203 protein-coding genes, 8 tRNA genes, 3 rRNA genes, 1 other RNA gene, 4 pseudogenes and 1 riboswitch are annotated in these 227,197 nt (G+C 59.9%); of the genes and pseudogenes, 94 read left to right on the top strand and 125 right to left on the bottom strand.

Going from position 1 to position 227,197, the window contains the following annotated elements; all coding sequences use genetic code 11:
- Window positions 1-51: 51 nt before the first annotated feature.
- Window positions 52-1,554, top strand: coding sequence for a sensor domain-containing diguanylate cyclase (locus AB7M25_RS05620; protein WP_429385128.1), 1,503 nt, complete (start codon window positions 52-54; stop codon window positions 1,552-1,554).
- Window positions 1,555-1,727: 173 nt separating this feature from the next.
- Here the strand turns inward: AB7M25_RS05620 and lpxC are convergent, their stop codons facing one another.
- The 18 genes from lpxC to rsmI all read right to left on the bottom strand — a co-directional run bounded on the left by lpxC (window position 1,728) and on the right by rsmI (window position 21,341).
- Window positions 1,728-2,639: a UDP-3-O-acyl-N-acetylglucosamine deacetylase gene (gene lpxC, locus AB7M25_RS05615; RefSeq protein WP_007939852.1), complete on the bottom strand. Its 912-nt coding sequence runs from the start codon at window positions 2,637-2,639 to the stop codon at window positions 1,728-1,730.
- 112 nt (window positions 2,640-2,751) lie between these two features.
- The gene (gene ftsZ / locus AB7M25_RS05610) at window positions 2,752-3,945 is read right to left on the bottom strand and encodes a cell division protein FtsZ (protein ID WP_007972612.1); all 1,194 of its coding nucleotides are present in this window, start codon (window positions 3,943-3,945) and stop codon (window positions 2,752-2,754) included.
- A 73-nt stretch (window positions 3,946-4,018) separates the two neighbouring features.
- On the bottom strand, window positions 4,019-5,278 hold the full coding sequence (ftsA, locus tag AB7M25_RS05605; protein WP_007972611.1) for a cell division protein FtsA: 1,260 nt from the start codon (window positions 5,276-5,278) through the stop codon (window positions 4,019-4,021).
- A 15-nt stretch (window positions 5,279-5,293) separates the two neighbouring features.
- A complete protein-coding gene (locus tag AB7M25_RS05600) occupies window positions 5,294-6,160 on the bottom strand; it encodes a cell division protein FtsQ/DivIB (RefSeq protein WP_429385130.1) in 867 nt (288 codons plus the stop codon).
- A 4-nt stretch (window positions 6,161-6,164) separates the two neighbouring features.
- Entirely contained in the window at window positions 6,165-7,148 is a 984-nt protein-coding gene (locus AB7M25_RS05595; RefSeq protein WP_454237048.1) for a D-alanine--D-alanine ligase, read from the bottom strand.
- Entirely contained in the window at window positions 7,145-8,605 is a 1,461-nt protein-coding gene (gene murC / locus AB7M25_RS05590; RefSeq protein ID WP_057713364.1) for a UDP-N-acetylmuramate--L-alanine ligase, read from the bottom strand. The genes AB7M25_RS05595 and murC overlap by 4 nt, the downstream gene beginning before the upstream one ends.
- Window positions 8,598-9,668 carry an undecaprenyldiphospho-muramoylpentapeptide beta-N-acetylglucosaminyltransferase gene (murG, locus tag AB7M25_RS05585; protein WP_046041926.1) on the bottom strand — a complete coding sequence of 357 codons (1,071 nt, stop codon included), beginning with the start codon at window positions 9,666-9,668 and terminating at the stop codon, window positions 8,598-8,600. Before murG ends, murC begins: the two co-directional genes overlap by 8 nt.
- The gene (ftsW, locus tag AB7M25_RS05580) at window positions 9,658-10,875 is read right to left on the bottom strand and encodes a putative lipid II flippase FtsW (RefSeq protein ID WP_429518540.1); all 1,218 of its coding nucleotides are present in this window, start codon (window positions 10,873-10,875) and stop codon (window positions 9,658-9,660) included. Before ftsW ends, murG begins: the two co-directional genes overlap by 11 nt.
- The gene (gene murD, locus AB7M25_RS05575) at window positions 10,872-12,218 is read right to left on the bottom strand and encodes a UDP-N-acetylmuramoyl-L-alanine--D-glutamate ligase (protein WP_454237047.1); all 1,347 of its coding nucleotides are present in this window, start codon (window positions 12,216-12,218) and stop codon (window positions 10,872-10,874) included. Before murD ends, ftsW begins: the two co-directional genes overlap by 4 nt.
- A 6-nt stretch (window positions 12,219-12,224) precedes the next feature.
- A complete protein-coding gene (mraY, locus tag AB7M25_RS05570; protein WP_008016698.1) occupies window positions 12,225-13,307 on the bottom strand; it encodes a phospho-N-acetylmuramoyl-pentapeptide-transferase in 1,083 nt (360 codons plus the stop codon).
- Window positions 13,307-14,674 (bottom strand): UDP-N-acetylmuramoyl-tripeptide--D-alanyl-D-alanine ligase, encoded by a 1,368-nt coding sequence (locus tag AB7M25_RS05565; protein ID WP_454237046.1) that lies wholly within the window; start codon window positions 14,672-14,674, stop codon window positions 13,307-13,309. Before AB7M25_RS05565 ends, mraY begins: the two co-directional genes overlap by 1 nt.
- Window positions 14,667-16,130 carry a UDP-N-acetylmuramoyl-L-alanyl-D-glutamate--2,6-diaminopimelate ligase gene (locus AB7M25_RS05560; protein ID WP_429518534.1) on the bottom strand — a complete coding sequence of 488 codons (1,464 nt, stop codon included), beginning with the start codon at window positions 16,128-16,130 and terminating at the stop codon, window positions 14,667-14,669. Before AB7M25_RS05560 ends, AB7M25_RS05565 begins: the two co-directional genes overlap by 8 nt.
- Window positions 16,130-17,869, bottom strand: coding sequence for a peptidoglycan D,D-transpeptidase FtsI family protein (locus tag AB7M25_RS05555; protein WP_177323526.1), 1,740 nt, complete (start codon window positions 17,867-17,869; stop codon window positions 16,130-16,132). The genes AB7M25_RS05560 and AB7M25_RS05555 overlap by 1 nt, the downstream gene beginning before the upstream one ends.
- Window positions 17,869-18,162 carry a cell division protein FtsL gene (gene ftsL, locus AB7M25_RS05550; RefSeq protein ID WP_007998257.1) on the bottom strand — a complete coding sequence of 98 codons (294 nt, stop codon included), beginning with the start codon at window positions 18,160-18,162 and terminating at the stop codon, window positions 17,869-17,871. Before ftsL ends, AB7M25_RS05555 begins: the two co-directional genes overlap by 1 nt.
- A complete protein-coding gene (gene rsmH, locus AB7M25_RS05545) occupies window positions 18,159-19,106 on the bottom strand; it encodes a 16S rRNA (cytosine(1402)-N(4))-methyltransferase RsmH (RefSeq protein ID WP_371321734.1) in 948 nt (315 codons plus the stop codon). The genes ftsL and rsmH overlap by 4 nt, the downstream gene beginning before the upstream one ends.
- Window positions 19,103-19,558, bottom strand: a complete 456-nt coding sequence (gene mraZ, locus AB7M25_RS05540) for a division/cell wall cluster transcriptional repressor MraZ (RefSeq protein WP_007917012.1) — start codon at window positions 19,556-19,558, stop codon at window positions 19,103-19,105. Before mraZ ends, rsmH begins: the two co-directional genes overlap by 4 nt.
- 448 nt (window positions 19,559-20,006) lie before the next feature.
- Window positions 20,007-20,360: RNase P RNA component class A (gene rnpB, locus AB7M25_RS05535), an RNA gene on the bottom strand.
- A 75-nt stretch (window positions 20,361-20,435) separates the two neighbouring features.
- A complete protein-coding gene (gene rsmI / locus AB7M25_RS05530; protein WP_162130270.1) occupies window positions 20,436-21,341 on the bottom strand; it encodes a 16S rRNA (cytidine(1402)-2'-O)-methyltransferase in 906 nt (301 codons plus the stop codon).
- A 177-nt stretch (window positions 21,342-21,518) separates the two neighbouring features.
- Here rsmI and AB7M25_RS05525 point away from each other — a divergent pair, with 177 nt between their 5' ends.
- The 4 genes from AB7M25_RS05525 to AB7M25_RS05510 all read left to right on the top strand — a co-directional run bounded on the left by AB7M25_RS05525 (window position 21,519) and on the right by AB7M25_RS05510 (window position 24,965).
- Window positions 21,519-23,330, top strand: coding sequence for a penicillin-binding protein activator (locus AB7M25_RS05525; protein ID WP_429385140.1), 1,812 nt, complete (start codon window positions 21,519-21,521; stop codon window positions 23,328-23,330).
- Window positions 23,330-23,692, top strand: coding sequence for a YraN family protein (locus AB7M25_RS05520; protein ID WP_095965538.1), 363 nt, complete (start codon window positions 23,330-23,332; stop codon window positions 23,690-23,692). The genes AB7M25_RS05525 and AB7M25_RS05520 overlap by 1 nt, the downstream gene beginning before the upstream one ends.
- Before the next feature lie 104 nt (window positions 23,693-23,796).
- The gene (locus tag AB7M25_RS05515) at window positions 23,797-24,390 is read left to right on the top strand and encodes a phosphoheptose isomerase (protein WP_007972584.1); all 594 of its coding nucleotides are present in this window, start codon (window positions 23,797-23,799) and stop codon (window positions 24,388-24,390) included.
- Entirely contained in the window at window positions 24,387-24,965 is a 579-nt protein-coding gene (locus AB7M25_RS05510) for a BON domain-containing protein (RefSeq protein ID WP_102698528.1), read from the top strand. The genes AB7M25_RS05515 and AB7M25_RS05510 overlap by 4 nt, the downstream gene beginning before the upstream one ends.
- Window positions 24,966-25,101: 136 nt before the next feature.
- Here the strand turns inward: AB7M25_RS05510 and AB7M25_RS05505 are convergent, their stop codons facing one another.
- The 7 genes from AB7M25_RS05505 to rplM all read right to left on the bottom strand — a co-directional run bounded on the left by AB7M25_RS05505 (window position 25,102) and on the right by rplM (window position 29,989).
- Window positions 25,102-25,515, bottom strand: coding sequence for a ClpXP protease specificity-enhancing factor (locus AB7M25_RS05505; RefSeq protein ID WP_007972582.1), 414 nt, complete (start codon window positions 25,513-25,515; stop codon window positions 25,102-25,104).
- A gap of 16 nt (window positions 25,516-25,531) precedes the next feature.
- Entirely contained in the window at window positions 25,532-26,149 is a 618-nt protein-coding gene (locus AB7M25_RS05500) for a glutathione S-transferase N-terminal domain-containing protein (RefSeq protein ID WP_007972581.1), read from the bottom strand.
- A 149-nt stretch (window positions 26,150-26,298) separates the two neighbouring features.
- Complete coding sequence (locus AB7M25_RS05495; RefSeq protein ID WP_428605017.1) at window positions 26,299-27,081, bottom strand: cytochrome c1; 783 nt, start codon at window positions 27,079-27,081, stop codon at window positions 26,299-26,301.
- Window positions 27,081-28,292: a cytochrome b gene (locus AB7M25_RS05490; RefSeq protein WP_085715925.1), complete on the bottom strand. Its 1,212-nt coding sequence runs from the start codon at window positions 28,290-28,292 to the stop codon at window positions 27,081-27,083. The genes AB7M25_RS05495 and AB7M25_RS05490 overlap by 1 nt, the downstream gene beginning before the upstream one ends.
- The gene (petA, locus tag AB7M25_RS05485) at window positions 28,292-28,885 is read right to left on the bottom strand and encodes a ubiquinol-cytochrome c reductase iron-sulfur subunit (RefSeq protein WP_095965542.1); all 594 of its coding nucleotides are present in this window, start codon (window positions 28,883-28,885) and stop codon (window positions 28,292-28,294) included. The genes AB7M25_RS05490 and petA overlap by 1 nt, the downstream gene beginning before the upstream one ends.
- A 268-nt stretch (window positions 28,886-29,153) precedes the next feature.
- Window positions 29,154-29,546 (bottom strand): 30S ribosomal protein S9, encoded by a 393-nt coding sequence (gene rpsI, locus AB7M25_RS05480; protein ID WP_003228056.1) that lies wholly within the window; start codon window positions 29,544-29,546, stop codon window positions 29,154-29,156.
- Window positions 29,547-29,560: 14 nt separating this feature from the next.
- Window positions 29,561-29,989 (bottom strand): 50S ribosomal protein L13, encoded by a 429-nt coding sequence (gene rplM / locus AB7M25_RS05475; protein ID WP_003228062.1) that lies wholly within the window; start codon window positions 29,987-29,989, stop codon window positions 29,561-29,563.
- Window positions 29,990-30,235: 246 nt separating this feature from the next.
- On the opposite strand from rplM, the gene AB7M25_RS05470 reads away from it, so the two are divergent.
- Window positions 30,236-31,276, top strand: coding sequence for an NADP(H)-dependent aldo-keto reductase (locus AB7M25_RS05470; protein ID WP_429519166.1), 1,041 nt, complete (start codon window positions 30,236-30,238; stop codon window positions 31,274-31,276).
- A gap of 103 nt (window positions 31,277-31,379) precedes the next feature.
- Here AB7M25_RS05470 and AB7M25_RS05465 read toward each other — a convergent pair whose 3' ends face one another.
- Window positions 31,380-32,516 (bottom strand): acyl-CoA dehydrogenase family protein, encoded by a 1,137-nt coding sequence (locus tag AB7M25_RS05465; protein ID WP_095965544.1) that lies wholly within the window; start codon window positions 32,514-32,516, stop codon window positions 31,380-31,382.
- 221 nt (window positions 32,517-32,737) lie between these two features.
- On the opposite strand from AB7M25_RS05465, the gene AB7M25_RS05460 reads away from it, so the two are divergent.
- Window positions 32,738-33,658 (top strand): GlxA family transcriptional regulator, encoded by a 921-nt coding sequence (locus AB7M25_RS05460; RefSeq protein ID WP_178082425.1) that lies wholly within the window; start codon window positions 32,738-32,740, stop codon window positions 33,656-33,658.
- 197 nt (window positions 33,659-33,855) lie between these two features.
- Here AB7M25_RS05460 and zapE read toward each other — a convergent pair whose 3' ends face one another.
- From zapE to AB7M25_RS05445, 3 genes are all read right to left on the bottom strand, one after another.
- Window positions 33,856-34,950 (bottom strand): cell division protein ZapE, encoded by a 1,095-nt coding sequence (zapE, locus tag AB7M25_RS05455; RefSeq protein WP_007998226.1) that lies wholly within the window; start codon window positions 34,948-34,950, stop codon window positions 33,856-33,858.
- A 90-nt stretch (window positions 34,951-35,040) separates the two neighbouring features.
- The gene (locus AB7M25_RS05450) at window positions 35,041-36,396 is read right to left on the bottom strand and encodes a tryptophan--tRNA ligase (RefSeq protein ID WP_429561394.1); all 1,356 of its coding nucleotides are present in this window, start codon (window positions 36,394-36,396) and stop codon (window positions 35,041-35,043) included.
- Between the two features lie 24 nt (window positions 36,397-36,420).
- A complete protein-coding gene (locus AB7M25_RS05445) occupies window positions 36,421-37,050 on the bottom strand; it encodes an alpha/beta hydrolase (protein WP_429561395.1) in 630 nt (209 codons plus the stop codon).
- Between the two features lie 144 nt (window positions 37,051-37,194).
- Between AB7M25_RS05445 and AB7M25_RS05440 the strand changes: the two genes are divergently transcribed.
- Complete coding sequence (locus AB7M25_RS05440) at window positions 37,195-37,629, top strand: YhcB family protein (protein ID WP_102701919.1); 435 nt, start codon at window positions 37,195-37,197, stop codon at window positions 37,627-37,629.
- Between the two features lie 271 nt (window positions 37,630-37,900).
- Here AB7M25_RS05440 and AB7M25_RS05435 read toward each other — a convergent pair whose 3' ends face one another.
- On the bottom strand, window positions 37,901-38,641 hold the full coding sequence (locus AB7M25_RS05435; RefSeq protein ID WP_007972558.1) for an OmpA family lipoprotein: 741 nt from the start codon (window positions 38,639-38,641) through the stop codon (window positions 37,901-37,903).
- Window positions 38,642-38,743: 102 nt separating this feature from the next.
- On the bottom strand, window positions 38,744-39,388 hold the full coding sequence (locus AB7M25_RS05430; RefSeq protein ID WP_429385148.1) for an MBL fold metallo-hydrolase: 645 nt from the start codon (window positions 39,386-39,388) through the stop codon (window positions 38,744-38,746).
- A gap of 614 nt (window positions 39,389-40,002) precedes the next feature.
- On the opposite strand from AB7M25_RS05430, the gene AB7M25_RS05425 reads away from it, so the two are divergent.
- Window positions 40,003-40,647, top strand: a complete 645-nt coding sequence (locus AB7M25_RS05425; protein WP_429385149.1) for a polymorphic toxin type 44 domain-containing protein — start codon at window positions 40,003-40,005, stop codon at window positions 40,645-40,647.
- 253 nt (window positions 40,648-40,900) lie between these two features.
- Here the strand turns inward: AB7M25_RS05425 and AB7M25_RS05420 are convergent, their stop codons facing one another.
- The 6 genes from AB7M25_RS05420 to AB7M25_RS05395 form a co-directional block, all read right to left on the bottom strand.
- A complete protein-coding gene (locus AB7M25_RS05420; RefSeq protein WP_429561396.1) occupies window positions 40,901-41,065 on the bottom strand; it encodes a hypothetical protein in 165 nt (54 codons plus the stop codon).
- A gap of 64 nt (window positions 41,066-41,129) precedes the next feature.
- Window positions 41,130-43,868, bottom strand: a complete 2,739-nt coding sequence (locus AB7M25_RS05415; RefSeq protein ID WP_454237045.1) for a LuxR C-terminal-related transcriptional regulator — start codon at window positions 43,866-43,868, stop codon at window positions 41,130-41,132.
- A gap of 175 nt (window positions 43,869-44,043) precedes the next feature.
- Entirely contained in the window at window positions 44,044-45,408 is a 1,365-nt protein-coding gene (locus AB7M25_RS05410; protein ID WP_116581196.1) for a DUF1329 domain-containing protein, read from the bottom strand.
- A 28-nt stretch (window positions 45,409-45,436) separates the two neighbouring features.
- Window positions 45,437-47,338 carry a DUF1302 domain-containing protein gene (locus tag AB7M25_RS05405; protein ID WP_429385155.1) on the bottom strand — a complete coding sequence of 634 codons (1,902 nt, stop codon included), beginning with the start codon at window positions 47,336-47,338 and terminating at the stop codon, window positions 45,437-45,439.
- 339 nt (window positions 47,339-47,677) lie between these two features.
- Window positions 47,678-49,360: a fatty acid--CoA ligase gene (locus AB7M25_RS05400; RefSeq protein WP_454237044.1), complete on the bottom strand. Its 1,683-nt coding sequence runs from the start codon at window positions 49,358-49,360 to the stop codon at window positions 47,678-47,680.
- 188 nt (window positions 49,361-49,548) lie between these two features.
- Window positions 49,549-50,178 carry a LysE family translocator gene (locus AB7M25_RS05395; RefSeq protein ID WP_429519158.1) on the bottom strand — a complete coding sequence of 210 codons (630 nt, stop codon included), beginning with the start codon at window positions 50,176-50,178 and terminating at the stop codon, window positions 49,549-49,551.
- A 92-nt stretch (window positions 50,179-50,270) separates the two neighbouring features.
- Between AB7M25_RS05395 and AB7M25_RS05390 the strand changes: the two genes are divergently transcribed.
- From AB7M25_RS05390 to AB7M25_RS05380, 3 genes are all read left to right on the top strand, one after another.
- Entirely contained in the window at window positions 50,271-51,236 is a 966-nt protein-coding gene (locus tag AB7M25_RS05390; RefSeq protein ID WP_454237043.1) for a 2-hydroxyacid dehydrogenase, read from the top strand.
- A 33-nt stretch (window positions 51,237-51,269) separates the two neighbouring features.
- Window positions 51,270-52,268 (top strand): methyltransferase, encoded by a 999-nt coding sequence (locus AB7M25_RS05385; RefSeq protein WP_429385162.1) that lies wholly within the window; start codon window positions 51,270-51,272, stop codon window positions 52,266-52,268.
- A 50-nt stretch (window positions 52,269-52,318) separates the two neighbouring features.
- A riboswitch (yybP-ykoY riboswitch) is annotated at window positions 52,319-52,443 on the top strand.
- Window positions 52,444-52,533: 90 nt separating this feature from the next.
- Window positions 52,534-53,118, top strand: a complete 585-nt coding sequence (locus AB7M25_RS05380; protein ID WP_007972537.1) for a TMEM165/GDT1 family protein — start codon at window positions 52,534-52,536, stop codon at window positions 53,116-53,118.
- Between the two features lie 158 nt (window positions 53,119-53,276).
- Here AB7M25_RS05380 and AB7M25_RS05375 read toward each other — a convergent pair whose 3' ends face one another.
- Entirely contained in the window at window positions 53,277-54,095 is an 819-nt protein-coding gene (locus AB7M25_RS05375; protein ID WP_429519154.1) for a M48 family metallopeptidase, read from the bottom strand.
- A 272-nt stretch (window positions 54,096-54,367) separates the two neighbouring features.
- Between AB7M25_RS05375 and AB7M25_RS05370 the strand changes: the two are divergent.
- Window positions 54,368-55,654: pseudogene (locus AB7M25_RS05370) on the top strand (HAMP domain-containing protein); the annotation flags it as partial.
- Between the two features lie 12 nt (window positions 55,655-55,666).
- Window positions 55,667-56,509: a methyl-accepting chemotaxis protein gene (locus AB7M25_RS05365; RefSeq protein ID WP_371321737.1), complete on the top strand. Its 843-nt coding sequence runs from the start codon at window positions 55,667-55,669 to the stop codon at window positions 56,507-56,509.
- 105 nt (window positions 56,510-56,614) lie between these two features.
- On the opposite strand, the gene AB7M25_RS05360 is transcribed toward AB7M25_RS05365, so the two are convergent.
- From AB7M25_RS05360 to AB7M25_RS05350, 3 genes are read right to left on the bottom strand one after another with little or no spacing between them, the layout of a single operon-like run.
- Window positions 56,615-57,238, bottom strand: a complete 624-nt coding sequence (locus tag AB7M25_RS05360; RefSeq protein WP_429561398.1) for an SOS response-associated peptidase — start codon at window positions 57,236-57,238, stop codon at window positions 56,615-56,617.
- Between the two features lie 35 nt (window positions 57,239-57,273).
- Window positions 57,274-57,534 (bottom strand): putative signal transducing protein, encoded by a 261-nt coding sequence (locus AB7M25_RS05355; protein WP_007979315.1) that lies wholly within the window; start codon window positions 57,532-57,534, stop codon window positions 57,274-57,276.
- A gap of 9 nt (window positions 57,535-57,543) precedes the next feature.
- Window positions 57,544-57,726, bottom strand: a complete 183-nt coding sequence (locus AB7M25_RS05350; RefSeq protein WP_085715945.1) for a CPXCG motif-containing cysteine-rich protein — start codon at window positions 57,724-57,726, stop codon at window positions 57,544-57,546.
- 142 nt (window positions 57,727-57,868) lie between these two features.
- Between AB7M25_RS05350 and AB7M25_RS05345 the strand changes: the two genes are divergently transcribed.
- Complete coding sequence (locus AB7M25_RS05345; RefSeq protein WP_429561399.1) at window positions 57,869-59,032, top strand: 1-acyl-sn-glycerol-3-phosphate acyltransferase; 1,164 nt, start codon at window positions 57,869-57,871, stop codon at window positions 59,030-59,032.
- 68 nt (window positions 59,033-59,100) lie between these two features.
- Here the strand turns inward: AB7M25_RS05345 and AB7M25_RS05340 are convergent, their stop codons facing one another.
- The gene (locus tag AB7M25_RS05340; protein WP_429561400.1) at window positions 59,101-59,379 is read right to left on the bottom strand and encodes a hypothetical protein; all 279 of its coding nucleotides are present in this window, start codon (window positions 59,377-59,379) and stop codon (window positions 59,101-59,103) included.
- Between the two features lie 190 nt (window positions 59,380-59,569).
- On the opposite strand from AB7M25_RS05340, the gene AB7M25_RS05335 reads away from it, so the two are divergent.
- Window positions 59,570-59,776, top strand: coding sequence for a hypothetical protein (locus tag AB7M25_RS05335; protein ID WP_033048315.1), 207 nt, complete (start codon window positions 59,570-59,572; stop codon window positions 59,774-59,776).
- 123 nt (window positions 59,777-59,899) lie between these two features.
- Here the strand turns inward: AB7M25_RS05335 and AB7M25_RS05330 are convergent, their stop codons facing one another.
- Window positions 59,900-60,484, bottom strand: coding sequence for a YajG family lipoprotein (locus AB7M25_RS05330; RefSeq protein WP_102701910.1), 585 nt, complete (start codon window positions 60,482-60,484; stop codon window positions 59,900-59,902).
- Window positions 60,485-60,686: 202 nt separating this feature from the next.
- On the opposite strand from AB7M25_RS05330, the gene AB7M25_RS05325 reads away from it, so the two are divergent.
- Together AB7M25_RS05325 and mqo are read left to right on the top strand one after the other, a co-directional pair.
- Window positions 60,687-60,926, top strand: coding sequence for a hypothetical protein (locus tag AB7M25_RS05325; protein WP_429385170.1), 240 nt, complete (start codon window positions 60,687-60,689; stop codon window positions 60,924-60,926).
- A gap of 741 nt (window positions 60,927-61,667) precedes the next feature.
- Window positions 61,668-63,176 (top strand): malate dehydrogenase (quinone), encoded by a 1,509-nt coding sequence (gene mqo, locus AB7M25_RS05320; RefSeq protein ID WP_429385172.1) that lies wholly within the window; start codon window positions 61,668-61,670, stop codon window positions 63,174-63,176.
- A 134-nt stretch (window positions 63,177-63,310) separates the two neighbouring features.
- Here the strand turns inward: mqo and AB7M25_RS05315 are convergent, their stop codons facing one another.
- The 4 genes from AB7M25_RS05315 to AB7M25_RS05300 form a co-directional block, all read right to left on the bottom strand.
- Window positions 63,311-63,598, bottom strand: a complete 288-nt coding sequence (locus tag AB7M25_RS05315) for a PA4642 family protein (protein WP_007973850.1) — start codon at window positions 63,596-63,598, stop codon at window positions 63,311-63,313.
- Window positions 63,599-63,661: 63 nt separating this feature from the next.
- The gene (locus tag AB7M25_RS05310; protein ID WP_429389558.1) at window positions 63,662-64,147 is read right to left on the bottom strand and encodes a hypothetical protein; all 486 of its coding nucleotides are present in this window, start codon (window positions 64,145-64,147) and stop codon (window positions 63,662-63,664) included.
- Between the two features lie 183 nt (window positions 64,148-64,330).
- Window positions 64,331-64,804, bottom strand: a complete 474-nt coding sequence (locus AB7M25_RS05305) for a WbuC family cupin fold metalloprotein (protein WP_429389559.1) — start codon at window positions 64,802-64,804, stop codon at window positions 64,331-64,333.
- 3 nt (window positions 64,805-64,807) lie between these two features.
- Window positions 64,808-65,365 (bottom strand): hypoxanthine-guanine phosphoribosyltransferase, encoded by a 558-nt coding sequence (locus tag AB7M25_RS05300; RefSeq protein ID WP_007973854.1) that lies wholly within the window; start codon window positions 65,363-65,365, stop codon window positions 64,808-64,810.
- Between the two features lie 165 nt (window positions 65,366-65,530).
- On the opposite strand from AB7M25_RS05300, the gene upp reads away from it, so the two are divergent.
- Both upp and AB7M25_RS05290 read left to right on the top strand, forming a co-directional pair.
- Window positions 65,531-66,169 carry a uracil phosphoribosyltransferase gene (gene upp, locus AB7M25_RS05295; RefSeq protein WP_007973856.1) on the top strand — a complete coding sequence of 213 codons (639 nt, stop codon included), beginning with the start codon at window positions 65,531-65,533 and terminating at the stop codon, window positions 66,167-66,169.
- Window positions 66,170-66,171: 2 nt separating this feature from the next.
- The gene (locus AB7M25_RS05290) at window positions 66,172-67,446 is read left to right on the top strand and encodes a uracil-xanthine permease family protein (protein ID WP_095965568.1); all 1,275 of its coding nucleotides are present in this window, start codon (window positions 66,172-66,174) and stop codon (window positions 67,444-67,446) included.
- A 98-nt stretch (window positions 67,447-67,544) separates the two neighbouring features.
- On the opposite strand, the gene hemH is transcribed toward AB7M25_RS05290, so the two are convergent.
- The gene (gene hemH, locus AB7M25_RS05285; protein ID WP_429389562.1) at window positions 67,545-68,570 is read right to left on the bottom strand and encodes a ferrochelatase; all 1,026 of its coding nucleotides are present in this window, start codon (window positions 68,568-68,570) and stop codon (window positions 67,545-67,547) included.
- A 13-nt stretch (window positions 68,571-68,583) separates the two neighbouring features.
- Entirely contained in the window at window positions 68,584-69,486 is a 903-nt protein-coding gene (locus AB7M25_RS05280) for a TIGR01777 family oxidoreductase (protein WP_429519151.1), read from the bottom strand.
- A 196-nt stretch (window positions 69,487-69,682) separates the two neighbouring features.
- Here AB7M25_RS05280 and AB7M25_RS05275 point away from each other — a divergent pair, with 196 nt between their 5' ends.
- The 7 genes and pseudogenes from AB7M25_RS05275 to AB7M25_RS05245 all read left to right on the top strand — a co-directional run bounded on the left by AB7M25_RS05275 (window position 69,683) and on the right by AB7M25_RS05245 (window position 75,505).
- Complete coding sequence (locus AB7M25_RS05275; protein WP_429396944.1) at window positions 69,683-70,669, top strand: NAD(P)/FAD-dependent oxidoreductase; 987 nt, start codon at window positions 69,683-69,685, stop codon at window positions 70,667-70,669.
- Window positions 70,670-70,857: 188 nt separating this feature from the next.
- The gene (locus tag AB7M25_RS05270) at window positions 70,858-71,817 is read left to right on the top strand and encodes a YbgA family protein (protein ID WP_429389566.1); all 960 of its coding nucleotides are present in this window, start codon (window positions 70,858-70,860) and stop codon (window positions 71,815-71,817) included.
- Complete coding sequence (locus AB7M25_RS05265) at window positions 71,817-72,758, top strand: MerR family transcriptional regulator (RefSeq protein WP_429389568.1); 942 nt, start codon at window positions 71,817-71,819, stop codon at window positions 72,756-72,758. Before AB7M25_RS05270 ends, AB7M25_RS05265 begins: the two co-directional genes overlap by 1 nt.
- Window positions 72,759-72,779: 21 nt before the next feature.
- Window positions 72,780-74,222 carry a deoxyribodipyrimidine photo-lyase gene (gene phrB, locus AB7M25_RS05260; protein ID WP_429519147.1) on the top strand — a complete coding sequence of 481 codons (1,443 nt, stop codon included), beginning with the start codon at window positions 72,780-72,782 and terminating at the stop codon, window positions 74,220-74,222.
- 5 nt (window positions 74,223-74,227) lie between these two features.
- Window positions 74,228-74,321 (top strand): annotated as a pseudogene (locus AB7M25_RS05255) (transcriptional regulator); the annotation flags it as partial.
- A complete protein-coding gene (locus AB7M25_RS05250) occupies window positions 74,318-75,100 on the top strand; it encodes an SDR family NAD(P)-dependent oxidoreductase (RefSeq protein ID WP_429519145.1) in 783 nt (260 codons plus the stop codon). The pseudogene AB7M25_RS05255 and the gene AB7M25_RS05250, both read left to right, overlap by 4 nt.
- 99 nt (window positions 75,101-75,199) lie before the next feature.
- Window positions 75,200-75,505, top strand: coding sequence for a YkgJ family cysteine cluster protein (locus AB7M25_RS05245; protein WP_015096814.1), 306 nt, complete (start codon window positions 75,200-75,202; stop codon window positions 75,503-75,505).
- A 130-nt stretch (window positions 75,506-75,635) separates the two neighbouring features.
- On the opposite strand, the gene AB7M25_RS05240 is transcribed toward AB7M25_RS05245, so the two are convergent.
- From AB7M25_RS05240 to hemA, 6 genes are all read right to left on the bottom strand, one after another.
- Complete coding sequence (locus AB7M25_RS05240) at window positions 75,636-76,154, bottom strand: acyloxyacyl hydrolase (protein ID WP_429389573.1); 519 nt, start codon at window positions 76,152-76,154, stop codon at window positions 75,636-75,638.
- 124 nt (window positions 76,155-76,278) lie between these two features.
- Entirely contained in the window at window positions 76,279-77,070 is a 792-nt protein-coding gene (gene murI, locus AB7M25_RS05235) for a glutamate racemase (RefSeq protein ID WP_429389574.1), read from the bottom strand.
- Window positions 77,063-77,818 (bottom strand): molybdopterin-synthase adenylyltransferase MoeB, encoded by a 756-nt coding sequence (locus AB7M25_RS05230; RefSeq protein ID WP_429389576.1) that lies wholly within the window; start codon window positions 77,816-77,818, stop codon window positions 77,063-77,065. The genes murI and AB7M25_RS05230 overlap by 8 nt, the downstream gene beginning before the upstream one ends.
- Window positions 77,812-78,642 (bottom strand): peptide chain release factor N(5)-glutamine methyltransferase, encoded by an 831-nt coding sequence (gene prmC, locus AB7M25_RS05225; RefSeq protein WP_429519143.1) that lies wholly within the window; start codon window positions 78,640-78,642, stop codon window positions 77,812-77,814. The genes AB7M25_RS05230 and prmC overlap by 7 nt, the downstream gene beginning before the upstream one ends.
- A complete protein-coding gene (gene prfA / locus AB7M25_RS05220; RefSeq protein WP_007981853.1) occupies window positions 78,643-79,725 on the bottom strand; it encodes a peptide chain release factor 1 in 1,083 nt (360 codons plus the stop codon).
- Complete coding sequence (gene hemA / locus AB7M25_RS05215) at window positions 79,722-81,011, bottom strand: glutamyl-tRNA reductase (protein ID WP_429389579.1); 1,290 nt, start codon at window positions 81,009-81,011, stop codon at window positions 79,722-79,724. Before hemA ends, prfA begins: the two co-directional genes overlap by 4 nt.
- A gap of 348 nt (window positions 81,012-81,359) precedes the next feature.
- Between hemA and AB7M25_RS05210 the strand changes: the two genes are divergently transcribed.
- From AB7M25_RS05210 to ychF, 8 genes are all read left to right on the top strand, one after another.
- Window positions 81,360-83,084 carry a tetratricopeptide repeat protein gene (locus AB7M25_RS05210; RefSeq protein WP_429389580.1) on the top strand — a complete coding sequence of 575 codons (1,725 nt, stop codon included), beginning with the start codon at window positions 81,360-81,362 and terminating at the stop codon, window positions 83,082-83,084.
- A 4-nt stretch (window positions 83,085-83,088) separates the two neighbouring features.
- Window positions 83,089-83,706, top strand: coding sequence for a lipoprotein insertase outer membrane protein LolB (gene lolB, locus AB7M25_RS05205; protein ID WP_429389582.1), 618 nt, complete (start codon window positions 83,089-83,091; stop codon window positions 83,704-83,706).
- A 1-nt stretch (window position 83,707) separates the two neighbouring features.
- Window positions 83,708-84,559 carry a 4-(cytidine 5'-diphospho)-2-C-methyl-D-erythritol kinase gene (gene ispE / locus AB7M25_RS05200; protein ID WP_429389584.1) on the top strand — a complete coding sequence of 284 codons (852 nt, stop codon included), beginning with the start codon at window positions 83,708-83,710 and terminating at the stop codon, window positions 84,557-84,559.
- A 36-nt stretch (window positions 84,560-84,595) separates the two neighbouring features.
- Window positions 84,596-84,670 (top strand) — tRNA-Gln (locus AB7M25_RS05195).
- Between the two features lie 46 nt (window positions 84,671-84,716).
- Window positions 84,717-85,658, top strand: coding sequence for a ribose-phosphate pyrophosphokinase (locus tag AB7M25_RS05190; RefSeq protein ID WP_003171603.1), 942 nt, complete (start codon window positions 84,717-84,719; stop codon window positions 85,656-85,658).
- A gap of 142 nt (window positions 85,659-85,800) precedes the next feature.
- Entirely contained in the window at window positions 85,801-86,400 is a 600-nt protein-coding gene (locus AB7M25_RS05185; protein ID WP_007973891.1) for a 50S ribosomal protein L25/general stress protein Ctc, read from the top strand.
- Window positions 86,401-86,569: 169 nt separating this feature from the next.
- A complete protein-coding gene (gene pth, locus AB7M25_RS05180; RefSeq protein WP_454237042.1) occupies window positions 86,570-87,154 on the top strand; it encodes an aminoacyl-tRNA hydrolase in 585 nt (194 codons plus the stop codon).
- 22 nt (window positions 87,155-87,176) lie between these two features.
- The gene (ychF, locus tag AB7M25_RS05175) at window positions 87,177-88,277 is read left to right on the top strand and encodes a redox-regulated ATPase YchF (RefSeq protein ID WP_015096822.1); all 1,101 of its coding nucleotides are present in this window, start codon (window positions 87,177-87,179) and stop codon (window positions 88,275-88,277) included.
- Between the two features lie 186 nt (window positions 88,278-88,463).
- Here ychF and AB7M25_RS05170 read toward each other — a convergent pair whose 3' ends face one another.
- Window positions 88,464-89,681, bottom strand: a complete 1,218-nt coding sequence (locus AB7M25_RS05170; RefSeq protein WP_095965584.1) for an MFS transporter — start codon at window positions 89,679-89,681, stop codon at window positions 88,464-88,466.
- 333 nt (window positions 89,682-90,014) lie between these two features.
- Between AB7M25_RS05170 and AB7M25_RS05165 the strand changes: the two genes are divergently transcribed.
- Window positions 90,015-92,072, top strand: coding sequence for a methyl-accepting chemotaxis protein (locus tag AB7M25_RS05165; RefSeq protein ID WP_429389589.1), 2,058 nt, complete (start codon window positions 90,015-90,017; stop codon window positions 92,070-92,072).
- Between the two features lie 15 nt (window positions 92,073-92,087).
- Here AB7M25_RS05165 and AB7M25_RS05160 read toward each other — a convergent pair whose 3' ends face one another.
- The gene (locus AB7M25_RS05160; RefSeq protein ID WP_429389591.1) at window positions 92,088-92,993 is read right to left on the bottom strand and encodes a LysR substrate-binding domain-containing protein; all 906 of its coding nucleotides are present in this window, start codon (window positions 92,991-92,993) and stop codon (window positions 92,088-92,090) included.
- A 225-nt stretch (window positions 92,994-93,218) separates the two neighbouring features.
- Between AB7M25_RS05160 and AB7M25_RS05155 the strand changes: the two genes are divergently transcribed.
- From AB7M25_RS05155 to AB7M25_RS05130, 6 genes are all read left to right on the top strand, one after another.
- Window positions 93,219-94,337: an ABC transporter ATP-binding protein gene (locus tag AB7M25_RS05155; RefSeq protein ID WP_007973902.1), complete on the top strand. Its 1,119-nt coding sequence runs from the start codon at window positions 93,219-93,221 to the stop codon at window positions 94,335-94,337.
- Window positions 94,338-94,352: 15 nt separating this feature from the next.
- Entirely contained in the window at window positions 94,353-95,273 is a 921-nt protein-coding gene (locus AB7M25_RS05150) for an ABC transporter permease (protein ID WP_102701515.1), read from the top strand.
- The gene (locus tag AB7M25_RS05145; protein ID WP_007981818.1) at window positions 95,273-96,079 is read left to right on the top strand and encodes an ABC transporter permease; all 807 of its coding nucleotides are present in this window, start codon (window positions 95,273-95,275) and stop codon (window positions 96,077-96,079) included. Before AB7M25_RS05150 ends, AB7M25_RS05145 begins: the two co-directional genes overlap by 1 nt.
- A 27-nt stretch (window positions 96,080-96,106) precedes the next feature.
- Window positions 96,107-97,153 (top strand): ABC transporter substrate-binding protein, encoded by a 1,047-nt coding sequence (locus AB7M25_RS05140; RefSeq protein ID WP_429389594.1) that lies wholly within the window; start codon window positions 96,107-96,109, stop codon window positions 97,151-97,153.
- A 60-nt stretch (window positions 97,154-97,213) separates the two neighbouring features.
- Window positions 97,214-98,665, top strand: coding sequence for an amidase (locus tag AB7M25_RS05135; protein WP_454237041.1), 1,452 nt, complete (start codon window positions 97,214-97,216; stop codon window positions 98,663-98,665).
- Between the two features lie 90 nt (window positions 98,666-98,755).
- Window positions 98,756-98,832, top strand: a tRNA-Met gene (locus AB7M25_RS05130).
- A gap of 155 nt (window positions 98,833-98,987) precedes the next feature.
- Here AB7M25_RS05130 and AB7M25_RS05125 read toward each other — a convergent pair.
- Window positions 98,988-100,091 (bottom strand): DUF2817 domain-containing protein, encoded by a 1,104-nt coding sequence (locus AB7M25_RS05125; RefSeq protein ID WP_429389598.1) that lies wholly within the window; start codon window positions 100,089-100,091, stop codon window positions 98,988-98,990.
- A gap of 166 nt (window positions 100,092-100,257) precedes the next feature.
- Between AB7M25_RS05125 and ggt the strand changes: the two genes are divergently transcribed.
- On the top strand, window positions 100,258-102,090 hold the full coding sequence (ggt, locus tag AB7M25_RS05120) for a gamma-glutamyltransferase (protein ID WP_454237040.1): 1,833 nt from the start codon (window positions 100,258-100,260) through the stop codon (window positions 102,088-102,090).
- 124 nt (window positions 102,091-102,214) lie between these two features.
- Window positions 102,215-102,505: a hypothetical protein gene (locus AB7M25_RS05115; protein ID WP_454237039.1), complete on the top strand. Its 291-nt coding sequence runs from the start codon at window positions 102,215-102,217 to the stop codon at window positions 102,503-102,505.
- Here AB7M25_RS05115 and ddlA read toward each other — a convergent pair.
- The 6 genes from ddlA to AB7M25_RS05085 all read right to left on the bottom strand — a co-directional run bounded on the left by ddlA (window position 102,495) and on the right by AB7M25_RS05085 (window position 111,688).
- Complete coding sequence (gene ddlA, locus AB7M25_RS05110; protein WP_454237038.1) at window positions 102,495-103,589, bottom strand: D-alanine--D-alanine ligase; 1,095 nt, start codon at window positions 103,587-103,589, stop codon at window positions 102,495-102,497. The two genes, AB7M25_RS05115 and ddlA, sit on opposite strands and share 11 nt — an antisense overlap.
- A gap of 47 nt (window positions 103,590-103,636) precedes the next feature.
- Window positions 103,637-104,236: a flavin reductase family protein gene (locus tag AB7M25_RS05105; RefSeq protein ID WP_428607946.1), complete on the bottom strand. Its 600-nt coding sequence runs from the start codon at window positions 104,234-104,236 to the stop codon at window positions 103,637-103,639.
- Between the two features lie 235 nt (window positions 104,237-104,471).
- On the bottom strand, window positions 104,472-105,725 hold the full coding sequence (locus AB7M25_RS05100) for an SEL1-like repeat protein (protein ID WP_429519133.1): 1,254 nt from the start codon (window positions 105,723-105,725) through the stop codon (window positions 104,472-104,474).
- Between the two features lie 19 nt (window positions 105,726-105,744).
- On the bottom strand, window positions 105,745-106,950 hold the full coding sequence (locus tag AB7M25_RS05095) for an SEL1-like repeat protein (protein ID WP_429519132.1): 1,206 nt from the start codon (window positions 106,948-106,950) through the stop codon (window positions 105,745-105,747).
- A gap of 83 nt (window positions 106,951-107,033) precedes the next feature.
- Window positions 107,034-108,938, bottom strand: coding sequence for a phospholipase D-like domain-containing protein (locus AB7M25_RS05090; RefSeq protein ID WP_429519130.1), 1,905 nt, complete (start codon window positions 108,936-108,938; stop codon window positions 107,034-107,036).
- Window positions 108,935-111,688 carry a type VI secretion system Vgr family protein gene (locus tag AB7M25_RS05085; RefSeq protein WP_454237037.1) on the bottom strand — a complete coding sequence of 918 codons (2,754 nt, stop codon included), beginning with the start codon at window positions 111,686-111,688 and terminating at the stop codon, window positions 108,935-108,937. The genes AB7M25_RS05090 and AB7M25_RS05085 overlap by 4 nt, the downstream gene beginning before the upstream one ends.
- A gap of 602 nt (window positions 111,689-112,290) precedes the next feature.
- On the opposite strand from AB7M25_RS05085, the gene AB7M25_RS05080 reads away from it, so the two are divergent.
- Window positions 112,291-112,638: a DUF6124 family protein gene (locus AB7M25_RS05080; protein WP_429519658.1), complete on the top strand. Its 348-nt coding sequence runs from the start codon at window positions 112,291-112,293 to the stop codon at window positions 112,636-112,638.
- 84 nt (window positions 112,639-112,722) lie between these two features.
- Here AB7M25_RS05080 and AB7M25_RS05075 read toward each other — a convergent pair.
- The 3 genes and pseudogenes from AB7M25_RS05075 to AB7M25_RS05065 form a co-directional block, all read right to left on the bottom strand.
- A pseudogene (locus AB7M25_RS05075) lies at window positions 112,723-113,160 on the bottom strand (methyl-accepting chemotaxis protein); the annotation flags it as partial.
- Window positions 113,161-113,310: 150 nt separating this feature from the next.
- A pseudogene (locus AB7M25_RS05070) lies at window positions 113,311-113,949 on the bottom strand (PAS domain-containing protein); the annotation flags it as partial.
- Between the two features lie 207 nt (window positions 113,950-114,156).
- A complete protein-coding gene (locus AB7M25_RS05065; RefSeq protein WP_429389606.1) occupies window positions 114,157-115,470 on the bottom strand; it encodes an MFS transporter in 1,314 nt (437 codons plus the stop codon).
- Window positions 115,471-115,670: 200 nt separating this feature from the next.
- Between AB7M25_RS05065 and AB7M25_RS05060 the strand changes: the two genes are divergently transcribed.
- The 3 genes from AB7M25_RS05060 to AB7M25_RS05050 all read left to right on the top strand — a co-directional run bounded on the left by AB7M25_RS05060 (window position 115,671) and on the right by AB7M25_RS05050 (window position 119,025).
- A complete protein-coding gene (locus AB7M25_RS05060; RefSeq protein ID WP_007978051.1) occupies window positions 115,671-117,089 on the top strand; it encodes a short-chain fatty acid transporter in 1,419 nt (472 codons plus the stop codon).
- Between the two features lie 94 nt (window positions 117,090-117,183).
- A complete protein-coding gene (locus AB7M25_RS05055) occupies window positions 117,184-118,356 on the top strand; it encodes a hypothetical protein (protein WP_454237036.1) in 1,173 nt (390 codons plus the stop codon).
- A gap of 144 nt (window positions 118,357-118,500) precedes the next feature.
- Window positions 118,501-119,025, top strand: a complete 525-nt coding sequence (locus tag AB7M25_RS05050) for an SET domain-containing protein-lysine N-methyltransferase (RefSeq protein WP_454237035.1) — start codon at window positions 118,501-118,503, stop codon at window positions 119,023-119,025.
- A 6-nt stretch (window positions 119,026-119,031) separates the two neighbouring features.
- Here AB7M25_RS05050 and can read toward each other — a convergent pair whose 3' ends face one another.
- Window positions 119,032-119,676: a carbonate dehydratase gene (gene can, locus AB7M25_RS05045; protein ID WP_007978048.1), complete on the bottom strand. Its 645-nt coding sequence runs from the start codon at window positions 119,674-119,676 to the stop codon at window positions 119,032-119,034.
- 168 nt (window positions 119,677-119,844) lie between these two features.
- On the opposite strand from can, the gene AB7M25_RS05040 reads away from it, so the two are divergent.
- Complete coding sequence (locus AB7M25_RS05040; protein ID WP_429389613.1) at window positions 119,845-120,246, top strand: serine kinase/phosphatase; 402 nt, start codon at window positions 119,845-119,847, stop codon at window positions 120,244-120,246.
- Between the two features lie 113 nt (window positions 120,247-120,359).
- On the opposite strand, the gene rimI is transcribed toward AB7M25_RS05040, so the two are convergent.
- Both rimI and AB7M25_RS05030 read right to left on the bottom strand, forming a co-directional pair.
- Window positions 120,360-120,812: a ribosomal protein S18-alanine N-acetyltransferase gene (rimI, locus tag AB7M25_RS05035; protein WP_150772090.1), complete on the bottom strand. Its 453-nt coding sequence runs from the start codon at window positions 120,810-120,812 to the stop codon at window positions 120,360-120,362.
- Window positions 120,805-121,551: an energy transducer TonB gene (locus AB7M25_RS05030; RefSeq protein WP_429561720.1), complete on the bottom strand. Its 747-nt coding sequence runs from the start codon at window positions 121,549-121,551 to the stop codon at window positions 120,805-120,807. The genes rimI and AB7M25_RS05030 overlap by 8 nt, the downstream gene beginning before the upstream one ends.
- 220 nt (window positions 121,552-121,771) lie before the next feature.
- Between AB7M25_RS05030 and mksB the strand changes: the two genes are divergently transcribed.
- The 3 genes from mksB to mksF are packed head-to-tail and all read left to right on the top strand — an operon-like array spanning window position 121,772 to window position 126,580.
- Window positions 121,772-123,052, top strand: coding sequence for an Mks condensin complex protein MksB (gene mksB / locus AB7M25_RS05025; RefSeq protein ID WP_165824779.1), 1,281 nt, complete (start codon window positions 121,772-121,774; stop codon window positions 123,050-123,052).
- The gene (mksE, locus tag AB7M25_RS05020) at window positions 123,042-123,743 is read left to right on the top strand and encodes an Mks condensin complex protein MksE (protein ID WP_429389616.1); all 702 of its coding nucleotides are present in this window, start codon (window positions 123,042-123,044) and stop codon (window positions 123,741-123,743) included. Before mksB ends, mksE begins: the two co-directional genes overlap by 11 nt.
- The gene (gene mksF, locus AB7M25_RS05015; protein ID WP_102701500.1) at window positions 123,740-126,580 is read left to right on the top strand and encodes an Mks condensin complex protein MksF; all 2,841 of its coding nucleotides are present in this window, start codon (window positions 123,740-123,742) and stop codon (window positions 126,578-126,580) included. The genes mksE and mksF overlap by 4 nt, the downstream gene beginning before the upstream one ends.
- Before the next feature lie 192 nt (window positions 126,581-126,772).
- Here the strand turns inward: mksF and AB7M25_RS05010 are convergent, their stop codons facing one another.
- The 17 genes from AB7M25_RS05010 to mrcB form a co-directional block, all read right to left on the bottom strand.
- Window positions 126,773-129,076, bottom strand: a complete 2,304-nt coding sequence (locus AB7M25_RS05010; protein ID WP_429389618.1) for a PqiB family protein — start codon at window positions 129,074-129,076, stop codon at window positions 126,773-126,775.
- Window positions 129,069-129,692, bottom strand: coding sequence for a paraquat-inducible protein A (locus AB7M25_RS05005; protein WP_102701498.1), 624 nt, complete (start codon window positions 129,690-129,692; stop codon window positions 129,069-129,071). Before AB7M25_RS05005 ends, AB7M25_RS05010 begins: the two co-directional genes overlap by 8 nt.
- Window positions 129,679-130,338 (bottom strand): paraquat-inducible protein A, encoded by a 660-nt coding sequence (locus AB7M25_RS05000; RefSeq protein ID WP_104449425.1) that lies wholly within the window; start codon window positions 130,336-130,338, stop codon window positions 129,679-129,681. Before AB7M25_RS05000 ends, AB7M25_RS05005 begins: the two co-directional genes overlap by 14 nt.
- Window positions 130,339-130,485: 147 nt before the next feature.
- Window positions 130,486-130,601 (bottom strand): 5S ribosomal RNA (gene rrf, locus AB7M25_RS04995).
- 156 nt (window positions 130,602-130,757) lie between these two features.
- Window positions 130,758-133,651, bottom strand: a 23S ribosomal RNA gene (locus AB7M25_RS04990).
- 247 nt (window positions 133,652-133,898) lie between these two features.
- Window positions 133,899-133,974: transfer RNA gene (locus AB7M25_RS04985), tRNA-Ala, on the bottom strand.
- 30 nt (window positions 133,975-134,004) lie between these two features.
- Window positions 134,005-134,081 (bottom strand) — tRNA-Ile (locus AB7M25_RS04980).
- An 81-nt stretch (window positions 134,082-134,162) separates the two neighbouring features.
- Window positions 134,163-135,699 (bottom strand): 16S ribosomal RNA (locus AB7M25_RS04975).
- Together the 16S, 23S and 5S rRNA genes with 2 tRNA genes alongside form the textbook arrangement of a ribosomal RNA operon.
- Window positions 135,700-136,191: 492 nt before the next feature.
- Window positions 136,192-136,806: a protein-methionine-sulfoxide reductase heme-binding subunit MsrQ gene (gene msrQ / locus AB7M25_RS04970; protein WP_454237034.1), complete on the bottom strand. Its 615-nt coding sequence runs from the start codon at window positions 136,804-136,806 to the stop codon at window positions 136,192-136,194.
- On the bottom strand, window positions 136,806-137,819 hold the full coding sequence (gene msrP / locus AB7M25_RS04965; RefSeq protein ID WP_429389978.1) for a protein-methionine-sulfoxide reductase catalytic subunit MsrP: 1,014 nt from the start codon (window positions 137,817-137,819) through the stop codon (window positions 136,806-136,808). Before msrP ends, msrQ begins: the two co-directional genes overlap by 1 nt.
- Before the next feature lie 58 nt (window positions 137,820-137,877).
- The gene (gene pssA, locus AB7M25_RS04960) at window positions 137,878-138,732 is read right to left on the bottom strand and encodes a CDP-diacylglycerol--serine O-phosphatidyltransferase (RefSeq protein ID WP_007971084.1); all 855 of its coding nucleotides are present in this window, start codon (window positions 138,730-138,732) and stop codon (window positions 137,878-137,880) included.
- Between the two features lie 144 nt (window positions 138,733-138,876).
- Window positions 138,877-139,893: a ketol-acid reductoisomerase gene (gene ilvC, locus AB7M25_RS04955; protein WP_003228216.1), complete on the bottom strand. Its 1,017-nt coding sequence runs from the start codon at window positions 139,891-139,893 to the stop codon at window positions 138,877-138,879.
- A 45-nt stretch (window positions 139,894-139,938) separates the two neighbouring features.
- Complete coding sequence (gene ilvN, locus AB7M25_RS04950; protein WP_003176102.1) at window positions 139,939-140,430, bottom strand: acetolactate synthase small subunit; 492 nt, start codon at window positions 140,428-140,430, stop codon at window positions 139,939-139,941.
- 2 nt (window positions 140,431-140,432) lie between these two features.
- Window positions 140,433-142,157, bottom strand: a complete 1,725-nt coding sequence (locus tag AB7M25_RS04945) for an acetolactate synthase 3 large subunit (protein ID WP_015096847.1) — start codon at window positions 142,155-142,157, stop codon at window positions 140,433-140,435.
- 483 nt (window positions 142,158-142,640) lie between these two features.
- On the bottom strand, window positions 142,641-142,976 hold the full coding sequence (locus AB7M25_RS04940; protein ID WP_104451440.1) for a YqcC family protein: 336 nt from the start codon (window positions 142,974-142,976) through the stop codon (window positions 142,641-142,643).
- Window positions 142,976-143,713: a tetratricopeptide repeat protein gene (locus AB7M25_RS04935; RefSeq protein ID WP_104451439.1), complete on the bottom strand. Its 738-nt coding sequence runs from the start codon at window positions 143,711-143,713 to the stop codon at window positions 142,976-142,978. The genes AB7M25_RS04940 and AB7M25_RS04935 overlap by 1 nt, the downstream gene beginning before the upstream one ends.
- 16 nt (window positions 143,714-143,729) lie before the next feature.
- Complete coding sequence (gene mrcB, locus AB7M25_RS04930) at window positions 143,730-146,048, bottom strand: penicillin-binding protein 1B (RefSeq protein ID WP_116581779.1); 2,319 nt, start codon at window positions 146,046-146,048, stop codon at window positions 143,730-143,732.
- Window positions 146,049-146,163: 115 nt separating this feature from the next.
- On the opposite strand from mrcB, the gene AB7M25_RS04925 reads away from it, so the two are divergent.
- From AB7M25_RS04925 to AB7M25_RS04910, 4 genes are all read left to right on the top strand, one after another.
- Complete coding sequence (locus AB7M25_RS04925) at window positions 146,164-147,720, top strand: bifunctional aminoglycoside phosphotransferase/ATP-binding protein (RefSeq protein WP_454237033.1); 1,557 nt, start codon at window positions 146,164-146,166, stop codon at window positions 147,718-147,720.
- 90 nt (window positions 147,721-147,810) lie between these two features.
- Window positions 147,811-148,155 (top strand): pentapeptide repeat-containing protein, encoded by a 345-nt coding sequence (locus AB7M25_RS04920; protein WP_454237032.1) that lies wholly within the window; start codon window positions 147,811-147,813, stop codon window positions 148,153-148,155.
- Window positions 148,156-148,396: 241 nt separating this feature from the next.
- Window positions 148,397-148,669: a TfoX/Sxy family protein gene (locus tag AB7M25_RS04915; protein ID WP_007971093.1), complete on the top strand. Its 273-nt coding sequence runs from the start codon at window positions 148,397-148,399 to the stop codon at window positions 148,667-148,669.
- Window positions 148,670-149,132: 463 nt separating this feature from the next.
- On the top strand, window positions 149,133-149,450 hold the full coding sequence (locus tag AB7M25_RS04910) for a Rieske (2Fe-2S) protein (protein ID WP_429561314.1): 318 nt from the start codon (window positions 149,133-149,135) through the stop codon (window positions 149,448-149,450).
- Here the strand turns inward: AB7M25_RS04910 and sfsA are convergent.
- Window positions 149,447-150,160 carry a DNA/RNA nuclease SfsA gene (gene sfsA, locus AB7M25_RS04905; protein ID WP_429561313.1) on the bottom strand — a complete coding sequence of 238 codons (714 nt, stop codon included), beginning with the start codon at window positions 150,158-150,160 and terminating at the stop codon, window positions 149,447-149,449. The two genes, AB7M25_RS04910 and sfsA, sit on opposite strands and share 4 nt — an antisense overlap.
- Window positions 150,160-151,332, bottom strand: a complete 1,173-nt coding sequence (locus tag AB7M25_RS04900) for a pyridoxal phosphate-dependent aminotransferase (protein ID WP_429392121.1) — start codon at window positions 151,330-151,332, stop codon at window positions 150,160-150,162. The genes sfsA and AB7M25_RS04900 overlap by 1 nt, the downstream gene beginning before the upstream one ends.
- A gap of 334 nt (window positions 151,333-151,666) precedes the next feature.
- On the opposite strand from AB7M25_RS04900, the gene dksA reads away from it, so the two are divergent.
- From dksA to AB7M25_RS04820, 16 genes are all read left to right on the top strand, one after another.
- Entirely contained in the window at window positions 151,667-152,107 is a 441-nt protein-coding gene (gene dksA / locus AB7M25_RS04895) for an RNA polymerase-binding protein DksA (RefSeq protein ID WP_007971100.1), read from the top strand.
- A gap of 158 nt (window positions 152,108-152,265) precedes the next feature.
- Window positions 152,266-153,156: a tRNA glutamyl-Q(34) synthetase GluQRS gene (gene gluQRS / locus AB7M25_RS04890; protein WP_429383718.1), complete on the top strand. Its 891-nt coding sequence runs from the start codon at window positions 152,266-152,268 to the stop codon at window positions 153,154-153,156.
- Window positions 153,157-153,233: 77 nt separating this feature from the next.
- A complete protein-coding gene (locus tag AB7M25_RS04885) occupies window positions 153,234-153,410 on the top strand; it encodes a hypothetical protein (protein ID WP_003176118.1) in 177 nt (58 codons plus the stop codon).
- A complete protein-coding gene (locus tag AB7M25_RS04880) occupies window positions 153,394-156,348 on the top strand; it encodes a sensor histidine kinase (protein ID WP_429383720.1) in 2,955 nt (984 codons plus the stop codon). Before AB7M25_RS04885 ends, AB7M25_RS04880 begins: the two co-directional genes overlap by 17 nt.
- Before the next feature lie 22 nt (window positions 156,349-156,370).
- The gene (locus AB7M25_RS04875) at window positions 156,371-157,813 is read left to right on the top strand and encodes a sigma-54-dependent transcriptional regulator (RefSeq protein ID WP_429383722.1); all 1,443 of its coding nucleotides are present in this window, start codon (window positions 156,371-156,373) and stop codon (window positions 157,811-157,813) included.
- 825 nt (window positions 157,814-158,638) lie between these two features.
- Window positions 158,639-160,039, top strand: a complete 1,401-nt coding sequence (locus tag AB7M25_RS04870) for a polynucleotide adenylyltransferase PcnB (RefSeq protein ID WP_007971107.1) — start codon at window positions 158,639-158,641, stop codon at window positions 160,037-160,039.
- A gap of 3 nt (window positions 160,040-160,042) precedes the next feature.
- On the top strand, window positions 160,043-160,528 hold the full coding sequence (gene folK / locus AB7M25_RS04865) for a 2-amino-4-hydroxy-6-hydroxymethyldihydropteridine diphosphokinase (RefSeq protein WP_454237031.1): 486 nt from the start codon (window positions 160,043-160,045) through the stop codon (window positions 160,526-160,528).
- Between the two features lie 364 nt (window positions 160,529-160,892).
- Window positions 160,893-161,693 carry a 3-methyl-2-oxobutanoate hydroxymethyltransferase gene (gene panB, locus AB7M25_RS04860; RefSeq protein WP_095965623.1) on the top strand — a complete coding sequence of 267 codons (801 nt, stop codon included), beginning with the start codon at window positions 160,893-160,895 and terminating at the stop codon, window positions 161,691-161,693.
- Window positions 161,690-162,550, top strand: a complete 861-nt coding sequence (panC, locus tag AB7M25_RS04855) for a pantoate--beta-alanine ligase (RefSeq protein WP_429383727.1) — start codon at window positions 161,690-161,692, stop codon at window positions 162,548-162,550. Before panB ends, panC begins: the two co-directional genes overlap by 4 nt.
- A 196-nt stretch (window positions 162,551-162,746) precedes the next feature.
- A complete protein-coding gene (gene panD / locus AB7M25_RS04850) occupies window positions 162,747-163,127 on the top strand; it encodes an aspartate 1-decarboxylase (RefSeq protein WP_003228271.1) in 381 nt (126 codons plus the stop codon).
- Window positions 163,128-163,350: 223 nt separating this feature from the next.
- Window positions 163,351-165,015 (top strand): glucose-6-phosphate isomerase, encoded by a 1,665-nt coding sequence (gene pgi, locus AB7M25_RS04845; RefSeq protein WP_429383729.1) that lies wholly within the window; start codon window positions 163,351-163,353, stop codon window positions 165,013-165,015.
- 169 nt (window positions 165,016-165,184) lie between these two features.
- Window positions 165,185-167,122: an acetate--CoA ligase gene (gene acs / locus AB7M25_RS04840; RefSeq protein ID WP_454237030.1), complete on the top strand. Its 1,938-nt coding sequence runs from the start codon at window positions 165,185-165,187 to the stop codon at window positions 167,120-167,122.
- Between the two features lie 126 nt (window positions 167,123-167,248).
- Window positions 167,249-168,121 carry an oxygenase MpaB family protein gene (locus AB7M25_RS04835; RefSeq protein WP_429383733.1) on the top strand — a complete coding sequence of 291 codons (873 nt, stop codon included), beginning with the start codon at window positions 167,249-167,251 and terminating at the stop codon, window positions 168,119-168,121.
- Window positions 168,122-168,299: 178 nt separating this feature from the next.
- On the top strand, window positions 168,300-169,316 hold the full coding sequence (locus AB7M25_RS04830; RefSeq protein ID WP_102701622.1) for a class I SAM-dependent rRNA methyltransferase: 1,017 nt from the start codon (window positions 168,300-168,302) through the stop codon (window positions 169,314-169,316).
- Between the two features lie 93 nt (window positions 169,317-169,409).
- Window positions 169,410-172,367, top strand: coding sequence for a DUF748 domain-containing protein (locus AB7M25_RS04825; protein ID WP_454237029.1), 2,958 nt, complete (start codon window positions 169,410-169,412; stop codon window positions 172,365-172,367).
- A complete protein-coding gene (locus AB7M25_RS04820; RefSeq protein ID WP_104451422.1) occupies window positions 172,367-172,660 on the top strand; it encodes a DUF2845 domain-containing protein in 294 nt (97 codons plus the stop codon). Before AB7M25_RS04825 ends, AB7M25_RS04820 begins: the two co-directional genes overlap by 1 nt.
- A gap of 266 nt (window positions 172,661-172,926) precedes the next feature.
- On the opposite strand, the gene AB7M25_RS04815 is transcribed toward AB7M25_RS04820, so the two are convergent.
- Window positions 172,927-173,283 carry a BON domain-containing protein gene (locus AB7M25_RS04815; protein ID WP_056728649.1) on the bottom strand — a complete coding sequence of 119 codons (357 nt, stop codon included), beginning with the start codon at window positions 173,281-173,283 and terminating at the stop codon, window positions 172,927-172,929.
- A gap of 299 nt (window positions 173,284-173,582) precedes the next feature.
- On the bottom strand, window positions 173,583-174,005 hold the full coding sequence (locus AB7M25_RS04810; protein WP_429383738.1) for a pilin: 423 nt from the start codon (window positions 174,003-174,005) through the stop codon (window positions 173,583-173,585).
- Between the two features lie 227 nt (window positions 174,006-174,232).
- On the opposite strand from AB7M25_RS04810, the gene AB7M25_RS04805 reads away from it, so the two are divergent.
- From AB7M25_RS04805 to yacG, 4 genes are read left to right on the top strand one after another with little or no spacing between them, the layout of a single operon-like run.
- Window positions 174,233-175,450 carry a type II secretion system F family protein gene (locus AB7M25_RS04805; RefSeq protein ID WP_429383740.1) on the top strand — a complete coding sequence of 406 codons (1,218 nt, stop codon included), beginning with the start codon at window positions 174,233-174,235 and terminating at the stop codon, window positions 175,448-175,450.
- Between the two features lies 1 nt (window position 175,451).
- The gene (locus AB7M25_RS04800; protein ID WP_429519025.1) at window positions 175,452-176,324 is read left to right on the top strand and encodes a prepilin peptidase; all 873 of its coding nucleotides are present in this window, start codon (window positions 175,452-175,454) and stop codon (window positions 176,322-176,324) included.
- Complete coding sequence (gene coaE / locus AB7M25_RS04795; protein WP_429383744.1) at window positions 176,321-176,944, top strand: dephospho-CoA kinase; 624 nt, start codon at window positions 176,321-176,323, stop codon at window positions 176,942-176,944. Before AB7M25_RS04800 ends, coaE begins: the two co-directional genes overlap by 4 nt.
- Window positions 176,941-177,141, top strand: a complete 201-nt coding sequence (gene yacG, locus AB7M25_RS04790) for a DNA gyrase inhibitor YacG (protein WP_007970539.1) — start codon at window positions 176,941-176,943, stop codon at window positions 177,139-177,141. Before coaE ends, yacG begins: the two co-directional genes overlap by 4 nt.
- Window positions 177,142-177,159: 18 nt before the next feature.
- On the opposite strand, the gene AB7M25_RS04785 is transcribed toward yacG, so the two are convergent.
- The gene (locus AB7M25_RS04785; RefSeq protein ID WP_429383747.1) at window positions 177,160-177,849 is read right to left on the bottom strand and encodes an energy-coupling factor ABC transporter permease; all 690 of its coding nucleotides are present in this window, start codon (window positions 177,847-177,849) and stop codon (window positions 177,160-177,162) included.
- Complete coding sequence (locus AB7M25_RS04780) at window positions 177,846-178,313, bottom strand: FAD/FMN-containing dehydrogenase (RefSeq protein WP_429392084.1); 468 nt, start codon at window positions 178,311-178,313, stop codon at window positions 177,846-177,848. Before AB7M25_RS04780 ends, AB7M25_RS04785 begins: the two co-directional genes overlap by 4 nt.
- A gap of 129 nt (window positions 178,314-178,442) precedes the next feature.
- On the opposite strand from AB7M25_RS04780, the gene AB7M25_RS04775 reads away from it, so the two are divergent.
- From AB7M25_RS04775 to AB7M25_RS04760, 4 genes are read left to right on the top strand one after another with little or no spacing between them, the layout of a single operon-like run.
- Window positions 178,443-179,069: a DUF1780 domain-containing protein gene (locus tag AB7M25_RS04775; protein WP_007970534.1), complete on the top strand. Its 627-nt coding sequence runs from the start codon at window positions 178,443-178,445 to the stop codon at window positions 179,067-179,069.
- Window positions 179,066-179,593, top strand: a complete 528-nt coding sequence (locus tag AB7M25_RS04770) for an MOSC domain-containing protein (RefSeq protein ID WP_429383751.1) — start codon at window positions 179,066-179,068, stop codon at window positions 179,591-179,593. The genes AB7M25_RS04775 and AB7M25_RS04770 overlap by 4 nt, the downstream gene beginning before the upstream one ends.
- Before the next feature lie 53 nt (window positions 179,594-179,646).
- Window positions 179,647-179,820 carry a DUF3094 domain-containing protein gene (locus tag AB7M25_RS04765; protein WP_007970531.1) on the top strand — a complete coding sequence of 58 codons (174 nt, stop codon included), beginning with the start codon at window positions 179,647-179,649 and terminating at the stop codon, window positions 179,818-179,820.
- Window positions 179,821-179,880: 60 nt separating this feature from the next.
- A complete protein-coding gene (locus tag AB7M25_RS04760; RefSeq protein ID WP_007970529.1) occupies window positions 179,881-181,179 on the top strand; it encodes an NAD(P)/FAD-dependent oxidoreductase in 1,299 nt (432 codons plus the stop codon).
- A gap of 184 nt (window positions 181,180-181,363) precedes the next feature.
- Here the strand turns inward: AB7M25_RS04760 and AB7M25_RS04755 are convergent.
- The 7 genes from AB7M25_RS04755 to rluD all read right to left on the bottom strand — a co-directional run bounded on the left by AB7M25_RS04755 (window position 181,364) and on the right by rluD (window position 186,458).
- Window positions 181,364-181,440 (bottom strand) — tRNA-Pro (locus AB7M25_RS04755).
- A 95-nt stretch (window positions 181,441-181,535) separates the two neighbouring features.
- Window positions 181,536-181,611, bottom strand: a tRNA-Lys gene (locus tag AB7M25_RS04750).
- A gap of 5 nt (window positions 181,612-181,616) precedes the next feature.
- Window positions 181,617-181,693: transfer RNA gene (locus AB7M25_RS04745), tRNA-Pro, on the bottom strand.
- Window positions 181,694-181,702: 9 nt separating this feature from the next.
- Window positions 181,703-181,778: transfer RNA gene (locus AB7M25_RS04740), tRNA-Asn, on the bottom strand.
- A 300-nt stretch (window positions 181,779-182,078) separates the two neighbouring features.
- Complete coding sequence (gene clpB, locus AB7M25_RS04735) at window positions 182,079-184,643, bottom strand: ATP-dependent chaperone ClpB (protein ID WP_104451414.1); 2,565 nt, start codon at window positions 184,641-184,643, stop codon at window positions 182,079-182,081.
- A 130-nt stretch (window positions 184,644-184,773) separates the two neighbouring features.
- On the bottom strand, window positions 184,774-185,499 hold the full coding sequence (gene pgeF, locus AB7M25_RS04730; protein ID WP_454237028.1) for a peptidoglycan editing factor PgeF: 726 nt from the start codon (window positions 185,497-185,499) through the stop codon (window positions 184,774-184,776).
- Window positions 185,496-186,458, bottom strand: a complete 963-nt coding sequence (rluD, locus tag AB7M25_RS04725; protein ID WP_007990414.1) for a 23S rRNA pseudouridine(1911/1915/1917) synthase RluD — start codon at window positions 186,456-186,458, stop codon at window positions 185,496-185,498. The genes pgeF and rluD overlap by 4 nt, the downstream gene beginning before the upstream one ends.
- A 151-nt stretch (window positions 186,459-186,609) precedes the next feature.
- Here rluD and AB7M25_RS04720 point away from each other — a divergent pair, with 151 nt between their 5' ends.
- The 3 genes from AB7M25_RS04720 to AB7M25_RS04710 all read left to right on the top strand — a co-directional run bounded on the left by AB7M25_RS04720 (window position 186,610) and on the right by AB7M25_RS04710 (window position 189,734).
- A complete protein-coding gene (locus tag AB7M25_RS04720) occupies window positions 186,610-187,632 on the top strand; it encodes an outer membrane protein assembly factor BamD (RefSeq protein ID WP_104451412.1) in 1,023 nt (340 codons plus the stop codon).
- Window positions 187,633-187,818: 186 nt separating this feature from the next.
- Complete coding sequence (locus AB7M25_RS04715; protein WP_429372515.1) at window positions 187,819-188,052, top strand: PP0621 family protein; 234 nt, start codon at window positions 187,819-187,821, stop codon at window positions 188,050-188,052.
- A gap of 344 nt (window positions 188,053-188,396) precedes the next feature.
- On the top strand, window positions 188,397-189,734 hold the full coding sequence (locus tag AB7M25_RS04710; RefSeq protein ID WP_429561305.1) for a sigma-54-dependent transcriptional regulator: 1,338 nt from the start codon (window positions 188,397-188,399) through the stop codon (window positions 189,732-189,734).
- 23 nt (window positions 189,735-189,757) lie between these two features.
- Here the strand turns inward: AB7M25_RS04710 and thiO are convergent, their stop codons facing one another.
- From thiO to AB7M25_RS04675, 7 genes are read right to left on the bottom strand one after another with little or no spacing between them, the layout of a single operon-like run.
- Window positions 189,758-190,858 (bottom strand): glycine oxidase ThiO, encoded by a 1,101-nt coding sequence (thiO, locus tag AB7M25_RS04705; protein ID WP_454237027.1) that lies wholly within the window; start codon window positions 190,856-190,858, stop codon window positions 189,758-189,760.
- Window positions 190,859-190,914: 56 nt separating this feature from the next.
- Window positions 190,915-191,316: a type IV pilin protein gene (locus AB7M25_RS04700; protein ID WP_429519018.1), complete on the bottom strand. Its 402-nt coding sequence runs from the start codon at window positions 191,314-191,316 to the stop codon at window positions 190,915-190,917.
- 14 nt (window positions 191,317-191,330) lie between these two features.
- Window positions 191,331-191,672, bottom strand: a complete 342-nt coding sequence (locus AB7M25_RS04695) for a hypothetical protein (protein WP_454237026.1) — start codon at window positions 191,670-191,672, stop codon at window positions 191,331-191,333.
- Window positions 191,673-191,730: 58 nt separating this feature from the next.
- Window positions 191,731-192,216 (bottom strand): pilus assembly PilX family protein, encoded by a 486-nt coding sequence (locus AB7M25_RS04690; RefSeq protein ID WP_454237025.1) that lies wholly within the window; start codon window positions 192,214-192,216, stop codon window positions 191,731-191,733.
- A gap of 4 nt (window positions 192,217-192,220) precedes the next feature.
- Window positions 192,221-192,928 (bottom strand): PilW family protein, encoded by a 708-nt coding sequence (locus AB7M25_RS04685; RefSeq protein WP_429383763.1) that lies wholly within the window; start codon window positions 192,926-192,928, stop codon window positions 192,221-192,223.
- On the bottom strand, window positions 192,925-193,374 hold the full coding sequence (pilV, locus tag AB7M25_RS04680; RefSeq protein WP_429383765.1) for a type IV pilus modification protein PilV: 450 nt from the start codon (window positions 193,372-193,374) through the stop codon (window positions 192,925-192,927). Before pilV ends, AB7M25_RS04685 begins: the two co-directional genes overlap by 4 nt.
- A complete protein-coding gene (locus AB7M25_RS04675; RefSeq protein WP_429383767.1) occupies window positions 193,371-193,844 on the bottom strand; it encodes a GspH/FimT family pseudopilin in 474 nt (157 codons plus the stop codon). Before AB7M25_RS04675 ends, pilV begins: the two co-directional genes overlap by 4 nt.
- A gap of 124 nt (window positions 193,845-193,968) precedes the next feature.
- Between AB7M25_RS04675 and AB7M25_RS04670 the strand changes: the two genes are divergently transcribed.
- Complete coding sequence (locus AB7M25_RS04670; RefSeq protein WP_454237024.1) at window positions 193,969-194,508, top strand: GspH/FimT family pseudopilin; 540 nt, start codon at window positions 193,969-193,971, stop codon at window positions 194,506-194,508.
- Here the strand turns inward: AB7M25_RS04670 and ispH are convergent.
- The 6 genes from ispH to murJ all read right to left on the bottom strand — a co-directional run bounded on the left by ispH (window position 194,477) and on the right by murJ (window position 201,967).
- On the bottom strand, window positions 194,477-195,424 hold the full coding sequence (gene ispH, locus AB7M25_RS04665; RefSeq protein WP_015096888.1) for a 4-hydroxy-3-methylbut-2-enyl diphosphate reductase: 948 nt from the start codon (window positions 195,422-195,424) through the stop codon (window positions 194,477-194,479). The genes AB7M25_RS04670 and ispH overlap by 32 nt on opposite strands.
- Before the next feature lie 141 nt (window positions 195,425-195,565).
- Window positions 195,566-196,003, bottom strand: coding sequence for an FKBP-type peptidyl-prolyl cis-trans isomerase (gene fkpB / locus AB7M25_RS04660; RefSeq protein ID WP_172435717.1), 438 nt, complete (start codon window positions 196,001-196,003; stop codon window positions 195,566-195,568).
- A gap of 7 nt (window positions 196,004-196,010) precedes the next feature.
- Window positions 196,011-196,523 (bottom strand): signal peptidase II, encoded by a 513-nt coding sequence (gene lspA / locus AB7M25_RS04655; RefSeq protein ID WP_007970932.1) that lies wholly within the window; start codon window positions 196,521-196,523, stop codon window positions 196,011-196,013.
- Window positions 196,516-199,347, bottom strand: coding sequence for an isoleucine--tRNA ligase (gene ileS, locus AB7M25_RS04650; protein ID WP_429383772.1), 2,832 nt, complete (start codon window positions 199,345-199,347; stop codon window positions 196,516-196,518). Before ileS ends, lspA begins: the two co-directional genes overlap by 8 nt.
- Before the next feature lie 13 nt (window positions 199,348-199,360).
- Window positions 199,361-200,299, bottom strand: coding sequence for a bifunctional riboflavin kinase/FAD synthetase (ribF, locus tag AB7M25_RS04645; RefSeq protein WP_104451400.1), 939 nt, complete (start codon window positions 200,297-200,299; stop codon window positions 199,361-199,363).
- A gap of 129 nt (window positions 200,300-200,428) precedes the next feature.
- Complete coding sequence (murJ, locus tag AB7M25_RS04640; RefSeq protein WP_454237023.1) at window positions 200,429-201,967, bottom strand: murein biosynthesis integral membrane protein MurJ; 1,539 nt, start codon at window positions 201,965-201,967, stop codon at window positions 200,429-200,431.
- 252 nt (window positions 201,968-202,219) lie between these two features.
- Here murJ and rpsT point away from each other — a divergent pair, with 252 nt between their 5' ends.
- Window positions 202,220-202,498 carry a 30S ribosomal protein S20 gene (gene rpsT / locus AB7M25_RS04635; protein WP_007970922.1) on the top strand — a complete coding sequence of 93 codons (279 nt, stop codon included), beginning with the start codon at window positions 202,220-202,222 and terminating at the stop codon, window positions 202,496-202,498.
- A 179-nt stretch (window positions 202,499-202,677) separates the two neighbouring features.
- On the opposite strand, the gene AB7M25_RS04630 is transcribed toward rpsT, so the two are convergent.
- From AB7M25_RS04630 to rplU, 5 genes are all read right to left on the bottom strand, one after another.
- The gene (locus AB7M25_RS04630; protein ID WP_150701499.1) at window positions 202,678-203,142 is read right to left on the bottom strand and encodes a CreA family protein; all 465 of its coding nucleotides are present in this window, start codon (window positions 203,140-203,142) and stop codon (window positions 202,678-202,680) included.
- A 12-nt stretch (window positions 203,143-203,154) separates the two neighbouring features.
- A complete protein-coding gene (gene proB / locus AB7M25_RS04625) occupies window positions 203,155-204,273 on the bottom strand; it encodes a glutamate 5-kinase (protein WP_223463612.1) in 1,119 nt (372 codons plus the stop codon).
- A 133-nt stretch (window positions 204,274-204,406) separates the two neighbouring features.
- Entirely contained in the window at window positions 204,407-205,630 is a 1,224-nt protein-coding gene (gene cgtA, locus AB7M25_RS04620; RefSeq protein WP_007970919.1) for an Obg family GTPase CgtA, read from the bottom strand.
- Between the two features lie 197 nt (window positions 205,631-205,827).
- Window positions 205,828-206,085: a 50S ribosomal protein L27 gene (rpmA, locus tag AB7M25_RS04615; RefSeq protein WP_003281574.1), complete on the bottom strand. Its 258-nt coding sequence runs from the start codon at window positions 206,083-206,085 to the stop codon at window positions 205,828-205,830.
- A 35-nt stretch (window positions 206,086-206,120) separates the two neighbouring features.
- Window positions 206,121-206,435, bottom strand: a complete 315-nt coding sequence (gene rplU / locus AB7M25_RS04610) for a 50S ribosomal protein L21 (RefSeq protein WP_003176051.1) — start codon at window positions 206,433-206,435, stop codon at window positions 206,121-206,123.
- A 239-nt stretch (window positions 206,436-206,674) separates the two neighbouring features.
- On the opposite strand from rplU, the gene AB7M25_RS04605 reads away from it, so the two are divergent.
- From AB7M25_RS04605 to AB7M25_RS04595, 3 genes are all read left to right on the top strand, one after another.
- Window positions 206,675-207,643: a polyprenyl synthetase family protein gene (locus AB7M25_RS04605; RefSeq protein WP_007970914.1), complete on the top strand. Its 969-nt coding sequence runs from the start codon at window positions 206,675-206,677 to the stop codon at window positions 207,641-207,643.
- Between the two features lie 161 nt (window positions 207,644-207,804).
- Complete coding sequence (locus AB7M25_RS04600) at window positions 207,805-208,146, top strand: zinc ribbon domain-containing protein YjdM (RefSeq protein ID WP_007970912.1); 342 nt, start codon at window positions 207,805-207,807, stop codon at window positions 208,144-208,146.
- A 199-nt stretch (window positions 208,147-208,345) separates the two neighbouring features.
- A complete protein-coding gene (locus AB7M25_RS04595; RefSeq protein ID WP_429383778.1) occupies window positions 208,346-208,603 on the top strand; it encodes a PA4570 family protein in 258 nt (85 codons plus the stop codon).
- 131 nt (window positions 208,604-208,734) lie between these two features.
- Here AB7M25_RS04595 and AB7M25_RS04590 read toward each other — a convergent pair whose 3' ends face one another.
- The 3 genes from AB7M25_RS04590 to AB7M25_RS04580 form a co-directional block, all read right to left on the bottom strand.
- Window positions 208,735-209,352, bottom strand: a complete 618-nt coding sequence (locus tag AB7M25_RS04590; RefSeq protein WP_007970907.1) for an FKBP-type peptidyl-prolyl cis-trans isomerase — start codon at window positions 209,350-209,352, stop codon at window positions 208,735-208,737.
- A gap of 120 nt (window positions 209,353-209,472) precedes the next feature.
- Window positions 209,473-209,763 carry a DUF6482 family protein gene (locus AB7M25_RS04585; protein WP_429383780.1) on the bottom strand — a complete coding sequence of 97 codons (291 nt, stop codon included), beginning with the start codon at window positions 209,761-209,763 and terminating at the stop codon, window positions 209,473-209,475.
- A 215-nt stretch (window positions 209,764-209,978) separates the two neighbouring features.
- Entirely contained in the window at window positions 209,979-210,467 is a 489-nt protein-coding gene (locus AB7M25_RS04580) for a TIGR00645 family protein (RefSeq protein WP_007970904.1), read from the bottom strand.
- A 170-nt stretch (window positions 210,468-210,637) separates the two neighbouring features.
- On the opposite strand from AB7M25_RS04580, the gene AB7M25_RS04575 reads away from it, so the two are divergent.
- Window positions 210,638-212,467, top strand: coding sequence for a hypothetical protein (locus tag AB7M25_RS04575; protein ID WP_429383782.1), 1,830 nt, complete (start codon window positions 210,638-210,640; stop codon window positions 212,465-212,467).
- Window positions 212,468-212,473: 6 nt separating this feature from the next.
- Here the strand turns inward: AB7M25_RS04575 and AB7M25_RS04570 are convergent, their stop codons facing one another.
- Both AB7M25_RS04570 and AB7M25_RS04565 read right to left on the bottom strand, forming a co-directional pair.
- Window positions 212,474-212,815 carry a PA4575 family protein gene (locus AB7M25_RS04570; RefSeq protein WP_104451393.1) on the bottom strand — a complete coding sequence of 114 codons (342 nt, stop codon included), beginning with the start codon at window positions 212,813-212,815 and terminating at the stop codon, window positions 212,474-212,476.
- Window positions 212,816-213,117: 302 nt separating this feature from the next.
- Window positions 213,118-215,556: a Lon protease family protein gene (locus AB7M25_RS04565; protein WP_007970901.1), complete on the bottom strand. Its 2,439-nt coding sequence runs from the start codon at window positions 215,554-215,556 to the stop codon at window positions 213,118-213,120.
- 280 nt (window positions 215,557-215,836) lie between these two features.
- Between AB7M25_RS04565 and AB7M25_RS04560 the strand changes: the two genes are divergently transcribed.
- The 4 genes from AB7M25_RS04560 (at window position 215,837) to AB7M25_RS04545 (ending at window position 219,519) form a co-directional block, all read left to right on the top strand.
- Window positions 215,837-216,325, top strand: coding sequence for a DUF3015 domain-containing protein (locus tag AB7M25_RS04560; protein WP_007970900.1), 489 nt, complete (start codon window positions 215,837-215,839; stop codon window positions 216,323-216,325).
- A 232-nt stretch (window positions 216,326-216,557) separates the two neighbouring features.
- Window positions 216,558-218,411 (top strand): Lnb N-terminal periplasmic domain-containing protein, encoded by a 1,854-nt coding sequence (locus AB7M25_RS04555; RefSeq protein ID WP_429383785.1) that lies wholly within the window; start codon window positions 216,558-216,560, stop codon window positions 218,409-218,411.
- A gap of 186 nt (window positions 218,412-218,597) precedes the next feature.
- Window positions 218,598-218,954 carry a hypothetical protein gene (locus AB7M25_RS04550; RefSeq protein ID WP_429383787.1) on the top strand — a complete coding sequence of 119 codons (357 nt, stop codon included), beginning with the start codon at window positions 218,598-218,600 and terminating at the stop codon, window positions 218,952-218,954.
- Window positions 218,955-219,024: 70 nt separating this feature from the next.
- Window positions 219,025-219,519 (top strand): GreA/GreB family elongation factor, encoded by a 495-nt coding sequence (locus tag AB7M25_RS04545; RefSeq protein WP_429383789.1) that lies wholly within the window; start codon window positions 219,025-219,027, stop codon window positions 219,517-219,519.
- On the opposite strand, the gene gdhA is transcribed toward AB7M25_RS04545, so the two are convergent.
- The gene (gene gdhA / locus AB7M25_RS04540; RefSeq protein WP_454237022.1) at window positions 219,516-220,853 is read right to left on the bottom strand and encodes an NADP-specific glutamate dehydrogenase; all 1,338 of its coding nucleotides are present in this window, start codon (window positions 220,851-220,853) and stop codon (window positions 219,516-219,518) included. The two genes, AB7M25_RS04545 and gdhA, sit on opposite strands and share 4 nt — an antisense overlap.
- Window positions 220,854-221,226: 373 nt before the next feature.
- Window positions 221,227-222,891 carry an energy-dependent translational throttle protein EttA gene (ettA, locus tag AB7M25_RS04535; protein WP_007970893.1) on the bottom strand — a complete coding sequence of 555 codons (1,665 nt, stop codon included), beginning with the start codon at window positions 222,889-222,891 and terminating at the stop codon, window positions 221,227-221,229.
- Between the two features lie 288 nt (window positions 222,892-223,179).
- Between ettA and AB7M25_RS04530 the strand changes: the two genes are divergently transcribed.
- A complete protein-coding gene (locus AB7M25_RS04530) occupies window positions 223,180-227,028 on the top strand; it encodes a bifunctional diguanylate cyclase/phosphodiesterase (protein WP_429383793.1) in 3,849 nt (1,282 codons plus the stop codon).
- Window positions 227,029-227,197 lie beyond the last annotated feature (169 nt).

Raw genomic sequence — 227,197 nt, 5'->3', positions numbered from 1 at the left:
CTACGTTAATGCAACTACGCTTACAGCGTCCCTTTAGCAGACGTCAGCCCTATGACCGCAAGCCGCCTCCCACATTTTCAAGGCCCGTCCGGGCGACCCGAGATCATGGTGATCTTCGGCAGCACCCTGACGGTCATCTCGATCCTGTGCATCGTCACTTTTCTGCTGATCCGTGAACACGCCTACGCCCAGCAGACCGCCACACGCAGCGCGACCACCATTGCGCAACTGATCGATGCCGATGTCCTGCGTACGGTCGAGCTCTATGACCTGACCTTGCAGGGCCTGATCGCCGCCGCCCAACGGGACGACCTGAAACAGGTTTCTCCGCAGATTCGTCATCTGGCGCTGTTCGACCGCTCCACCACCGCACGCTACAAGGGCGACATCCTGCTGCTGGACAAGCACGGCGACGTGCTGGCCGACTCATCGTTGATCGAACCGAAACCGGGTAACTTCGCTGACCGCGATTATTTCCTGGCCCATGTCTTCAATCGTGACACCGGCATGTTTATCAGCCGACCGTTCAAGCCGCGCTGTGACTGCGATGACAGCGACGAATGGCGCATCAGTTTCAGCCGGCGCATTTCCTCGCCCACAGGGGAGTTTCTGGGGGTCGCGGTCGCCTCGATGCGCATGAGCTACTTCGATCAGTTGTTCAACAGCCTCGACATCGGCACCGGCAGCACCCTGGGCATCATCGACAATGACGGAATCCTCCTGGCGCAGAAACCGTACCGGGAACCGAACTCCATCGGCAAAAGCTTCTCCAGCCGCCCCAACGTCGTACGCATGCTGCAGGAGCGCAATGGCACCTTCGAAAGCGTGTCGAGCGTCGACCATCAACGGCGCTTGTACACCTTTACCCGGGTCGGCAACCTGCCGCTGACGGTCATCGTGGCCCTTTCTCTGGATGAGGTGTTCGCCACCTGGAACCGTACGGCCTATGTGATCAGCGGTGCTACCGGGGTTTTGTGCATCGGTTTGCTGTGGTTGACCTGGCTGCTCTGCCGCGAGTTGCGCCTGCGCCAGAATGCCGAGCAGGAATTGTCGCAACTGGCGGCCACCGATGCCTTGACCGGCGTGGCCAACCGTCGATCCCTTGATCAGACCCTGCGCCATGAATGGTTTCGCGCGCAGCGCAGTGGCAAGCCGTTGTCGTTGCTGATGATCGATGCCGATCACTTCAAGGCCTTCAATGACCGGCACGGGCATCAGGCCGGCGACGAAGCGTTACGGGCATTGGCCGAGGTCATCAGTGCCAATGTCCACCGCCCCACAGACCTGGTGGCGCGCTACGGGGGCGAAGAGTTTTCGGTGGTCCTGGCCGAAACAGGCAGTGACGGTGCACGGCAGATTGCCGAGCATATTCGTGAGGCGGTGCAAAAACTGCCACTGGTCGACGCCGGTGAGCAACCGATGAGCGTGAGTATCGGTATTGCCACCTGGACGGCGGCCAGCGAAATCACCCTCGAACAGTTGCTGTTCAGCGCGGATAAGGCGCTGTATCAGGCCAAGGAGAGGGGGCGGAACCGGGTCGTTTGTGCCAAATAGGATTTTCATTGGATGGGAGGACGCCATCGCGAGCAAGCTCGCTCCCACAGGGGAATGCAATCATCTGTGGGAGCGAGCTTGCTCGCGATGAGGCCAGCCCAGGCACTACGAACTTCGGGCATAAAAAAAGGCCACCCGAAGGTAGCCTTTAAAAAACTAGAGAGGTTTTTTGCTTACACGGCCGCAACCGGGCGCATGTAAGAGATCGGTGCAGTGCTGGCGTCTTCGAACGTCACGACTTCCCAGGCATCTGTCTGCTCAATCAACTTGCGCAGCAGCTGGTTGTTCAGTGCGTGGCCGGACTTGAAGCCCTTGAACTCACCAATCAGGCTATTGCCCAGCAGGTAGAGGTCACCAATTGCATCGAGAATCTTGTGCTTCACGAATTCGTCTTCATAACGAAGGCCGTCTTCGTTCAGTACGCCATCGGCGTCGACCACAATAGCGTTTTCAACACTGCCGCCGAGTGCGAGGTTGTGCTTGCGCAGGTACTCGATATCACTCATGAAACCAAAGGTACGGGCGCGGCTGACTTCTTTTACGAACGAAGTGCTGGAAAAATCCACGCTTGCACTTTGGGTGCGGTCACGGAAAACCGGGTGATCGAAATCGATCTCGAAGCTCACTTTGAACCCTTCGAAAGGGACGAAAGTAGCGCGCTTGTCGCCATCTTCCACTGTCACTTCACGCAGGATGCGGATGAACTTCTTGGCGGCGTCCTGTTCTTCCAGGCCAGCCGATTGAATCAGGAATACGAAAGGTCCGGCGCTACCATCCATGATCGGGACTTCGGACGCGGAGAGCTCGACGTAGGCGTTATCGATGCCCAGGCCTGCCATGGCCGAGAGCAAGTGCTCTACCGTGTCCACTTTGACGTCACCGTTAACGAGCGTGGTCGACATAGTGGTTTCACCGACGTTTTCCGCGCGGGCAGGAATCTGCACCACGGGATCGAGGTCGGCGCGACAAAACACAATGCCGGTGTCGACAGGCGCTGGCTTGAGGGTCAGATAGACCTTCTCCCCGGAGTGCAGGCCGACACCTGTGGCACGGATAATATTCTTCAGGGTGCGTTGTTTAATCATGGCATGGGCCGCTTCAGCGCAAATTGCGAACTGGTATCAACAAAGGCTGGCGATGATAGCAGACCACGCCTTTGCTGAACACCAATCACCTTCATAGCCCTGATACATTTCATCAATCGGCCTGACGACGCAGGAAAGCCGGGATGTCCAGGTAGTCCAGGTCATCTTGCGGATTCATCTTCGCGGCAGTCGCAGCACCGGCCTGGGCCTGGTTGCGCATGACGGTCGGACGGTCCAGGTCACGGTAGTTCACCGCTGGAGCTTCCTGACGAACAGGGGCCTGTTGTTGTGGCTGTGCAGCCATCGAAGTGTGAACGGTATTGTCGATGACCTTCACAGGCTTCTCGATTTTAGCGCCCAGACCGGTTGCAACGACAGTCACGTGCAGCTCGTCGCGCATGTCCGGATCGATAACGGTACCGACCTTGACCATCGCGTGTTCCGAAGCGAATGCCTCGATGATGCTACCCACGTCGGAGTACTCACCCAGAGACAGATCCGGACCGGCGGTAATGTTTACCAGGATGCCGCGAGCGCCTTGCAGGTTCACGTCTTCCAGCAGCGGGTTGCGAATGGCCGCTTCGGTGGCCTCGCGTGCGCGGTTCGGACCGCTGGCGCAGCCAGTGCCCATCATCGCCATGCCCATTTCGCTCATCACGGTACGCACGTCGGCGAAGTCGACGTTGATCATGCCCGGACGCTTGATGATGTCGGAGATACCGCGAACGGCACCGGCCAGTACATCGTCAGCCTTGGCGAAAGCCGACAGCAGGCTGGCGTCTTTACCGAGGATGGTCAGCAGCTTCTCGTTGGGAATGGTGATCAACGAGTCGACGCTTTCGGAGAGCATGCGGATGCCTTCGTCGGCGATCTGCATACGCTTGCGGCCTTCGAACGGGAACGGACGGGTCACCACCGCAACGGTGAGAATGCCCATTTCCTTGGCCACTTCGGCGATGATCGGCGCAGCACCGGTACCGGTACCACCGCCCATGCCAGTGGTGATGAACACCATGTTGGTGCCCTGCAGGACTTCGGCAATGCGCTCACGGTCTTCCAGAGCGGCTTGACGGCCGACTTCAGGGTTGGCGCCAGCGCCCAGGCCCTTGGTCACGCCGGTACCCAGTTGCAGGATGGTACGCGCGCCGATGTTTTTCAGCGCTTGAGCATCGGTGTTGGCGCAGATGAACTCGACGCCTTCGATGTTGCTCTTGACCATGTGGTTGACAGCGTTGCCGCCGCCACCGCCGACACCGATAACTTTGATTACCGGGCTTGCGGGGATGTTGTCTACGAGTTCGAACATTTTCCCTCTCCTTTACATTCTCTAGTTTTTTCGCCTACTGCGTGCTTCGGTGTAACGGTGTTGCGGTAAATCGTCAGAAATTGCCCTGGACCCACTTCTTCAGGCGGTCCAGCAGCGGAGCCTGCGGCTCTTCGTTGCTGTAGCTGTCGCGGCTGCCGATGCCCGAGAACGAGATGCCGTCGGACTGCTTCTGCAGGCCGTACATCAACAGGCCGACGCCGGTGGAATAGATCGGGTTGCGTACCACGTCATCCAGACCTTTCACGCCATGCGGCACGCCCAGGCGCACCGGCATGTGGAAGATTTCCTCGGCCAGTTCAGTGGCACCTTCCATCTTCGCGGTACCGCCGGTCAGCACGATGCCGGCCGGAATCAGGTCTTCGTAGCCGCTGCGGCGCAGTTCGGCCTGGATCAGCGTGAACAGTTCGTCGTAGCGCGGCTCGACCACTTCGGCCAGGGCCTGGCGGGACAGTTCGCGTGGCGGACGGTCGCCAACGCTTGGCACCTTGATGGTTTCACCGGCACCGGCCAGTTTGGCCAGGGCGCAGGCATAGCGAATCTTGATTTCTTCGGCGTACTGGGTCGGAGTGCGCAACGCCATGGCGATGTCGTTGGTCACCTGGTCGCCGGCAATCGGGATGACGGCGGTGTGACGGATCGCACCCTCGGTGAAGATCGCGATGTCGGTGGTGCCGCCACCGATGTCCACCAGGCACACGCCCAGCTCTTTCTCGTCATCGGTCAGTACCGAATACGCGGAAGCCAGTTGCTCGAGAATGATGTCGTCGATTTCCAGGCCGCAGCGACGCACGCATTTTTCAATGTTCTGCGCGGCATTGACGGCGCAGGTGACCACGTGGACCTTGGCTTCCAGACGCACGCCGGACATGCCCAGCGGCTCACGGACGCCTTCCTGGTTATCGATCACGTAGTCTTGCGGCAAGGTGTGCAACACGCGCTGGTCAGCCGGGATCGCCACGGCCTGGGCAGCGTCGAGCACGCGCTCGAGGTCGGCCGAGCTGACTTCGCGATCACGGATCGCCACGATGCCGTGGGAGTTCAGGCTGCGGATGTGATTGCCGGCCACGCCGACGAACGCCGAGTGAATGCGGCAACCGGCCATCAACTGCGCTTCTTCGATGGCGCGCTGGATCGATTGCACGGTGGATTCGATATTCACCACCACGCCTTTTTTCAGGCCACGGGACGGATGGGTACCGATCCCGACGATTTCCAGCGTGCCGTCGTCCGCGACCTCGCCTACCAGCGCCACCACCTTGGAGGTGCCGATATCGAGACCGACGATCATTTTGCCGCTTTGCACGTTTGCCATGGGTCCTGCCTCTTCTTAATTCTTCGCGACAGCGGGTTGGGCTGCCGTGGGCGCTACAGGTTCCCGCCAGCCAACAGCGAGGCCGTTGGCGTAGCGCAGATCGATGCGCGCAATGTTCGTAATCTGTTCTTTGAGCGTCTTGTCATAGATGGCGATGAAGCGGCGCATCTTTTCCACCAGGTTGCCGCGTCCGAGCAGCAGTTCGATCCCCGGGCCGGCACTGCCGGGTCCGGTGGTCAGGAACCAGCTGCCGCGTTCACGCAACTCCAGGCGCGCAATCGAGAAGCCCAGAGGCCGGAGCATCTGACTCAACACCTGGTACTGCTGCATCACCTGCTGCTGGGCCCGCTGCGGGCCGAACAGTTGAGGCAAGTGTTCGTAGTTCGCCAGCTCGCGCGGGGTGAAGGCCTGGCCCTGGTTGTTCAACAGCGACTCGTCGCCCCAACGGGCCACCGGCAGTTGTTCTTCCAGGCGGATCACCACTTGATCCGGCCACACCCGACGCACTTCGGCGTGGGCAATCCATGGCATCGTTTCAAGCTCGGTACGCATGCTCTCCAGGTCGATGGTGAAGAAGCTCGACGCCACGTACGGGGCGATCCGCTGCTGCACCGCTTGCTGGCTGATGTAACTCAGGTCGCCCTGCACATTGATCCTGGTGATCGGCCGGTCGGCATACGGCAACAAGCGTGTCGCGCCTTCATAAGTACCGAACCCCAGGGCCACCAGCAGCACCGGCCAGAACAACGCTTTGAGAAAACCGAAGTTGGCTTTCGGCAGGCGCGCGGACATCGGCTCTTTGGCCACCATTCGGCTGGCACCCCGTGGCACCGGCTTGCGGCCGGGTGCGGGAGGCTGATGTCTGAGCTGAGCGCCTTGCATGGCCTTAACCTCTCGTCGACTCTTGGTGACCGGCAGCATTGCCGGCAACGCTCTCGGCCAGAATGGCCAGGACCAGTTGCTGGAAATCCAGACCGGCGGCACGGGCCGCCATCGGCACCAGGCTGTGATCGGTCATGCCCGGTGCGGTGTTGACTTCCAGGAACCAGAACTGCCCTTCGGCGTCCTGCATCACGTCTGCCCTGCCCCAACCGGCGATACCCAGCGCTTCACAGGCTTTCGCCGTGAGGTCCATGAGTTCCTGTTCCTTGGCGCTCTCCAGACCGCAAGGAATGCGGTACTGGGTATCGTTGGCGATGTACTTGGCGTCGTAGTCGTAGAAGCTGTGCGTCGTGCCCAGGGCAATCGGAGGCAACACCTGGTCACGCAGGGTGGCGATGGTGAACTCCGGACCGTGAATCCATTGCTCGACCAACACTTGCGAATCGTAGGTACTGGCCGCTTTCCATGCGTCGATCAATTCGGACGCGGAACTCACTTTGGCCATACCGATACTTGAACCTTCATGGGCCGGTTTGACGATCAAAGGGAAGCCCAGTTCCGTCGCTGCCGAAATACAATCGGCCTCGCTGCAAAGGACTGCGTGACGTGGCGTCGGAATGCCCAGGCTGTGCCAGACCTGCTTGGTGCGCAGTTTGTCCATGGCCAGGGCCGACGCCAGGATGCCGCTGCCGGTGTACGGAATGCCCAGGCATTCGAGCAGACCCTGCATGCTGCCGTCTTCACCGCCACGACCGTGGAGGATGATGAAGGCGCGGTCGATTTTTTCATTGAGCAGACGCTGCAGCAGGTCATCGCCCACGTCGAGGCCGAACGCGTCGACACCGGCGCTTAGCAGCGCGTCAAGAACCGCATTGCCCGATTTCAGGGACACTTCGCGCTCGGCACTCTTGCCGCCGAACAGCACGGCGACGCGGCCGAAGTCTTTCGGCGCGATCGTGGAGAACAGGTTGGCGTAGGTAGCAGTCATTTCAACTTCCCCTTCTCCGGTGCGGCAACGGCACCGGCGAACAACTCGCTTTTCAACAGTTTCGGTGCGAGACCGCCGATATCACCGGCGCCCTGGCACAGCAGGATGTCGCCGGCACGCAGCAGCGGCTTGACCACTGGCGCGAGGTCGACACCACGCTCGATGTAGATCGGGTCGAGCTGGCCACGCTGACGGATGCTGTTGCACAGTTTGCGGCTGTCGGCTCCCGGAATCGGCTCTTCGCCGGCCGGATAGACTTCCATCAGCAGCAGCACGTTGGCGTCGGCCAGCACATTGACGAAATCGTCGTACAGGTCACGGGTGCGGCTGTAACGGTGCGGCTGGTAGACCATCACCAGGCGGCGCTCCGGCCAGCCACCGCGTACGGCCTTGATCACGGCCGCGACTTCGGTCGGGTGGTGACCGTAGTCGTCGACCAGCATCACGTTGCCGCCGTCCACCGGCAGTTCGCCGTAGACCTGGAAGCGTCGGCCAACACCCTGGAAGCCGGACAGGCCCTGGACGATGGCTTCATCGCTGACGCCTTCGTCGGTGGCGATGCAGATGGTTGCCAGCGAGTTCAATACGTTGTGGTTGCCCGGCATGTTCACCGACACATCCAGTGGTTCGCGGTCAGGGCGCAGCACGGTGAAGAAGGTCTGCATGCCTTGCTGGCGCACGTTGATGGCGCGCACGTCGCAGTCTTCGCCGAAGCCGTAGGTCACGGTCGGACGCTTGACCTGCGGGAGGATTTCACGCACCACCGGATCGTCCAGGCACACCACCGCCAGACCGTAGAACGGCAGGTTGTGCAGGAACTCGACGAAGGTTTTCTTCAGCTTGTTGAAGTCGCCGTCGTAGGTCGCCATGTGATCGGCATCGATGTTGGTGACCACGGCCACCAGCGGCTGCAAGTGCAGGAAGCTGGCGTCGCTTTCGTCGGCCTCGGCGATCAGGTAGCGGCTGGTGCCGAGCTGGGCATTGGTGCCCGCGGCATTCAGCCGGCCACCGATCACGAACGTCGGGTCCAGGCCACCGGCCGCGAACACCGAAGCGATCAGGCTGGTGGTGGTGGTTTTGCCGTGGGTACCGGCAACGGCGATGCCGTGGCGATAACGCATCAGCTCAGCCAGCATTTCGGCACGCGGCACCACCGGAATACGGCGTTCCAGTGCGGTTGCGACTTCCGGGTTGGAGGTGTTCACGGCACTCGACACCACCAGCACGTCGGCGGCAGCGGCGTTCTCGGCGCGATGGCCGATGAAGATCTGCGCGCCGAAGGACTCCAGGCGTTCGGTCACCGGCGAAGCCTTCAGGTCGGAACCGGATACGGCGTATCCCAGGTTCAGCAACACTTCGGCGATCCCGCACATGCCCACACCGCCGATACCGACGAAGTGGATGCGACGGATGCGGCGCATTTCCGGTTGCGGCATGGCTTTCTGACTCTCAACCATGGGCCACCTCCAGGCAGCTATCGACGACGTTACGGGTGGCATCGGGTTTGGCGAGGCGGCGTGCCGCGGTAGCCATTTCGTTGAGTCGTTGTGGTTGCATCAGGACCTCTGTCAGACGAGCGGCAAGATCCGCTGCGCCAGTCGTTCTTTGTGGCATCAGGAAGGCTGCGCCTTCACGGGCCAAATATTCGGCGTTGCGGGTCTGGTGATCGTCGATGGCATGGGGCAAAGGCACCAGCATCGAGGGCAGACCGGCGGCGGCCAGTTCACTGATGGTCAGCGCGCCTGCGCGACAAACCACCAGGTCGGCCCAGCTGTAGGCTTGGGCCATGTCTTTGATGAAGGGCTGCACCTGCGCCTCGACGCCAGCCGCGCGATAGCGCTCTGCAGTCACTTCATCGTGGTTTTTGCCGGCCTGATGGAACACTTCCGGACGCAAGTCGGCAGCGACTTGCGACAGGGCTTCAGGCAGCAACTTGTTCAACGGTTCTGCGCCCAGGCTTCCGCCCAGGATCAGCAATCGCGCCTTGCGACCGGCCAGGGCTGGTCGCGATGTCTCGAGGAACAGCTCGGTGCGCACCGGGTTACCGGTGGTCCGGCGGCTGTCCGACAGGGTAAAGGTGTCGGGGAACGCTTCACAGACTCGGGCGGCCAACGGCACCAGCAACCGATTGGCGGTACCGGCCACGGCGTTCTGCTCATGAACGATCACCGGCACGCCGGCCAGTTTGGCTGCGACACCGCCAGGGCCGGTCACAAAGCCACCAAAGCCCACGACACAGACCGGTTGCAGACGACGAATGATCGCCCGTGCCTGCCAGACCGACTTGAACAACATGAACGGTGCCTTGAGCAGCGACAGCTTGCCCTTGCCCCGCAGACCGCTGGCGTTGATCCGGTGCAGTTCGATGCCGGCTGCCGGCACCAGATCGTTCTCGATGCCACGCGGGGTACCGAGCCAGTGCACGGTATAGCCGCGCGCCTGGAATTCGCGGGCACAGGCCAGCGCCGGGAACACGTGGCCACCGGTACCGCCGGCCATGATCATCACGTTAGCGCCCATGGTGCGGCTCCTCGGCGAAGTCGCTCTCATGGAACTCCATCTCCTCGCTGCCCAGGTGGGTTCGACTTTCCCACTCGATGCGCAGCAACAAGCCGAGACAGGCACAGCAGATCACCAGCGAACTGCCGCCGTAACTGAGGAACGGCAGGGTCAGGCCCTTGGTCGGCAGCAGGCCGACGTTCACGCCGATGTTGATCAGGAACTGGCCGATCCACAGGAACGACAGACCGTAGGCAACATAGGCAGCGAAGAACTGCTTGGCCTTCTCGGCCCACAATCCGATGTACATGCCACGAATACACACGAAGACGAACAGTGCCACGGTGCACAGCGAACCCACCGCCCCCAGCTCTTCGGCCAGGACCGAGAACACGAAGTCAGTGTGGGCTTCCGGCAGGTAGAACTGTTTCTGCACGCTGTTGCCCAGGCCAACGCCCAGCCATTCGCCGCGACCGAAAGCGATCAATGCCTGGGACAACTGATAACCGGCACCGAACTGGTCGGCCCACGGATCCGCGAAGTTGGTCAGACGCGCCATTCGATATGGCTGCATTTGAATCAACAGCACCACCGCGCCGACGGCCAGGACCACCATCAGGGAAAAACGGAACAGCCCCACGCCGCCAAGGAACAGCATTGCCGCCGCGGCCCCCATCATCACGACGGTGGCACCGAAGTCCGGCTCCATCAGCAGCAGGCCCGCCATCGGCAGCAGTACGATGAACGGTTTGAAGAAGCCCATCCAGCTTTCACGCACTTCCTTCTGGCGACGCACCAGATAACCGGCGAGGTAGATCACCACGAACACCTTGGCGATCTCGGAAGGCTGGACGTTGAAGAAACTGAAGCCGATCCAGCGCATCGAGCCGTTAACCTCACGGCCAATCCCCGGAATGATCACCATCACCAGCAAGCCGAACGCCCCCAGCAGCATCAGCCACCCCAGACGTTGCCAGGTCGCAATCGGGATCATCATGGTAACGATGCAGGCACCCAGGCCCAGCACCACGTAAATAAGGTGGCGGATCATGTAATACAGCGCGCTGCCAGACTGCACGGCCGCCACTTCGGTCGATGCCGAGGCAATCATGATCAGCCCCAGGCCGAGCAGCGCCAGGCAACCGGCGAGCATCGGGAAGTCGAGGTCGATACCGCGCCCGGTGATGAGCGGCGATGGATACGGCTTGATGATGCCTTTCAGGCTCATGCCAGATCCTCCACGGCGTGGACGAACTGGTGACCACGGTCTTCGTAGTTCTTGAACATGTCGAAGCTGGCGCAGGCAGGCGACAGCAGTACCACGTCGCCCGGCTGGGCGGCGGCGCGGCATTGTTCGACGGCTTCGACCAGGGAAGAGACGCGGATCAGCGGAACGGCGTCGCCAATGGCCTCGCCGATCTTGTCCGAGTCGCGGCCCATCAACACCACGGCGCGGCAGTTGGCCGCCACCGGATCGCGCAGGTCCTTGAACTCGGCACCCTTGCCGTCACCGCCGGCGATCAGCACGACCTTGCCGTCGATATCCGCGCCCAGGCCTTCGATGGCGGCCAGCGCGGCACCGACGTTGGTGGCCTTGGAATCGTTGTAGTAGCCCACGCCGTCGAGGTCGCGGACCCATTGGCAGCGATGCTCGAGACCGGCGAAGGTGCGCAGGCTCGACAGCATGGCATCGAACGGCAAGCCGACCGCATGGCCCAGGGCCAGGGCTGCCAGGGCGTTGGACTGGTTGTGGGCACCACGAATCTTCAATTCACGCACCGGCATCAGGTTCTGGAATTCGAAGGCCAGGTATTTCTCGCCGTCTTCTTCACGGATGCCGAAGGCTTTGAAATCGGGTTTGCTCAGGCCGAAGGTCCAGCACGGCTGGCCCTCGCCGATCAACGGACGGCTCAGGGCATCCTGGCGATTGACCACGAACTGCCGGGCACCCCGGAAGATCCGGTGCTTGGCCAGGTGATAGGCCGGCAGACCGCTGTAACGGTCCATGTGGTCTTCGCTGACGTTGAGCACGGTCGCCACTTCGGCGTTGAGTTGATCGGTGGTTTCCAGCTGGAAACTCGACAACTCCATCACGTACAGCTCGACGTCGTCGCGCAGCAGATCCAGCGCCGGGGTACCGAGGTTGCCGCCGACGGCCACACGCTTGCCCGCCGCCGTCGCCATTTCGCCGACCAGGGTGGTGACGGTGCTTTTCGCGTTGGAACCGCTGATGGCCACGATCGGCGCCTTCGCGTTACGCGCGAACAGTTCGATGTCACCGGACAATTTCACGCCACGTGCGGCGGCGGCCTGCAGGGCCGGGGTCGCCAGCGCCAGGCCGGGGCTCACGTAGAGCTCGTCGGCGCGGCACAGGAATTCGACGTCCAGCTCGCCACAACGCACTTCCACGTGCGGATAGTCACGCTTGAGCGTGGCCAGTTCCGGTGGATTTTCCCGCGTATCGGCCACGGCAAACGCCACGCCCCGGTTCGCCAGGAAGCGAACCAGGGACATGCCGCTCTTGCCGAGGCCGACAACGATGCGGAAGTGGTCAGAAGCGATCAGAGACACGAGTTTCTACCTCAGCTTCAGGGTGGCAAGGCCGATCAGCACGAGAATCACGGTGATGATCCAGAAACGGACGATCACACGTGGCTCGGGCCAACCCTTGAGTTCAAAGTGGTGGTGAATCGGCGCCATGCGGAATACGCGGCGACCGGTCAGCTTAAAGGAGGCAACCTGAATGACCACTGACAGGGTTTCCATCACGAACACGCCGCCCATGATGAACAGGACGATTTCCTGACGGACGATCACCGCGATGGTGCCCAGGGCCGCGCCCAGCGCCAGTGCGCCGACGTCACCCATGAAGACTTGCGCCGGATAGGTGTTGAACCAGAGGAAGCCCAAGCCGGCTCCGATCAGTGCGCCGCAGAACACGATCAGTTCTCCCGCGCCCGGGACATAAGGAATCAGCAGGTATTCGGCGAATTTCACGTTACCCGACAGGTAGCAGAAAATGCCCAGGCCACCGCCCACCATCACCGTCGGCATGATCGCCAGGCCGTCGAGGCCGTCGGTCAGGTTGACCGCGTTGCTCGAACCGACAATCACGAAGTAGGTCAGGACGATGAAGCCTGCACCCAGCGGAATGCTGTAGTCCTTGAGCATCGGCAGGATCAGCGTGGTTTCCACCGGAGTGGCGGCAGTCATATAAAGGAAGATCGCCGCGCCCAGGCCGAATACCGATTGCCAGAAGTACTTCCAGCGGCTTGGCAAGCCACGGGAGTTTTTCTCGATCACCTTGCGGTAGTCGTCGACCCAGCCGATGGCGCCGAACAGCAAGGTCACCAGCAGTACGACCCAGACGTAACGGTTGGTCAGGTCAGCCCAAAGCAGGGTACTGACGCCGATGGACGACAGAATCAGCGCGCCGCCCATGGTCGGTGTGCCCGACTTGGACAGGTGCGACTGCGGGCCGTCATTGCGAACGGATTGACCGATCTGACGGTTCTGCAAAGTGCGGATCATCCACGGGCCGTAGCACAGCGACAAGACCAGCGCGGTCAGTACACCGAGAATCCCGCGCAGGGTCAGGTACTGGAAGACCGCGAAGCCTTTGTAGAACTGTTGCAGATACTCCGCTAGCAGCAGCAGCATTAATGTTTCTCCAGGCTGGACCCGCACAAGGCGGCGACGACGTTTTCCATCGCAGCGCTGCGCGACCCCTTGATCAAAATGGTGGTGTTTGTGTCTTGCTCGGCGCCCAGGGCCTTGATCAGTTCAGCCTGCGTGCTGAAGTGAAAAGCCTCTGGACCGAATGCGTTCACGGCGTGAGCCATCATTGGCCCGACGGCGTACAGCGCGCAAACCTTGCCACGGGCGTACTCGCCCACGTCGCGGTGCCCCTGCTCCGCCCATTCGCCCAACTCGCCGATATCCCCGAGCACCAGGACGGTGCGACCGGAAAAGCCGGCCAGTATATCAACGGCAGCGCACATGGAGGTGGGGTTGGCGTTGTAAGTGTCATCGATCACGCGCATGCCATTGCTGGCCAATTGCGCGACGGTGCGACCCTTGACCGGTTGCACCGCGCCAAGACCGGTGGCGATACCGAACAGCGACACACCGAGGGCATGGGCGGCAGCGGCGGCGGCCATGGCATTGGCGACGTTATGGGTGCCGAGCAGGTTCAGTTGAACGCGCTCTACACCTTCAGGGCTGTGCAGATTGAATGCCGGGCAGCCACGGGCATCGGTGGTCAGGTCACTGGCGTAGAAATCGGCGCTGGTGTTGCTCAACGCAAACGTCAGCACTTTGCGATCACCAGCACGCGTCTTCCAGATACCGAATGCCTTGTCGTCGAGATTGAGCACTGCGACGCCATCGGCCTCCAGCCCTTCGATGATCTCGCCCTTGGCCTCGACGATTTTTTCCGGACCACCGAACTCGCCGACATGGGCGGTCCCGGCATTATTGAGAATGGCCACGTGCGGTTTGGTCAGGCCAACGGTGTAGGCAATTTCACCGAGGCGCGAAGCACCGAGTTCGATCACTGCCGCCGTATGCTCCGGCGCCAGTTCGAGCAGGGTCAGCGGCACGCCGAGATCGTTGTTCAGGTTGCCACGGGTCGCCAGTACCGGGCCACGGGTGCGCAGGATGCTCGCCAGCATTTCCTTGACCGTGGTCTTGCCGCTCGAACCGGTGACAGCCGCGACCGGATGGGTGTAGGCGGCGCGATTGAGCGCACCCAACTGCCCGAGGGCCTGGCGAGTATCGCTGACCAGTAACTGCGGCAGTGTGCTGTCGGCGACTTCGCGCTCGACCAGCGCGGCCACGGCACCCTTGGCAGCGACTTCATTCAGATAATCATGACCATCGAAGCGCGGACCAGTCAGGGCAATAAACAGCTGACCCGCCTTGATGGCGCGGCTGTCGATGCTGATGCCGTCGAAACTGGCATCGGTCGACACCAGGCGAGCATTCAGCGCGTCGGTCAGTTCGCTCAGTTGCATGGCCTTAAGCATGGGCTACCTCCCATGCGGTCAAGGCATGATCGGCCTCGACCAGATCGGAAAAGGCATGACGCTCGCCGTTGATTTCCTGATAGTCCTCGTGACCTTTACCGGCCAGGACAATCACATCATCCACCGAGGCACTGGCGATCAAACGGGCAATCGCCTGACCACGACCGGCAACGAACTCCACTTTATCCACAGCCGTGAAACCGGCACGGATGTCATCGAAAATCACCGATGGATCTTCAGTGCGCGGGTTGTCGTCGGTCACCAGCACGCCATCGGCCAGGCGCTCGACCACCTCGGCCATCAGCGGACGCTTGCCGCGATCGCGGTCACCACCACAGCCGAACAGGCAGAGCAATCGGCCCTTGGCGTGTGGACGCAGGGCCGTCAGGACTTTTTCCAGGGCATCCGGGGTGTGGGCGTAATCGACCACCACCAGCGGTTGAGTGCCGCCGCCGAGGCGCTGCATGCGACCGGCCGGGCCTTCGAGTTTCGGCAGCACCTGGAGGATTTCGTCCAGTGCGTAATCCAGGCCAAGCAAGGCGCCAACCGCGGCGAGCACGTTGCTCAGGTTGAAACGGCCGAGCAAGGTGCTGCGCAAATGGTGTTCACCCTGCGGCGTGACCAGCGTGGCGCGCACGCCTTCGTCGTCGAACTGCGCTTCACGGCAATAGAGGTAGGCACTGCTGTCGAGCAGGCTGTAGGTGATCAACCGCGATTCACGTTTTTCAGCAGCCAGTTGCCGACCAAAGTCGTCGTCGAGGTTAACCACCCGGCATTTCAGATCGTTCCAGGCGAACAGCCTGGCCTTGGCTTCACCGTAGGCCTGCATGGTGCCGTGGTAATCCAGATGATCGCGAGACAGGTTGGTCATCACCGCCACGTCGAAGGCCAGTGCCGTCACGCGGCCCTGGTCCAGACCATGGGAAGAAACTTCCATCGCCACGGCTTTGGCACCGGCCTTTTTCAGGTCGCCCAGCGTCGCCTGCATGGCAATCGGGTTCGGCGTGGTGTGCAGGCCGCTTTCCAATGCACCGTAGAAACCGCAACCCAGGGTGCCGACGATGCCGCAATGCTGGCCAAGCAGATCCAGCGCCTGGGCAACCAGTTGAGTGACACTGGTTTTGCCGTTGGTGCCGGTCACGCCGATCAGGTTCAGATGATGACTTGGCTCGCCATAAAAACGTCCGGCGATGTCCGACAACTGAGCGGCCAGCCCTTTGACCGGAATCAAGGGAACCTCAGTGATGGGCAGCACAGTGGCGCCTTCCACTTCATAGGCCACCGCAGCCGCGCCGCGTTGCAAGGCGTCGGCAATGTGCGCGCGCCCATCGAACTTCCCGCCCGGCACGGCGAGGAACAGATCGCCCGCGCGCACGTTGCGGCTGTCCAGGGCGAGCTCGCGAATCAGTAGATCGTGGCCGGCGTGAGGGAAAATCTTGTTCAGGCTCAGAGACATCAGCCGCGCCCTCCATTGGCTTTCAGCGGAACGACCGGTGTTGCGTTCGCTTGTTGAGTAGGTGGCAAGTTGTCCGGCGTGATGTTCATCAGGCGCAGGGTGCCCGACATCACGCGGCTGAACACCGGCGCGGAAACCAGGCCACCGAAATAACCGGCCTTGGTCGGTTCATCGATGACGACCACGATGGCGTAGCGTGGATCGCTCATCGGGCCGAAGCCGGCGAACAGCGAACGGTAGGAGTTCTCGGCGTAACCCTTGGTGCCGACCGAGGTTTTACGCGCAGTACCCGACTTGCCGCCCACGTGATACGCCGGCACCTGGGCGCGGAACACACCGCGCGGGGCCTCGATCACTTGCTGCAGCATGCCTTGCATGGTTTTCGCCACGGCCTCCGGCAGCACCTGGGTGGTTTGCGGTGCCTTGTCGGTCTTGATCAGGGTCAGCGGTGCGAGGCGACCGTTGTTGGCCAGGGCCGAGAAGGCGTGAACCAACTGGATAGCGGTCACGGAAATACCGTAGCCATAGGACAGCGTGGCGGTTTCCGCCTTGCGCCACTCGCGGTAGTTCGGCAGGTTGCCGACGCGCTCGCCCGGGAAGCCCAGGCCGGTGTCCTGGCCGAGGCCGACTTTCTGCGCCAGACGGAAAATGGTTTCGCCGCCGATATCGAACGCGACCTTGCTCATCCCGACGTTACTGGAGTTGATCAGGATGCCGGTCAGGTCGAGCACCGGGCCTTCGGTCTTGGAGACGTCCTTGATGGTGTACTTGCCAATCTGCAAGGAGCCCGGATACACCTCAACGGTGTCGCTCGGTTTCCAGCGACCGGTTTCGATGGCGGCGCTCATCGAGATCGCTTTCATGGTCGAACCCGGCTCGAACACGTCGATCATCGCGCGGTTGCGCATCATCGCCGGTTGCAGGTTGCGACGGTTGTTCGGGTTGTAGGTCGGCTGGTTGACCATCGCGAGAATCTCGCCGGTCTTCACGTCCATGATCACCAGGCTGCCGGCCTTGGCGCCGTTCTCGATGATCGCGTTGCGCAATTCGCGGTTGGCCAGGTATTGCAGGCGCAGGTCAATGGACAACGCCAAGGGCTTGCCGGCCTTGGCGTTTTTGGTGACCTGGACATCCTTGATCAACCGGCCGCGCCGGTCCTTGATCACCTGACGCTTGCCGGGAACCCCGGCCAGCCATTCGTCGTAGGCCAGTTCGACGCCTTCACGACCGTGATCGTCGATGTCGGTAAACCCGACCATATGGGCAGTGACTTCGCCGGCAGGATAAAAGCGCCGGAACTCTTCGATGCCATAGACACCCGGCACTTTCAGATCGAGCACAGCCTGGCCCTGCTCCGGGGTCAGCCCGCGCACCAGATAAATGAATTCTTTGTTGGCCTGGGCTTCGAGTCGTTCGGCCAGGGCTTTTGGGTCCTGCCCCAAGGCAGCCGCCAGTGCCGGCCACTTCTCTTTGGCCGTTTGCATTTCCTTGGCATTGGCCCAAAGGGTGGTGACCGGAGTACTCACGGCCAAAGGCTCGCCGTTACGGTCGGTGATCAGACCACGGTGAGCCGGAATCGGAATATGACGAACACTGCGGGCATCGCCCTGCCCCTTAAGGAAGGCACGGTCGACCACTTGCAAATCGATGATGCGCCAGGCAATCGCAGCCACCATGATGCCGAGCAAACCCAGCACCACGCGGAACCGCCAGGGAAAGAGTGCACCTTCGAGTTTCATCATGGCGCCACCATCTTCACGTCAGCGGCACCGGGGATGTGCATTTTCAATTGTTCGGTGGCCAGCACTTCGATACGGCTGTGGGCGGTCCAGGTGCTCTGCTCCAGAATCAACCGCCCCCACTCCGCCTGCGCCTTGTCGCGCACGCTCAATTCGTTGTACAGCGAATTCAATAGCTGACGGTTCCAGTGCGCGCTGTAGGACACGCCGATGGCTGAAACGAGCACGCCGACAAACAACAGCAGCATGAAGAAGCTTCCGCCGGGCAATGGCTTGGCGAAAAGCTTGCTCACCGCAGCTTCTCCGCCACACGCATGACAGCGCTTCGCGAACGTGGGTTGGCTTTGAGTTCGGCGTCGGAGGCCGTCTGCGCTTTGCCATGGACTTTGATTTTCGGTTCGAAGGCGACATGCCGAACCGGCAGGTTGCGCGGCAGGTTGTCGGCTTCGCCTTTCACCAGCTTGCGCATGAACAGTTTGACGATGCGGTCTTCCAGCGAGTGGAAGCTGATCACCACCAGGCGACCGCCCACTTCCAGGCACTCCAGCGCGGCTTCGAGGCCGGCTTCCAGATCACCCAATTCGTTGTTAACGTGAATGCGCAGGCCTTGGAATGCACGGGTTGCGGGGTTCTTGCCCTTTTCCCATGCCGGGTTGGCGACCTTCAGGACTTCTGCCAGGTCACCGGTGCGCTCGAATGGCTTGATGTCACGGCGCTCGACCACGGCACGGGCCATGCGACCGGAGAAACGCTCTTCGCCGTATTCCTTGAACACCCGGGCGATTTCTTCCACGGGCGCGGTGTTGACGAATTCCGCGGCGCTGATGCCACGGGACGGATCCATGCGCATGTCCAGCGGGCCGTCGTTGAGGAAGCTGAAACCGCGCTCAGGATCGTCGAGCTGTGGCGAAGACACGCCCAGATCAAGCAGAACGCCGCTGACCTTGCCGGCCAGACCGCGGTCGGCGACTTCCGAACCGAGCTCGGCAAAGCTGCGCTGCACAACGACAAAGCGGCCGTCTTCGGCCGCTAGCGTCTGCCCGGTGGCAATCGCTTGTGGATCCTTGTCGAATCCGAGCAAGCGACCATCGGGACCTAGCTGGCTGAGGATCAACCGGCTGTGCCCGCCGCGCCCGAACGTACCGTCCAGATAGCAGCCATCAGGACGTACGGCGAGAGCCTCGACGGCTTCGTCAAGCAGTACGGTGATGTGGTTAAAGCCGCTATCAATAGTCACAGGATCAAATCACGCAGTTCATCAGGCATCGCGCCCGGTTGTTGAATAGCAGCCAGGTCAGCGGCAGAAACCGCGTTCCAGGCATCCTCGTCCCACAATTGGAACTTGTTCAGTTGGCCTACCAGCATCGCGCGCTTATCCAACTTGGCATATTCACGAAGACGCGGCGGAACCAGAAAACGACCACTGCCATCGAGCTCGAGATCGACGGCATTACCAATCAGTAAACGTTGCAGGCGGCGGTTCTCTTCGCGAAGCGAAGGCAGTGCGCGCAGTTTGGTTTCAATAATTTCCCACTCATCGAGGGGGTAAACACACAAACAAGGATCAACGGCATCAATTGTCACGATCAATTGACCGGAACTACGCGAATCGAGCTCGTCACGGTACCGGCTCGGCATGGCGAGACGGCCCTTTGCATCGAGACTGATAGCGTTGGCTCCGCGAAACACGTCAGCGTTTCTCCAAATTCTAGCGTTTTGAGCTCAAAAAACCCACTTCATGCCACTTTCCGCCACTTGCGCACACTATAGGAATGCGCCCACCACACCGTCAAGGCGCGGATTAAAGGAAAACCCTTACAGAACTGAGATTTAGGATCATTAGCGGAGGGGTAACGAGAATCCGGCACATGAAACTGCCCGATAACTTGAATCAGCACAGGAGGCTGCGTTCGGAAGTTAAAGTAATTTATTAAGAGTAAGATTTTTTTGGTATTACAAAAGAGGTTCTGCGGATGAATGTGTAAGGAGGGAAACCGGTGCTGCGTGGAGTTTATGCGATTCCTACAAGCGCGGGCTAATCGATATCACAAAACCGCTTCTCCCGACGTTTGTACAAGGAGGGAAACCGCTATCACCGTACCCCCTGCTCAATGATTTAAGCAGAGGGGAGAAAAAGGTGGAGAGTCGATCTGTAAGCCGGGTTCTGTCTTGAACAGTCATTCGTCTACGATGGCCATCACTGGACATCTTTAGCAACCTACCCGGTCCCAGCGCGGGCCACGCCTTGGGACCCTATTTGGTCTTGCTCCAAGTGGGGTTTACCTAGCCACGAACTGTTGCCAGACGTGCGGTGCGCTCTTACCGCACCTTTTCACCCTTACCGGCGCCGAAGCGCTTAGGCGGTTATTTTCTGTGGCACTTTCCGTAGGCTCACGCCTCCCAGGCATTACCTGGCACTTCGCCCTATGGAGCCCGGACTTTCCTCCCCCCCCTAATTTTCATAGAGGGCAGCGACTGTCCGATCGACTCTCCGCCGCGAAGGTTACCGACAGAGCGCCCGAAGAACAAGCGTTAAGCGCTGGTGCGCACGCCTGCGCGTCGGGTTTTACTCGCCCTTCTGCTGATCCAGTGCGATCTGGTACAGCACATTCTTTCGTTCGCCGGTGATTTGCGCCGCCAAAGCCGCCGCACGCTTGAGCGGCATTTCTTCGAGCAACAGATTGAGGATGCGCATCGCCTCACTGCTGACAGCACCCTCCTCCTCGGGCGCGGACCAGCCCGCCACCAACACGACGCACTCGCCGCGCTGCTGATTACTGTCGGACTCGACGAACTCGCGCAGCTCGGCCAGAGGCAGCCCCTTGAGGGTTTCAAACGTCTTGGTCAGCTCACGGGCAAGCAGTGCCGGGCGCTCGGGGCCGAACACCAGCTCCATGTCTTGCAGGCATTCCAGAATGCGATGCGGGGCCTCATAGAAGATCAATGTGCGAGGTTCTTCCTTTACCTGCTCGAGGCGCGCTCGCCGCCCCACCGCCTTGGCCGGCAGAAACCCCTCGAAAATGAAACGATCGGATGGCAGCCCCGCCGCCGACAATGCCGCAATCAAGGCGCAGGCACCCGGAACCGGCACCACGTTAATGCCTGCCGCGCGAGCCTGTCGCACCAGGTGATAACCCGGATCGGAAATCAGCGGCGTCCCGGCATCAGAGATCAATGCCACGTTGTCACCGGCGAGCAGACGCGTGATAAAGCGGCTACCTTCATCTCGCTCGTTGTGTTCATGACAGGCGGCCAATGGCGTCGAAATGCCGAAGTGTTGCATCAGGCGCTGGGAATGGCGGGTGTCTTCCGCGGCGATCAAGGCCACTTCACGCAGAATCTTCAGCGCCCGCGCACTGATGTCATCCAGGTTGCCGATGGGCGTCGCCACCACATAAAGCGAGCCAGCAGCGGAATTCAAAGCACCTGGAGCAGTCAAAGCGCACACCTCATGATCGGTAAAAGTCGCCATTGTAGCGCGTAGCGAGGCTCACGATACGTGCATGCAATCGCGCCATCGGCGACCGTTTGTGCGCTGGCGCAACATTTACACCAGCTAAATTGATCGATTCACGCCAGTAACATCGCGCCCCGGCCAGTGCTTGGGTACAATTCCACGCTAATTTGATCGAGTATCAGGAACGCTTACATGATCGCTTGCCTGCGGCTGTTATCTGCCCTCTGCCTCGCTGCCTTGCTGGCGGCTTGCGCCAGCTCGCCCTCGTCCAGCCTTGGCGAACTTCCACGGACACCGGACGCCAGTATCGAGCAACTGCTTGAAAAAGCCGCCCAAAGCAAATCTGCGGAAGATGCCGCCCTGCTGCGCTTGAGCGCTGCCGACCTGGCCTATCGCCAGGGCAATGCCGGCCAGTCCGCGCAAATCCTGCAACAGGTCCCTGTCGAGCAGCTCAAGCCGGGACCACAGGTTTTCGCCAGCACCCTGGCGGCTGAACTGGCCATGACCCGCAATCAGCCCAAGGCAGCACTGACTGCCCTGAGCCACCCAAGCATGCAACGCTTGAGCGAACTGCCCGTCGAGCAACAGGTCCGCACCGGCACTGTTCACGCCCGCGCCCTGGAAGCCGATGGCCAGACCCTCGCCGCCGCTCGCGAGCGCATTTTCATTGCCCCAATGCTTAAAGGTGAAGCCGCGAGCAAAAACCACGAAGCCATCTGGACCCTGATCGCTTCGCTGCCGACCGAGCAGTTGCAGCCGAACGCCAGCGACGATCTCGGCGGCTGGATGGCCCTGGCCCTGGCCGTGAAATCCGCCGGCACCCTGGAGCAGCAACAGGCCGCCATCGACAACTGGCGCGCGCAGAACCCGAAACACCCGGCCGCCCTTCAATTGCCGCAGCCACTGACCCAACTCAAGGAACTGGCCAGCCAGCCCTTGAGCAAGATTGCCCTGCTGCTGCCTCAGGATGGTCAGTTGGCCTCGGTTGGCAAAGCACTGCGCGACGGTTTCATGGCTGCCCACTACCAGGCACAACAGGCCGGGCAGAAACCACCCGCCATCGAGTTTTATGACAGCTCGCGCCTGACGTCCATGGACGAGTTCTACCGCAAGGCCCAGGCCGATGGCGTGCAACTGGTCGTCGGCCCGCTGGAGAAGCCGCTGGTCAAACAGCTGAGCACTCGCCCGCAACTCCCGATCACCACCCTGGCGCTAAACTACAGCGAAGGCGATCAAGGCCCGGCGCAGTTGTTCCAGTTCGGTCTTGCCGCAGAAGACGAAGCCCGCGAAGTGTCGCGCCGCGCTCGTGCCGACGGCCTGCATCGCGCAGCCATCATGGTGCCGAAAGGCGAATGGGGCGATCGCGTACTCAAGGCATTCAGCCAGGATTGGCAAGCCAATGGCGGCACCATCGTTGCCACTGAACGCGTCGACCAACCGGTCCAGTTGGCCCAGCAGATTGCCGACATGTTCCAGCTGCGTCAGAGCGAAGGCCGCGCCAAGAGCCTGCAAAGCACTGTTGGCTCGCAAGTAGCGGCCCAGCCGTCACGCCGCCAGGACATCGAGTTCATCTTCCTCGCCGCAACGCCGCAACAGGCTCAACAGATCAAACCGACCCTGAACTTCCAGTACGCAGGCGATGTACCGGTCTACGCCACCTCTCACGTGTTCAGCGCCAGCGGCGATGTCAACCAGTACAACGACATGAATGGCATTCGCTTCTGCGAAACACCCTGGCTGCTAGACGCCAACGATCCACTGCGCCGCCAGGTCACCGCCCAGTGGCCACAAGCCGCCGGTAGCCTGGGGCGTCTGTACGCCATGGGCGTGGACGCCTATCGACTGGCGCCGCGCCTGGGCCAGCTGAAGTCTCTGCCGGACAGCCGCATCGACGGTGAGTCGGGCAGCCTCGGCATGACTCAGAGCCAGCGGGTCGTGCGCCAGTTGCCATGGGCCCAGTTCGCCAATGGCCAGATCCAGCGTCTGCCGGACACCGCCCGCTGATGCCTGACAGGTCACGCCAGCAAAGCGGTATGGATGCCGAGCGCCACGCGCTCGAGCATCTTCAACAACAGGGTCTGCGCCTGCTGGCGCAGAACTGGTTGTGCAAACGCGGCGAGCTTGATCTGGTCATGCTAGATGGCGATACAGTAGTATTCGTTGAAGTCCGCTACCGAAAAGACACTCAATGGGGTGGCGCGCTCGATAGCATCGATGAGCGCAAACGGCAAAAGCTGATTTTCGCCGCGCAATATTTTCTTCAGCGCGAGTCGCGCTGGGCCAATTCCCCTTGCCGCTTCGACGTGATTGCCATCGACAGCCACCTCGATCAGCTGAACTGGCTACAGAATGCCTTCGACGGCTGATCACCGGCATCACCAACCGGACACTATCACCCAACACTTTTGCTCTTTGCTTTGCGGGCTGCACATTCACGTGCCGAACAGCCGCGCTAATTAAGGTCACACAGATGGACATGCAATCCCGAATTCGCCAGCTTTTTCAGGCCAGTATCGACACCAAGCAACAGGCGATGGAAGTTCTTGCACCGCACATCGAGCAAGCCAGCCAGGTCATGGTCAACGCCCTGCTCAACGAAGGCAAAATGCTTTCCTGTGGCAACGGCGGCTCAGCCGGCGACGCCCAGCACTTTTCGTCCGAGCTGCTCAATCGCTTTGAGCGCGAGCGCCCGAGCCTGCCGGCCATCGCCTTGACGACCGACAGTTCGACGATCACCTCGATCGCCAACGACTACAGCTACAACGAAATCTTCTCCAAGCAGATCCGCGCACTGGGCCAACCGGGCGATGTGTTGCTGGCTATCTCCACCAGCGGCAACTCGGCCAACATAATTCAAGCGATCCAGGCCGCACATGATCGCGAAATGATTGTCGTAGCATTGACGGGACGTGACGGTGGCGGCATGGCGTCGCTGCTGTTGCCCGAGGACGTGGAGATTCGCGTACCGGCCAACGTCACCGCTCGTATTCAAGAAGTCCACCTGCTGGCGATCCATTGCCTTTGCGACTTGATCGACAGCCAATTGTTCGGGAGTGAAGAATGACCCCTAATCGCCTTGGCCTACTGGCCTTGACTCTGTGCCTCGGCATCAGCGGTTGCACCTCGGTGGTGACTGCCAGCCGTGAAGCACCCATTGAAGATGACCGCGGCACTCGCACACTGGGCAGCAAGATCGACGACTCCCTGATCGACACCAAGGTTGGCGTGAACATCGCCAAGGCCGACCCGGCCCTGGACAAGGACTCGCACATCGTCGTCACCAGCTACAACGGTGTCGTGCTGCTCGCCGGGCAAACGCCACGCGCAGACCTCAAGGCCAAGGCCGAACAGGCCGCCGCCGCGGTCCAGCGCGTGAAGCAGGTGCACAACGAGCTGCAAATCATGGCCCCCTCCTCGCTGCTGGCGCGCCAGAATGACACCTGGCTGACCACCAAGATCAAGACCCAGATGCTCGCTGACGCCAACATCCCTGGTTCGCGCATCAAGGTCGTCACTGAAAACGGCATCGTCTACTTGCTGGGCCTGCTGACCAAACAGGAAGCTGCGCAGGCGACCAACCTGGTGCAAGGCGTTTCCGGTGTGCAGAAGATTGTGAAGCTGTTCGAGTACATCGACTGACACCCTTCCCTGCGCTGATGTTCTTTGGGCCCCGTAGGAGCCGGCTTGCCGGCGATGGCGATCTTGAGGGCGCCATCGCCGGCAAGCCGGCTCCTACAGTAATAAAAAAGGCGATCCATCCGGATCGCCTTTTTTATTACTTCACCACCTTCAAACTCGGTCGACCGCTTGGACGCGGTGGCTCGCTGTCCGGTGGCGGAAGGTCGTCATCCGGTTCGATGTCGTCGTCCTCGCCCATCGGCGATTCCAGGTCGAACACCATGCCCTGCCCGTTCTCCCGGGCGTAGATACCCAGGATCGATGCGATAGGCACGTACAAGGTGTGCGGCACGCCACCGAAGCGCCCCTCGAAACTGACCGCCTCGTTGTCCATGTGCAAGTGGCGCACGGCTTGTGGCGATACGTTCAGGACGATCTGCCCGTCACTGGCAAAGCCTTGAGGCACCTGCACCGACGGATACTCGGAATTGACCAGCATATGCGGGGTGCAATCGTTGTCCACAATCCACTCATAGAGCGCGCGGACCAGATAAGGTCGACTGGAGTTCATAGCGGCTCCTTAAGCCTTAGCGCATGTCGCGTTCGACACCAGACAGACTCGCCTGGAAAGCCTCACGCGCAAACTGGCGCTCCATATAATCAAGCAGCGGCTTGGCCGGCCGCGGCAGTTCTATACCCAGAATCGGCAATCGCCAGAGTATTGGCAATAGGCAGCAATCCACCAGGCTTTGTTCCTCACTGAGGAAAAACGGCTTGTCGGCAAACAGTGGCGACACACCCGTCAGGCTTTCGCGCAACTCTTTGCGAGCCACGGCACGGGCCGCTTCCTTGGTCCGCGAATCCAGAATCAGGTCCACCAGACCACACCAGTCTCGCTGAATGCGGTGTATCAGCAGGCGACTGTTGGCACGCGCCACGGGATAAACCGGCAGTAGCGGCGGGTGCGGGTAACGCTCATCCAGATATTCCATCACCACAGTCGACTCCCACAACGCCAGGTCGCGATCGACCAGGGTGGGCAAGCTGCCATAAGGGTTCACTTCAATCAGTTTAGGTGGCTGGCGTCCAGCTTCCACGTAAATGATCTCGGCGCTGACACCCTTCTCTGCCAGTACGATGCGCACTCGGTGGGAATAGTGGTCGGCGGGGTCGGAGTAACAGGCCAACCGATTGGTCACGCCCATGGCGATCCTCCTCGCTTGTAGAAATTATCGAAAGCTCAAAAACGAGCGCGCCCAGAGGGCGCCTCCCGTAACGACTGGATCACCAGTTCGCTACCTATTCAGAGGCGCCCTTGGGCGCGCGCGATTAACAGCAATAGCTTGAAGCTTTATCAGTGCACGTCTTTCCAGTATTCGCGCTTGAGCAGGTAAGCGAATACGAAGAAGAACGCCAGGTACAACAATACGTACGTACCGATGCGCTGATGTTGCAGCTTAACCGGGTTAGCCGAGTAAGCCAGGAAGGTTACCAGATTCTTGACCTTCTCATCGAACTGCTCTTCAGTCAGAGCGCCGCTTTTCGGCACAATGGTCAGTTGATCGCACGCTTCATGAGTCAACGGCGTGCCGGTCAGCGGATCATATTGTTTCTTGCCGCCTTCGACGATCGGAACCTGTTTGCATCCCACTACCTGGCGACCTTGCAGGCCGGCCAGGACGTTAGGCATGCCCACGTTCGGGAAGACCTTGTTGTTCACACCCCATGGGCGCGCAGGATCTTCGTAGAACGACTTCAGGTAACCGTAGAGCCAGTCGGTGCCTCGAACACGGGCAACCAGGGTCAGGTCCGGCGGTGCGGCTCCAAACCAGGCCTTGGCGTCCGCTGGCTGCATGCCGATACTCATGTGGTCGCCGATCTTGGCACCCGTGAATACCAGTTTTTCCAGCATCAATTCATGAGGAATGCCCAAGTCGTCGGCAACACGCTCATAGCGCTGGAACTTGGCACTGTGGCAACCCATGCAGTAGTTGGCGAACGTGCGTGCGCCGTCCTGCATGGCTGCCTTATCGGAAACGTCAATGTCGACTTTTTCCAGCTCAGGACCACCGTGTTCGGCTGCGAAAGCAAAAACTGGCAGCGCAGCAAGCATCAATACAGCAAATAGTTTTTTCATCAGCCAGTCACCCTTTCCGGAACCGGTTTGGTCTTCTCGAGCCTGGTGTAGAACGGCATCAGAATGAAGTAGGCGAAGTACAGGAAGGTACATACCTGCGACAGCAACGTGCGCTCAGGGGTTGGGGCCAGAACACCCAGCACGCCCAGGATCACGAACGCGATGCAGAACACCCAGAGCCAGATCTTGCTCAGCCAACCCTTGTAGCGCATCGACTTGACCGGGCTACGGTCCAGCCATGGCAGGACGAACAGCACGGCAATGGCCGCGCCCATGGCGATGACACCGAAGAGCTTGTCCGGAACCGCGCGCAAGATGGCGTAGAACGGGGTGAAGTACCAGACCGGAGCGATGTGCTCTGGGGTCTTGAAGGCGTTCGCCACTTCAAAGTTCGGCTTCTCGAGGAAGTAGCCGCCCATTTCCGGGAAGAAGAACACGATCGAGCAGAAGATGAACAGGAACACCACCACGCCGACGATATCTTTCACGGTGTAGTACGGGTGGAAGGCGATGCCGTCCAGCGGTATGCCGTTTTCGTCCTTGTGCTTCTTGATGTCCACGCCGTCCGGGTTGTTCGAACCAACTTCGTGCAACGCCAGGATGTGCAGCACCACCAGACCGAGGATGACGATCGGCAGGGCAACCACGTGCAGGGCGAAGAAGCGGTTCAGGGTAATGCCGGAAATCAGGTAATCACCACGAATCCACTGGGTCAGGTCGTTGCCGATGACCGGGATCGCACCGAACAGCGAGATGATCACCTGGGCACCCCAGTAGGACATCTGGCCCCACGGCAGCAGGTAACCCATGAAGGCTTCGGCCATCAGCGCCAGGTAGATCAGCATGCCGAAGACCCACACCAGCTCGCGCGGCTTCTGGTACGAACCGTAGAGCAGGCCACGGAACATATGCAGATAGACCACGATGAAGAACGCCGAAGCGCCGGTGGAGTGCAGCAGACGCAGGATCGAGCCGTACTCGACGTCGCGCATGATGTACTCGACGGAAGCGAACGCTTCTTCTGCCGACGGGGTGTAGCTCATGGTCAGCCAGACACCGGTAACGATCTGGTTGACCAGAACGAGCAATGCCAGGGAACCAAAGAAGTAGAAGAAGTTGAAGTTTTTCGGAGCGTAATACTTACTGAGATGGTCTTCCCACATTTTGGTCGCGGGAAAGCGCGCATCAACCCAATCCATGAACTTGCTCATCACGCTTTCTCCGTATCGACGCCAATGACAATGATCTCATCGGTCTCATAGGAATGCGGGGGAACTGGCAGGTTCAAAGGCGCAGGTTGCGACTTGTAGACGCGGCCAGCCAGATCGTAGTGGGAACCGTGGCAGGGACAGAAATAACCGCCTACCCAGTCTTTACCCAGATCCGCAGGAGCCACTTCAGGACGGAAGGTCGGCGAGCAACCCAGGTGCGTGCAGATACCGATCAGCAGCAGAACCTCAGGCTTGATCGAACGGGTTTCCGGATCAACGTAAGTCGGTTGCGTCGAGCTCTTGGAGGTCGGGTCAGCGAGCTGGCCCTCGATTTTCTTCAGATTCCCCAGGATTTCCGGTGTACGGCGGACGATGAACACCGGCTGACCGCGCCACTCAGCAATCATCTGCTGGCCTGGCTCGACTTTGCTGACATTCACTTTCACCGGTGCACCAGCGGCTTTCGCCTTGGCACTGGGAAACCATGACCCCACGAACGGGACCGCAGCCCCCACCGCTCCTGCAGCACCCACCACGGATGTGGCTGCTACCAAGAAGCGACGCCGGCCTGTATTCACGCCGTCATTGCTCATTCAGTCCTCTCCCATCAGCTTTGTGGCCTGTTAAATCAGGCATCTACTAAGTAAAACTATGTACTTATAAAAATTTTGCCGAATGGTAATGAAAAGCCCCAATTCTGACAAGGTAATTACCGGAGCCCACCACCCTCAAGCCTTGGAGTATAGGGCGTCTGCGGATGTGGCAAGTTGTCACAGCGCAATTCTTTGATAAATCGCAGGCATAAAAAAACGCCCAGCTCCGTGAGGAAACTGGGCGTTCTTTTTTGAACGTGAAAGCGAATTAACGCTTCGAGTACTGCGGACGCTTACGCGCTTTACGCAGACCGACTTTCTTACGTTCAACTTCACGAGCATCGCGGGTTACGAAGCCGGCTTTACGCAGGGCGCTGCGCAGAGTCTCGTCGTAGTCCATCAGAGCGCGGGTGATGCCGTGGCGGATTGCGCCAGCTTGACCACTCACACCACCGCCGATCACGGTGACGTAGATGTCGAACTTCTCGACAGTCTCAGTCAATTCCAGCGGCTGACGAACTACCATGCGGGCAGTTTCGCGGCCGAAGAAATTATCCAGCGAACGGTTGTTGATGGAGATGTTACCAGTACCCGGACGCAGGAAAACGCGTGCGGTTGCGGTCTTGCGACGGCCAGTGCCGTAATTTTGAGTCGCCGACATAATGAACTATTCCGTTAAATCTTCAGTTCTTGGGGCTGCTGAGCAGTATGAGGGTGTGCAGCGCCCGCATAGACTTTCAGCTTACGGTACATGTCGCGACCCAGCGGGTTCTTAGGCAGCATGCCTTTGACCGCGGTCTCGATCACGCGCTCAGGGGCCTTGGCGATCAGCTTTTCAAAGTTGATCGACTTGATGCCGCCCGGGAAACCGGAGTGGGAGTAGTACATTTTGTCAGTGGTTTTAGCACCGGTAACACGGATCTGCTCAGCGTTGATTACGACGATGTAGTCGCCGGTGTCAACGTGAGGAGTGTACTCAGGCTTGTGCTTGCCACGCAGACGGCTCGCGATTTCGGTGGCCAGACGACCCAGGGTCTGACCAGCAGCGTCGACGACAAACCAGTCGCGCTTTACTGTTTCCGGTTTAGCAGTAAAAGTTTTCATTCTTTATAGCCTCAGGGGCCGCCCTGTAAATTAGACGGCGGATCTTACTGAATAGTGCGTACTTTGACAAGTCAAAGGCAGCCGGATACAGACGCTTTCGGGGGCTCGGGTCGGCGCGTCCGTTCAACGGCAAGATTCTTCGGCGGCGGCGCATCACTTCCACTGCAGAAAGAGGTGCGCAATTATGCAGATTGCGAAAAATAATTCAACCTGCTTTTATGATTGTTTTGCCCAAGGAGCACCCCGATGGACTATCGCCAGCTAGGCCGAACCAATCTGAACGTGAGTGCCCTCTGCCTCGGAACCATGACCTGGGGCGAGCAAAACAGCGAGGCAGACGCCTTCGCCCAGATTGAACGGGCCAAGAGCGCCGGGATCAACTTCATCGACACCGCCGAGATGTACCCGGTGCCGCCCAAGGCCGAAACCTACGCCACCACCGAACGCTACATCGGCAATTACTTCAAAAGCCGCGGCGACCGCGCCGACTGGATCCTGGCCAGCAAGATCGCCGGCCCCGGCAATACCATCGATTACATCCGCGACAAGAACCTTCGGCACAATCGGCAGCACATCACCGAAGCCGTGGACGCCAGCCTCAAGCGCCTGCAAACCGACTACATCGACCTGTACCAGCTGCACTGGCCTGAGCGCAGCACCAACTTCTTCGGCGAGCTCGGCTACAAGCACAAGACCGAGGCCAACCTGACCCCGCTGGAGGACACCCTTGAAGCGCTGGACGAACAGGTCCGCGCCGGCAAGATCCGCCATATTGGCCTGTCCAACGAGACGCCGTGGGGCACCATGCGCTTCCTGGCCCTGGCCGAAGCCCGGGGCTGGCCGCGCGCCGTATCGATCCAGAACCCGTACAACCTGCTCAATCGCAGCTTCGAAGTCGGCCTGGCGGAAATCGCCATCCGCGAGCAATGCGGCCTGCTCGCCTATTCGCCGCTGGCGTTCGGTTTCCTGTCAGGCAAGTACGAAGGTGGCGCCCGCCCGCCTAAAGGTCGCCTGAGCCTCTACAGCCGCTTCAGCCGCTATTTCAACCCACAGTCGGAAGCCGCCTGCAGCCGGTACGTGGCCCTGGCTCGCGAACACGGCCTGGACCCGGCGCAAATGGCCCTGGCGTTCGTGACGCAGCAGCCGTTCGTGACCAGCAACATCATTGGCGCGACCACAATGAAGCAACTGGAAAGCAACATCGCCAGTTTCGACTTGAAGCTGTCGGAAGAAGTGCTGGAAGGGATCGAGGCGATTCACAAGGATCATCCGAATCCGGCACCTTGATTGATCTCTAAACCCATTCGCGGGCAAGCCCGCTCCCACAGGTACTGCGTGATCCTAGTGGGAGCGGGCTTGCCCGCGAAGGCGTCAGTCCTGCCATCCGAGATCAAAGCGACCGCGCAATAATCTCCTTCATGATCTCGTTCGTCCCGGCATAGATCCGCTGCACGCGCGCATCCGCCCATGCCCGCGCGATCGGGTACTCCCACATGAACCCATAACCACCGTGCAACTGCACACACTCGTCGAGCACCTTGCACTGCAGGTCGGTGCCCCAGTACTTGGCCATCGCCGCCGTCGGCACGTCGAGCTTACCTTGCAGGTGCAGCTCCAGGCAGCGGTCGACGAAGACACGGCCGATCTGGATTTCCGTGGCCATCTCCGCCAGTTTGAACCGGGTATTCTGGAAATCCGCGATCGACTTGCCGAACGCCTTGCGCTCGCGGGTGTAGTCCAGCGTCCATTGCAGCGCCGCTTCGGCCGATGCCAGCCCGCCAACGGCCACCGTGAGGCGCTCCTGAGGCAATTCCTGCATCAGGTAGGCAAAGCCCATCCCGGCCTGGCCCAGCAGGTTTTCCTTGGGCACACGCACATCCTGGAAGAACAGCTCCGAGGTGTCCTGGGCTTTCATCCCGACCTTCTCCAGGCGCTTGCCCTTGTCGAAGCCCGGCGTATTGGCTTCCACCAGAAACAGGCTGGTGCCCTTCGCGCCGGCCTTCGGATCAGTCTTGGCGACGACGATCACCAGATCGGCCAGGTAGCCGTTGGTGATGAAAGTCTTGGAGCCGTTGATCACATACTCATCGCCATCGAGCACGGCCGTGGTTTTCACTCCCTGCAGATCGGAACCGGCGCCCGGTTCGGTCATGGCGATCGCGGTCACCATCTCGCCGGACACCAGTTTCGGCAGGTACTTCTGCTTCAGCGCCTCACTGCCGTAATGCAGGATGTACGGCGCCACGATGTCCGAGTGCAGGGAGAAACCGATGCCGGTCAGGCCAAGCCGGCCTACTTCTTCGATCACCACCGCGCTGTAGAGAAAGTCCGCCCCCAGGCCGCCGTACTCTTCCGGCAGGTGTGAGCAGAGCATCCCCGCCTCCCCTGCCTTGTTCCACAGCTTGCGGTCGATATAGCCTTGTTTTTCCCATTGCCCATGGAAGGGCACCGCCTCCTTTTCGAGAAACGTCCGCACGCTGTCGCGGAAAAGCTCGTGCTCGGAACTGAACAAGGTTCTGGGGATCATGCGGCACCTTTTCTTTGTTTTTAGAAGGAGTTGACCTTCAGAGACTATGCCTCGCTTCCGATACAGGACACTGGACACATCCGACAAAAAATAAGACGATCCAGCCGTCTGGTGACCACTTCCCCCTATAAAAATAAAGTTGAATTATGTCTAACCAAGCCTCCACGCCCCTGCGGCGCGTCAGCATCCTGGCCATCGACCGGGTTTTCGCTTCCACCCTCATGCAAGCCAAGGATTTCTTCCACCTCGCCAGCCTGCGCTACGGCAAACAGCTGGGCCAGGGCCTGACACCGGCGTTCGAAACCCGCCTGGTCAGCCCCGATGGCAAACCGGTCAGCACCTTCAGCGATGTGATGATTCCGGTGGACGGCGGGCTGGAAAACGCCGACATCATCATTCTTCCCGCGTTCTGGGACGATTTCGAAAGCCTCTGCAAACGTTACCCGCAAGTCCTGCCCTGGTTACGTCAACAGCATGCGCGCGGCGCCGTGCTGTGCGGCGAGGCCACCGGTGTATTTTGGCTGGCCGAAGCCGGGCTGCTCAATGGCAAGGAAGCGACCACCTACTGGCGCTTCTTCAATGCCTTCGCCGAACGCTTCCCACAGGTCCAGCTCAATCAGGACAAACACCTGACGGACGCCGATAACCTGTACTGCGCCGGCGGCACCACCTCGGCGTGCGACCTGTACATTTACCTGATCGAGCGCTTCTGTGGCGCCAATGTGTCCCAGGCCGTAGCGCGGGACATTCTGTACGAGGTACAGCGCAGCTACTCGCCGGGACGCATCGGTTTTGGCGGACAAAAACTGCACCAGGACGTGATCATCCTGCAGATCCAGCACTGGCTCGAGGAACACTTCGCCGACAAGTTCCGTTTCGAAGACGTCGCCCGCGAACACGGCATGAGCATCCGCAATTTCATGCGCCGCTTCCAGACCGCCACCGGCGACAAGCCACTGCATTACCTGCAACGCCTGCGCATCGAAACCGCCAAGGGCTTGTTGTCCGCCAGCCGCAAGAGCATAAAGACCATCAGCTATGAGGTGGGCTATGACGATGCGAGCTTCTTTGCACGGCTGTTCCGCCAGCACACAGAGCTGTCGCCGAACCAGTACCGGCAGCAGTTTCAGCAGGCTGCATAGCACTTGAGATAAGCACACCTCCTGTGGGAGCGGCGGTGCGGCGATCCGACTTGCCCGCGATGGCGTGGTGTCAGGCAGCATTCATTTCGCTGACACTCCGCTATCGCGGGCAAGCCCGCTCCCACAGGGACTACGGTGAGCTCGAGTTCCATAAAAAAGGCCTGCAATTGCAGGCCTTTTTTACTTTCGGCAATGTCCTACGGCTTGTGCGCCCGGGACAGGAATTCGTGAGATTGCATTTCCAGCAGACGACTCAGGGTACGCTGGAACTCGAAGTTCAAGCGCCCGCCGGTGTACAGATCCTTGAGTTCGACTTCGGCAGAAATGATCAGCTTCACGTTACGGTCGTAGAACTCGTCGACCATGTTGATGAAGCGCCGGGCGATGTCGTCAGTGGTGACGCTCATCTGCTCGACATCGCTGAGCAGCACGGCGTGGAAGATCTTGCCCAGTTCGATGTAGTCGTTCTGGCTGCGCGGGCCGTCGCACAGTTCACGGAAGTTGAACCAGGCCACGTCATCGCAGGTGCGCAGGGCACGAATTTCACGGTTTTCGATCATCAGCACGTCATTTTCGACCGCTGCCGTGCATTCCGGCGTCAGCGCACGGAAGCTCTTGCGCAGGCTTTCGTTGGCGGCTTCGTCGAGCGGATAGTGGAACAGCTCGGCTTGTTCGAGGTGACGCAGACGATAGTCGACGCCGCTATCCACGTTGACGATCTCGGTATTCTGCTTGATCAGCGCAATGGCCGGCAGGAAGCGCGCGCGTTGCAGGCCGTCCTTGTACAGGCCGTCCGGCACGATGTTCGACGTCGCCACCAGGGTCACGCCGTTCTTGAACAGTTCTTCCATCAGGGTGCCGAGGATCATGGCGTCGGTAATGTCGGAAACGAAGAATTCATCGAAGCAGATGACCCGGGCTTCGGTGGCGAAGCGCTTGGCGATGATGGTCAGCGGGTTTTTCTCGCCGCCCAGGGTTTTCATCTCTTCGTGCACGCGCTTCATGAAGCGGTGGAAGTGCGTACGGGACTTTTCCTTGAAAGGCAGCGCTTCGAAGAAGGTGTCCACCAGGTAAGTCTTGCCGCGACCTACGCCGCCCCAGAAATACAGGCCCTTGACCGGGGTCTGATCCTTCTTGCCAAACAACTTGCCCAGCAGGCCCGGCTTGTTTTGCTCGGCCGCGACCAGATCGTCGTACAGGCGCTGCAAATGACGCACGGCAGTTTCCTGCGCGGCGTCATGGAAGAATTCCGGGCGTTTCAGATCAGCTTGATATCGTTCTAGGGGCGTCATAATTCGTTAGCAAGGCAACAAAAACGGGCCGACACTGTAGCGACGGCCCGGAGGAATGGCAATCGGCCCTTGGTCGGGCCGGACCGTTGTTTAGTCCTGAACAGGCGTCAGGGCGATGCGCAAAGCCTCGACGGCAGCATCACGCGCAGCACTGTCGGCAAAGGCCGGGCTGTCGGCAACGCACTCGCCTTCCAGCCAGACACTGAAGTTCAGTTCTTCATTCCGCACGTCCAGTGGCTGACCCGATTGCAGTTGCTTGGTCACCTGACCGGCGGTCTTGCCATCGGCGAAGTGGCGCGACAGCAGCAGTTGTTCACCATCGGCGGCCAGCAGACGGAAGCGGAAACTGCCGTCGTCTTCACGGAAGCTGACAAAACGCGCAGCTTTCGCGGCTTTTTTCTTGATGGTCGTCGCCACCTGGGTCTGGGCAACAAAGGAGCGCAGGCCCACCGCTTCACGCAGTTCGTTGAGGAAGGGTGTCGCGACCGCACGAGCCTTTTTCGCGCCGAGCTGCAGGATGTCTTCCAGATCCGCCGGGCGCTCGATCAGTTGGTTGTAGCGCTCACGAGATTCGCCCAGTTCACTGTCCAGCAGTTGGAACAGACGATTCTTCGCCTCGCCCCAACCCAGGCCCTGCAACAGTTCGCTGCGGAACTCGTCGGCCTGCGCCGGGGTGGCGAATGCCTGGAACAGGGTGAACAGGTGCGAATTGTCCGGGTCCTTGGCTTCGCCCGGCGCGCGGGAGTCGGTGACGATCCGCGAAATCGCGTCCTTCATTTCCTTGGCGCTTGAGAACAGCGGGATGGTGTTGTCGTAGCTCTTCGACATCTTGCGGCCATCCAGGCCCGGCAACGTGGCGACGCTCTCTTCGATCAACGCCTCGGGCATGGTGAAGAACTCTTTGCCCTGGCCAAACAGGTGGTTGAAGCGCTGGCCGATGTCCCGCGCCATTTCCACGTGCTGGATCTGGTCGCGACCGACCGGCACCTTGTGCGCGTTGAACATCAGGATGTCCGCCGCCATCAGCACCGGGTAGCTGTACAGGCCCATGGTGATGCCGGCGTCCGGGTCTTCGCCGGTCTCGACGTTCTTGTCCACGGAAGCCTTGTAGGCGTGGGCGCGGTTGAGCAGGCCCTTGGCAGCAACGCAGGTCAGCAGCCAGGTCAGCTCGGGGATTTCCGGGATGTCGGACTGGCGGTAGAAGGTCACGCGGTCGACATCCAGGCCACCGGCCAGCCAGGTCGCGGCGATTTCCAGACGCGAGCGCTGGATGCGCAGCGGGTCATCGCACTTGATCAGGGCGTGGTAGTCGGCCAGGAAGTAGAACGAATCGGCATTGCTGTCACGGCTGGCGAGGATCGCCGGGCGGATGGCGCCAGCGTAGTTGCCCAGGTGCGGCGTGCCGGTGGTGGTGATGCCGGTGAGGATACGGGTACGGGTCGTCATGGGTAATCGCTTGTCAGACTGCAATCAATTCGAGAGACGCGGCAGGATCAGATCCTTGAGATCGGTCAGCTTGCCATGAAAAAAGTGTCCGCATTCTGCCACTTTCAGCAGCTCATGGGGACGTTCGAGCTTGTCGGACCATTGGTAAACGACTTGTGGATCGATCACTTCGTCGGTTTCCGGCTGGATCAAGGTCAACTCGCCGTGCTGCGGCAACTGATCCTGATCGCCCAGGCGCATGACCGCCGGCGCGACCATGAACAGGTGCTTGAGCGGCTCGCCCTTGGCCTCAAGGCGTCCGCCGAGACTTGCTGCAACAAAACCGCCGAAGGAAAAACCGAACAGAGTCAGCGGCAACTCCGGGTGTTTGCTGCGAAACCATTCGGCGACAGCCTGGGCATCGTCAACTTCACCGGTGCCCATGTCGTGGGAGCCCTCGCTGGCACCGACACCACGATAGTTGAAGCGCAGGGTGACCAGCCCGGCGTCGCGCGCAGTGCGCTGCAAGGTCGAAACCACTTTGTTGAGCATGGTGCCGCCCTGTACCGGGTTCGGATGGCAGATGAGTGCCAGGCCGCGAGGTTGCTCGTTGTCCAGGTAAAGGGCTTCCAGTTGACCCACCGGGCCATCAATCACTACAGGGGTTTCGCGCATAAGCAAGGAAGGAACTCCGTGACCTCGAATCGGGTCGACTCGTCTAGCAAATTGTCTGTGGCTGTCTATTGCGAGTGAATCGCGGTATACAGCGCAGGTTCGAGCCGTTAACGTAAAGCAAAGCCGTTTATAGAGGAAGGACTCGTGGAACACTCGCTCTTAGTTTGGTTGCTACCGACTCTTGCCCTGGTTGTGGGTGTCGCCATTGGGTTCCTGATCGCTCGCCTTGCGCCGAATGCCGCGCCTAGCAGCACGCAACGTCAGCTGGACGATATTCAGGAACGTTTCGACAGTTATCAGAACGAAGTGGTGACCCACTTCAACAGCACTGCGACACTGGTCAAGAAACTGACTGCGAGCTATCAGGAAGTGCAGGACCATCTCGCCGAGGGCGCCAACCGCCTGGCCCTGGACGAACAGACTCGCCAACGCCTGCTGGCCTCCCTGCACGCCGATGCGGCGCAGGCACCCCGTGAACGCCTGACGCCACCGCGCGATCAGGAGCCCCCTCGCGACTACGCGCCGAAAGCCCCGAACGCGCCCGGCATGCTCGATGAGCATTACGGCCTGAAGAAGTAATCAGGTTTCGCGCAAAACAAAAAGCCCCCGGACGAGTGATTGTCCGGGGGCTTTTTTATTACTGATCCGTTTTATCTGTTGCCCACCCCGGCCTCTTCGCGGGCAAGCCCGCTCCCACAGTGATCGATGTCGGACACACAATCTGCATTCAACACTAACCAGCGGGAGCGGGCTCGCCCGCGAAGAGGCCAGAACTGACGATACAAAAAAGCCCGCCTGATCTACTTGGGATCGGGCGGGCATTTTTTACGCCTGGGGTTCAATCAGACGCTCAAGGGTACTGCTGAACCTGACCTTGCTGCTGACCACCATATTGCTGGCCCGGAATCGCCTTGAGGTTGACCTCTACACGGCGGTTCTGCGCCCGGCCATTGGCGTCGCCGTTGCTGGCAACCGGACTGTCCGGCCCGGCGCCACGAGCGCTCAGGTTGGCACCGCTGACACCTTGCGAGGTCAGGTAGGTGGCCACGCTTTGTGCACGACGCTGAGACAGATCCATGTTGTGCTGGCGGCTGCCAGTGCTGTCGGTATAGCCCACGATTTCGATCTGGTTCTGGTTGAACTCTTTCAGCGAGCCCGCCAGGTTGTTCAGCGGCTGATAGAAACTTGGGGCAATGTTTGCCGAATCGGTAGCGAACGTGATGTTGCCCGGCATGATCAACTTGATCTGGTCGCCCTGGCGCTGCACTTCAACACCGGTGTTGGCCATGCTGGCACGCAGCTTTTTCTCTTGCTGGTCGGCGTAGTAGCCGTAACCGGCTGCCGAAGCGCCGACCACTGCCGCACCGATCAGTGCGCCCTTGCCACGGTTATCGTGGTTGATCGCAGCACCGGCCAGCGCACCGGCCAGAGCGCCGAGACCACCATACTTCGCGGTCTTGCTCATACCTTCGGAGCCGCTGTCCGCCTGCCCCTGAGCCTGGCCTTGACCGCCGTAAGGGTTGGGCGAAGCACAACCGGACAAAACGGCCACAGCCGTAGCGACAATAATCAAACGACGCGTGGTGAACATGTATAGCTCCTACTTTTTTGCATTCTGTGGTGCAACGGACCAAGGCACAGCCTTTGCGGGTGTTGGATCATTTTCGGGAACAAAAATTCCGCTCGTTACAAATCAGGCCCGTACAAAGGGGTTTTCGCGCATTTCATCGCCCAGACGGGTATCCGGACCATGCCCGGCGACCACCGTCGCCTCTTCGTCAAGGGTGTACAAACGCTGCTTGATCGAACGCACGATGGTCGCCTGATCGCCGCCCCATAAGTCCGTGCGCCCGACTCCGCGACGAAACAGCGTGTCGCCGGCAATCAGCAGCTTGGACTCGGAAAACCAGAAGCTCATGGAGCCCGGCGTATGACCCGGCGTGTGCAGCGCCACGCCACAACCGCAGGCCAGCTCTTCATCATCGGCCAGCCAGCGATCCGGGGACGGCACCGGGGTGTAAGGGACACCAAACATCTGGCACTGCATTTCCAGGTTGTCCCAGAGAAACTGGTCTTCCTTGTGCAAGTGCAGGGTCGCGCCAGTTTTCTCTTTGAGTTGACCAGAAGCCAGGAAGTGATCGAGGTGGGCGTGGGTGTGAATGATGCTGACCACTTTCAGTCCCAGGGCATCGAGACGCGCCAGGATCAGCTCATGATTGCCACCCGGATCGACGACGATGGCCTTTTTCGTCACCGGATCGCCGATGATGGTGCAATTGCACTGCAAAGGGCCGACGGGGAAGGTTTCGCGGATAAGCGCAGGTTTGACAGCGTCCATGGGTGTTCCTGGAAAAAATGGATGGCCTATTCTGGCACAGCCCGCCGATATCGCCGATGCCGTCCGCCACCTATCACCTGTCTGAGTGCAGAATCCACCTACATCATTCAAGGAAACGTCTGATTTAACTCACGTACCGCCTAGCCTAGCGTGCTCGCCCCAGCAAACAACACTAGGGCTAGTTCATGGGACGAGGAACAGCTAACGGGCTAGGTCAAGGATTGGATGGCGACCTGACCACCACAGGAGCCATGTGTATCAGTAGCTTGCCCTGTGCGACGCATGGAGGACGCGCAGTGCTACGACTCGGGGACAAGACCACTGCGTGCAACAAATGCGGAAAAACCGGCGTTATCGTTGACAGCCTACCCGCAATGAAATGGCATGGGGTTCCAACTGTACTGGACGGTGCAGAGGTTCACTGCGGCTGCCCACGAGGTACCAATCGACTGATTGCTCCCGCACCTTCGCCTCGCGCTACTCGATCCGAGCAAATTCAAGGTGATGCCCATCCGACAAGGCATTTGGATCAAGCCTCGACGAAAAAACCTCTACAAAGTGATCAAAAACTAGCTGAGAGGAAAACACGACCTGTCGCTTGCAACGACCCTGACATGATGGAAGAGGTAGCGAGCTACATTGCCGGGGAAATGAACCGCAACATTACTCATCCATCCGTTGTGAAGATGAAGAGCCTCAACAGTTTTGACGCTGATACTGAACAAAAGAGGTTCAGAAAACTACCTTGGTACGCGCGCCTTTCCCCGCCCAACTTCAAAGCAATTGAGTCAGGAAACAGGGTGGCGGCTATGGCTCTTTGGGCAGAGCGTGTAGGTCAGAACAGACCTTGGGATCACAAGGTCGCGATAGGACTACAGTTTGGTGGCCCCTGGCAGAAGCAAGGTACGTTCGACTACTTCTACGACATATGGTCAAACGTTCACTATGGGTACGTAGGGATGGCGGGAGGACTTTCCGAAAGTATCCTTTTGGATGGAGCCGGAGTCGAACAAATTGCCTCAGATTCCATCCGTAAAATACAAAAATGGGATAAAAGACCGGGTCCACGTCGGTCGACGGATATCGAAGGGATGCGAGCGTGGGACGACATTGGAGACAGAGTATCGATCGGCATTGGCATCAAACTTTACAGACTCCAACCGAACGGCGGGATAACAGTGAAGATGCTGATGGATGAAGTCTTAGGTTTACCACGCACAAGCTGGGGGGATGGTATTCGTGACCATATCTGTAAATAAGCGCCATTCCAGGAGTACATGGTGCGGGTTGGTTACTCTATTGCTCGCCCCCATCCTCTTTTGGTACTTCGCCGCCCCCCAAGTGAACTTCTACTTTTCTGAAAAAGGCCAAGGGCGCCTAGGCTACATTCTGAATGTTCAGCACGAGATCTCAAAGGGAGAACTTTACCCTGGAGAAGTGACTGGAGGCCCCGGTCATATCTTCCCTAACGCGAAATTTTTTATGGAGTTTTACTGGAGCAACGGAGGTAAATCACACTGCATAAGGGTCAAACCGAAATGGCCAAACACAGATATCTACATTGGGCCAGATGGAGAAATTGATAATCGCACCGAGAATAGCCGCATTGAACAGTGTGGCGAGCTCCCGCGCTGATTGCTGGCCAATGTTTTCAAACTTGACCGTTTTTTTGACCACAACTCCACTCCTGCAGCACGGAGCCAATAATAGCTGCGCCCCACACTAGAAAGTCCGCTGCACGTCACACCAGCACCCCCAACTCCTTCGCCCGCGCCACGGCCTGCGTACGCCGCTCGACCCCGAGTTTGCTGTTGATGTGGCTGGCGTGGGTCTTGACCGTGTGCAAGGAAATAAACAGCTGATCGCTGATTTCCTGGTTCGAACAGCCTTGTGCGATCAATCGCAGAACCGCCAGTTCCCGCGTACTGAGTTGCTCCGCAGCCGTGCAGGACTCCGCTCCGGGGCGGGCAGTCAATGCCGGCAGCTTTTCACTGAGGCTCAGGGAAACAGGGGTTGGCGGACACTGTTGAAGCTGCCCTCGCAGCCAGTCCGGATGCTCGGCCAGCAAGCCCTCGAAGGGTTGCAGCACGCCCCCACCAGCGGCGTCCAGCGCCTGGACCAGTGCCTTGCGTGCTTCCGGCTCCCGTCCACTGCCCAGCAACAACGCCACTTTCTGGATCAGCGCCATGGCACTGAGCATCTGCCGACCGCTTTGCTGGCCATGTTCTAGCAGCGCATTCAATCGCCCCTCGGCCAGCATCGGCTGGCCCTGGATGACGTCCAGCAAAGCTTGCTGTAATTCGATATGCAGCGGCAATTGCGGATGGAACTCCGGCGGTGCCGCCCCGTTTTCACCGTTGTAGGTCTGCCCCAGGCGCGCCAGCCAGGCTTCGGCCAGATCGGTACGCCCCTGGGCCAGCCAGAGCTCACATTTGACCAGGGTAATCATGGCCAGGTAGTAGATCGGCGGCACGTCCCAGATGTGCATGAGCCGCTCGGCTTCGGCCAGTTCGGCGAAGGCTTTGGCGAACTCGCCGCTGCTGCCTTCCAGCCTGGCAATCACGCAGTGGCCGATTAGCACGCTGATGTCACGACAGGCGCGCGCCTCGCACAGACCGGCCTGCAATCGCGCCCGCGCCAATTGTGGCTGCATGCGCAGGGCCAGCAAAAAGCCTTCGTACAGGGTCAGCCGGGCGCGAACCGCATACAGCCGCTGTGCAGACAAGCTCTGCAGGCGTTGCATGCCCTGGCGGACCTCTTCCAGTGCCCGACAGATTTCCCCGCGCGCTTGCAGCACCCGTGCGCGGTCGTAGTGCGCCAGCGCTTCGAACAACGGGTTGCCGACACGTTGCGCCAGCTCCAGCGATTCGCGGTTCAGTCCTCGTGCCCGCCACAAATCACCGTCGGCAATGGCAAGGTTGGACAGGGTCGAGAGGCACATCAGGCGCTGGCCGTAACGCTTGGACGGAAGACTTTCCAATGCCTCGCGGCAGTACTGCAGCGTCAGTTCGCGGTTGCCGCGCCCACGGGCAATGATGCCACTCAACGCCAGCCATTGAGCCAGCATGGACTTCTGGGCGGTGGCCGACGGTGCGGGCAGGAAGCGGCTCAAATGGCTGGCCAGCTCTTCGGCAGCATCCAGCTGGCAAGCCAGGCCCAGCGCCCAGCTATACAGCACAATCAGTCGCGGCGTGCTGATCAGCAAGCTGTCGGGCAAGTCCATTTTCCAGCGCAGCAACATGCCGACATTCTGCTCGGCCAGCAGTTGCTCTTCGGAGAGGTTCTGCACCAGGTTCGCCGCGACGTCCAGGTGACCGGCACGCAAGGCTTGCTCCACCGCCTCATCGAGCAGTCCCTGGGCATTGAACCAGCGGCAGGCACGCAAGTGCAGGCTCGCGGCCGGCACCATCGACTGGGACGTCGGCCGCGTGCGCAACAGATCGGAAAACAGATGGTGATAACGATACCAATGACCATGCTCGTCCAGCGGCACCAGGAACACTTGATGGGCCAGCAGGAAGCGCAGGATCTCCCCGCTGTCATGGGCGTCGCGAACGGCATCGCACAGTTCGCTGCAAAAACGCTCCTGGGGCGCCGTGTCATAAAGGAACGACTGGACCTCGGCGGGCAGGCAATCGATGACTTCTTCGAGCAGGTAATCGCGGATCAGCCCCTCCCCGCCATGCAACGATTGCGGCAGCGCGCCATTGGTGCCCGCCTCCGAAGCCGCCAACAGCCAGAAGCGCAACCCCGCAACCCAGCCTTCGCTGCGCTGGATCAGGTTTTCCAGCGCCTCACCGCGCAAGGAGCTGCTGTGCCGGTCGAGCAGGCTCAAGGCCTCGTCGTGGGTCAGACGCAGATCCTGTTCATGCAGCTCAAGCAGTTGCCGCGACAGCCGCAGCCGCGCCAGATGCCAGTCGGGACGTTGGCGGCTGGTGACCATCACCAGCAAACCATCGGGAAGATGATTGAGGAAAAACTGCAGGCAACGGTCCAGCACCGGCCCCTGAGCCAGGTGGTAATCATCCAGCACCAGCAGCAAGGGCGTCGCCGTGGACAGGTGTACGGCCAGTTCGTCGAGCAAGCCGTCGAGCCATTCTTCGAATGCGAACGGCTGATGGCGCTGACGCATTTTCAACAGCCCGAGGGATTGCCTGCCCAGGTGCGGGAAATAGTCCTGAAGGCCTTCCAGCAGCCGCTCGAGAAAGCGTCCCGGGTCACTGTCTCGCGGACTCAACCCCAGCCAGAGACTTTGCCAGTGCGCCGGCAACTCCTGACAAAACTCCACCGCCAGCGAACTCTTGCCGAACCCTGCCGGGGCACTGACCAGCAGTAACCTGCCTGCGAGCCCGGCACTCAGGCGCTCGCACAAACGTGGACGCAGCACATGGCCGTCGGGCAACGGCGGACGGAAAAACCGCCCGTCGAATGTCGCGACGGCAACCTGTGCAGAACCTGAGGGTGTAGACAAATCAGTCATAGCCGGCTCTTGTTTGAATTGCGGGTGGCGGCGTTGCAGATGTCCGCAGACTAGCCGTAAACGGATAGGGAATGAAGGTAATTGCTACAAATGGCTACAAAAAGTCTACAAGCAAAAAAAAACGCCCCGAACCAGTCGGGGCGTTTCAGAGGGTGCGGCCTCTACTCAGTTCACTTTAGCGAACACCATCCTGACGCAAGGCGGCCGGGGTGAAGTCGCTGGTGGTGGCCTGGAAACCGAAGTCATAAGCCGACTTCTCTTCGTTCTTCATGCCCAGCGCCAGGTAACGACCCGACTGCAGGTCATACAGGGCTTCAAGGGCGTACCACGGCACTTGTTTGTCGTAGTAGTTCTCGGCATGTGCCTCACCTACACGCCACAGTTGGCCACGACCGTCGTAATGGTCAATGACCGCTGCCTGCCAGGTATCTTCGTCGATGTAGAAGTCACGCTTGGCGTAGATGTGACGCTGACCTTCCTTCAAGGTGGCAACCACATGCCATACCCGGCGCAGCTCGTAACGCGCCAGATCCTGGTTGATGTGACCGGCCTTGATGATGTCGGTGTACTTGAGGCTCGGGTCGTCGAGCTTGTAGCTGTCGGAGGCGATGTACATCTCTTTCTTGCCTTCGAGCTTCCAGTCGTAACGATCCGGCGCACCGTTGTACATGTCCAGGTTGTCGGAAGTACGCAGGCCGTCAGCCGCGGTACCCGGGCCGTCATAGGACACTTGCGGTGCACGGCGCACACGACGCTGGCCGGCGTTGTAGACCCACGCCGAGCGCGGTTCCTTGACCTGGTCGAGGGTTTCGTGAACCAGCAGTACACCACCGGCCAGACGCGCCGGCGCGGTCACTTTCTGCTTGAAGTAGAACAGGATGTTGCCCGGGTTTTTCGGGTCGTAATCCTTCATCTTGTCGCGGAACACGAACTGGTCCTGGAAATACACCAGGCTGAACGAGCCGTTCGGCTGAGGCGTGGCCTGGGTTACCAAGCGGGTCACGCTGCCCCCGCGATAGCGGGTGATGTGGTTCCAGATGACTTCAACGCCGCTTTTCGGAATCGGGAACGGAATGGCGGTTTCAAAGTTTTCCAGGCCGTTGCCGCCGGACACCAGGTTGGTGTTGGTGGCGTTGCGCTTGATGGCGGCGAATACATCATCCGGCACGGTAGCACCGCGATGGGATGGGTAGACCGGCATCTTGAAGGTTTCCGGGTAGCGCTTGAACATCGCGTACTGGCCCGGTGCGAGCTTGTCCTTGTACTGGTCGACGTTCTGCGCCGTGATGGTGAACAGCGGTTTTTCGCTGGCGAACGGATTGGACAGGAAACCTTTGCTGTCGACCGTACCGGCGTTCTTCGCCATCGGCTTCCAGGCCGGGATCGAACCGTCGGCGTTACCCGCCATTTCGGCGCCCATCGGGGTCAGGCTCTTGCCCAGTTTGTCGGCCTCGGCTTGGGGAACCGCTGCGATGACGCTGGTCGCCAGCAGCGAAAGACCCAGAACACCGGCGTGGAACAGACTCTTTGTTATTTTCATGTATGCGTTCGTCCTGAAAATACTGTGCTTAGAAGTTCACGCCAAGGCTGAGCGCAACAAAGTCGCGGTCATCCACGGTGGTGTACTTGCCGTCGAAGAAGTTGGTGTAGGCCAGGCTCGCGGTGTAGGTGTTCTGGTACTCGGCGTCGACACCCAGGCTGACCGCCTTGCGGCCTTCCTCGAAGTTGCCGCCAGGGCCAGGGGAGTAACCGCTCACGTCATGGGACCAGGCAACGTTCGGCTTGAGGTTCACACCGGCAAACACGTCGTTGTATTCCCAGATGGCACGACCACGGTAGCCCCACGAAGTCGCGGTGGTGAAGCCTTCGTCGGTGCAGTTGCGGCTGCGGTTGTTGGTCGGCGTACCCGGGCCGGCACCGTTGATGGTGCTGGTGTTGAGCGCCACGCAGGTATCGAGCGCGCCAGAGGCTGGCAACTCACCCGGGCCGTAGACCGGATCGCGGCCATAACGAACATCGGAAGTGCTTTCCAGGCCGCCGACGTGGGTCACGCCCACTTCACCCACCAGGGTCAGACGGCTCGCGCCCATGACCTGGTCGAAGAAGTGCGTCAGGGTGGTCTGGAACTGGGTGACTTCCTTGCGACGATACCCGTGCAGGTCCTGACCCGGCACGCCGGTCAGCAGCGATGCGTTGGTCAACGGGTTGTTCGGGTTGTTATTGCCCAAAGGACGTACACCGGCGAACAGGATGTCGGTGGAGTTGAGCTGCACCGGAGCGTTCGGACGGTAGCTGATCTCACCGCTCCACGCCGTACCGGTAGGCAGGGTGGTGGAGAAGCTCAAGCCATACAGGCGAATGTCTTCCGGGTATTCGATGAAGTACTGCGAATTACCCGCCACCAGCAATGGCGCCAGCGCGGCAAACGGACCCGGGAGTCCCGCCGCTGTGTTGTAGACCGACTGCGGCGCACCGGTGGCACTGAAGATCGGCGCACGACTGTGGTAGTTCATGAAATAGGCACCGAATTCGGTGTCCAGCGGATCGAACATGTACTTGAAGGACGCGCCCCACTGACCGCCGTCGCGGGCATCACGATCGCCGCCACGACGTACCAGAACACCCTCATTGTTGACGTCGACGCCGTTGGCGGCCAAAGGCCCCAGGGCAATGGCCGGAATCTGCGAGCGCTTGGCCAGCACGCGCAGGTTATCGTTACAGCCGTCGGCAACGATGTCCGGCTGGGAGAAGAACGTGCCGCAGTTGTCGACGACGGTCTGGTCCCATTCAATTTGATAGAACGCTTCGGCCGAGAGGTTTTCGGTCAGGCTCTGGGACACATAGAACATGTTGACCGGGATCAGGCCTTCCTTGATCTCGGCACCCGGACGACGGAACGCGGACACATCGATCGGGTTGATCGAGTTGATGCCACCCCCGATGAAGGTACTTTCACCCCAGCTCACCACCTGCTTGCCCAGACGTACGGAGCCTGGTTGCTCGGCAATGGAGTAGTTGTGGTAGACGAAGGCGTCGAGGATCTGGCCGCCAGCGGACTTGGCGCCTTCCTTGCGGCCCTCGTCGCTGATGTCCTTGAACGGACGGCTTTCGTCCTTCAGTTCAAAGTCGTACCAGTATTTGCCACGGACGAAAACACCGGTATCGCCGTATTTGAGTTCAAGGTCATGGATGCCCTTGAAGATCTTCGAGAAGGTTTCCCCGCTCTTGAAGTTCAGGTGACCGTCATCAGAAGTCTGGGACAGACCCTTGCCGCCGTTGTTGACACCGATGAGGTTCTTGTTCGGCTGTTCGGTAGACCAACTGGCACCAATCGACAGGGATGAGTCGAACTGACCTTCGATTTCACCGACGTTGAAACTGACGCCGAATGCTGGCCCGGCGAGCGTAGAGGCAAGACTGACAGCCAGGGGCAGCTTCGCCCGGCGCCAGAACTGGTTTACTGATGTCATCGACGCTACTCCATGTGCATTTTATTTTTATGGCATTGAGCACTTCTAAAAACGCTGTGGATAACCGGGAGCCATGGCATCCCAAAGTCATTCCAAAGTTGCATCGCCCCGGTTCGTGCGGTTGCCCCGTTCTTAAAAATCCTTGAGCGGACTATAGCCAGCAGGTAGTAGCGCTTGATCCCTCTAAAGTGTGATTTGCAGTTGCCAGCCACTCTGGAACAGTCCTTTCGCCAGTCCGACACCCGTCGGCACGGCAAGGATGGCTGAAAATTTCGATTTGACAAGCCAAGCGCTTGCTTGGTGGGGCTGGCGTGCCCTTTCGGGCACGCCGGGAGGTGCTTAAAGCGTCGAGAGGAAGGTACTGTTGGTGGCCTGCCATTCGCTGATGTCGACACGAATGCGCTTCTTGTCGAGTTTGCCGACGCTGGTCTTGGGAATTTCAGTAACAAGGGCGATCTGGCTCGGAATCGCCCACTTGCTCAGGTGCCCCAGCTCCACAAAAGGCTTGAGGTGTTCCTTGAGTTCCCTCGCCCCGATGACGTGACCTTCACGGACTACGAGCAGGGCAAACGGCCGCTCTCCCCACTGCGGATCAGGGATCCCCACCACTGCTACTTCACGTACCGCCGCATGACGACTGATCAGGTCTTCCAGGTCCAGGGAGGAGATCCACTCGCCACCGGTCTTGATCACGTCCTTGATGCGGTCACGAATGTCGATCACCCCCATGCTGTCCAGGGTCGCCACGTCACCGGTGTGCAGCCAGCCTCCGGCCCAGAGCTCGGCGCCCTTCTGCGGTTCGTTGAAATAACCCTCGGTCAGCCAGGGTGCGCGCAGCACCAGTTCGCCCTGGGTCTCGCCGTCGGCGGGCAGGAAGTTGCCCTCGGTGTCGACGATCGCCGCCTCCACCAGCGGCCCAGGCACGCCGGCCTTGATCCGGTAGGTAGTGCGTTCGTCTTCGGTGCCGGCCATCAACTCATCGTTCAAGTGCGCGCACGAGACCAGTGGCCCGGTTTCCGACATGCCGTAGGCGGCGGTCAACTGAATGCCCTTGGCCTTGGCCGCCTCGTACAACGTGCGGTTCAGGGCGCTGCCGCCGATGACGATTTTCCAGCCACCGAAGTCGACGTTCTGCGCAGCCTTGGCATTGAGGACCATCTGCAAAATGGTCGGTACGCAATGGGAGAACGTGACATTCTCCTTGCGCCACAACTCCACCAGGTACTCCGGGTCATAACGGCCGGGGTACACCTGCTTGAGTCCGAGCATGGTCGCCACATACGGCAAGCCCCAGGCGTGCACGTGGAACATCGGGGTGATCGGCATGTACACGTCGTTGGTACCCAGCAGGCGCACACTGTCGATCGCCCCCATGATGGTCGACACGCCCATGGTGTGCAGCACCAGTTGCCGATGAGTGAAGTACACGCCCTTGGGATTGCCGGTGGTGCCGGTGGTGTAGAACGTGGTCGCGACCGAGTTTTCGTCGAAATCCTGGAAATCGTACTGCGGACTCGCCGCGGCCAGCAGTTGTTCGTATTCGCCGACAAGGTTCGGCAGGTCCGCGGTTTTTTCCGGCAGGTCAGTCAGCAACAGGGTTTTATCGACCGTGGTCAGATGCCCTTCGATGGCCTTGTAGAGGCCGACGAACTCGCTGTTGACCAGCACAAAGCGGTCCTCGGCGTGGTTCATGGTGTAGAGGATCTGTTCCGGCGACAGGCGCACGTTGATGGTGTGGATCACCGCGCCGATCATCGGGATGGCGAACATGCATTCCAGGTAACGATGGCTGTCCCAGTCCATCACACCCACGGCATCCCCGGGCTTGACCCCGGCCGCTGTCAGCACGTTGGCCAGGCGGGCCACCCGTTCGATCAGGGTCGGGTAGCTGTAGCGCAACTTGTCACGGTAGATGATCTCGCGGGTTTTCTCATAACGGGCACCGGACATCAGCAGCCGCTTGATCAGCAGCGGGTATTGGTAAGCGCCTTCGGCCGGGGGGATAACGCGAGTCTGCAACATAAGAATCCCTTTTTCTGACTGCACGGACGTGACTGAAAGTACGCACTGTAGTGCCCCTGATCGTCAGCCAAATCAGCCAAAGGTATGATTTGCAGAACCCCGCAAATGCTAGCATTGCGCCAGCACTGGCCACTTATTACGCCCTGTAGGAGCTGCCGCAGGCTGCTCCTACAGGGAATCACGATTGATCAATGCATCTCGGTAAAAGCGAGCTTCACGCCAATCGCAATCAGCACCGCGCCCATGGACCGGTCGAACCAGTGCCCCATGCGCGCGAAACCGGCGCGTACGCGCTGCTGGCTGAACAACATCGCCACCAGGCAGAACCAGGCGGCTGTTGCGCCTGCCAGGTAAACCCCGTAACCGGCCTGCACGACCAGCGGTGTGTGCGGGTTGATCACCACGGTGAACAGTGAGAGGAAGAACAGCGTGGCTTTCGGGTTGAGACCGTTGGTGACGAATCCCGAGGTGAAGGCGCCACGGGCCGTGCGCTCGCCCGCTTCCTTGTGCAGATCGTCCGCCACAGGCTTGGCCGGCTGCGCACGCAGCGCCTTGTAACCGATGTACAGCAGGTAAGCGGCGGCGGCCCATTTCAAGGCATTGAACAGCACGATCGACTGGGACACGATCAGGCCGATACCCAACAGTGAATAACCCACATGCAGGAAAATCGCCGTCCCCACACCCACCGCGGTCCAGGTGCCCGCACGGCGACCGTGGGTAACACTTTCACGTACCACCACGGCAAAGTCCGGGCCGGGGCTGGCCACGGCCAGCAAGTGAATCAGGGCAACGGTCAAGAACTCTGTCCAGTACATGTGGGGCTCCTTCAGGCCAAGCGTAACTATTTATTTCATCTGGTAGGCTCGGCAGATTACGCCTTCAGTTCAATGCACAAAAGGTACAGTTGATGACGAATACTCGCCGCGCCGTTTTCCTCGACCACCCGTCCCTGGACCTCGGCGACCTTGACCTCAACCCGCTGCGCAGTTGTTTCAGCGAATTGCACCTGTTCGCCCAGACTTTGCCCGATCAAGTCATCGAACACCTCAAGGGCGCCACCGTCGCCATCAGCAACAAGATCCTGATCGACGCCGCCGCCATGGCCGCCAGCCCTGACCTCAAGCTGATCCTGATTACCGCCACCGGCACCAACAACGTCGACCTCGCTGCCGCCCGCGCCCACGGGATCACCGTGTGCAATTGCCAGGGTTACGGCACGCCGTCGGTGGCGCAGCACACGATCATGCTGCTGCTCAACCTGGCCACGCGCCTGGCCGATTATCAGAAGGCCGTCGCCGCAGGCCGCTGGCAACAGGCCAAACAGTTCTGCTTGCTGGAGTACCCGATTGTCGAACTCGAAGGCAAAACCCTTGGCTTGCTGGGTCACGGCGAATTGGGCAGCGCGGTCGCACGGCTGGCTGAAGCCTTCGGCATGCGCGTGCTGCTGGGGCAGATTCCAGGACGCCCTGCCCGCCCGGACCGCCTGCCACTGGATGAACTGCTGCCGCAAGTCGATGCCCTGACCCTGCACTGCCCACTCAACGAACACACCCGTCACTTCATCGGCGCCCGCGAACTGGCCTCGATGAAACCCGAAGCGTTCCTGGTCAACACCGCCCGCGGCGGCCTGATCGACGAACAGGCGCTGGCCGATGCCTTGCGCAATGGTCATCTAGGCGGCGCCGCCACTGACGTGCTGAGCGTTGAGCCTCCCGTCAACGGCAATCCACTGCTGGCCCACGACATCCCGCGCCTGATCGTCACCCCGCACAACGCCTGGGGCAGCCGTGAAGCGCGCCAGCGGATCGTCGGCCAAGTGACCGAAAACGCACTGGGATACTTCAGCGGTAAGGCGCTGCGGGTCGTCAGTTGATAAACTGCGGCACTTTTTTTCACGGGAGCAGTTATGGATCCGCGCAGTGAAGTACTGCTTCGCCAAGCCGAGTTATTCCAGGGGTCGGTGTTGTTGGCCGGCTTGCCCGCCGACGACCTGCTGGGCCGCCTGCCCGATGCCCATGGCTGGTGCTGGCACGCCGGCGACCAGGCCGCGCTGGACGCCCGCTTCCCAGAGCGCAGCCACTTTGGCGTGAACGCACCGGAGCGCGGGTTCGATAGCGCCGTGGTCTTTCTGCCCAAGGCCAAGGACCTGACCGACTACATTCTCAACGCCCTCGCCTCGCGGCTGGCCGGCCGCGAGCTGTACCTGGTCGGCGAGAAAAAAAGCGGCATCGAAGGTGCCGCCAAACAACTCAACCCGTTCGGCAAGCCACGCAAACTCGACAGCGCGCGCCACTGCCAGCTCTGGCAGGTCACCGTGGCCAACGCACCTGAAGCCAAGCCGCTGGAAAGCCTGGCGCAGACCTACGAGCTGCCGCTGGCCGAAGGCCCGCTGAAGGTCATCAGCCTGCCGGGGGTATTCAGCCATGGTCGCCTCGATCGCGGCAGCGCGCTGCTGCTGGAACACCTGGACAAACTGCCCGGCGGTCATTTGCTCGATTTCGGTTGCGGCGCAGGAGTCCTGGGCGCGGCAGTGAAACGTCGATACCCGCACAACCAAGTCACGATGCTGGATGTGGACGCCTTTGCCGCTGCCAGCAGTCGCCTGACCCTGGCTGCCAATGGTCTGGAAGCCGAGGTGATTACCGGTGACGGCATCGACGCCGCGCCGATGGGTTTGAGTGCGATTTTGAGCAATCCACCGTTCCATGTCGGCGTGCATACCGACTATTTCGCAACGGAGAACTTGCTGCGAAAAGCGGCCAAACATCTGAAAAACGGCGGCGAACTTCGCCTGGTAGCGAACAGTTTCCTGAAGTATCAACCGCTGATCGAAGAGCATCTTGGTGTGTGTGCGATCAAGGCCGAAGGACAGGGCTTTCGAATTTACCGGGCAAAACGCGGCTGAAACCTTTTTGAAAAAGAAGGCTTGCCGAATGGGTTTTGCAAAGGCAGAATCCGCTCCGTCCTAGGGGAGTAGTCTCCCACGAGCGCCACGCTCGTCCGGCATGCGTCAACATACTTGGTCCTCAGACCATGGCGCATGCGACCCAAGCATCCACATCAGATGGATCGCAGGGTTTGACAAGACCTATGACACGAACACCTTACCCGGGGCGGGAAGGCTGTACGTGTCATAGCCGTGTCGACCCGCCCCTTAGGAAAACCCCCTGATGCTGGATTCACTACTCGTTCCCACAGCAATCGTTGCCTTGGCCGAAATCGGCGACAAGACGCAACTGCTCGCGCTCATTCTCGCCGCTCGCTTCCGCAAGCCCTGGCCGATCATCGCCGGTATCGTTGCCGCGACCCTGGCCAACCACGCGGCCGCCGGTGCAGTCGGTGCCTGGGTCGGCAGTTTCTTCTCGGATACGATGCTGCACTGGATCCTCGCCGCGAGCTTCGCCGCGACCGCCCTTTGGACCCTCGTGCCGGACAAGATGGATGACGACGAGGCCAGCACCGCCCGCAAGTTCGGGCCGTTCCTGACCACGCTGATCGCGTTCTTCCTGGCGGAAATCGGCGACAAGACGCAGATCGCGACCGTGATGCTGGCTGCGCAATATCCGGAATTGTGGCTGGTGATCATCGGCACCACCGCCGGCATGCTGATTGCCAACGTACCGGTGGTTCTGGCGGGTAACTTTGCCGCAGACAAGCTGCCATTGACCCTGATCCGTCGACTGGCGGCGTCGGCGTTCTTCATCCTGGCGATTGTCGCGGTGTACAAGGCGATGCAGAGCAGCGGGTGGGTTTGACCCGATAGGTCGTTAGACCGCGTTATCGTTCTTCGCGAGCAAGCCCGCTCCCACACTGAATCTCCATTGACTGCAAATTTTGTGTGCACTGGAGATCCATTGTGGGAGCGGGCTTGCTCGCGAAGAGGCCAGCAGCCTTACCGCATGACTATCGACTATCAGGACTTCTTGGCCTGCTCGTACAACGGCATGACTTTCGGAATCGCCGCCTGCAATGCCGCAGTCCGGCTGCTCGAAGACGGGTGCGTGCTGAGGAACTCCGGCGGAGCACCTTCGCTGGCCTTGCTCATCTTGTTCCACAGGGTGATCGCGGCGTTCGGGTTGTAGCCGGCGCGGGCGGCCAACTCCAGGCCGATCAGGTCCGCCTCGTTTTCATTGGCACGGCTGTTGGGCAAGGTCATGCCGTAGTTGGCTACAGCGTCCGCCAGGGCCAGGCTGTCCTGGCCCAACCCGAGCAACGCACCGGCGCCCTGCTTGGCCATTTCGATACCGTATGCCTTGGACATCGCCTCACGACCGTGCTCGCGCAGGGCGTGGGCGATTTCATGGCCCATGACCGCGGCGAGTTCATCGTCAGTGAGTTGAAGACTGTCGATCAGCCCGGTGTAGACAAAGATCTTGCCGCCAGGTCCACAGTTGGCATTGAGCTCTTTGCTCTTGATCAGGTTCACTTCCCATTTCCACTGGGCCGCGTCCGGACGAAAGTTCGGCGCCTGGGCAATCAGCCGGTCGGCAATGACCTGAACACGCCTGGCATCGCTGCTGGTCTTGTCCAGCACGCCTTTGCTGCTCGCCTCACTCACAGTCTTTGTATAGGACTGGGCGTACATCTGGTCGACCTCCTGCGAGGACAACATGCTGAACATGTACTGCTTGCGCTCAACGCCCACAGCACCACCACTGGTGGTATTGACCGACTGGCAGCCGGCGAGCAGCAGGCCTGCGCTCAGCGCACATAGAGCCAATGTCTTGTTCATCGAAAAACTCCCTGAAAACATGCCGGGTATCCTAGGCGTGGAATGGTATCGACGCCAGATACAATAGACATAAGACGCGCAATTCAGACAAAGCTCTCATCAATGCAGAAAAAAATTCACATTCCGGGGCAAGCCGCAGCCCGTCACGCCGCGCATTGATTCATTTGCGACCTCCGCCACGCAAAAACAGCCATTTCCAAGGCTCGCGCTCATGCCCGCCCGACACCCTGCCGATACACCTGGGCAGACGTCCTTTCGCGTGCGGAGCCTCCATGAAATTCAAGTCGATCCAGTTTTCCGTGGCAGCCCTTGCCGGCGCCATTGTCCTTAGTGTCGTGGCAGCGCTGGTGGTGTACGCGCTGTTTTCCGGAGCCCGGACGCAGGACATGGTCCAGGAGCGGACCCAGGCCCAGTTCGAGCAAGTCATCGAACAACGCCTGACGTCCCTGGCGCAGACCCAGGTCAGCCAGATCCAGCGTGAACTCGAAGCACCGCTGCTGATCGCCGGCGCACTGGTGCGGGTCAACGCCCTGATCGGCACGCCGGGTGCCGATGGCCAGCCCGCCCTGAGCCTGAGCCGCGAGCAACTGATCGGCCTGATCAAGGAAAACGTGGTCAAGAACCCGAAGATCCTCGGCACCTACATCGGCTGGGAAAAAGACGCACTGGACCACAACGATGCGGCCTACGTCGGCACCCAGGTGGTCGGCATCGACGCCAGCAACGGGCGCTTCCTGCCCTGGTGGTTCCGCAACGACGACGGCACCCTGGGCCTGGACAAACTGGTGGACGTCGATGACCAGAAAACCCTGTCCACCGGCGTGCGCGCCAGCGAGTACTACCTGTGCTCGAAAGAAACCGGAAAATCCTGCGTGATCGATCCGGCGCCTTATAAGGTGGGCGACAAAATCGTCATGCTCGCCTCCTTTATTGAGCCGATCATGCTCAACGGTGCCTTCCAGGGCATCGTTGGCGCCGACCTGTCGGTGAACTTCATTCAGGAAATGCTCCTGGGCGCCAACCAGAAACTCTACAGCGGCGCCGGGGAAATGGCCCTGATCGGCGGCAATGGCCGCATCGTGGCCTACACCAAGGATCCGAGCAAATTCGGCGAAAAAGTCAGCGATATCCTCGACGGCAAGCAGATTGCCAACATGGCCAATCTCAAGCGCGGCGAAGTCACCTACACCGTCGACAAGGCCCAGGGCCGGATCGAGTTGTACCTGCCGTTCGGCATCGGCCAGACCGATGCGCGCTGGACCCTGATGCTGCAATTGCCGCTGAACGCGGTCATGGCCGACTTGCAAAAACTCCAGGCCGACCTGGATGCGCAGCGTAAATCCGACACCTTCGGCATGGCGATGGTCGGCCTGGTGATTGCCGGTATCGGTTTGCTGGTGATCTGGCTGGTGGGCCACGGCATCGCCCGCCCACTCAAGCAGATGGTGGCCATGCTCGACGATATCGCCCAGGGTGAAGGCGACCTGACCCGACGCCTGACCAGCGACCGCGCCGATGAACTGGGCTCGATCGCCAAAGGCTTCAACACCTTCCTGGCCAAGTTGCAGGCGATGATCACCCAGGTGGTGACGTCGGTGCAGAGCGTCAGCGATTCGTCGGAACACACCGCCGACATCGCCATCCGCACCAACACCGGCGTACACAAGCAAATGGCCGAGATCGACCAGGTCGCCACCGCCGTGCAGGAAATGACCGCCACCGCCCAGGACGTGGCGCGCAACGCGACCCAGGCCGCACAGGCCGCCAGCCATGCCGATCAAGCCGCCAGCCAAGGCATGCAGATCGTGCGCGACACCTCGAACTCGATTGGCGCCCTCGCCGTGGAGATCGGCCGGGCCGTCGGCGTGGTGCAGACCCTGGCCAAGGACAGCGAAAACATCAATGCCATCCTCACCGCCATTCGCGGGATCGCCGAGCAGACCAACCTGCTGGCCCTGAACGCGGCCATCGAAGCGGCCCGCGCCGGTGAACAAGGCCGGGGTTTTGCCGTGGTGGCCGACGAGGTGCGTAACCTGGCGCAGAAGACGCAAAAGGCCACCGAAGAAATCCAGGCCATGATCCAGCAACTGCAGCAAGGCACGCGGGATGTGGTGCGAGTCATGGAGGACAGCCAGAACCGCACGGACGAAAGCGTACTGCACGCATCGAAGGCCGCCGAAGCACTGGAGACCATTACTCAGGCGGTGTCGGTGATCAACGACATGAACACCCAGATCGCCAGCGCGGCCGAGGAGCAAAGTGCGGTGGCGGACGACATCAACCGCAACGTGATCAACATCGGCCAGGTGGCCAATGAAGTGGCCGGTGGTGCGGATGAGTCGAGTGCGGCCAGTGCGGATTTGACCAAGCTGGCGGAACAGCAGCGGCGGTTGATCAATCAGTTCAGGGTCTAATTCAAGGGCCTCATCGCTGGCAAGCCAGCTCCCACAGGTTTTATGAACGCCGCAAATTCCTGTGGGAGCTGGCTTGCCAGCGATGGTGTCAGCACAGACAACCTGTCATCCCGGCGTCAAACACTCCGGCCCATTCAATTTCGGATCATTCACCATGTTGGCCAGCACCCGTTCGCGCAACGCGGCAGGTTCACTGGCCAGCAAGGCTTGCAACGCATGCAACGGCGTCTCGGGATCGAGCCACGCGGCCTGCCCCGCCTCATCAAGAATCAACGGCCGCCGCTGGCTCGCCGCTGGTTGGGTAATCACGGCGGTACTCAGCCACACCTGCTCCTGCACCGGATACGCCTCCCAGATCGCCGCAAAAAACAATGACGAGCCCTCCCCCGGTGTCAGCCAGTACGGGCGCTTGCGCGTCGTCCCGCGCCATTCGTAGAAACCATTGGCCGGCAACAGGCAGCGGCGCAGGCGCAGGGCTTCTCGGAACATCGGTTGTTCGGCAACGGTTTCGGCACGGGCGTGGGCCGGAGTGCGGGACAGATCGGTCAGCCAGGGTGGCGTCAGGCCCCAGCGGGCGCGGGCCAGCGTGCGCTGGCCGTCTGGCTCGGCCCGCAGCATCAACACCGAGTCGTTGGGAGAAATGTTCCACTGCGCCTTCTGGTCGGCGGGAAAACCGGGCAGCGCCGCGAAGGCAGGGTTCCAGCGAAACAGGGCATAACGTCCACACATGGGGCAACACGGCTCTTGATCAAACGAACGCCAGCCTAACAGACCAGCGTGCCGGGAAAGCTATCCGGTTCATCGCCGGACAGCGGCAGCGCTGCATTGTACGCGGTGATCAGCTCGCGGGCGTATTCGGCCTGGTCGTTCTCGACCGACAGCCCGAGCAGGCCATAGATCGGCAATTCCCCGGAGCCGCCGAGCAAATCACGGCCCACCAGATGCGCCTCGATACCCTCGCTGGCGAGCATGCCTTGCAGCAACTCGCCTTCCATCAGGTTTTCCGGATCGTAGATGCGCTGCATACACGCTCCTCATTCGTTTTCACTGAACACTTCGAGATGCCATTCCTCTCCATGAACCTGCAACACGAAGGTTATCGGCCGGCAGCACACCTGACAGTCCTCGATGTAGGTCTGATCGCCACCGGACAAATCCAGAGTAGTCTCTACCTCCTCACCACAATACGGACATTCATACAGTGCGTTTTCCAGCATCGCGGTCTCCCAGGTGACTTGTGCGTATAATCGCCGGTCTATTTGCAGGGCTATTTTTGTCTGGCTACTTTTTCAGACCGTGCCCCGCCGGTTTTCGAACAAAACCTTTACTTACCCTAGCCGTTTCTAACAAGAGAGCATGATGGGCGAATTCGATGCCATCCGACCTTACGACGACAGCGAAGTCCCAGCGGTGCTGGACCGGCTGCTCGGCGACAAGGCGTTTCTAGATATCCTCACCCACTTCCGTTTCCCGCGTTTTGCCGGCGCTTTAGGCTGGGCGCTCAAACCTCTTATAGCCCATCGGCTGCGCCGTGAGTTTGCCGGCGTGACCTGTGTAGCCACGTTACAGGACAAAGTCGAGGTTTACGTCGACCACACCATCGAGCGCGCCACCGACGGTGTCACTTATACCGGGGTGGAGCAATTCAAGTCCGGCAGCGCCTACCTGTTTATCGCCAACCACCGCGATATCGTGATGGACCCGGCCTTCGTCAACTACGCCGTGTACCACGCCGGCCTGCCGACCCCGCGCATCGCCATTGGCGACAACCTGCTGCAAAAGCCTTTCGTCAGCGACCTGATGCGCCTGAACAAGAGCTTCATCGTGCACCGCTCGATCAGCGGTCGCCGGGAGAAAATGGCGGCCTATCAATTGCTGTCGGCGTATATCAACCATTCGATCCGCAACGATTGCGCCTCGATCTGGATCGCCCAGGCCGAGGGCCGCGCCAAGGACGGTGACGACCGTACCGAATCGGCGATCCTCAAGATGTTCCACATGAGCCGCAAGGACGAGCCGTTCGGCGAAGTCATTCAGTCGCTGAACCTGACCCCTGTTTCGATCAGCTACGAGTACGACCCCTGCGATCAGGCCAAGGCCCGCGAGCTTTACATCCGCGCCACCACCGGCAGCTACACCAAGGTGCCGGGCGAGGATGACGTGAGCATTGCCAAGGGCATCACCGGCTACAAGGGCCGGGTGCATGTGAACTTTGCCGCGCCGATCACCGAACTGTTCGAAGACACCAAGCAATTGGCGGTCGAGATGGACAAGCAAATCCTCAGTGGCTATCGCTTGTTCCCGGTGCACTACCTGGCTTACGCGCAGTGGAAAGACGCTGATCCGCAGTTGCAGGTGCCGAAGGCCGCCGAGATGTTCCCGGCCGAAGAACTGGCCAAGGCCCAGGAAGAATGGCAACGCCGCCTGGACGCTTGCCCGCCAGAGCATCGTCCATATCTGGTGCTGCAATATGCGACGCCGGTGCGCAATCAGTACCGGGTGAAGGCAGGGTTGCCGCTGTAAGCGGGTTCGGGCAGTTGTGGCGATGCGGCGTTCCGACAAGCCCCCTCGCCACAGGGTTTACTTCAGGTTCAGACCTGAGTGCTGATCCACGACACCAGCAGCGCCATCCCCATGCAGGCAAAACCGAAGATGTAGAAAAACCGGTTCATGCGCAAGGTCGCCCAATCCAGCGTGGGTTCTGCGTTCGGGCTGCTCTGGCGCTGCGCCTGCAAACTGGCCATCGCACGCAGTTCGCGGCGACGGGTGGTGTGCAGCAACCAGCCGCCCGGGCAGGCAAAGAGCAAGGCCAGCAGATTGATCAGTTTGGCGGGATGGGCGGTGAACAGCGTCATCAAGTGCAGCGACATCACGAACCTCAAGTCAAACAGGTAGCAGGTGCCGGACGGGCGACCGCGGCGCGGATTCTACCGAAAGCCTGCGCCCCTGCCCTCTGTTTCCGACAAATAACGAAGCTTTTGATCAATGGCTGTCCTGAGTCACGGCTTCGTCATCTGTATCGGCGAACATGCGCGTCCCAAAACCGACACGGATCACGTCATGCTCCACGCCGAAAACCAGGATCGTCTCTACCTCATCACCCCCAGCGAAGAACAACAAACCCTCGTCGGCAGCCTCGCCTTCAACGTTCAGGATCGCCATTGGCTGGTGTATTGCGCCTTGGGTGGGCATCAACATGCGGATTTACCGGAAACGGATTTGCTGACGGGCGTGAGTGTGCTGGATTTTTACTCGCAGGCTGCCTGATTTCCTTGCCCCCTGTAGGAGCGAGCTTGCTCGCGATGGGCTTGAGGACGCCGCGGGGTATCAGATTTCCCGCGTAATCGTTAACGACCATCGCGAGCAGGCTCGCTCCTACAGGGGCTCGCATTACTCGCCCAGAATCTGACCTACGGTCGGGTCCTTGAACAGGCGGGTCAACGCATCGCTCAGCACATCGCTGACCAGCTTGGTGTTGGTTTCCTGGTTCGGCGCCATGCCGAAGCGCTGGTCCAGGGACGAACCATAACGGCCGCTGTAGCGACGGTTGGCGTTCTGCACATCCGAGCGGAACGTCGCGCCGATGGTGGCTTCGGTCACGTACATGCCTTCCTTGGGCGACTGGTACTTCAATTCCGCCAGGGTCACGGTCAGTTGTGGCGCATTCATGGCGTTGGTCGTCGGGGTAAAGCCCAACAGACGCACGGCGGCTTCAGCCTGGGCCTGCAGCTTCGGCAGGATCTGCGCGCCCTGCACGGTGATCGCGCTGGTCTCCGGGTACAGGCCACCACGGGTGCCCAGCGTCGGCGACGGGCGACCGTCCACGACACGCACCACGACGGGCTGGCCATGGCCGACCGGGGCCAACTGGGCGGTCAGCTTGGGTTCCGGGCTCAGTTGTTGCGGGCTGTGGGCGCAGCCAACCAGGGTCAAACTGGTCACAGTGATCAAACCGAACAACAGGCGTTGCAACATGCTCTTCTCTCCAGAATCAGGCACAAACAGGCCGGCAGTATAGCGGTGCGCCACTGCGGGGAACCAGCACCTCACAGTGTTTGATGAAATCTCTGACAAACCCTGGGGATTGCAGTTCATGTCACACAGATGTCACCACTCCTACACTTGCACGTAATGGCCTACAGGCAACCTTCTGGCAATCCCCACACGGTACTTCACCATGCGCCATCTGATCTCTCTGTTCGCGCCACGCCCGTTGCACCGCTGCTTCGCCCTGCTCGACCGCAACGGCCACTGCCAGGCCTTCAAGCAGTGCAGCTTGCAGCCCATGGGAGATGGCTGGGTTGAAATCGAGGAAGTCCGCCTGAACTGGCTGAATCAGCCGCTGCCGGCCGGCGCCCGCGTCGTTTCGCAACCGCACCAACCACGCTCGCGTGCACAGCAACTGCTGACGACCTGACCAAACACCTAATAAAAGTCATAAAACACGACCATTTCCCTGCGTTTCTTAGATACAATCTCCCCCCGATTATAAGGACGTCTCCTGATCGGGCCTCGCAGCATCGTCAATGCGCTTGTGTTGACACCCCGCTCCGCCCACAGAGAGCCGCCCACACAGATCGAGTGAAGCTGGCGCGCTTGCTGTTTTGTTGAGCAAAACCTCCACTTTTCGCGAATCTGCAGAGCTGTCATTACGCTCGGTCACTGAGCTGTTTGCCCGTTTTGCCTGCCCTGTATCCCATGGCGGCAATCCATCCGGGCACGGTGCCAGGCTGGGACAGCCCTTTTTGAGGTTCACGTCTTCAAAAGAGCGTGAAAAAAACGGGTTTTCACAACTTCACAAGAGTGTGGCGAGCAAATGAATAGTTTTGCGTCTGAACATGCACCATTAGCGTCTACAACAGCCCAACGACACAGGACCGAGTATTCCTCGAACACCGGAGCCTGAAGCCTGTCCGCTACGGATTTGGTTGCACAAACGGATGTATCGACCATAAGTCGAATTGCCAGTCGCACGTTGAAATGAGTCCATAGGGCTCTTATTAGACCCGGCAGGTAGCGTCCGTCGAAGTTGCGATAAATTGCGAAGATTCGGACATGGCGATACTGCCATGAATACCCTGGGGCCACACTGACACGCCCCGGAACGCCTGGCAGCCATGCCGACAATTTGGTGCTGCAGATTTTGGAGACGCGTTAAATGGCGCATAACGAAGCAGTCGACGTAGTACTGGTTGGGGCCGGCATCATGAGTGCCACCCTTGCAGTGCTGCTCAAAGAGCTCGACCCCGCGATCAAGCTGGAAGTCGTCGAGCTGATGGATTCCGGTGCCGCGGAGAGTTCCAACCCGTGGAACAACGCCGGTACCGGTCACGCCGGGCTGTGTGAGCTCAACTACACGCCGCAGGCAGCCGATGGCGCCGTCGACATCAAGAAAGCCGTGCACATCAACACCCAGTTCGAAGTGTCGAAGCAGTTCTGGTCGTACCTGACCAAAAAAGGCACGTTCGGCTCGTGCAAGTCGTTTATCAGCCCGGTGCCACACTTGAGTTTCGTGCAGGGTGAAAGTGGCGTTTCCTTCCTCAAGGAACGTTTCAAGGTGCTGAGCAAGCACCACGCTTTCGCCGACATGGAATACACCGAAGACAAGGCGACAATGGCAGAGTGGATGCCATTGATGATGCCTGGGCGCGACCCCGGCGAAACCCTTGCCGCCACCCGCGTGATCAATGGTACCGACGTCAACTTCGGCGCCTTGACCAACCAGTTGCTCAAACACCTGACCAGCGCACCCGATGCCCAGGTCAAGTACTGCAAGCGCGTGACCGGCCTCAAGCGCAGCAACGGCGGCTGGACCGTCAGCATCAAGGACGTCAACAGCGGCAACACCCGTGAAGTCGACGCCAAATTCGTCTTTCTCGGCGCTGGCGGCGCGGCACTGCCGCTGCTGCAAGCCTCGGGCATCGAAGAGAGCAAAGGCTTCGGCGGCTTCCCGATCAGCGGCCAGTGGCTGCGCTGCGACAACCCGGAAGTGGTCAAGCACCACCAGGCCAAGGTATACAGCCAGGCTGCCGTAGGTTCACCGCCAATGTCCGTGCCGCACCTGGACACCCGCGTGGTCGATGGCAAGAAGTCCCTGCTGTTCGGACCGTACGCCGGCTTCACCACCAAGTTCCTCAAGCACGGCTCCTTCATGGACCTGCCGCTGTCGGTTCGCGCCGGCAACATCGGCCCGATGCTGGCCGTGGCGAAAAACAACATGGACCTGACCAAGTACCTGGTCAGCGAAGTGATGCAGTCGATGGAGCAGCGCCTGGAGTCCCTGCGTCGCTTCTACCCCGAGGCGAAAGCCGAAGACTGGCGCCTGGAAGTGGCCGGCCAACGGGTGCAGATCATCAAGAAAGACCCGAAAAAAGGCGGCATCCTGCAATTCGGTACCGAACTGGTCGCGGCCAAGGACGGTTCCCTGGCGGCACTGCTCGGCGCTTCGCCAGGTGCATCGGTGACTGTTTCGATCATGCTCGAGCTGATCGAGAAATGCTTCCCGAGCAAAGCCAAGGGCGAATGGGCTGGTAAACTGGCAGAAATCTTCCCGGCCCGGGAGAAGGTTCTGGAAACCGACGCTGCGCTGTATCGCAAGATCAACACGCAGAACAACGTTGCCCTGGAACTGGTTGAAGCCAGCAGCGAGACCGAAAGCTACGCTTGATTCGGCTCCATGAAAAACGCCCCGTTCTCATTGAGAGCGGGGCGTTTTTTTATGCCTTTTGTAGGAGCCGGCTTGCCGGCGATCGCGTTCTCAGGGACGCCATCGCCGGCAAGCCGGCTCCTTACAGGTGAGAGTCAGCCGCGAACCTTCTCGATCAACTCGATGTAGTCCGGCGCATTGCGCTGGTCCTTGATCAGGGCAACAAAGTCATTGCCGTGCTCATCCTTGCCATTCACGTCGTAACCGGCTTCGACGAAAAACGTCAGGAAACGCTCGAAATCGTCGATGCGCAGGCCACGGTAGGCCTTGACCAGTTTGTGCAGGGACGGAGAAGTCGCGTCGACCGGTTCGAAATCGAGGAACAACTTGATCTGCTCATCGCCGATCTCGTCACCAATCACTTGTTTTTTATCTTTACGCATTGCCGACTCCAGCTCGCAGACATTTCACGGGGCGGGCAGTTTACCCCCGCGCAGGCACAGGGCTCAACGCGCACGAGTGCTGCCGGTGTGCAGATCGGCCCAGACATGGCCATTGGCGTAGCTGAGAAACTGGCAATACACCGTGTCGTTGCGCAGCAAGTCGATCACCACCCGGTATTGCGCCAGCGGGTAATAGAGGGTCAGGGTCTTGCTCGGCTCGTCGTAAACCGGCTTCTTCAGGCTTTTGCTTTCACCATCGAAATTGACCAGCACCTGACTGATGGTAGCGCCCTTGTTCAGGGATTTGCCCTTGAGACGAATCAGCAAGGGCGAAGTGATCGGAATCGGCTGTTGAGTGGATTGACGCTGAGCGCCGACCACCACCGAATAATCGGTGACCTGCATCAGTTGCTGCTGCTCGGGATCAGCAGCGCGCAGAGTGAGGTCGTCCGGCGGCAGGAATTGACTGTGCATGGGCGCCGGGGCGGCGGCCAGAGGCAGACTGAGGGTCAGCAACAGGGCGGCGCTGCTGCGGATAAAAGGGCTCATGGCAGGCTCCGGAATCGGGGCCGGGCACTCTAGCATGGGTGTAAAAAAACGTCTGTGAACACCGCCCCCCCCTGTAGGAGCGAGCTTGCTCGCGATGCACTTAAGAACGCCGCGTTTAGCCAGTAAACACGCGTTATCGTTAACGTCCATCGCGAGCAAGCTCGCTCCTACAGGTGGCGCACATCAATCGAATTGAGCGCGCATCCAGGCGTGATACTCGGCAACACCCGGCTCGCCTTCGCGCGGCGCCCAGAGAGCCAGTTCACCCTCGCCGACAGGGCGGTAAGGACCGGCCTTGCATTCGAACATCAGGCTATCGGCTTCCAGCACCACCAAGCCGTGGAATACGCCAGTTGGCAGATCCACGCCCACACAGTCGCCACCGGCCTGCAGAACTGTCTTGCTCAGCACGGCGCCAGCTTCGTCGAAAATCAACACACCGAGGCGGCCTTTGAGGACCAGCAAGGTTTCGGCCTTGTTGTCACCCAAGTGCCGGTGTGGCGGGATATACGTGGACGGCTGTAGCCCCACCGCCATGCGATGGCAAGCGTCTTCCATCTGATGGAAATTGTGGTGTTGGCGCCCACGAGGATTGGCCGCGGCTTTCCCGGCCAGCTCGGCGAACAAGGTCTGATCCAGAAAACGCGGCGTATCCATGTCTTACATTCCTTTAACGGCGAAAATCCCGTTGGCGTTACGCCAGTAGCCTTTGTAGTCCATACCGTAACCAAAGATGTAGCGGTCGACGCACGGCAGACCGACGAAATCGGCCTTGAGGTCCGGACGGGCCTTGCGGTCGTGGTCTTTGTCGATCAGCACGGCGGTGTGCACTTTGCGGGCACCGGCGTGTTTGCAGAAGTCGATGATCGCGCCCAGGGTGTGACCTTCGTCGAGGATGTCGTCGATGATCAGTACGTCACGGTCGATAAAGGAAACTTCCGGCTTGGCTTTCCAGAACAGATCGCCGCCGCTGGTTTCGTTACGATAGCGGGTGGCGTGCAGGTAGGACGCTTCCAGCGGGAAGTGCAGATAGGTCAGCAGCTTGCCGGAGAAAATCAACCCGCCGTTCATCACGCAGAACACCACCGGGTTGGAATCCGCCAGTTGATCGTTGATTTGTGCACCGACGCGGGCGATGGCCGCCTCGACTTCAGCTTCGGTGTACAGGCAGTCAGCCTCTCGCATGATTTGACGGATATGCTCGAGATCAGCGGACATGGTGCTCTCCAGGGGATGGCGGATTCAGGAAAAGCGGGCAAAGGTACGCATCAAGCGAGGCCAGATCAAGCGTTTGTGGACTAACGTACTGTATGTCTATAGGACAACACCCTCGGATAGATTAATCTAGGCCGGTTTTTTTGCCCGCCGCCGGAGCCTTTCCCCATGCCCATCCATGAGATCCGCCACCCGCTGATCCGTCATAAACTTGGCCTTATGCGCCGCGCAGACATCAGCACCAAGAATTTCCGTGAGCTCGCTCAGGAAGTCGGTGCCCTGTTGACCTATGAAGCCACCAAAGACCTGCCGCTGGAATCCTACGATATCGATGGCTGGTGCGGCACTGTGTCGGTCGAGAAAATCGCCGGCAAAAAAATTACCGTGGTGCCGATCCTGCGTGCCGGCATCGGCATGCTCGAAGGCGTGCTCAGCCTGATCCCGGGCGCCAAAGTCAGCGCCGTGGGCGTGGCCCGCAACGAGGAAACCCTCGAAGCCCACACCTACCTCGAGAAGCTGGTGCCGGAAATCGACGAACGCCTGGCCATGATCATCGACCCGATGCTCGCTACCGGCGGCTCGATGGTTGCAACCATCGACCTGCTGAAAAAAGCCGGCTGCAAGGACATCCGCGCCATGGTGCTGGTCGCTGCGCCAGAAGGCATCGCCGTGGTCGAGAAGGCTCACCCGGACGTGATCATCTACACCGCGTCCATTGATCAAAAACTGAACGAACACGGCTACATCATCCCGGGGCTGGGCGACGCCGGTGACAAGATCTTCGGCACCAAGCAGAAGGACGCGTGACCATGCAGCAAGAGTTCAACGATCCGCTCTGGCGCACGGTGCTGTCGGGTGCACAGATGCTGTTCGTGGCCTTCGGCGCCCTGGTGTTGATGCCGCTGATCACCGGTCTCGACCCGAACGTGGCGTTGTTCACGGCCGGCCTGGGGACGATCCTGTTCCAGATCGTCACCGGGCGTCAGGTGCCGGTGTTCCTGGCATCGAGCTTTGCCTTCATTACCCCGATCATTCTCGCCAAGGGCCAGTTCGGCCTGGCCGCGACCATGGGCGGCGTGATGGCGGCGGGTTTCGTCTATACCTTCCTCGGCCTCGCGGTGAAAATCAAAGGCACCGGTTTCATCGACCGCCTGCTGCCGCCCGTGGTGATCGGGCCGGTGATCATTTCGATTGGCCTGGCGATGGCACCGATTGCCGCCAACATGGCCATGGGCAAGGCCGGTGACGGCAGTGAATTGATTCATTACCAGACGGCGATGATGATCTCGATGCCTGCGCTGCTGACCACACTGATCGTTGCGGTTTTCGGCAAGGGCATCTTCCGCCTGGTGCCGATCATCTCCGGCGTGCTGGTGGGCTTTGGCATGTCGTTCTACTTCGGCGTGGTCGATACCGCGAAGATCGCTGCGGCCCCCTGGTTCGCCATTCCTCACTTCACTGCGCCGGAATTCAACTGGCAGGCGATCCTGTTCATTGTTCCGGTGGCTTTGGCCCCGGCCATCGAACACATCGGCGGCGTGATTGCCGTGGGTAGCGTGACCGGTCGCGATTACCTGAAGAAGCCCGGCCTGCACCGCACCCTGCTCGGCGACGGCATTGCCACCACGGCGGCCGGTCTGTTTGGCGGCCCGCCCAACACCACCTACGCCGAAGTGACCGGCGCGGTCATGCTGACCAAGAACTACAACCCGAAAATCATGACCTGGGCGGCGATCTTCGCCATCAGCCTGGCGTTCATCGGCAAGTTCGGTGCGCTGCTGCAAAGCATTCCGGTGCCGGTGATGGGCGGGATTCTGTGCCTGTTGTTCGGTTCGATCGCGGCGGTGGGGATGAACACGTTGATCCGCCACAAGATCGATCTTGGCGAGGCGCGCAACCTGGTGATTGTGTCGGTGACCCTGGTGTTCGGGATCGGTGGCGTGCTGATCGGCACCGGCACCGGGCCGGACGACTTCGGCCTCAAAGGCATCGCGCTGTGCGCGGTGGTGGCGATTGGCTTGAACCTGATCCTGCCGGGCAATGACAGCTGGAAGCACAAGAAGGCGAATGAGCCGCTGATCTGATCCATGGTCCTTGATTGCGGCTGAAGACGCCATCGCCGGCAAGCCGGCTCCTACACGTCGATCACAACACGGTAGGAGCCGGCTTGCCGGCGATGCTTTTAAAGTGCCAAAGGAGCGCGCTCGCACAACGCACTCAACGCCCGCGCCCAATGCGGGTCATCGTTGAGGCACGGCACCAGCACCAGATCCTCGCCCCCCGCCGCGCGGAATTGCTCCTTGCCGCGATCACCGATCTCTTCCAGTGTCTCGATGCAATCGGCAACGAACGCCGGGCACATCACCAGAATCTTTTTCACGCCGCTTTTGGCCAACTCATCGAGGCGCGCCTCGGTGTAAGGTTCGATCCATTTGGCGCGTCCCAGGCGCGACTGGAATGACACCGACCACTTGCCCTCCGGCAAGCCCATGCGCTTGGCAAACTCCGATGCCGTACGCAGGCATTGCGCGCGATAGCAGGTGGCTAAAACCACTGGCGATGCGTTCTTGCAGCAATCCTCATTCTTGAAGCAATGCTTCCCCGTCGGATCGAGCTTGGTCAGGTGCCGCTCCGGCAATCCGTGAAAGCTCAGCAGCAAGTGATCGTAGTCCTGCTGCAAATGTGGCCTCGCGCTGGCGACCAATGCGTCGATGTATTCCGGTTGATCATAAAATGGCTGAAGAATCGACAGTTGCAGATCGAGTCCTTTTTCGCGCAGCACGCGCTTGGCTTCTGCAATCACCGTGGTGGTGGTGCTGTCGGCGAACTGTGGATAAAGCGGCGCCAGGGTTATCCGCTTGTGCCCCGCCGCAGCCATGCGCACCAGGGTTGACTCAATCGAAGGCTCACCGTAGCGCATCGCCAGCTCGACCGGGCCGTGTTGCCACTGGGCAGTCATGGCTTGTTGCAGGCGACGGCTGAGCACCACCAGCGGCGAGCCCTCGTCCCACCAGATCGAGGCATAGGCGTGGGCCGACTGCTCGGGGCGCTTGATCAGGATCAGCGATACCAGAAGGCGCCGCACCGGCCATGGCAGGTCGATCACGTACGGGTCCATCAGAAATTGATTGAGGTAGCTGCGCACATCCGCCACCGAGGTGGAGGCAGGTGAACCCAGGTTGACCAGAAGCAACGCGTGATCGGTCATGCAACATCCTATTTCAAAGGCGAGCGGACAGATCATCCAGAGCCGCGCGCAAATCCGTGAACTGAAAAGTGAAACCCGCCTGTAACAAGCGAACCGGCGTGGCCCGTTGGCCGCCCAGCAACAGCAAGGACAACTCGCCCAGCCCCACCTTCAAGGCGAAGGCCGGCATCGGCATGAAGGCCGGGCGATGCAGTACGCTGCCCAACGTCTTGGCAAACTCGCGGTTGCGCACCGGTTTGGGTGCGCACGCATTATAGGGACCGCTGGCCTCGTTGCGATGCAGAAGAAAATCAATCAGAGCGATTTGATCGTCGATATGAATCCAGGGCATCCATTGCCGGCCGTTGCCGATCGGCCCTCCCAGCCCCAGCTTGAAGGGCAGTAACAGCCGCGACAAAAAGCCGCCCTCGGCCGACAGCACCAACCCGGTTCGAATGAGGATGACGCGGATGCCCAGCGCTTCAGCCCGCTGCGCGGTCTCTTCCCAGGCGATGCATAACTGGCTGGCGAAGTCTTCGCTGACCGGCCCCGAGTCCTCGGTCAGTTCGCGTTCGCCACCGTCGCCATACCAGCCGACAGCCGAACCGGAAATCAATACCCGGGGTTTCTGCTCGCGACGCTCAAGCCACGCCAGCAGGGTTTCTGTCAGCGTGATCCGGCTGCTCCACAACAGGGCTTTACGCTTGTGGGTCCAGGGCCGGTCGGCAATCGGCGCTCCGGCCAGATTGATGATCGCGTCCACCGGCTCCTGCCCCAGATCCTCCAACCGGGCAATTCCACGCACTTGGGCACCACAGGTTTTCGCGACTTTTTCAGGCTTGCGACTCCAGACTGTCAGGCGATGGCCCTGCCCCGACCAGTGCCGGCAGAGCTGACGTCCTATCAAACCAGTACCGCCGGTCAGCAATATGTGCATGACTTCTTCCTCGCGTGGCGTTTTACCCTGTCCACTAGTCTATTTTTATAAGCAGGGATCTTTGGTATCGAGCAGGCTCTATGGTTAACAATAGGCCAAGCTGTCAGAACGAGAACGCTAAAAGTTATACCAAAAAACAATATTGTACAGGTTTTAACCCCGGCGTAGTCTGTACAGAAAGGTAAACGAGGCCCCTATGACTGTACCTATCGCAATCATTGGCACCGGCATTGCCGGTCTCTCCGCCGCCCAGGCCCTGACGGACCTCGGGTACGTGGTTCAACTTTTCGATAAAAGCCGCGGTAGCGGCGGGCGCATGTCGAGCAAGCGCAGCGATGCGGGGGCGCTGGATATGGGCGCGCAATATTTCACTGCCCGCGACCGTCGCTTTGTCACGGAAGTCCAGCGCTGGCAGGCCAGGGGCTGGGTCGCCGAGTGGACGCCGCAGCTGTACACCTACCATGGCGGCCAGCTCAACCTGTCGCCGGACGAGCAGACCCGCTGGGTTGGCACGCCCCGCATGAGCGCCATCACCCGCGCCCTGCTCGGCGATCTTGAAGTGCATTTCGCCTGCCGGATCACCGAGGTCTATCGCGGGGAAGAACACTGGCATCTGCAGGACGCCGAGGGCTTCACCCATGGACCATTCAGTCACGTCGTCATCGCCACTCCGGCGCCGCAGGCCACGGCTCTGCTGGCATCGGCACCGAAACTCGCGGGGGCTGCCGCCGGGGTGAAAATGGACCCGACCTGGGCCATCGCCCTGGCCTTCGAAACGCCGCTGGAAACGCCCATGGAAGGCTGCTTCGTACAGGACAGCCCACTCGACTGGCTGGCCCGCAACCGCAGCAAACCCGGGCGCGACAACACCCTCGACACCTGGGTGCTGCACGCCACGAGTGCCTGGAGCCGACAACACATCGACCTGCCCAAGGAAGCGGTGATCGAGCAGTTGCACGGCGCGTTTGCCGAACTGCTGCACGATTCCATGCCCGCGCCGAGCTTCAGCCTCGCCCACCGCTGGCTCTACGCCCGCCCCGCCAGCAGTCATGAATGGGGCACCCTGGCCGATGCTGACCTGGGGCTGTACGCCTGTGGCGACTGGTGCCTGTCCGGACGCGTTGAAGGCGCCTGGCTAAGCGGTCAGGAAGCCGCCCGCCGCTTACATGAACACCTGCAATGAACCGAAGGCTGCGATCTTTTGGTCTTGAAAAACAAAATCAAAAGATCGCAGCCTTCGGCAGCTCCTACAGGGGGCATTTGCACCAAAAAACCTATACAAAAAATTTGACTTGTATAACTTCGAATCTATGATGAAGTTATCTTGTACAGACACAAATGTTTGTACAGGTTCAGATTCGAGGTGCTCCGATGTCCCACGCCCCCGTCAAACCGAAAATAGCCATCAGCGCCTGCCTGATGGGGCTCGATGTGCGCTTCAACGGCGGGCACAAGGAATCGCGGCTGTGCAGCCGTACCCTTACTGATCATTTCGATTTCATCCCGGTCTGCCCGGAAGTGGCCATCGGCCTCGGCGTACCCCGCCAACCGATTCGACTGGTGAGTGGTGCCGATCAACCCGAAGCCGTGGGAACCCTGGATCACAACCTGAACGTGACACAACCGCTGGCCACCTACGGCCGGGACATGGCAGCGCAGCTGGGGGATATTTGCGGTTATATCTTCATGCAAAATTCCCCGTCCTGCGGCCTGGAGCGGGTCAAGGTCTACCACGCCAACGGCACACGAGCGGAGAGCAGCGGTCGCGGGATCTACGCCCGTGCCTTCTGCCTGCTGCACCCGGACCTGCCGGTGGAGGAAGACGGCCGGCTCAACGATCCGGTGCTTCGGGAAAACTTCCTCACCCGCGTATTCGCCTACAGCGCCTGGCAGCAGCTACGCCAGGCAGGCCTGACCCGGCGCGGCCTCACGGACTTTCACTCACGCTACAAATACCTGCTGATGGCCCACAACCCGGTGCAATACAAAACCCTGGGCCACCTGCTGGGCAGCATGGGCAAAAACGATCCGCAGGAACTGGGCCCCCGCTATTTCAGCGAATTGATGGCGGCGCTGAAAAAATGCGCCACCCGCCGCACCCATACCAACGTCCTGCAACACCTCAGTGGCTACCTGAAACAAGCCATCAGCCACGAAGATAAGCAGGAAGTGCAACAGCTGATCAGTCAGTACCGCCAAGGCATCGTGCCGCTGGTGGTGCCGCTGACGCTGCTCAAACATCACTTTCGCCAACACCCCGATCCGTACATCGCACAGCAGGTCTATCTGCAACCGCACCCGGAAAACCTCAGCCTGCGAAACGCCATCTGATGAAAAAAACACTCGACACCAGCGCCCGCGAAGACCTCGGCGATGACTTTAAAAAGGCGCTGGACGAAGGCTGGCTGCCAATCCGTGAAGTGGCGCGCCTGACCGGCGTCAATGCCGTGACCCTGCGCGCCTGGGAGCGGCGCTACGGTCTGATCGTGCCGCAACGCACACCCAAGGGGCATCGGCTGTTCTCGCCCGATCATGTACAACGTATCCAGGCCATCCTCACCTGGCTCAACCGTGGCGTCGCCGTCAGCCAGGTCAAGGAATTGCTCGACACACCGCAAGTATTCAGCGAACCCGTCGACAACGATTGGCACACCTTGCTGCTAACGTTGCTGCAGGCGGTCAGCGGACTGCAGGAACGCGCCCTGGATGACAACGTCAATCAGGCGATGGCGCTGTATCCGCCGCGAACCCTGTGCGCGCAATTGCTGATGCCTTTGCTGACCGCTCTGGAGCAACGCTGGCAAGGCCAATTCGGTGCACAGATGGAACGGGGCTTTTTTTGTGCCTGGCTACGCAGCAAATTCGGTGCGCGCATCTACCATAACAATCGTCAGTTGCGCACCGCGCCAATGCTGTTGATCAACCACTCGGACCTGCCCATGGAGCCTCAGATGTGGCTCACGGCCTGGCTGATCAGCAGTGCGGATTGCCCAGTGGAGGTCTTCGACGGGCCGCTGCCTGTCGGCGAACTGGCATTGGCGGTCGAACTGCTGCAACCCCGCGGGGTTTTGCTGTACTCCAGCAAGGCCATGAACCTGGCGCAACTGCCGAAACTTTTCAAAGGTGTCGGTTGCCCAAAAATGATTGCCGGACCCACGGTGTGCATCCATCACGCCGAGTTGTCCGCCAGTACCACCGAGATCGCTGACTTGTACCTGGCCGAAGATCCATTGTCGGCACATCAGGCACTCGTTCAGCGCGGGCTGATTTAAATGAATCGCGTGGATTCCTCTATGCAATTGATCTGGCTGCGCAGCGACTTGCGTCTACACGACAACACCGCCCTCTCGGCCGCCGCGGCTCGTGGCCCCTGCGTGGCGGTGTACCTGCTGAGTCCGGAGCAATGGCTGGAACACGACGATGCGCCCTGCAAAGTGGACTTCTGGCTGCGTAACCTGCGCGAACTGAGCCGCGAACTGGCTCAACTGAACATTCCCCTGCTGATCCGCCAGGCCCCCCGCTGGGATGACGCGCCCAGCGTATTGCTGAACTTGTGCCGGCAGTGGCAGGTCGACGCGTTGCACCTCAACGAGGAATACGGCATCCACGAATCCCGTCGCGATGCAGCGGTCGCCCGGACGCTACAGGCCGAAGGCATCGAAGTTCACCGCTACCTCGATCAATTGCTGTTCAAGCCCGGGAGCGTGCTGACCCGGACCGGCACTTACTTTCAGGTCTTCAGCCAGTTCCGCAAAGTCTGCTACGAGCGACTGCATCACTCGCTGCCCGGCCTGGTCCGCGCGCCGTACAAACAAGCGCCGCTGAACATTGCCAGCGATGCGATCCCCTTGAGCGTCGAGGGTTTCGCAACACCCGGTGATCACCTGCGCAGCCTGTGGCCGGCCGGCGAAACCGAAGCCCGGCGCCGCCTGGACAGCTTTAGCGAAACGCAGATCGACCACTACCAGAACGAACGCGACTTCCCGGCAAAACCCGGCACCAGTCAGCTCTCGGCCTATCTTGCCGCCGGGGTGATTTCTCCACGCCAATGCCTGCACGCCGCGTTGAACAGCAATCAGGGCGAGTTCGAAAGCGGCAACACCGGCACCGTCACCTGGATCAACGAACTACTGTGGCGCGAATTCTACAAACACATCCTGGTGGGCTACCCGCGAGTGTCCCGGCACCTCGCGTTTCGCCCGGAAACCGAAGCGCTGGCCTGGCGCAACGCTCCCGATGAACTGGCCGCCTGGCAAACGGCGCGCACCGGTTTGCCGATCATCGACGCCGCCATGCGCCAACTGCTGGCCACCGGCTGGATGCACAACCGCTTGCGCATGGTGGTGGCGATGTTCCTGACCAAGAACCTGCTGATCGACTGGCGCGAAGGCGAACGCTTTTTCATGCGTCACCTGATCGATGGCGATCTGGCGGCGAACAATGGTGGCTGGCAATGGAGTTCTTCCACCGGCACCGACTCGGCGCCTTACTTCCGGATCTTCAACCCGCTGAGCCAATCGGAAAAATTCGATCCCGAAGGTGTGTTCATCAAGCAATGGCTGCCGGAGCTGGCAGGGCTGAATAAAAAAGACGTGCACAACCCCGCCAATCTCGGCGGCCTGTTTGGTGGGGTGGATTACCCTTCACCGATCGTCGACTTGAGCACATCCCGTACGCGTGCGTTGACGGCGTTCAAAAATCTGCCGTCACGGCAATACGCCGCCGCTGGATCATGAATTGCCGCCACCGGGATTACCTCGATGCCGGGGCTCTGCTTTATAAATGTTTACCCGTATTGGGTCGGGCTGGCTTGGCTTAAAAGGAGATTGGGATGAGTCGTACGCTCTCACGACGATACTGGCTGACCGGCGCCAGCAGCGGCATCGGTGCCGCCCTGGCTGAAGAAATCCTGAAAACCGGTGCGCACCTGGCCGTCAGTTCGCGATCGGTAGCGCAGTTGAAAGTCTTGTCGCAACGCTATCCCGGGCAAGTGCTGGTTGTGGCCGGTGACCTGACCAACAGCCAGACCGTGCGCGAGATCGGCGAGCAGATTGCCGAGGACTGGGGCTCGCTGGACACCGTGATACTCAATGCCGGCACCAGCGAGTATGTGGATGCCAAGCAGTTCGATGCGTCGATTGTCGAGCACGTGTTGCGTACCAACCTGTTGGCCAGTAGCTATTGCATCGACGCCGCCCTGCCTTTGCTGCGTGCCGGCACCGCACCACATATGGTAGCCATGGCCAGTACGGTCACTTACCTGCCGCTGCCCGAGACAGAAGCGTATGGCACCTCAAAGGCCGGGCTGCGTTACCTGTTCGAATCCCTGCGCATCGACATGGCCCCTGAAGGCATAGAACTCACGGTGATCAACCCCGGGTCTGTCGAAACGCCGCTGACGGCGAAAAACGACTTTCCCATGCCCTTGAGCTGGCCGGTGGAGAAAGCCGCGCGGCACATCTTCGAAAAGCTCAAGGACCGCCCGCTGGAAATCGCTTTCCCGGCTGCGTTCATGGCCGCCCTCTGGCCGCTCTCTAAACGGCCGGACCAAGTGAAACTGGAGATCGGTAAACGCATGGTGCGCAGCCAGCCCCCGATCAAGGACCAGCCGTGAAAATCGCCATCATCGGCAGTGGTATCCCGGACGCTCCGATACTTGGGCGTCCGTCAGACCTTTCACACAGCACCCGACGACTGCCTTACACTGCGCGGCATGAAAACCATCCCCCATACGCAAATCGCGGAACCCGCAGTCACGTGCTCGACCTGCGCAGCCTGCTGCTGCCAGCTCGAAGTCATGCTGATCACCGACACGGGTGTGCCTGAACGGTTCATCGATACCGATGACTGGGGCGGGGAAGTCATGCTGCGTCTGGACGACGGCTGGTGTGCCGCACTGGATCGCAACACGATGATGTGCACCATCTACGAAAAACGTCCGCTGATCTGCCGGGAGTTCGAGATGGGCGCACCGGAGTGCATCGACGAACGCCTGGGGATTTCAACGGCGTATCGCTAATTTGAAGTTGTCCCAATACCAATGTGGGAGCGGGCTTGCTCGCGAAAGCGTCAGATCAGTCGATCAAAGTGTCGACTGATCCACTGCTTTCGCGAGCAAGCCCGCTCCCACATTGGTGTGTATTAAGCAGTTACAACGGCATCGTGTAATGCAATGCGTAACTCTCTACACCATCGTTCGGAGTGGTGATCCCGGCGTTGGAATAGTGCGTCGCACGAACCCCGACTTCATGTCCGCCGGCAAAGCGCAAACCGAATCCAAAGCGGTCTTCAAACTGGAAGGCGCTGCCCAGATCGTTGCTTTCGACTTCAGTGCTGGCAAACGCCGCCACGCCAATCCCGAACTCGATGTAGGGTTTGACGTTCTGGCCGGCAAATTCATAAACGAGCACAGGCGAGAACGACAGGCTGTGGTTACTGGATTTCTCGTCGCCTTCCCAATAGGTGTATGCGCCGCTCCAGTAACCGGTCAGGCGACCCACGTCGCTCTGCCACCAACTCTGGTCCCAATCGAATTGCATGCCCAGTCGATACGTCATGGTCGAATCGCTGGTCTGACCAACCGCGAACTCCACACCTGCCGCCTGCGCAGTCAAGGTGTGCCCCATTAATGCGGCCGCAATCGCGGCCAAGCAGAATAGTCGCTTCACTAGAAACTTCCTTTTCCGAACGATTTCGTATGATTTTTTTGTTGCCTGGCCCAGCAAAACTATAGAAGTCAGCGATTTATCAGAAGTTCACCCCGATTTTTCGTACTCCCCCCCAGACAGCCTTCTACCGGTTGAAGCTTCGCACAACGCCAGAGGTATTCCACAGTATCGGCAAGATATTTCTGAAATGAAGCAGATCGGCGCTGGTCCAGAACTGCGCTTCACGGGCAGGCCCGGCGGCGAGCAGTTCGCGTTCGGCCAAAAGCCGCTGGAGTTGCCGCGCAACGGCGGCACCGGTATCGATCAGGCTGATGTCCGCGGGGATCATCTGCCGGAGCATCGGCTTGAGAAAGGGGTAATGGGTGCAGCCGAGAATCAGGGTGTCCGCGCCAGCCGCCAGCAGTGGCTCGACATACCCGGCCAACAGCTGACGCAGCTCGGCGCTATGCAGATCGCCGTTTTCAATCAGCTCCACCAGCCCGGGACAGGGCTGAGTGATCACTTTCACGTCCGTGGCGAAGCGGTCGAGCAACGCGGCGAACTTGGCGCTCTGCAAAGTGCCGGTGGTGGCCAGCACCCCGACCACGCCGGAGCGGGTTGCGGCGGCGGCCGGCTTGACGGCCGGCTCCATGCCGACAATGGGCCATTCGGGATAGTCGCGACGCAAGTCGGCGACGCCGGCCACCGTTGCCGTGTTGCAGGCCAGCACCAGGGCCTTGGCACCCTGCTGCTGAAAGAAGTCGGCCATCACGCTGCAACGCTGCTGGATAAATGCCGGGGTTTTCTCGCCATAGGGAATATTGCCGCAATCGGCGACGTACATCAGCGTCTCGTTGGGCAGCAAACGCTGGATCTCGGCCAGCACCGAGAGCCCACCGACACCGGAGTCGAACACGCCAATCGGCGCTTCACGCATGTTTCGACCCACAGACGCTACAGCCCGGATCACGCTTGACCCGCAATTCGCGAAAGCGCGTGCCCAAGGCATCGATCAGCAACAGGCGCCCCACCAGTGGTTCACCGAATCCGGCCAGCAACTTCAGCGCTTCAAGCGCTTGCAGGCTGCCGACCAGTCCCACCAGCGGACCGACCACGCCGGCCTCGCTGCAGGTCAGTTCGGCTTCGCTGCCGTGCCCGTACAAACAGTGGTAGCACGGACTCTCTGGCCGACGCGGATCGAACACCGACAGTTGACCTTCGAGGCGAATCGCCGCACCGCTGACCAGCGGTTTGCCGGCTGCCACGCACGCGGCATTGACCGCTTCACGGGTGGAAAAATTGTCCGAACAATCGAGGACCAGATCCACACCGGCCACCACAGCGGACAGGGAATCTTCGTCCAGTGCCGCGCGATGGGCGATCAACCGGATCTCGGGATTGATCGCCGTCAGGCGCTTGATCGCTGAATCGACTTTGCCCATGCCGATGCTGTCGGTGTCGTGAATGATCTGGCGTTGCAGGTTGGTCAGGTCGACCGTGTCGAAGTCCGCCAGGTGCATCTCGCCAATGCCGGCGGCCGCCAGATACAGCGCCACTGGTGCGCCAAGGCCGCCGAGTCCGACGATCAATACACGGCTGCCCTTGAGCCGCAACTGGCCGTCGATATCGATGTGTTGCAGCAGAATCTGCCGACTGTAACGCAGCAACTCCTGATCATTCAGCACGGCAGGCGCCCCAGACTGATGCGTTGGTGACCGCCCAGATCGGTGCGGCTGTGGACTTCTTCAAAACCGCGGGTCAGCAGCAGGTCGCGGACCGCCTCGGCCTGATCGTAACCGTGTTCGAGCATCAGCCAGCCGCCAGCGTCGAGATGATCCGGCGCCTGGGCGACGATCAGACGCAGATCGTCAAGCCCGTCGATACCGGCCACCAGGGCACTGGCCGGTTCAAAGCGCACATCGCCCTCGACCAGATGAGGATCGGCCGCTGCAATGTAGGGCGGATTGCTGATGATCAGCTGAAAACGCTGACCTTGCAGGGCACTGAACCAATGACTGCTCAACACCTTGGCGTTGTTCAGGTGCAGGCGCTGGCGATTGCGCTCGGCCAGGGCGACGGCTTCCAGTACGCGATCCACGGCCGTGACGCTCCAGGCCGGACGTTCGCAGGCCAGGGCCAGGGCAATCGCGCCGCTGCCGGTACCGAGGTCGAGCACTTTGGTCGGTGTGGCCGGCAACAATTCCAGCGCAGCCTCCACCAGCAGTTCGGTGTCCGGGCGCGGGATCAGCGTGTGCGGTGCCACTTCCAAGTCCAGCTTCCAGAAACCTTGCTGGCCGAGGATATAGGCCACCGGCTCGCCGCTGCGGCGGCGCTGCAAATACTCGGCGAACGTCAGCGCCGCTTCGCTCGGCACGATACGTTCCGGCCAGGTGTGCAGGAAGCTGCGGGACTTGCCCAACGCTGCCGCCAGCAGCAATTCGGCATCCAGGCGCGCCGTCGGCGAGTCGGGTAGATCGGCGGCACGCAACAAACTGGCGATGATCGTCATTTACTCACCTATCGCTGCCAGTTGATCGGCCTGGTACTCGGCCAGCAGCGGCTCGATCACCGCCTCGACACCGCCGGCGAGGATCTCGTCGAGGGAATACAAGGTCAGGTTGACCCGGTGGTCGGTGACCCGGCCCTGGGCAAAATTGTAGGTGCGGATGCGCTCGGAGCGGTCACCGGACCCCACCAGCAGCTTGCGTTCGCTGGCGATGGCGTTGGCCGCGGCGGAGGTCTGCTGATCGTTCAGCTTGGCCGACAACCAGGACATTGCCCGGGCGCGGTTCTTGTGCTGCGAACGTTCTTCCTGGCACTCGACCACGATGCCGGACGGCAAGTGAGTGATGCGGATCGCCGAGTCGGTCTTGTTGACGTGCTGGCCACCGGCGCCGGAGGAGCGATAGGTATCGATGCGCAGGTCGGCCGGGTTGATCTCGATGGCTTCCTGTTCGTCCGGCTCGGGCAATACCGCCACCGTGCAGGCCGACGTGTGGATGCGGCCCTGGGATTCGGTCGCCGGAACCCGCTGTACGCGATGCGCACCGGACTCGAACTTGAGCTTGCCGTAGACGTTGTCGCCCTCGACCCGGGCAATCACCTCTTTATAGCCGCCGTGTTCACCCTCGTTTTCCGAGAGGATCTCCACCCGCCAGCCACGACGCTCGGCGTAGCGCGAATACATGCGGAACAGGTCGCCGGAGAAAATCGCTGCCTCATCGCCGCCGGTGCCGGCACGGATTTCGAGAAACACGTTGCGCCCGTCATTCGGGTCCTTGGGCAGCAGCATGCGCTGCAGGTCGGCTTCGAGCGTGACCAGGCGCTCCTTGGCCTCGCGGACTTCTTCCACGGCCATTTCACGCATGTCCGGGTCGCTGTCCTTGAGCAGAGCCTGGGCGCCCTCGAGGTCATCCTGCACTTTCAGCAGTTCTTTATAGGCGCCCACGATCGGCTCAACTTCCGCGTACTCCTTGGAATAGGTGCGGAACTTGTTCTGATCGGAAATGACCTCGCCATCGCCCAGCAGGGCGGTCAATTCCTCGAAACGGTCCTGGAGAATATCCAGCTTATTGAGCAGTGACGCTTTCATTGCGGTTTTTTATCCGAAAAGCTATCCGATGAGCCCTCACCGAGGGCAAAGAGTTCCTGGGCCATCGCCAGCGCATCCAGGCGACCTTCGGCAGAGAGCTTTTTCAACTGCACGCTCGGTGCGTGCAAGAGTTTGTTGGTCAGCCCGCGAGCCAGTTGCACCAGCACCTCTTCGGCACTGGTGCCGTTGGCCAACAGGCGCTGGGCCTTTTGCAATTCTTCGTCGCGCAGGCGTTCACTCTGTTGACGATAGGCCTTGAGCACGTCCACCGCCGCCAATTCACGCAGGCGGACCATGAAGTCTTCGGCGCCGACCGAGACCATCTCTTCGGCGGCCTGGGCAGCGCCCTGGCGGCTCTTGAGGTTCTCGGCGACCACTTCGTGAAGATCGTCGACGCTATAGAGGTAAACGTCGTCCAACTCGCCGACTTCGGGTTCGATATCGCGGGGAACGGCGATATCCACCATGAAAATGGGTTTGTGCTTGCGCAGTTTCAAGGCGCTTTCCACTGCACCCTTGCCCAGGATCGGCAACTGGCTGGCGGTGGAACTGATGACGATATCGCTGCGCACCAGCTCTGCCGGAATATCCGACAGCAACACCGCATGGGCGCCGAACTGCTCGGCCAGGATGCTCGCGCGCTCCAGGGTACGGTTGGCGACCACGATGCGCTTTACGCCCAGGTCATGCAGGTGGCGGGCAACCAGGGTGATGGTCTCGCCGGCGCCGATCAACAAGGCCTGGCTGCGTTGCAGGTCACTGAAAATCTGCTTGGCCAGGCTCACCGCGGCAAATGCCACCGACACCGGGTTCTCGCCGATGGCCGTGTCGGTGCGTACCTGCTTGGCCGCGTTGAACGTGGCCTGGAACAGCCGCCCGAGCAATGGCCCGATGGTGCCCGCCTCGCGAGCCACGGCATAGGCCGACTTCATCTGGCCGAGAATCTGTGGCTCGCCCAACACCAGCGAGTCGAGACCGGAGGCCACCCGCATCATGTGACGAACTGCCGCATCATCTTCATGTACATAAGCGCTTTCGCGCAGCTCGTCGTAGCTCAAATGATGATATTCGGCCAGCCAGCGCAGCACGACGTCCGCCGACAGGTGATCCTGTTCTATATAGAGTTCACTGCGATTGCAGGTGGAGAGGATCGCAGCTTCGCGGCTGTCGGTGAGTCGGCAGAGCTGCTGCAAGGCCTCAACCAGCTGCTCAGGGGTAAAAGCCACGCGCTCGCGGACGTCTACTGAAGCAGTCTTGTGGTTAATACCGAGTGCAAGGAAGGCCATTCAAAGTCGCTGATGGTGACGTGAAGCCGGTAATTGTCCTACTTCGACGGAGTCAGAACAACTACTCGATATCTATCGCGCCGGTAGGCGACGCCAACGTTGCGAGCAATTCTCGTTTATATCAGCGAACGGCCCGACCTTGACCGTGTCCCTTGTGGGAGCTGGCTTGCCAGCGATGGACTGACTGCGCCACGTCTTTGCGGTAAAAACACGTCATCGTTAACGACCATCGCTGGCAAGCCAGCTCCCACACGGACCGGTGTACCCCGGAAAATGACGGGGCGGTTATGTTTGGCCTAAAGCTTGTGTCATGATGATCCGACCGCAGGTTAGTCGTCCTCTTCCTATATGAATAGATCTTCCGCGTTGCTCCTCGCTTTTGTCTTCCTCAGCGGCTGCCAGGCCTTGGCACCCGTTTCGTCGGACGGTACGCCGCCGGTTGAAGACAGCACCCCGGCCCCTGAAAAGCCGAAGGTCTACAGCTCCTTCAGCGAGGAAACCGTCTTCAGCCTGTTGAGCGCCGAACTGGCTGGCCAGCGCAATCGTTTCGACATTGCCCTGGACAACTATGTGACCCAGGCCATCAACACCCAGGATCCGGGCATCTCGGAGCGGGCATTCCGTATCGCCGAATACCTGGGCGCCGACCAGGCGGCCCTGGACACCGCGCTGATCTGGGCGAAAAACGCTCCCGACGACCTCGAAGCGCAACGCGCCGCCGCCGTGCAACTGGCCCGCGCCGGGCGTTATGACGACTCCATGGTCTATATGGAGAAAGTCCTGCAAGGCAAGGGCGACACTCATTTCGACTTCCTCGCGCTGTCGGCGGCCGACACCGACCAGGACACACGCAACGGCCTGATGAAAAGCTTCGACCGCTTGCTGCAGCGTCATCCGAACAACAGCCAGCTGATTTTCGGCAAGGCGCTGCTGATGCAACAGGATGGCGACGCCAAAGGCGCACTGAAACTGCTGGAAGACAATCCGCCGGACGACGGCGAAATTGCCCCGATCCTGCTGCGCGCACGCCTGCTGCAAACCCTCGATCGCGGTGACGAGGCCTTGCCGCTGCTGCAGAAAAGCATCAAGAAATACCCGGACGACAAGCGCCTGCGCCTGACTTATGCGCGGATGCTGGTTGAACAGGACCGCATGGACGACGCCAAGGCCGAGTTCTCGAGCCTGGTTCAGCAATACCCGGAAGACGACGAACTGCGATACTCCCTGGCACTGGTTTGCCTGGAAGCCAAGGCCTGGAACGAGGCCAAGGGTTATCTTGAAGACCTGATCGCCCGGGACAGCCACGTCGACTCGGCGCACCTGAACCTCGGCCGCATCGCTGAAGAACAAAATGACCCGCAAGGCGCATTGATCGAGTACGCCAAGGTTGGCCCTGGCAACGATTTCCTGCCGGCGCAATTGCGTCAGGCCGACATCCTGATAGACAACGGCAGGACCGCCGAAGCGCAAAGAAAGCTGACGGCAGAGCGCGACGAGCAACCGGATTACGCGATCCAGTTGTACCTCATCGAAGTCGAAACCCTGTCCGCCAACAATCAGGGCGACAAGGCCTGGAACGTTCTTCATCAAGCCTTGCAGCAATACCCGGACGATTTGAACCTGCTCTACACCCGTGCCATGCAGGCGGAAAAACGCAATGACCTGGCGCAGATGGAAAAAGACCTGCGCACGATCATCAAGCGCGACCCGGACAACGCCATGGCGTTGAACGCCCTCGGCTACACCCTGTCCGACCGCACCACACGCTACGCCGAAGCCAAGGCCCTGATCGAGCAGGCACACCAGATCAGCCCGGAAGACCCGGCGGTGCTCGACAGCCTTGGCTGGGTGAATTACCGCCTGGGCAATCTCGACGAAGCCGAGCGCCTGCTGCGCCAGGCCCTGGAACGTTTCCCCGACCAGGAAGTCGCCGCGCACCTGGGCGAAGTCCTGTGGGCCAACGGCAAACAGCGCGAAGCCAGACAAGTCTGGGGCAAATTCCTCAAGGAACAGCCCGACAGCCCGACCCTGCGTGGCACCATCAAACGCCTGACCGGATCAGAGACTCTTTAAGATTATGTTTTTGCGCCATTTCATCGTTTTCAGTTTTATCGCCCTGCTCGCCGGTTGCGCAGGCCTTGGTCCCCGCGAATCGGTCGAGGGTCATGGCAACGCCGCCCAATGGCGCGAGCACAAACAGCAACTGACCGGCCTCGATGGCTGGCAGATCGACGGCAAGATCGGCATCCGTGCGCCGAAAGACTCGGGCAGCGGCACGCTGTTCTGGCTGCAGCGCCAGGATTACTACGACATTCGCCTGTCCGGGCCTCTGGGCCGTGGTGCGGCTCGCCTGACCGGACGTCCGGGCAAGGTGTCGCTGGAAGTCGCCAACCAGGGACGCTACGACGCGCCGAATCCGGAAGTGCTGCTCGAAGAACAGCTGGGGTGGAAGTTGCCGGTGTCCAATCTGGCCTGGTGGGTGCGCGGGCTCCCGGCTCCGGACAGCAAAAGTCGCCTGACCCTGGATGCCGACAGTCGCCTGGCCAACCTCGAACAGGATGGCTGGCAGGTCGAATACACCGACTACACCCAGCAAAACGGTTACTGGCTGCCCGAGCGCATCAAGCTGCATGGCACCGACCTTGACGTCACCCTGGTGATCAAGGCCTGGCAGCCACGCAAACTGGGGTCATGACATGCCAGCCAATCGCCTGACTTTGCCGTCTCCGGCCAAACTCAATTTGATGCTGCACATCCTGGGTCGCCGCGAAGACGGCTACCACGAACTGCAAACGATGTTTCAGTTTCTCGATTACGGCGACGAAATCACCTACGCCCTGCGCGATGACGGTGTCATTCAACTGCACACCGAATTCGCCGGCGTGCCCCACGACAGCAACCTGATCGTCAAGGCCGCGAAAAAACTTCAGGAGCAATCCGGTTGTTCGCTGGGCGTGGATATCTGGATCGAAAAGATCCTGCCCATGGGCGGCGGCATTGGCGGCGGCAGTTCGAATGCCGCAACGACTTTGCTCGGCCTCAATCACCTGTGGCAATTGGGCTGGGATGAAGATCGCCTGGCTGGCCTGGGATTGACGCTGGGCGCCGACGTCCCGGTTTTCGTTCGTGGTCATGCGGCTTTCGCCGAGGGCGTGGGGGAGAAACTGACCCCTGTCGACCCCGAAGAACCGTGGTATCTGGTGCTGGTGCCGCAAGTCTCTGTAAGTACGGCAGAAATTTTTTCAGATCCGTTGTTGACACGTAACACTCCTCCCATTAAAGTGCGCCCCGTTCCCAAGGGAAACAGTCGAAATGACTGCTTGCCGGTGGTAACAAGGCGTTATCCAGAGGTACGTAACGCTTTGAATTTGTTAGGTAAATTTACCGAAGCAAAACTCACCGGAACTGGAAGTTGTGTGTTTGGGGGCTTCCCAAGCAAAGCTGAAGCTGATAAAGTCTCGGCCCTTCTGACAGAGACCCTTACAGGTTTTGTAGCAAAAGGAAGCAACGTTTCGATGTTGCATCGCAAGCTTCAAGGTCTGCTCTAAAGGAACCGATTACCGGGTAATCGTTGCAACAGATACAGGGGCGTCGCCAAGCGGTAAGGCAGCAGGTTTTGATCCTGCCATGCGTTGGTTCGAATCCAGCCGCCCCTGCCATTTTCCTATACTCATCCAGGTTACCCTCAGCCTTCAGGTACTGCGCGTGTCCAAGATGATGGTCTTTACGGGGAACGCTAACCCCGATCTGGCTCGGCGTGTCGTACGTCAGCTGCATATCCCTCTCGGTGACATCTCTGTCGGTAAATTCTCCGACGGCGAAATTACAGCCGAGATCAATGAAAACGTCCGCGGTAAAGACGTCTTCATTATTCAGCCGACTTGCGCTCCGACCAACGATAACCTGATGGAACTGGTAGTGATGGCTGATGCCTTCCGCCGCTCCTCGGCTACTCGTATCACTGCTGTTATTCCTTACTTTGGTTATGCCCGTCAGGATCGCCGTCCGCGTTCCGCACGTGTGGCTATCAGCGCGAAAGTCGTGGCTGACATGCTTACCGTAGTCGGCATCGACCGTGTTCTCACGGTTGATCTGCATGCTGACCAAATCCAGGGTTTCTTCGATATTCCGGTAGATAACATCTACGGCTCCCCGGTTCTGGTGGATGACATCGAAGATCAGCGCTTCGAAAACCTGATGATCGTGTCCCCGGACATTGGTGGCGTCGTGCGTGCACGTGCCGTTGCCAAATCCCTGGGCGTGGATCTTGGGATCATCGACAAACGCCGTGAGAAAGCCAATCACTCTGAAGTGATGCATATCATCGGTGATGTCGAAGGGCGTACCTGTATTCTGGTCGATGACATGGTCGATACCGCCGGCACCCTGTGCCACGCGGCCAAGGCCCTGAAAGAGCATGGCGCTGCCAAGGTTTTCGCCTACTGCACGCACCCTGTGCTGTCGGGTCGGGCAATCGAGAACATTGAAAATTCCGTGCTGGACGAGCTGGTGGTGACCAACACCATCCCGCTGTCCGCTGCAGCACAAGCCTGTGCGCGAATCCGCCAACTGGATATCGCACCGGTAGTTGCCGAGGCGGTCCGCCGCATCAGCAATGAAGAATCGATCAGCGCGATGTTCCGCTAAGGGCCCTGCCCTTCTCGAAATGTCTCGTTGACGAAAAGCGCCCCGCCCCGGCATTCCTGTCGGGGCGGGGCTTTTTTGCCCATATCGCCTTTAGCGCTGGTCGCAAACGCTGGGGCGAGTGTGGTTATTTTGGAGATACAACATGAACGATTTTACTCTGAATGCTGAAGTGCGTTCCGACCTGGGGAAAGGTGCGAGCCGCCGCCTGCGTCGTCTCGCAAGCCTGGTTCCAGCTGTAGTTTACGGTGGCGACAAAGCCCCTGAATCCATCAGCATGCTGGCCAAAGAAGTTGCCAAACTGCTCGAAAACGAAGCGGCTTACAGCCACATCATCGAGCTGAACGTTGGTGGCACCAAGCAGAACGTCGTGATCAAAGCCCTGCAGCGTCACCCGGCCAAAGGCCACGTGATGCACGCTGACTTCGTACGCGTAGTCGCTGGCCAGAAACTGACCGCGATCGTTCCAGTGCACTTCATCAACGAAGAAGCACCGACCAAGAAAGGCGGCGAAATCTCGCACGTTGTTGCCGAGATCGAAGTTTCCTGCCTGCCGAAAGATCTGCCTGAGTTCATCGAAGTCGACCTGGCTAACGCTGAAATCGGTTCGATCATTCACCTGTCGGACCTCAAGGCGCCTAAAGGCGTTGAGTTCGTGGCACTGGCACACGGCGATGACAAGGCTGTTGCCAACGTCCACGCTCCACGTGTTGCTCCAGAAGCTGCAGAAGGCGCTGCAGAGTAATTTTACTCTGTACGCCGGAGTGACCGGAAACATCGCGGACTAGAGCATAGCGAGAAAGCGGGCGAGAACGCGGAGTTTACATCATGGTAAATGAGCAATTTTCGTCCACTTTCGCCGCTCTCCCTGATTGCGGCGATGTTATCCACCACTCCAATGAAGGGCCCCTATCGTGACTGCCATCAAACTGATCGTTGGCCTGGGAAATCCAGGAGCTGAATACGAACAGACCCGGCATAACGCAGGGGCCCTTTTTGTTGAGCGCATCGCGAACGCACAAGGCGTGAGTCTTGTGGCGGACCACAAATATTTCGGCCTGACCGGACGCTATTCGCATCAGGGTCAGGATGTTCGTCTGCTGATTCCCACCACGTACATGAACCGCAGCGGCCAGGCCGTGGCGGCACTCGCCGGATTCTTCCGCATCAAGCCTGAAGAAATCCTCGTGGCGCACGACGAACTCGACCTGCCTCCGGGCGTTGCCAAGCTCAAACAGGGCGGCGGCCATGGCGGTCACAACGGGTTGCGCGACATCATTGCGCAACTGGGCAATCAGAATACCTTTCACCGCTTGCGGCTTGGCATTGGCCACCCGGGCGTTGCCAGTATGGTTTCAAATTTCGTCCTGGGTCGTGCGCCACGCGCCGAACAGGAAAAACTCGATGCCAGCATCGACTTTGCCCTCGGCGTGCTGCCGGATATCCTCGCCGGGGAATGGAACCGCGCGATGAAAAACCTGCACAGCCAGAAGGCCTGACTCACTCCTCGGGGAAAACACCATGGGATTCAATTGCGGCATCGTCGGTCTGCCTAACGTCGGCAAGTCCACCCTGTTCAACGCCCTGACCAAATCCGGGATCGCGGCCGAGAACTTCCCCTTCTGCACCATCGAACCGAACAGCGGTATCGTGCCGATGCCGGACCCGCGTCTGGAAGCCCTGGCGGCCATCGTCAATCCAAAGCGCATCCTGCCGACCACCATGGAATTCGTCGACATCGCAGGCCTGGTTGCCGGCGCGTCGAAAGGTGAAGGCCTGGGCAACAAGTTTTTGGCCAACATCCGTGAAACCGATGCCATCGCCCACGTGGTCCGCTGCTTCGAAGACGAGAACGTGATTCACGTCTCCAACAGCGTCGACCCGAAACGCGACATCGAAATCATCGACCTGGAACTGATCTTCGCCGACCTCGACAGCTGCGAAAAGCAACTGCAGAAAGTCGCGCGCAACGCCAAGGGCGGTGACAAGGACGCCGTGGTTCAGAAAGGCCTGCTGGAGCAACTGATTGCTCACTTCACCCTCGGCAAGCCTGCACGCAGCTTGATGAAGACCATGAGCACCGACGAAAAAGCGGTGATCAAGGGCTTCCATCTGCTGACCACCAAGCCGGTCATGTACATCGCCAACGTCGCAGAAGACGGTTTCGAAAACAACCCGCACCTGGACGTGGTCAAGGCCATCGCCGAAGAAGAAGGCGCCATGGTTGTTCCGGTGTGCAACAAGATCGAAGCGGAAATCGCCGAGCTCGACGACGGTGAAGAGAAAGACATGTTCCTCGAAGCCCTGGGCCTCGAAGAGCCTGGCCTGAACCGCGTGATCCGCGCTGGCTACGAAATGCTGCACCTGCAAACCTACTTCACCGCCGGTGTTGAAGAAGTCCGCGCCTGGACCGTGCGCGTCGGTGCCACCGCACCACAAGCCGCTGGAGTGATCCACACCGACTTCGAGAAAGGCTTCATCCGCGCCGAAGTGATCGCCTACAACGACTTCATCCAGTACAAGGGTGAAGCCGGTACCAAGGAAGCCGGTAAATGGCGTCTGGAAGGCAAGGATTACATCGTCAAGGACGGCGACGTGATGCACTTCCGCTTCAACGTGTAAGCCACACGCCCAAGAAAAAGCCGCGTTTGATACGCGGCTTTTTTATGCCTGAAACAATCATCCGCCACACCACTGCCCCATTGTGGGAGCGGGCTTGCTCGCGAAGAGGGAGTGTCAGTCGAAGTACATGTGGCTGACGAACCGCATTCGCGAGCAAGCCCGCTCCCACAGGGGATGTGTGTTGGGTCAGGCCTTTTTGGTCCGAGGCAGGAAGATCGCCAACACCCCGAACAACGGCAGGAACGAACACAGGTAGTACACGTATTCGATGCCGTGAATATCCGCCAGGTGCCCCAGCAACGCCGCGCCAATCCCGCCGAAACCGAACATCAAACCGAAGAACACCCCGGCGATCATCCCGACATTGCCCGGCACCAGTTCCTGGGCGTACACCACGATGGCCGAGAATGCCGAGGCGAGGATGAAGCCGATGACGACGCTCAGGATGCTGGTCCAGAACAGGTCGACATGGGGCAGCAACAAGGTGAACGGTGCAACGCCGAGGATCGAGAACCAGATCACTGCCTTACGCCCGATCCTGTCGCCGATCGGCCCGCCAAAGAACGTCCCCGCCGCTACCGCACCAAGGAACAGGAACAGGTGCAACTGCGAACTGGCGACCGACAGGTCGAACTTCTCGATCAGGTAGAAGGTGAAATAGCTGGTGAGGCTGGCCATGTAGAAATACTTGGAGAACACCAGCAACCCAAGCACCACCAGCGCGCTGGTCACTCGGCCCTTGGACAGGCCGTGAGTCGCTGCCTGACCTTGCTTGAGCTTGAACAGGTTCAAGTGGTTGGCGTACCAGCGGCTGATCCGGTACAGCACGAACAACGCAAACACCGCGAACAGGCCGAACCAGGCCACGTGCCCTTGACCGTAGGGAATGATGATCGCTGCCGCCAGTAACGGACCGAACGCCGAGCCTGCGTTACCGCCGACCTGGAAGGTCGATTGCGCCAGCCCGAAGCGCCCGCCCGAAGCCAGTCGCGCCACGCGGGACGCTTCGGGGTGGAAGGTCGAAGAACCGATGCCGATCAAGCCCGCCGCCAGCAAAATCAGCGGGAAGCTGCCGACCACCGACATCATCAGAATGCCGACCAGGGTGCAGACCGTACCTGCCGGCAGCAGCCACGGTTTGGGGTGGCGATCGGTGTAGTAACCCACCCACGGCTGCAACAGCGAGGCCGTCAACTGGAACGTCAGGGTGATCAGGCCGACCTGGGTAAAGGTCAGGCCATAGCTGGCCTTGAGCATCGGGTAGATCGACGGCAGCACCGACTGGATCAGGTCGTTGATCAAATGCGCCAGCGCCACCGCACCGATGATGCGCATCACCAGGGGACTGCTTTGGGGCGTAGCGGACGCCGGCACTGAGCCGGTCTGGGCGTTGCTGATAGCCATGGGAATTTCCAGACAACAGGAGGTACAAACGGGCAGGTGCGCCAATGTGCCATTTTTCAGTGCAGCAACGCCATCCCCTTAGCCTGCTAACGACCTCGATTTTCATCGCCACAACATTGATGGCGCAACGCCATGGTCTGAATCTTGCCTTCTTTGTCGGCTTGAACGCGGCTTCCTCACAAAGGAGACCGACAATGGGAAGTTTCACCACAGAGTCAGCCTACAGAGCGGACAAGGGTGAACTTTCGAGGCCTTTTTAGAGGGCACGAGTCGGCGGTGCAACAACCTCCGACGCACGCCAATGGTGCGTGGTGTCCAGAGGAGTCTTGGGGCATGCAGGCTTTTTTATCACCGGGGATCGGGTTGCTGGGGCGTTTTGGCTTTGCGCGCAAATTCCAGCTGTTGTTTCTGCTGTTTATCCTGCCGCTGGCCGGCAGCCTGTGGATGATCGGCCAGGACTATCGCGACAAACTCAGCCTGATCTCCGGCGAACGTGCCGGGGTGCGGCAATTGCTGGCTCTTGATGCACTGGATGACCTGCTCGCCGCCCAGCGCGATCGCGCCGCACGCTGGCGCGCCACGGAAACCAATCGCCAGCCGACACCGGCCACCCTCGCCGCGATGGCCGCCTTCGATGCGGTCCAACCCGCCGTCAGCCAGGCCACAGTCGAGTTGGGCAATGCCCTGCAAAAAGAAGCGGCCGAGAGCGAAACACTGAACCGTTATCAGGCCCTGCAAACCGCCCTCGATGGCCTCGACTCAAAAAGCCTGAGCAGCGTCGGCTGGTGGCCGGATGGCTACGATCGCTTCACCAACGCCCTGAGCGCCCTGCAAGCCTTGCGCGAGCAGATCGCCATGGACAATCGCCTGACACTGGCACCGTGGCTGGAGACTTATCTGCTGACGCAGATCTCCACCCAACACGCACCCGACCTGATCGAACGGGTCGGTCGTCTTGCGGCGGTGGGTCAAGCCTCGGTCGTGTCCGGGCAGTTCACCCTGCAAAGCCGCCTGCAACTGCGCGACTTGCGCAGCCGCATCGGCGATGCACGAGAGCAGTTGGTGAAAACCGCTGGCCTGCTCGAAGCGCGCTTGCCCAGCGCCCTGCAAACCTGGGCCGGGCAATACCATGACAGCCTCAAGCGCCTCGATGCGGGCCTGAAGGTGCTGGATGACGGCGTGTTCGGCGGCAGCATCAACCTCAAGCCGGAGGACTTCGAACGCAGTCTCGACGCCCTGCTCTCTGACCTCGCCTCGTTGCGCCAGCAGTCGCTGGTGTCGCTGGATCAACGCCTGGATTACTACCACGGCTCGGCGATCCGCCAGTTCATTGTGGTGGCCGCCGTGTTCGGCTGCCTGCTGTTGGCTGCGCTGTATCTGTTCATCTGTTTGCAGGCTTCGATCCGCCGCAGCGCCAGCGGCATCACGGTGCTGGCCGAGGCCTTGCGCGATGGCAATCTGAGCCTGCAAGTACCGGTTCAGGGACGGGACGAACTGGCGGTCATCAGCACCGCGCTGAACGTCGCCGTGGTGCAACTGCGCACTAGCCTGCAAGGCGTGGATCACGAAACCCTGCAACTGAGCCACGCGGTGCAATCCCTCAACCATCACTCCAGTGACGCCCTGGGCGAAGTCGAAGCCCAGCAGTTGCAGATCAGCCAGATTGCCGCGGCGGCGACGCAACTGGCCGCCACCTCACAAGGGGTCGCCCACAGTTGCGAACAGGCGTCCGGCAGCGCCCAGCACACCCGGCGCATTGCCGCCGACAGCAGCCGCGACAGCCAGCGCACCACCGCGAGCATCCAGCAGCTCAACCAACGCCTGAACGAAACCGCGGCGGCACTGGGCCGGGTCAGCGAGCAAGGACAGCAGATTCAACTGGTGGTCGACACCATTCGCGGCGTCGCCGAGCAGACCAACCTGCTGGCACTCAACGCCGCCATCGAGGCAGCACGGGCGGGCGAACAAGGACGTGGCTTTGCGGTGGTGGCCGATGAAGTACGCAGCCTGTCGCAGCGCACTCAATCGTCGACCGCACAGATTGCCGGCACGGTCGACAGCCTGCGTCACACCGTGAACGAGGCCGTCAACCTGATGGAGGCCGCGTGCACTCAGGCAGAGAGTGATGCACAAGCGGTCACCGGCCTTGGCGAACGGCTCGGGGAAATCGCCAGTGCCGTGCAGAGTGTCACCGATACCCTGGCGCACATCGCCACGGCGGTGGAAGAGCAGGCCAGTACTGCCGACGAGGTCAGCGGCAATATCCAGCAGGTCGATCAGGCCGCGCTACGTTTGCTCGAAGGAGCCCGCGCGGTGAACCAGGCAGCGGACACCCTGAGTCAGGGCAGCAAAGCGTTAAGCGACAACACCGGGCGCTTCCGCTTGAGTTGAATCCGGCAGCCCTGCTCAGGCGCGGATCACCGCTTCCGGGAAATCCTGCTCCAGTTCGGTCTTGAGCCAGTCGATAAACCACACCACGTCCGCCGAGAGCTCGGCGGACGGCGTGAGTACCCGATAGCTTTCCAGCTTCACTTGCGCGTCCACCACCCGCACCAGCTTGCCGCTATGGAGTTCTTCGCGCACCAGCACTTCGTTGGCCAGCGCAATGCCCTGTCCGCTCTCGGCCACCGACAGCGCGTGGTCGTTGTTGACGTAGAGCATGTCCGAATTGAGGTGGATATCGAGGTCGTTGGCGGCGAACCACAGGTTCCACCACTCGCCGTCATCGACGTGGATCAGGTTGTGTTTCACCAGGTCCGCGGGGCTGTCGATGGGCTCGACGCTGGCCAGATAGTCGGGGGAACAGATCGGAAACACCCGAGGACAGATCAGGCTGGTGCGGGAGTGGGCATATTGGCCGTCCACCCCGTAGACGATGCCCAGGTCAGCGCTTTTGCCATCCACTTCGGTAAAGGTCGAATTGGGTTCGATGGCGAACTTCAAACCCGGGCGCAGGTGACGCATGGCCTCGATGCGCGGCATCAGCCAGCGCTTGGCGAACCCCGGCACCACCATGATGCGCAGCCAGCGCTCGGCGTGTTTGGGCTGCGCCTCCTTGCCGGCTTCGATGATCAGCTGCAGGGCAGCGGCGATCTTGCGGTGGTACTTCTGCCCCGCCGCCGTCAGGTTGACCCCGCGAGAGGTGCGCTCGAAGAGTTGGATGCCCAGCCAGTCTTCCAGCAACTTCACGTGGCGGCCGATGGCCGGCTGGGTCACGTGCAGGGCTTTCGAGGCTTCGACATAGCTGCCCAGGCGGGCCGCGGCATCAAAGGCACGCACCGCGTTGAGGGGTGGCAAACGCTGGTCAGGCATGGTTCTGGACGCCTTCTGCTGTTAAATTTTTTAACAACCCCTATGTTAAAATTGAAGTTTCGCCCCCGCAACCCCTCGCTGATAATCAAGCCACAGCAGAACAAAAAAACAGCTGGTTACAACACTCGAACGCAATCTCGATCCTGCCCAGAAAAATAATATCCATGGTCCGACGGCCCGGCTGTTTGCAGCACTCGCGGACGATGGGGGAATCGGAGGTAACGCATGAATGCCCTGCATTCGCTGCAAACGCTGGCGGTGTCCATCCGCTCAGTGCGCAAAGTCTACGGTGATCCAAAGACTGGCCCGGTGGCGCTCAAAAGCATCGACCTGGACATTCGCGACAACGAATTCTTCACCCTTCTCGGCCCTTCGGGCTGCGGCAAGACCACGCTCCTGCGGATGATCGCCGGGTTCGAATTCCCTACCGAAGGCGAGATTCTGCTCTACGGCGAAAACATCGCCGACCGCCCGCCGTTCCAGCGCCCGGTCAACACGGTGTTCCAGCATTACGCGCTGTTCCCGCACATGACCATCGCCGAGAACCTGGCCTTCGGTCTTGAATCCCACCCGATGGGCAAGATCCTGAACAAAACGCAGATGGCCGAACGGGTGCGCGAGATGCTCGCCCTGGTGCAGATGGAGCGCTTTGCCAACCGCAAGCCGGCGCAACTGTCCGGCGGTCAGCAGCAGCGCGTCGCCCTCGCTCGCGCCTTGGCGCCGCATCCCAAAGTCTTGCTGCTCGACGAACCGCTCTCGGCCCTCGACCTCAAGCTGCGCCAGGCCATGCGCGAAGAGCTGAAAACCATTCAGGCGCGCACCGGCATCACCTTCATCTTCGTCACCCACGACCAGGAAGAAGCGCTGACCATGTCCGACCGCATTGCCGTGTTGTCCGAAGGCGAAGTGCAGCAGGTCGGTCGTCCGGAAGACATCTACGAACGCCCGCGCAATCGCTTTGTCGCCGACTTCATTGGTGAAACCAACTTCATCGAAGGCACGGTCACCCGCGTCGAAGACGGCCTGGCCTGGTTCGCCGGCCCGGCCGGTCATCCGCTGCCCGCACAGCCGTGCAGCGATGTGCGAGTCGGCGCCAACGTCGCACTGTCCGTGCGCCCCGAGCGTTTGCATCTGGTGCCTGCCAGCACGGGCAACGCTCTGCCGTGTCGGATCGAAGCGCAGATCTACCTCGGCACCGACCTGCAATACCAGGTCAGCCTGAGCGACGGTTCGCGCCTCACCGTGCGCACCCCCAACTGCGTCGACCAGAGCAAACGCTTCGCCGTCGGCAGCCAGGCCGGTCTGTTGTTCGACCAGGGCAGCGCCAGCGTCCTGCACGATTGAGCACGAGGAATTGCCATGCACGCATTACCGATTGCCAACACGCTGGAACGTCGGCGGGCCTTCCAGAGTTTTCTCGGTGTCAGCCCCGCGCTGATTGCTATCGGCCTGTTTCTGATCGTGCCGATCCTGATCGTCATCGGTTACTCGCTGATGGAAGCCAACCCCTACGGCGGGGTGAACAAGGTCTTCAGCAGCGACGCCTACACCTCGCTGTTGTTCGAGCGACAACTGGACGACAGCCTGGCGTTTGCCGACTCCTATCTGATCATCGCCCTGCGCTCCATCGGCATCGCCGGGCTGACCACGCTCATCACCCTGTTGATCGGCTTTCCGGTCGCCGTGTGGCTGGCCATGCAGCCTGCGCATCGCCGTGGCCTGCTGATCTTCCTGATCACCGTGCCGTTCTGGGCCAACCTGTTGATCCGCACCTACGCCTGGATTCTGCTGCTGCGCAACACCGGGGTGATCAACAACAGCCTGATGGGCCTCGGGGTCATCGACCAGCCGTTGCAACTGCTCTACACCGACGGCGCGGTGCTGCTGGGGCTGGTCTACACCTATGCGCCCTTCGTCGTGCTGCCGATCTACGCCACGCTGGAGAAGATGGATACCCGCCTGCTCGAGGCCGCTCAGGACCTCTATGCGGGACGCGTCCGGACCTTGCGCAAAGTGGTGTTGCCTATCGCCAAGCCGGGCATTATCGCCGGCGCCATCCTCACCTTCGTGCCTTGCCTGGGCGCGATGATCGCCCCGGAACTGCTCGGCGGCGGCACGCGGATGATGCTCGGCAACCTGATTTTCCGGCAGTTCAGCGATGCACGTAACTGGCCGTTCGGCGCGGCGCTTTCGCTGGTGCTGATGGCCGCGGTGATGTTGGTACTGACGGTTTATGCCTTGCGTGCCGAACGCCAGCGCATCGCCAAGGGAGGTGCGTGATGATTGGTCTGTTCAAACGCAATACGCTGGGCGTGCAGGACTTCCCCGGCTTCGGCGGATTCAGTTTCCTGTTCTACCTGTACCTCTACGCGCCGATCGTGGTGCTGGTGGTGTTCTCGTTCAACGCCAACCAGTCGGCCACGGTGTGGACCGGCTTCAGCCTCGACTGGTATCGCGCGGCCTTCGCCAACCAGGCCCTGCGCCAGGCGGCTGGCAACAGCCTGTTGATCGCGGTCTGCGCCAGCATGGTCGCCACGGCCATCGCCACCCTCGCCGCCCTCGGCACTTCGCGGGGTGCGAAATTCAAGGGTCTGCAACTGTCCATGGGCGCGATCATGTTGCCTCTGGTACTGCCGGAAATCGTGGTCGGCGTCGCCACCCTGGCGCTGTTCTCCACCATCGGCCTGTCCCTGGGCTACGGCAACCTGATCATCGCGCACACGGTGTTCTGTATTCCGTTTGCCTTCCTGCCGATCCGCGCCCGCCTGAACGACATGGACCTGTCTCTGGAACAGGCCTCGGCCGACCTCTACGCCGGCCCGTGGCGCACCTTTCGCAAGGTCACGCTGCCGCTGCTGATGCCGGGGATTTTCTCCGGGCTGATGCTGGCCTTCATCGTCTCGCTGGATAACTTCGTGATCTCGATGATGGTCTCCCAGGCCGGCACCACGACATTGCCGATCTTCATTTTCGGCCTGTTGCGCATGGGCGTGACACCCGACGTCAACGCCGTGTCGACCTTGATCCTGGGCGTCTCGGTGCTGTTCGTAACCCTTTCCTATCTGCTGGGCAAAAAGAAATCCTGAACCTTCTACGTACTGTGGGGAAATAGCATGAGCAAGTGGATTAAAAGCATCGGCGCTTCGTTGTTCCTGACCTTGCCGCTGACCATGGCCGGCAGTGTTCAGGCCGCGGAAAAACTCAACGTGGTGAGCTGGAGCGGTTACTTTTCGCCGGAAATTCTCGCCAAATTCCAGAAGCAGACCGGCATTGAAGTCACCGTCGACTCCTACGACTCCAACGAAACCCTGCTGGCCAAATTGAAACAGGGCGGCGCCGGTTATGACGTGGCGATCCCGTCCCACCAGTTCATTCCGATCCTGATCAAGGAAAAACTGCTGGAGCGTTTCGATCCGGTCAACGAGCCTTACTATGCCGGCGTCGTCGACAACCTGAAAAAGCCGACCTGGGACCCGGAAGGCGCCTATTCCGTACCGTTCATCTGGGGCACCACCAGCGTGGTGATCAATACCGAACGCTACAAAGGCCCTGCCGACAGCCTCAAGGTGCTTTACGAGCCACCGGCCGAGCTGCAAGGGCGAATCAACATGTTCGACTCGGTCAGTGACGTGGTGGACATGGCCAGCCTGTACCTGAACATTCCGCTGTGCAGTGAAGATCCGAAGCAGATGCAGCAGATCCTGACCCTGCTCAAGGCGCAGAAACCCTTCGTCAAAACCTACAGTTCCAAGGCTGGCTCGATCCGCGAAAACCTGGCATCCGGTGAAATCGACATGTCGACCTTCTGGGGCGGCTCGTCGATGCGCGCCCGGGAAATGAAACCGAGCCTGAAATACCTGTACCCGAAAGAAGGCGTACTGGCCTGGGTCGACAACATGGTCATCCCGACCGGCAGCAAGAACCCGGCGAACGCCAAGGCGTTCATCGCGTTCCTCAGCCAGCCTGAAAACGCGGCGATGACCCAAAACTTCCTCAAGCACCAGAGCCCGATCAAGGGTGTGGCGCCGTTCCTCGACGCTGGCCTCAAGGACGCGCCGGAACTGCACATTCCCGAAGGCACCCAGGTGGTGTTCAGCAAGACCTGCGGCGAAGGCGCGATCCGCCTGGCCGACCGTCTCTGGACCAACCTGATGCGTTGATCTCCACCGCCCCGACGCAAAGGCGGGGCGTTTTTCCAGCCGTCTGAAAGGCCGCTTGCAATGAACTCCAATAACATCAGCGAACTGGTCCTGTTGCAGGCCCATGAGCTCGCCGAACGCATCCGCCTGCGTCAGGTTTCCTGCCGGGAAGTGATGCAGACTTATCTTGCCCATATCGAACGCTTCAATCCGCAGGTCAATGCACTGGTGAGCCTGCAAGCGCCTGAGGACCTGTTGGCCCAGGCGGATATCCGTGATGCCGAGCTGGCCCGCGGTCAATACCGTGGCTGGATGCACGGCCTGCCCCATGCCATCAAGGATCTGTCTCTGACGCGCGGCATCCGCACCACCCTGGGGTCGCCGCTGTACAAGGACTTCATCCCCGAACGCGATGGCATCATGGTCGAGCGGATCAAGGGCGCCGGCGCGATCATCATTGGCAAGAGCAACACCCCGGAATTCGGCCTTGGCTCGCAAAGCTATAACCCGCTGTTCGGTGCGACCGGTTGCGCCTACGACCCGAGCAAGACCGCTGGCGGCAGCAGCGGTGGCGCAGCGGCAGCACTGGCCATGCACCTGGTGCCGGTGGCCGATGGCAGCGACATGATGGGTTCGCTGCGCAATCCGGCCGCGTTCAACAACATCTTCGGTTTCCGTCCGTCCCAGGGCCGCGTGCCCTTCGATGACAGTGCCGACCTGTTTATCGACCAACTCGGCTACGAAGGCCCCATGGCGCGCAGCGTGCGCGATGCTGCGTTGCTGTTGTCGGTGCAGGCCGGGGCCGATGCGCGGGCGCCACTGTCGATTGCCGAGTCCGGCAGTGCCTTTGCGGCGCCGCTGGATCGCGATTTCAAAGGCACTCGCCTGGGCTGGCTCGGCGACTTCAACGGCTACCTGCCGATGGAAAAAGGCATCCTCTCGCTGTGCGAAAAGGCCTTTGCCGACTTCGAAAGCCTGGGTTGCCACATTGAACCGGTTCAATCCGAATTCGCGCCAGAGAAGCTGTGGAGCAGTTGGCGAACCTTGCGCCACTGGATGGTCGCCGGCTCGTTGGGCGCGACCTATGCCGACCCGCAAAAGCGTGCGCTGTTGAAACCGGAAGCCTGCTGGGAAGTGGAAAACGGCCTGAAACTCTCGGCCAGCGAAGTGTTTGCCGCGTCAGTGACGCGCAGCGACTGGTATCGGGCGATCTCCAGGCTGTTCGAACAATATGACTACCTGCTACTGCCCAGCGCCCAGGTATTCCCGTTCGACAAGACCCAAGCGTGGCCCGCTTCCATTGAAGGCGTGAGCATGGACACCTATCACCGCTGGATGGAGGTGGTGATTCCCGGCACCTTGTCCGGCTGCCCGGTGGCCAACGTACAGGTCGGCTTCAACGCCAGCGGCCTGCCGATGGGCCTGCAAATCATCGGCAGACACCAGGCCGACTTCGCTGTCCTGCAATTGGCGCACGCGTACGAACAGGCCAGCCGATGGTTCCAGCGCTGCCCTTCACCACTGCTTGGATGAGAGATTTTGATAAACGGTTGAAAGCGCAGAGAAATATTTTAGATTTATGCTTGACGCATCCCCGTTACCGGTGAATAATGCGCGCCACTTGGCTACATAGCTCAGTTGGTTAGAGCATAGCATTCATAATGCTGGGGTCCGGGGTTCAAGTCCCTGTGTAGCCACCAAGTACTAAAAACGGCTTACCGAAAGGTAGGCCGTTTTTTTATGCCTCGTTTTTATATCCCTGTAGGAGCGAGCTTGCTCGCGATGGACTCAAGAGCGCCGCGTTTAACCAGTAAACACGCGTTATCGTTAACGACCATCGCGAGCAAGCTCGCTCCTACAATGTCGGCAACGCCGACAACGCCCGCTCCCAGATCTGCCACGTGCGCAACCAGACCATCGACTGCCAATCGCTATCGGCCGGATAGAACTGCTCCAGCAGATTCAACTTGATCCCGCGCCCTGTTGCGTCACCCGGATTGCCATACAGATGCAGCCAGTGGTCATCGCGTAAATGGCGGTGAACGTCCGGCCCCGGATATGTCCCGCACTCGATGACAAAAGGCATCAACCGTACCTGCGGCAGCGCATCGATCAACGCCTGCGAGGTGTAACCGGTGGCCGTTGCCGCCACGCCGGTTTCGCTCAGGGTGTCGGCGCCGGTTTGCAGGCTGTAGAGCCACGGCCCGTAGATCGCCTGCGCATCCGGCAGCGCCGGATAGGCGGACTCGGTGATGGTCAGCAGCATCGGATGACCGTATTCACCCGCACCGGTGTGCAAGTCGAAACACATGGCCACTTCGGCATGGGCCACGTGCTTTTGCACGATCCGGTGCAGCGTGCGGTTCGACCAGCTCGGCGCCAGCCCGCCGTAGAACAGGCCATCGGGGTGAGCATGCTGACCGCCCTCGACAATCGACATCACCGCTGGCCAGCCATGCAGGCGAATCTGCTCGTCGAGCAAGGCATCGGCACGCTCACGCTCGGGACCGTGCAACTGCGGGCAGGCATAGATTTCATGCAGGGCGTTGTAGGCCTGGTTGTCCGGCAGCGATCGCTGGAAATCCAGGTGATTGCGGTTCAGGTCGATGTTGTCTTCGTTGACCCGACGCAACCACGCCATGCCCCAGGGGTTGATGGCATGGATCATGACCACGGCGACATCCTTTGGCAGGGAACGCTTGCCCAACTCCTGCAGCCATTTGATCTGGCAGCCCGAGCCATAGAAGCCTTCAACCCCGTGAGTGCCGCTCAGCGCAATCAACAGACGCTTGGCGCCCGGATCACCCAACACCGCCACATCGGTACTCAGCGACTCACCGAACGGACCTTTGAGCGGGTGTGGGTATTCAGTCAAGGTTGCGCCTGCGGCAGCCGCTGCGGCCAGGAACTGTTCACGCTGGGTGCGGTAGCCGGGCTGTGTGGGAAATTCTGTCTGCATGTCTGCCTCTTGTTGATTTTCTGGCCTGCCTGTTGGCAACGACCCTACAGAAATTCCTGCCATTGATGAAGGACAAAAACGTCAGTGCCGTGGGACCCGGTTTGCGTCCCTCCCGGTCGGCCGATAAAGTCCACTGATCGTAGATCCAACGGACGGAGTACCCCACGTGTTTTCAACCTTCGCTTTGCGCCGCCATCACCTGCCTGCCCTGGCACTGGTCGTCAGTGCCTTGACCCTGGCCGCGTGCAACAACGCTTCAGTGCCGACGCTGCCGCTCGCCCCGGAAAGCGCTTCCGGCTTCCGCACCGACCTGAAAACTCAACACGCCGAGAAATTCATGGCCGCGGCGGCCAACCCGCTGGCGGCCGAGGCCGGGCGGGAGATGCTGCGCCGGGGCGGCTCGGCCATCGATGCCGCGATTGCGATGCAAGCGGTGTTGACGCTGGTCGAACCACAGTCGTCGGGCATCGGCGGCGGCGCATTGATCGTACTCTGGGATGGCAAGGCCGTGCGCACCTACGACGGCCGTGAAACCGCCCCGGCCGGTGCCACCGAGAAGCTTTTCCTGCAAGCCAATGGACAACCAATGGGGTTCACCCAGGCACAGATTGGCGGCCGCTCGGTGGGCACGCCCGGCGTATTGCGTGCCCTGGAACTGGCCCATCAAAAACACGGACGCCTGCCTTGGGCGCAGCTGTTCGAACCGGCGATCCAGCTCGCCGAACAAGGCTTCGCCATTTCACCACGCCTGCACCAGTTGATCGCTGCGGATTCGTCCATGCCACGCTCGCCGGAAATGATGGCTTACTTTCGCAATGCCGATGGCAGCCCGAAAGCCGTCGGTACCCACCTGAAGAACCCGGCACTGTCGGCCGTGTTCAAACGCATCGCCCACGAAGGCCCGGATGCCCTGTACAAAGGCCCGGTCGCCGAGGAAATCGCCGCCAAGGTTCAGGGCCACGCCAACCCCGGCAGCCTGTCCCTGACCGATCTCGCCAACTACCAGGCCAAGGAACGCGCACCGCTGTGTACCGACTACAAGCGCTGGCAAGTCTGCGGCATGCCACCACCGTCCTCGGGCGGGATCGCCGTGGCGCAGATCCTCGGCACGCTGCAAGCCCTGGAGGCTCGCGACAAGCGCCTGGCGCTGGCACCGCTGAAGCCGGTCAAGACCACAGCCCCGGCCGGCAGCGAACCCGACCCGCAAGCCGTGCACCTGATCTCGGAAGCCGAGCGCCTGGCCTACGCTGACCGCGCGCAGTACCTGGCCGATAGCGACTTCGTGCCCGTGCCGGTCAAAGGCCTGGTCGACCCGGCCTACCTCGCCAGCCGCGCCGCCCTGATCGGCGAACGCAGCATGGGCACGGCCAAACCCGGCACACCGCCGGGCATCCAGGTGGCCTATGCGCCGGACCGTTCGCCACTGCGGATTTCCACCTCGCAAGTGGTGGCCGTCGATGACGCAGGCGGCGCCGTGTCGATGACCACCACCATCGAGTCAGCGTTTGGCTCGCACATCATGGTTCAGGGTTTCATGCTCAATAACGAGATGACCGACTTCTCGTTCATCCCCGAGGAAAACGGGCAGAAAGTCGCCAACCGCGTCGAACCCGGCAAACGCCCGCGCTCGTCCATGGCGCCGACCCTGATCTTCGACCGCCAGAGCGGCGAATTCCTCGCCACTGTCGGCTCCCCTGGCGGCTCGCAAATCATCGAATACGTGGCCAAATCCACCATCGGCCTGCTCGACTGGAATCTCGATGCGCAAGCGGCCATCAACCTGCCCAACTTCGGCAGCCGCAACGGCCCGACCGAACTGGAACAGGGCCAGTTCAGCCCCGCGCTGATTCAGGCGCTGAAAGACAAAGGGCACAGCGTGAGCGAAATCGACATGACCAGCGGCACCCAGGCGATTGTTCGGGTCAAGGACGCCCAGGGCAAACCGTCACTGACGGGAGGTGCAGATCCGCGGCGTGAGGGGCAAGCGCTGGGGGATTGAGTCACGCGCTGGAATGAAGAAGGGCCTGCCGGAGAGCAGGCCCTTTTTTGGGGCCTTCACTGGTCTGGAGCTCACTTCACTTTCGACTCGGACGCGGTCTCCTGTAGGAGCTGGCTTGCCAGCGATGGTGGTTAACGGTAACGCGTGTAAACCGGATAAACGCGGCGCGTTTGAGCCCATCGCCGGCAAGCCGGCTCCTACAGTTTTCCGGGTCGCTTCATTTTCAGCGTGGGCACGGTCCCTTGTAGGAGCTGGCTTGCCAGCGATGGTGGTTAACGATAACGCGGGGGAACTGGATAAACGTGGCGCACCTGAGTCAATCGCCGGCAAGCCGGCTCCTACAATTCCCCAAGGAATGCGTGAAGAACCTTTTGTTTTTGAGCAAGCGAACTTCAGCCGCGCACCTATCGACTGATCTTCAACCCCTGCCGAACCTGATGTTTTTCCAGCGCCAGTTCGATCAACCGCGTCACCAGCTCGCTGTAGGTCATGCCAGTGGCCTGCCACAATTTCGGGTACATGCTGATGCGGGTGAAACCGGGCAGCGAGTTGATTTCGTTGATCAGCACTTCGCCGCTGTCGGTCAGGAACACATCGACACGGGCCAGGCCAGAGCACCCCAGCACCTGGAACGCCTCAACGGCCAGGGCGCGAATGCGCTCGCTGGCCTCGACGCTGATATTGGCCGGCACCACGACTTCTGCGGCCGTGTCGTCGATGTATTTGCTGTCGTAGGAATAGAACCCGCTGCGTACCACAATCTCGCCGCAACCACTGGCGATCGCCTCTTCATTGCCGAGCACTGCGCATTCAATCTCTCGGCCGCTGACGGCAGATTCGATCAACACCTTGGTATCGAAACTCAACGCCAGCTCCACCGCTGCGCTGTATTCAGCCTCGTCGGTGACCTTGCTCACGCCCACGGAAGAGCCCTGGTTCGCCGGCTTGACGAACAGCGGCAAACCGAGCCGGGACTGAACCTCGGCAAACCCGGTGCGAGCCGCCGAGGCGCGGGTCAATGTCACGAACGGCGTCACGGCCAGGCCGGCATCACGCAGCAGACGCTTGCTGATGTCCTTGTCCATGCACACGGCCGAGCCGAGCACATCGGAGCCGACAAACGGCAGATCGGCCATGCGAAGCAAACCTTGCAGGCAACCGTCTTCACCCAGGGTGCCGTGGACGATCGGGAAGATCACATCGACATGGCCGAGCATTTCCTGACTGGTGGTTTCCACCAGTTGCTGGCTGGCTTTTCCTGGCACCACGGCCAGCTCGCGATTGGACTGATTGAGGGCGATCAGCGCCGGGTTTTCCTGATTCAGCAAAAAGTTGGAAGGGTCGTTGAGGTGCCAGTGGCCTTGTTTGTCGATGCCGATCAGCACCGGCTCGAAGCGCGAGCGATCGAGGGCATCGACAATATTCTTCGCCGACTGCAGCGACACTTCGTGCTCTGCCGAACGCCCGCCAAAGATTATCCCTACACGCAGTTTTTTCATCGCCTGGCCTCCTGGTGAATGTGCTTACAACCTGAATAGTCGAAACCTTAAGGCTGTAAGGTCTTGCCGTCCACCGGCTCGCCAATGGTCAGGAAGTGCCCGCCCGCCACATGGTGCAAGGTGCGCAAGGCATCTTGGCCTTCGAAGTGCCAGCGCCCTTCGCTGAACACGCGCTCGTCGGCCTGGGCGGCAATCACTTCGGCCAGGAACAGATCGTATTGCTGGTGGTTGTTCGGCTCCGGCAACAGGCGACATTCCAGCCAGGCCACGCAGCCTTCGAGCATCGGCGCATCGACCGATTCACCGGTGAAGGTCTGCAAGTCGTAGGTCGCGAACTTGTCGCGCCCCTGGCCCTGGGTCAATTCCAGGCCGGAGGTCGAACCAACGGTCTGCACAATGTCGGCCTGGGCAGCGCAAGGAACGTTCAACACAAACGTGCCCGAGGCTTCCAGCAACTGGCGAGTCCAGGTGGACTTGTCCAGCACCACGGCAATTTTCGGTGGTTCGAAGTCCAGCGGCATGGCCCAGGCTGCCGCCATGATATTGCGCCGGCCATCGTGGGCGGCGCTGACCAGCACGGTCGGGCCATGATTGAGCAGACGATAAGCCTTGGACAGGGGAACCGGACGGCGGTGGGAAGCGCTCATGGAAGTCTTCTCCTGGGGGAAAGGAGCCGATTGTAGCGACATCCCAAATGAAAAGATCGCAGCCTGCGGCAGCTCCTACAGAGTGGTCTAAAGAAACTGGGGCGCTACACCCCTAGCCCTACCCTGTCTTCACTGGCATTGGTGATCACGAACAGGTGCAAGGGGCCATGCATGCCGGGGACGCTCCCGACCTGGGGGGCGCACCTTAATAGCGACACGGCGCGATATCGACGTGTCACCCAAGCAGGTACCAGACAACCGCTTGTTCTTGTCGTGTGATCTTGTCGGAAAAGGGCCAAGTGCGCCTCTGGTAGTGCTCGACCAACTGCGTCGGCAAGATCTCGCCCTGTTTGAAATACCGAGCGACGCTCCTGTCTACTGAGTGGTGACGGGGAAGCCAGCCAACCTTCCAGTACCCACTTACCGGACAGACTTGGCCGCTGTAGCAGTTCGGTGCCGATAAATGAGATTGGCTGAATGCAGGCGATCCCGGTAGTCCCTGTCCAGTGGCCGGATCCAGAAGCTTGGCTTTGGCCAGTTGGTTGATCAGCACTTCGCTGGGTTTTTCAGGTGGGACATTGGCCAGACGTTCTTCAAGCCATTTGAGCTTGCCGTCCCAGGCGGGCAGTTTGGCAGGGGGCAGCGGGACGATCTCGTTGATCTCGGGGACCTTGGGATTGGCGTAGGAGTAGCCCGAGAGGATTTTCCAGATTTTTTCGTAGCGATCGGCGCGTTCGAGGTCTTCCTGTTGACCGAGGTAGTGCAATTCATTCGTAGGTTCTGGCCCTCGAAATCCCTCCTCAATAAAACCGGCTGAAGTCTCATCTCCAGCGGCCACTCCGAGTTGGAATGCTTCAAGTGCCCCCTGATAATGCCCATCTGTCGACAAGTCAACACCTAAGTCGGTGGCTGCATCACCGTGTCCCTGCTCGGCCGCACAGCGGCGCATCTGCCGGGCAATGTCCGGCGCAATATCGATCGGCGCCAACTTGTTTGCGACATACGCCTGAGCCAGCGCACTACCTTCATCAGCAGCTTTGCGGTAGTAACGCAACGCCATTTCGTGATCCTGCTGCAACCCAGCCACGCCGTGCTCCAGGTAGATACCGACAAAGTAATAGCCCGTCGCCACTCCCGCGTTGATCAGTTGTTCACTCATGCGCAGACTTTCTTCACCGCGGAGTCTGAAATACCCGCGCATGGCACCGTTCTGCAGATTGATATTGGCCTTGTAATGGCCATTCTCACTGGCGATGCGGTACAGGCGCTCAATCTCTGAATCGACAGTCTTGTCCTGCTTGAGCTGGTTGTTCTTTTGCAACCAGCGCGCATATTTGAACAGCACATCGGCCTCTGCAGGCAGCGCCGAAATTGTCTCGTGTTGGCAGGTGAAGGCGAGATTAACGTTGATATCGGTGAGCGGGTTTACAACGCCCACCGACAAAGGTTCGGCACTGTTGGCGCCACAACCGGTCAAGGCAATGAACATCCAACAACCCCATAAATACTCAGGCTTCACCGAGCAGCCTCCATTCGATATTTTCCTCCTCGACCGTCACTCGGTCGGCGAGCAGAAATCGGCTTTGCCGATGCCGTACGTTAAGGGTCGGCATGATCTCGCCCTTCTCGAAGCGCCGAGGCTCGCCTTGTTCCAGGCGCGACCAGGATTGACCGGCGATACTTTCCGCCAGCCAATAACCGGTATGCGTGCAGGCTTGGCCGCTGTTGCAGATCGGTCTTTTGATGTAGTCGATCGTTATAAAGGCCGGGGAGCCCGGCATGGGCCGGCCGGTGGCGGGTTCGAGAATTTTGGCCTTGGCCAGTTGGTGAATCAGCGCTTCGCTGGGCTTTTCTGGCGGGACATTGGCCAGGCGTTCTTCGAGCCATTGCAGTTTGCCGTCCCAGGCGGGCAACGTGGCGGGCGGCAGAGGGACGATCTCGTTGATCTCGGGGACCTTGGGATTGGCGTAGGAGTAACCCGATAGGATTTTCCAGATTTTTTCGTAGCGGTCGGCGCGTTCGAGGTCTTCCTGTTGCCCTAGGTAGTGCAGCAGATTATCTGGTTTGGGACCACGGAAGCCTTTGCTCAAAAAAGACGCCGAAGTGCTGTCACCGGCAGTTGCCCCAAGTTGGAATGCTTCGAGCGCCTCTTGAAAATGCCCATCTATCGACAAATCAACACCTAGTGCTCTTGCAGCTTTACCGTTTCCTTGCTTCCCAGCGCAACGGCGCATTTGCCGGGCAACGTCCGGGGCAATGTTGATCGGCGCCAACTTGTCTGCGACATAGGCTTGAGCCAGCGGATTACCTTCATCAGCGGCTTTGCGGTAGTAACGCAACGCCATTTCGTGATCCTGCTGCAATCCGGCTGCGCCGTGCTGCAGGAAGATACCGACAAAGTAATAGCCAGTCGCCACGCCCGCGCTGATCAGTTGTTCACTCATGCGCAAATGCTCTTCACCGCGGAGTTTGAAGAAACCACGCATCGCACCGTTCTGCAGATTGATATTGGCCTTGTAGTGTCCGTTTTCACTGGCGATGCGATATAAGCGCTCGATCTCTCCATCGACAGTCTTGTCCTGTTTGAGTTGGTTATTCTTTTGCAACCAGCGTGCGTATTTGAACAGCACATCAACCTCGGCGGAGGCCGCAGGGATCTGCTCATGTACACAATTAAAAGCCAGCTTGGCCTTGACTTCAGTTAAAGGGTTCAAGGGCGTTTCCTTGCTCGAAGTAGTAGGGTTGCTGGTATCGCACGCGACCAGCAGCAGGCAAGACAGCAACAAGAGCCGTCGCATCAGTCGAGGTCCGACAGGTCGGATTCGCCGAAATAGAACTCGACGAGGGGGGCGTAGGGAGTCAATTGTCTGGATTGAAGACCTTTGTTCCGATTGATTATTTCTTCCCACGCTTCGAACGCCTCCTTCGGATCATCTTGTGCGCCCAATCCATTCGTATGCATCCCCCACAACCGACGCCGCATCGCCTGCGTCACACTCGCCCACTCATGCGCAATGTTCAGTTCGCTATCCACCTGCATGCTGCGCGTATTGATGTTGGCCGAACCATGAGTGGTGAACACATCGTCGACGATCATCAGCTTGGAGTGGATGTACACCTCCATCCATTTTTTGCCAGCGGGCGAGTCGGGAGCGACCAGTGAGCACACATGGACTTTCAGGCCGGGTAATTCCGGGAGCTGGGCAAAAGTCTCCTTCTCGATTGCCTCGATTTGGCTCTGGAGTGAGCCTTTGCGCAAATCGTTGTCCAGATTCTTGCGCCGCTGGGCCTCCCTGGCCTCGTCGCTGAGATCGGTTCCGCCCAATGCGTCGGTGAGTTTCGTTAGCGTGACCAGGGCATGCTGCTCCAGGCGTTCGCCCAGGCCGGACTCCAGCGCAGCGGCCTCGACTTTTGCCTTTTCAATCCGCCGTAACTTGGTGATTGCAGGCATGGTATGGCCGCGCCCGAGGCTTTCGAGCATGCGTTGAGTGTTCACGGTGCCGGAGCCTATGCCGGCTGCGCTTGCATTGGTGATCACAAACAGGTGCAAGGGGCCATGTATGGCGGGGTCGCGCCCGGCCTTGGTCTGGCCGGCGGCGACGGCCTTGATCAATTCGGCCAGAGGCGGCCAGCGGAAATACTGGTTCTCGATGTAGATGAACTGGGTCGCGTTGTTGACGGCTTGCAGGTAGAGCTTTTCGATATCGCGCTTGCCCTCCTGAGCCTGGGTGCGCAGGATCTGCGCGATTTGTCGGGTGGCGTCCGGGGCGCATTGCAGTTGCGGCCCTACCGCTTTGGCTTGGCGCAGGTCGAGCAGGTCCTCGCCAGTTTCCTTGCGCCAGGCGCTGGCGAAGTTGTGATGCAGGTGTTCCAGGATCGGTCCGCTGACCTGACTTGAAATGTCCTGACGAGCGGTATCGCCACGCGGGCCCTTGTTGGGGGCGGGTTTGGCGTCCTTGTCACGCTTCACTGCCAGATGGTCATTGGTGTCCCAGTACTCGTCGAGCATGTTGTGACCCATCACGAAACCGACGGCGCGGTCCGGCAGTTCATAATCGACGAGGACCGTTTTCTGATGATGGGTCGCTGTTGCAGTCAGGATGAATTGCGTAGTGGCGCTGACCTGCGGGTCGAGACTTTTGTACATCGCCTGATGGGCTATTTCGGCCCTCTCAAACACGCTGAAACCGCGACTGACGAACACCGGAGTACCGCGAGCCGCCAGATGCGCAGCGGCCATGTTGTCGGCAAGCGAACAGTTGGCAAACCACTGGCGGTCATAAGCATATTGCTCATCCGTGGAGGGTTGCAGCTTCCGGTCGTGGTATCGGAATGGGCCTTTACCGGGCAGGTTGGCTTCTCCGGCTTTGCCAGCGGTATTGAATGGCATTTCCCACCCCAGTATCCGCACCTTGACGCCTTCTCGCGCCATGGCCATCAGCAATTCACCGATACACGGCGATATTCCATCGCGGATGAAATACATCGACGGCTGAAAGCCCCAGCAGATGATGTCGACGGTTGCCTTGGCCTTTGAAATGGCCAGGTGCACGGCCCGGAACGTTTCTTCCCCATTGATCAATGGTTGATAAGTCGCCATGGCGGGAGGGTATTCGGTATTACGCACATACCATGGCGGGGTACAGGTCACCTCTTGGGTGTGCTGGAGTGCGACCGGTGTGACGATTTCGTATTGGCTCATGGGTTTTTCCCTTCCTGATCACTGGCTCCTTCCATCACCGTGGCATACAGGCCTCGGTGATCCGTGTGCGATGTGGGTTGACTCACCTCGGCATCGGCTTGTGAGGGATGGTTGTGCAAGCCACGATTGGCGAGTTCCGCCTGTTCGGCGTTGCGATAGTCGGTGGGTACCGGGATCTGGTAGGTCACACCGTTGGCCATCACCAACCGGTAGCCCCGGGTCACTACCTGATGGTCGATCAGCAGCTGCCCGGAATCGTCCAGCACACCTTGCTTGAGCTCGGCACCATCGGCGTAAAGCGTGTAAGGCATGCCAGCCCAGACTTGGTGGTGGGTGTTGGGGGCTTGCGATACGTTGAATCGCAGCATTTGTCTGGACAGGCTTTGCGGGTAATCCGGATGCGTGGCCTTCATGCTCGCCGGGCCGCTGTATTCGAAATGCGCCGCCTTGACCTTGTGGTCGCCCGCCGTGCCCGATTCGATGCCGCTCTGTTCCAGGGTGAGGTAGCTGCCGCCGCCGTTGAGGACGATTTTTTTCTTGGCGGTGATGTGGACTTCGTCCTCGGTGCTGGTGATGTCCAGACCATGGCGGGCGATCAGTTCCAGCTTGTCGTTTTGTGCCTGCACGCTCACCGGCCCCTGATTGGCGATCAGCTTGATCCCCAGCTTGCGCACGAACAGGCTCAGGCCCTGGCCGACGCCGATGAACAGGCGCTTGACCACGCTGAGGTCGGCTTCGCCACCGGCGTTGAGCATCAGGTTGTCCTTGGCCGCCAGTTGCAGGTGCTGGCCACTGGTGAGGGCGATGCCTTGCGGAGCGCTGAGCAGCAGGACCTGGGACTTGAGCTGTTCGAGGTCCTGGCGCAGCAGGTTGAGTTGCGCGGCCACGTCCGCCGGTTCGGCATTGGCGGCCTGGGCGTCGACCGAGAGCTTTTGCAGCTGTTCGCCGGCCTGTTGCAGGCGGCCGACGGCAGCGTCCATGTCCAGCACCGGGCCCTGCGCCTTGGCCTGCGCATCGGCACTGATGAACAGGCCCTTGCCGCCACGAATGGCACCATGACCATCGCTACGCAGCTCAAACCCTTCCCCACGTTTCTGCTTCTTGGCATCCACCAGATGCCCCAGATTCAGCTGGCTCTTGCCGCCATACTCGGTGCTGAGCTTGACGTGCTCCTGCCCCCGCGTGTCGTCCATGCGCAACTTGTTGTTGGCCGGCGTACGCAGCACGTTGCGGTGGTCATTGCGCTGGGTCACCAGGTCGGGGTGCTGATCGTCGTGCAGGGCGTGGGCGATGTAGGGGCGGTCCGGGTCGCCTTGTTCGAAGGCGATGGCCACTTCGGTGCCGGCGATCAGCGGCAGGTGCAGGCCGTAGGTGTCGCCGGCGTAGGCGCGGGCCTGGCGCAGCCATTTGCTTTCGCGGCCGGCGGGCCAGGTGTCGCGGTCGAAGAGGAACTTGACCCGGTAGCGCCCTTGCATGTCGATTTCGGTGTACAGGGGGTTGCTCTGGGGGTGGGTGATGCGTGCCGGCAGGGTGCCGGCGATTTGTGGTTTGGGCGGTACTTCTGGGCGAAAGCACAGGCGCAAGGCGTAGGGCATGGCTTCGAAATCGCAGGTCAGGCTGCGGTCGCGGGCGGCGCGCGTGGTGATCTTTGTGATCACCACCCGGGAGGCGAAGGCCTTGGGGGCGTCGCCGCTGACGGTCAGGACCTGGCCCGGGGCCAGGGTGGCGCTGCTGCTGGTGCCGCTGAGGTGGGTCTGGTTGTTGAGGTAGCGTTCGTGGCGCAGGCGCGCATAGAAAAAGCCGCTTTCGCTTTGCAGGTCTTCGTCGCGCAGGTGGGACTTGCCGAGCACGCGGTAGGGTTCGGCGTAGTGGTAGGCGTCGCCGTAGGTGTTGTCGGCGACGCCGCGGGTTGTGGCCACACCGTGGGTGGCGGGCTCGCCGCGGGTTTGGTCGACCTCGCCGTCGAGGAAGGCACGGCTGTCGTCGGGGTGATAGGCGCGTACGCTGACCTGCTGTTCCACCACCCGGTGGCGGGTTTTCAGGGCCCAGACGCTGTCCTGCTCGCTGTTGCTGAAGCCCGACGGCGAGCGCAGCGGCAGCTCGACGTCGAACTGGTAGCAGCGCTGGTCGTCGCAGAACTCGACGACGTCGAAGGCGAGCTCTTCGTGCTGGATGCAGCGGTACCAGATGCCGACGTCGGCCAGGATCCGGCTGATGAAAGCCAGGTCGCTTTCCTGGTACTGCATGACCTGCTCGCGCGGCGGGTACTCGCGCTTGAGGTTGAAGCGAAAGTGCCCGGTGTCGAGACCATGGCGGTCGCGCAGGATGCTTTTGACGATGTCTGGCACGGACTGGTGCTGATAGATCCGCGTTTGCTGGCCGCGATCGAGCAGGGCCAGGCGCGGTTGCAGGGTGACTTCGTAGCGGGCTTCATCGATTGAGGCGGACAGGCGCTGGCAGGCGGTGATGCGGCCATAGACGGTGCGCAGGGGCTTGGGCGGTCTGGGCACTTCCCAGTCGAACACGGGCACGTTGGACGGTGCGTCGTACAGGCTGAACTCGGCGTACTGGCCGATGAACTTTTCCGCGCCGATGTCGAGGTCGCTGGCGGTGAATTCGATGCGGTAGAGGTAGGGTTGGCTAAGGTACTCATGGCCCTCGAAGGCGAGGACGTCGAGGTGGGTGTCGAGCTGGTCGATCTTGAGTGTGTGGCGGTTGTGGCCGATGAGGGTGCGCAGTGCGTTGGACAAAATCAGACCTCCCTGGCCTATCGAAGCGGATGGGGAGGCTTTGGTTAACCCCCCTTGTTCAAGCGCTCGACAGCTTTCAGGAAGGGAAAAAAGGTTGATATAGGATGCTTCCGGCGAACGCGTAGGATGCGTCCGAGTGTCGACGCACCCAGCCTGTAGGACCGTTCGCTATCCTGTCGGCACCCAGTGCCGCGGCTGCTTTTTGACAGGGTTAAACCGCTCGGATCGAGCGCTACTGCAGAGCGCAAACCCTGCTTGTTTAAAAGCCCTCAAGGTTGCTTCGCGAAAGCCACAGCGCCTTGCGTCGTTGCCTACAGGTACGCCAGAATCCGCCGGCTTGTGCGCCTTGAGGCTGGGTTTTATCGTTTGCCGATCGCTGTAAAAACAGCGATCGGGTTTGGTAGCCCGTTCTCATATGGCGTATAGCGTCATCATTTACAGGTGCATTTCTACGGCACTTGTATCAATGGTGACCATGCGCAGGGCACCCTCGGGTGCGCCGGGTTTGCCATATGGGCCGGTCTACCAACCTTCGTATGGTCACCACCATTCGTTTGGTAGCGAGGGTGATGACTCCATCAATCCCATATGGAGTTTCATCTATGTTCAAACCGACACCTAACCCACCGGAAACCGATCCGGAAACGCCTTCAGAAACCCTGGATTCAAATACGCTTCACGAGCCGTCTGAACGCATCCCCTCAGCCGCCGACATCCGCGCCACCCCACGCAAGCTCTGCACCATGTTTATCGTCAACAAGGACCTCCATGCCGAAACCCTGCTGGCCCATGCCTGCGAGTCGCTGGCCTCGGCCAATGTCATGACCATGGATCTGGCGGGTCGTACGGAGGGGACGAGTCGCAATACGCTTTTGGGGATTGCCCAAGTCATTATGCTGGGAGAACTGGCGGTGAACCGGGCTTTGTATCGGATTGATCCGCCCGAATAGAAATCAAAAAATCAAAAGATCGCAGCCTGCGGCAGCGCCTACATTGGATTGGCGTACACGCTGCGATCTCTTGGCAATCAGACCCTAGTTGGACAACTGATTGGCAAACTGCCCCACCGCATTGACCACTTTCTGGGCGCCGTCCTGGATCTCGACAATCACCGTGCCCGCTTCCGCCGCCAGCGCCAGGCCCTGTTCGGCCTGGAGTTTGCCATCGGTCATCAATGCCACGGCGTTGCGCGCCATGTCCTGGTTCTGCCGCACCACGAGGACGATTTCGTCGGTGGCCTGGCTGGTGCGCGATGCCAGTTGCCGGACTTCATCCGCCACCACGGCGAAGCCGCGACCCTGCTCGCCCGCACGCGCCGCTTCGATGGCCGCGTTGAGCGCCAGCAGGTTGGTCTGTTCGGCAATGCCGCTGATAGTTTTGACGATGGTACCGATCACCAGTGACTGCTCGTTCAAGGCTTCGATGCCGTCGCCGGCGGTTTGCATGTGTTTGGCCAGGTCACGCATCACGTCCACGGCCTGAGTCACCACGGCGTTACCGCGCTGGGCGCTTTGGTCGGTTTGCTGCGAGGTGCTGTAGGCAATGTTGGCGGCTTCGGCGACGGCCTGTTCCTGATTGACCTGATCGGTAATCACCGTGGCGAACTTCACCACTTTGTAGAGATTATTGTTGGCATCAGCCACCGGGTTGTAGGACGCCTCCAGCCAGACGGTACGACCATGGCTGTCGACACGTTTGAAACGGCCGGCCACGTACTCACCCGCGTTCAGGCGACGCCAGAAGTTCTGGTACTCGGCACTGTTGTATTCCTCCGGCTGGCAGAAGGTGCGGTGATGTTTGCCTTTGATCTGCGCCAGGCTGTAACCCATGCCACCGAGGAAGCGGTCGTTGGCGGTCAGCACGTTGCCGTTGAGGTCGAATTCGATCACCGCCGTGGAGCGCACCAGCGCACCGATCAGGTTCTCGTGTTCGCGGGAGGCCTCGATGGTGCGGGTCAGGTCGCTGGAGAAGATCGAGAAACACTTGATCCGACCGTCCGCCGAGCGCACTGGCTGCAGGATCGAACGCAACCAGGCTTCCTGCCCCGTGCCGCGCAACAGCCGTACCGCACCGGCGAAGTGCTCGCCACGGGTCAGCGCGTTCTTGAAGCGCTGCTGGAATTCGTCGAATTTCACGTGTTCCGGGACGAGGTCGTCGATGTGCCGTCCGATCAGGTCCCCGCTCTTGTAATGCATTTCGCCAAGGAAATTCTGATTGACCGACTGAACTCGTCCATCGCTGTCGAGGGTCAGCACCAGCATCTCGCTTTCCAGACTTTCCTTCACTTGCTGGAGGCTGGAGAGTTCTTCACGAAGAGCCGACAGCTCCTGCTTCAAGCGTTTATTGAACATGGGAAAGCACCGATGGACAGGGATGGAAAGCGATATGCAGCCTAACCATCGGCCTTGGAAACATTTTCTTAAGCGTGTTTCAGGTTTGTCCTACAAAAATAGTGACGACGCGCCCGATCAGTGCGCGCCAGCGGCAGAACAGCCTGCGATTCTTGGCATCCGCACACCGAAGTACGCCGCACTGCCCACGCCCACCGCGCCCATCACTGCACTGAACATCACGCAGATCCACGGACTCCACGGCATCAGGCCGATCAACAACAGCGGCGTGATGCTCGCCCACGCAGCGTAGGCAATGTTGTAGGTGAACGAGATGCCCGAAACGCGAATTCGCGCCGGGAACAGGCTGACCATCACCGATGGCACCGCGCCGACCACCCCGCAGGCCAGCCCTGCCACGGCGTAAGCCAGGCCGATCCAGTCACCGCCCATGATCAGGCAGCTGTAAAGCACACCGATGCCCAGCGGCAGCAGCAGGCTATAGAGCATCACCGTGCGCCAGGCGCCAATGCGGTCGACCAGCAGCCCGGCGAGCACACAGCCGATGTTCAGGAACACGATGCCCAGTGCGCTCAAGGCGAAGGTATGGCTGGCGGTCATGCCAAAGGTTTTCTGCATCATGGTGGGGGTAATGACCACGAATACCACCACGGCCGAGGTCAGCACACAGGTGAGCATCATCGCCGGCAAAATGGCCAGCCGATGCTCGCGCAGGACCGTGCGCAGCGGCAGTTCGCCGGCCGCCTCGCGCTGCGCCTGCATGGCCATGAACACCGGGGTTTCGCTGAGCCAGCGACGCAGCCATACACCGATCACTCCAAACACGCCGCCGAGCAGGAAGGGGTAACGCCAGGCGTAATCGAGAATTTCCGTCGGGGTGAAGGCCTGCGCCAGGAAAGTCGCGGTCAATGCACCGATCAGATAGCCGAAAGTCAGCCCCGCCTGCAGGAAACCCAGGGCATAGCCTCGATGACCGATCGGCGCATGCTCGGCGACGAAAACCCAGGCACTCGGCACTTCGCCGCCCACCGCCGCGCCCTGGAGAACGCGCAGGACCAGTAGCAACAAGGGGGCGAAATAACCGATTTGCGCATAGGTCGGCATGATCCCGATCAGCAGGCAGGGCAACGCCATCATCAGGATGCTCAGGCTGAAGACTTTCTTGCGCCCCAGGCGATCGGCGAAGTGCGCCATCAGGATGCCGCCCAACGGTCGCGCCAGGTAACCGGTGACGAAAATCCCGAAGCTTTGCAGCAGGCGCAGCCACTCGGGCATTTCCGGCGGGAAGAACAACTGGCTGAGGGTCAGGGCGAAAAACACGAAAATGATGAAGTCGTAGATTTCCAGCGCCCCGCCGAGGGCGGCGAGCCCCAGGGTCTTATAGTCCGAGCGGCTGAACGGCGCCGGGCGCGAATCGGTGTTGGCAGTCATGTAAAGAACTCTGGCACAGGCAAAAACCAAGGCGCCCATGGTCTACGCAAACGCGCTGGCGGACAACCCGTTAGACCAAAGTCCCATAGCCACAAATCAGCCCCGCAAAAATCCTCGGCTTGAATTAATGTTGGCGTCTGTCCAGACGGGCGGTTACCGCCCCGAAGACCACTACAAACATAAAAATCCGAGGTACCCCCGTGGCCGCTGACATCGAAGATAGCCGCTCCGCCCGCTTTGCCCTGCGCTGCTCAAGTTTTGCCGAACGCTGGTTCCCCGACTCCTGGGTGTTTGCCGCCCTGGCGGTGATCATCGTGGCGGTGGCCACCATGGCCATGGGCGCCAAGCCCACCGACGCCGCCATGGCTTTCGGCGATGGCTTCTGGAGCCTGATCCCCTTCACCATGCAGATGGCCTTCGTGGTGATCGGCGGTTATGTGGTCGCCAGTTCACCGCCGGCGGTGAAACTGATCGACCGCCTGGCGAAAATCCCGAAAAACGGCCGCTCTGCCGTGGCCTGGGTCGCACTGATCTCGATGGTCGCCTCGTTGCTGAACTGGGGCTTGTCCCTGGTGTTCGGCGGATTGCTGGTGCGCGCCCTCGCCCGCCGCACCGATCTGAAAATGGATTACCGTGCCGCCGGTGCCGCCGCCTACCTGGGGCTTGGTGCCGTGTGGGCATTGGGCCTGTCGTCATCGGCTGCTCAATTGCAGGCCAACCCGGCCAGCCTGCCGCCCTCGATTCTGTCGATCACCGGGGTGATTCCATTCACCCAGACGATCTTTCTCTGGCAGTCCGGCGTGATGTTGCTGGCCTTGATCGTGATTTCGCTGATCATCGCCTACGCCACCGCCCCCGGCCCGAATTCGGCGCGTGACGCCAAGGCCTGTGGTGTCGACCCGAGTTTCAACCTGCCACCGCTGCAACCGCGCACCCGCCCCGGCGAATGGCTGGAACACAGCCCGCTGCTGACGATTCTGCTGGTGTTGCTGGCTGCCGGGTGGTTGTTCCATGAGTTTTCGACCAAACCGGCCATCAGTGCGATTTCCGGGCTGAACACCTACAACTTCCTGTTCATCATGCTCGGTGCCCTGCTGCACTGGCGCCCTCGCAGCTTTCTGGATGCCGTGTCCCGTGCGGTGCCGACCACCACCGGGGTGTTGATCCAGTTCCCGCTGTATGGCTCGATCGCGGCACTGATGACCACGGTCAAGGGCGCCGATGCGCAGACCCTGGCGCATCACATCTCGACCTTCTTCGTCAGCATTGCCTCCCACGACACCTATGCCCTGCTGATGGGCGTGTACTCGGCGATCCTCGGCTTCTTCATTCCGTCCGGTGGCGGCAAGTGGATCATCGAAGCGCCGTACGTGATGCAGGTGGCCAATGACCTGAACTATCACCTGGGTTGGGCGGTACAGATCTACAACGCCGCCGAAGCCTTGCCGAACCTGATCAACCCCTTCTACATGCTGCCATTGCTGGGCGTGCTGGGGCTGAAGGCGCGGGACCTGATCGGCTTCTCGTTCGTGCAGTTACTGGTACACACGCCACTGGTGCTAGTGTTGTTATGGGCACTGGGGACGACGCTGGCGTATTTGCCGCCAGTCATGCCGTAACCTGAAAGAAAGGGGCCGGTATTGATCGGCCCCTTGTTGTTCCGCCCGTCGGTTTCAGTATCTGCTGGTCTAATACGCTGAAAAGGATCTGAGCATGTTCAAACTTGCGGCACTCACCCTCGCAGCCTTCACCCTGAGCACCACCGCCCACGCCGATGTCAATTTGAAGCTGGGCACTACCGAACGCGTTACCCGCCTCTTCGCCTACCCCAACAATTGCAACGTGATCTGCTTTCGCAACTGGACGCTCGAGCAAACCGTCGAGCATTACCTGACCCAGAGCGTGCAGCGCGATGGCTACGGCGACGCGAAGGTTCTGGTCAAAACCGATAACGGTCAGCTCCACGCGCAAATCATCGGCGTGCCCAATGGCTATGAAAAACCTTTGGCAGCGCTGCTCGATGCCGGTGACCTGGCCTATAACGGCGCCAGCAAACTGAATGCCGACGGCAAGTGGGCGTACAGCTGGTACCTGTTCCTGCCGCTGGGCATGGCCCTGGAGAACCGCAAAAGTGTCGAGTTGCTGCACTTCCCGCCCGACTACTCGTTGACCCAGGCCCAGGATTACCTGAAGTCCGCCACCACGGATCGTTGGGCCTCGCTGCTCACCGTCAATGGCATCCCGGCCGAGCAGACGCCGGCCTTTCAGACCATCATCGACATCGCCCCTATCGCCGCCCCCTCCAACGCCGGCAAGGACCTGGAGGGCGTCTACAGCTACTTCAACGAGTACCAGACCACCATGGTCAGGAACGTCAGCCTGCACGCCAGCGGTGAAACATTGCCGATGGTCGCCTTCGGCTCACCGGTGCGTGACTGGATCAAGCAACAATACGGGGCGACCGTGAATGTGCTGGGGCTGGCGACGATCAGCCCGAGTGACGGGGTGAAAGTGCGGGTGCTGGGCTCCAACCACCCAAGCTACATCTGGTATGCCTCCGATCCGGCAAGCTATTCCGGCAACGATGCCAAGGCCAAGGCCGATGCGGCGGGGCTGAAAGTCATGGGCCAGGATTTGAGTGCCGCCTGCTGGCAGGCCGTCATGGGCCATCAACCGGACAGCAATGCCGATGTCGAGCTGAAAACCTGCACACAAACCTGGCAAGTGGCCGAGAAGGATAAAACCTGCGCGCTGTTCTACACCTCGATTCGCAACCTGACGCCAGGACAGGCGGCGGCCAAATGCTCGACAGCAGCGATCCAGTTGCAGCTCAAACAGCTCAAGGCACCCGCACCGGCCACCGCCCTGCCCGCACCACCGCTATAAACCGACTATCGGCAGTCCATCTGTCAGTTATGACAGTAGACCGCCCGCGATATCTGCGAGAGGCTTGGGCCGTACCCACGTGCTGCAGCGCTGACTGGATCGTCAGCCGATGGAAGTCGCAGCACCCAGCCGACAGGGATCGTTATGAAAGCCAATGCACTGCGCAAGTCTCTCGCCCCACCGCCGCAGGGTGTTTACCCTTTTGTGGAGTTACCCCCGCACCTCGGATATCCATCCCTGGCCGATTTCGAGATTCTCTCGAACGACCAGGGCACCCCCATGGCCGCGGCAGCGTTGCGCGAGTTTCCCCGCATAAGCCGGATCTGCCGGGTATCGGGGCATTTGCTGCCCCGTCGTGGCCGGCATACCCGACAACTGGCCCGAGATATTCATGTCCATGACCCGCATTTCTGCGGGTTGCTGCGCCACTCTTGCGACCCGAACGTATTTCTCGACATGAGTGAGCTGTGGTTGTGGGCGCTCAAAGACATTCAGAAAGGTGATTGGCTGTCGATGGATTATGCCGCCACGGAAGACAAACTGCGGCGCCAGTTCGCCTGCCGCTGCGGCTCGTACAACTGCCGGGGCTGGATCACCGGCTTCGATGAAGCGCCGAACGCCGACGGCCAGCTGTTTTTGCAACAGTGGCGTCGGCAAAGTCCGCGCTGAAGGGCTTTACAGGGGTTCGAACGGACGCAGGCGGTACTGCGGCGGCAATTGCTCGAAGCCGCTGATGGTGGCGTTCAGGCTCTTCCAGCGACCGTCCTTGATACCGTAGATGCAGCCATGGATCGACAGGCTCTGCCCACGGTGCCAGGCGTTTTGCACAATGCTGGTGTGCCCGACGTTGGCCACTTGCTGGATCACGTTGAGTTCGCAGAGACGGTCGACGCGTTCTTCTTCGGTGGCCAGTTTGGCGAGTTCTTCGCGCTTTTCGTAATACAGGTCGCGAATCGAGCGCAGCCAGCCGTCGATCAGGCCGAACTGGCGATCCTGCATCGAGGCGCGCACGCCGCCGCAGCCATAGTGGCCGGTGACGAGGATGTGTTTGACCTTGAGTACGTCGACTGCGTACTGAATCACCGACAGGCAGTTGAGGTCCGTGTGCAGCACGACGTTGGCCACATTACGGTGTACGAACAGATCGCCCGGCAGCATGCCAACGATCTCGTTGGCCGGCACCCGGGCATCGGAACAACCGATCCACAGGAACTCAGGGGTCTGTTGGCGGGCCAGCTTGGCGAAGAAGTCAGGATCCTCCTCCTTGATCGCAGCGGCCCAACGCTCGTTGTTATCAATCAGATCTTGTAATTCGTTCATGCTCTGAAGCCTCAAGAATGATGCGCAGCTTTGACTGACAACCGTCCGTCGAGGTCACGCGCGAAATGCGGATGCTCTCCTGATCCGGTACACGGGGCTCCATGCCGGTGGAATTCTCGGTAGCCATGTGGGTCAACCGTAGTAAGGCCTACAGTATGAGGAATTGCCATGAATGATTCACGACGTCCGTACGATGCGGTGCAACCGGAACCGGTCGATGATAACGAAGACCGCATGGGCTCGGTGCGCGAGCTGGATTTCGACACCGAAGAACCCAGCGCCAGGATCGGTGACGAACTGCCGGAAAACGAGCGCGAACTGATGCCACCCCGCCGCGGACGTGAAGCAGGCCTGACGGGCGCCTCGACCGGCGACCATCAACCTACCGACGACGACCTGAGCCCGGAAACCCTGATCCGCGAAGACGGCGCCCGGGATGCCCATGAGGCGGGCAATGATAAAGGCGCGGATTGCGACCTGAGTATCGTCGATGAGGACGATATTGGCGGTGGTAATGGTCTGGATGAGGCGGAAATGGCGCGGCGCGATCCGATGGACGGCAAGCGATAGTTTTTTAGTGCCTGTTCAGCCGCCTTCGCGAGCAAGCCCGCTCCCACAGGGGAATGCATTCCAAATGTGGGAGCGGGCTTGCTCCGGGCGGCGATCCGACGAAGCTTTTAAGCTCAATCGACCAATGTGCAGGCCATGACCACCGCATCTTCGCGACCGCCCACCGCCGGGTAGTAATCCCGGCGCCGGCCGATTTCGTTGAAACCATAACGCTCGTACAGTTTGAACGCCGCGGTATTGCTGTCGCGCACTTCCAGGAAACACTCCCGGGCGTCGGCCTTGTAGGCAATCGACATCAAATGCTCCAGCAATGTCAGCCCCAGGCCGCGGCCCTGGTTTTCCGGCTTGACCGTGATGTTCAGCAGGTGCGCCTCGTCGAGGATGATCTGCACCACACCGTGGCCCACCTGTTGCTGGCCTTCGAACATCAGCCAGATCTGATATTTGCCCAGGCCGTCGAGAAAAATCCCGCGGGTCCAGGGATGGCTATAGGCCGCGTACTCGACTTTCAGCACGGTTTCCAGGTCCGCCTCGGTCATCGGGCGAAACGATACAGCGTCACTCATTCGATTCTTTCCAGCGCGCCATCAGCCGACGCATGGCTTGCCAGACATCAGCCTTACGCTGTGGCTCTTCCATTAATAATTCCAGGCCCGGTACCGCCCAGGCCGAGCCCAGGCCTTCGATCTGCAACTCGCGATTGAACGCCTCGGCATCCGCTTCGCCAGCAAAACGCACGGCGGGCAGGCCGATCAGCCACAGGCAGGCGCAGGGCGTTTCTTCCATGCGCACCGAGAGAAAACCTTGCACGAAGTCGCGGGCCGCTTCCGGGCCCTGGTCCATCGTGCCACGCACCAGCAGCGGCCAGCGCACCGGCTCGCCGACGATCTGCGGGCTGTCCGGCAGACCGGCGGCGCGCAGCATGTCCTTGAGCAGCAGATAAGCAGGGTCGCGGGTCTGGAAGGGTTCGCCTGTGGGTAACTCCACCAGCAGCAGGCAGCGCCCGGCCCGCAGCAATTGCAGGGCAAAACGCGGCGGCGGCACGACCGGTGCCTTGACCACGACGGGTGCCTCTTCGGCCTCTTCCACCGGTTTGGCACCGGTGCGGGTGCTCGCCAGCGATGGTCGCGGCACCTCGATCTTCACCCGCTCGGCCGGCTTGACCACAGGCGCCACGGGCGTCTCAGCCACGACAGCCGGCACGACAGGCGCGACCACGGCCGGCTCGGGTATCTCCAGCAGCTCGGGGCGTGACGGCGCAGCAAAGGGCAATTCGGTGCGCGGCAGCCAGTTGACCACCTGCATGGCGTTCAAATAAGCGCGACGACGGGACTCGATAAGCAAAGGTCGGCCACTTGTGGATAACTAAAGTGCGCTGATTCTACCGCCGTTCGCACAAGATCGCGCGCTGTTGATCGATAGACTTCACCGACAGAAAAAACAACAGCCCGTCCCGAGAGTGAATCGCATTGCCCCCGATGCAGTACAATCGCTGCTTTTAATCGCCAACCAGCCGGCCATTCCGATGATCGAACCCAAGCGCGTCTTGCGCGCCCTCGCTGAACACTGGGCACTTCTGGAGCCACTGTGCGAGCACTTCGACCAAGGCACACTGAGCCTCAACGAACTGCGCACGCAACTGGCCGCCCAGCAACTCGACAGCACGCCGCAGGACATTACCAGCCTGCTCGACGTGTGGATTCGCCTCGACATCCTGGTTCCCGTGGCCAAAAGCCCGAACCGTTTCGAGCTCAATGCACAGATTCACGACTTCCTCGCCTATCTGCGCCGTGAACACCGCCTGGGCCTGTGCCTGGAGATCGAAGCCTACCTGCGCCACCTTGAGCGTCTGGCCGGCTATATCCAGGACGCGTTCGACATCCGCGACGGCAATGACCTGGCCCGCCAGTTGCGCCTGCTCGACATGCGCGTGCGTGACGTGCTGAAAAAACTCGATAACGACGAACAGGCACTGGTGGCCGTCGCCGAACGGGCGAAAACCAGCGACCGGCAGATTCCGTTGCGCCAGCGTTACGCGGAAGTGCTGGCGACCTGGGACGAGTACGTCGAGCCGATGATTGATCTGGTGAACGCCGACGGCGCCTTCGAACAAGGCGTGCGCAAGGTCGAAACCGTGCTGCTGAAGATGCTCAGCGAACAGCAGCGCCTCGGCCACCTGGTCGACGACGACATGCTGCTGCGCACCCACGCGCGCATCCTCGAAATGCAGACCAGCGCCCAGTTGACCCTGCGTCATGCCCGCGAGCTGCTCTTGCCGTTGCGTGAAGAGGCCCGCCGGCACAATGCCGTGACCCGTGGCGCGGCGCTGGCCCTGGCCGCCATCCGTCGCAAGGGCATCGACGCCGTACCACAAGCGGCGATGCCGCTGTTCACACGGCCGCAAAGCACTTTCCTCGGCAGCGCCAGTCAGGTTGAAGCCTACGTCTACGCGCTGGCGCGCTTCGAACCGAAACCGGCGCGTTTCCCCAAGGCGCACAAGACCCACAAGGGCGGCGATGCACCACGCGCGCCTCGCACGGTTCGGGAAATGCTCGAGCGCTGCGAAGACGCCCTGCCGATGCCGGACCTGATGACCTGGCTGCTGGAGCAGGAACCGGACGGCGCCACCGACGAATTGCTGTACTGGTTCTCGCGCCTGTCGCGGGAAAAACGCTTCAAGCGCGAGCGTCTGGAACGTCGCGAATACCATACTCACGAGCACCAGGTCAGCCTGCGCTCCTTCGCCCTGCTCTCGGTCAGCGATGACGCCGCCGAGAATTCCGCGAGCACTCCTTATGCATCTTGATCTATCCGAACTGTCCCATCTGGCGCCGATCTTTCGCGAGCTGTTCAAGGGTTACCACGTCAGCCGCCGCGATCCGGAGCTGTACGCACAGTTGTCGAACTTTCAGGACCAATACCGCACGCTGTTCAAGGCACTGGGTTTTGAACTGGTCTGTGACACCCGCGGCTTCTACTACTTCGTGCCGGACCTCGCGGCAGCGGCGGTGAACAAGACCGCCCAGCGCCTGGCGCTGTTCACCTTCATCCTCGTCGAGCACCTGGCCGACCAGGGCCGTGACCCGATCTCCGTGCTCGACGGTGGCAGCCTCGGCCGCGATGAGCTGCCGTCGCTGCTGGAAAAGTACCGCGACCTGTTCATCCAGGCCGAAGTGCAGACCCAGGAAGAGCTGGAAGAAAAGATCATGCGCCGCATGACCCAGCTCGGTTTCGCCAGTGAAGAAAACGGCGTCTACCGTTTCCTGCCGCCGATGCACCGCTTCCTCGATGTGTGCCTGTCGGTGCAACAGGACCGCGATCTGGCCGCCAGCCTGCACAGCGTCCTGCCGTTGCCGGTACCGGTGCTGATCGATGAAGACAGCGACGAAAAACTGCTGCAGACCGACGACCCGCTCGACTTGAGCGAATTCGAAAGTGAAAGCGAAGAAGACGCCCTGGCCCGGGCCATTGCCGAAGAACAGGAGCTCGACGCATGAGCAAGGAACGTTACGGTATCCGCCGCTTTGCCCTTTTGAACACCGCCGGCTACAGCCTCGGCCTGTTCCCCCTGGAAGAGCCGCTGTCGGTGTACGGCGCGAACAACCTCGGTAAATCCGCCTCGATCAACGCCTTGCAGTTCCCGATCCTGGCGCGCATGTCGGACATGAGCTTCGGCAAGTACAGCCTGGAACAATCCCGGCGCTTCTACTTTGCCTCGGACACCAGCTACATCCTGGTCGAAGTCAACCTGCCCCACGGTCCGCACGTGATCGGCGTGGTCGGTCGCGGCCCCGGTGGCGGCTTCGGTCACCAGTTCTTTGCCTACGCGGGCAAGCTGGACCTGGCCCACTACCAGAAAAACGACACCTGCCTGCGTCAGAAAGAATTGTTCACCAACCTTGAGCGCGAAGGCCTGAAAGCCTACGAACTCAAGCCGGACGAACTGCGCCGCTTGCTGGTCGGAGGCCACACTTCGATCCCGCTGGACCTGACGCTGATCCCGTTGCGCTCCACCAGCGAGCAGAGCCTGAAGACCTTCCGCGCACTGTTCATCAACCTGCTGCACATGCGCGAAATCACGGCGGCCAAACTCAAGCAACTGTTCCTCGATGCCTTCGAACACAGCCTGCGATCCGGCAGCGTCGATTACATTGCCGCGTGCGAAGAAGCCTTCCGCGATGTACGACGCATGGAGCAGGACTACAACTCGCTGGTCGCCGCCGGTCCATTGGTCGAAGCGCTGGCCAACGGCGTGAAACAACGCGACATTCTGCGCGGCAAACTGCACCGCATCTCGCCGCTGCTCGATTCACTGCTGGGCACCTGGTCGGACTACGCCAGTGCGCGCAAGGAAGAGCTGACCATTCAGGCCGAGCACTACCGCAACGAGCAGGACGCCCTGCAAAACGACCAGCGCGGTGGCACTCAGGAACTGATGCGCCTGGAGCGGGAAATCACCGGCATCCAGCGCTGGCTCGGCGAATTGTCGGTGCTCAAGCATCGCTTTGCCCTGGTCGATGACGTCAAGGTGCTGGAGCAGCAACTGCTGGCCGCCAAGGACGCCCACGATGAACTGGCCGGCGCCTTGGCGCAGTCTCGTCAGTTCAGCGCCGAAGACCTCGACGAGCGTTTGCGCGATCTGGAAAAACGCCTGAAGTCGGTCAAGCAGCAGCTCGATCACGCCGACAACAACAGCTACGCCCGACTGCGCGAAGAGTTCTCGCAGCAGGACGTCGAGCGCCTGATGCGCCTGTTCAACAGCGCGCTGTTCAGCCTGCCGCTGGGCGAACATGGCATCACCCTCGACGAAAACGGCGACTGGGTGAAATCCGTGGAGCTGATCCTCGACGGCTTCAAAGGCGAACGCTTCGAAGTGCCGGGCCTGTCCATCGACATCTCGCACATCGAACCACCGGCCTTGCAGGCTCTGGCTGACCGTGCGGCCCTGCGCGACCAGAAAGAACGCCTGGAAAAAGAACTCAAGCAACTGAAAACCCAGCAAGCCGTGGCTGCCGACCGTGCCGCGAGCAAGACCCAGACCGAAGTGCTGTACCAGCAAGTGCTGGATGCGCAGAAAGCCCTGGAAGATTTCCGTCGCGCGCAAACCCTGAGCGCCGAAGAAGGCGACAAGCTGGAACAGATGGCTCAGATGGAAGCCGCACAGGACGAATTGAAACGTTCCAGCGATGCCTTTACCGAGCGCGTCCAGCAACTGTCGGCCAAGCTGCAATTGGTCGGCCGGCAGATCGGCGACATGGAAGCCAAGCAACGCACCCTCGACGACGCCCTGCGCCGCCGTCAGCTGTTGCCGGCGGACCTGCCGTTCGGCACGCCATTCATGGACCCGATCGACGACTCCATGGACAACCTGCTGCCGCTGCTCAACGACTATCAGGACAGCTGGCAAGGCCTGCTGCGGGCCGACGGCCAGATCGAAGCGCTGTACGCTCAGGTACGCCTCAAGGGCGTGGCCAAGTTCGACAGCGAAGACGATATGGAGCGTCGCCTGCAGCTGTTGATCAACGCCTATGCACACCGCACCGACGAAGCCCTGACCCTGGGCAAGGCTCGCCGTGCCGCCGTGACGGACATCGCCCGGACCCTGCGCAACATCCGCAGCGACTACGACAGCCTCGAACACCAGCTGGCGCTGTTCAACCGCGAAATCAACAAACGCCAGGTCTCCAACCTGCAAAGCTTCCGCATCGTGCTCGCGCCGAACAAGGAAGCGCTCAAGCACATCGACCAGATCATCCACAGCGCCGGTCAGTATGAGGAAGGCGAAACCCTGTCGGTCTTCGACCTCAGCCAAAGTGCCGAACAGGACAACAAGAACGAAGAGGCCAAGGAATACCTGGCACGACTGGTGGCGGCGAACCACAACCAGCTCGGCCTCAAGGACTTGTTCGAGCTGGCGTTCGAGATCACCAAGGTCAACGGCCAACCGGTAATCCACACCGACATCGACGGCGCCGCGTCCAACGGCACTACCATGACCATCAAGGCGCTGACCAACATGTACTTGTTGCTGCACTTGATGGACCGTGACCAGGCCGGTCGTGTACGCCTGCCGTACTACCTCGATGAAGCGGCGGACATCGATGAGAAGAACCAGGCCGCCTTGCTGGAAACCAGCTTGCAACTGGGCTTCGTGCCGATCCTGGCGAGCGTGAAGCCGCAGGTCTGCGCCAGTGTCGCCATCGACCTGGAAGGCGGCAGCGGCCCGGCCGGCATCTACATCGACGAGGCGGACTGGAAGTACATCCGTCGTCACGACCAGGTGAAGGCGACGGTCAACGAACAAGCGGATGAACCGGAGCTGGATGCGGTCTGACGTTTGAATCGAAGGCAATGAAAAAGGCCGCGGTCCATGGATCGCGGCCTTTTTCATAGGTGTGTCATTTAGCTTTGCAGTGAACTTCAGGGCCTCTTCGCGGGCAAGCCCGCTCCCACAGAGTCTGTGACCAACCGATAACCCTGTGGGAGCGGGCTTGCCCGCGAAGGCGTCATCACTGACGCCAGAAAACTACTTGCCGAGCGAAATCTTCGGCGCCCAGCCCAGCCATTCCTCTTCGAACTTGTCGAACAACGCGAACGTCTGCTCCGGTCGCGCCGGGCTGCCCATGCGCTCGCCGTCCGGCGTGGCGAAGGCGACACCGCCCTGAATCATCGTCTCCAGGGATTCAGTGCGCACCGTTGCACCTCTGAACAGTCCGACATCGAAGTCGAAACCGCTGGTGTTCCAGAACCGCGTGCCGCTACGCACCAGTGGTGCGTACTTCGGCTCGATCAGGATATGGATCAGCACACGATCAGCGGTCTGCCCCAATTCATAACCCGTTACCTTGCCCACCGTGATTTCGCGATACGTCACCGGCACACCGGCCTTCAGCGAACCGCGACGAGCGGCGCTGAGCACCAGACTCAAACCGTCTTCACGCTTTACAGCCTCAGGCGGGCTGGCCAGGGCCATGAAGCTTTTCTGCGGTCCCAGATTCTTGGCAGCCGGCAGCACTTCGATGTATTGCCCGGTCACCAGGGTTTCAAGGTTCGATGTCTTGATCAGCCCCAGTTCAGGCTTGACCACCCAGAACTGACTACCGACCCGGGCGATGCGCTCCGGCACTTCGGTAATCCGCGCGGTCAGCAGCACCGATTGCAGGTCGTCACTCAGGTCAACGTCCTCGATCTTGCCGACATCCAGGCCCTTGAAGCGAATCGGCGTGCCCGTACGCAATCCATCGGCGCGATCTACCTTAATGGTAATCACCTCGCCCTTTTGCGTGGCATCGTCATGGCTGGCGAACAAGCGGAAACGTGGAATGCGCTTTTGCAGCGGCGCCTTGGCTTCCGGGGTTTCAAAGGCAATACCGCCGGCCATCAGGCTTTGCAGCGATTCACTCTTGACTTGAATGCCACCGGTCAGGCCACCCGAGAGCGTGATACCGCTGGCATTCCAGAAACGTGTCGAGGCGTTGACCAGATCCTCGTATTCCTTCTCGATATGCACGCCGATGATCAATTGCTTTTTGGTGCGCGAGAACTGATAGCTCTGTACCGAACCGACCTTGACCTGCTTGTAGAGAACCGGGCTGCCGACTTCCAGCGAACCCAGGTTTTCGGTGAACAACACCAGGTGCAGGCCCGGCGCACGCAAATCCAGGGGGGGCGCCTTGGGCCGCGCCACGAATTCGCGTTGCGGAGCGGCACCCTTGTCGCCTGGACGCACAGCGATGTAGTTACCTTTGACCAGCGCCTCGAGACCGGTAATCCCGGCGAGAGAAATCGACGGCTTGACCACCCAGAACTGCGTACCGTCGACCAGGTAATCCTCGGCCAACGGGTCCATCGTCAACTCGGCTGTGGCCCCGGACAGGTCGGGATCGACCTTCAGCGCCTTGAGGTTGCCGACCTGAATGCCTTTGTACATCACCGGCGTACGACCGGCCTGCAAGCCCTCGAAGTCGCTGAGCTTGACCTTGATCCGGATACCGGCCGCCGCTGCATCGAAGTCTTCATAGAGTCTGAACGGCAGGCTTGGGTCGGTAGGCGGGCTGTCCTTACGGTTTTCGGGTGTAGCGAACGCAATACCACCGGCGACAATGCTGGCCAGGGATTCACTGCGAATCTTCACACCCGACAGATTGGCGTCGATGCTGATGCCGCTGGCATTCCAGAAACGTGTGTGTTTGCGCACCAGTTTGGCGTAAGTCGGCTCGATGAAGACCTTGAGCTCGACGGTGCTCTGGTCCTCGGACAACACATAGCTTTTGATCTGGCCCACTTTGATCTGTTTGTAAAACACCGGACTGCCACGGTTCAGCGAGCCCAGGCGGTCAGCCTTGATGGTCAAGTGCAGACCGGGCTGGGCATCGGAAAGCGGCGGTTCCTGGGCCAGGGCCTTGAACTTGCGAACCGGTTCACCCTCGCCCGGACTGATCGCAACGTAGTTGCCCGAAACCAGCGTCTCAAGACCGGTAATCCCTGCCAACGTCACGCTCGGCTTGACCAGCCAGAAACGCGTGCTGGTGCGCAGGTATTGCTCTACGTCCTTGTTCATTTCGATGCTGGCGATCACGCCTTTGGAACTGCCTTCGTCATCGAGCTTGAGGCTTTTTACCTTGCCGACCGACATGCCTTTATAGACAACTTCGGTCTTGTTGGCCTGAATGCCTTCGCCACTTTCAAAGCGTACCTGAATCTCGATACCGGTCTCGTTATACGCACGCCAGCCGAGCCAGCCGCCAATGATCAAGGCGATCAGGGGCAACACCCAAATGGCAGACCAGTTCGAAGCCGGTCGGGTTTTCGCTACAGGCAAATCAGTCATGGTCGTCGTCCGACTCCGTGTTATCCCAAATCAGTCGGGGATCAAAAGTTACTGCGGCAAGCATCGTCAGAATCACCACCGAGGCGAAGGCGATGGCGCCAAGATTGGCTTCGATGCTGGCAAGCCGCCCAAAATTCACGACCGCCACGAGGATGGCAATCACAAAGATATCGAGCATCGACCAGCGGCCGATGAATTCAATGAAACGGTACATCCAGATACGCTGGCGAGCCGAAAGGGGCTGACGGCGCTGCACGGAAAACAGCAGCAGAGCAATGCCCACCAGCTTGAACGTGGGCACCACGATACTGGCGATAAACACCACGGCCGCAATGGGGAACATGCCGTAGTGCACCAACTCGATCACACCCGCCATGATCGTGCTGGGCGCTCCTTTGCCGAGGGAGTTCACGGTCATGATCGGCAACAAATTGGCCGGTATGTAAAGAATGGCGGCGGTAATCAGCAATGCCCAGGTGCGCACCAGGCTATTCGGGCTGCGGGCATGCACCAACGCTCCGCAGCGTGTACAGACCTGCTCGTCGGTATCAGCTTCCTGCCTGTTCAATTCATGACATTCCTTGCAAATCAGAATGCCTGCATCAATCGCCCGCATGGGCATCCTCTCCTGATAACGCTTGCCAGATCTGGTGAGGCGACATTACGACCTCCAGCCAGACTTGAATCAGCAATAAACCAATGAAGCACGCCAGGCCGAGGCCGACGGTGATGGCTGCCATATCTGCCAGCTTGACGATCGCCACCAGCACGCCCATGAAGTAAACCTCGAGCATCCCCCATTCGCGTATATGGTGATAAATTCGATAGAGCAACAAACCGTAGCTGCGCCCGACATCAAAACGGATACTCAACAATACGGCCAGTTGGCACAGCAGCTTGAGCAGCGGGATCCCCATGCTGCACAGGAACACAATCACTGAAACGCTTTGCATGCCCGTGTCAAAAAGGGCGACAACGCCACTCCAGACAGTGTCTTGCGAAGACTGCCCGAGTAGATTGAGCTGCATGATGGGTAAAAAGTTCGCCGGAATAAACAACAACAAGGCGGCTATGACCAGGGCGAGACTGCGCTGTACGACGTTGTACCGATTGGCATAAAGCTCGTAGCCACAGCGCGGGCACAGGGCTTTTTCGCCGTGGGCGAGTTCTGGCTTGCGCATGAGCAAGTCGCACTCATGGCAGGCAACCAGACTTTCAAGTGGTAATTCTGACAGCTCTTTGGCGTCAACCGAATCCGGCATAAGCGCTCTGACTCTGAAAAAGTTGGACCTATTCTAGTGTCCCGGGACAAAAATAACTGCGCCAATTTGTGCTCGATTGAGCGCGCTTTTTTCTACGCCCAAAAACAAAACCCCAACTGCTTTCGCAATTGGGGTTTCGGAATTTAATCTTGACGATGACCTACTCTCACATGGGGAAACCCCACACTACCATCGGCGATGCATCGTTTCACTTCTGAGTTCGGGATGGGATCAGGTGGTTCCAACGCTCTATGGTCGTCAAGAAATTCGGGTACTGAGTCGTGGCCAGGTGGCCTCGCTTCAGCAAATTGGGTATGTGACAGCTGGTGTTTTGTGAGTCTCTCGAACTTTCGGTTCGTTTCGTCTTCACACACCGCAATCTGATGCTCTTTCGAGTAGTCAAATTGCTTGGGTGTTATATGGTCAAGCCTCACGGGCAATTAGTATTGGTTAGCTCAACGCCTCACAGCGCTTACACACCCAACCTATCAACGTCGTAGTCTTCGACGGCCCTTCAGGGGACTCAAGGTCCCAGTGAGATCTCATCTTGAGGCAAGTTTCCCGCTTAGATGCTTTCAGCGGTTATCTTTTCCGAACATAGCTACCCGGCAATGCCACTGGCGTGACAACCGGAACACCAGAGGTTCGTCCACTCCGGTCCTCTCGTACTAGGAGCAGCCCCTCTCAAATCTCAAACGTCCACGGCAGATAGGGACCGAACTGTCTCACGACGTTCTAAACCCAGCTCGCGTACCACTTTAAATGGCGAACAGCCATACCCTTGGGACCGGCTTCAGCCCCAGGATGTGATGAGCCGACATCGAGGTGCCAAACACCGCCGTCGATATGAACTCTTGGGCGGTATCAGCCTGTTATCCCCGGAGTACCTTTTATCCGTTGAGCGATGGCCCTTCCATACAGAACCACCGGATCACTAAGACCTACTTTCGTACCTGCTCGACGTGTCTGTCTCGCAGTCAAGCGCGCTTTTGCCTTTATACTCTACGACCGATTTCCGACCGGTCTGAGCGCACCTTCGTACTCCTCCGTTACTCTTTAGGAGGAGACCGCCCCAGTCAAACTACCCACCATACACTGTCCTCGATCCGGATAACGGACCTGAGTTAGAACCTCAAAGTTGCCAGGGTGGTATTTCAAGGATGGCTCCACGCGAACTGGCGTCCACGCTTCAAAGCCTCCCACCTATCCTACACAAGCAAATTCAAAGTCCAGTGCAAAGCTATAGTAAAGGTTCACGGGGTCTTTCCGTCTAGCCGCGGATACACTGCATCTTCACAGCGATTTCAATTTCACTGAGTCTCGGGTGGAGACAGCGCCGCCATCGTTACGCCATTCGTGCAGGTCGGAACTTACCCGACAAGGAATTTCGCTACCTTAGGACCGTTATAGTTACGGCCGCCGTTTACCGGGGCTTCGATCAAGAGCTTCGCGTTAGCTAACCCCATCAATTAACCTTCCGGCACCGGGCAGGCGTCACACCCTATACGTCCACTTTCGTGTTTGCAGAGTGCTGTGTTTTTAATAAACAGTCGCAGCGGCCTGGTATCTTCGACCGGCGTGGGCTTACGGAGCAAGTCCTTCACCCTCACCGGCGCACCTTCTCCCGAAGTTACGGTGCCATTTTGCCTAGTTCCTTCACCCGAGTTCTCTCAAGCGCCTTGGTATTCTCTACCCAACCACCTGTGTCGGTTTGGGGTACGGTTCCTGGTTATCTGAAGCTTAGAAGCTTTTCTTGGAAGCATGGCATCAACCACTTCGTCACCCAAAGGGTAACTCGTCATCAGCTCTCGGCCTTAAGATCCCGGATTTACCTAAGATCTCAGCCTACCACCTTAAACTTGGACAACCAACGCCAAGCTGGCCTAGCCTTCTCCGTCCCTCCATCGCAATAACCAGAAGTACAGGAATATTAACCTGTTTTCCATCGACTACGCTTTTCAGCCTCGCCTTAGGGACCGACTAACCCTGCGTCGATTAACGTTGCGCAGGAAACCTTGGTCTTTCGGCGTGGGTGTTTTTCACACCCATTGTCGTTACTCATGTCAGCATTCGCACTTCTGATACCTCCAGCAAGCTTCTCAACTCACCTTCACAGGCTTACAGAACGCTCCTCTACCGCATCACCCGAAGGTGATACCCGTAGCTTCGGTGTATGGTTTGAGCCCCGTTACATCTTCCGCGCAGGCCGACTCGACTAGTGAGCTATTACGCTTTCTTTAAAGGGTGGCTGCTTCTAAGCCAACCTCCTAGCTGTCTAAGCCTTCCCACATCGTTTCCCACTTAACCATAACTTTGGGACCTTAGCTGACGGTCTGGGTTGTTTCCCTTTTCACGACGGACGTTAGCACCCGCCGTGTGTCTCCCATGCTCGGCACTTGTAGGTATTCGGAGTTTGCATCGGTTTGGTAAGTCGGGATGACCCCCTAGCCGAAACAGTGCTCTACCCCCTACAGTGATACATGAGGCGCTACCTAAATAGCTTTCGAGGAGAACCAGCTATCTCCGAGCTTGATTAGCCTTTCACTCCGATCCACAGGTCATCCGCTAACTTTTCAACGGTAGTCGGTTCGGTCCTCCAGTCAGTGTTACCTAACCTTCAACCTGCCCATGGATAGATCGCCCGGTTTCGGGTCTATTCCCAGCGACTAGACGCCCTATTAAGACTCGCTTTCGCTACGCCTCCCCTATTCGGTTAAGCTCGCCACTGAAAATAAGTCGCTGACCCATTATACAAAAGGTACGCAGTCACAGAACAAAGTCTGCTCCCACTGCTTGTACGCATACGGTTTCAGGATCTATTTCACTCCCCTCTCCGGGGTTCTTTTCGCCTTTCCCTCACGGTACTAGTTCACTATCGGTCAGTCAGTAGTATTTAGCCTTGGAGGATGGTCCCCCCATATTCAGACAAAGTTTCTCGTGCTCCGTCCTACTCGATTTCATGACTAAGAGATTTTCGCGTACAGGGCTATCACCCACTATGGCCGCACTTTCCAGAGCGTTCCGCTAATCTCAAAGCCACTTAAGGGCTAGTCCCCGTTCGCTCGCCACTACTAAGGGAATCTCGGTTGATTTCTTTTCCTCAGGGTACTTAGATGTTTCAGTTCCCCTGGTTCGCCTCTTGCACCTATGTATTCAGTACAAGATAACCATCTTATGATGGCTGGGTTCCCCCATTCAGACATCTCCGGATCAAAGTCTGTTTGCCGACTCCCCGAAGCTTTTCGCAGGCTACCACGTCTTTCATCGCCTCTGACTGCCAAGGCATCCACCGTATGCGCTTCTTCACTTGACCATATAACCCCAAGCAATCTGGTTATACTATGAAGACGACATTCGCCGAAAATTCGATTGCGCTCCTAAGAGCCACTCACAAATTTTACCTTAGCCTGATCCGTTACCAGTGAAAGTAACGTTCAGTCTATCTTTCTATCACATACCCAAATTTTTAAAGAACGAACTAGTCAAAGACTAGAAATCAACATTCACCATCGAATCGATGGAATGCTCATTTCTAAGCTTTATACAATCAGAAGCAGTAGTGGTGGAGCCAAACGGGATCGAACCGTTGACCTCCTGCGTGCAAGGCAGGCGCTCTCCCAGCTGAGCTATGGCCCCGTATTTCTACAGGCGTTTCCCACACAAAATTGGTGGGTCTGGGCAGATTCGAACTGCCGACCTCACCCTTATCAGGGGTGCGCTCTAACCAACTGAGCTACAGACCCAATTTCGGGCTGCTTCTTTTCGTCTTCTTCAATGAATCAAGCAATTCGTGTGGGAGCTCATGGAGCAGCTGAGTCGTCGATTAAGGAGGTGATCCAGCCGCAGGTTCCCCTACGGCTACCTTGTTACGACTTCACCCCAGTCATGAATCACACCGTGGTAACCGTCCTCCCGAAGGTTAGACTAGCTACTTCTGGTGCAACCCACTCCCATGGTGTGACGGGCGGTGTGTACAAGGCCCGGGAACGTATTCACCGCGACATTCTGATTCGCGATTACTAGCGATTCCGACTTCACGCAGTCGAGTTGCAGACTGCGATCCGGACTACGATCGGTTTTGTGGGATTAGCTCCACCTCGCGGCTTGGCAACCCTCTGTACCGACCATTGTAGCACGTGTGTAGCCCAGGCCGTAAGGGCCATGATGACTTGACGTCATCCCCACCTTCCTCCGGTTTGTCACCGGCAGTCTCCTTAGAGTGCCCACCATAACGTGCTGGTAACTAAGGACAAGGGTTGCGCTCGTTACGGGACTTAACCCAACATCTCACGACACGAGCTGACGACAGCCATGCAGCACCTGTCTCAATGTTCCCGAAGGCACCAATCCATCTCTGGAAAGTTCATTGGATGTCAAGGCCTGGTAAGGTTCTTCGCGTTGCTTCGAATTAAACCACATGCTCCACCGCTTGTGCGGGCCCCCGTCAATTCATTTGAGTTTTAACCTTGCGGCCGTACTCCCCAGGCGGTCAACTTAATGCGTTAGCTGCGCCACTAAGAGCTCAAGGCTCCCAACGGCTAGTTGACATCGTTTACGGCGTGGACTACCAGGGTATCTAATCCTGTTTGCTCCCCACGCTTTCGCACCTCAGTGTCAGTATCAGTCCAGGTGGTCGCCTTCGCCACTGGTGTTCCTTCCTATATCTACGCATTTCACCGCTACACAGGAAATTCCACCACCCTCTACCATACTCTAGCTTGTCAGTTTTGAATGCAGTTCCCAGGTTGAGCCCGGGGCTTTCACATCCAACTTAACAAACCACCTACGCGCGCTTTACGCCCAGTAATTCCGATTAACGCTTGCACCCTCTGTATTACCGCGGCTGCTGGCACAGAGTTAGCCGGTGCTTATTCTGTCGGTAACGTCAAAACACTAACGTATTAGGTTAATGCCCTTCCTCCCAACTTAAAGTGCTTTACAATCCGAAGACCTTCTTCACACACGCGGCATGGCTGGATCAGGCTTTCGCCCATTGTCCAATATTCCCCACTGCTGCCTCCCGTAGGAGTCTGGACCGTGTCTCAGTTCCAGTGTGACTGATCATCCTCTCAGACCAGTTACGGATCGTCGCCTTGGTGAGCCATTACCTCACCAACTAGCTAATCCGACCTAGGCTCATCTGATAGCGCAAGGCCCGAAGGTCCCCTGCTTTCTCCCGTAGGACGTATGCGGTATTAGCGTTCCTTTCGAAACGTTGTCCCCCACTACCAGGCAGATTCCTAGGCATTACTCACCCGTCCGCCGCTGAATTCAGGAGCAAGCTCCTGTCATCCGCTCGACTTGCATGTGTTAGGCCTGCCGCCAGCGTTCAATCTGAGCCATGATCAAACTCTTCAGTTCAAACATCTTTGGGTTTTGAGAAAACCCTAAACTTGGCTCAGCAATCGTTGGTTACATCTTTGATTTCTCGCGGAGTAACTTGTGATGCTGATAATCTGTTGACTAGCAGTCTGACTCCACAAGCACCCACACGAATTGCTTGATTCAGTTGTTAAAGAGCGGTTGGTTAAGATCTTTCGTCTCAACCGAGGCGCGCATTCTACAGCAGCCTCATTTGCTGTCAAGTGATTTTTTTCAGAAGTTTTCAAGGAATCCTTAACAACTTCAACCACTTGCGCTTTCGATCTCTCGTCAGCGGGAGGCGAATTCTACAGCGTTACTCGCTGCTGTCAACACCTCTTTTTCAACTTCTTTTGCGCTTCGATGACCTGAAGCAACCCGCTGCCGAAAACCGCGTAACTCTTTGTTTACCAAGGAGTTTTCCGTTTCGACTGCGCCGGAAGTGGGGCGAATTATAGACATCTCAAATCTGCCGTCAACACCTTTTTACGCCTATTTGGCAGAAGAGGCCTTTTTAGCCGTTAAACGAGGGATTCGACGAGCTACGGGCGGTAACCGCAGCACTAACAGCAACGCACCTATAGATGCATAGATCACCCACTCCTTGAGGTCGGCACGCACAATCCAGAGCATATGCAGCAATCCAAGCCCGAGAATGACATAAGCCAGACGATGCAACTTCTTCCAACTCGCCCGCAATCGCCGCTGACTGTATCGATTGGACGTCACCGCCAATGCCAGTAAACCAAGAAAGCCCAGCGCCCCGACAATAATGTAAGGCCGCTTGCGCAACTCGACACCCAATTGCAACCAGTCAAAACCAAGAATGAATGCGGCATAGCTACTGAGGTGGAGCACCACATAGGCAAAACACCACAACCCCAACTGTCGCCGTACAACAATCCACCCCGGCCAACCGGTGAGCTTCTGCAAAGGCGTCATACCCAAAGTCACGAGCAGCAGAACAAGCGCCCCCAGACCCAATCGATCGACCAGTACCTTGCCCGGATCCGGCCCGAGGGCATCCTCCCAGGCCTGATACAACCACAGCAGCGGCCACACCAGTACCACGACAAAGACACCGATACGCCACAACGGATAGCGCATCAGTAGTTCTTCCTCAGGTCGAGCCCCGTATATAGAGAGGCAACTTCCTCTGAATAGCCGTTGAACATTTGCGTGTCGCGCACATTGGGCTTGAACAAACCGCTCGGCAGGCGGCGTTCACGAGCCTGAGTCCAGCGAGGATGATCAACCGTGGGATTCACGTTCGCATAAAAGCCATACTCATCCGGAGCAATACTCTGCCAGCTGGTTTTCGGCTGCTCGCTGACCAGACTGATGCGCACAATGGACTTGATGCTCTTGAAGCCATATTTCCAGGGCACCACCAAACGCAACGGCGCGCCGTTTTGATTAGGCAACTCACGCCCGTACATACCAACCGCAAGAATCGCCAACGGGTTCATCGCCTCATCCAGACGCAACCCTTCTATATAGGGCCAGTCGATCAAGGCAAAACCGGAGCGCTGGCCCGGCATGCTTTTGGAGTCCTGCAGGGTTTCGAAGCGGATGAATCTGGCTTTGGAGGTCGGCTCCACTTCCTTGAGTAACGCCGAGAGGGGAAAGCCGATCCAGGGAATGACCATCGACCAGGCTTCCACGCAACGCAGTCGGTAGATTCGCTCCTCAAGCTGGTACGGCTTCATGAAGTCCTCCAGCGCATACCTCCCCGGCTTGCCCACCTCCCCGTCCACGACCACCGACCACGGCTCAGTCTTCAGCGCGCCGGCATTGGCGGCCGGATCACCCTTGTCGGTGCCGAACTCGTAGAAGTTGTTGTAGTGAGTCGCATCCTTGAACGGCGTGATCGCCTCATCCTTGACGTTGACCGCCCCCCACTGGGTAGCAGGAAGTTTTTCGCTGAACCAGGAAGGCGCCTTGCCGGGTTCGACATCCGGGTAACGCGCAGCATCACCAGCGCTGGCCCATTGCGGCAGGCTGCCCAAAGCGAAACCGGCAACCGTGGCGCCGAGCACATTGCGTCGAGAAAGATAGAGGGATTCAGGCGTGACGTCCGACTCATGGCAGTCGGACGTTCTGGTGACTTTGATCAGCATGGTTACTCCGCAGCTTTGGAGGACAGATGCACCCATAGACTGCGGAGTATGAGGGAAATTACGCGCTCTTGTTACGGCGAAGACGTAACAGGTATTGAACCGGGCCGGAGGCTGCATAGGCGAGAAACACCAGCAACAGGATGCGCGGCGGATCACTGAACACCACCGCAAACACCAGCACCACAGCGAGAATCGCAACGAACGGCACGCGCCCTTTCAGGTCCAGCTCCTTGAAGCTGTTGTACTTGATGTTGCTGACCATTAGCATGCCGGCCGCAGCTACCATCAGCGCAACCAGGAAGGACATCTTCGAGCCCTGAATGCCGTAATCGCTGAATGCCCAGACGATGCCTGCAACAACACCCGCCGCGGCCGGGCTGGCCAGGCCGATAAAGTAGCGCTTGTCCGCCGTACCGACCTGAGTGTTGAAACGTGCGAGACGCAGCGCCGCACCCGCGACATAAATGAAGGCGACCATCCAGCCAACCTTGCCCATGTCGCCCAGTGCCCAACCGAAGGCCAGCAATGCCGGTGCGACACCAAAGGCAACCATGTCCGACAGCGAGTCATACTCGGCACCAAAGGCGCTCTGCGTATTGGTCATACGGGCAACGCGCCCATCAAGGCCATCGAGCACCATCGCAACGAAGATCGCGATGGCCGCAAACGCGAAATACTTGCTCGCATTGGCCGAGTCACCCGCACTCAGGGCCGCCTGGGCGCTCATCGAGTTGATGATGGAGTAAAACCCTGCAAACAGGTTCGCAGTGGTAAACAGGTTCGGCAGAAGATAGATACCACGATGCCGGACTTTACGACCTTCAGCGTCATGGCCCTCCTCGACATGTTCATCGATGGGCAGCAGGCTTTCGGCGTCAGAAGCCTGGTTTGGCTCTTCGGGGCGTTCGCTCATGGACATTACCTTGCAACGGGGTGGAAAGTTTGGACAGGTGTCTGGGACGACGGTTCGGCCGCAAACGATGCAGCTTTATACCAGAACCGGTCTCCCAAACGAAAAAACGCGGCCTAAGCCGCGTTTTTCGTACAAGGGCGTGACTTAGTTTTTGGCTTTGTCGACGATCTTGTTGGCACCGATCCACGGCATCATGGAGCGCAGTTGCTCGCCGATGATTTCGATACCGTGAGCGGCGTTGTTACGACGCTTGGCGGTCATCGAAGGATAGCCGGTAGCGCCTTCGCTGATGAACATCTTGGCGTATTCGCCGTCCTGAATACGTTTCAGGGCGTTGCGCATGGCCTGACGGGACTCGGCGTTGATGACTTCCGGGCCGGTCACGTACTCGCCGTATTCGGCGTTGTTGGAGATCGAGTAGTTCATGTTGGCGATACCGCCTTCGTACATGAGGTCAACGATCAGTTTCAGTTCGTGCAGGCACTCGAAGTAGGCCATTTCTGGCGCGTAGCCAGCTTCAACCAGGGTTTCGAAACCGGCTTTTACCAGTTCAACGGTACCGCCACACAGAACGGCTTGCTCGCCGAACAGGTCGGTTTCGGTCTCGTCCTTGAAAGTGGTTTCGATGATGCCGGTACGACCGCCGCCAACGCCGGCAGCGTAGGACAGCGCAACGTTCTTGGCGTTGCCCGAGGCGTCCTGGTAGATAGCGATCAGGTCAGGGATACCGCCGCCCTTCACGAATTCGGAACGTACGGTGTGGCCAGGAGCCTTCGGCGCGATCATGATCACGTCGAGGTCAGCGCGCGGCACAACCTGGTTGTAGTGGATCGCGAAGCCGTGGGAGAAGGCCAGGGTGGCGCCTTTCTTGATGTTCGGCTCGATTTCGTTCTTGTACAGGGAGGACTGGAACTCGTCCGGGGTCAGGATCATGACCAGGTCGGCCGCTGCAACAGCCGAAGCAACGTCGGTCACTTTCAGGCCGTGGGCTTCTGCCTTGGCAACGGTAGCCGAACCTTTACGCAGACCTACAGTCACGTCAACGCCGGAATCTTTCAGGTTGCACGCCTGAGCGTGGCCTTGGGAACCGTAACCGATGATGGCAACTTTCTTGCCCTGGATGATCGACAGGTCGCAGTCTTTATCGTAGAAAACTTTCATGAATTTCCCCTATATCAGGCCGTTCAGGCCGTTCGCTAATTTGGTTTAGATGCTGAGTACTTTGTCGCCGCGGGCAATGCCGGTCACGCCACTACGGACGGTTTCCAGAATCGAGGCGGTGCCGATGGACTGAATGAAGCTGTCGAGCTTGTCGCTGGTACCGGTCAGTTGAACGGTATACACGCTGGCGCTGACATCGACGATCTGCCCACGGTAAATATCGGTAGTGCGCTTGATCTCGGCGCGCTGGGCGCCGGTGGCCTTGACCTTGACCAACATCAGTTCGCGCTCGATGTGAGCACTTTCCGACAGGTCGACCAGTTTTACCACTTCGATCAGCTTGTTCAGGTTCTTGGTGATCTGCTCGATGACTTCATCGTGACCGACAGTGGTCAGCGTCAGACGCGACAGGGTCGGGTCTTCGGTTGGGGCCACGGTCAGGCTTTCGATGTTGTAGTTGCGCTGCGAGAACAGGCCAACCACGCGAGACAGAGCGCCGGGTTCGTTTTCCAGAAGCAAGGAAATAATGTGCCGCATGATTAAGTACGCTCCGTCTTGCTCAGCCACATATCGCGCATGGAGCCGTCTTTGATCTGCATCGGATAGACGTGCTCGCTGGTGTCGACCGAAATGTCGATCACCACCAGACGATCTTTCATGGCGAACGCCTCTTCCATCTTCGACTTCAAGTCCTTCGAATCGGTGATACGCACGCCAACGTGACCGTAGGCCTCTGCCAGTTTGACGAAGTCAGGCAACGATTCCATATAGGAATGAGAGTGACGGCTGCCGTAGCTCATGTCCTGCCATTGGCGAACCATCCCCAGCACACCATTGTTCAGGATGACGATCTTGACCGGCAAACCGTATTGCAGGCAGGTCGACAGCTCCTGAATGTTCATCTGGATACTGCCCTCCCCAGTGACGCAAACGACGTCGTCATCCGGGAAGCTCAACTTGATGCCCATGGCCGCCGGAAAACCGAAGCCCATGGTGCCCAGGCCACCGGAGTTGATCCAGCGGTTCGGCTTGTTGAACGTGTAGTACTGCGCCGCGAACATCTGGTGCTGACCCACGTCGGAGGCTACAAAGGCATCGCCCTTGGTCACTTCGCACAGGGTTTCGATCACGGCCTGCGGCTTGATGACGCTGCCGTCGCCCTTGTCATAAGGGAACAGGCCACGATCACCGCGCCACTCATCGACTTGCTTCCACCAGCTGGCAACGGACTCCTTGTTCGGGGTCTCGCCGATTTCCTTGAGGATCGCGACCATTTCGGTCAGGACACTCTCGACCGGACCCACGATAGGCACGTCGGCCTTGATGGTCTTGGAGATCGAAGCCGGGTCGATGTCGATGTGAATGATCTTGGCGTTCGGGCAGAACTTCGACGCGCCGTTGATGACACGGTCGTCGAAACGCGCGCCGACAGCGAGGATCACGTCAGCATGGTGCATCGCCAGGTTGGCGGTGTAGCTGCCGTGCATGCCAAGCATGCCGATGAACTGACGGTCGGTGCCTGGGTAGCCACCGAGGCCCATCAGGGTATTGGTCACTGGCAGGTTGAGCATCTTGGCCAGTTCGGTCAGTGGTGCGGAACCACCGCCGAGGATCACGCCGCCGCCCGAGTACAACACAGGACGCTTGGCCGCCAGGAGCATTTCTGCCGCCTTGCGGATTTGACCGGAGTGACCGCGAACAGCCGGGCTGTAGGAACGCAGCTTGGCTTTTTTCGGGAAGACGTATTCGAACTTCTCGGCCGGGTTGGTCATGTCTTTCGGAATATCGACGACGACCGGACCAGGGCGACCGGATTGCGCCAGGTAGAAGGCTTTCTTCATGACTTCCGGGATTTCCGACGCGTGCTTGATCATGAAGCTGTGTTTCACGATCGGCCGGGAGATACCGATCATGTCGGTTTCCTGGAATGCGTCGGTGCCAACCATGGTGCTCGGCACCTGGCCGGAAATGACCACCATCGGAATGGAGTCCATGTAGGCCGTGGCAATACCGGTGATGGCGTTTGTCGCGCCCGGCCCGGAAGTCACCAGTACCACACCGGCTTTACCGGTGGCACGGGCGTAGCCGTCAGCCATATGGGTAGCCGCTTGCTCGTGACGAACCAGGATGTGGGTCACTTCCGGTTCTTTGAACAGGGCATCGTAGACATGAAGAAGAGCACCACCCGGGTACCCGTAGATATATTTGACGCCTTCGTCGCGCAAAAAGCGGACGAGCATCTCACCGCCAGATAAAAGCTCCACGTTGCTCACCTCTAAAACGCCAGAATACCGCCCACGAAAAATGGGACGGGTCTTAATAGGTTTACTTCTCAGCAGAGCATGAGCGACGGTGGTCGCCGACTACGTCAGCACTGACTGAGCAAGTATTGGGATCGTCCCAAGTGTTGCGGGGCTTTCCCACCCAGCGCGAGGTAACGCGTTGCGGGTGTAACAGGTCGACGCGGATATGCGCCTCATGATCTGCTGAGAGGGTCTGCTTCTGGCAGTCCCTGTACAGCGGACTTTGGATTCTTCTGTTTCGCCCTTCGCAAGTCAAGTCGTCTATGAGCTTTATTCTACTAAGCACATGAGAACGCAAGAAAAAACCCGTAAATCCGCCCTGTGTTAGCTTCGATTGCGCAACTTTTGGCAAAAAATTGGCACGCGCATGCACTTACCCTGCAGCGGCCGACAAAATAGAGAGAGATTGTGAACAACTGCCAGCGGACGCTGGCAGTTTCTGGCTCAGCGAGAGGCGGTGATCAACTGATCAAACTGCTTGAGCAATACCTGCAACTGCCGATCCTTGCCCTGGACATTGCGTCCGGCAAAGACCATTTCAGCCATTTCCTGAATGCCCGAAGCATTGGGTAGCGGCAAATCCTGCTCGAGGATCATCTTCATGCGCGGCAGGAAGATCCATTGCAGCCATTGCTCGAAATCCAGTGTATCGACCGAAAACGGCTCGACACTGGAAAGCGCTTCGGCCGATGGCGAGACTTCATCCCACCAGCCTTGCACCCGCAACTCGCGCTCGATCAACAGCAGTTGATCGGCGATTTTCAGAAAGCGCGCATCCATCACAGCGTTACCTTGGCCTTCTGGCGCGCCAGTGCCGCGCCCTGGGCGTCACCCTGCTTTTCACGGGCCTGGGCAATCAGCTCCCACAAGTTGGCCTGAAGGGCCGGACGCCCATTGGCCAACGTCAGCCCACGGCGAGCGAACTGCTCGGCCTGGGCTGCATCGCCTTGAGCCATCCGCACCTGCGCCAGACGGTACAGCACCTGCGGTTCCCGCGGAGCAACGCGCTGGGCGCGTTCAAGGCTGGAAGAGGCACCGTTGAGATCACCGCTCGCCTGTTGCTGCTGAGCGGTGGTCAGCAAAGCCAGTACCGGGCCGTCCAGTTGCTCGTCGGCGGAGAGCCCGCCCGAGCTGGCCGACGGAATCCCGCTTGGCGAAGACGGCATGCTGTAGCTGCCCTGATTGATCGGCGCCGACTGTACCGGCGACGTGTCAATCGGCCCCGGCGTGATCGGCCCCGGGGTAATAGGCGTGGTGCTGATTGGCGTTGAAGTCGTTGCCGCGCCTGGCACCATCACCACGACGCCGCTGTCACCTTGCGGAATCGCCTGGGTCTGCGACTGACCTTGCGCAGGGCGCTTGACGGTTGTCTGGCGGAAGCCGCCATTGGCCGAGATCCGCTCACTGTTGGAGACCGCGGTGCCGGAATCCACAACCGGAATCGAACCACGTTGGACGGTAGAGCAACCGCTGAGCAAAGCTACGGCGGCAACCGCTGGAATCAACCACTTGTTCACTTGAAACCCTCTTTGCTTAATTCATCCAGCCCTTGACCCAATCCATCACCGACTCGGCAGGGCTTTCACCACCGCAAGCGGCGCCGGGAGGCGGTTCGCTGCCGCGAATATACGGCATCTGCACGGCACCGGGGCAACCGGCGTCAGAACCTTGCCCGGTTCGCGAATCCACCCAGGCCTGAACGATATTATCCGGCTGCGGCATGTCCAGCGGCAACGGGTCGGCCTTGCGCATGAAGCTGGTCCAGACCTGCAGGGCCCCGGTGGCACCCGTGAATGGCGTCTTGCCGTTGTCATCGCGCCCCAGCCAGACCACCGCCAGCAAATCCTGGCTGAAACCGGCAAACCAACTGTCTCGCGAGTCGTTACTGGTGCCGGTTTTACCCGCGAGGTTCAGCGTTCTTGGCAACACGTTATAGACCGAGCTGCCGGTACCTTCTCGCATCACGCGCTGCATGGCGCTCTGGATCAGGTAAATGGAGGCCGGATCGAAACGCTGCTGAATCTGGAACGGATAACGCTTGAGCGGCTCGCCTTCGGCCGTCAGCACGCTGCGAATCCCGCGCATCGGCGTATTGAAGCCACCGTTGGCGAGGGTCTGGTACATGGTCGCCACTTCGATGGGCGTCATCCCGCCAGCGCCGAGCAACATCGACGGGAAGGCCGGGAATTCACGAGATACCCCCAGGCGTTCCACCGTCTTCAGGACGTTCGGCACACCGACCGCCAGCCCGAGACGCGCGGTCGACAGGTTGTAGGAATGCGCCAGCCCCTGATAGAGGAAGACTGTGCCGTGAGAACGACGATCATAGTTCTGCGGCTTCCAGACCTGGCCGTCGGCGCCCTTGACCGAGAAGGATTCGTCCGACAGCCAACTGGTCAACGTGTACTGGCTCGGCTTCTCCAGCGCGGTCAGGTACACCGCCGGCTTGATCAACGAGCCGATCGGCCGCACAGCATCCAGCGCCCGGTTGAACCCGGCAAAACTGGCCTGGCGACTGCCGATCATGGCCTGTACTTCGCCGGTCTCCGGGTTGGTCACGACCATGGCCGCCTCGACGTCATCGGAACCCTTGCGCCCGGCCAGGCGCTTGAAGGTGTCGTTGACCGAGGCTTCAGCCTTCATCTGCAGGATCGGGTCGAAACTGGTGAAGATGCGCAGGCCTTCTTCGGTCAAGTCTTCGTCGCGATAGTCTTCGCGCAACTGACGCTTGACCAGATCGAGGAAGCCGGGGAACGAGCTGTCCGCCAGACTGCCGCGCTTGGTCACGCCCAACGGCATTTTCTTCGCCGCCTCAACCTGCTCGGCAGTCGCGACGCCCTGCTCCTGCAGTACATCGAGTACCAGGTTGCGCCGTTCAAGGGCACGTTCCGGATAACGGCGCGGGTTATAGGAAGACGGCCCCTTGACCATCCCCACCAGCAGTGCGACCTGATGCAGCTTGAGTTCGGCCAGCGGCTGGCTGAAGAAAAACTGGCTGGCCAGACCGAAACCGTGCACCGCGCGCTGACCGTCCTGCCCGATAAACACTTCGTTGAGGTAAGCCTCAAGGATTTCGCGCTTGTCGTAATGCAGTTCAAGCAGCAGCGCCATCATCGCTTCGGTGAGCTTGCGACTCAGGCTGCGCTCGTTGGTCAGGTAGAAGTTCTTGACCAACTGCTGAGTCAGGGTACTGCCGCCCTGACGCATGCGGCCGGATGAACCGTTGACCCAGATCGCCCGGGCGATCGACTTCGGCGAAACACCAAAGTGATGATAAAAATCGCGGTCCTCGACAGCCACCAGCGTTTCCAGCAGATACGGCGGCACCTGATCGATCTTGATCAGAATCCGGTCTTCGAGGTTTTTCGGGTACAGGCCACCGATCAGCAGCGGCTCCAGGCGCACCACCGACAGTTTCGAGCCTTTTGCCCCCGCCAACTCGGCCACGTAATCACCGGAGAAACGCACCCGCACCGGTTGCGCCTGCTCCATGCCTTCATAGAACTGGAAGCCACGGGTATTCAGGTCAACGGTATTGCCGTTGACCGACGCCGCGCCCGGACCGTTGGCCACGCTTTCACGGCGATAACCCAGGGCATCGAGCTCGGTCAGGAAATCATCCCGGCTCAGCTTTTGTCCGACGAACAGCTCGAGGGGACGTGCGTAAACCTTGGCCGGAATCGTCCAGCGCTTGCCGGAGAACTTCTCCTGGACGATTGCATCAAGGTAAACGGCGAATCCGGCCAGCACTACCAGGCCGACCAGACTGAGTTTAATGGCCCAGCCCAGCCACGGGCGCAGGCCCCTGGAGGGTGGTTTTTTGGGGGTACGGGGAGTTCGAGTACGAGTCATGGCGGCGGATTATACGCACTTTATTCATACTCAACAGGAGCGCTCCGAGGTTTGCGTCAAGCGGACTTGCAGCCATAATGACCGCCTTGATTTTCCAGACTCTGAAGGATCGCCTGTGAGCCAGACCTTGATCGCTGCCCTGCAAAACCCTGCCCTCTACCCGCACCCGGTAGAAGGATTCCAGGTCATCGAAACCCATATCTCCTGGGTCATTCTCACCGGCCCCTTCGCTTATAAAGTGAAGAAACCGGTCAACTTCGGTTTTCTCGACTTTACCGGCCTTGAGGCTCGCGAACATTTTTGCGCTGAAGAGCTGCGCCTGAACCAGCGCCTGACCGACGACTTGTACCTGGAAGTGTTGCCCGTCACCGGCAGCGCCGAGGCTCCGCAATTGGGCGGCGAAGGGCCAGCCATCGAATATCTGCTGAAGATGCGCCAGTTCCCGCAAAGCGGACTATTGAGCACCCTGCAAGCCAATGGTGAATTGACCACCGCGCACATCGACGAGATGGCCGAGCAAATCGCCCGCTTCCACCTCAACGCCCCCAAAGTGCCGGCCGGGCACGAAGCCGGCACCCCGGACAGCGTCATGGCGCCGGTACGGCAGAACTTCGAACAGATCCATCCGTTCCTCAGCGATAAAGCCGACCTGTTGCAACTCGACGCCCTGCAAGCCTGGGCCGAAAGCAGCTTCGAGCGCCTCAAACCACTGCTCGCCCAGCGTAAGGCCGAAGGCTTCATTCGTGAATGCCACGGTGACATCCACCTGGGTAACGCAACCGTGATCGACGGCAAGGTCGTGATCTTCGACTGCATCGAATTCAACGAACCGTTCCGCTTTACCGACGTTTATGCCGACACCGGCTTCCTGGCGATGGACCTGGAAGATCGCGGCCTGAAGTGCCTGGCGCGCCGTTTCGTCAGCCAGTACCTGGAGCTGACCGGCGACTATCGCGGCCTCGAGCTGCTGAACTTCTATAAAGCCTACCGCGCACTGGTTCGCGCCAAGGTCGCCCTGTTCAGCATGCCGGCCGACGCCACTGCGGTGCAGCGCGCCACGACCCTGCGCCAGTACCGCAACTACGCCAACCTGGCCGAAAGCTACAGCACCATTCCTTCGCGCTTCATGGCCATTACCCACGGTGTTTCCGCTGTCGGCAAGAGCCATGTCGCCATGCGCCTGGTCGAAGCCCTGGGCGCGATTCGCCTGCGCTCCGATGTCGAGCGCAAGCGCCTGTTCGGCGAGCAAACCGTCGAAAATGATGTACAGGCCGGCATCTATAGCACCGACGCCAGCGCGGCGACCTATGCCCGCCTGCACGAAATCGCCGACGTCATTCTGCGTGCGGGCTTCCCGGTGGTGGTCGACGCCACTTACCTCAAGCGTGAGCAGCGTGACAGTGCGGCGAAGGTGGCCGAGGCCACAGGTGCACCCTTCCTGATCCTCGACTGCAATGCACCACAGGCCGTGATCGAAAGCTGGCTGGCCGCACGCCAGGCGGACAAGAAGGACCCGTCCGACGCCACTCTGGCCGTGATCGAAGCCCAACAAGCCAGCCGTGAAGCGCTGACCCCCGCAGAAATCCTCTGCAGCAAGCGCGTCCAGACCAACGAAAGCGGGACCCTGGATACCGTTGTCGAACAGATTCGCCAGCGCTTGCCGGGCCTGTAAAAACTATTTCAGTCGTGAGGCCCTCGCTGGCCTCACGGCTGCTAAACAGTGGCACTATACTGGCGTCATAAAACCATCAGGTGATGCGACATGAGCCAGCCAAAACTTCTCGACACTCCGCTTTATGCCCTGCTGCACAAGGACGACATCAGAGGCTTCAACAGTGAGCGCCCCAAGGATGGCCCCATCGACATGGTGGGTGGAGATTTCCGGGGGCTGGACCTGCGTGAACTGAATGCCGACGGTGTGGACTTCAGCGATGCCTACTTCCGTTCCGCCGACTTGCGCGGCATCGACTTTCGCAAAGCGAACCTGGAAGGCGCGAGCCTGGCCCACGCGCAAATCTCCGGTACCTACTTTCCAGTGGAACTGAGTGCCGACGAAGTCCTCATGTCGATGAACTTCGGCACACGATTGCGCTACCGCACCCGTTGATCACCATGGCTGGCTGACACGTCCAGTGCCCCATTGCGCTGGACTGCGGGGAGATTCACTCGCCACCCCTGATTACTCCCCCTGCCTTTCTTGCGCGCTCGCCCACTTCCTCCCCAGCCAACACTTTTCTCTTAGAAGCATTTGCGTCGAAAACGAGCAAACAATCACGCTTTTCCTACTGATGGCTACACTCCTCAGAAGATTGCCCACGCTCTCCATTCGGCCATCGCAAGGAGGCTTGATGAATGATGAACTGCAACACCTGAAGAATCTTGGCAAGACGTCAGCGCAATGGCTGCATGCCGTGGGCATCCATAGCGCATCGGACTTGCGTCGCCTCGGGGCGGTGGATGCTTATCGGGCCGTGCGTACGCGCGGTTTTCGGGCGTCCAAGGTGTTGTTGTACGCAATTGAAGGCGCCCTGATGGACGTTCACTGGAATGACATCCCCGCCGAGCGCAAGGAAGCGTTGAACAAACAACTGGAAGCCATTTCTTCACGCCACAAGAACTGATCCGACAAATATTTCAAAAGCTTTGCAACCTGAAACCCAATGATTACGGGGCCTGCAGAAGTAAATTCGGCGAATCGCCAAGAAATCAAAAAACAGCGGTTGACTTGGTAATGAGAATCGATATGATTATCACAACTGGTCGCGAGACTGGTCGATATTCTGAAAAGCCCTTGGTTCGGACTCTCAGATTATCTCCTCATCAGGCTAATCACGGTTATTTGACCCGGCTCTTGCCGGGTCTTTTTTTGCCTGTGGAAAAGTACTGACGGGATCTGGCGATGGATGTGCCATGCCGATTACCACTGGGTGGTCAGACGCATGTCAGTTTCCCGGGCATCGAATGGTCAGGCCAAGTATCCTCGACGATAGGCACTTGTCCCCGGCGGGCAAGACGGCCAATTGATCGCATTTAACCGTCAAGCTCGGACCTATCCGATCACGAGCTGCGGGACTGAGGATAGAGATGAAGTTGCTTTGCGCAGGTGCCGAACTGGTCAATGACAGCAGTCGCGGTTTCGACATTGACGGCCAAAGGCTTTTTGCGGTGCGCCGCAGCGGTCAGGTCCATGTCTACATCAATCGCTGCCCGCACCGGGGCGTCGCTTTGGAGTGGCATCCCGACCAGTTTCTCGACCCCAGCAACAGCCTGATCCAGTGCGCCACCCATGGCGCACTGTTCCTGATCGAAGACGGTGAATGCGTTGCCGGCCCGTGCGCGGGGCAAGCCTTGACCAGAGTGACCTGCCGAGAGAATGAACAAGGGATCTGGATCAGTCTTTAGCCGCCCGGCAACACGTCCAGACGCCGGTCGACCAGCATTTCCTGGTGATTCAAGCTCACAGCGTAAGCCAGCACCTCGACCCCACACTCAATGGCCTCACGCAAGGCCTGTGCATAAGCCGCATCGACTTCCTGCGCCGGGCGCACGGCCTCGATGCCGGTCAGGCAAACACAGTACAACTGCACCGCGCGAATACCGTCCCTGGCCAAGTGGGCCAGCTCCCGCAGATGCTTGGCGCCACGCTGGGTGACCGCATCGGGAAACGCCGCCACCGCCGTACCGTCGAAACCCAGGGTCACGCTTTTGACCTCGACGTAGGCAGGCCCTTCGGGGTAATCGAGCCGGAAATCGATACGACTGTTTTCCTGACCATAAGCCACTTCACGCTTGAGCCCGGTAAAGCCGCTCAATTCCGTGATGATGCCCGCTCGTAGCGCCTCTTCGATCAAACCATTGGCGCGGGCGGTGTTCACACAAAACAGCCGCCCTTGCGGGGTTTCGCCGATCTCCCAGGTACCGGGCAACTTGCGTTTCGGGTCGTTGGAGCGGCTGAACCAGACCTGCCCGCCTTCCACCTGACAATTGAGCATCGAACCTGTATTCGGGCAGTGAATGGTCAGCAACTCGCCGTCAACGGTTTCGATATCGGCGAGAAAACGCTTGTAGCGTCGAATCAGGCGACCTTCTTCGAGGGGGGGATGAAATCGCATCAGCCTTGCCAGCTCCGCAACCCACGGGCAATGCGCTCGACCGCTTCCTGCAACCGCTCGAGATTTTGCGTATAGGCGAACCGTACATGATGCCCGGCCTGATAACGCCCGAAATCCAGCCCCGGGGTGAAGGCCACATGCTCGGTCTCGAGAAAATGCTTACAGAACGCGAAGGCATCGCCGCCGAACTTGCTGATATCGGCGTACAAGTAGAATGCCCCTTCCGGTTCCACGGCAATGCCGAAGCCCAATTCACGCAAGGCCGGCAGCAGGTAATCCCGACGCCGGCCAAATTCGGCGCGGCGCTCTTCGAGAATGCTGATGGTTGCCGGCTCGAAACAGGCCAGCGCGGCGTACTGCGCCATGCTTGGAGCACTGATGTAGAGATTCTGGGCGAGCTTTTCCAGCTCACCGACGGCAGCGTCCGGGGCGACCAGCCATCCCAACCGCCAACCGGTCATCCCGAAGTACTTCGAAAAGCTGTTCAGCACGAAGGCACTGTCGTCGACTTCCAGCACACTGGCCGCATCGGTGCCGTAGGTCAGGCCGTGATAAATCTCGTCGACCACCAGATGACCGTGGCGCTCCTTGATCGCGACAGACAGCTTCGCCAGCTCGTCGCGGGTCAGGATCGTGCCGGTCGGATTGGCCGGCGACGCCACCAATGCACCCACGCTGTCGTGATCCCAATGACGCTCGATCAGGCCAGGCGTCAATTGATAACGCACCTCCGGACCGACCGGCACCAATTGTGCCGCGCCTTCGACCAGTCGCAGGAAGTGCCGGTTACAGGGGTAGCCCGGGTCCGCCAGCAACCAGTGCTTGCCGGGGTCTACCAGCAAAGCACTGGCCAGCAGCAGCGCGCCGGACCCGCCGGGTGTGATGAGGATGCGTCGAGGGTCGATGTTCAAGCCATAACGCTGCTGATAAAAGCCCGAAATGGCCTCACGCAGCTCCGGGATGCCGCGCGCGGCGGTGTAACGGGTCTTCCCCGCTGTCAGCGCAGCCTGGCCGGCCTGGATGATCGGCTCGGCGGTGGTGAAGTCCGGCTCGCCGATTTCCAGGTGAATCACATCGTGGCCGGCGGCCTGCAACTCATTGGCCCGCGCCAACAACGCCATGACATGGAAAGGTTCGATCGCGCGACTGCGGGCACTGTAGGGCTGAGCCATTGGCCTTCCTTCAACGGGGAAAAAAACCGATTCTACCCAAGCCCAGGAACGAGCGAGAACCTAAAGCGGTCAGAGGGCTTATAACCCCGACCACAAACGATTCAAGCGTGTGCGCAAGGTTTGACTAAAATCAATAGTTGAGCAGGGTTCCGGAGCCGCCAGACAACGGTTTGTCATCATTGGCAAGCACCATCAGCCGCAAGCTCGACATCCGGGAGTAGCGCGGCCCGAGTTGATCTGGTAAGTTCGCCCGCTTGCAGCCGCAGGGCCGGCAGGTGCCGGTGATGGAGCAATCCTGCGCAGATGGATTACAAGAGTAGAGGCGGTCTATTTCATGTCCACCCAAGCAAAGCAGCAAAACCAGGCAATCAGCGGCTTCGAGCCCTATGTTCAGAAAGCTGGCGAAGAGTACATGGGCGAACCCATGCGCAAGCACTTCACCAAGGTCCTGAATCAGTGGAAAAAAGAGCTGATGGAAGGTGTCGACAAGACCGTGGACCACATGAAGGACGAAGCGGCCAACTTTCCTGATCCGGCAGACCGTGCCAGCCAGGAAGAGGAGTTCGCCCTCGAACTGCGTGCCCGCGATCGTGAACGCAAGTTGATCAAGAAGATCGACAAGACCCTTCAGCTGATCGAAGACGAAGAGTACGGCTGGTGTGAATCCTGCGGCATCGAGATCGGCGTCAAGCGCCTCGAAGCGCGTCCTACCGCCGACCTGTGCATCGACTGCAAGACCCTGGCGGAAATCAAGGAAAAGCAAGTCGGCAAATAATTGCGGCTTGAACGAAGAACGGAGCGTGCGAACGCTCCGTTTTTGTTTCTGACATTCATGATCTCTGTAGGAGCCGGCTTGCCGGCGATAGCGATCTCAAAGACGCCATCGCCGGCAAGCCGGCTCCTACAAAATCGCCACTACGTAATATCTTGCTCATGACCGCCATCACAACCTACATCGGGCGCTTCGCCCCCACGCCCAGTGGCCATCTGCACTTCGGCTCGCTGGTCGCCGCATTGGCCTCCTACCTCGATGCGCGCTCTGTGGGCGGACGCTGGCTGATGCGCATGGAAGACCTTGACCCGCCCCGCGAGGAACCCGGTGCCCAGGCCGCCATTCTCAAGGCCCTGGAAAGCTATGGCTTCGAGTGGGATGGCGACCTGGTTCGCCAAAGCGAGCGGCACGACGCCTACGCCGAGGTGCTCAATCGCCTGTTCAATCACGGCCTGGCCTACGCCTGCACCTGTTCGCGCAAACAGCTGGAACCGTATCACGGGATTTATCCGGGGTTGTGCCGCAATGCGGGCCATGGCGCCGATGATGCCGCCATCCGCCTGCGCGTACCTGAGCTGGAGTACCACTTCCTCGACCGGGTACAGGGCGAGTACCGCCAGCACCTGGGCCGGGAAGTCGGCGATTTCGTGATCCGCCGCCGCGACGGGCTCTACGCCTATCAACTGGCCGTGGTCCTGGACGATGCCTGGCAAGGCATCACCGATATCGTTCGGGGTGCCGACCTGCTGGACTCCACGCCCCGCCAGCTGTACCTGCAAGAACTGCTCGGCCTGCCGCAACCGCGATATCTGCATATCCCGCTGATTACTCAGCCTGATGGCCATAAACTCGGTAAATCCTACCGTTCACCGCCGTTGACCGAGGATCAGGCAACGCCTCTGTTACTGCGGGCGCTGCGCGCGCTGGGACAGAATCCGGGAACCGAACTGATTTACGCCACGCCACGGGAAGTGCTGAACTGGGGCATTGCCCACTGGGATGCCTCGCTGATCCCGCGCACACTGAGCCTGCCCGAGGCACAGCTGCTGTGATCGTACTTGCAGTGGCGCGCCCATCCGTTACCATCGCCGCACGTTTTCGGGCATGCACATAAAAAAGAGAGGCCGGGATGTACATCTATCGCTTGGTCCTGCTTTTGGTAGTGGGCATTTACCTGTTTTCCCCGGCCATCATGGATTGGTGGATCGACGCCACTGGCGCCTGGTATCGCCCTTATCTGCTCTGGCTGATTCTGATCGTCGTGACCTTCATCCTGCAGAGCCAAAAAGATGCCGATGAGCTTTAGCCTGACCCAGATGATCCTGATCAGCGCCGCGTACCTGGCGGTGCTGTTCGGTGTGGCCTGGGTCAGTGAACGGGGCATGATTCCCCGAGCGATCATTCGCCACCCGCTGACCTACACCCTGTCACTGGGCGTCTATGCCAGTGCCTGGGCGTTTTACGGCACCGTGGGCCTGGCCTATCAGTACGGCTACGGTTTTCTGTCGAGCTACCTGGGCGTCTCCGGGGCCTTTCTGCTGGCGCCGGTGTTGCTTTATCCGATCCTGAAGATCACCCGCACTTATCAACTGTCGTCCCTGGCGGACCTGTTCGCCTTCCGCTTCCGCAGCACCTGGGCCGGAGCGCTGACCACGATTTTCATGCTGGTCGGTGTATTGCCGTTGCTGGCCCTGCAGATTCAGGCGGTCGCCGACTCCATCGGCATCCTCACCCGCGAGCCGGTACAGCATCGCGTGGCCTTGAGTTTCTGCGCACTGATTACACTGTTCACGATTTTCTTCGGCTCCCGCCACATCGCCACCCGGGAAAAACATGAAGGTCTGGTGTTCGCGATTGCCTTCGAGTCGGTGATCAAGCTGATCGCCCTCGGCGGTGTCGGGTTGTATGCGCTTTACGGCGTGTTCGACGGCCCGCAACAGCTTGAATTGTGGCTGCTGCAAAACCAGACCGCGCTCGCGGCCCTGCACACGCCTTTGCAGGAAGGCCCGTGGCGCACCCTGTTGCTGGTGTTCTTCGCCTCGGCGATCGTGATGCCGCACATGTATCACATGACCTTCACCGAGAACCTCAACCCGCGTTCGCTGGTCAGTGCGAGCTGGGGCCTGCCGCTGTTCCTGCTGCTGATGAGCCTCGCGGTGCCGCTGATTCTCTGGGCCGGCCTGAAACTGGGCGCCACCACCAATCCGGAATACTTCACCCTGGGCATCGGCATCGCCGCCAACAGCAAGGCGCTGGCGCTGCTGGCCTATGTCGGCGGGCTGTCCGCCGCCAGCGGCCTGATCATCGTCACCACGCTGGCGCTGTCCGGGATGGCCTTGAACCACCTGGTGCTGCCGCTTTATCAGCCACCCGCTGAAGGCAATATCTACCGCTGGCTGAAGTGGACCCGCCGGGCGCTGATTGTCGCGATCATCATGGCTGGCTACGGCTTCTACCTGATGCTCGGTGCCGAACAGGACCTGGCCAACCTTGGCATCGTCGCGTTCGTCGCCACGTTGCAGTTCCTGCCGGGCGTGCTCTCGGTCCTGTACTGGCCGACCGCCAACCGTCGCGGCTTCATCGCCGGCTTGCTGGCGGGGATACTGGTGTGGCTGGTGACCATGTTGTTACCGCTGGTCGGCAACCTGCAGGGCTTCTACATTCCGCTGCTGAACATGATCTATGTGCTGGACGACACCAGTTGGCACATGGCGGCGATTGCCTCGCTGGCGGCCAACGTACTGATGTTCACCCTGATCTCGCTGTTCACCAACGCCAGCACCGAAGAGGCCAGCGCTGCCGAAGCCTGCGCCGTGGATAACGTGCGCCGCCCGCAACGCCGCGAACTGCACGCTGCCTCGCCACAGGAGTTCGCCACGCAGCTTGCAAAACCGCTGGGGGCAAAAGCGGCGCAGAAAGAAGTCGAACAGGCATTACGCGATCTGTACCTGCCATTCGACGAACGCCGACCCTATGCCCTGCGTCGCTTGCGTGACCGCATCGAAGCCAACCTCTCCGGCCTGATGGGGCCGAGCGTGGCCCAGGACATGGTCGAGACGTTCCTGCCTTACAAGGCAGGTGGCGAAAACTACGTGACCGAAGACATTCACTTCATCGAAAGCCGTCTCGAGGACTACCACTCGCGCCTGACCGGTCTGGCCGCCGAACTCGATGCCCTGCGTCGCTATCACCGCCAGACCCTGCAGGAATTGCCGATGGGCGTGTGCTCGCTGGCCAAGGATCAGGAAATCCTCATGTGGAACAAAGCCATGGAGGAGCTGACCGGCATCGCCGCGCAGCGTGTGGTCGGTTCGCGCCTGAGCACCATTGCCGATCCGTGGAAAGAACTGCTGCAGGGTTTCATCAATCTGCCGGACGAGCACCTGCACAAGCAGCACCTGGCCCTCGACGGCCAGACACGCTGGCTGAACCTGCACAAAGCGGCAATCGACGAACCCCTGGCACCGGGCAACAGCGGCCTGGTGTTGCTGGTGGAAGACCTGACCGAAACCCAGATGCTCGAGGACAAACTGGTGCACTCCGAGCGTCTGGCGAGCATCGGTCGCCTGGCAGCCGGCGTGGCCCATGAAATCGGCAACCCGATCACCGGTATCGCGTGCCTGGCGCAGAACCTGCGCGAAGAACGCGAGGAAGACGGCGAGCTGAAGGAGATCAGCGGCCAGATCCTCGAGCAGACCAAGCGCGTGTCGCGCATTGTCCAGTCGCTGATGAGCTTTGCCCATGCCGGCAGCCATCAGCACAGCGACGAGCCCGTCTGTCTGGCCGAAGTAGCTCAGGATGCCATCGGCCTGCTGGCGCTGAACCGACGCAATTTCGAAGTGCAATTCTACAACCTGTGCGACCCCGAGCACTGGGTCGAAGGCGACCCGCAACGGCTGGCCCAGGTGTTGATCAACCTGCTCTCAAACGCCCGTGACGCTTCGCCTCCCGGCAGTGCGGTACGGGTCAAGAGCGAAGCCGGCGAACACACGGTCGATCTGATCGTGGAGGACGAAGGCAGCGGTATTCCGTCGAGCATCATGGACCGATTGTTCGAACCTTTCTTCACCACCAAGGACCCTGGCGAAGGCACCGGTCTGGGCCTTGCACTGGTCTATTCCATCGTTGAAGAGCATTATGGACAAATCACCATCGACAGCCCGGCTGATGTTCAAAGCCAACGCGGCACCCGAATCAGGGTTACCTTGCCGCGTCATGTCGAAGCGACGTCCGCTGTGAACTGAGACCGTCGAGAGTATCGAATCAATGCCGCACATTTTGATCGTCGAAGACGAAACCATTATCCGCTCCGCCTTACGCCGCCTGCTGGAACGTAACCAGTACCAGGTCAGCGAAGCCGGTTCAGTGCAGGAAGCACAAGAACGCTTCACCATTCCCTCGTTCGACCTGATCGTCAGTGACCTGCGCTTGCCGGGCGCGCCTGGCACAGAGTTGATCAAGCTCGCCCAAGGTACGCCGGTGCTGATCATGACCAGCTACGCGAGCCTGCGCTCGGCTGTCGACTCGATGAAAATGGGTGCGGTGGATTACATTGCCAAGCCATTCGACCACGACGAAATGCTGCAAGCCGCCGCACGAATCCTGCGTGACCGACAAACGGCACAAGCCGCCGGTGGTGAAGCGGTTGCCGGCAAAGCCGCCAATGGTGCAGCGAAATCCGGCGCCGACAACAGCAATGGTGAAATCGGCATTATCGGCTCATGCCCGCCGATGCAGGACCTGTATGGCAAGATCCGCAAAGTCGCACCGACCGATTCCAACGTGCTGATCCAGGGCGAATCGGGCACCGGTAAAGAACTGGTGGCCCGCGCCCTGCACAACCTGTCCAGACGCGCCAAGGCACCGATGATTTCGGTGAACTGCGCAGCCATTCCGGAAAGCCTGATCGAGTCCGAACTGTTCGGCCACGAAAAAGGCGCATTCACCGGCGCCAGCGCCGGGCGCGCCGGCCTGGTGGAGGCGGCGGACGGCGGCACCTTGTTCCTCGACGAAATTGGCGAACTGCCGCTGGAAGCCCAGGCTCGCCTGCTGCGCGTATTGCAGGAAGGCGAAATTCGTCGCGTAGGTTCGGTGCAGTCGCAAAAAGTCGATGTGCGTCTGATCGCCGCGACTCACCGCGACCTCAAGAGCCTGGCGAAGATCGGCCAGTTCCGCGAAGACTTGTATTACCGCCTCCACGTTATTGCGCTGAAGCTGCCCGCCCTGCGCGAACGCGGTGCGGACGTCAACGAAATCGCCAACGCCTTCCTGGCGCGGCAAAGTGCGCGGATCAACCGCACCGACCTGAAGTTCGCCGCGGATGCCGAGCAAGCCATTCGTCACTACTCCTGGCCGGGTAACGTTCGCGAACTGGAAAACGCCGTCGAGCGCGCGGTTATCCTGTGCGAAAGCCCGGAAATCTCCGCCGAGCTGCTGGGCATCGACATCGAACTGGGCGACCTGGAAGATGACGAATTCATTGGCCTGCCGCCCCAACAGGGCAACGGCAACGCTGGTAACAGCAACCACGAACCGACCGAAGACCTCTCCCTGGAAGACTACTTCCAGCATTTCGTCCTCGAACACCAGGACCACATGACTGAAACCGAGCTGGCCCGCAAACTCGGGGTCAGCCGCAAATGCCTGTGGGAACGCCGTCAGCGCCTGGGCATCCCGCGGCGCAAGACCGGGGTGGCCAGCGAAAGCTGAACCCCACCTGTCTCATGTGCGGGTAACACGTGACATTGTGAAAAAAACTGTTACCTCAGCTTTTTCACGTAACAGAAGCCGGGGCTTACGGTAACGAAGCCCCGGCTTTTTTTCGCCTTCGAAATGCCTGGCAGCCGGCCTAACCCCTTGTTTTATTGGGTTTCGCAAAAGTTGGCACGCACCCTGCTATATGTTTGGTACAAGAACAATAACAAGCAATGCACAAGACAATAAAAATAAGACGAATCGACTCACGCACAATAAAAACAAGACGGCGAGAGGCGCAGCTAACTGATTCTTTTGGAGAGGCGTTGTATTTGGGGCTTGCCCCACGACCAGGCCGAGAACAACAAAAACTGTCCTAAGACAGAGCCTGTACTGGTTGGATCGAAAGATCACTGCAATTCAGCGACCAAAGCAATCCGTTTGCTCTTGGCTCCCGATTGGGAGGGTCATGAAGGAAAGCTTCATGACAAGGGCACTTAACAAAAACAAAAAGCCCGAAACCAACAATAAAAATAGAGCATGCAACTACTTCTTGGGGAGCTTCGGCTCCCCTTGTAGTTTCTACGATTCAAGCCCCACACCCACTTCCTGTACCTGTACCTGTAGGAGCGAGCTTGCTCGCGAATAACCTGAAGGCGCAGTTGGGTATCTGGCTGAACGCGTCATCGCTCACGTCCATCGCGAGCAAGCTCGCTCCTACGGACCTACAGCTCATATCTGCTGTGTCCTACACCATCCCCCGACTAAATGCTAGAATCCCCGCCCATCATGCGGTCATTCTTCTGTTATGGCCGAATATTCCTTCAAACAGTGCATCCCATGCTGAAGAAGCTGTTCCAGTCATTCCGTTCTCCCAAGCGTCCTACGCAACACATTCGCAGCACGCCTGAAGTGCTCAACAGCGGCCAACACTCGCTGCAAAAGGCGCAATTCAGCCGCTACGCGGTGAATATCGTTGAACGCCTGCAGAGCGCCGGTTATCAGGCTTACCTGGTGGGCGGCTGCGTGCGCGACATGTTGCTGGGCATTACACCGAAAGATTTCGACGTTGCCACCAGCGCCACCCCCGAGCAGGTACGGGCCGAATTCCGTAACGCGCGAATCATCGGGCGCCGGTTCAAACTGGTGCACATCCATTTCGGCCGCGAAATCATCGAAGTCGCGACCTTCCGCGCCAATCACCCGCAAAACGAAGACGAGGAAGACAGCAACCAGTCTTCGCGCAACGAAAGCGGGCGCATCCTGCGCGATAACGTCTATGGCACCCTGGAAGAAGACGCGCAACGCCGCGACTTCACCATCAATGCCCTGTATTACGATCCGGTCAGCGAGCGCATCCTCGACTACGCCAACGGCGTACACGATATCCGCAATCACCTGATCCGCCTGATCGGCGATCCGAAGCAACGCTACCAGGAGGACCCGGTACGCATGCTGCGGGCCGTGCGTTTCGCCGCCAAGTTGAACTTCGGTATCGAAAAACACAGTGCCCTGCCGATCCGCGACCTGGCGCCGATGCTGCGCGAGATCCCGTCGGCTCGCCTGTTCGAAGAAGTGCTCAAGCTGTTCCTCTCCGGCCACGCCGCGGATACGTTTGAAATGCTGGTCGACCTGCAGTTGTTCGATCCACTGTTCCCGGCCAGCGCCGAAGCACTGGAATACAACCCGACCTACACCCACACCCTGATCAGCGAAGCCCTGATCAATACCGACCTGCGGATCAAGCAGAACAAACCGGTCACCCCGGCGTTCCTGTTTGCGGCCCTGCTCTGGCCTGCCCTGCCGGCGCGCGTCCTGCGCCTGCAGGAGCGTGGCATGCCGCCGATTCCGGCGATGCAGGAAGCGGCGCATGAGCTGATTGCCGAACAGTGCCAGCGGATCGCGATTCCGAAACGCTTCACCATGCCGATCCGCGAGATCTGGGACATGCAGGAACGCCTGCCGCGCCGCAGCGGCAAGCGTGCCGATCTGTTGCTGGACAATCCGCGCTTCCGCGCCGGCTATGACTTCCTGCTGTTGCGCGAGAGTGCAGGCGAGCAGACTGACGGCCTCGGCGAATGGTGGACCGACTATCAGGACGCCAATGAAAGCGAGCGCCGCGACATGATCCGCGACCTCAGCGGCAAGGAAGAAGGCACCGGCGCCCCGCGCAAGCGTCGCCGCAGCGGTGGTTCCAAGCGCAAGCGCGCCGCCGGTGCTTCGAGCACCACGGGCGAGTAATCCATGGAACGCATCTACATCGGCATGGGCAGCAATCTGGCTGACCCTGCCGAACAATTGCGCAGCGCTGCCGAGGCACTGGCGTCCTTGCCGCAATCCCGCCTGGTCGGAGTTTCTGCGTTTTATCAAAGCGACTCGCTGCTTCCCGGACAACCGCGCTACACCAATGCGGTGGCCGCGCTCGACAGTACGCTGGCGCCCCTGGAACTGCTGGATGCCTTGCAGGCCATCGAAAACGGCCAGGGTCGCGAGCGCCTTGAGCGCTGGGGACCGCGTACGCTGGACCTCGATATCTTGCTGTTCGGTGATCGCTTGATCGACGAACCGCGCCTCAAGGTTCCCCACTATCACATGCAGGAACGGGCCTTCGTGCTATATCCATTGGCCGAACTGGCACCTGCCGATCTGCAGCTGGCCGATGGCCGGACCTTGGCCGAACTGCTCAAGGCATGCCCGTTCGTCGGCCTGGAACGCCTGCCCCAAAATTGACCGAAATCCCCTGTGGGAGCGGGCTTGCTCGCGAAAGCGGTGTTTCAGCCAACATTGATTCTGGATGACACACCGCCTTCGCGAGCAAGCCCGCTCCCACATTGGATTTGTGTCGGGCACAAGATCTGCTGCTGAATCGCATCAGTTACTCCGGTAACACCCCACCCGTAACAATGCGGTAACACACGCAATTGACTTCCCTCGTTCTCCTCACGACTATAGGCGTCCCGCTGCCGCCAACACGGCGTTCAAGGGCGCAATCCAGGCCTTAAAAGCACGACGAAAGAGCGTGCGCCTGTATTCAACGAAGAATCACGCGCGTTACTCGCAGTAGTTTCCACAGCGCCTGAATGAGGAACTTTTCATGCCAGCCATCACCCTGACCACCCTGCAAGGTCTGAAGCAAAAAGGTGAAAAGATCACCATGCTGACCTGCTACGACGCAACCTTCGCCCACGCCTGCAACCAGGCCGGCGTCGAAGTGCTGCTGGTGGGCGACTCCCTCGGCATGGTTTTGCAGGGCCACGACAGCACCTTGCCTGTCACCACCGCAGAAATGGCTTACCACGTGGCTGCCGTCAAACGCGGTAACAGCGATGCCCTGATCCTCGCCGACCTGCCTTTCATGGCCTACGCCACCACCGAACAAGCCATGACCAACAGCGCCCTGTTGATGCAGGCCGGCGCGCACATGGTCAAGGTTGAAGGCGCGTTGTGGCTGGCCGACTCGATTCGCCTGCTGGCCGAGCGCGGCATTCCTGTCTGCGCGCACATGGGCCTGACGCCGCAGTCGGTGAACATCCTTGGCGGCTACAAGGTCCAGGGGCGCAATGAAAACCAGGCGCGGCAGATGCGTGCCGACGCGATCGCCCTGGAACAGGCTGGCGCGGCCATGCTGCTGCTCGAGTGCGTCCCGAGCGAACTGGCAGAAGAAATCACCCAGGCGGTGAAGATTCCGGTGATCGGGATTGGCGCCGGCAATCGCACCGATGGCCAGGTGCTGGTTCTGCACGACATGCTGGGGCTGTCCATTACCGGCCGCGTGCCAAAATTCGTGAAGAACTTCATGACTGGCCAGACCAGCATTGAAGCTGCATTGAATGCCTACGTGACTGAAGTCAAGGCGGCGACTTTCCCTGGTATCGAACACGGATTCTCTGCATGAACACCGTAAAAACCGTACGCGAACTGCGGGCCGCCGTGGCCCGTGCCCGTAGCGAAGGCAAGCGCATTGCCTTTGTGCCGACCATGGGCAACCTGCACAGCGGCCACGTTGCGCTGGTGACCAAAGCCTCCCAACGGGCGGACTTCGTGGTCGCGAGTGTTTTCGTCAACCCGCTGCAATTCGGTGCTGGCGAAGACCTCGACAAATACCCGCGCACCCTCGCCGCCGACCAGGAAAAACTGCTCCAGGCCGGCTGCCACCTGCTGTTCGCGCCAACCGTCGAGGAGATGTATCCCGACGGCATGGCCGGCCAGACCCGCGTCAGTGTCCCGCAATTGTCCGAAGGCCTGTGCGGCGCAAGCCGCCCGGGGCATTTCGAAGGCGTGGCGACGGTGGTCAGCAAGCTGTTCAACATGGTCCAGCCGGACTTGGCGATTTTCGGCGAGAAAGACTTTCAGCAACTGGCGGTGATTCGCGCGCTGGTACATGACCTGAACATGCCGATCCAGATCATCGGCGAGCCCACTGTTCGCGCAACCGATGGCCTGGCGCTGTCGTCGCGCAACGGTTTCCTCAGCGAAGAGCAACGTGCTGTAGCACCGGTGGTCTACCGCACGCTGAATGCGATCGGTGAGGCGATCAAGCAGGGAGAACGCGATTACCCGGCGCTGATCGAAACGCAGATCAAACAGCTCGAAACGGCTGGCCTGCGTCCTGATTATCTGGAAATCCGCCATGCACGGACCCTGCGCCCGGCGACGGCGCAGGATCGCGACCTGGTGATTCTGGTGGCGGCGTTCCTCGGTACGACACGGTTGATCGACAACCTGCACCTGAACCTCGACACCCCAGCCTGAACACCACAAAACAAATGTGGGAGCGGGCTTGCTCGCGAATACGGTTTGTTATTCAGCATAGATGTTGACTGACCCACCGCTTTCGCGAGCAAGCCCGCTCCCACAGTGGGGCTTCTGCGCCCAAACAGACTGTATTGCTGCCTCTTAAGCCTTCGGGCAAACTGCCCGCCGTTCGATTCCGACCTGGGAAACACTCATGCACGCCATCATGCTCAAAGCCAAGCTGCATCGCGCCGAAGTCACCCACGCTGTACTCGATTACGAAGGCTCCTGTGCCATCGACGGTGAATGGCTGGACCTGTCCGGCATCCGTGAGTACGAACAGATCCAGATCTACAACGTCGACAACGGTGAGCGCTTCACCACCTACGCCATCCGGGGTGAAGAAGGTTCACGCATGATCTCGGTCAACGGTGCCGCCGCGCACAAGGCCAAGGTTGGCGATCGCGTGATCATCTGCGCTTACGCCCATTACAGCGAAGCCGAGCTGCTCAACTTCAAGCCGCGCATGCTCTACATGGCGCCGGGCAATGAACTGAGCCACACCAGCAACGCCATTCCGGTTCAGGTCGCCTGATCCGAGTCCTGTCTCTTCCGTTTGTCGGACCGCTCCTGATTTCGATGTTAAAAAAGTACAGAAAGCAGGTCAGACAAAGTCAAGACAGATCATTGCGCGGGGTTTACTGTATTCGCCCTGCGCCACAAAATCGTGTCGACGCAGTTGACCGGACGCCCACCCGCAGCGCTCCGGGCTTTTTAGTGTTCAAAAAGCCGTTCAAGTAAAAAGGAAACCCGCAGCGATGGCGTATTACCGCACCCCTCACGACGTGACCGCTCTGCCCGCCTGGCAAGCACTGAATGACCACCGCCAAGCCATGCAGGATTTCAGCATGCGGGAGGCCTTCAACGCCGACCCGCAGCGCTTTACTCAATTCACCCTCAGCAGCTGCGGTCTGTTTCTCGACTACTCGAAGAACCTGATCAACGCCCAGACCCGCAACCTGCTGGTGGGCCTGGCCAACGAAGTCGACCTCAAGGGCGCGATCAAATCGTTGTTCGATGGCGAAATCGTCAATGCTTCCGAAGGCCGTCCAGCCCTGCACACCGCGCTTCGCCGCCCGGTCGGCGACAAGCTGTCGGTCAATGGCGTCAACGTGATGCCGGAAGTGCACAAGGTGCTGAACCAGATCACCGACCTCGTCGGCCGTATCCACGATGGCCTGTGGCGCGGTTACACCGAGAAGCCGATCACTGACGTGGTGAACATCGGCATCGGTGGCTCCTTCCTCGGCCCGGAACTGGTGTCCGAAGCCTTGCTGTCCTACGCCCAGAAAGGCGTGCGTTGCCATTACCTGGCGAACATCGACGGCAGCGAGTTCCACGAACTGACCATGAAGCTGCGCGCCGAGACCACGCTGTTCATCGTTTCGTCGAAATCCTTCAACACCCTCGAAACCCTGAAAAACGCCCAGGCCGCCCGTGCCTGGTATCTGGCCCAGGGTGGTTCGGAAGCCGAGCTGTATCGCCATTTCATCGCGGTATCGAGCAACAACGCCGCCGCAGTGGCGTTCGGCATTCGCGAAGAAAACATCTTCCCGATGTGGGACTGGGTCGGCGGCCGTTACTCACTGTGGTCGGCCATCGGCTTGCCGATTGCCCTGGCCATCGGCATGTCCAACTTCAAGGAACTGCTGTCCGGTGCCTACACCATGGACCAGCACTTCCAGAGCGCACCGTTCGAACAGAACATGCCGGTGCTGCTGGCCCTGCTCGGCGTGTGGTACGGCAACTTCTGGGGTGCGCAAAGCCACGCGATCCTGCCGTACGATCACTACCTGCGTAACATCACCAAGCACCTGCAACAGCTGGACATGGAATCCAACGGCAAGAGCGTGCGCCAGGACGGCAAGCCGGTGTCCACCGACACCGGGCCGGTGATCTGGGGCGGCGTCGGCTGCAACGGTCAGCACGCCTACCACCAGCTGCTGCACCAGGGCACCCAACTGATTCCGGCCGACTTCATCGTGCCGATCGTCAGCTTCAACCCGGTGTCCGACCACCACCAGTGGCTGTACGCCAACTGCCTGTCGCAAAGCCAGGCGCTGATGCTCGGCAAGACCCTGGCCGAGGCCGAAACCGAGCTGCGTGACAAAGGCATGAGCGAAGCCGAGGTACACAAACTCGCGCCGCACAAGGTGATCCCGGGCAATCGTCCGAGCAACACCCTGGTGGTCGAGCGCATCAGCCCGCGTCGCCTCGGCGCACTGGTGGCGATGTACGAACACAAAGTCTTCGTGCAAAGCGTGATCTGGGGCATCAATGCCTTCGACCAGTGGGGCGTGGAGTTGGGCAAAGAGCTGGGCAAGGGTGTCTACAACCGCCTGGTCGGCAGTGAAGAAACCCCGGCCGAGGACGCCTCGACTCAAGGGCTGATCAACTACTTCCGCGGTCGTCACCGCGGGTGATTTAACGCCAAACCTACGACGGTACTAATCTTGTAGGAGCTGGCTTGCCAGCGATCACGGTGTATCAGTCAACATTATTGTCGACTGATACACCGCCTCGCTGGCAAGCCAGCTCCTACGAGGGTCGCGCAGCTCCCCTCTTGTCGCAAAACAAGAATAAGGAACCGTCATGTTCGATATCAGCAAGTTCCCCAAAGCCGATGCCGTCCGCCGGGCTGCACAACTGAGTCAAGACGACTATCAGCGGCTGTACCGCGAATCCATTGAACACCCCAGCACCTTCTGGGCCGAACAGGCCACGCGCTTTCTCGAATGGAGCGCTCCCTGGGAAACCGTCCAGCGCTACAATCTGAAAACCGGTGAGGCCAGTTGGTTTTCCGGTGCGCAATTGAATGTCAGCTACAACTGCATCGACCGGCACCTGGAGAAACGCGGAGATCAGGTCGCCATCATCTGGGAAGGCGACGACCCTGCCGACTCGACATCGATCACCTACAAACAACTGCATGAAAACGTCTGCCGCCTGGCCAACGTGCTGAAAAGCCGTGGCGTGAAAAAAGGCGACCGCGTGTGCATCTACATGCCGATGATTCCCGAAGCGGCCTACGCCATGCTTGCCTGCACCCGCATCGGCGCGGTGCACTCGGTGGTGTTCGGCGGTTTCTCCCCGGACTCATTGCGCGACCGCATTCTCGACGCCGACTGCCGCACCGTCATCACCGCCGACGAAGGCGTGCGCGGCGGCCGGCCCGTGCCACTCAAGCAGAACGTCGACAAGGCGCTGCAGAGCTGCCCGAACGTGAGCACCGTGCTGGTGGTCGAGCGCAGAAATGTACAGGTGAACTGGGCCGAAGGACGGGACATCAAGTACCAGCAGGCCCTGCGCGACGCCAGCGCCGATTGCCCGCCCGAGCCGATGGACGCCGAAGCCCCGCTGTTCATCCTCTACACCTCCGGCAGCACCGGTAAACCCAAAGGCGTGCTGCACACCACCGGCGGCTACCTGCTGCAGGCGGCGATGACCTTCAAGTACGTGCTGGACTACCGCGATGGCGAAGTCTTCTGGTGCACCGCCGACGTCGGTTGGGTCACTGGCCACAGCTACATCGTCTACGGTCCGCTGGCCAACGGCGCGACCACGCTGATCTTTGAGGGCGTGCCGAGCTACCCGACGACCTCGCGCTTCTGGCAGGTGATCGACAAGCACAAGGTGAACATTTTCTACACCGCCCCGACGGCCCTGCGCTCGTTGATGCGCGAAGGGCCCGCCGCGTTGAAGGGAACCTCCCGCGCCAGCGTCAGGGTACTCGGTACGGTCGGCGAACCGATCAATCCGGAAGCGTGGGAGTGGTACTTCCATGAGGTGGGCGAAGAACGTTGCCCGATCGTCGATACCTGGTGGCAGACCGAAACCGGCGGCATCATGCTCAGCCCTTTGGTCAGCGCCCAACGAATCAAGCCCGGTTGCGCCACACAACCGATGTTCGGTGTGCAGCCGGTGCTGCTCGACGAGCAAGGCAAGGAAATCAAAGGCGCCGGCAGCGGCGTACTGGCCATAAAATCCAGCTGGCCGGCGCAGATCCGTAGCGTCTATGGCGACCCACAGCGCATGGTCGACACCTATTTCAAGCCGTATCCCGGGTACTACTTCACCGGTGATGGCGCGCGGCGCGATGAAGATGGCGACTACTGGATCACCGGGCGCATCGACGATGTGATCAACGTGTCCGGCCACCGTATCGGCACCGCCGAAGTGGAAAGCGCCCTGGTGCTGCACGACAGCATTGCCGAGGCCGCTGCGGTCGGTTACCCCCACGACATCAAGGGCCAGGGTATCTATGTCTTTGTCACGCCCATGAACGGCGTCGAGACCAACGATGAACTGAAGCAGGAATTGCTGACCCTGGTCGGCAAGGAAATCGGCAATTTCGCCAAACCGGACTTGATCCAGTGGGCGCCGGCCTTGCCGAAAACCCGCTCAGGCAAGATCATGCGGCGCATTCTGCGCAAGATCGCCTGCAACGAACTGGACAGTCTGGGTGATACTTCGACCCTGGCCGACCCGAGCGTGGTGCAGGGGCTGATCGATAAACGCCTGAATCAATAGCTTTTCGTAGGAGCCGGCTCGCCGGCGATGGCGATCTCAAGGACGCTTTCGCCGGCAAGCCGGCTCCTACAGGAAAATGACTGGCGTTGTACGATGCCCGCAGTTCAATTTCCCAATCGAGTTGCCATGGAATTCATCCGTACCCGCATCGAAACCCAGATCATGAGCCTGACCGGTTTGTCCCTGGGCAAGCTCGACCTGGAAAACCCCAAGGGCGACCCCGGGCTGTTCGGACCGGACTCGGTGAGCTGGCAAGTCCATGGCGATTTCAGCAGCATGCTGATCGGTGGCATCAGCGCCCTGATGCTGCAGGCCCTGCACCCGCTGGCATTGGCAGGGGTCTGGGACCATTCGAATTTTCGTGAGGACATGCTCGGTCGCTTGCGTCGCACCGGGCAGTTCATCTCCGGCACCACCTTCGGTTCGCGGCAAGACGCCGACTGGTTGATCGAGAAGGTTCGCACCATTCACTTGCAGGTGACCGGCACGGCGCCGGATGGACGCCCCTATGCCGCCAGCGATCCCGATCTGCTGACCTGGGTGCACGTCGCCGAGGTCAGCAATTTCCTCGCCGCGCATTTGCGCTATCGCAACCCGCATCTGTCCCCTGACGACCAGGATCGCTATTACGCAGAGATCGCCTTGGTCGCCGAGCGTCTCGGTGCCCGGGATGTGCCCCGTTCGCGGCAGGCGATTGCCGACTACCTTGAGCGCATCCGCCCGCAACTGCTGTGCGACGAGCGCAGCCGTGAGGTGCTGCGCCTGTTGTTGAACGCGCCCTCTCCCAGTCGTTTGGCCAGGCCGTTCGGCGGCCTGATGATGCAGGCGGGGATCGATCTGCTGCCGGACTGGGCCAGTGATATGCTCGGCGTCAGCCAGAACCCGCTGCAACGCAAGCTGATCCGCGCCAGCGTCAATCGCAGCGCGCCAATGCTGCGCTGGGCGGTGCGTAATGGATCGGTGCATCGGGCCAAGCGACGGATGGGGATCTTGACCTAGCAGGTATTGCTGCGATTTTTTCTGTGGCGAGGGGGCTTGCCCCCGTTGGGCTGCAAAGCGGCCCCCAGCTCTCGAGCGTTTCCGAAACTTTGCCAGTGCTACGCACTGGAACGGGGGCAAGCCCCCTCGCCACAGTGTTAAACTCCCGCGCCCAATTCTCTCCTGCAAGGCGCCCAGCATGTCTTCCTTGAATCAGGCGCTGCGCGCCGCCCTCGATCAACGCCAGGACCTGCTCGCCGAACTGCACCAGCAGGGCACCGACTGCTATCGCCTGTTCCACGGCAGCCAGGAAGGGGCCGGTGGCCTGACCATCGACCGCTACGGCCCGCAATTGCTGGTGCAGAGCTTCCATCAGCCGCTGGAGCGCGAGGCGCTGCTGCAACTGCACGACGCGATCAACCAGTACCTGGGCTTTGAAACCCTGCTGGTCTACAACGACCGCTCCCGCGGCAACTCGCGCATCGATCGTGAAGACATCGTCTACCGCGCCGACGAAGCCGCCCTGCAAGACCTGGTTGGTCACGAATGGGGCCTGAACTATCGGGTGCGAGGCCGCCATGCCGGACAAGACCCGCTGCTGTTCCTCGACCTGCGCAACACCCGCGGCTGGGTCAAGGATCACAGCAAGAACAAAAGCGTACTGAACCTGTTCGCCTACACCTGTGGCGTCGGCCTCAGTGCCGCCGCCGGCGGCGCGCGCGAGGTGTGCAACCTGGACTTCGCCGAAGGCAACCTGGCGGTCGGTCGGGAGAACGGCCAACTCAACCCGCAGTTGCCGCCCATGGAATTTATCCAGTCCGACTACTTCCCGGCCATTCGCCAACTGGCCGGCCTGCCGATCAGCCAGCGCCGTGGGCAAAAACTGCCGAGCTATCAGCGCCTGGAACAGCGCCAGTACGATCTGGTACTGCTGGACCCTCCCGCCTGGGCCAAGAGCGCATTCGGCACAGTCGATCTGCTGCGCGACTATCAGAGCCTGCTCAAGCCGGCCTTGTTGACCACCGCCGACAACGGCGTGCTGATCTGCTGCAACAACCTGGCGAAAGTCAGCATGGACGACTGGCGCGAGCAGGTTTTGCGTTGCGCAGAGAAGGCCGGGCGGCCGGTGCGTGAGTGGAGCGTGATGAAACCAGGCGCCGATTTCCCGTCGATGGATCAGCAACCACCGCTGAAAACCCTGATTCTGCAGCTCTGACAGCTGTCGGAGAAATCTGAAACTTCCTAGGCAGGTCAATCACTTCGGAACCGGAAACGCGTGCCATACTCCAAGGCACTCCGATTCAGACAGATGAAGCCGCACATGTACAAAGGATTGATTCGCGCCATCGGCGCCTTGTTGACTGCTCTGGCTCTCTACAGCTTGCTGGGTTTTCTGATATTACCGGGTGTGGCGTTGCGCATTGCCAACCAGCAACTGGCCAACTACGCCACCACCCCTGCCACGATCCAGCGGATCGAGTTCAATCCGTTCAGCCTTGAACTGACCCTCTGGGGCTTGAACATCGGCGAGCCTGGCAAGGAGCAGGTCGCTTTCGAACGCTTGTACGCCAATCTGCAACTCGACAGCCTGTGGAGCAAGGCGGTGCACCTGTCCGATGTCGAACTGGACAAGCCCAAGACCGAAATCCTGTTTGGCAAGGACGGCAAGCTCAATCTGATTGGGCTGTTCAAACTGCCAGAAAGCGAGCCCACGCCCGCCGACCCGAACGCCCAGCCGTTTCCGCTGCGCATCGAGCGGATCAAGCTGGCCGGCGGCGCCGTGCACTTTGAAGACGCCCGGCCCAGCGAGCCCATCGAGTTTCTCTACGACTCCCTCGATTTCGAGCTGAAGAACCTCAGCACCCTGCCCGATGACAGCGCCGACATGACCCTGGTGGCCGTCGGCCCCAACGGCGGACAGATCGACTGGACAGGCAATTTCAGCCTGATCCCGATCGCCTCCGAAGGTAAGCTGAAAATCACCGATGGCAAGATGAAAGCCTTTTGGCCCTATGTGCGCGATGCCGTGCCACTGGACCTCGAAAGCGGCATCATGAGCATCAGCACCGACTACAAACTCAGTCTGTCCAAGCAAACCGAGCTGCTGTTGAGCAATGTAGCGGTCACTGTCGCCCCCTTCGCGATCAAGGCGCCGGATGGCCGGCCGCTGGTAAAGCTTGAGCGTCTGGACGTCAGCGAAACCACGGTGGACCTGGCCAAGCAGCAAGTGGTGGTCGGCAAGATCCGCAGCCACAAACTGGAAACCTGGGCCGCGCTGGAACCGGACGGCCAACTCGATTGGCAGAAACTGTTCGCCAGCCAACCGTCAAAATCCACCGCCAAAGCCAAGGCGGATGCAGAACCGGCCAGCACTCCGGCGGCGGCAGACTCACCGAAACCTGAACCGGGCGCACCCGACAAACCCTGGCAGGTGCTGATCAAGGATGTGCAACTGCGCGACTACAAGGTGCATCTGGCTGACCGCAAGGCACAGCCTGCCGTCGCCCTGGACCTGGCTCCGCTGAACCTCGACCTGCAAAACTTCGACAGCCTCAACGGCTCGCCCTTTACCCTCAAGCTCGATACCGGCGTGGGCAAGCAAGGCAAGATCATGGCCGACGGCGAGGTCAACCTGGCCCCGGTCAGCGCCAGGCTGAAGATGCAGACCAGGGACATCGACCTGCGGGTTGCCCAGTCCTACATCACACCATTCATTCGCCTGGAACTGCGCAGCGGCATGCTCGGCAGCGATCTGGCGGTCAACCTGAAAAGCACCGACCCCCTGGCCTTCAACGTCACCGGTCGCGCTCAGGTCGATCAGTTGCATACCCTGGACACCCTGAAAACCCGCGACTTCCTCAAGTGGCAACAGGTCGTGGTCGAAGGCCTGAACTATCAGCATGGGGACAGCCTGTCGATCGACAAGGTCAACCTGTTCCAGCCCTATGCGCGTTTCATGATCAACGATGATCGCACCACCAACATCGACGATCTGCTGATTCCGCAACCGGCGGACTCCGGGGCAAAACCGGCAGCAAGCAAACCGACAAGCAACGAAAAACCGCTGGGCATCCACATCGGCGGCATTTTCATCAATGACGGTTCGGCCAACTTCGCCGACTTCAGCCTGACTCCGAACTTCGCCACCGCCATCCAGCAACTCAACGGGCAGATCGGCACCATCGACAGCCGCCAGCCGAAACCGGCCAGTGTCGACGTCAAGGGCAAGGTCGACCGCTACGCGCCGGTGACCATCAAGGGCTCGGTCAATCCGTTCGACCCGATGGCCAGCCTCGACATCGCCACCAGCTTCAAGCGCGTGGAACTAACCACGCTGACCCCCTACTCCGGCAAGTTCGCCGGCTACCGTATCCGCAAGGGCCGGCTCAATCTCGACCTGCATTACCAGATCACCAAGGGGCAGCTCAAAGCCGAAAACAAAGTGGTGGTCGAGCAACTGCAACTGGGTGAAAAAGTCGACAGCCCGGATGCCGTGAGCCTGCCGCTGAAACTGGCCATTGCCTTGCTCAAGGACGTCGACGGCAAGATCTCCATCGAGCTGCCGGTCACCGGCGATCTGAACAACCCTCAGTTCAGCGTCATGCCGATTATCTGGCAGACCCTGCGCAACCTGATCGTCAAAGCCGCGGCGGCACCGTTCAAACTCATTGGCGGGCTGGTCAACGGTGGCGGTTCGGAAGACCTGGGCAGCGTTTCATTCGCGGCGGGTTCCAGCGAATTGGGCAAGGACGCCGAAGGCGCCCTGGACAAACTCTCCAATGCGCTCAAGGAACGCCCGGCCCTGCGCCTGGAAATCGAAGGCACCGCCGCCCAGAGCAGCGATGGCCCGCTGATCGCCGAACAACGCCTGGAACGGGAATACCAGTACAACTACTACAAAATGCTCCAGCGACGCGGTGACAAGGTCCCGGCCCAGGCTTCGTTGCTGGAAGTGCCGGACGGGGAAAAAGGCCCGTTGCTCGAAGGTATCTACCGCACCCGCCTTAAAACCCAGCCCCCTGCCGAATGGAAAGACCTGGGCAAGGAAGAGCGCACCGCGAAAATGCGCGCCGAGGTGATCAAATTCTGGAGCTCCAGTGACGTACTGTTGCGTCAACTGGGTCAGGAGCGCGCCAGCAGCATCAAGGATTACCTGGTCGACAAGGCCAAACTGGAAGATGAGCGGGTGTACTTCATCGACGCCAATCTGGGCGAAGCGGAAAGTGACGGCCGCGTGGTGACACCGATGCATCTGGATGCCGAGTGATGATGCGGCGGCTGGCAGGCCTGGTCCTGGCGCTATCCGCCAGCCAGGCCTGGGCGGCCGATACCCTGCGCTGCGGCAGCCAATTGATCAGCGTTGGTGATCGCTCGAGTGAGGTCTTGCAGAAATGCGGTGAACCGGTGAGTCGCGACCTGCTGGGTTACAAGCGCAGTGCAGACCGGCGCGAGGAGTTTCAGGTCGAGGAATGGACCTACGGACCGAATGGCGGCATGTATCAATACTTGCGGTTCGAAGGTAATCGGCTGAAACAGATCACCAGCAAACGCGGCAATTAACCGGCACTATCCAATGTGGGAGCGGGCTTGCTCGCGAAAGCAGTCTTTCATTCAACGCATATGTTGAATGTAAGTCAGCCTTCGCGAGCAAGCCCGCTCCCACATTGGGTTTTCAGCGCTACACATAAAACAGGCCCGGCAAAAGTGCGCGGGGCCTGTGGTGGCCAACATCCGTTTGGCCCTTCGCATGAACACTCAGGTTGCAACAGACGTATGACTCGGCTCGTCTGTCGCGCCTTCTCCCGGTCCAGGCGAGAAGTCGTGCCTTACTCGGCTTTCAGGCCGTCAGCGGAGACCGCCTTGACGCCTTTGATTTTCTTGGTGATGGCCACAGCCATTTCCTTTTGCGAATCGGTAACGGCGGTGGTCGACGACAGCGATACCACACCTTTGTTGGTTTCAACCTTGATGTCGCTACCTGGAATGCCTTTTTCGGTCATCAGGTCAGCTTTGACTTTGGTGGTGATCCAGGTATCGGAAGTAGCTTCTTTCGCTTCGGTCATCTCACCGGCAGCCAACACCATTGGCGACTGGGTTGCCTGGGTGGTTTGAGCAAACGCGGCGTTGGCCATGGTCAGGGTCAGCGCGGTAGCAGCAGCGGCAGTGATAGCGAACTTCTTCATACGAGTAACTCCTGTTTTTCGGAAAGTCTGCCGGGTGTCTTGTCGGCAGGGTTACCAAGGATATTGCGAACGCTGTGCCAACTTTGAAAACAAGGATAAAACCTTACAAATCAACAAGTTATAAAATAAGCCAATTTTCGAAATCATGCAAAATGCACGAGATGCACAAACACTGCATGCAAGTTGCGGGTTTATGAAAAGTTCCTAAGATGCTGAAATTTCTGAGCTTTATGAGCGGCTTTTGACGACCGGTCGACAAACAGGAAAAACCCCGCAAAAGCGGGGACTGATTCAGTACTTCATGCCGCAGAACCGGAACACCCTTTAGGCAAGTAATCCGGGGAAACACTGCTCTTGCACGACCAGCCTTTGGTTTCGTCCCGTGTCAGGGTGACGGTTTTGCCCTGGACCACCCCCGGGGCATTGTGCAACGTACAAACGATTGATCCCGCTCCCTCCGGCGTTGTAGCCGTCACAGACAGGGTGCAATGGGTGGTCGATGCCTCACCGGCGGGCGCCACGTTGGCAATGGTCGGAGTTTCCCCCTGATTGACCACATCCTCGAACGGCACTTTCATCGCAGTCAGCTCGGCCAGCGCCGCTGTGACCTTGGCCCGGGCCTGGTACTTGGAATACATCGGCAGGCCCAGTGTTGCCAGGATCCCGATGATCGCCACCACGACGAGCAACTCGATCAGGGTAAAACCTTTCTGATTGTTCATGTACAAGCTCCATGCATGAGTCGAAGGCTCATGACCTGCCCCATGGCAGCACAGCCTGTGCCAAGGCCGGAAGCCCCTGTTGGCAGTGGGTGTGGTGGTTGCGAAGCCCTTACCCACTACCAGGATCAGTACTATCTGACGTTTTTTGTCACATCACCCTGGCGGGTTTGGCCCCATCCTTTGACTAGGCTATAAGAGCAACTCAATCGGAATACCCAGGACTGAACATGGCGGTCAAGGCAGCGAAAATCAGCGTATATGCATGGGAAGGCATCGACCGCAAAGGCACAAAAGTGACCGGCGAACTCAGCGCTCAAAACCCGGCGCTGATCAAGGCGAAACTGCGTAAACAAGGCATCAGTCCGGGCAAGGTTCGCAAAAAAAACCCATCGGTTTTCAGCATGGGCAAGCGTATCAAGGCCCAGGACATTGCCCTGTTCACCCGGCAAATGGCGACGATGATGAAGGCGGGCGTGCCGTTGTTGCAGTCCTTCGACATCATCGGCGAGGGCTTCGACAATCCGGCCATGCGCACGCTGGTGGACGAACTGAAACAGGAAGTTGCGGCAGGCAGCAGCTTCGCCGCCGCCCTGCGCAAGAAGCCCCGGTATTTCGATGAGCTGTATTGCAACCTGGTGGATGCCGGCGAGCAGGCCGGTGCCCTAGACACCCTTCTGGAGCGGGTCGCGACCTACAAGGAAAAAAGCGAATCCCTCAAGGCCAGGATCCGAAAAGCCATGACCTACCCGCTGGTGGTGGTATTCGTCGCGGCGATTGTCACCGGGATTCTGCTGGTCAATGTCGTGCCGCAGTTCGAGTCGGTGTTCAAAGGCTTCGGCGCCAAACTGCCGGCCTTCACCGTGATGGTCATTGGCCTGTCGCAATTCATGCAGGCCTGGTGGTGGGCGGTCCTTGGCGCGCTGCTCACGATGGCCTTCGGCGTGCGCCACGCCCTCGGGAAGTCCTCGGCCTTGCGTGACCGGATGGACACCTGGCTGCTGAAACTGCCGCTGGTGGGCACCCTGATGCACAAGTCCGCCGTGGCCCGGTTTGCCCGTACACTGTCGACCACTTTCGCTGCCGGCGTGCCGCTGATGGAGGCCCTGCAATCAGTGGCCGGCGCGACCGGCAATAGCGTGTTCAAGCGCGCTGTGTTGCGCATCCGGCAGGACGTTTCGACCGGCATGCAATTGAATTTCGCCATGCGTACCTCCGGCGTCTTTCCGAACATGGCGATACAGATGACGGCCATCGGCGAAGAGTCAGGCACCCTGGACGCCATGCTCGACAAAGTCGCGGGGTTCTACGAAGAGAATGTCGATAACATGGTTGATAACCTCACCAGTCTGATGGAGCCGTTCATCATGGTGGTGCTGGGTGTTATCGTCGGTGGACTGGTAGTTGCCATGTACCTGCCCATCTTCCAACTTGGCTCAGCGATCTGACATGCCCTTGAATGAAATCCTGATTCACTCTCCGCTGGCCTTTGTCCTTCTCGCAGGTATCACCGGCCTGCTGGTCGGCAGCTTCCTCAATGTCGTGATCTGGCGCCTGCCGAAAATGCTCGAGCGCGATTGGCGTGAGCAGGCCCATGACATTCTCGGGCTGCCTGGCGAAACGCCGCTGCCGACCTACAACCTGTTGCTGCCCCACTCCCAGTGCCCGCACTGCGATCACCGAATCCGCGCCTGGGAAAACATCCCGCTGCTCAGTTATGTATTTTTGCGCGGCCGTTGTTCAGCCTGCGCAGCGGCGATCAGCCCGCGTTATCCGTTGACCGAATTGGCCTGCGGCCTGTTATCGGCGTTTGTTGCCTGGCACTTCGGCTTCGGTTGGCCGGCCTGCCTGGTGCTGGTCATGAGCTGGGGATTGCTGGCGATGAGCCTGATCGACGCCGAACATCAGATACTGCCGGACGTACTGGTGCTGCCATTGATGTGGCTGGGGTTGGTCGTCAACAGTTTCGGCCTGTTCGTGTCGTTGCACGAGGCGCTGTGGGGGGCGATAGCCGGCTACAGCGTGCTGTGGTCGGTGTTCTGGCTGTTCAAGCTGATCACCGGCAAGGACGGCATGGGTCACGGTGATTTCAAGCTGCTGGCGATGCTGGGCGCCTGGGGTGGCTGGCAGATTTTGCCGCTGACCATCCTCCTGTCCTCGCTGGTGGGAGCAATCATCGGGCTGATCACCCTGCGCTTGCGCCATGCAAAAACCTCGACGCCGATCCCTTTCGGTCCCTATCTGGCCATTGCCGGCTGGATTGCCTTGCTCTGGGGTGGTCAAATAACCGACCTCTATTGGCAGTATGTCGGTTTGAAATGAATACCCCTGTGGAAAAACCCTGGATTCTCGGCCTGACCGGCGGCATCGGCAGCGGTAAAAGCGCGGCCGCCCAACACTTCATCGATCTGGGCGTGCATGTGGTCGACGCCGATCATGCCGCTCGCTGGGTCGTTGAACCCGGCCGCCCGGCACTGGCACAAATCGCCGAACACTTCGGCCCCGGCGTGTTGCAGGCCGACGGACAGCTGGACCGCGCCGCGCTGCGCACATTGATCTTCGAAGTGCCAGAAGAACGCCGCTGGCTGGAGGCCCTCCTGCATCCACTGATCGGCGAGGAAATCGCTCATCACCTGGCGCTGGCAAAATCACCTTATGCGATTCTGGTATCGCCGCTGCTGATCGAGTCCGGCCAGTACGCCATGACCCAACGGGTGCTGGTGATCGATGCCCCGGAACAATTGCAGATCGAACGCACCCTGCTCCGTGACCAGACCAGCGAGCAGCAAGTCCAGGCGATCCTCAAGGCCCAATCCAGCCGCCAGGATCGCGTGAGCCATGCCGACGACGTCGTGGTCAACGACCGCGACCTTGCCTGGCTGCACAGCGAGGTCGAACGCCTGCATCATTTTTATCTTACTTTGCGTGGAGGCCAGTCATGAGCCAACCAACAACCGTCGAATGCCCAACCTGTGGCGCCCCTGTGGAATGGACCGCCGAGAGCAAATTCCGGCCATTCTGCTCCGATCGCTGCAAACTGATCGACCTGGGCGCCTGGGCGTCCGAAGAACACAAGATTCCAGTGGCTCCCGATGCCGAGGACGAGATGTTCAGCGGTGACTTCGACCCGCGCCACTGATCCACCGGGTCGACGATTTCAGGGCTTGGGATCGTCGTCCTTCCAGGGTGCCGAGAGGTAGCGGGTGCGGTTGAACGTCTCAAGCCACTCCGGACAAAACACGACCAGCGCACTGACGATCATGCCGTTGATAAACGCTTCGGGAAAAATGATCAGCCATAGATATCCGACAAAATCCTCGAGCCAATACGGCATCTCGAAACGCTCATCGAACCACAGCAACCACAGAGCCAGCAGCAGACACAGCAACGCCGACAGCGCGGCGGCAAAGAATCCGGAAACGAAGATATACACGAAGGGATTTCGTGGCTGCGCCCGCTCCACCAGGATCGCGCAGCACTCTGTGACCAGCACCGGCAGCGCAATCAACAACGCACCATTGACCCCGACCGCCGCCAGGTCCTGGCGTCCGAGCAGCACCAGCCCCGTTTGTGCAACCAAACCGCCGAGCAGCGCCAGCGGCCAGTCCAGCAGTAGCGTCACCGCTGTCATGCCGATGAAGTGGTAAGACACGCCGGTATCAAAGTCGCGCCGCACCAGCCACAGCATGAACAACGCGAACACCGTGCCGAACAATAAATGCTGGCGACGGCTGTCGGTGAACAGTTCAACCCAGGGCGCGCGCCACATCGCCCAAAGCAGCACCGGCACATAGATCATCCAGCCGACTGTCAGACTCTGCGGTGACAGCAGCTCGGCGCCGATCATGGGCCAGACGTCTCCAGCGCTTCACGCAATTGCGCAGCCGTGGCGTATTCGTGCTGGTCCATCAATCGACCATCCTTGAGCTGTAACCACAACACTTTATCCACAGCGCCGGGGTAACGCGGTGCGACACGACCTTCACGATCCAGCATCACCCGATAGGAGTAATCGCGCATGGCCGGCACTGCGAACATTTTCGCGATCAGGCGTGGCATTCGCTGGATGTCCGCGAGAATGACCGCGTGCCGAGCCTCCAGATAGCCTTTGGGCTGACCTTGCAACGCCGCATCGACCAGTTTCGCCGCTTCCATGCTGCGCGCCACCAGCAGCGTCTGAGTGCGACTGTCGAGGGTGAAGGCCTGATCGAACTGGTCAAGCAAAGTCCATGGCGCCAGCCGCTCGCCGACCTCCAGCGCATTGGCCCACAGCGGCAGCAGACTGAGTATCAATAGCGACCAATATTTCACCTTAACCCCCTTGTTCAATCACAGGCGCGTAATGGCCATCAGTCTACACCGCCCGTTCCGTGTGCCCAGCGATGCTGATTGATGCTTAACGCTTTCTGCTTGTCGCAATTGAACGCTAAGCTTGGGCCTATGGATGACTCAGATTACTTACGCCTGCTGACCATTGCGGCCGAGCAAGCCAACGCGTTTTTGTCCAATGCCCGCAAATGGGAGCGTGAGCGTTGGGTGTGCCAGCGCCTGTTGCAAGGTTTGAACATTCCCTATCGTGCCGATGAATTCGCCCCCGCCGGAGAGCCGCCGGACGTGTTGTTTCGCGATGCCAGTTTCGAGGTGTTCTTCGTGCTCGACGAGGGCCGGCGCCTCAACGATGAATGGCGCGACGAACTGCAACGCCGACGCAGCGCGTTTTCCCTGAGCCAGCTGGTACGCCGCGAGGCTAAGCCACGACGCATCCCCGCCAACGAGTTCTTGCTGCGATTGGCGCCGACCTTGCGCAAAAAAGCGCACAACTACAAAGAGCGCGGCATGGATCTGGGTGAACTGGACATCATTGCCTTCGCTAGCCTCAAACGCGAAGTACTGGACCTCAACAGCCATTTCCCACCGCCGACCGAGTACCTGCGCCAGGGCTGGCGTTCGCTGTCCTTGGTCGGGCCGACATTCGCCCGCGTGCTGTTCGCTCACCCGGATGCGCCGGACTTCTTGCGCAGCAACCTGGGGCGCAGCATTGTCTTTGACGTCGGGATCAGCCTGTGAGCCCTCTGCAGGCGCTGATCGCCGAGGTGCCGCAACAAGGTCGTGTACGCTGGATCGGCGTGCGCCCGCAATCACGTTCGGCAATGCTTGAACTCGATGCCGTGGAAGCGCGCCTGGAGGCCGGCCTGACCGGCGACCACGCCCGCCCCGGCGTGCGCAATGCGCGACAGGTCACGCTGATTCAGTGGGAGCATCTGGCGGTGATCAGTTCGCTGATGGGGCGCGCACAGGATCATCCGGTCCGGCCTGAAGATCTGCGGCGCAATCTCGTTATCAGTGGCATCAACCTGTTCAGCCTCAAGGGCCGCCGCTTCCGGATTGGCCAGGCAACGTTCGAAACCACCGGCTGGTGCCAACCCTGCGCGCGCCTTGAAAAAAACCTGGGTATCGGCACCTTTCAGGCCGTGCGCGGACATGGCGGAATCACTGCCCGGGTGTTACAAAGTGGAATCATTCGCCTGGACGATATCGTCAGCGTCGAACCCGTTCCAGACAGCGGCTATGCTGCGTTCAACCCTGGGTAAAAACACTGTAGCTTCTACACATTCAGCAACGTCTACCTTTGACGAGGCCCGATATGACCAGCCGCCTGAACCCCGACGACCAAAAGCATGTCGAAGAGTACCTGCAGTTGTCCCAGCACCAAGTCGAGCGCCGGCCTTTCCGGCCGTGGATGCTCCTTGTCCTGGTATTGGCAGTGACCATTGGTCTGGGCCTGTTGAGCCGACTTATCAGTTACCTGACGCTATGAGCTGCCTTGCGCTCGCGCGGTTGACTGTAACGATTTCTTTTAGCCTTGCGAGTTATCCCCATGTCCCATCGTATTGTCATTGTCGGCGGCGGCGCCGGCGGTCTGGAGTTGGCTACCCGCCTGGGTAAGACTCTGGGCAAGCGCGGTACGGCCAGTGTGATGCTGGTCGACGCCAACCTGACCCACATCTGGAAACCCTTGTTGCACGAAGTGGCGGCCGGCTCCCTTAACTCTTCCGAAGACGAACTCAACTATGTCGCCCAGGCCAAATGGAACCACTTCGAGTTCCAGTTGGGGCGCATGAGCGGGCTCGATCGCGCGAATAAAAAAATCCAGCTCGCCGCCACCTACGACGAGGCCGGCCTGGAACTGGTGCCGGCCCGCGAAGTGCCTTACGACTCGCTGGTGATCTCCGTCGGCAGCACCACCAACGATTTCGGCACTCAGGGCGCGGCACAACACTGCCTGTTCCTCGACACCCGCAAACAGGCCGAACGCTTCCACCAGCAACTGCTCAATCACTATTTGCGTGCACACGCGGGTCAGACCGACGCGGTCGAACAAATCAGCGTGGCCATCGTCGGCGCCGGTGCCACCGGGGTCGAGCTGGCCGCCGAACTGCACAACGCCGCCCATGAGCTCGCGGCCTATGGCCTGGACCGGATCAAACCGGAAAACATGCACATCACCCTGATCGAAGCCGGTCCACGGGTGCTGCCAGCGCTGCCGGAGCGGATTGGCGGACCTGTGCATAAAACCCTCGAGAAACTCGGGGTCAACGTCATGACCAATGCCGCGGTCAGCGAAGTGACGGCCGACAGCCTGATCACCGCCGACGGCAACGAAATCAAGGCCAGCCTGAAAGTCTGGGCTGCGGGGATTCGCGCGCCGGGTTTCCTCAAGGACATCGATGGCCTGGAAACCAACCGCATCAATCAGCTGCAGGTGCTGCCGACCCTGCAAACCACCCGCGACGAGAACATCTTCGCCTTCGGCGACTGCGCCGCCTGCCCGCAACCGGGCAGCGACCGCAATGTGCCACCGCGCGCCCAGGCCGCTCACCAACAGGCTTCGTTGCTGGCCAAATCGCTGAAACTGCGCATCGAAGGCAAGCCCCTGCCGGAGTACAAGTACACCGACTACGGCTCGCTGATCTCACTGTCGCGTTTTTCGGCTGTGGGTAACCTGATGGGCAACCTCACCGGCAGCGTGATGCTCGAAGGCTGGCTGGCGCGGATGTTCTACGTGTCGCTGTACCGCATGCACCAGATGGCGCTGTACGGGCCGTTCCGCACGGCGATGCTGATGTTGGGCAGCAAGATCGGTCGCGGGACCGAGCCGCGCCTGAAGCTGCACTAAAGCAAACCATGTGGGAGCTGGCTTGCCAGCGATGGCGGTATGTCAGTCAACAAAGATGTCGACTGGCCCGACGCCATCGCGGGCAAGCCACGCTCCCACAGGTTTCAATGGTGTTCATGCATGCTTTAGCGTTTTTCGCAGACAAAAAAAATCCCCGTATCTTTCGATACGAGGATTTTTAATATGGTCGGGGTAAGGGGATTCGAACTCCTGACATCCTGCTCCCAAAGCAGGCGCGCTACCGGACTGCGCTATACCCCGGTAAAAAAAAGGCACCTTCGAAAGGCGCCTTCTGCGAACAGAGCTTTTGGCGTCTGATCTTAAGATTCGATTCCAGCGCTAACTGGTTTCAAAAATGGTGGGTCGTGTGGGATTCGAACCTACGACCAATTGGTTAAAAGCCAACTGCTCTACCAACTGAGCTAACGACCCAAATATGGTCGGGGTAAGGGGATTCGAACTCCTGACATCCTGCTCCCAAAGCAGGCGCGCTACCGGACTGCGCTATACCCCGGTTTGAAATTGGCTCCGTGACCAGGACTCGAACCTGGGACCCAATGATTAACAGTCATTTGCTCTACCGACTGAGCTATCACGGAACTACACATTTCAATTTACAACTTTGAAGCTTTACTGCGTTCTCTTCGACCCGTTCGCATCGCTGCGTTCGTGTGTCTGAGGCGCGCTATTCTACAATCTTCAGCACCTCTGTCAACCCCCTAAATTGCTTTCAAGTTAATGATTTGCAACTTATTTTGGATTCCTGCTTGGGGAGCGGAAACCCTGGCGGGTGACTGACTGCGGGGCGCACTTTACAAGCCTTTTCCTTTGAGTTCAACAGCCTAACGAAAAAAAGGCCTCGTTATGCGAGGCCTTTTCGATTTTGTTGCCGATATGGATCAAACGAAGACGATTTCGTCGTTTTCCACCACACCGTGAGCGGTATCGCCCGGCATGAACCGTCCGGACAGAATCAACTGCGCCAGCGGGTTCTCGATCCAGCGCTGGATAGCGCGCTTGAGCGGCCGCGCGCCGTACACCGGGTCGTAACCGACCGCGATCAGCTTGTCCATGGCCTCAGGGCTGAGTTCAAGCTTCAGCTCGCGCTCGGTCAGGCGGCTACGCAGACGACCCAACTGGATCTCGGTAATGCCGGCGATCTGATCCCGCGCCAACGGCTCGAAAATCACCACTTCGTCGACCCGGTTGATGAACTCCGGCCGGAAGTGGCTGGAAATCGCATCCATCACCGCCGCGCGCTGCGCCTCACGGTCACCGACCAGTTCCTGGATCTGTACCGACCCCAGGTTGGAGGTCATGACAATCACGGTGTTCTTGAAATCCACCGTGCGGCCATGGCTGTCGGTCAGACGGCCGTCTTCGAGCACTTGCAGCAAGATGTTGAACACATCCGGGTGCGCCTTCTCGACTTCGTCCATGAGGATCACCGAATACGGCTTGCGACGTACGGCCTCGGTCAGGTAACCGCCCTCTTCATACCCCACGTAGCCCGGTGGCGCACCGATCAGGCGAGCCACGGAGTGTTTCTCCATGAACTCGGACATGTCGATCCGCACCATCGCCTCTTCGGTATCGAAAAGGAATTCGGCCAGCGCCTTGCACAGCTCGGTTTTACCGACACCGGTCGGGCCGAGGAACATGAACGAGCCGCTCGGGCGATTCGGGTCGGACAACCCGGCACGGGAACGCCGCACCGCGTTGGAAACGGCCACCACCGCTTCATCCTGGCCGATCACACGCTGGTGCAACAGGCTTTCCATCTTCATCAGCTTGTCGCGCTCGCCTTCGAGCATTTTCGACACCGGAATACCGGTCCACTTCGACACAACTTCGGCGATCTCTTCTTCAGTCACCTTGCTGCGCAGCAACTGGTTCTCGCTTTTGCCATGCTGATCGACCATTTGCAGGCTGCGCTCCAGATCCGGGATCACCCCGTACTGCAACTCGGCCATGCGGTTCAGGTCACCTTTGCGGCGGGCCGCTTCCAGTTCCTGACGGGACTGCTCGATTTTCTGCTGGATCTGCGCAGAACCCTGGACTTCGGCTTTCTCCGAGTTCCAGATTTCTTCGAGATCCGAGTACTCACGCTCGTGACGAGCGATTTCTTCCTGCAGTTTTTCCAGACGCTTCTTCGCCGCGTCGTCGCTTTCTTTCTTCAGCGCCTGGGATTCCACCTTCAGCTGAATCAGGCGACGCTCCAGACGGTCCAGCACTTCAGGCTTGGAGTCGATCTCCATGCGGATGCGGCTGGCGGCTTCGTCGATCAGGTCGATGGCCTTGTCCGGCAACTGCCGGTCAGTGATGTAGCGATGACTGAGCTTGGCCGCCGCAATGATCGCGCCGTCAGTGATGGCCACCTTGTGGTGAACCTCATAACGCTCTTTCAGGCCACGCAGGATGGCGATGGTGTCTTCTTCGCTCGGCTCGTCCACCAGCACTTTCTGGAAACGTCGCTCGAGAGCGGCGTCCTTCTCTATGTATTGGCGGTATTCGTTCAGCGTGGTGGCGCCCACGCAGTGCAGCTCACCGCGGGCCAGGGCCGGCTTGAGCATGTTGCCCGCATCCATCGAGCCTTCGCCTTTACCGGCGCCGACCATGGTGTGCAGTTCGTCGATGAACAGGATGATCTGCCCTTCCTGCTTCGACAGTTCATTGAGCAGGGATTTCAGGCGCTCTTCGAACTCACCGCGATACTTGGCACCGGCTATCAGCGCCCCCATGTCCAGGGACAACAGACGCTTGCCCTTGAGGCCATCCGGCACTTCGCCATTAATGATGCGCTGGGCCAGACCTTCGGCGATGGCGGTTTTACCCACGCCAGGCTCACCGATCAGCACCGGGTTGTTCTTGGTACGACGTTGCAGCACCTGGATGGTCCGGCGAATTTCATCGTCACGACCGATCACCGGATCGAGCTTGCCATCTTCGGCGCGCTTGGTCAGGTCGACGGTGTACTTGTCCAGGGCCTGGCGTGCTTCCTCGTGGTTCGGGTCGTTGACGGCCTCGCCACCACGCAGGTTGTTGATCGCGTTTTCCAGGGCTTTCTTGCTCACGCCCTGGCCGAGCAACAGCTTGCCGAGCTTGCTGTTCTCGTCCATGGCGGCGAGAAGCACCAGCTCGCTGGAGATGAACTGGTCGCCCTTCTGCTGCGCCAGACGATCGGCCTGGTTGAGCAGGCGTGCCAGATCCTGCGACATATTCACATCGCCGGTCGGGTTCTGGATTTTCGGTAGCTGGTCGAGCTCTTTGGTCAGCTCTTTACGCAGGCTGTTGACGTCGAAGCCCACCTGCATCAACAGCGGCTTGATCGAGCCGCCCTGCTGTTCGAGCAAGGCTTGCATCAAGTGCGCCGGTTCAATGGCCGGATGATCGTGGCCGACAGCCAGGGATTGGGCATCGGACAACGCTAACTGCAATTTGCTGGTTAAACGGTCTATACGCATGGGTCACCTTCCTTTTGAGCAGGCCGGACCTATAAAACATCCTGAATGAAGAAACCTGCCAGATACCACAATAGATGCGGTCGATTCTGGGAGTTTCAAGCGTCGTGACGTTGATGCAGATCAGACAAGTCTAGCGTTCGAGCCAAACCAAGGAGGCAAACCGACCAGTGCGAGGCGCACGGCGGTAAGAAAAGAAGCGCGGATCGGTCACGGTGCAGAACCCGCCACCATAAACGGCGGTGACACCGCGAGCGGCCAGACGCAAGCGCGCCAGCCTATAGATGTCGGCCATGAACTTGCCGGGGTTTTGGCTCGGCACAAAAGCCTCAGCCGCTTGCGGTAATTGCTCGACGAAGGTCTCGCGCACTTCCGGGCCGACTTCAAAGGCTTGCGGGCCGATGGCCGGGCCGAGCCAGACCAATACATCTTCGGGCGCAACGTCCAGCGTATCGAGCGTCGCTTCCAGCACGCCTGCCGCCAACCCGCGCCAACCGGCATGGGCCGCCGCGACACGAGTGCCGGCGCGGTCGCAGAACAGCGCTGGCAGGCAGTCGGCAGTCATTGCCGCACAGGCGATACCGGGTGTCGACGTCCAGCTGGCATCAGCCGTGTCCACCCGGCCCGGATCGGCATGAGCCACGACAATGCCGTGGACCTGCTGCAGCCAGGCCGGTTGAATGGAGAAATGATCGGTAAGACGACGGCGATTCTCGGCAACCGCTTCAGGGTTGTCGTCTACGTGATCGCCGAGGTTGAGGCTGTCGAACGGCGCCACACTGACGCCGCCCGCACGGGTGGTCACACAGGCTTTGACCCTGGCCGGCGCGGGCCAGTCAGGAATCAGCCAGTCACTCATCCGATGAACGCCTCGCGGTCTTGCTTGAGCAGGGTCAGCAGCCAGACGAAGTCTTCCGGCAACGGCGATTCCCAGCTCATGCGCTTACCGGTGGTCGGATGATCCAGTTCCAGGAAACGCGCATGCAGCGCCTGACGCGGGAAGTTCTTCAGCGACTCGACCATGGTCGGGTTGGCGGCCGGCGGAATACGGAAACGACCGCCATAGGCGGGATCTCCGACCAACGGGTAGTTGATGTGCGCCATGTGCACGCGAATCTGGTGCGTACGACCGGTTTCCAGCTTCACCCGCACGTGAGTGTGGGAGCGGAAGCGCTCGAGCACGCGGTAATGGCTGACGGCTTGCTTGCCACCTTCCATCACGGCCATGCGCTGGCGTTGCTGGCCGTGACGACCGATCGGCGCGTTGATCTTGCCACCGGCTGTCACCACACCGATCACGATGCACTCGTAGATCCGGCTGACGCTGCGGCTCTGCAACTGCGTCACCAACTGCGTCTGCGCCTGAATGGTCTTGGCCACCACCATCAGACCGGTGGTGTCCTTGTCCAGGCGATGCACGATACCGGCGCGGGGCACATTGATGATGTCCGGCACGTGGTGCAGCAAGGCGTTGAGCAAGGTGCCGTCGGCATGACCGGCAGCCGGGTGCACCACAAGGCCCGCAGGCTTGTTGATCACCAGGATGTCGTCGTCTTCGTAGACGATATCCAGGGCTATGTCTTGAGCGACCCATTCGCCCTGAGCTTCCTGCTCGGCAGTCAACTCAAGGATGGCGCCGCCATGGACGATGTCTCGCGGGCGGATAACCGCCCCATCCACAGTCAGGCGGCCGTCTTTGATCCAGGCGGAAAGGCGCGAGCGCGAGTGCTCAGCGAATAATTGTGCGGCGACTTGATCGAGGCGTTGGCCGCCCAATTCGGACGGCACCTCTGCGCGAAGTTCAATTTTATCGGACATGCTCAGACTAGGCGTCGGCACAGCCTTTGGTTTCGGCTGCGCGCTTGTGGTTAAATACGGCGTCTTTTGCCCCGAGGCTTTTCAACGGGGCGCTCATCATAACAGGACGGCCACGCCCAAGACAGCGGCCGTCATAGGGACGCAAGCCGCCATGCAAGTGAAACACCTGCTGCTGATCGCCATCCTCGCATTGACCGCTGCTTGCTCATCGAAGGAAGTCGTAGACGAAAACCTCAGTGAAGTCGAGCTGTACCAACAGGCTCAAAATGACCTGGACAACAGTAGCTACACCAGCGCCATCGCCAAGCTGAAGGCTCTGGAGTCGCGTTATCCGTTCGGTCGCTATGCCGATCAGGCGCAACTCGAACTCATCTACGCCAACTATAAGAACACCGAGCCAGAAGCGGCCAAGTCCGCGGCTGAGCGCTTCATTCGTCTGCACCCTCAGCATCCGAACGTCGATTATGCCTACTACCTCAAAGGCCTGACTTCTTTCGACCAGGACGTCGGCCTGCTGGCGCGTTTCCTGCCGCTGGACATGACCAAGCGTGACCCTGGCGCCGCCCGCGACTCCTATAACGAGTTCGCCCAACTGACCAGCCGCTTCCCGAACAGCCGTTACGCGCCGGATGCCAAGCAGCGCATGATTTACCTGCGCAACCTGCTGGCGGCCTACGAAATTCACGTGGCCGACTACTACCTGACCCGTCAGGCCTATGTCGCAGCGGCAAACCGCGGTCGTTACGTGGTGGAAAACTTCCAGGAAACCCCTTCGGTCGGCGACGGCCTGGCGGTGATGACCGAGGCCTATCAGCGCCTGCACCTGGACGAGCTGGCTGCCACCAGCCTGGAAACCCTGAAGCTCAACTACCCGAACCACCCGACGCTGGTAGACGGCCAGTTCGTACCGACCGTGGCCGAAGCCGACAACCGTTCGTGGCTGAGCAAGGCGACCCTGGGCCTGATCGAATCCCGCCCGCCGCTGCCACCGGGCGAAACCCGCGCCAACCAGGACGTACAGAAGCAGTTCCAGGACGCCAAGGATGCAATTCCGTCCGAACTCAAGCCTAAAGACGGCAATGGCGAAGCGATCGAAGAAGAAAATCACGAAGCGGAAGGCAACAACAGCGACCGCTCGTGGTTCAGCTACATGACCTTCGGCGTGTTCGACTGACACCTCGGGCTGTGCAAAAAGGGAGACTTGCTCGCGATGGACGTCAACGTTAACGCGCTTTGTCTGAATAAACGCGTCGTCCTTGAGACCATCGCGAGCAAGCTCGCTCCTACATAAGCCATTAGGCTGTGCGCTGGCCATGTCCTTGGCTAAACTAGCTAATCACTAGTCAAAAAGCAGCTCACCATGCTTCGTTTATTGTTCTGGATTGCCCTGATTGCCGCTGCCGTATGGTTCTGGCGTAAATTCAAGGGGCAGGCTTCCACCCCCAGGTCCCCTGCCGAACGGGAAGCGGCGCCCATGGTCCGCTGCGCCCATTGCGGCGTTCACCTGCCCCGTGACCGCGCGCTGAGCCTCGACCAACGGTGGTATTGCAGCCAGGCTCATCTCGAGCAGGACAAGGGTTCAAGTGGCCGCTGACACGCTCCCGAAATGGCGGCCGATCGAGGACTATCGCTGACACCCAAGGAACTGAAAGGCATCGAGTGACGTCTCACGCAGATTATTCAAGACTACTCTCTGCGAATGAACCGGGTAATCGAAAACGTCCTGCACCTGCATCGCCGCGCGCCAATGTCGCCGCCATGGCTTGACCTGAAATCCCTGGAAATACTCCATCACGACGCCCCTGGCCCGCCTCTCAAGGGCCCGGGGCTTTATCTGTCCGGCCAGCCGGGCGAAAGTACTCCGTCCCGCCTAGACTTCAAGGCACGCCAGGAAAGCGGCTGCTTTTGCATGACCTTTGCTCACGGACGGAACCTAGTTTGAACACGAGACCACGACAAAAAGTCTTGATCGTCGATGACGAACCAGACATACGCGAACTCCTGGAAATCACCCTCGGAAGGATGAAACTGGAGACGTTCAACGCCCGCAATGTCGTCGAAGCGCAATCGCTGCTGAAAAGCGAAACATTCGATCTCTGCCTGACCGACATGCAATTGCCGGATGGCACCGGCCTGGAATTGGTCCAGCACATCCAGCAACGTCACCCTCAGGTCCAGGTGGCGATGATCACCGCCTATGCCAGTCTCGAAACCGCTATCAATGTGCTCAAGGCCGGAGCATTCGACTTCCTGACCAAACCGGTGGACCTTACGCGCCTGCGTGAACTGGTCACCAGCGCCCTGCTGCTTCCTGCCCGCGGGGTCGACATCGATCGCCGTTTGCTGGGCAACTCATTACCCATGCGCAACCTGCGCAAGCACATCACCAAACTGGCCAACAGTCATGCGACGGTATACATCAGCGGAGAATCCGGCAGTGGCAAGGAATTGGTCGCGCGCCTGATCCATGATCAAAGCCCCCGCGCCAAGCAGCCGTTCATTGCGATCAACTGCGCGGCGATTCCCTCTGAGCTGTTGGAGAGCGAGTTTTTTGGCCACCGCAAAGGCAGCTTCAGCGGCGCCATCGAAGACAAACCCGGTCTGTTCCAGGCCGCTCACGGCGGCACCCTGCTCCTCGACGAAGTGGCCGACCTGCCGCTGGCCATGCAAGTCAAACTGCTACGCGCCATTCAGGAGAAAGCCGTACGCAGCGTCGGCGGGCAACAGGAGGTGGCGGTAGATGTGCGCATTCTCTGCGCCACACACAAAGACCTTGGCGTCGAAGTCGCCGCCGGGCGATTTCGGCATGATCTTTACTACCGTTTGAATGTGATCGAACTCCGGGTGCCGCCCCTGCGCGAACGTCGTGATGACATCGAGATGCTGGCCAGCCACATACTCAAGCGCCTGGCCGCCGATACGGCTCAACAGGCAGCCAGACTCCACTCCCAAGCCCTCGATGCGCTGAAAAGCTATCGCTTCCCGGGCAATGTGCGGGAACTGGAAAATATGCTCGAACGGGCTCACACCTTGTGCGAGGACAATCAGATCGAAGCCGGTGACCTGCGCCTGGCTGAAGGCAATTGCGCAGCTGAAGGTGGAATGCCGGACCTGGCCCGGATAGACAATCTGGACACCTATCTGGAAAACGTCGAACGCCAACTGCTGCTCCAGGCCCTGGAGGAAACCCGCTGGAACCGCACGGCGGCGGCTCAGCGGTTGAATCTGTCATTCAGGTCGATGCGTTACAGGCTCAAGAAATTGGGGCTGGATTGAGGCTGCGATCTTTTGCGTTTTGTTCACAGTCTTCCGACAGGCGCATAAGGCGTCGGATCGATAATCGGCGTACGACCCAGCATCACATCGGCAAACAACTGACATGACGCCGGCGCCAACACCAGTCCGTTACGGTAATGCCCACAGTTGAGCCAGAGCCCCTCAAACCCCGGCACCGGGCCGATATAGGGAATGCCCTCGGGTGATCCCGGGCGCAATCCGGCCCAGTGCCCCACCACTTCGGCATCGGCCAGTGCCGGAATCAATTCCACCGCCGACGCCTTCAGGCTTTCCAGTGCCAACCCGGTCGGCGTCTTGTCAAAACCTTCATGCTCCAGCGTACTCCCGATCAGTATGTGTCCGTCGCGCCGGGGAATCGCATAACGGCCCTTGGCCAGGACCATGCTTGGCAGGAAATCCGCCGCGCACTTGTAGAGAATCATCTGCCCTTTCACCGGCTCGACCGGCAGCGTCAGTTCAAGACACTTGAGCAATTCACCGCTCCAGGCTCCTGCCGTCAGGACGATCTGATCGCCGAGAACAGCGCCTGTGGCGGTCTGCACGCCGACCACTTTGTTGCCGTCACGAACAAACCCGCTGACCTCGCACTGCTCATGGATCGTCACGTTCGGCAGCGCCAGCAACGCGGCCTTGAGCGCCTTCACCAGGCGCGGGTTACGCACGTTGGCGACATCGGCCATGTAGATCGCCCGGGAAAAACCGCTGCCCAGCACCGGTACGGCGTCGTGTGCCGCCGAGATATCCACGGCACTCAACGGACGATGCTCCCGGGCGGCCCATGCCAGCGCTTCAGCCTCGTCATCCAGATCCAGCCAATACAGACCGGTGGTATGCACTTCAGGATCAACACCGGTGGCGGCGAACAAGCGCTCGCCCAGTTGTGGATAAAAGTCCTGGGACCAGTGAGCCAACGCGGTGACCGCCGGGCTGTAGCGCCACGGGTAAAGCGGCGAAACGATGCCGCCACCGGCCCAGGACGACTCCTGACCGACGTTCGAGCGATCCAGAAGCACAACGCTTTGCACTTCGGAGGCGAGATTGAAGGCCGTCAGCAAGCCAATCACTCCACCGCCGACAATCACCACTTGCTGTTGCCTGGTCATGTTCTGATCCAATCGTTAAATAGACAGAGGGTGCAAAAGGCACCCGAAAAGGAAACTCAGCGCCCCCAGCAGTCTTTGCTGGTCAGGCCGGACTTCGCATTGACCATACCGAGCACACCGGTGTTGGTGATGGTCAGATCACCGCATTTGTCCGTGGCCATGCTTGAGTCAGCCTTGCGTACCGCCGTCAGCAGAAAGGTCTGGTCGGTCAGGGCTGGAGTAATGCTGTAGTAGTCATTGCCGGCGCTGAGGCCCGTCGCATCGGTGTAGACATTTTTCTGCGAGTAGAAGCGCTCCAGGAGCTGCGCCTGCTCCGAAAGCAGACCCGCCACTTCCGCGCGACGGCCCTTGCTCAGGTACTCGGTGAAACTCGGTGCGGCAATGGTCATGACAATCCCGATGATCGCAATCACGATCATGATTTCGATCAGGGTAAAACCGCGGTTGGAACTACGCATGCCTCAACTCTCACTTACTGTATTTGTCGCCACATGATGCGACGGCTGCCGCCGGATTTTTCCATCCCCGGCGCATCGTCGCCAGTGGAATCGTTTACGACCCCGCCATTGTCGCCGGTATCCTGGGTCGAATGCTCTCCGACAAAGATCACACCATCGGACAGCGTGTCGAGGTTGTCGACCACGCCATCGGCGTTGCTGTCGAGCATCTTAACGCTGATCGCTTCGGGCAGCTTCAGGCAGACGGCTTTCAAGCCCTGATTGCCATGATAGAAACCGTACCAGTTGCCATTCGCCAGACAGGTTGGCCGGTTCAGCGCTATCGAATCCGCTGGCGTGACTGCATGCGCCGACATTGACAGGTCAAGCGCGACCACGACGCCGAGCAGGTGTGACCATAACCTGACAGGTCGCTCAGTACTTCGCATAGATACTCTCCACCACACTGCGCGAATGACCCGCGATGCCGACTGCCGTTACCCGATACAAGGTCGCCGAGGTATTGATTGGCACATTCACCGCCTTCTTGCTGACACCGATGTTTTGCACGCCATAAAAACCCTTGCCCGATGCAATCCAGGTCACTCCGGAAGTGGCGTTGAAGCCGGCTGCGGTGATAGTCGAGGACTCGGACGGTGGTGCACATTGAACGATGCCGCTGCAAACAGGTAGCGCATAACTGTCCCGTTGCACTCCACTCTCGCCCACCCGCAATGCTGCCTCGGCGCTCTGAAACGACTGGTTGTGCAAGGCGACGCTACCGGCCATTTTTTCCTGCAGGGTCGCGCTCTGCATCGAGGAGAGCCCTATCAGCGTCAGCAAGAGCAAGAACACCAGACTGACCAGCAGCGCCATGCCGCGCTGGGTGTGATATGTCACGGGAGAACGATTCAATGGCATTCCCTCATGGCAAGCGGTTGCGCAGTGCGGCAACCACGTTGAAGGTTTGATCACTCACCCGGCGGCTCGGATCGGTGAGGGTCAGGCTCAGGCGAACGCTACGAATCAGCGCGGGATCCGGCGGGTTGCTGCTGTAGCGGGATGCAGCCAGATCAGTGGCCGTACTGGCCAAGCCGAAGCTCACGTCGAAAGCGCCGACGTTGTCCACCAGTACCTGGGGTGCTGCGGCCCCGCCCTTCATGAGCAACTGGTTGTTGCTGAACCTGTAAGTCAGCCGCCGGATCGGAAATGCCTGCTGCCCTACCGCTGGCGTCCGACCTTCACTGTAGGCCGTCGAATGGGTTCTACAATCAGAAAGCACGGTCCAGTCCGGCTTGTCGCCATTGCTGCCGACATCCGACATCACCAGCGTCAACTGGCGGCCGCCGTTGTCCCAACGAATCGGCGTTGTACGACTGGCATGGAAATCACCTTTCTCACTTGAATCAGTGATCGTTTCCAGACAACCGAACATCCCGACCATGCGGATTTCCTTAATCATTTTGCTCAACACAAAACGTGCATCCTCCTGCATGTTCGCGGCCGCACTCTGACTGAGATAGGTGTTCTTGGCCGCGATGAAAACCTGCACCACGCCGAGCACCACGATCAGGCTCAATGCCAGGGCGATCAGCAACTCGACCAGGCCGAAGCCTTTGCTGCAACGAGTCATGGGGTCGCCCCCGGATCGACGGCCGTGCGGCTGGTCAGGACGAAGCTGCGCCGCGATTCGGCAGTCTTCGCGGCCCGTGAGTCGTCCCAGTTGATCGTGATGGTGTACAGCTGCTGATTGACGGTGACACTGCCGGTCGCGGTGGCGCCGAGTGAGCTGACAATGTTGGCATTGAAGTCAAAGAGGTCCTGATCCCGGGCAACGTCTGGATTGCCCGAAGCCGGAGGCGCAATGGTGTAGTCCGCAGCGGCGTTGGCGCGAATGCGGTCCAGCATGTCGTAAGCGATAAAACTGGCCTGACTGGTCATGCGCGCGCTGTCCGTGTACTTCAGCGCATTGAGCTGAAACGCCGCTGCGCCCAGCAACCCCACTCCCAGAATGACTAACGCCACCAGGACTTCGACCAGCGTCATACCCTCCTGCGAGCCTTGCATCCCTGCCCTCATCCGCAACGTCCACCCAATAGAATTCGTCCGTTCAAACACACTGTCAGCGTCCTGCTTTGTGCTCCCCGCCCATAGCTGATCACCACCTCCGAGGACGGCGATGACAATCCGCCCAGACTGTTGAAATCGATAGCAGTGACGCCAGAGGTTAGCGCCAGAGTTGCGCCGTTGCTCATCGCCGGAACAACCCGCAATACATTGGCCAAAGCGCCAGTACCGTCGTAAATCGCCAGCTCCCCACTCCAGACACTCCCGCCAGCTGTCGGCCGCACCCGCGTGGTATTGCCCCGATCGATGGCTTCGAGTCGGGCCACATTCAACGCTCGCTGCAGGTCCGCGATTTCGGTATCAGCCCTGGTTGTTTGCGTCGAGCGGGTAAACGCCGGGACGGCCATGGTGAGCAGGATCAGAAGAATCGCGAGCGCGATCAGCAACTCGATCAGCGTGAAACCTTTTGTACGATGCTCCATCGGGCCCTTCTGTTTCCTTCGGCTATACCTGCTGTTGCGCAGCACAACGTTCGAACGATGCTGTGCGTTGCCATTTCTCGCGCACGGATTGCGCGAGCCACAGCACGCCACGGAGGGAAATATCATGCGGCAACACGGCTTCAGCCTGATCGAACTGCTCATGGGACTGGCAATTACAGGAATTGTTCTGCTTCTGGTTACTCCGGCGTTCGCAACGCTGATCGAGTCGAACCAAAGACAGCAAGCGGCGCAGGCTCTTTTCAGTGGTATTCGCACCGCCCGGAGCGAAGCCATCGTCCGCAACCAGGCCGTGGTGATTCACGGCATCAATGGCGACTGGAGCCAAGGCTGGCGGATGATCCTGGATATCAGCGGCAAGGGGGAGATGGACAGCGACAATCCATTGTTGGCCGAACGCCAGAGCAGCGTACCCGTGTCGATTGCGGGGAACGGTTCGGTCGAAAGCTCAATACGATTCAGAGGTCAGGGCGAAGCACTGATTGGAGGAACGTTACACATTTGCGCCGTTCGCGAGCCGGTAAGCCAACACCAAGTGGTGTTGGCACGGACCGGTCGCGTCAGCCTGCGCAACAACAAGGCTGAGGAGGCGTTATGCGAAAAAAGGACTGAATTCAGAGCAACGAGCGAACGCGCAGTTCTTTAGGCATCGAGAACGTGATGTTCTCCTCGCGACCGGCCAGTTCATCGGCACCGGTGGCCCCCCAGGCCTGCAACTGCTGGATCACGCCGCGCACCAGGACTTCCGGGGCGGATGCGCCAGCAGTGATGCCGATACGCTCGACGCCGTCGAACCAGCTCTTTTGCAGGTCTTCGGCACCGTCGATCAGGTAGGCCGGAGTGGACATGCGCTCTGCCAGCTCGCGCAAGCGATTGGAGTTGGAACTGTTCGGGCTGCCGACCACCAGCACCACGTCGCACTCGTCGGCCAGTTGCTTGACCGCATCCTGACGGTTTTGCGTGGCGTAGCAAATGTCGTCCTTGCGCGGTCCGCCGATGGCCGGGAAGCGCGAACGCAGGGCGTCGATAACGCGACTGGTATCGTCCATCGACAAGGTGGTCTGGGTCACGAAGGCGAGCTTTTCAGGGTTGTTCACCTGCAACGCCGCGACATCTTTCTCGTCTTCGACCAGATAGATCGCGCCACCATTGCTGGCATCGTACTGGCCCATGGTGCCTTCGACTTCCGGGTGACCGGCGTGGCCGATGAGAATGCACTCCCGGCCGTCACGGCTGTAACGCGCCACTTCGATGTGGACTTTGGTCACCAGCGGGCACGTGGCATCGAACACTTTCAGCCCGCGGCCAGCCGCTTCGCTGCGCACGGCCTGGGAAACGCCGTGTGCACTGAAGATCACAATGACGTCGTCCGGCACCTGATCCAGTTCTTCGACGAAGATCGCGCCACGGGAGCGCAGGTCTTCGACGACAAATTTGTTGTGGACCACTTCGTGGCGCACATAGATCGGCGGCCCGAAAACTTCCAGGGCGCGGTTGACGATTTCGATCGCCCGGTCCACACCGGCGCAGAAACCACGGGGGTTGGCGAGTTTGATTTGCATGCTGTGCCTCGTGTCTTGCGCGCAGGAAATTGGATCATTGCAACTTACTGTAGGAGCTGGCTTGCCAGCGATGGGGCCACTGGATTCACCACAAGGCTCCGAGGCCTCATCGCCGGCAAGCCGGCTCCTACAGAAAAGCGATTACAGCGCTTTGACGGAAATGATTTCCACGTCAAAGGTCAGCGTCTTGCCCGCCAGCGGGTGGTTGAAGTCGATGGTCACTTGCGCGTCGTCGAACTCTTTCACCACGCCCGGCAGTTCAGTATTGGCCGCATCGTTGAAGATCACCAGTAAACCCGGCGAAAGCTCCATGTCTGCAAACTGCGAGCGCGGAATGATCTGCACGTTTTGCGGGTTCGGCTGGCCGAAGGCGTTTTCCGGCTCGATGCTCAGTGTACGCTTGTCACCGGCCTTGAAACCGAACAGGGCTGCTTCGAAACCTGGCAACAGGTTGCCGTCACCGACCTTGAAGGTCGCAGGGGCTTTGTCGAAGGTGCTGTCCACCGTGTCGCCATTCTCCAGGCGCAATGCGAAATGCAAGGTGACTTCCGTGTTCTGGCCGATGCGTTGCTCAGCCAATACCTGTTCAGTCATGAACGGTTTCTCCGGTCTTTTTACTTTTGAACATATCCAGTGCCAGCATGACAGCACCTACCGTGATTGCACTGTCGGCAAAGTTGAACGCCGGGAAATACCAGCGGTTCTGCCAATGCACCAGAATGAAATCGATCACATGGCCCAAGGCAATGCGGTCATACAGATTGCCCAGCGCGCCGCCGAGCACCAGCGCCAGCGCGACCGCCAGCCAGGTCTCGTTGCGCCCCAGACGCTTGAGCCACACCACCAGCACCGCACTGACCACCACCGCGATCAAGGCGAACAGCCAGCGCTGCCAGCCGGAGCTGTCAGCCAGGAAGCTGAACGCCGCACCAGTGTTGTAGGCCAGGGTCCAGCTGAAGTAATCGGGGATGATCACGATCTGCTGGTACATCTGGAGCTTGCCTTCGAAGTAGAACTTGCTGGCCTGGTCGATGACCAGGACCAGCAAACTCAACCAGAGCCAGCTCAGCCGTCCGAAACGGCCAACGGCATTAGGCATAGTGACGGACCTCGCCAGCGCCGCTGATGTTGTCCACGCAACGACCGCAGATTTCCGGATGCTCCGGGTTCACGCCGACGTCTTCGCGGCAGTGCCAGCAACGGGCGCATTTGGCGTGGGCCGACTTGACGATCTTCAGCTTCAGGCCGCTGACTTCGGTAACGACCGCGTCCTCTGGTGCCTTCACAAACGGTGCAACGCTGGCAGTTGACGTGATCAGCACGAAGCGCAGCTCGTTGCTCAGCTTGGCCAGGTCGGCAGTCAACGCGTCTTCGGCGAACAGCGTCACTTCGGCTTGCAGGTTGCCACCGACAGCCTTGGCTGCACGCTGGATTTCCATCTCTTTGTTGACCGCAACCTTCACTTCCATGATGCGGTCCCAGTAGGCGCGACCCAGCTCGAAGCCTTCCGGCAGTTCGCTCAGGCCTTCGTACCAGGTGTTGAGCATGACGGACTCGTTACGCTCGCCCGGCAGGTACTGCCACAGTTCGTCGGCGGTGAACGCCAGAATCGGCGCGATCCAGCGCACCAGCGCTTCGGAGATGTGGAACAGCGCGGTCTGGCACGAACGACGGGCCTTACTGTCGGCGCCGGTGGTGTACTGGCGATCCTTGATGATGTCGAGATAGAAGCCACCCAGCTCCTGCACGCAGAAGTTGTGGATCTTCGAGTACACGTTCCAGAAGCGGTATTCACTGTAATGCTCTTGCAGCTCGCGTTGCAGCAGCAGGGTGCGATCCACGGCCCAACGGTCCAGTGCCAGCATTTCTTCGGCCGGCAGCAGGTCGGTGGCCGGGTTGAAACCGGTCAGGTTCGACAGCAGGAAGCGCGCGGTGTTACGGATACGCCGGTAGGCGTCCGCACTGCGTTGCAGGATCTGCTCGGAAACCGCCATTTCACCCGAGTAATCGGTCGAGGCAACCCACAGACGCATGATGTCGGCGCCCAGGGTGTCGTTGACTTTCTGCGGCGCGATCACGTTGCCCAGGGACTTGGACATCTTGCGGCCGGACTCGTCGACGGTGAAACCGTGGGTCAGCAGTTCGCGGTACGGCGCGTGGTTGTCGATGGCGCAACCGGTCAGCAGCGACGAGTGGAACCAGCCGCGGTGTTGGTCCGAGCCTTCCAGGTACAGGTCGGCGCGCGGGCCGGTTTCATGGCCCATCGGGTGCGAACCACGCAGGACGTGCCAGTGCGTGGTACCCGAATCGAACCAGACGTCCAGGGTGTCGCTGATCTTGTCGTACTGCGGCGCTTCGGCGCCCAGCAGCTCGGCGGCGTCCAGCTTGAACCAGGCTTCGATGCCTTCGACTTCGACGCGCTTGGCAACCTCTTCCATCAGCTCGACGGTGCGTGGGTGCAGTTCGCCGCTTTCCTTGTTCAGGAAGAACGGGATCGGCACGCCCCAGTTGCGCTGACGGGAGATGCACCAGTCCGGACGGTTGGCGATCATCGAGTGCAGGCGCGCCTGGCCCCAGGCCGGGACGAACCTGGTGTCTTCAATGGCCTTGAGCGAACGTACACGCAGGGTGTCGCCGGTGGTCGGCTGCTTGTCCATGCCGATGAACCACTGCGCGGTGGCGCGGTAGATCAGCGGGGTCTTGTGGCGCCAGCAGTGCATGTAGCTATGTTCGATGACGGTGGTGTGCAGCAACGCACCGACTTCGGTCAATTTGTCGACGATGGCCGGGTTGGCCTTCCAGATGAACTGGCCGCCGAAGAACTCCAGCGAAGGCACGTACACGCCGTTGCTTTGTACCGGGTTGAGAATGTCGTCGTTGACCATGCCGTACTTCTTGCAGGTCACGAAGTCGTCCACGCCATAGGCCGGTGCGGAGTGAACCACGCCAGTGCCTGCGCCCAGCTCGACGTAGTCGGCCAGGTACACCGGCGACAGGCGGTCGTAGAACGGGTGACGGAAGTTGATCAGTTCCAGCGCCGAACCAGCAGCGGTAGCGATCACCGAACCTTCCAGCGAGTAGCGCGCCAGGCACGACTCGACCAGCTCTTCAGCCAGAACCAGCAGTTTGTCACCGACGTCGACCAGGGCGTAGTTGAATTCCGGGTGGACGTTCAACGCCTGGTTGGCCGGGATGGTCCACGGGGTAGTGGTCCAGATCACGATCGAGGCCGGCTTGCCCAGGGCAGGCAGACCGAAGGCGGCAGCCAGCCTGGCTTCGTCGGCAATCGGGAAGGCCACGTCGATGGTCGAGGACTTTTTGTTCTCGTACTCGACTTCCGCTTCAGCCAGGGCCGAACCGCAGTCGAAGCACCAGTTCACGGGCTTCAAGCCCTTGAACACGAATCCGCCCTTGACGATTTCAGCCAGGGCACGGATTTCCCCGGCCTCGTTCTTGAAGTCCATGGTCTTGTACGGGTTGGCGAAGTCGCCCAGCACGCCCAGACGGATGAACTCGGATTTCTGCCCTTCGATCTGCTCGGTGGCATAGGCTCGGCACAGTTCGCGGGTCTTGTCCGCGCCCAGGTTCTTGCCGTGGGTCACCTCGACCTTGTGCTCGATCGGCAGGCCGTGGCAGTCCCAGCCCGGGACATAAGGCGCGTCGAAGCCCGACAGGGTCTTCGAGCGGATGATCATGTCCTTGAGAATCTTGTTCAGCGCATGACCGATGTGAATCGTGCCGTTGGCGTACGGAGGGCCGTCGTGCAATACGAACTTCGGACGATCCTTGCCAATCTCGCGCAACTTTCCGTACAGGCCAATACTGTCCCAGCGCTGCAGGATCTGCGGTTCGCGCTGTGGCAGGCCGGCCTTCATTGGGAAGGCGGTGTCCGGAAGGTTTAGCGTGGCTTTATAGTCGGTCATTTAAGGCTCTTCATTAGCGATGGGCGCTAGGTGCGGCTAGTGCACGGGCGGCGGCGACATCCGCGCTGATCGCCGTTTTCAGTGCCTCCAGAGAGGCGAAACGCTGCTCTTCACGCAGCTTGTGGTGGAAAACCACCGTTAAACGCCGGTCATACAGATCGCCGGCAAAATCTAAAAGATGCACTTCCAGGTGGGCTTTGCCATCACCTTGAACCGTGGGCCGCACGCCGATATTGGCGACGCCGGGCCAGGTCTTGCCGTCGATCTCGACGTCCACCAGGTAAACCCCGGTGAACGGTACGCGACGGCGCTTGAGTTGTATGTTGGCCGTGGGCGTACCCAACTGCCGAGCGAGTTTCTGGCCATGCAATACGCGACCAGCGATCCGGTACGGCCGCCCGAGGAGGCGTTCGGCCAGGGCGAAATCCGCAGCGGCCAGGGCATTGCGGACCTGTGTGCTGCTGACCCGGATACCATCCAGCTCGACGGTTTGCGCCGCTTCGACGGTAAATCCCTGAAGGATGCCGGCCTGTTGCAGGAAATCGAAATCTCCCGCGCGATCACAACCGAAACGGAAGTCATCACCGACCTCCAGGTGCTGGACACCCAGGCCATCGACCAGAATGGTATCGACGAACTCGCTGGCGCTGAGTTTGCTCAGGCGCTGGTTGAAAGCCAGGCACAGAACGCGGTCGACGCCTTCGGCGGCCAACAATTGCAGCTTGTCCCGCAGACGGGCCAGACGGGCCGGTGCGGTCTCCGGCGCGAAGAACTCGCGCGGTTGCGGCTCGAAAATCACCACGCAACTGGGCACGCCCAACTCGAGCGCACGCTCACGCAGCCGCGCCAGGATAGCCTGGTGGCCACGGTGTACACCGTCAAAGTTGCCAATAGTGGCGACACAGCCCCGATGCTGGGGGCGCAGATTGTGGAGGCCTCGAACCAGCTGCATAACGCGCTTCTTGCTCATAAAGTGGTCGATTATAACCACACCCGGCGGCCGACGACAGGCAACACCGTAACCCAAAGTGATCGAGCCGACAAAACCGCCGGCCCGCCCGTGTTTATCGAGGCCGCAACCTCAGCCAAGCGTCTTGCGATTGAAGTCGCGCAAACGGAAGCCCATCAACACTAACATGCCGAAATAGGCCACCACACCGGCAACGACCAAGGCACCCAGACGCAGGAAACGCTCAAGCATCTGCCCCTCACCCCAGGCCGGCATGAAATGCATCCCTGCCAGTAACACGCCAGACATCACCGCCACCGCAATCACCAGCTTGAAGCCGAACTTTGCCCAGCCCGGTTGCGGCTGGTACATCTGCTGTTTACGCAGTTGATAGAAGAGCAACCCCGCATTGAGGCAGGCGCCGGCGCTGATGGCGAGCGCCAGCCCCGCGTGAGCCAGAGGACCAATCAGCAACAGGTTAAACAACTGAGTGACGACCAGCGTAAAAATTGCGATCTTCACCGGCGTGCGGATGTTTTGTTGCGCATAAAAGCCCGGTGCTAGCACTTTAATCACGATAATCCCGAGCAACCCGACGGAATAGGCGATCAACGCACGCTGGGTCATGGCCGCATCATGGGCATCGAACTGACCATACTGGAACAGGGAAACCGTCAGCGGTTCGGCCAGAACCCCCAGCGCCAGGGCGCAAGGCAATACCAGCACGAAACATAGACGCAGGCCCCAATCGAGGATGCGCGAGTATTCGTGGCGATCCTTGCTGGCGTAAGTCTTGGCCAGGGTCGGCAGCAGAATTGTCCCCAGCGCCACGCCCAACACCCCGGACGGCAGCTCCATCAAACGGTCGGCGTAATACATCCACGACACGGAACCGGCCACCAGGAAAGACGCGAAGATAGTGTTGATGATCAACGAAATCTGGCTCACCGAGACACCGAGAATGGCCGGCAACATTTGCTTCATGACGCGCCACACACCGCTGTCACGCAGGTTCAGGCGCGGCAGTACGAGCATGCCGATCTTTTTCAGGTGCGGTAGCTGATAGAGCAACTGCGCCAGCCCGCCGACCAGTACCGCCCAGCCGAGCGCCATGACGGGCGGATCGAAGTACGGCGTCAAAAACACCGAAAAGATGATCATGCTGACGTTCAGCAGGGTCGGCACGAAGGCCGGCACCGAAAAGCGGTTCCAGGTATTGAGGATCGCGCCGGCCAACGACGACAGGGAAATCAGCAGGATGTAGGGAAAGGTCACCCGCAACAGACTTGAGGTCAGTTCGAATTTTTCCGGCGTGTCGGTGAAACCCGGCGCGGTGACCCAGATGACCCACGGCGCGGCGATCATGCCCAACGCCGTGACCAGCGCCAGCACCAGCGTCAGCAGGCCCGAGACGTAGGCGATGAAGGTACGCGTCGCCTCTTCACCCTGCTGGCTTTTATATTCGGCAAGAATCGGCACGAACGCCTGGGAAAACGCCCCTTCGGCAAAGATTCGCCGCAGCAGATTGGGCAATTTGAAGGCGATAAAGAAGGCGTCAGTCGCCATTCCTGCGCCAAATGCGCGTGCGATGAGGGTGTCTCGGACAAATCCCAGAATCCGGGAAAGCATCGTGATAGAGCTGACGGCGGCCAACGATTTGAGCAGATTCATGGAAAGAGTTTGTGCCTGTCGATAAACAGCAGGCGAACTACGCGCCTACTTGTGCGATACTCCGCGCCGCAACAGCACAGAGCCAAAGCTCGCGAGTTTACAGGTCACACGCCGGAAAGAAATATCCCGTCGCACCACGCCTACCACTTAGCGGAACGTTTCAAGCGCCCTTGACAAGACTTCAACTCATCGGCATGATTCGCGGCCTATTTTGTTTGCTATTTCCTAAAAAGTCTTTCGAGGAGCTCGACGGTGGCCAACTCACCTTCCGCCAAAAAACGTGCAAAACAGGCTGAGAAGCGTCGCAGCCACAACGCCAGCCTGCGTTCCATGGTTCGTACCTACATCAAGAATGTAGTTAAGGCCATCGACGCAAAAGACGCTGCCAAAGCTCAAGCCGCTTACGTTCTGGCTGTGCCAGTTATCGACCGTATGGCCGATAAAGGCATCATCCACAAGAACAAGGCCGCTCGTCATAAGAGCCGCCTGAATGGCCACGTGAAGGCCCTGAACGTTGCCGCTGCTGCCTAAGCGACACGTTCATTAAAAAACCGACCTCAGGGTCGGTTTTTTATTGCCTACGATTTAATGAACACACAAAAAACTGTGGGAGCGGGCTTGCTCGCGAAGGCGTCCTTTCAGGCGATACAGTTTGCCTGACACACCGCCTTCGCGAGCAAGCCCGCTCCCACAGTTTGTTTTGAGTCAAATTACTGGACGTGCGCCCACGGCAAGATCGGAATCGCCGTCACCGCATTCTGCGGACTGCCCTCGATCAAGCGATCGCTGTACACCAGGTACACCAGCGTATTGCGCTTCTTGTCGAGGAAGCGCACCACCTGCATGGTCTTGAACACCAGGGACGTGCGCTCCTTGAACACCTCATCACCATCCTTGAGCTCACCCTTGAAGCTGATCGGCCCGACCTGCCGGCAGGCGATGGACGCCTCGGCACGATCTTCGGCCAATCCAAGACCACCCTTGACCCCGCCCGTCTTGGCGCGCGACAGGTAGCAGGTCACACCCTCGACCTTGGGATCATCAAAAGCCTCGACCACGATCCGGTCATTTGGCCCGACGAACTTGAACACCGTCGACACCTGGCCGATTTCCTCGGCCGAAGCCAGCAGCGGCATCGCCAACAGCAATCCCAACAATCCTTTTGCCACACGCATTCAGGTATTCCTTCAGACCAGGATCAGGTTATCGCGGTGAACCAGTTCCGGCTCCGCCATGTAACCCAGCAGACCGACAATCGCCTCGGACGACTGACCGATGATTTTTTGCGCTTCCAGCGCACTGTAGTTGGCCAGGCCACGGGCAATCTCACGACCGTCCGGCGCCACGCAAACCACCATCTCGCCGCGACGGAAGCTGCCCTGCACCAATTTGACCCCAACCGGCAGCAAGCTCTTGTTGCCTTGGGACAACGCGATCACCGCACCAGCATCCAGCACCAGGGTGCCACGGGTTTGCAGATGACCGGCCAGCCACTGCTTGCGCGCTGCCAGCATGCCGCGCTCCGGCGACAGCAGGGTGCCGATGCGCTCGCCCGCCTTGAGGCGATCCAGCACACGTTCAAGCCGCCCACCGACGATGATCGTGTGAGCACCGGAACGGGCCGCCAGTCGCGCCGCGCGCAGCTTGGTCTGCATACCGCCACGCCCCAGCGCCCCGCCCGTACCGCCCGCCACCGCATCGAGTGCCGGATCATCGGCACGCGCTTCGTAAATCAGCTGGGCATCCGGATTGTTGCGCGGATCGGCGTCGAACATGCCATCGCGATCCGTCAGGATCACCAGCAAGTCAGCCTCGACCAGGTTCGCCACCAGCGCCGCCAGGGTGTCGTTGTCGCCGAAACGGATTTCGTCGGTGACCACGGTGTCATTCTCGTTGATGACCGGAATGACCTTGAGCTCGACCAATGCGCGCAAGGTACTGCGGGCATTCAGGTAGCGCTTGCGGTCGGACAGGTCGTCGTGGGTCAGGAGAATCTGCGCGGTATGCCGGCCGTGTTCGGCAAAGCTCGATTCCCAGGCCTGCACCAGCCCCATCTGGCCGATTGCAGCAGCGGCCTGAAGCTCGTGCATCGCACTGGGTCGCGAAGTCCAGCCCAAGCGGCTCATACCGGCCGCCACCGCCCCGGAGGACACCAGCACCAGCTCGACACCCGCCTCATGCAAGGCCACCATCTGCTCAACCCAGACACCCATTGCCGCGCGATCCAGGCCCTTGCCGTCCGCCGTCAGCAAAGCGCTGCCGATCTTCACGACCCAACGCTGCGCACCTGTCACCTTGCTCCGCATCATCTTCAACCTTAGCTTGAGGACAGCGCGACCTGGCACTGCCCGTGACGTTATTCGTGGCTATTCGCGACCAACGATTTACAGATACTAAAACGCCGCTCGATTGAGCGGCGCTTAAGTTTATCGCAACGAATCAGTCACGCACGTAAATGATTTCCGGACCGTCTTCGTCATCCACATCCTCTTCGTCCCAATCATCGTCGCCGATGTCGTGGACCGACTTCACGCCACTGCGACGCAGCGCACGCTGGTCGTCCAGCGCCTGCAACTGGGCACGGGCTTCATCTTCGATGCGCTGATCGAGTTCGGCCAGCTCTTCCTTGTAGGCAGGATCGTTGGCCAGGCGATCGGCACGATCTTCCAGGTAACGCATGATGTCGTGGCACAGGCGCTCGGTGTTCTGCTTGGCAATTGCCGAGATCACGTAGACCGGACCGGTCCACTCCAGGCGATCGACGATCTCCTTGACGCGAGCATCGTGCTCCTCATCAAGAATCTGGTCGCACTTGTTCAGGATCAACCAGCGATCACGCTCAGCCAGGGACGGGCTGAACTTGGTCAGCTCGCTGACGATGACTTCGGCGGCGTCCGGGGCACTGGTTTCATCCAGCGGCGCCATGTCGACGAGGTGCAACAGCAGGCGAGTACGCGACAAGTGCTTGAGGAAGCGAATCCCCAGGCCCGCGCCGTCGGAAGCCCCTTCGATCAGGCCCGGAATGTCCGCGACCACAAAGCTCTTCCAGCGATCGACGCTGACCACACCCAGGTTCGGCACCAGCGTGGTGAACGGGTAGTCGGCCACTTTCGGCTTGGCGGCCGATACCGAACGGATAAAGGTGCTTTTGCCGGCGTTCGGCAAGCCCAGTAGACCCACGTCCGCCAGCACTTTCATTTCCAGTTTCAGGTCACGCTGCTCGCCCGGCTTGCCTGGCGTAGTCTGGCGTGGCGCACGGTTGGTACTGGATTTGAAACGGGTGTTGCCCAAGCCGTGCCAGCCGCCGTGTGCAACCAGCAGTTTCTGGCCCGCCTTGGTCAGGTCGCCAATTACTTCCTGAGTGGCCGAGTCGATCACCGTGGTACCCACCGGTACACGCAGGATCAGATCCTCGCCCTTCTTGCCGGTGCAGTCGGTGCTGCCGCCGTTGGAGCCACGCTCGGCATCGAAGTGCCGGGTGTAACGGTAGTCCACCAGGGTATTGAGGTTTTCGTCGGCCATCATGTAGATGGAACCGCCATCACCACCATCACCACCGTTCGGACCACCGTTTTCGATGAATTTTTCGCGACGGAAACTCATGCAGCCATTGCCGCCGTCACCGGCCTTTACTCGAATCGATACTTCATCAACAAACTTCATAACAAACGCCTCTCGCCATACGGACGAGCCGAAAAACAATCAAGACATAAGACTCTTGCAAAAATGAGCGCAGCGACCCCAAACCACGACACCTACATCGTACGCCGACAGCCCATACAAACAGCTTTGCAAGAGACTCACCCCCCACAAACGAAAAAGCCCCGTCGCGAGACAGGGCTTTTCCAGCGATCGCGCAATTAAGCTGCGACTACGCTCACGTAACGACGACCGAAGGCGCCTTTTACTTCGAACTTGATCACGCCTTCGACTTTAGCGAAGAGGGTGTGATCTTTACCCATGCCAACGCCGTAGCCAGCGTGGAATTGGGTACCGCGCTGACGCACGATGATGTTGCCTGCTTTGATAGCCTGGCCGCCATACATCTTCACGCCAAGGCGTTTGGCTTCTGAGTCGCGACCGTTACGGGTACTACCACCAGCTTTTTTGTGTGCCATGAGTTCAATTCTCCTAGTGAGGAATTAGGCTGAAATTAAGCCTGAATACCGGTGATTTTGATCTCGGTGTACCACTGGCGGTGGCCCATACGCTTCATGTGGTGCTTACGGCGACGGAACTTGATGATGCGGACTTTATCGTGACGACCTTGGGAGATCACTTCAGCCACAACGGTAGCGCCAGCAACAACTGGAGCGCCGATATTCACGTCGTCACCGTTGGCAACCAACAGAACGCGATCAAAGGTAACGGATTCGCCGGTAGCGATTTCCAGTTTTTCGATCTTCAGGTATTCACCTGGGGCGACTTTGTACTGCTTGCCGCCAGTAACGATTACTGCATAAGACATGGTATTTCTCCGATAATCCTGCTCACCCAGCTCTTTATAAGAAGAGGTATTGGCTGGCATGGCTGCATGGGGCTGGAGGCCCACTTGCAATTGCGTAAGGCAGGTGCTGCCCAGGAAGTTCAGGGTGCGCGATTGTACGCAAGCCACGCCAGCCTTGCAAGGGGCCGTCCATCGCGCCTTGACACCTGCTGGCGTGGGTCCTAGCATGCCGCGCAACCCTTCTGGAGCGACTGTCGCTGATGCAACCCCAAGCTTTCTACCGCGCGGTGGCGGACGATTTTAGCGCCGTCGACGGCATCATCAAGAAGCAGCTGACTTCGCGGGTGCCGCTTGTATCGAAAATCGGCGATTACATCACCTCGGCCGGCGGCAAACGCCTGCGTCCCTTATTAGTGCTGCTGTGTGGCAAGGCCCTGGGCCGTGAAGGCGACGAGCTGCGCCTGTTGGCCGCCACCATCGAGTTCCTGCACACCGCCACCCTGCTGCATGACGACGTGGTCGACATGTCCGGCATGCGCCGTGGCCGCTCGACCGCCAACGCCATGTGGGGCAACGCGCCAAGCGTGCTGGTCGGCGACTTCCTGTATTCGCGCTCCTTCGAAATGATGGTCGAGCTGGGCTCCATGCCAGTGATGAAGATCCTTTCGCAAGCGACGCGCATCATCGCCGAAGGCGAAGTGTTGCAGCTGTCGAAGGTGCGTGACGCCAGCACCACCGAAGAAACCTACATGGAAGTCATCCGCGGCAAGACCGCGATGCTCTTCGAAGCCTCGACCCACAGTGCCGCCGCCCTGTGCGAAGCCACGCCGGAACAGGCCGAAGCCCTGCGTACATTCGGTGATCACCTGGGGGTGGCCTTCCAGTTGGTTGACGACCTGCTTGACTACAAAGGCGACGCCGAGACCCTGGGCAAGAACGTCGGTGACGATCTGGCCGAAGGCAAGCCGACCCTGCCGCTGATCTACACCATGCGCGAAGGAACGCCGGAGCAGGCCGCCCTGGTGCGCAAGGCGATCCAGAAAGGCGGAATCGAAGACCTGGAAAGCATCCGCGAAGCCGTGGAAGCCTCGGGTTCGCTGGAGTACACCGCGCAACTGGCCCGCGATTATGTGGCCCGCGCGATCAAGTGCCTCGAAGCGCTGCCCGCCAGCGAATATCGCGATGCGCTGGTTGAACTGAGTGAGTTCGCGGTAGCGCGTACGCACTGACCCCCGTAGGAGCCGGCTTGCTGGCGATTGCATCACCACGGTGTTCCTGACACACCGGGTTGCATGCATCGCCAGCAAGCCGACTCCTACAGTCCCACCTTCCGGCTCTAAAACCCTATATAATGTGCGCTTTTTAGCGATCCTGAATCCAAGGAGCCTTAGTGAGCACGTTGCCACCCTGCCCAAAATGCAATTCCGAATACACCTACGAAGACGGCACCCAACTGATCTGTCCCGAGTGCGCCCACGAATGGTCCGCCAGCGGTGAAGCCGAAGCGGCGTCCGATGACACAGTGAAAAAGGATTCGGTCGGCAATGTCCTGCAGGACGGCGATACCATCACCGTGATCAAGGACCTCAAGGTCAAGGGTACGTCCCTGGTGGTCAAGGTCGGCACCAAGGTCAAGAACATCCGCCTGTGCGATGGCGATCACGACATCGATTGCAAGATCGACGGCATCGGCCCGATGAAACTCAAGTCCGAGTTCGTCAGAAAAGTCTGATTCTGCTGCATCCATCCTGCGCCCGACGCGGGATGGAACGCCCTCCCCGCCTCACCCGGTAAATCCACGTAATAGCCAGGCGCCAGTTCTTTTGACCTGACGCAATCTTTACCCAGGAAAAAGCGCAAACCGCCAATAGGCCCTTGCTATTTACTGAATAGGAATTATTCTCATAAAACCCTCAGTGGAGATGAGAACCATGACTTATTTGATCGATGCCTGGCTGGACCGCCCACACCCATACCTCAGGATCCTGCATCGGGAAACCGGGGAAGTCTGTGCCGTACTGGAAGAAGAAGCCTTGAACGAGCTGCAGGACCAGGGTGACCTGGACGTCAACGGCCTGAGCTCAAGCGAGCCGGTGGTGCTCAAGGAACTGGTGCGCAATCTGTTTCTGTTCTGCTATGCCCGGGCATTGCGCCCGCACAGTGCACTGCACCACAAGATCGAAGTATGAAACACGTCGCAAGACTCTGTAGGAGCGAGCTTGCTCGCGAAAAACTCAAAGACACGCGTTTATTCAGAATGCCCGCGTAATCGTTGACGCCCATCGCGAGCAAGCTCGCTCCTACAGGTAATCAGCGGGCCTTACAGAACGTCAAGCAGCTCGACGTCGAACACCAGTACGCTGTGCGGCGGGATGCCGCCAACGCCTTGAGCGCCGTAAGCCAGTTCGCTCGGCACGTACAGGCGCCATTTGCTGCCGGCGTTCATCAGTTGCAGGGCTTCGGTCCAGCCGGCGATCACGCCGCCAACCGGGAATTCTGCAGGCTGGCCGCGCTCGTAGGAGCTGTCGAACACAGTGCCGTCGATCAGGGTGCCGTGGTAGTGAGTACGCACGGTGTCTTCACGGGATGGCTTGGCGCCTTCGCCAGCGGTCAGAACTTCGAACTGCAGGCCGGAAGCCAGAGTGGTGATGCCTTCACGCTTGGCGTTTTCAGCCAGGAAAGCCAGGCCTTCGCCAGCGGCCGCTTCAGCCTTGGCTGCAGCTTCGGCCTGCATGATTTCACGGATGACCTTGAAGCTGGCGGACATTTCTTCCTGACCCACACGGCTTGGCTTGCCGGCGAATGCGTCGGTCAGACCCGCCAGGATCGCGTCCAGGCTGACACCCGGTGGCGGGTTGTCACGCAGCTGGTCGCCCAGCTGACGGCCAATACCGTAGCTGACGCGGGTTTCGTCGGTGGACAGATTTACTTCGGACATGACACTGCTCCGCTGTGCGGACGGCCTGGAACTTGCCGTGCGTGCACAGCGCGTCCCGGAGCGCCCGGAACCAAAAGGGCCAGCAGACTAGCACAGATGACATGCCATTGATGAGGGACGTCAGGCGATCGGCACCTTCAGGGTATCCTGCACATCGGCAACCAGCCCGCACATCTCGTCATGCACGACAGTGTGCACAAGGTTGAAGTGCAGCTTGGGAAAGGAGCGCAGCACATCACGGGCATGCTCCACCGAACGCAGGCTCATCGTGTGCCCGTGCGTATCGTTCAAGGGATACGCCGCGCCATGCATCCGCGCCTCAAGCAGATAGATGCCGCCCTCCATGGAGATCAGGTTCAGCTCATCGACCTTCCCGGCGACGGCATAGGCATTCAACTCTTGCAGGTTCATGAACGCACCTCACGCATTGGCGAGCCAACATACTTACAGGGATAGGCTTCGGTGCATCAAAGCACAAGCCACTGGCCGGACCGTTTGTCTGTTATCGCGAGAGGTTGTGGCGAGCGAGCTTGCTCGCGCCGGGCAGCGCAGCAGCACCAAAAAAGCGGGATCGCTTCGCAATCCAGCGGGAGCAAGCTCCCTCGCCACAAGGGAGCCTGGCCGGATCAGTGCTTGGTGACTTTATCCAGGTAACCCATGGCGAATGCCGAGACCACGAAGGTCATGTGGATGATCACGTACCACTGCAGATGCTCGGGGTCGACGTTCTTGGCGTCCATGAAGATGCGCAGCAGGTGAATGGACGAGATCGCCACGATCGACGCGGCCACCTTCATCTTCAGCGACGAAGAGTCCATGGTGCCGAGCCAGTTGAGTTTTTCCTTGCTATCGTCGATGTCCAGTTGCGAGACGAAGTTCTCGTAGCCGGAAATCATCACCATCACCAGCAAACCACCCACCAGCGCCATGTCGATCAACGACAGCAGCACCAGGATCAAGTCCGATTCGGCCATCGAGAACACGTTCGGGATGACGTGGAAGACTTCCTGGAAGAATTTCAGTGCCAGCGCCAACAGCCCGAGGGACAGGCCGAAATAGATCGGCGCCAGCAGCCAGCGCGAGGCGTACATTGCATTTTCGATAAAGCGTTCCATTGAAACTCACATGTGGACTGGAAATGGCGGCGAGTATATCAGTCGCCCGCCCCTATCCAGAAGCTGCCAGAAAACGTCGAAAAATCCGCCACCTGCGCCTGTGTATCAAGGTTTTTCTGCTAGTGTCCAAATCATCGAACGCTCAGTGATATTGGACAGGAAGACTGGAAATGGATGTGCGATTGCCTTTGACCAGTGCCGGAGTTTGCCTGGCACTGCTGCTAAGTGGCTGCTCACCCAGCGATGAAAAACGCCAGGTCAGCCTCGAAGAAAAAACCGCGCAGTTCGAAAAGTCGCTGGACGCCATCCAGGATCCGAAGCTCAAGGATGCCGTGTCGGAGCTGGGTGGCTCACTGCTGCTGCTCGAGCGCGCGCAACTCAAGCTCGACAGCAAACCGGTGGAAACCGAATACGGCGAAGACGCCCTTGCCATGCTCAAGCACTACCCGACCCCGCAGGCCCTGGTCGACACCTACATCAATGGGTTGTTCGTGCTGCAAAAAGATTCCAGTTCCGACTACCTGACCGATCTGCAACCGGTGTTTCCCTTCACGTTCAGTGTTCCTGCCGCGTTTTTGTTTCCCCATGGCCTGGAATGGCAGTCCGTCACCCTGAGCAACAAACGGGTCATTGCCTTCCAGCCGGAATGGTCGGAAACCGACCCCGGCATTCAACTCAGCCCATCGAGCTCCAACCTGACCAACCCCGACGACCTGACCGTGGCCTACCCCTTCATCGAAGGTCTCGACATCGACAAAAAAAAGCAGCCGCAGCCGGTGAGCCTGCAGGGTAAGGTCGAAGTCATCGCGCCCCGCCGGCTCTACAGTTTCGACCTGACAAAAAAGGACATCGGCCAGACCCGCACCAATGACAACCTGAGCGTCACCTTACTCACACTGACGAACAACTACGCGGAAATCGAATACAACAACAGCGCGCCGCTGGCGCCTGAAGTCAGTGAGACACCACTGAAACCGTTGATCGTCCAGGCCAGGGACAGCACCGGGCAATACATCACGCGCGCAGGCTCGATCAACGAAACCGCGGCACAAATTGCCTTCTATCGGCAGCAACTGGCCAAGATGCTGCAACAAAAGAGCTGGAGCGAGACGTTGGAAAAGCAACTCGACGAAGAACAACGCACCTTTGAGAAACGGCAGGCCCGACGCTATTCGAAGGTGTATTTCAACGGGACGATCGAAACCCTCGAAGTCAGCATGCTGGATTTTTCCGCCGCCACGGTCACCCGTAAGGACCTCGACCTGCCGGTCCGGCACTTCGATGCCGAGACCCCGGACAAGGGCATTGAACCCTTGAACCTGCCCGTGGTGGTCTATGACGACCAGGCGGCAACCTGGCTAAAAGGGGCAACGCTGAGCGAGGATCAGCTGAAAAAGAACGTCAGCATCAGCCAGTCGGTCGACGACCCCAGCGCTGCTCGAATCGAATTCACCCATTTGCGCAGCTTCAACGATGAACTGCTGGGCACATCGCTCAACCCCGGTGAAAGCCCGGTGAGTTTCTTTACTGAAGACACTCTTGGCAAACGCGACGAACCAATCGAGCTGCCACCCGAGGCCTACCAGATCGATCCGTTGCGCGGCACCATCACCTACGATCTGAATCTGTTTCCGGAAACGCCGGCCTACGCAGTGGGTTCGATGCCACTGTTCCTGGCCACGATCGAGCAAAAAACCGTCGATACCCGTCAACTGCCCAAAGGCCTTGAGCTCAAGGACAATGCGCTGGTGGTGAACCTGAAGGCATTTCCCGCCCAGGACTGGCGCTTTTTCGCCAAGGACGACAGCGGCAATTACTTGAAGGAAATTTTATCGGTCAGCCATGGCGCAAGCGCACAAGGCCGGGCGCAATTTGCCGTGCATTACTTCTACGGGCAGCCTACGCGCCTGGAAACCTATCAGCGCACTGACCTCGCCACCGTGCAATATGGTTTCGAGGTCAAACTCGACAAGGCCGACATGACACGCCTTGATCAATAGTGCGACTCAATGCTCAGGGTGAAACTCGAAGCCGCCCAGGTTACGGCAGCGACCACCGTTGATTTCCCGCAACTGGGCTTGCAGGTGCAGGCACCAGATTTGCGGATCGTCGGCCAACTCGTAGCCGTGCAAGGTCAGGCTTTCAACGATGGTGTCGAGGATTGATTCAGCGGCGATTGGACCAGGAAAAGGGCCTTGGGCCTTGATGGCCGACGGTTGTTCACCGGCCATTCCGGCGGCGAACAGCAGAGTCCACATGCCCGTGTCTCCGGCCAACGGACGAATGGCACACTCGATACGGGTCACAAGACCCAGGCATTGACGGGTGAGGCAGAGGTTGCGCGACATGGCGGCGACCCTCGGTAGATCCGGTATTCAGCCCCCATGTGAAGGCTGTTTCGATCCTGTGATTACTGTCGATATCCCTGAGCAGAGAATAGAAGAAAAGTCCGGCTTGCAGGCCGAGGCAAGACCGAAAGGCGCCGAATGGTCATAGTGTGAATATTGACGTCATTTCGACGACGCCCTCCGGTATTCACACAAACAAATGTGGGAGCGGGCTTGCTCGCGAAGGCGGTCGAACATTCAACATATTGGTCGAATGAAAGTCCGCTATCGCGAGCAAGCCCGCTCCCACATGGGTTACTGCATCAAGCAGGCTTGGTTTCCGCCAACGCCTCCTGCGCCAACTCCTTCTCGGCTTCCTTGAGATCATCCTCGCTGATCATTTCCGCGATAACCCGCAAGCGTTCCACGACCCGCGCATTCACGCTGCCTTCAGGGAACTCGCCATTTTCGTCCGGTTCGCCGGCCGGCTCGCCGACCAGCAAACTCAAGGCTTCGTCGGCCTGACGCACCGCGTAGACATGGAACTGCCCTGCACGCACCGCCGCCAGCACCTTCTCGTCGAGCATCAGCGTGGCGACGTTGGCGTGAGGAATGATTGCCCCCTGCTCGCCAGTCAACCCGCGGGCTTCGCACAGACGGAAGAAGCCCTCGATCTTCTCGTTGACCCCGCCCACCGCCTGCACTTCGCCGAACTGGTTGATCGAACCGGTGATGGCAAAGCACTGTTTGAGCGGGGTTTTCGACAAGGCCGAGATCAAGGTGCAGGCCTCGCCCAGGGATGCACTGTCGCCATCGACATAACCGTAGGATTGCTCCAGGGCGATGCTCGCGGAAATCGCCAGCGGGAATTCCTGGGCGTAGCGGCTGCCCAGATAACCCGTGAGGATCATCACGCCCTTGGAGTGGATCGGCTGGCCGAGGTTGACCTCGCGCTCGATGTCGACAATACCGCTGCCACCCGGGTACACCGTGGCGGAAATCCGCGCCGGCACACCGAAAGCCGAGTCGCCGACCTCCAGCACGGTCAGGCCGTTGCACTTGCCGACCGCTGCGCCATCGGTGTCGATCAGGATGATCCCGGCCAGCATGTCGTCGAGAATCCTGGCCGAAACCCGCCCGGTTCGCGTGGCCTTGGCCTTGAGTGCCCGTTCGATGTGCCCGGCGTCGGTCATTTCATCACCGGCCAGGTGACGGATGAAATCGGCCTCGCTGACCAGCTGGAACAAGTCACCGATACGCGCCGACAAGCGCCCCTGGTGCTCGGCCAGGCGGGCGCTGTAAGTCGCCAGACGCGCCACCGCATCGGCCGTCAGCGGTGCCATGCCTTCTTCGGAAGTACGGGTTTTGAGCAACTGGGCGAACTGCTCCAGGCTCTCGTCGACCATCGGGATGTCCTCGTCGAAATCCACCAGGACGCGGAACATCTCCTGGAAGTCCGGATCGAGGTCCTGCAGCGTGTAATACAGCTGACGGGCACCGATGATGACGACTTTGACCTGCAGCGGAATGTGTTGCGGTGTCAGGGTCACGGTGGCCAGACGGCCCAGCTCGCCCAGCGGTGATTCCATTTTCAGCTTGCGCGATTGCAGGGCGCGTTTCAGCGCGTCCCATACGAATGGCTCGCTGAGCATTTTGTCCGCTTCAAGGATCAGGAAACCACCGTTGGCCCGGTGCAAGGCCCCCGGCCGCAGTTGGCGGTAGGTGGTGTACAGCGCGCCCTGGTCGGTGCTGTATTCGATACGACCGAAGAGGTTTTCGTAGGTCGGGTGCGGCTCGAACACCACCGGCGCACCGCCGCTGGCCGAATGACCGACCACCAGGCTCGGCGCGTATTGTTCTTCCAGCAACTTGCGGGCGACTGCGTCGGTCTTGCTGTCGTCCACCAGTTGCTCGACCACGGTCTTGAGCAAATACACCTGCATGGCTTGCAGATAGCCGCAAACCGCCGCGTTCTCGGCGTACTTCTCCGACAATGGCGACAACAAGGGCTGCAAGGCCAGAGTGATGGTTTCTTCGTTCAGGTGACGCAACTGGTTGCTCGACTCACGCTTCCATTGCGGCAGGCTGGCGAGCTCTTCGTTCAGGCGCTCTTCCAGTGCCGAAATATCCTCGTGAAAGCGCTCGCGTTCGGCTTCCGGCAACTGGGCGAATTCAGCTTCGTCCAACGCCTTGCCGTCGCCCATCGGGGTGAAGGCGATATTGCTGGCGTCGCGGTAGAGCGCGACGTCCTTCTCCAGCGCCAGGCGCTCGATGACGTCCAGGGCCTTGTCGTAGCGCTGGTTGAAGGCGCGGTCGATGCCACTTTTCTTCTGTTGGTAGGACGGATGCTCGAAGACAGCGGGAAACGTTGCCAGCAGGTTGTCGATCAAGCCGTTGATGTCACCGATGAAGGCACCGGCGGTACCCGACGGCAGTTCCAGTGCGCGCGGCTCCCGAGGCTCATCGAAATTGTTGACGTAGACCCAGTCCGCCGGAGTCTGCAGGCGCTTGCCTTCGGCCTTGAGGTAGCGTTTGACGAACGAGAACCGGCCAGTCCCGGGCTCGCCCATGACGAATACGTTGTAACCGGGGCGTGGCATGGCCACACCGAACTGCAAGGCTTCGACCGCACGCTCCTGGCCAAGCACACCGCGAAAGGGCTCCAGATCATTGGTGGTAGAGAAGCTGAACTGTTCAGCGGAAAACGGACGGGTCAGCGCTTCGGGCGCTAGACGCAAGCTGGCAGCAACAGGATCAGGCATCGGGCTTCCTTAACAATCAGGCGGGGCAGATGACAGCATTCTGGCGCTGCCCATGCCCGACTGGCAAGGAGCGCCGCAGGCCAAAGCATAGACAAGCCGAAACCGCGACGTAGAGCCGCGCCAAATCACTGTTTGCGACGATTGTTTTTGCAAAAAATCACGGAACCCCGCGATCGTGCCTAAACTCCAAACTGCGCGGCTGGACTAATGACCGGCCCACTGGCACCAGACGGGCCAGAACCCCTTGTCAAATTGGTATGCACATAAAGAGAACAAAGCTATGAAACGGATTCTTCTTGGTACTCTCTTCACCGCTGTATCCATCAACGCCATGGCTCAGGCGCCAGGCGGCCCGGATTGCGGTTGGGGCAACATGCTGTTCGAAGGCCAGCGTGGTACTCCGGCTCACTTCCTGGCATCCACCACCAACGGCACTTCCGGCAACGCAACCTTCGGCATGACATCCGGCACCAACGGTTGCGCAACCAATGCGTCGCTGACCTATGGCGGCAAATCCTGGTTCGCCATGAACGGCATGATGAACGAGCTGTCCGAAGACATGGCCAAGGGTCAGGGCGAAGCGCTGACCACCTATGCCGTGGTACTGGGCGTAGCGCCGGAAGACCGTGCGCACTTCGCCGCTGTCACTCACGAGCACTTCCAGCAGATCTTCAGCAAGGCTGACGTGACAGCCGAAGATGTGCATACCAACACCCTGGCCGTGCTCAAGGCCGACCCTCGTCTGGCCAAGTACGCCACTCAAGCTTAAGCTCGACCCGCCCCGCTTCTTTCGGGAAGCGGGTTTTGTTTTTTGGACCTGCCCCTCCATGGGTGATGCCACCGTACTGTAGGAGCTGGCTTGCCAGCGATGGTTTCAAAAGCGCAATGTTTATCCAGTAAACACGCGTCATCGTTAACGACCATCGCTGGCAAGCCAGCTCCTACAGTTCAAATGGCATTACGCCGTGCCGGGTCTTTTTCTCAAGTTTAAGTTGCCATCTATGTTCAAACGCCTTGCCTGGCTGGCGCTGTGTGTCTGCGCCCCGCTGTCCGCCGCGCCTCACATCGACCCACAACGCTTGCAGCAACTGGCCAACGACCCTTTCTGGATATCCCTGGGCCATTACGAAACCGCCAAGCTCGGCGGCTGGCGCAGCTATGTCAGCGACCGGAAATTCTTCCTCGCCGCCGATGGCAATGAACATCCGGACCATGAGCTGGCGGCGACTGTACAAGCCTTGTATGCCCCGGCCAGTGCCGGTGAACAACACGCGCAGTGCGTCTACCCGGCCCGCACCCGCTGGCTGAAGGAACAACTCGACCTGACCGGTCTGCCAACGCCGGACTGCGCAGCGTTCAAACAATGGTTCAAGGACGTCTCGCCCGACAGCGCGGTGATGATCTTCCCGGCGGCGTACCTGAACAGCCCTTCCTCGATGTTCGGCCATACACTGCTGCGCATCGACCAGGCCGACGTGAAGAGCGACAAGACTTCTCTGCTCAGTTACGCGATCAACTTCGGCGCCTACATCGAGGGCTCGGACAACAGCATCATCTATGCCTGGAAAGGCCTGATGGGCGGTTATCCCGGCCTGTTCGCGATGGTGCCCTATCAGGAAAAGCTCTCGGAATACCGCAGCCTGGAAAACCGCGACCTGTGGGAATACCGCCTTAACCTGACCCCACAGGAAACCGCGCGCATGGTCGAGCACGTCTGGGAGCTGAAGCAGATCAAATTCGACTATTTCTTCTTCGACGAAAACTGCTCATACCGCTTGCTGGAACTGCTGCAAGTGGCTCGCCCGGGCCTGCGCCTGACCGACCAATTCCCGCTCACGGCCATCCCAACCGACACCGTCAAGGCCGTGAAAGCGGCCGGGCTGGTGGAATCGATCCAGTATCGTCCGTCCCGGGAGCGCGAGTTGCTCAGTCGCGCCGAGCCGTTGAACGCTGAAGAACAGCAATGGGTGCTGAAAGTCAGCGCCGACCAGAAACAACTGCACGACCCGGCGTTCAAGGCACAACCCCGCGACCGTCAGGCGCTGATCATAGATGCCGCCTATCGCCTGGAGCGCTATCGCGCCAACGGCCAGGAACGCGACCCGGCGCGCGCCCAGCGCAGCTTCGAACTGCTGCGGGCGATCAACCAGAACCCGGCGCCGGAGCTGAGCATCGCGCAACCCGGCCTGCCTGAAGACGGTCACGAGTCGCGCACCTGGCAGCTCGGTCTCGGCACCCGCGGAGATAAAGCCTTTGGCGAGTACGGCTTGCGCATGGCTTATCACGACCTCAATGACAACAGCGAAAGCTTTCCCCTTGGTGCGCAGATTGAAATCCTGCAATTGAAACTTCGCCAGTACGAAGGCAACGACTGGCAGGTGCAGCAACTTGACCTGGCAACCATTCGCTCTTTGACCCCGCGTAACGAATTGCTGCAACCGCTGTCATGGCAAGTCACGGGGGGCCTGGAACGGGTGCCGGGCAAGCACGATGACCAAACCCTGGTCAGCCATGTCAACGGCGGTGGGGGTGGGACCTGGCAACTGAGCGAGGACATGCTCGGATTTGTCCTGGGCACTGTGCGTGTCGAGCACAACAACGACTTTGCCGAATTCATCGCGCCGGCCGCCGGTTTCAACAGTGGGGTGCTGTGGAAAAACCCGCTGGGCAATCTGAGCCTCGAAGCCAAAGGCGATTACTTCACCAATGGTGAAGTGCGGCGCAGCCTGAGCCTGAATCAGCAGTGGGAAATATCCCGCAATCTCGGACTGCGCTTGAGCGCCCAGCGGGAGTTCAGCCATCTGGCGTCGGCCGAGAACGAAGTGATGCTTGAGCTGAAGTGGTATCACTATTGATCGCCATGCCTTGTAGGAGCCGGCTTGCTGGCGATGGCATCACCGTGGTTACTCGGACACACCGCGTTGATCCCATCGCCAGCAAGCCGGCTCCTACAAGAATTCTTTGATCTTTCTTTCACGATCGCCTCACTCGTCCTCTCCTAGACTTCACCCATAGGCCGCTGAATGGCCCGGGAGTGAGGAATGCGGCATTATGCAAGTGTTGTGGGTTTGTTGTTGCTGATCGCAGGTTGCCAGTCAACCCACGATGACCTGCTCGCCAAAGGTTACCCGCCCGCCTTCGCCGATGGCTTCGATGACGGTTGCAGCAGTGGCCGGCAGGCCGCCGGGGCGATCACCGGCGAGTTCCGCAAAAACGTCCCGCGCTACCTCAAGGACCCTTTGTACGCCGAAGGCTGGAGCGATGGCTTTCGCCAGTGCCAGGCCATGCGGGATAACCAGGACAGCGGGGATGGGCGCAATAGTCATCTGCAAGAGCGGGACAAAGCCTGGCAGCAGCAGAAAGACCAGGACGCTGCCCGGGCCTATCACTCGCCGTAAGTCGCTTTCAGACATCCAGTGAAACCAAATGCCTGCGACCATGGCCCAAATCCTATATCGGGAGAGTTTCATGAGTCGTGCCTTCGTCAATGAAGATAACGCCGCCGCGCAAGCCGATCAGCCCGTCGAACGACAGGTCAGCGCGCAGCCCAATTACGTCACGCCGCAAGGCCTTAGCCTGTTGCAGGGTAAAGTCGCCGAACTGCAAAGCCTGCACGCCGAACAATCGGCAAAAGGCGAGCAGGCCGACAAGCAGCGCCTGGCCGATCTCGAACGTGATCTGCGTTACTTCAAGCAGCGCCTGGGCAGCGCTCAGGTGGTACCCGTCGCGACTTCGAACGAAAAAGTGCAGATTGGCAGTTGGGTGACCTACGCCGATGAGCACGCCACCGAACGCCGGGTACAACTGGTGGGCGAAGATCAGGCCGATGCCGCCCACGGCCTGATCAATTGGGGTTCACCGCTGGGGCGGGCACTGCTCGGTGCACGACTCAACGATGAAGTGCTGTGGCAACGGCCTGCCGGGGATCAACTGATTGAAGTGATCCGTATCGAGCCGAATTAGACCACGCCCTGGGCCAGCATGGCATCGGCAACTTTGACGAAGCCGGCGATGTTCGCGCCCTTGACGTAGTTGACCCGGCCATTCTCTTCGCCGTAATGCACGCAGGCGTGGTGGATCGACTGCATGATCGCGTGCAGCTTGCTGTCCACTTCACCTCCGGTCCACGCCAGGCGCATGGCGTTCTGCGACATCTCCAGCCCGCTCACCGCCACGCCACCGGCATTGGACGCCTTGCCCGGCGCGAACAGAATGTCGGCCCCGATGAACAGGTCCACCGCCTCCAGGGTGGTCGGCATGTTCGCGCCCTCGGCCACACAGATGCAGCCGTTGCGCAGCAAGGTGCGAGCGGCTTCGGCGTCCAGTTCGTTTTGTGTCGCGCACGGCAGCGCGATATCGCAGCTCAGGTTCCACGGAAGCTCACCTGCGCGGAACTCCAGGCCAAAACGGCCGGCCAGTTCACGGATGCGCCCGCGCTGTACGTTTTTCAGTTCCAGCACCGCCAGCCATTGCTCCTCGGTCAAACCGCTTTCGCAATACAACGTGCCTTCGGAGTCCGACAGCGAAATCACTTTGCCGCCCAGGTCCATGACCTTGCGCGCCGCGTATTGCGCGACGTTGCCGGAGCCGGAGATCGCTACGCGTTTACCTTCCACGGCCAGGCCGCGGCGCTTGAGCATTTCTTCGGCGAAGTACACGCAACCGAAACCGGTGGCTTCCGGACGAATCAGGCTGCCGCCGTAGCTTGGACCTTTGCCGGTCAGCACGCTGGTGAACTGGTTGCTCAGGCGCTTGTACTGACCGAACAGGAAGCCGATTTCCCGCGCGCCGACACCGATATCCCCGGCCGGCACGTCAACGTCCGCGCCAATGTGGCGGTACAGTTCGCTCATGAAGGCCTGGCAGAAGCGCATGACTTCCGCGTCGCTTTTGCCTTTGGGGTCGAAGTCGGAACCACCCTTGCCGCCGCCCATGGGCAATGAAGTCAGGGAGTTTTTGAAGGTCTGCTCGAAGGCGAGGAATTTCAGGACGCCCATGTTCACCGACGGGTGAAAACGCAGGCCACCCTTGTAGGGGCCGATCGCACTGTTCATCTGGATGCGGAACCCGCGATTGACCTGGACCTTGCCCTGGTCGTCGACCCATGACACGCGAAACACCACCGCCCGCTCCGGCTCGCAGATGCGCTCCAGGATGCCGGAGGTCAGGTAATGCGGATTGGCTTCAAGAAAGGGCCACAGGGTACGCAGGACTTCTTCGACCGCCTGGTGAAATTCGGGTTGATCCGGGTCGCGTTTTTTCAGGCGAGCAAGGAAGGATTCGACGGATTCGATCATGGAAAAGTCTCGGCAAATTTATTGTCGTTGGAGGAGATTGAGCCGGACTGTAACAAACGACTCGTGCACAGGAACAGCGCAAAATGTCGCGTTAATGAAATTAAATGGTGCACAGGATATAAATTAATCCTGTTTTCGGGTCATTCATGCACCTGAATGGGGAGAGCAATTCAAGTCTTGCACCAACAGTTACATCGCCATCGCTGGCAAGCCAGCTCCTACAGGTTTTGTAGCCGAGCACACATTTTGGGCATTACCCAAACCCTGTGGGAGCTGGCTTGCCAGCGATGAATCCACCTCGGTATCCCTGAAAAAGCCAAGGCAAAAAAAAACGGAGCCCGAAGGCTCCGCTCTTTATGCAACCGACCCGAAATCAGGCCAGTTTCTTGTGCCGTACACGATGCGGCTGGGCAGCCGCTTCGCCGAGGCGCTTTTTACGGTCGGCTTCGTACTCGGTGTAGTTGCCTTCGAAGAACACTGCTTGCGAGTCGTCTTCGTACGCCAGGATGTGCGTCGCGACGCGGTCAAGGAACCACCGGTCGTGGGAGATCACAATGGCGGCGCCCGGGAAGTCCAGCAGGGCTTCTTCCAGGGAACGCAGGGTTTCAACGTCGAGGTCGTTGGACGGTTCGTCGAGCAGCAGGACGTTGCCGCCCTCTTTCAGGGTCAGGGCCAGGTGCAAGCGACCACGCTCACCACCGGACAGGTCCTTGACGAATTTCTGTTGATCGCCGCCCTTGAAGTTGAAGCGACCGACGTAGGTGCGCGACGGGATCTCGTAGTTGCCGATGCGGATCTGGTCGGAGCCGTCGGAAATCTGCTGGAACACAGTCTTGCTGCCGTCCAGGTCTTCGCGGCTCTGGTCCACGCAAGCCAGTTGCACGGTTTCCCCGACTTCGATGCTGCCTGAATCCGGCGTTTCCTTGCCCATCAGCATGCGGAACAGGGTCGACTTACCGGCACCGTTACCGCCGATCACGCCGACGATGGCGCCTTTAGGCATGGAGAACGACAGGTTGTCGATCAGCACGCGGTCGCCGTAGCCCTTGGTAACGTTCTTGAATTCGATGACCTTGTCACCCAGGCGTGGACCGGCCGGGATGTAGATCTCGTTGGTTTCGCTGCGCTTCTGGAATTCCTGCGATTGCATCTCTTCGAAGCGTTGCAGACGAGCCTTGGATTTCGACTGGCGGGCCTTGGCGCCTTTGCGCACCCACTCCAGTTCTTCCTTCATGGCCTTTTCATGAGCCGACTGCTGCTTGGATTCGGCAGCCAGACGATCGGACTTGGCTTCCAGCCAACCCGAATAGTTGCCCTCGTAAGGAATGCCCGCGCCGCGGTCAAGTTCCAGAATCCAGCCGGCAACGTTGTCCAGGAAGTAACGGTCGTGCGTGATCGCAACCACGGTACCCGGGAAGTCGTGCAGGAAATGCTCGAGCCATGCAACGGAGTCGGCGTCCAGGTGGTTGGTCGGTTCGTCGAGCAGCAGCATGTCCGGTGCGGACAGCAGCAGACGGCACAGGGCCACACGACGCTTTTCACCACCGGACAGGTGTTCGACCTTGGCATCCCAGGCCGGCAGACGCAACGCATCGGCGGCGACTTCCAGCTGGCGCTCCAGGTTGTGGCCGTCGCTGGCTTGCAGGATGGCTTCGAGCTTGGCCTGTTCGGCGGCCAGCTTGTCGAAATCGGCATCCGGATCGGCATAGGCCGCGTAGACCTCGTCCAGACGCGCCTGGGCGTCCTTGATCACGCTGACTGCTTCCTCGACCACTTCACGCACGGTCTTGGTCGGATCCAGTTGTGGTTCCTGCGGCAGGTAGCCGATATTCAGCTCCGGCATCGGACGGGCTTCGCCCTCGAACTCGGTGTCGACGCCAGCCATGATTTTCAGCAGCGTGGACTTACCCGAACCGTTGAGGCCGAGTACACCGATCTTGGCGCCGGGGAAGAACGACAGAGAAATGTTTTTCAGGATTTCCCGCTTCGGCGGAACAACTTTGCCCAGCCGATGCATGGTGAATACGTATTGAGCCATGGAGAACCTAGGGTCAGTGACTGATGAATGATTGGAGCGCAGGCAATGCCCGGCCAGACCGTGCGCGTCGCTCGCTTGAGGCTATCAATACGAGCGCGCTGAAAAAGCCTGAGTCTAGGAGCTGGAACGCTCCCGCGTAACCGGCAAAGCTACCTTAATGACCGGTGGCAGTCCAGCCGACGGGCTGGGGCTGGCACTTCGCCACAACTCAAGGCATGCTAGCCGCCCTTCGGGCGTCCGGCTTATAGTGCACGTCGCGCCAGTCCAGCCAAACCGCAGGATTACAGCTTGTCCAATGTCCCTCCGCCCCTGACTTCCAGTGCGCCGACCATAGCGCCTGGCTCCCCCCTGCGCGGGACCTTGAAGGGCACCTTGGCGACACTTGCATTGTTGTTGCTGGCATTGCTGTTCTGGCAGTTGCTCGATCAGTTGCGCGAAACCCAGAAAAACCAGCGTCAGTACACCATCGACTACACCGCCGATCTGGCCGCTCAGGTCAGCCTGAACATGGCACTCAACGCGCAGATCGCCCTCAACCTGTTGCCCATCGTCGAGCAACCGCAGGATGCCGATGAACTGCAGGCCCTGCTGCGCAAGCTGCAACAGTCGCTACCGGAACTGCGCAGCCTGGCCTTGCTCAGCCCCTCGGGGAAAATCATCAGTGACAGCGCTCCCGACAGCGAAGACAGCGACTACCTGGGTGAGCTGGTACGCCGCAGCCATGCCCAGGTGCACTACTTCAGCAACGCCACCGATGGTTCCGTGGTGCATTTATTGTTGCATCAGGCCAGTGGCAGTTCCCGGGGCTACTGGGCCTTGCGCCTGACACCGACCTTCTTTTCGTCCTTGACCAAGCAAAGCGAGACCGGCAGCCGTCCGTTGTGGCTGGTGGAAAACCGCATCAATCATCAGATCATCAGCCGTGACGAAGGGTTGCCCTCGGTCAATCCGGGCACACTGACCGAGGACGATGTCGCCAACAGTGTGCTGACGGTTCCGCTGAGCAGCAGCGATTGGCAATTGCGCGGCTTGTTTGACCGTCAGCGCGTACTGGAAGAGCTGCTGCCGGCGTTCATCGGCAAATGCCTGCTGGGCCTGGCGTTTTCCATGCTGCCGTTCATCGCCTTGCTGAACATGCGCCGGCGTCAACGCCAATTGAATGAAGGCCGCCGGCGTTATCAGGACATTTTCGAAGGTACCGGCGTGGCCTTGTGTGTCCTCGACATGTCCGGGCTGAAGAGTTTTTTCGACAAGGCACAACTGCAGGACAGCGAACAACTGCAAGCGTGGCTGGCGATCCCGGAAAAGCGCCGACAACTGGTGCAGGAACTGCGGATCACCGAGGTCAACCAGGTCGCACTGCAGTTGCTCAATGTCGATAACGCCAATAAAGCCTGGAAACTGCTGATCGACGGCCATCCGCTGGACGGCACCGCCATCGGCAACCAGATGCTCGACGCGGTGCTCAATCAGCAGCAACAGCTAGAGCTGGAAATCAAATTGCAGGATGCCGGCGGTCGCGACCAGCACCTGTGGCTGGTACTGCGCCTGCCGCAAACCCAGGACGATTATAAATCGGTGATTTTGAGCATCACCGACATCACCAGCCGCAAGCTCATCGAACTGTCGCTGCAGGAGCGCGAAGGGTTTTGGTCGGACGTGGTGCGCACCGTACCGGATCATCTGTATGTGCAGGATGTGATCAGCCAGCGCATGATCTACAGCAACCACCATCTGGGCCAGACGCTGGGCTACAACCGCACCGAACTGCACCAGATGGGCGAATACTTCTGGGAGATCCTCCTGCACCCCGAAGACGCCGACTATTACCACCGCTCCCGCCAGGTCCAGCGCCAGGCCGGTTATCGCCAGTTGATGCAGTGTCAGTTACGTTTCCGCCATCGGGACGGCCAGTGGCGACGCTTCGAGATTCGCGAGCAGGCACTGGCGCGGGACAACGAGGATCAGGTCACACGGATCATCGGCGTGGCCAAGGACATCACCGATCAGATCGAAGCCAGCGAATCCCTGCGCGACAGCGAGCAGCGCTACCGCATGCTCGCCGAAAGCATCAGCGACGTGATTTTCTCCACTGACAGCCGCCTTAACCTCAATTACGTCAGCCCTTCGGTGCAAGCCGTGCTGGGCTATGACGCCGAGTGGATTTTCCAGAACGGTTGGCAATCGACCATCGCCAACCCGCAACAACTGACCGGCATCTACCACCTGATGGACCGGGTCAGCAAGGCGCTGGATCAGCCGGACCGACTGGCGGTGTTACGCAGCCAGGTACAAACCCAGCTGTTCCTGTTCGATTGCCTGCGGGCCGACGGGCGCAAGATCCCGATCGAACTGCGCCTGGTGTTGGTCTGGGACGAACACGGGACGTTCGAAGGCGTGCTCGGCGTCGGCCGCGACATCAGCCAGCAACGCCGAGCCGAAAAAGACTTGCGCATGGCCGCCACGGTATTCGAGCACTCGACCTCGGCGATCCTGATCACCGACCCGGCCGGCTACATCGTCCAGGCCAACGAAGCCTTCAGCCGTGTCAGCGGCTATGCCGTGGAACAGGTGCTCGACCAATTGCCGAACATGCTGACCGTCGACGAGCAGCAGGATGCGCATCTGCGTTATGTGCTCAAGCAATTGGGCCAGCACAGTACCTGGGAAGGCGAAGTCTGGCTCAAGCGCCGCAACGGCGAGCATTATCCGGCCTGGGTCGGGATTACCGCCGTACTCGACGACGAAGGCGACCTGGCCAGCTATGTGTGTTTCTTCAGCGACATCAGCGAGCGCAAGGCCAGCGAGCAGCGAATTCATCGCCTCGCCTACTACGACGCCCTGACCCACCTGCCCAACCGCACACTGTTCCAGGATCGCCTGCACACGGCACTGCAATCGGCCGAACGGCAGAAGTCGTGGGTGGTGCTGATGTTCCTCGATCTCGATCGCTTCAAGCCGATCAACGACTCCCTGGGCCACGCCGCCGGCGACCGCATGCTCAAAGAGATGGCCACGCGCCTGCTCGGTTGCGTCGACGATGACGACACGGTGGCGCGCATGGGCGGTGACGAATTCACCTTGCTCCTGCAACCGCGCGCCAACCGTGAAATCGCCCTGAACCGGGCCATTCACGTGGCCGAACAGATTCTCGCCAGCCTGGTGAAACCCTTCGTGCTCGAGGGCCGCGAGTTCTTCGTCACGGCCAGTATCGGCATCGCCCTGAGTCCGCAGGACGGCAACGAACTCAGCCAGTTGATGAAGAACGCCGACACGGCGATGTACCACGCCAAGGAGCGCGGCAAGAACAACTTCCAGTTCTATCAGGCGGACATGAACGCCAGCGCCCTGGAGCGACTGGAACTGGAAAGCGATTTGCGCCATGCCTTGGAACAGAATGAGTTCGTGCTGTATTACCAGCCGCAGTTCAGCGGCGACGGCAAGCGCCTGACCGGTGCCGAGGCGTTGCTGCGCTGGCGTCATCCCCGCCGCGGGCTGGTGCCGCCGGGGGATTTCATTCCGGTGCTCGAAGAGCTCGGGCTGGTGGTGGATGTCGGCGACTGGGTGATCAGCGAAGCCTGTCGTCAACTCAAGGCCTGGCATCAGGCCAGGGTACGGGTGCCGAAGGTCTCGGTGAACATCTCGGCGCGGCAGTTCTCCGACGGCCAGCTCGGTACGCGAATCGCCACCATCCTCAAGGAAACCGGCCTGCCGCCGGCGTGCCTGGAACTGGAACTCACCGAAAGTATCCTGATGCGCGAAGTCAGCGAAGCGATGCAGATCCTCGACGGCCTGAAGAACCTCGGCCTGAGCATTGCAGTCGACGATTTCGGTACCGGTTACTCATCGCTCAACTACCTCAAGCAGTTCCCGATCGACGTACTGAAAATCGACCGTACGTTCGTCGACGGATTGCCGTCGGGTGAACAGGATGCGCAGATCGCCCGGGCGATCATCGCCATGGCCCACAGTCTTAATCTGGCAGTGATCGCCGAGGGTGTCGAGACCCATGAACAGCTCGACTTCCTGCGCGAGCACGGCTGCGACGAGGTTCAAGGGTATCTGTTCGGCCGGCCGATGCCGGCGGGGCGGTTCGAAGGGCAGTTCAGCAATGATACGCTGTTCATGTTCGACTGACTGGTTGCGGTGAGGCTGCGGGCCTCATCGCTGGCAAGCCAGCTCCTACAGGGTCTAGCTGTTGAAACACGGACATTTATGGGCGCTGGCTTGCCAGCGATGGGGCCTGCACAGGCACCGCATATCCGCTCATGAAGCCCACTTGTCTGCGACATGATGCCGTTTCATA

Source organism: Pseudomonas sp. AP3_22 TE3818, from assembly GCF_053628995.1.
The sequence above is the reverse complement of the archived record's forward strand: the minus strand, read 5'-3'. Positions and strand labels throughout refer to the sequence as shown.

What these genes read in the sequence shown, in the direction of transcription:
- AB7M25_RS05620 (WP_429385128.1), top strand. Translation starts at nt 52, where the DNA reads ATGACCGCAAGCCGCCTCCCACATTTTCAAGGCCCGTCCGGGCGACCC.
- lpxC (WP_007939852.1), bottom strand. Translation starts at nt 2,639, where the DNA reads ATGATTAAACAACGCACCCTGAAGAATATTATCCGTGCCACAGGTGTC.
- ftsZ (WP_007972612.1), bottom strand. Translation starts at nt 3,945, where the DNA reads ATGTTCGAACTCGTAGACAACATCCCCGCAAGCCCGGTAATCAAAGTT.
- ftsA (WP_007972611.1), bottom strand. Translation starts at nt 5,278, where the DNA reads ATGGCAAACGTGCAAAGCGGCAAAATGATCGTCGGTCTCGATATCGGC.
- AB7M25_RS05600 (WP_429385130.1), bottom strand. Translation starts at nt 6,160, where the DNA reads ATGCAAGGCGCTCAGCTCAGACATCAGCCTCCCGCACCCGGCCGCAAG.
- AB7M25_RS05595 (WP_454237048.1), bottom strand. Translation starts at nt 7,148, where the DNA reads ATGACTGCTACCTACGCCAACCTGTTCTCCACGATCGCGCCGAAAGAC.
- murC (WP_057713364.1), bottom strand. Translation starts at nt 8,605, where the DNA reads ATGGTTGAGAGTCAGAAAGCCATGCCGCAACCGGAAATGCGCCGCATC.
- murG (WP_046041926.1), bottom strand. Translation starts at nt 9,668, where the DNA reads ATGGGCGCTAACGTGATGATCATGGCCGGCGGTACCGGTGGCCACGTG.
- ftsW (WP_429518540.1), bottom strand. Translation starts at nt 10,875, where the DNA reads ATGAGCCTGAAAGGCATCATCAAGCCGTATCCATCGCCGCTCATCACC.
- mraY (WP_008016698.1), bottom strand. Translation starts at nt 13,307, where the DNA reads ATGCTGCTGCTGCTAGCGGAGTATCTGCAACAGTTCTACAAAGGCTTC.
- AB7M25_RS05565 (WP_454237046.1), bottom strand. Translation starts at nt 14,674, where the DNA reads ATGCTTAAGGCCATGCAACTGAGCGAACTGACCGACGCGCTGAATGCT.
- AB7M25_RS05560 (WP_429518534.1), bottom strand. Translation starts at nt 16,130, where the DNA reads ATGTCTCTGAGCCTGAACAAGATTTTCCCTCACGCCGGCCACGATCTA.
- AB7M25_RS05555 (WP_177323526.1), bottom strand. Translation starts at nt 17,869, where the DNA reads ATGAAACTCGAAGGTGCACTCTTTCCCTGGCGGTTCCGCGTGGTGCTG.
- rsmI (WP_162130270.1), bottom strand. Translation starts at nt 21,341, where the DNA reads ATGGCGACTTTTACCGATCATGAGGTGTGCGCTTTGACTGCTCCAGGT.
- AB7M25_RS05525 (WP_429385140.1), top strand. Translation starts at nt 21,519, where the DNA reads ATGATCGCTTGCCTGCGGCTGTTATCTGCCCTCTGCCTCGCTGCCTTG.
- AB7M25_RS05520 (WP_095965538.1), top strand. Translation starts at nt 23,330, where the DNA reads ATGCCTGACAGGTCACGCCAGCAAAGCGGTATGGATGCCGAGCGCCAC.
- AB7M25_RS05515 (WP_007972584.1), top strand. Translation starts at nt 23,797, where the DNA reads ATGGACATGCAATCCCGAATTCGCCAGCTTTTTCAGGCCAGTATCGAC.
- AB7M25_RS05510 (WP_102698528.1), top strand. Translation starts at nt 24,387, where the DNA reads ATGACCCCTAATCGCCTTGGCCTACTGGCCTTGACTCTGTGCCTCGGC.
- AB7M25_RS05505 (WP_007972582.1), bottom strand. Translation starts at nt 25,515, where the DNA reads ATGAACTCCAGTCGACCTTATCTGGTCCGCGCGCTCTATGAGTGGATT.
- AB7M25_RS05500 (WP_007972581.1), bottom strand. Translation starts at nt 26,149, where the DNA reads ATGGGCGTGACCAATCGGTTGGCCTGTTACTCCGACCCCGCCGACCAC.
- AB7M25_RS05495 (WP_428605017.1), bottom strand. Translation starts at nt 27,081, where the DNA reads ATGAAAAAACTATTTGCTGTATTGATGCTTGCTGCGCTGCCAGTTTTT.
- AB7M25_RS05490 (WP_085715925.1), bottom strand. Translation starts at nt 28,292, where the DNA reads ATGAGCAAGTTCATGGATTGGGTTGATGCGCGCTTTCCCGCGACCAAA.
- petA (WP_095965542.1), bottom strand. Translation starts at nt 28,885, where the DNA reads ATGAGCAATGACGGCGTGAATACAGGCCGGCGTCGCTTCTTGGTAGCA.
- rpsI (WP_003228056.1), bottom strand. Translation starts at nt 29,546, where the DNA reads ATGTCGGCGACTCAAAATTACGGCACTGGCCGTCGCAAGACCGCAACC.
- rplM (WP_003228062.1), bottom strand. Translation starts at nt 29,989, where the DNA reads ATGAAAACTTTTACTGCTAAACCGGAAACAGTAAAGCGCGACTGGTTT.
- AB7M25_RS05470 (WP_429519166.1), top strand. Translation starts at nt 30,236, where the DNA reads ATGGACTATCGCCAGCTAGGCCGAACCAATCTGAACGTGAGTGCCCTC.
- AB7M25_RS05465 (WP_095965544.1), bottom strand. Translation starts at nt 32,516, where the DNA reads ATGATCCCCAGAACCTTGTTCAGTTCCGAGCACGAGCTTTTCCGCGAC.
- AB7M25_RS05460 (WP_178082425.1), top strand. Translation starts at nt 32,738, where the DNA reads ATGCAAGCCAAGGATTTCTTCCACCTCGCCAGCCTGCGCTACGGCAAA.
- zapE (WP_007998226.1), bottom strand. Translation starts at nt 34,950, where the DNA reads ATGACGCCCCTAGAACGATATCAAGCTGATCTGAAACGCCCGGAATTC.
- AB7M25_RS05450 (WP_429561394.1), bottom strand. Translation starts at nt 36,396, where the DNA reads ATGACGACCCGTACCCGTATCCTCACCGGCATCACCACCACCGGCACG.
- AB7M25_RS05445 (WP_429561395.1), bottom strand. Translation starts at nt 37,050, where the DNA reads ATGCGCGAAACCCCTGTAGTGATTGATGGCCCGGTGGGTCAACTGGAA.
- AB7M25_RS05435 (WP_007972558.1), bottom strand. Translation starts at nt 38,641, where the DNA reads ATGTTCACCACGCGTCGTTTGATTATTGTCGCTACGGCTGTGGCCGTT.
- AB7M25_RS05430 (WP_429385148.1), bottom strand. Translation starts at nt 39,388, where the DNA reads ATGGACGCTGTCAAACCTGCGCTTATCCGCGAAACCTTCCCCGTCGGC.
- AB7M25_RS05425 (WP_429385149.1), top strand. Translation starts at nt 40,003, where the DNA reads ATGATGGAAGAGGTAGCGAGCTACATTGCCGGGGAAATGAACCGCAAC.
- AB7M25_RS05415 (WP_454237045.1), bottom strand. Translation starts at nt 43,868, where the DNA reads ATGACTGATTTGTCTACACCCTCAGGTTCTGCACAGGTTGCCGTCGCG.
- AB7M25_RS05410 (WP_116581196.1), bottom strand. Translation starts at nt 45,408, where the DNA reads ATGAAAATAACAAAGAGTCTGTTCCACGCCGGTGTTCTGGGTCTTTCG.
- AB7M25_RS05405 (WP_429385155.1), bottom strand. Translation starts at nt 47,338, where the DNA reads ATGACATCAGTAAACCAGTTCTGGCGCCGGGCGAAGCTGCCCCTGGCT.
- AB7M25_RS05400 (WP_454237044.1), bottom strand. Translation starts at nt 49,360, where the DNA reads ATGTTGCAGACTCGCGTTATCCCCCCGGCCGAAGGCGCTTACCAATAC.
- AB7M25_RS05395 (WP_429519158.1), bottom strand. Translation starts at nt 50,178, where the DNA reads ATGTACTGGACAGAGTTCTTGACCGTTGCCCTGATTCACTTGCTGGCC.
- AB7M25_RS05390 (WP_454237043.1), top strand. Translation starts at nt 50,271, where the DNA reads ATGACGAATACTCGCCGCGCCGTTTTCCTCGACCACCCGTCCCTGGAC.
- AB7M25_RS05385 (WP_429385162.1), top strand. Translation starts at nt 51,270, where the DNA reads ATGGATCCGCGCAGTGAAGTACTGCTTCGCCAAGCCGAGTTATTCCAG.
- AB7M25_RS05380 (WP_007972537.1), top strand. Translation starts at nt 52,534, where the DNA reads ATGCTGGATTCACTACTCGTTCCCACAGCAATCGTTGCCTTGGCCGAA.
- AB7M25_RS05375 (WP_429519154.1), bottom strand. Translation starts at nt 54,095, where the DNA reads ATGAACAAGACATTGGCTCTATGTGCGCTGAGCGCAGGCCTGCTGCTC.
- AB7M25_RS05365 (WP_371321737.1), top strand. Translation starts at nt 55,667, where the DNA reads ATGATCACCCAGGTGGTGACGTCGGTGCAGAGCGTCAGCGATTCGTCG.
- AB7M25_RS05360 (WP_429561398.1), bottom strand. Translation starts at nt 57,238, where the DNA reads ATGTGTGGACGTTATGCCCTGTTTCGCTGGAACCCTGCCTTCGCGGCG.
- AB7M25_RS05355 (WP_007979315.1), bottom strand. Translation starts at nt 57,534, where the DNA reads ATGCAGCGCATCTACGATCCGGAAAACCTGATGGAAGGCGAGTTGCTG.
- AB7M25_RS05350 (WP_085715945.1), bottom strand. Translation starts at nt 57,726, where the DNA reads ATGCTGGAAAACGCACTGTATGAATGTCCGTATTGTGGTGAGGAGGTA.
- AB7M25_RS05345 (WP_429561399.1), top strand. Translation starts at nt 57,869, where the DNA reads ATGGGCGAATTCGATGCCATCCGACCTTACGACGACAGCGAAGTCCCA.
- AB7M25_RS05340 (WP_429561400.1), bottom strand. Translation starts at nt 59,379, where the DNA reads ATGTCGCTGCACTTGATGACGCTGTTCACCGCCCATCCCGCCAAACTG.
- AB7M25_RS05335 (WP_033048315.1), top strand. Translation starts at nt 59,570, where the DNA reads ATGCTCCACGCCGAAAACCAGGATCGTCTCTACCTCATCACCCCCAGC.
- AB7M25_RS05330 (WP_102701910.1), bottom strand. Translation starts at nt 60,484, where the DNA reads ATGTTGCAACGCCTGTTGTTCGGTTTGATCACTGTGACCAGTTTGACC.
- AB7M25_RS05325 (WP_429385170.1), top strand. Translation starts at nt 60,687, where the DNA reads ATGCGCCATCTGATCTCTCTGTTCGCGCCACGCCCGTTGCACCGCTGC.
- mqo (WP_429385172.1), top strand. Translation starts at nt 61,668, where the DNA reads ATGGCGCATAACGAAGCAGTCGACGTAGTACTGGTTGGGGCCGGCATC.
- AB7M25_RS05315 (WP_007973850.1), bottom strand. Translation starts at nt 63,598, where the DNA reads ATGCGTAAAGATAAAAAACAAGTGATTGGTGACGAGATCGGCGATGAG.
- AB7M25_RS05310 (WP_429389558.1), bottom strand. Translation starts at nt 64,147, where the DNA reads ATGAGCCCTTTTATCCGCAGCAGCGCCGCCCTGTTGCTGACCCTCAGT.
- AB7M25_RS05305 (WP_429389559.1), bottom strand. Translation starts at nt 64,804, where the DNA reads ATGGATACGCCGCGTTTTCTGGATCAGACCTTGTTCGCCGAGCTGGCC.
- AB7M25_RS05300 (WP_007973854.1), bottom strand. Translation starts at nt 65,365, where the DNA reads ATGTCCGCTGATCTCGAGCATATCCGTCAAATCATGCGAGAGGCTGAC.
- upp (WP_007973856.1), top strand. Translation starts at nt 65,531, where the DNA reads ATGCCCATCCATGAGATCCGCCACCCGCTGATCCGTCATAAACTTGGC.
- AB7M25_RS05290 (WP_095965568.1), top strand. Translation starts at nt 66,172, where the DNA reads ATGCAGCAAGAGTTCAACGATCCGCTCTGGCGCACGGTGCTGTCGGGT.
- hemH (WP_429389562.1), bottom strand. Translation starts at nt 68,570, where the DNA reads ATGACCGATCACGCGTTGCTTCTGGTCAACCTGGGTTCACCTGCCTCC.
- AB7M25_RS05280 (WP_429519151.1), bottom strand. Translation starts at nt 69,486, where the DNA reads ATGCACATATTGCTGACCGGCGGTACTGGTTTGATAGGACGTCAGCTC.
- AB7M25_RS05275 (WP_429396944.1), top strand. Translation starts at nt 69,683, where the DNA reads ATGACTGTACCTATCGCAATCATTGGCACCGGCATTGCCGGTCTCTCC.
- AB7M25_RS05270 (WP_429389566.1), top strand. Translation starts at nt 70,858, where the DNA reads ATGTCCCACGCCCCCGTCAAACCGAAAATAGCCATCAGCGCCTGCCTG.
- AB7M25_RS05265 (WP_429389568.1), top strand. Translation starts at nt 71,817, where the DNA reads ATGAAAAAAACACTCGACACCAGCGCCCGCGAAGACCTCGGCGATGAC.
- phrB (WP_429519147.1), top strand. Translation starts at nt 72,780, where the DNA reads ATGCAATTGATCTGGCTGCGCAGCGACTTGCGTCTACACGACAACACC.
- AB7M25_RS05250 (WP_429519145.1), top strand. Translation starts at nt 74,318, where the DNA reads ATGAGTCGTACGCTCTCACGACGATACTGGCTGACCGGCGCCAGCAGC.
- AB7M25_RS05245 (WP_015096814.1), top strand. Translation starts at nt 75,200, where the DNA reads ATGAAAACCATCCCCCATACGCAAATCGCGGAACCCGCAGTCACGTGC.
- murI (WP_429389574.1), bottom strand. Translation starts at nt 77,070, where the DNA reads ATGCGTGAAGCGCCGATTGGCGTGTTCGACTCCGGTGTCGGTGGGCTC.
- prmC (WP_429519143.1), bottom strand. Translation starts at nt 78,642, where the DNA reads ATGACGATCATCGCCAGTTTGTTGCGTGCCGCCGATCTACCCGACTCG.
- prfA (WP_007981853.1), bottom strand. Translation starts at nt 79,725, where the DNA reads ATGAAAGCGTCACTGCTCAATAAGCTGGATATTCTCCAGGACCGTTTC.
- hemA (WP_429389579.1), bottom strand. Translation starts at nt 81,011, where the DNA reads ATGGCCTTCCTTGCACTCGGTATTAACCACAAGACTGCTTCAGTAGAC.
- AB7M25_RS05210 (WP_429389580.1), top strand. Translation starts at nt 81,360, where the DNA reads ATGAATAGATCTTCCGCGTTGCTCCTCGCTTTTGTCTTCCTCAGCGGC.
- lolB (WP_429389582.1), top strand. Translation starts at nt 83,089, where the DNA reads ATGTTTTTGCGCCATTTCATCGTTTTCAGTTTTATCGCCCTGCTCGCC.
- ispE (WP_429389584.1), top strand. Translation starts at nt 83,708, where the DNA reads ATGCCAGCCAATCGCCTGACTTTGCCGTCTCCGGCCAAACTCAATTTG.
- AB7M25_RS05185 (WP_007973891.1), top strand. Translation starts at nt 85,801, where the DNA reads ATGAACGATTTTACTCTGAATGCTGAAGTGCGTTCCGACCTGGGGAAA.
- ychF (WP_015096822.1), top strand. Translation starts at nt 87,177, where the DNA reads ATGGGATTCAATTGCGGCATCGTCGGTCTGCCTAACGTCGGCAAGTCC.
- AB7M25_RS05170 (WP_095965584.1), bottom strand. Translation starts at nt 89,681, where the DNA reads ATGGCTATCAGCAACGCCCAGACCGGCTCAGTGCCGGCGTCCGCTACG.
- AB7M25_RS05165 (WP_429389589.1), top strand. Translation starts at nt 90,015, where the DNA reads ATGCAGGCTTTTTTATCACCGGGGATCGGGTTGCTGGGGCGTTTTGGC.
- AB7M25_RS05160 (WP_429389591.1), bottom strand. Translation starts at nt 92,993, where the DNA reads ATGCCTGACCAGCGTTTGCCACCCCTCAACGCGGTGCGTGCCTTTGAT.
- AB7M25_RS05155 (WP_007973902.1), top strand. Translation starts at nt 93,219, where the DNA reads ATGAATGCCCTGCATTCGCTGCAAACGCTGGCGGTGTCCATCCGCTCA.
- AB7M25_RS05150 (WP_102701515.1), top strand. Translation starts at nt 94,353, where the DNA reads ATGCACGCATTACCGATTGCCAACACGCTGGAACGTCGGCGGGCCTTC.
- AB7M25_RS05145 (WP_007981818.1), top strand. Translation starts at nt 95,273, where the DNA reads ATGATTGGTCTGTTCAAACGCAATACGCTGGGCGTGCAGGACTTCCCC.
- AB7M25_RS05140 (WP_429389594.1), top strand. Translation starts at nt 96,107, where the DNA reads ATGAGCAAGTGGATTAAAAGCATCGGCGCTTCGTTGTTCCTGACCTTG.
- AB7M25_RS05135 (WP_454237041.1), top strand. Translation starts at nt 97,214, where the DNA reads ATGAACTCCAATAACATCAGCGAACTGGTCCTGTTGCAGGCCCATGAG.
- AB7M25_RS05125 (WP_429389598.1), bottom strand. Translation starts at nt 100,091, where the DNA reads ATGCAGACAGAATTTCCCACACAGCCCGGCTACCGCACCCAGCGTGAA.
- AB7M25_RS05115 (WP_454237039.1), top strand. Translation starts at nt 102,215, where the DNA reads ATGGTGGTTAACGGTAACGCGTGTAAACCGGATAAACGCGGCGCGTTT.
- ddlA (WP_454237038.1), bottom strand. Translation starts at nt 103,589, where the DNA reads ATGAAAAAACTGCGTGTAGGGATAATCTTTGGCGGGCGTTCGGCAGAG.
- AB7M25_RS05105 (WP_428607946.1), bottom strand. Translation starts at nt 104,236, where the DNA reads ATGAGCGCTTCCCACCGCCGTCCGGTTCCCCTGTCCAAGGCTTATCGT.
- AB7M25_RS05100 (WP_429519133.1), bottom strand. Translation starts at nt 105,725, where the DNA reads ATGTTCATTGCCTTGACCGGTTGTGGCGCCAACAGTGCCGAACCTTTG.
- AB7M25_RS05090 (WP_429519130.1), bottom strand. Translation starts at nt 108,938, where the DNA reads ATGAGCCAATACGAAATCGTCACACCGGTCGCACTCCAGCACACCCAA.
- AB7M25_RS05080 (WP_429519658.1), top strand. Translation starts at nt 112,291, where the DNA reads ATGTTCAAACCGACACCTAACCCACCGGAAACCGATCCGGAAACGCCT.
- AB7M25_RS05065 (WP_429389606.1), bottom strand. Translation starts at nt 115,470, where the DNA reads ATGACTGCCAACACCGATTCGCGCCCGGCGCCGTTCAGCCGCTCGGAC.
- AB7M25_RS05055 (WP_454237036.1), top strand. Translation starts at nt 117,184, where the DNA reads ATGTTCAAACTTGCGGCACTCACCCTCGCAGCCTTCACCCTGAGCACC.
- AB7M25_RS05050 (WP_454237035.1), top strand. Translation starts at nt 118,501, where the DNA reads ATGAAAGCCAATGCACTGCGCAAGTCTCTCGCCCCACCGCCGCAGGGT.
- can (WP_007978048.1), bottom strand. Translation starts at nt 119,676, where the DNA reads ATGAACGAATTACAAGATCTGATTGATAACAACGAGCGTTGGGCCGCT.
- AB7M25_RS05040 (WP_429389613.1), top strand. Translation starts at nt 119,845, where the DNA reads ATGAATGATTCACGACGTCCGTACGATGCGGTGCAACCGGAACCGGTC.
- rimI (WP_150772090.1), bottom strand. Translation starts at nt 120,812, where the DNA reads ATGAGTGACGCTGTATCGTTTCGCCCGATGACCGAGGCGGACCTGGAA.
- AB7M25_RS05030 (WP_429561720.1), bottom strand. Translation starts at nt 121,551, where the DNA reads ATGCAGGTGGTCAACTGGCTGCCGCGCACCGAATTGCCCTTTGCTGCG.
- mksB (WP_165824779.1), top strand. Translation starts at nt 121,772, where the DNA reads ATGATCGAACCCAAGCGCGTCTTGCGCGCCCTCGCTGAACACTGGGCA.
- mksE (WP_429389616.1), top strand. Translation starts at nt 123,042, where the DNA reads ATGCATCTTGATCTATCCGAACTGTCCCATCTGGCGCCGATCTTTCGC.
- mksF (WP_102701500.1), top strand. Translation starts at nt 123,740, where the DNA reads ATGAGCAAGGAACGTTACGGTATCCGCCGCTTTGCCCTTTTGAACACC.
- AB7M25_RS05010 (WP_429389618.1), bottom strand. Translation starts at nt 129,076, where the DNA reads ATGACTGATTTGCCTGTAGCGAAAACCCGACCGGCTTCGAACTGGTCT.
- AB7M25_RS05005 (WP_102701498.1), bottom strand. Translation starts at nt 129,692, where the DNA reads ATGCGGGCGATTGATGCAGGCATTCTGATTTGCAAGGAATGTCATGAA.
- AB7M25_RS05000 (WP_104449425.1), bottom strand. Translation starts at nt 130,338, where the DNA reads ATGCCGGATTCGGTTGACGCCAAAGAGCTGTCAGAATTACCACTTGAA.
- msrQ (WP_454237034.1), bottom strand. Translation starts at nt 136,806, where the DNA reads ATGCGCTATCCGTTGTGGCGTATCGGTGTCTTTGTCGTGGTACTGGTG.
- msrP (WP_429389978.1), bottom strand. Translation starts at nt 137,819, where the DNA reads ATGCTGATCAAAGTCACCAGAACGTCCGACTGCCATGAGTCGGACGTC.
- pssA (WP_007971084.1), bottom strand. Translation starts at nt 138,732, where the DNA reads ATGAGCGAACGCCCCGAAGAGCCAAACCAGGCTTCTGACGCCGAAAGC.
- ilvC (WP_003228216.1), bottom strand. Translation starts at nt 139,893, where the DNA reads ATGAAAGTTTTCTACGATAAAGACTGCGACCTGTCGATCATCCAGGGC.
- ilvN (WP_003176102.1), bottom strand. Translation starts at nt 140,430, where the DNA reads ATGCGGCACATTATTTCCTTGCTTCTGGAAAACGAACCCGGCGCTCTG.
- AB7M25_RS04940 (WP_104451440.1), bottom strand. Translation starts at nt 142,976, where the DNA reads ATGGATGCGCGCTTTCTGAAAATCGCCGATCAACTGCTGTTGATCGAG.
- mrcB (WP_116581779.1), bottom strand. Translation starts at nt 146,048, where the DNA reads ATGACTCGTACTCGAACTCCCCGTACCCCCAAAAAACCACCCTCCAGG.
- AB7M25_RS04920 (WP_454237032.1), top strand. Translation starts at nt 147,811, where the DNA reads ATGAGCCAGCCAAAACTTCTCGACACTCCGCTTTATGCCCTGCTGCAC.
- AB7M25_RS04915 (WP_007971093.1), top strand. Translation starts at nt 148,397, where the DNA reads ATGAATGATGAACTGCAACACCTGAAGAATCTTGGCAAGACGTCAGCG.
- AB7M25_RS04910 (WP_429561314.1), top strand. Translation starts at nt 149,133, where the DNA reads ATGAAGTTGCTTTGCGCAGGTGCCGAACTGGTCAATGACAGCAGTCGC.
- sfsA (WP_429561313.1), bottom strand. Translation starts at nt 150,160, where the DNA reads ATGCGATTTCATCCCCCCCTCGAAGAAGGTCGCCTGATTCGACGCTAC.
- AB7M25_RS04900 (WP_429392121.1), bottom strand. Translation starts at nt 151,332, where the DNA reads ATGGCTCAGCCCTACAGTGCCCGCAGTCGCGCGATCGAACCTTTCCAT.
- dksA (WP_007971100.1), top strand. Translation starts at nt 151,667, where the DNA reads ATGTCCACCCAAGCAAAGCAGCAAAACCAGGCAATCAGCGGCTTCGAG.
- gluQRS (WP_429383718.1), top strand. Translation starts at nt 152,266, where the DNA reads ATGACCGCCATCACAACCTACATCGGGCGCTTCGCCCCCACGCCCAGT.
- AB7M25_RS04885 (WP_003176118.1), top strand. Translation starts at nt 153,234, where the DNA reads ATGTACATCTATCGCTTGGTCCTGCTTTTGGTAGTGGGCATTTACCTG.
- AB7M25_RS04880 (WP_429383720.1), top strand. Translation starts at nt 153,394, where the DNA reads ATGCCGATGAGCTTTAGCCTGACCCAGATGATCCTGATCAGCGCCGCG.
- AB7M25_RS04875 (WP_429383722.1), top strand. Translation starts at nt 156,371, where the DNA reads ATGCCGCACATTTTGATCGTCGAAGACGAAACCATTATCCGCTCCGCC.
- AB7M25_RS04870 (WP_007971107.1), top strand. Translation starts at nt 158,639, where the DNA reads ATGCTGAAGAAGCTGTTCCAGTCATTCCGTTCTCCCAAGCGTCCTACG.
- folK (WP_454237031.1), top strand. Translation starts at nt 160,043, where the DNA reads ATGGAACGCATCTACATCGGCATGGGCAGCAATCTGGCTGACCCTGCC.
- panB (WP_095965623.1), top strand. Translation starts at nt 160,893, where the DNA reads ATGCCAGCCATCACCCTGACCACCCTGCAAGGTCTGAAGCAAAAAGGT.
- panC (WP_429383727.1), top strand. Translation starts at nt 161,690, where the DNA reads ATGAACACCGTAAAAACCGTACGCGAACTGCGGGCCGCCGTGGCCCGT.
- panD (WP_003228271.1), top strand. Translation starts at nt 162,747, where the DNA reads ATGCACGCCATCATGCTCAAAGCCAAGCTGCATCGCGCCGAAGTCACC.
- pgi (WP_429383729.1), top strand. Translation starts at nt 163,351, where the DNA reads ATGGCGTATTACCGCACCCCTCACGACGTGACCGCTCTGCCCGCCTGG.
- acs (WP_454237030.1), top strand. Translation starts at nt 165,185, where the DNA reads ATGTTCGATATCAGCAAGTTCCCCAAAGCCGATGCCGTCCGCCGGGCT.
- AB7M25_RS04835 (WP_429383733.1), top strand. Translation starts at nt 167,249, where the DNA reads ATGGAATTCATCCGTACCCGCATCGAAACCCAGATCATGAGCCTGACC.
- AB7M25_RS04830 (WP_102701622.1), top strand. Translation starts at nt 168,300, where the DNA reads ATGTCTTCCTTGAATCAGGCGCTGCGCGCCGCCCTCGATCAACGCCAG.
- AB7M25_RS04825 (WP_454237029.1), top strand. Translation starts at nt 169,410, where the DNA reads ATGAAGCCGCACATGTACAAAGGATTGATTCGCGCCATCGGCGCCTTG.
- AB7M25_RS04820 (WP_104451422.1), top strand. Translation starts at nt 172,367, where the DNA reads ATGATGCGGCGGCTGGCAGGCCTGGTCCTGGCGCTATCCGCCAGCCAG.
- AB7M25_RS04815 (WP_056728649.1), bottom strand. Translation starts at nt 173,283, where the DNA reads ATGAAGAAGTTCGCTATCACTGCCGCTGCTGCTACCGCGCTGACCCTG.
- AB7M25_RS04810 (WP_429383738.1), bottom strand. Translation starts at nt 174,005, where the DNA reads ATGAACAATCAGAAAGGTTTTACCCTGATCGAGTTGCTCGTCGTGGTG.
- AB7M25_RS04805 (WP_429383740.1), top strand. Translation starts at nt 174,233, where the DNA reads ATGGCGGTCAAGGCAGCGAAAATCAGCGTATATGCATGGGAAGGCATC.
- AB7M25_RS04800 (WP_429519025.1), top strand. Translation starts at nt 175,452, where the DNA reads ATGCCCTTGAATGAAATCCTGATTCACTCTCCGCTGGCCTTTGTCCTT.
- coaE (WP_429383744.1), top strand. Translation starts at nt 176,321, where the DNA reads ATGAATACCCCTGTGGAAAAACCCTGGATTCTCGGCCTGACCGGCGGC.
- yacG (WP_007970539.1), top strand. Translation starts at nt 176,941, where the DNA reads ATGAGCCAACCAACAACCGTCGAATGCCCAACCTGTGGCGCCCCTGTG.
- AB7M25_RS04785 (WP_429383747.1), bottom strand. Translation starts at nt 177,849, where the DNA reads ATGATCGGCGCCGAGCTGCTGTCACCGCAGAGTCTGACAGTCGGCTGG.
- AB7M25_RS04775 (WP_007970534.1), top strand. Translation starts at nt 178,443, where the DNA reads ATGGATGACTCAGATTACTTACGCCTGCTGACCATTGCGGCCGAGCAA.
- AB7M25_RS04765 (WP_007970531.1), top strand. Translation starts at nt 179,647, where the DNA reads ATGACCAGCCGCCTGAACCCCGACGACCAAAAGCATGTCGAAGAGTAC.
- AB7M25_RS04760 (WP_007970529.1), top strand. Translation starts at nt 179,881, where the DNA reads ATGTCCCATCGTATTGTCATTGTCGGCGGCGGCGCCGGCGGTCTGGAG.
- clpB (WP_104451414.1), bottom strand. Translation starts at nt 184,643, where the DNA reads ATGCGTATAGACCGTTTAACCAGCAAATTGCAGTTAGCGTTGTCCGAT.
- pgeF (WP_454237028.1), bottom strand. Translation starts at nt 185,499, where the DNA reads ATGAGTGACTGGCTGATTCCTGACTGGCCCGCGCCGGCCAGGGTCAAA.
- rluD (WP_007990414.1), bottom strand. Translation starts at nt 186,458, where the DNA reads ATGTCCGATAAAATTGAACTTCGCGCAGAGGTGCCGTCCGAATTGGGC.
- AB7M25_RS04720 (WP_104451412.1), top strand. Translation starts at nt 186,610, where the DNA reads ATGCAAGTGAAACACCTGCTGCTGATCGCCATCCTCGCATTGACCGCT.
- AB7M25_RS04715 (WP_429372515.1), top strand. Translation starts at nt 187,819, where the DNA reads ATGCTTCGTTTATTGTTCTGGATTGCCCTGATTGCCGCTGCCGTATGG.
- thiO (WP_454237027.1), bottom strand. Translation starts at nt 190,858, where the DNA reads ATGACCAGGCAACAGCAAGTGGTGATTGTCGGCGGTGGAGTGATTGGC.
- AB7M25_RS04700 (WP_429519018.1), bottom strand. Translation starts at nt 191,316, where the DNA reads ATGCGTAGTTCCAACCGCGGTTTTACCCTGATCGAAATCATGATCGTG.
- AB7M25_RS04695 (WP_454237026.1), bottom strand. Translation starts at nt 191,672, where the DNA reads ATGTCGGCGCATGCAGTCACGCCAGCGGATTCGATAGCGCTGAACCGG.
- AB7M25_RS04690 (WP_454237025.1), bottom strand. Translation starts at nt 192,216, where the DNA reads ATGCCATTGAATCGTTCTCCCGTGACATATCACACCCAGCGCGGCATG.
- AB7M25_RS04685 (WP_429383763.1), bottom strand. Translation starts at nt 192,928, where the DNA reads ATGACTCGTTGCAGCAAAGGCTTCGGCCTGGTCGAGTTGCTGATCGCC.
- pilV (WP_429383765.1), bottom strand. Translation starts at nt 193,374, where the DNA reads ATGAGGGCAGGGATGCAAGGCTCGCAGGAGGGTATGACGCTGGTCGAA.
- AB7M25_RS04675 (WP_429383767.1), bottom strand. Translation starts at nt 193,844, where the DNA reads ATGGAGCATCGTACAAAAGGTTTCACGCTGATCGAGTTGCTGATCGCG.
- AB7M25_RS04670 (WP_454237024.1), top strand. Translation starts at nt 193,969, where the DNA reads ATGCGGCAACACGGCTTCAGCCTGATCGAACTGCTCATGGGACTGGCA.
- ispH (WP_015096888.1), bottom strand. Translation starts at nt 195,424, where the DNA reads ATGCAAATCAAACTCGCCAACCCCCGTGGTTTCTGCGCCGGTGTGGAC.
- lspA (WP_007970932.1), bottom strand. Translation starts at nt 196,523, where the DNA reads ATGCCTAATGCCGTTGGCCGTTTCGGACGGCTGAGCTGGCTCTGGTTG.
- ileS (WP_429383772.1), bottom strand. Translation starts at nt 199,347, where the DNA reads ATGACCGACTATAAAGCCACGCTAAACCTTCCGGACACCGCCTTCCCA.
- ribF (WP_104451400.1), bottom strand. Translation starts at nt 200,299, where the DNA reads ATGCAGCTGGTTCGAGGCCTCCACAATCTGCGCCCCCAGCATCGGGGC.
- murJ (WP_454237023.1), bottom strand. Translation starts at nt 201,967, where the DNA reads ATGAATCTGCTCAAATCGTTGGCCGCCGTCAGCTCTATCACGATGCTT.
- AB7M25_RS04630 (WP_150701499.1), bottom strand. Translation starts at nt 203,142, where the DNA reads ATGCGTGTGGCAAAAGGATTGTTGGGATTGCTGTTGGCGATGCCGCTG.
- proB (WP_223463612.1), bottom strand. Translation starts at nt 204,273, where the DNA reads ATGCGGAGCAAGGTGACAGGTGCGCAGCGTTGGGTCGTGAAGATCGGC.
- cgtA (WP_007970919.1), bottom strand. Translation starts at nt 205,630, where the DNA reads ATGAAGTTTGTTGATGAAGTATCGATTCGAGTAAAGGCCGGTGACGGC.
- rpmA (WP_003281574.1), bottom strand. Translation starts at nt 206,085, where the DNA reads ATGGCACACAAAAAAGCTGGTGGTAGTACCCGTAACGGTCGCGACTCA.
- rplU (WP_003176051.1), bottom strand. Translation starts at nt 206,435, where the DNA reads ATGTCTTATGCAGTAATCGTTACTGGCGGCAAGCAGTACAAAGTCGCC.
- AB7M25_RS04605 (WP_007970914.1), top strand. Translation starts at nt 206,675, where the DNA reads ATGCAACCCCAAGCTTTCTACCGCGCGGTGGCGGACGATTTTAGCGCC.
- AB7M25_RS04595 (WP_429383778.1), top strand. Translation starts at nt 208,346, where the DNA reads ATGACTTATTTGATCGATGCCTGGCTGGACCGCCCACACCCATACCTC.
- AB7M25_RS04590 (WP_007970907.1), bottom strand. Translation starts at nt 209,352, where the DNA reads ATGTCCGAAGTAAATCTGTCCACCGACGAAACCCGCGTCAGCTACGGT.
- AB7M25_RS04585 (WP_429383780.1), bottom strand. Translation starts at nt 209,763, where the DNA reads ATGAACCTGCAAGAGTTGAATGCCTATGCCGTCGCCGGGAAGGTCGAT.
- AB7M25_RS04580 (WP_007970904.1), bottom strand. Translation starts at nt 210,467, where the DNA reads ATGGAACGCTTTATCGAAAATGCAATGTACGCCTCGCGCTGGCTGCTG.
- AB7M25_RS04575 (WP_429383782.1), top strand. Translation starts at nt 210,638, where the DNA reads ATGGATGTGCGATTGCCTTTGACCAGTGCCGGAGTTTGCCTGGCACTG.
- AB7M25_RS04570 (WP_104451393.1), bottom strand. Translation starts at nt 212,815, where the DNA reads ATGTCGCGCAACCTCTGCCTCACCCGTCAATGCCTGGGTCTTGTGACC.
- AB7M25_RS04565 (WP_007970901.1), bottom strand. Translation starts at nt 215,556, where the DNA reads ATGCCTGATCCTGTTGCTGCCAGCTTGCGTCTAGCGCCCGAAGCGCTG.
- AB7M25_RS04560 (WP_007970900.1), top strand. Translation starts at nt 215,837, where the DNA reads ATGAAACGGATTCTTCTTGGTACTCTCTTCACCGCTGTATCCATCAAC.
- AB7M25_RS04555 (WP_429383785.1), top strand. Translation starts at nt 216,558, where the DNA reads ATGTTCAAACGCCTTGCCTGGCTGGCGCTGTGTGTCTGCGCCCCGCTG.
- AB7M25_RS04550 (WP_429383787.1), top strand. Translation starts at nt 218,598, where the DNA reads ATGCGGCATTATGCAAGTGTTGTGGGTTTGTTGTTGCTGATCGCAGGT.
- AB7M25_RS04545 (WP_429383789.1), top strand. Translation starts at nt 219,025, where the DNA reads ATGAGTCGTGCCTTCGTCAATGAAGATAACGCCGCCGCGCAAGCCGAT.
- gdhA (WP_454237022.1), bottom strand. Translation starts at nt 220,853, where the DNA reads ATGATCGAATCCGTCGAATCCTTCCTTGCTCGCCTGAAAAAACGCGAC.
- ettA (WP_007970893.1), bottom strand. Translation starts at nt 222,891, where the DNA reads ATGGCTCAATACGTATTCACCATGCATCGGCTGGGCAAAGTTGTTCCG.